This window comes from Paraburkholderia sp. GAS41, from assembly GCF_050436545.1.
In the GTDB taxonomy this organism is placed as follows: domain Bacteria; phylum Pseudomonadota; class Gammaproteobacteria; order Burkholderiales; family Burkholderiaceae; genus Paraburkholderia.
On sequence record NZ_JBNDMK010000001.1, the window covers coordinates 115344 to 346029 of the forward strand.

Here is a 230686-nt window from a genome sequence, read left to right on the forward strand (position 1 = left end):
GTTGGCCGACGACATCAGCGTCGCGCCGGATGGGCTGTCCACGACCTTCCACATCAATTCGCACGCGCATTTTTCGAACGGCGATCCGGTCACCGCGGCAGACGTCAAGTTCTCCTTCGACACGCTCAAGAGTCCGCAGGCTGCGCCTGCCTATGCCTCGTACTTCGCCGACATCACGCGCGCGGTCGTGGTCGATCCACAGACCATCCGCTTCGAGTTTCGGCAGCACAATCGCGAGTTGCCATTGCTGGCAGGCGGCATCCCCGTGTTCTCGCACAAGTGGGGCATGAAACCCGACGGCACGCGCATTCCGTTCGACCAGCTCACGTTTGAAAAGCCGATCGGCAGCGGCCCGTATCTGATCGAGGGGTATAGCAACGGCCGCACCATCACTTACCGGCGCGATCCGAACTACTGGGGCGCGGCATTGCCGGTGCGGGTCGGCATGAACAACTTCGATCGCATCACCTACAAGCTGTATTCCGACGACACGGCGCGCCGCGAGGCATTCAAGGCGGGTGAGTACGACGCGATGACGGAAATGGTCGCACGTAACTGGGTACGGCGCGATGTGGGCAAACCGTTCGACAACGGCGATCTGATCAAGCGCGAATTCCCGCAGCACAACGGCAACGGCATGCAAGGCTTCGTGCTGAACCTGCGCCGGCCGATCTTCCAGGATGTGCGCGTGCGCAAGGCGCTCGATCTTGCTCTCGACTTCCAGTGGCTTGACCGGCAACTGTTTTACAACCAGTACAAGCGCATCGACAGCTACTTCGTGAATACGCAGTGGCAGGCAACCGGCACACCGGGCGCGGGCGAACTGGCATTGTTGAACCCGTGGCGTCAGCAGCTCGATCCGTCGGTGTTTGGTCCGATGCCGGTACAACCCGATACCGACCCACCCGGCTCGCTGCGCGCGAACCTGTTGCAGGCGCGCGCGCTGCTGGCCGAAGCCGGCTGGGTGTATCGCGACGGTGCGCTGCGCAACGCGAAGGGGCAGCCATTCGAGTTTGAAATGCTGGACGACTCTTCCGGCGCCGCAGTGTGGCCGCCCGTGATAGCCACTTACCAGCGCAACCTCGCGAAGCTCGGCATCACCGTGAACTACCGCACCACGGATTTCGCGGTGTACCAGAAGCGCCTCGATGCGTTCGAGTTCGACGCGACGATCATCAAGATGCCCGACTCGCAGGTGCCGGGCAGCGACGTGCTGGAACAGTTCGGCAGCAAGTCGGCCGATATCCCCGGTTCAGGTAATCTGGGAGGGCTCAAGTCGCCGGCCGTCGACGCCATTTTGCACGCGCTGGTCGGGGCGCAGACGCTCGAGCAACTCACCGACGCGACCCATGCGCTCGACCGGGTGCTGATGCATGGCTATTATGTGGTCCCGCAGTGGTATAGCTCGGTGTGGCGGGTGGCGTTCAAACGCGGCATGGAATGGCCCAAAACCTTGCCGCTGTACTATGACCCGGGCAGCTGGATTCCGTCGAGCTGGTGGTTCACGCCGCAGGCGGGGAAGTCCTGAGCTCGTGCTGCTGCAAGTCGGCAGCCGGGTTCGTCATTTCAATGTTTTGCACTCGTGCACCGGAACCATCGCCATGTGGAGCTACGTCCTCAAACGCCTGCTGTTGATGATCCCGACCGTGCTCGGCGTGCTGACGCTGACCTTTGCCGTGATCCAGTTCGTGCCCGGCGGCCCGGTCGAACAGATGGCCCATGAGTTGCGCCGCGGTTCCGAGGGCGGCGTGCCGTTCGGGCTGCGCGCGCATAGCGGCGTCGACGCGCAGCAGATGGCGCAGCTCAAGGCGCTATATGGCTTCGATAAGCCGCCGCTCGTACGCTATGGGCTGATGCTCAAGCGCTTTGCCACCTTCGATCTGGGGCAGAGCTATTTCCGTCACCAGAGCGTCTGGTCGCTAGTGGTGTCGAAATTGCCGGTGTCGATCAGCATCGGCTTGTGGACTTTCTTCCTGACGTATCTGATATCGGTGCCGCTCGGCATCGCCAAGGCGATCCGCAACGGCTCGCACTTCGATTTCGTCACCAGCCTGATCGTGCTGATCGGCTATGCGATTCCTGGCTTCGTGCTGGGTGTGCTGCTGCTCGTGCTGTTCGGCGGCGGTTCGTTCCTGCAACTGTTTCCCCTGCGCGGTCTCACGTCGGATAACTGGGCTCAGTTGAGTCTTGGCGGCAAGATCCTCGACTACCTTTGGCACATCACGTTGCCGATCGTCGCCTCGGTCGTGGGCAGCTTCGCGGTCATCACGATGCTGACGAAGAATGCCTTCCTCGATGAGATCCGCAAGCAATACGTGCTGACGGCGCGCGCCAAGGGACTGTCCGAGCGGCGCGTGCTGTGGAAGCACGTGTTCCGCAATGCCTCGCTGCCATTGATCGTCGGTTTTCCGGGCGCGTTTATCGGCGCGTTCTTTACCGGCAGTCTGCTGATCGAGACATTGTTCTCGCTCGATGGCCTCGGCTTGCTGTCGTATCAGTCGGTCGTGCAACGCGATTATCCGGTAGTGCTCGGCACGCTGTATCTGTTCACGCTGATCGGCCTCGTCACCAAGCTGATCTCCGACCTTTGCTACGTCTGGGTCGACCCCCGTATTCAATTCGAACAACTGGAGCGCTGACTTGAGTCGAGCCCGCACCCGAGCCGATCTGGCGCCGCGCCCCGAGCCCGTCCGCGCCTTTGTGTCGCCGTCGCCTGCACGCCGCGTCTGGCAGCGCTTTCGCAAACAGCGCATTGGCTACTGGAGTCTGATCGTGTTCGTCGTTGCGTTTGCCGCGAGCGTGGCGGCGCCCCTCTGGTCGAACGACAAGCCGGTGGTGGTCCGCTACGACGGGCAACTGTATTTCCCGTTGTTCAAGACCTATTCGGAGATCACCTTCGGCGGCGATTTTCCGACCCCGGCGGATTACCTCGATCCATACGTGCGCGAGCGCTTCAGCAAGCCGGGCAACTTCGCGCTCTATCCGCCCAATCCGTACTACTACGACACGCTCAACTATTTCTCGAAAGTGCCCAATCCCGCACCGCCTTCGCGGGCCAACTGGCTCGGCACCGACGACCGCGGCCGGGACCTGTTTGCGCGGCTCGTGTACGGCTTTCGCGTGTCGGTCGAATTCGCGCTGGTGCTGACGTTGATCGGCACGGTACTGGGTATTGTTGCGGGCGCGGTGCAAGGTTTCTTCGGCGGCAAGACCGACATCATCGGCCAGCGCCTGATCGAAATCTGGAGTGCGATGCCGGAGCTGTATCTGCTGATCATCTTCGCGTCGATCTTCGAACCGGGCTTCATCCTTCTGATCGTGCTGCTCTCGCTGTTTGGCTGGATTGGCTTGTCGGATTATGTGCGCGCGGAGTTTTTGCGAAATCGTACCCAGGACTATGTGCGGGCGGCGCGCGCCATGGGTCTGTCGAACTGGCAGATCATGTGGCGGCACGTGCTGCCGAACAGTCTGACGCCGGTCATCACGTTCCTGCCGTTTCGCATGAGCGGGGCGATTCTCTCGCTGACGAGCCTCGATTTTCTCGGTCTCGGCGTGCCATCGCCGACCCCGAGCCTGGGCGAACTGCTCGCCCAGGGCAAGGACAATCTCGACGCGTGGTGGATCTCGCTCTTTACCTTCGGCGTGCTGGTGTCCTTGCTGCTGCTGCTGACTTTCATGGGCGACGCGCTGCGCAACGCGCTCGACACCCGCATCTCCGATGCCATGCGCGCCGGAGGCAATCAATGAGCGAGCAGGCACAACACGCGGCGGCGGGACCGCTGCTGGAACTCGATCATCTGCGCGTCACGTTCGGCGAAACGGTCGCGGTGAAAGACGTCACGCTCGCGATTGAACGGGGCGAACGGGTGGCGCTGGTGGGCGAATCGGGTTCGGGTAAGAGCGTGACCGCACTGTCGATCTTGCGGTTGCTGGGCGACGCCCAGGTGAGCGGGGCGATCCGCTTCAACGGCGAGGACCTACTGACGAAGAGCGAACGCGAGATGCGCGGTCTGCGCGGGTCGGCCATCGCAATGATCTTCCAGGAGCCGATGACGGCGCTCAATCCGCTCTATACCGTGGGTGAGCAGATCGCCGAAACGATCGTGGTGCACGACGGCGTGCCGGCCAAGGAAGCGCGCAAGCGCGCCGTCGCACTGCTGGCGCGCACGGGTATCACGGAGCCGGGCAAGCGCGTCAACAGCTACCCGCATCAGCTCTCCGGCGGTCAACGGCAACGCGCGATGATCGCCATGGCGCTCGCCTGCCGGCCGCGTCTGCTGCTCGCCGACGAACCGACCACCGCGCTCGATGTGACGATCCGCGCGCAGATCGTCGAGCTGCTGCTCGAATTGCAGCGCGACGAAGCGGAAAAGCGCGGTATGGCCGTGCTGCTGATTACGCACGACCTGAACCTCGTGCGTCACTTCGCGCAACGCATCGCCGTGATGGAGCGCGGTGTACTGGTCGAGAGTGGACCGGTCGAGCAGGTCTTCACGTCGCCGCAGCATCCCTACACGCAACGGTTGCTGCAAAGTCGGCCGGAGCGCACGGTGGTGCCGGTCTTGCCGATCTCACCGGTGCTGCTCGAAGCGCGCGATGTCTCGGTCGAATTCAAAACGAAATTGCCGGGCTTCGGCGGCTGGTTTCGCTCGGGACGTTTTCGCGCGGTCGCCGACGCGAGCGTGTCGGTGCGGCAGGGCGAGACGCTCGGCATTGTCGGCGAATCGGGCTCGGGGAAATCGACGCTCGCGATGGCGCTGCTCGGCCTGCAGCGCACGGCACGCGGCGAGATCGAATTTCAGGGCAGGGCGCTTGCGAGCTATCGGGGCCGCGAACAGACGGTATTGCGCTCGAACATGCAGGTGGTCTTTCAGGACCCGTTTAGTTCGTTGTCGCCGCGCCAGACCATCGAGCGGATCGTCGGCGAGGGGCTTGCGCTGCATCGCCCGCAACTGGACGCCGAAGCCCGGCGCGACAAGGTGATCTCGGTGCTGCGCGAAGTGGGGCTCGACCGTACGGTGCTGTACCGCTATCCGCACGAGTTTTCCGGCGGGCAGCGACAGCGGATCGCGATTGCGCGCGCCCTGGTCCTGGAGCCGCGCATCCTGATCCTCGACGAGCCGACCAGCGCGCTCGACGTGTCGATCCAGCAGCAGGTGCTCAAACTGCTCGCCGGGTTGCAACACAAATACAACCTCGGCTTCGTTTTCATCAGTCATGACCTTGCAGTAATCGGGGCCATGGCACACCGGGTCGCGGTCATGCAGAACGGTTCGATAGTGGAGACCGGTGAAGTGGAGCAGATTTTTGCGACGCCGGCCCATCCTTACACCCGGAAGCTTCTGAAAGCTGCCCTCACGGACTGATTTTCACCAATTGGGTGCGTGTCCCGATTGTATTTTTCTATTTGTTTTGACACACGAATACTTACTAGCTAGTATCGACCAAACTTTTTTTCGTATCCCACTGATTTTTAGGCAAAAACTACCGACCAATGCAGCACCGAAACTTAACCCAGGCTTGCACGCGCGTCGTCGCCGGGATGTTCATTGGCGTACTGATGGCAGCAGCTCCCGGCGCGTTCGCCGACGAAGTAAGCAGTTTGAATCAGAATGCTTCATTTTCGACCCAGGACGGGTCGAATCCGTTGTCCATCTCCACTTCGCAAAATTCCAGCGCTGCGGCCGATACCGGCGGCAGCGCGCGTTCGTTTTTGTCCGGCATGGCCGGTAAAGCGGGCGACGTGGTGGTTGGCGCACTCAACATGATTGGCGTGCGCTACCGCTGGGGCGGCAACACGCCGGACTCGGGCCTCGATTGCAGCGGCTTCGTCCGTTACGTCTTCCAGGACACGCTCGGCATGGCGCTGCCGCGTCGTGCTGAAGAAATGAGCCGGGTCGGCGAAAAGGTCAGCATGAGCAACCTGAAGCCGGGCGACCTGGTGTTCTTCAACACCATGCGCCGCACCTTCTCGCACGTTGGCATCTATATTGGCGACAACAAGTTCGTGCATTCGCCGTCTACCGGCAGCACGATCCGCGTCGACGACCTGGATGACGGCTACTGGGAAAAGCGCTTCACTGGTGCACGCCGGATCGAAACGTCCTATCAGGGCTCCGAGGATCTGAAGCAGCGTGTCAATGCTGCGATAGGCGCAGGCAACAACTAAGCTTCAAGGTTTGGCCTGTAAAAAGCCTGCTTCACGCGAAGCAGGCTTTTTTTTGTCCTGGGGCTTTGAATGGCTCCAGTGGGGCCGGGTTACACCGCGACGCGACTCGCGGCCAGCTTGCGTTGCAACTCCGGCATGATCTTCGCCGCCGCTTCCTCGCCGGCGAGAATCGCCGCGTTGCGCTGGGAGAAGTCGCTGCCGCTCATGGCCGCCAGATTCGGCCGGATCACCACGTCCGCGTATTTGTCCAGCTCATAGGCCTTGATGGTCTGGCCCATGATGGTGAAGGTTTGCAGCAGCACGTCGAACGAACTCGACGTGAGACCGGCTTCCGGACGCTGCGAGATATCGACCGCAATCACGAAATCCGCGCCCATCTTGCGGGCGAATGACGCCGGCACGGGGCTCACCAGACCGCCGTCCACGTACTCGTGGCCGCCAATCTTCACCGGCTCGAAAATCGACGGCACGCTGCACGAAGCGCGCACGGCGACGCCCGTGTTGCCGCGCTGGAACAGGATCGGCTGGCCGGTATTCAGATCGGTGGCGACCACGCCAAGCGGCTTGGCCATTTTTTCGATCGGGCGATTATTCAGCGTCGTATTCAGGTAGTTCTGCAGCGCGACGCCTTGCAGGAAGCCGCGCGTGCGGAACGGCATGGCCCAGTCGCTGATCGACGCTTCGTCCATGCTGAGCGCCAGCTTGTTGAGCGCAAAACCATTCATCCCCGAGGCATAGAGCGCGGCGACCACGGAACCCGCGCTGGTGCCGGCCACCAGATCGACCTGGATGTTGCGTGCCTCGAGCGCCTTGATCACGCCGATATGCGCGAAGCCGCGCGCCGCGCCGCCGCCCAGCGCGAGACCCACGCGAATTGGACGCTGCGGTTTGTCCAGCGGCGGCACGACCGGTGGCGTGGTGGTCGCCGTGCTGGCCGGCCGTGAGGCGGTGTCCGACTGGCTGCCGGTGGTCGTGCAGGCGGTGAGAACGGCGGAGGCTGCAGCCAGCGAGAAGGCGCGGCGGCTCAGGCGTGAGGTGGGGTGTGTCAACAATTTCTCCAACAACGGCGCGGGTTCCTGCGAAGGTGACCGGGCGGCCGCGAGCAAGCGAACAGGATGGCCGGCGGCGATCTTGTCGCGCCGCGGCAAAGCGCACTGGCGGTGCGCGCACATGATAAATCAAAGGCCGTGCGCGGCGTGGTGCGAGTGAGGAAACGTTACAGATGCATCTTGAAGGCTCGCCGCAGTCCGTGGCGGCACCGCGCACAGCGTCTCGGCGAGACGTTGAAGAGCCGGGGCGTGCAGCCAGGCAAGCGGCCTTCGGCAGGTATAATTCCACCCTCGCATTCTCCATTCGCCTCCATGTCGGGCACCTGCTGCCGCATGGACGCGTTCCGCTGCCGCGCTTGCTGGCGTTTCATCGCCGTGCGCCGGCGCCTGTCTTCCGAGTAACCGTTTATGACCACCTCCGTTCGCACCCGTTTCGCACCGAGCCCTACTGGCTTCATCCATCTCGGCAACATCCGTTCTGCGCTATATCCGTGGGCCTTCGCGCGCAAGATGAAGGGCACTTTCGTGCTGCGGATCGAGGACACCGACGTGGAGCGCTCGACCTCGCAATCGGTCGACGCGATTCTGGAAGGCATGGCGTGGCTAGGTCTCGATTACGACGAAGGCCCGTTCTACCAGATGCAGCGTATGGACCGTTACCGCGAAGTGCTCGCGCAGATGCAGGAGCAGGGGCTGGTGTATCCGTGCTACATGTCGACCGAAGAACTCGACGCGCTGCGCGAACGTCAACGTGAAGCAGGCGAAAAGCCGCGTTACGACGGTACATGGCGCCCGGAGCCCGGCAAGGTGCTGCCGACGCCGCCCGCGGGCGTGGAACCCGTGCTGCGCTTTCGCAATCCGCTCACCGGTGTGGTGGCGTGGGACGACGCCGTGAAGGGCCGTATCGAAATCTCGAACGAAGAGCTGGACGACCTCGTGATTGCGCGTCCGGACGGCACGCCGACCTACAACTTCTGCGTCGTGGTCGACGATCTCGATATGCAGATTACCCACGTGATCCGCGGTGACGATCACGTCAACAACACGCCGCGCCAGATCAATATCCTGCGCGCGCTGGGGGGCGAACCGCCGGTGTACGGGCACTTGCCGACGGTGCTCAACGAGCAGGGCGAGAAGATGAGCAAGCGTCATGGCGCGATGAGCGTGACGGGCTATCGTGATGTGGGTTTTCTGCCGGAAGCGGTGCTCAACTACCTTGCGCGTCTGGGCTGGTCGCACGGCGACGCGGAGATTTTCTCGCGCGACCAGTTTGTGGAATGGTTCGACCTCGAGCATCTCGGCAAGTCGCCGGCTCAGTACGATCATGACAAGCTCACGTGGCTCAACGCGCACTACATCAAGGAAGCGGATAACGCACGTCTGGCTGAGCTCGCACGACCGTTCTTCGCCGAGCTGGGCATCGAGGAGGCTGCGCTCGCGCAGGGTGCGGATCTGGTTGCTGTAGTGGGGCTCCTGAAGGATCGCGCTTCGACGGTCAAGGAGATCGCGGAGAACGCCGCGATGTTCTATCGCATGCCGGCGCCCGAAGCGGAAGCGCTCGCGCAGCATGTGACCGATGCCGTGCGCCCGGCCATCGCCGACCTCGCGGCCGCATTGAGCAGCGCGGAGTGGAACAAGGAAAGCATCTCGGCTGCCTTCAAGGCCACGCTTGGCGCGCACAAGCTGAAGATGCCGCAACTCGCGATGCCGGTGCGTCTGCTGGTGGCGGGCACGACGCACACGCCGTCGATCGACGCGGTGTTGATGCTGTTCGGTCGCGACGTGGTGGTGAGTCGCCTCAAAACAGCGCTTGTCTGAGGCGTCGGAGAGGGATTGCCTGCGGCTCTTAAAAAAAGTCGCATGTAATCACTCAAAGGGTATTTACAAAGCGAGATTTGCTCTCTAAAATCTCGTTTCTGTTCTGCAAGGGGGGTATAGCTCAGCTGGGAGAGCGCTTGCATGGCATGCAAGAGGTCAGCGGTTCGATCCCGCTTACCTCCACCATCAGAGCAGAACGAAGTCTTTCCGATGTCTGGATCTTGTAGCAAAAAAGACTTCACAAGCAGTAACAATGTAGTTAGAATATTGGTCTTCGCTGCTGACGAAACGAATTTAACGTCACTTAGCAGCAAGATAAAGACAGATCTGAAAAGATTATGTCCCCTTCGTCTAGAGGCCTAGGACATCACCCTTTCACGGTGAGTACAGGGGTTCGAATCCCCTAGGGGACGCCAAACATCAGCGTCGCTTTAGTGTTCGAGAGAAAGTAAAGCGGTGCAGCTTGCAGAGAAATAACCGACGCTCGCAAGCCAGGGTGCAAAGACTGGAGTGGTAGTTCAGTCGGTTAGAATACCGGCCTGTCACGCCGGGGGTCGCGGGTTCGAGTCCCGTCCACTCCGCCAGACAAAGCCCGTTCAGATGAACTTGAACGGGCTTTTTCATTAAAGGTGTAAGCCGTACGTTGTCCCCTTCGTCTAGAGGCCTAGGACATCACCCTTTCACGGTGAGTACAGGGGTTCGAATCCCCTAGGGGACGCCAACACATCGGCATCGCTTCTTAAGCAGTATGAGGCGGTGCGGTTTGCGAGAGTAACCAACGCTCGTAAGCTGGTGGTGCAAAAAATCTGGAGCGGTAGTTCAGTTGGTTAGAATACCGGCCTGTCACGCCGGGGGTCGCGGGTTCGAGTCCCGTCCGCTCCGCCAGATACAAATCAGCCGTTGAATCCACGTGGATTCAACGGCTTTTTGTTTTTCTGGCCGTAAACGCGACTGGGTTATTTCCTTTCGTTCGCACGACACTTTTACTCATCCCCGCTGAGCCAGGAAGCGATTGCCGTTGCGTCGAGATGCGTCTGCGTCTTGACGGTTACTGCCTGGTGTTCGCGGTTGCAATAGCAGAGCAACCGAACGAGTATGGACGCAAGGTCGCAACGAGGGCGTGAGATATGTCGGAAGCGCACACCATGCTTAAGGATGAAATGGCAGGACCTGTCGCGGTCGATCTGGCCGAGTCGGTATCCATCGATCCGCAAACCCTGCGTCACTGGTTGGGCGTCGATGCCTACGCCTGCCGGCGAATCGATTTCGCGCTCAGGATCACCAGCTATCTCGACTGCCACGACGCCTTGATGGTGGGCTGCGGTCAAAACCTCGGCTATGTAGACGATTCCCCGCAACGGCGGCCGGATCTGCGCGCTTTCGGCGGCGAGTTGTACGGATCGCCGGAGTTTGCGGGGCGCCGGTATGTGCGCTCCAGTCAGGTGCTCGCGGAGCACTCGCTGGATACCTTGACGGTTATCGACACCTGCGACCACCTCACCGAAGCTGAAATCCACGATCTTTTCGACGAAGCGAACCGGCTATTGAAGCCGCGCGGGCATTTGATTGTGCGAGTCCCCGTTGGATATGGGCGACCGACCGTCTCGCGCAAGCGCGCGGCGGCATCGAGCCCTACCACAGAACAGGGCGTGAGCGATTCGGGGCGAGTGGCCAGGTTATCCCGCGCCACCCACGGCGTGCGTTTCAGATTCAAGACTTTTCACCGCGCGCTTGCCGAGCGTTTTGAGATTGAAAAATCGGTGAATCAACCTTGGCCTTATTTGCCGCGGTGGTGCAATTCCCGCCGCGTCATGCTCTGCCGGAAGCGCGAAACGCAATAACTCCTGTGCGTTGGGTGGACCTGGTTCGGCTGGCCCCCGTGGGCACGCTATCTGCTGCTGCACACACAATCACCTGGTCATCGCTGCTCGTGGATGAATTTCACGCGCGGAGAGGCTACAGTACGGATGTTGCGCAATTGTCAAAACGCAATCTGTCGTGATGTCATAGACGGGTTCGGAGAATATTGCCATGGCCAAGCATGCCGGACCACCGGAACCGGGGGCGGATGATCCTGCGGAGCGCTCCGTGGACAACCTCCCAGGTCGGAGTTTCAGTCAGGACTTCGAGGACGAGGCTTATCCTGCGTCTGCCTTGCCGCCTGCGCGGTTTGGTCGTCTGGCGCTCTGGATCGCTTCGGCGAGTGCGCTGACTGTCGGCGTCATGGCGACGCTCGCGTATGGCGTCTGGTTCGACCAGGATCAACGTGCCTATGTAAAAGCCATGACCGTGGCGCAACAGACGCTTTCGTCCGGCGTAGCGGCCGTGCCGCGGCAACAGACACGCTTGTCAGGCGCAGCGATCGTGCCGGACCAACGGAGCGCCTCGATCAATGCAGCGCTTGTGCCAGCCCCACAGAGTGCGTCAATCAACGCGGCGGTGGTGCCGGATCAGCAGAGCGCCTCAATCAACGCGCCGGTCGTGTCACAGCAACCAACGCTTTCGTCGGGCAAAGCGGTCGTGTCGGACCAACAGGGCGCCTCGCTCAACGCACTGGCCGTACCGCAACAACAGACGCTCTCGTCCGGTGAAGCCGTTACCTCGGACCAACAAACTCCCTCACTCGACGCAGCCGCCGTCGTGCCTGAACCCCAGGCGGTCCCGGCGAACACCGCCACCTTGCGAGAACAGCAGACCGCATGGACCGGCCATGTGGCGCCAGCCTCGCCGCCGCTTGCACCTGCAACGACGCTCGCCGCTGCCGATCTGACCACATCGGCGTCCAGTGCACAGCCCGCGCCAATCGAGGCTGTCGCATCGGACTCGTTCGCGCCCCGTTCGAATCCCGGAAAATGCGCTACCCCGAGTTGCGGCATGAAGCCGGTTCGCCATCGCCCGACACCGCGCACGAAGCCGGACAACGGCCTGCTCGCGCGCATGGAATCGTTGTTTCATCGCGCGAACTACGGGCAGCGTGGCAACGGCAGCCAGCGAGATCTCTACGACCACTCCTGAACGGCAGCGTCCGGCACAGGCCGTGCGCAAACCGGCCTTCACGGTGCGTTTCGGCTGGGGACCGGCCGCGCTGGCTGGTGCCGGACTGTTATGTCTGCTCGCCGGATTGCTGGTCCTCGCGTTGCAGATCAAGGCAATCTTCTCGGACCAGTTGAAGCAGGAATATACGGGGCTGGTGCTCGACGCGATCGGTCGTGCGGAAAGCGCCCGCGATCTGGCGAGCGCCCACCAGCCGCTCACCGGAGATAGCGAGGCAGAGCCGCAGGATTACCGGAATGCCCGCGCCAGTCTTGCGGCACGCCTCGCGTCCGTCGCCGCGCTGGTGAACGAGGATCCGGCAGGCACGCCGCATATTCCTCAGCGGACCCTGTCTCCCGACGTCAGTTTCGAGGAAACCGACGCGTTGCTGCGCTCGGAATCGGCCTATTGGCGAGGGCGACGCGATCTCGTCAGTGCCGATCTGCGCAACCGGATCGGGCAGGTCGCGAAGACGCTGATGGTTTTGTCGGCGCTCATCTTCAGCGCGCTGGTCACGGCGCTCGGCATGTATGCGAAGCGCACGCGCCAGTTGACGCGCGATTCACGCCGCTTCGAATTCGCCGCGTTGCACGATCCGCTGACCGGGCTGCCAAACCGGCGTCAGCTGTTTGCAATGCTGGCGCAAAGCCCGCCTGTTGCGAGAGGCGATCCGCTCGCGCATACGCTCGCCGTGCTGTATATCGATCTGGATGGCTTTAAACAGGTCAACGACTCGCTCGGTCACCGCGTTGGCGATGAATTTCTGATCGCCGTCGCGCGGCGCTTTCGCGAGTCGATTCGTCAGGTGGACGTGGTGGCGCGCATCGGTGGTGACGAATTCGCCGTGCTGGTGCGCGGCTCGTCCACCGATGCCGAGCTCAGCGCAATTGCCGCGCGTCTGATCGCCTGCGTCGCCGACACGGGCGAGCAGATGCGGATCGGCTGCGTGAGCGCCAGCATTGGAATCGCCTGCTTTCCGCAACCGGTCGGGGACTACCGGCGCCTGCTCGCCGCGGCGGACGAAACCATGTACCGGGTCAAACGTAGCGGCAAGAACGGCTACGCGTTCTCGACCCCCGTCGAGCAATCGTAAGCCGCTTCGCTGCGCAGCATTATTGTTCTCACGAATGTGTCCGTACCGTTATAGCGCCACGCGGCGCGATGCCCGGGCGGAAACATAATGTTTCCGCATGAATTTGACCGCTCCCAGCGGTTTTGCCGCCTAGACTGATTAGGGTCATTCAGCTTCGAAGCGGAAGGGTCCTCTTTCGACCTCGCGGCCAGCAGCACGTTGACCATGCAACCCCGGATGCACCGTAGATGAACTGTCGTTGACGATCCCCATTGCTTTTGAGGAGATTTGCCATGTCGAAGATATCGACGACCGAGGCGGCCACAACGCTCATCGAAACCGCGCGTTCGGGTTACGAATTGCTGGCCGACCCGCTGCTGAACAAGGGCACCGCGTTCTCCGAGTCGGAGCGCGACACCTTCGATCTGCATGGGCTTCTGCCGCCCAACATCGGCACGCTCGAGGAACAGGTGTCGCGCCGACTCCAGGTGCTGCGCAGCTTTGCGACGGATCTCGAACGCTACGCTTTTCTGCGCGATCTGCAGGACACCAACGAGACGCTGTTCTTCGCCTTGCTCGTACAGAATCTCGAGGAGTTGCTGCCGGTGGTCTATACGCCGACGGTGGGTGCCGGCTGCCAGCAGTTCAGCCGCCTGTTTCGCAAGCCGCGTGGTCTGTTTCTGAGCCTGCCGCACGAGAACCGCATTGAGGCGATCCTCGCGCACCCGTGCTTCGACAAGGTGGAGGCCATCGTGGTGACGGACGGCGAGCGCATCCTCGGGCTGGGCGATCAGGGCGCGGGCGGCATGGGTATTCCAATCGGCAAGCTGGCGCTCTACACGGGCTGCGGCGGCCTGCATCCCGCGACCACACTGCCGATCATGCTCGACGTCGGCACCGACAATCCGGATTGTCTGAGCGATCCGCTTTATATCGGCTGGCGTCATGAGCGGGTTCGCGGCGAGGAATACGACGCCTTTATCGAAACCTTCGTGACCGCCGTGGCGAAACGTTGGCCGCACGTGTTGCTGCAGTGGGAGGATTTCGCCAAGAACAACGCGACGCGTATGCTTGAACGCTATCGCGACCGTTTGTGTACCTTCAATGACGATGTGCAGGGCACGGCCGCGGTGGCGACCGGCACGCTGCTGTCGGCGATCAATGTCACGGGCGTGCCGCTCACGGAGCAGCGTATTGCCGTGATGGGCGCGGGTTCGGCCGGCTGCGGGATTGCGAGCCTGATCCGCAAGGCGATGACCGATGCGGGCCTCGCCGACAGCGAAGCAGGCAAGCGCTTTTTCATGGTCGACCGCGATGGTTTGCTGGTGGACGGCATGGACGGCATCGCGTCGTTTCAGCAGCCGTTCCTGCAGGACAAGGCGGTCACCGCCAACTGGACGCTCGATCATCCGGACCGGGTCGCGCTGCTCGACGTCGTCCGCAATGCGAAACCCACGGTCCTGATTGGCGTGTCGGGGCAGGCCGGTGCCTTCTCCGAGCCGGTGGTGCGTGAGATGGCCGCCCATAATGCGCGTCCGGTGATTTTCCCGCTCTCCAATCCCACCTCGCGCGCTGAAGCCACGCCGGCCGACCTGGAAACGTGGAGCGAGGGCAGGGCGGTGATCGGCACGGGTAGCCCGTTTCCGCCGCTCGAGCGCAACGGCGCGAAGTTCAAGGTCGACCAGACCAATAACTCCTACATTTTCCCAGGCGTGGGTCTCGGCGCGATCGCAGTCAGGGCGTCGCGGGTCACCGACGCGATGTTCATGGCGGCCGCGAAAGCGCTCGCGGCGGCGTCGCCGGCGCGCAGCGATCCCACCAGGAATCTGCTGCCGCCGGTCACTTCGTTGCGGGACGTGTCGGTGACGGTGGCCCTCGCGGTGGCGCTGCAGGCGCACAAGGAAGGTCTGACCAAAGGGGTGAATACCGACCAGATCGAAGGTCTGATTCGCAGCAAGGTCTGGACGCCGCACTACGTGTCCTATCAGCGGGTCAAGGGTGGCGCGGGCCAGGCTGCAGCACGGGAGCCGATGCAGCAGCCTGGAGGCACGACCGGCTCAAGCTGACCGATCAGGTGGGCCCGCGCACGGGCCCATCATGCCGACTCATAAGAAGAAGCGGGAGTCTCGCCGTGGTCAACACTATCCTCAATGGGCTGATGCCGGTCGCGTTCGTCATCCTGCTCGGCTGGCTATCGGCCCGCATCGGCCTGCTCAAGCACGACGATGCCGATGTGCTGGCGACACTGGTGATCCGTTTCGCGCTGCCTTTCGCGCTGTTTGAAGGCGCGGTCAAGACCTCGCCGGACAAGCTGCACAATGTGGGTTTCGCGCTGACCCTGACGCTCGGGCTGATGGGCACCTACCTGATCGCGCTGGCGATTGGCCGTTTCGCGTTCCGCCATGATCTGCGCACCGCCACCATGCAGGCGCTGGTGTGTGCCTTTCCCGATATGGCGTACTTTGGCGCGCCGATTCTCGCCGCGGTCTTCGGACCCGAGGGATTTCTGGCGGTTCTCGTCGGCAATCTCATCACCAGTATTTTCATGTTGCCGCTGACGATCGTGCTGACGAGTATCGGTGGTCCGGACGAACCAGGACATGAGAAGCCGGATGTCTTGCGGATCTTCGGACAGAGCCTCGTCAAGGCGGTGATCAATCCGATCGTGTGGCTGCCAGTTTCTGGCATGGTGCTCAGCTTTGCGCACGTCAAGCTGCCCGAACCGGTGCTCACCTCGGTCGACCTGATGGCAAAGTCCGCGGGCGGTGCCTCGCTGTTCGCGCTCGGATTGATGCTTTACGGCGAGCGCTTCATGATCAACGCCAACGTGCTGACCAACCTGGCGATCAAGAACTTCCTGCAACCGGGGCTCATGGTGCTCGGTGCCGTGCTGTTCGGCGTGGTGGGGGCGCCCGCGCACCAGGCCGTGATTACCGGCGCCGTGCCGACTGCCACCGCGGCCGCGATGTTCGCGCTCAAATCGAAGACGTATACCGCCGATGCGACTGCGACGATCCTGATCAGCACGATACTGGGTATCTTCACTGAAGGACTGCTCGTCGCGTACTTCTTCTGATGACGCGGTGTAGCCCCGCGCCAGGTGCATCGCTGCTTAATTGGCGCTGGCCTGCTTGCTGCCGAACGACACCGTGATGGACGGCGCATATTGCGGCACCGTAATCATCGCGTCGTCGCTGTCATCGCCACCATCTGTCGCGAAGTGGAATTGTGGACGCGGTACCTGGGTTTTCGACGCTTTGACCGTTGTCGTGACCGCGTCATAGCCGGGGTTTTCGCATTTGATCTGCAGGTCCGAATCCGAGCGGCGCACATCAACGCTATCGGGCGCGGTAAGTGACCAGTTTCCCTTGGCATTGGTGAGCACGCATTTCGCACCGGCTACGGGGCCATTGCTGTCCACCGCGGAAATCGACACCGTCTCACGGTCCTTGTTCTCGCCACCCTTGTTTGAACTGGTTGCGCCGTTGACGGTGACGACGTTAGCGGATTGCAAGGCAGATTCATTTACGACTGCGCCGGCGAACGCGCAGATCGAGGGCAGCGAAAAGACTGCAGCTACAACGGCTCTCATGGTTGTATTAATTTTGATGCTCCTTGGGCTCAGGCGGCGGCCCGACCAGGCCGCGGATAGATAGGCCGTCATGCAGGCGGCGGACGGCACTCTACCACGCGAGATTTACGCTTGAAATACCGCGGTCGACAGCGGCACATTGTGGGAAATGGCGCTGCCGAATCAGCCTGTCTTCCGTATGCCGGACCCCGTCTGCTGCATACGCGAAAGTGATGTTCAGACGCCCGTGCGCACGCCGATACGATACTGCGTGACCTGCCGGTATTCTTCGCCGGGCCGTAGCACCACGCGCGCGCGATCGGCCATATTGATCTCGTCCGGAAAGCCGCCTGCCTCGAGACACAGTCCGGCGTATTTCGAATACTTGAGCCCGCCGCGGCCCTGCTCACCTTCGAGGTGATTGCCCGTGTAGAACTGCAGGCCCCATTGATCGGTCAGGACACTCAACTCACGTCCGCTACCAGGTTCGTAGACGCGTGCCACCTCGCGAACGGGCCGCGTGCCCGCTGCGGCATGCGCCGCTTCGGGCAGCACATAGCAATGATCGAATCCCTGCGCGAGCGCGAGTTGCGCATTCGGCCAGTCGAGCCGGGCGCCGAGCGGGGCGCTTTGCCGGAAGTCGAACGCATTGCCGGCCACCTCCGCACGGCGGCAGGGAATCATGCCCGCGTCGACTTCGAAAAACGCTTCGGCGTCGATCGACACCACGTGTCCGCGCACGTCGCTGCCCGGCAGTCCAGTCAGATTGAAATACGGATGACTCGTCAGGTTGAGCGGCGTCGGTGCGTCGGTGATGGCCTCGTAGGCGATCGTCAAGGTGCCGTCGTCGTCGAGCGTATAGCGCACCTGGACGGTGACGTGGCCAGGAAAGCCCGCGTCGCCTTCCGGCGATTCGAGCCGCATCACGAGCGTGCCGTTGTCTTCGGCGGTCTCCCAGTGAAGGCGGTTAAAGCCAACGCTGCCGCCGTGCAGCAGGTTGTTGCCTTCATTGCGATCGAGCGGATACTCGATGCCGTCCAGCGTGAAGCGCGCGCCGGCAATGCGGTTGGCCCAGCGGCCGACGAGGCCGCCCATGTAGGTGGTCGAGGCGAGGTAGTCGGCCGGCGTGTCGTGGCCGAGCAGGATGTCGCCGAGCCTGCCGGCGCGGTCCGGCGCATGCCACGACACCAGCGTGGCGCCGAGGTCGCTGATGCTGACCTTCATGCCATGCGCGTTGCGCAACGTAAAAAGCTGAACCGGGTCGCCACCGGGTGCGGCGCCCCAGGGCTCGGAGGAAAATTGCGCGTGACTGATCATATCGGCAGGAGAGTTAAGGATTCCTAAAGCGCAGCGAGCTTGCGCCAGATTGAGCCGCGCCTAGCCGGGCGTGGCCGTGGACTTCGTGCGTTCCTGATATTCGCGCGGCGTGCAGCCGAGTTCACGGCGAAACACCGCGTACATGTACTGCAAAGACGTAAAGCCGCAGCGGATCGCCACTTCCGCGCTCGCCGCATCGCGCTTCGCCAGCAGCGCTTTGGCTGCATCGAGCTTGTGGCGCAGGATTTCCTGATGCACTGTACATTGCAATTCGCGCCGAAAATATTCTTCCAGCGAAGATCGCGACACGCCCACGTAATCGGCCACCTGTTCGGTGCGAATGCCCTGGCAGGCGTACTGGCGGATAAAGTGCCGCGCGCGCATGACGTACGGGCTTGCAAGCGGCTGATGGCGGGTCGATTCGAGCACGTTGATACCGACCGGTGGAACGCGGATACGGCGCCCCGGAAAGCGCGCGCCATGCAGCATCTGATGCAGCAAATGCGCGGCGGTACGGCCCATTTCCTCAGTGCCCTGAATCACGGATGAAATGGGAATGCGGGTGAGGGTGCGCGTCAACGGATCGTTGTCGATGCCGATGATCGACACCTGCTCGGGTACGGCAATCCCGGCGATCAGACAGGCCTGCAGCAGATGTCGCGCGCGTGCGTCCGTGACCGCAATGATGCCGACGGGTTTGGGCAGCTTTTCGAGCCAGCCGGTGAGCTGTTCGGTGGCCTGATTCCAGGCGGGTGCGCTGGTGGACAGGCCGCGGTAGATTTCCGTGTCGATTTCCTCGCCGCTGCGACCCTCGGCGGCACGCAGACCGGCAAAGGCCAGTTCGCGCTGCTGGGCCCAGCGATTCTCCGGCGCCTGCGGCAGGCTATACAGCGCGAAGTGCGGTAAACCCGCACCGATCAGGTGGGTGTACGCGAGCGAGACCAGCTTGGCGTTGTCCGTGGCGATATACGGCAGATCGGGCGGGTAGTGGCTCTCGTCCTCGTACGACGAGCCCACCGCCACGACCGGCAGCGGACAACCACGCAATGCTTCGCACACCGCAGGGTCGTCGAAGTCGGCGATGATGCCGTCGCCGTCGAAGCGTTCGATGCCGGTCAGCCGGCAGCGGAAATCCTCTTCGAGAAACAGGTCCCACGCGACGCGGGTCGAGAGCAGGTAATTACCTATGCCGGTGATGATCTCGCGGTCATACACCTTGTTCGCGTTGAACAGCAGCGCGATCCGATGCGGCGTCTGCGGCGTCTGGGGTCGGGTCATACGATGGATGGCGCGCAGCCGTGCAGGCCGGCGGGCCATTGTCTCCGGTAGGGTGCAGCGTCGCACCGGTTTTAAGTGTCTGGTTATTTTAGGCTGGGATTGCGCCGCGTGCTCGCCGGATCGACGCAGGCGGTGAGAAACATTAGTTGGGCTGCGCAATTTCGCAATTGCCGGCACAGGCTGTGCGCTGGCAGCATGGCGTCACCTTGTCGAACCCGGTGCGGCGACGCTGTGCGGGTTGCACTGCAACATAACATGGAGACGCTGATGTCCTACTTCGAACACATCCCCGCGATTCGCTTTGAAGGCCCGCAATCGGATAACCCGCTGGCCTTTCATCATTACGACCGCACGAAGCGGGTGCTTGGCAAGACGCTCGAAGAGCATCTGCGCATTGCCGTGTGCTATTGGCACACCTTTGTCTGGCCGGGCGTCGACATTTTCGGTCAAGGGACGTTTCATCGCCCGTGGCAGCAGCCGGGCGACTCGATGGAGCGTGCGCATCAAAAGGCCGACGCCGCTTTCGAGTTTTTCTCGAAGCTAGGCACCCCTTACTATACGTTCCACGATACCGATGTCGCCCCTGAGGGCGACAACCTGAAGTCGTACAGCGAGAACTTCGCCCGTATCAGCGACTACCTGGCGCGCAAGCAGCAGGATAGCGGCGTCAAGCTCCTGTGGGGCACGGCGAACCTGTTCTCGCATCCGCGCTATGCAGGTGGGGCGGCAACCAGTCCGGACCCCGAAGTATTTGCGTTTGCGGCCACCCAGGTGCGTCATGCGCTCGACGCGACGCACCGCCTCGGTGGCGAAAACTACGTGCTGTGGGGCGGCCGCGAAGGCTACGACACGCTGCTCAATACCGACCTGGTACGCGAACGCGAACAGTTCGCGCGTTTTCTCAGCATGGTGGTCGAGCATGCGCACAAGATCGGCTTCAAGGGTACGCTGCTGATCGAGCCCAAGCCGCAGGAACCGACCAAGCATCAATACGATTACGACGTCTCGACCGTACACGGTTTTCTCACGCAATACGGCCTGCAAAACGACATCCGCGTCAATATCGAAGCCAATCACGCGACGCTGGCGGGGCACTCGTTCCATCACGAAATCGCCACGGCGTTTGCGCTCGGCATCTTCGGCAGCGTCGACGCGAATCGCGGCGATCCGCAAAACGGGTGGGACACCGACCAGTTTCCGAATAGCGTCGAAGAACTGACACTCGCCTTCTACGAAATCCTCAAGCACGGCGGCTTTACGACCGGCGGCATGAACTTCGACTCGAAAGTGCGGCGCCAGAGCATCGATGCCGAGGATCTGTTTTACGGCCACATCGGCGCGATCGATAACCTCGCGCTGGCGGTCGAACGCGCGGCCGTGCTGGTTGAAAACGACCGCCTCGAACAGTTCAAACGTCAGCGTTACGCGGGCTGGGAGACGGACTTCGGCCGCAAGATTCTTTCCGGCGGCTTTTCGCTCTCGACGCTCGCCAGCGACGCGCTCGACCGCGGCCTGAATCCGCAGCATGCGAGCGGTCAGCAGGAACGACTCGAAGGCGTGGTGAATCAGGCCATCTACGGCCTGCGCTGAGCCACTGCGGGCACACCTTGCTGGCGTCGATACGCGCCGGCAAGGTGCGAAAAAACATTAGTACGACTCGCCAGTTTCGCAATTGCATCCCGGCGGGCGAAGCGCACACTTGCGCAAAAACGAGGATGGAGACATGTTCATCGGTATCGACCTCGGCACCTCGGGCGTCAAGGCTGTGCTGCTCGACCGCGATGGCCGCGTGCGCTGCACGGCAACGCATGCGCTCACGGTCAGCCGGCCACACCCGCGCTGGTCCGAACAGGCGCCACATGACTGGTGGCAAGCGACCCGAGCGGCAGTGGCCAACCTGCTGGGCGAAGCCCGCACCGCGGGCATCGCCGCTACGCAGATCGAAGCACTCGGCCTGACCGGCCAGATGCATGGCGCGACGCTGCTCGACGCGCAAGGCGAGGTCTTGCGGCCGGCGATTCTCTGGAACGACGGGCGCTCGGACACCGAATGCCGCGAACTGGAAGCGGCGGTGCCGCAACTGCGCGAGCTCGCGGGCAACATGGCCATGCCGGGCTTTACCGCGCCCAAACTGCTGTGGGTGCGCAAGCACGAACCGGAGGTCTTTGCGCGCATCGCTCATGTGCTGTTGCCGAAAGATTATCTGCGCTATCTGCTGACCGGCGGTTTCGCCACGGATCCCTCGGATGCGGCCGGCACGCTCTGGCTCGACGTGGCGCAACGCGACTACAGCGGCACCTTGCTGGCGGCCTGCGGCTTGTCACGCGAGCAGATGCCGGCGGTTTTCGAAGGTAATCGCATTACGGGCACACTTAAACCAGAGCTGGCGCGTGAATGGAGCCTGCGCCAGATTCCCGTGATTGCCGGCGGCGGCGACAACGCGGCGGGCGCCGTGGGTGTGGGCATCGTCAAGCCGAAGCAGGCGATGCTCTCGCTCGGTACCTCCGGCGTGTATTTCGCGGTCTCGGATGGCTTTCTCGCGAACCCTGCGTCCGCGGTGCATAGCTTCTGCCATGCGTTGCCGCAGACGTGGCATCTGATGTCCGTGATGCTCAATGCGGCGGGCTGCATCGATTTCACCGCGCAACTCACGGGCTATGCGGATGTCGCCGCGCTACTCGCCGATGCGCAGGCAGAGGCACGGGATCGCCGGCCGTGGTTCTTGCCGTATCTTTCAGGCGAGCGCACGCCGCACAACAACGTCAATGCGAAGGGCGTGTTTTACGGCCTGACGTCGCAAACGAATCGCGCCGATATGGCCAACGCCACGCTCGAAGGCGTGGGCTTCTGCCTGCTCGACGGCATGGACGCGTTGCACGCGGCGGGCCTCGTCCCCGATGAGATTTCCGTGATCGGCGGCGGCTCGCGCAGCGCCTACTGGACCCAGATGCTGGCGGACATCGCCGGCCGGCCGCTCACTTTGCGCGCGGGCGGTGAAGTCGGACCGGCATTGGGTGCGGCCCGGCTCGCGCATCTCGCGCTGGAACCGGATGTGCCGCTCGACGCGATCTGTCCGACGCCGGAGATTCTCGCGGTGCGTGAGCCCGATATGACGCGTCACGCGTGGTACAGCAGTGAGCGACGCCCGACCTTTCAGGCGCTGTATCGGGCACTCGAACCGGCGTTTGCCGCGGATGCAGACGCGTGAAGCATGATACGTGGCGCCCGGCGCCTGGCGGAAAAGTCAGGCGCGCGCATCGCCAATGTAAGGGATGCACGGAATGCAGGGGAAAGCACTCCGCAGATGCCGTGGTGCAATAGACAGATTGCATAGGAATACAGATAAATAGCATAGCGCGGCCGTTCTGGCCGCGCCGCAACAGGGGTAGTCCATCGTTGTCGTGTATCGGCCGCGCGCTTTGCCGCGCCGGCTGCTAATCCGGTATTGCCGGCTATAACAGAAGAGGAGTGAGACATGAAATTCGCAACGCGTCGTTCCGTCCTGAGTTCGCTCGTGTGTGGAGCGGTGCTCGCCAGCCTGTCGCTCGCCGCGCCGCTTGCGCACGCGAGCAAGGATCATCCGGAAATCGGTTTCTGTATCGACGACCTGCGCGTCGAACGCTGGTCGCGCGATCGCGACTACTTCGTGGCCGCAGCGGAAAAGCTCGGCGCCAAGGTGTCCGTGCAGTCGGCCGATGCCAGCGAAGAGCGGCAGATTTCGCAGATCGAAAACCTGATTTCGCGCGGCGTCGATGTGATCGTGATCGTGCCGTTCAATTCGAAGACGCTCGGCAACGTGGTGGCCGAAGCGCACAAGGCAGGCATCAAGGTCGTGTCGTATGACCGTCTGATTCTCGATGCCGATATCGACGGCTACATTTCGTTCGACAACGAAAAGGTCGGCGAACTGCAGGCGCAAGGCGTCTATAACGCGCAACCGAAGGGCAACTACTTCCTGCTGGGCGGCGCGCCGACCGACAACAACGCGAAGATGCTGCGTGAAGGCCAGTTGAAGGTGCTGCAGCCGGCTATCGACAAGGGCGACATCAAGGTGGTCGGTCAGCAGTGGGTGCCGGAGTGGAGCGCATCGACGGCGCTGCGCATCATGGAAGACGCGTTGACCGCGAACAATAACAAGATCGACGCAGTCGTGGCGTCGAACGACGGCACCGCAGGCGGCGCGATTCAGGCGCTGGCGGCCCAGCATATGGCCGGCAAGGTACCAATCTCGGGTCAGGACGCCGATCTCGCCGCAGTCAAGCGTGTGGTGGCCGGCACGCAAACCATGACGGTCTACAAGCCGCTCAAGCTGATCGCCGGGGAAGCGGCCAAGCTCTCCGTGGCACTGGCGAAGGGCGAGAAGCCGGCCTTCAACGCGCAGTACGACAACGGCAAGAAGAAGGTCGATACGGTCCTGCTGCAACCGACGCTCCTCACCAAGAGCAACGTGGATGTTGTCGTGAAGGATGGGTTCTACACCCAGGCCCAGCTCGCGAGCCAATAAGCGGAAGTTTCACGCGGCGGCAGGCTCCTGCGCGGTGCGCAGAGCCGCGCCGCCGCGTTCCTTGCAGCGAGGCAAAAGCGAATGACGCAACCTTTACTGGCGATGCATCACATCGTCAAGGCGTTTTCCGGCGTAAAAGCACTCGACGGCATCGACCTGACGGTCTCGCCCGGCGAGTGTGTCGGCTTGTGCGGCGAGAACGGCGCCGGCAAATCGACGCTGATGAAAGTGCTGTCCGGGGTCTATCCGTACGGCACGTGGGATGGCGAAATCCTCTGGGAAGGCAAACCCCTGAAGGCGCTGAACGTGCGCGACACGGAGCACGCCGGCATCGTCATCATCCACCAGGAATTGATGCTGGTGCCGGAATTGTCGGTGGCCGAAAACATTTTTCTCGGCAACGAAATCACCCGGTCCGGCGGCCGCATGAATTACGCGGCGATGTTCCAGCGCGCGGACGAACTGCTGCGCGAACTCGGTATTGAAGGGATCAACGTCGCGCAGCCGGTGATGAACTACGGCGGCGGCCATCAGCAACTGATCGAGATTGCCAAGGCGTTGAACAAGCGCGCGAAGCTGCTGATTCTGGATGAACCGTCGTCCTCGCTCACCAGCTCGGAGACGCAGATCCTCCTCAATATCGTGCGCGATCTGAAGCGGCGCGGCGTGGCGTGCGTGTATATCTCGCACAAGCTCGACGAGGTCGAAGCGGTGTGCGACACGATCACGGTGATTCGCGACGGCCGGCATGTCGCGACCGAGCCGATGCACGCGCTGAGCACCGACCGCATCATCTCGCTGATGGTGGGCCGCGAGATCACCAATCTGTTTCCGCGCGAGCCGCGTCCACTGGGCGACGTCATCTTCGAGGTGCGTCACGTGACCTGCTTCGACGTCACCAATCCGCGCCGCAAACGTGTCGACGATGTGTCGTTCACCTTAAGACGCGGCGAAATACTCGGCGTGGCCGGACTCGTGGGAGCCGGGCGCACTGAGCTGATGCAGGCGATTTTCGGCGCCTATCCGGGCGTGTGCGAAGCGAGCGTGCTGCTCGAAGGCAAGCCGCTGAAAATCCGCGGACCGGCCGACGCGATTCGCGCCGGTATCGGCATGGTGCCGGAGGATCGCAAACGGCACGGCATCGTGCCGCATCTGAGTGTCGGCCATAACATCACGCTGTCGGTGCTGCAGCGCTTTGCCAAAGGCGCGCGCATCGATTCCGCCGCGGAACTCGATACGATTCACACCGAAATGAAGCGGCTCTCCGTGCGCGCGGCGCATCCCATGCTGTCGATTGCGAGCCTGTCAGGCGGCAATCAGCAGAAGGCGGTGCTCACGCGCATGCTGCTGACCGACCCGAAGGTGCTGATCCTCGACGAGCCGACTCGCGGCGTCGACGTCGGCGCCAAATACGAAATCTACAAACTGATCGTTCAACTGGCGCAGCGCGGCATGTCGATCGTGATGGTGTCGTCCGAAATGCCCGAAGTGCTCGGCATCAGCGATCGCGTGCTGGTGATCGGCGAAGGCGAATTGCGCGGCGACTTCATCAACGACGGCCTGACGCAGGAGGACGTCCTGACGGCCGCGATCCGCCCCGCGCAGCGATCAACGAACCTAACCGGAGCGAGCGCAGCATGACTCCCGACGTCACTTCCCAAAGCGCCAAAGATGCCGCGCCGCACGGCTCGTTTGGCGGCACGCGGCGCCTGCAGCAACTGTTCGCGCGCTACAAGATTCTCGCGCTGCTGATCGCGGTCGCGGTCATCTGGATCTTCTTCTCGTGCCTCACCAGCGGCGCGTTCATCACGCCGCGCAACCTGTCGAACCTGCTGCGGCAGATGTCGATCACCGGCATGCTCGCGTGCGGCATGGTGTTCGTCATCATCGCGGGCGAAATCGATCTGTCGGTTGGCTCGCTGCTCGGCTTGCTCGGTGGCGTGGCGGCGATTCTCGACGTCAACCGGCACTGGCCGATCGGCGTCACGGTGCCGGTGGTGATGCTGCTCGGGGTGCTGGTGGGCCTCTTCAACGGCTGGTGGTCGACGTACCGCCGGGTGCCGTCGTTCATCGTCGGGCTCGGCGGCATGCTGGCCTATCGCGGCATTCTGCTCGGCGTGACGGGCGGTTCGACCATCGCACCGGTATCCGACAATTTTGTGTTCGTCGGCCAGGGCTACTTGCCGCAGTTCGCAGGCAACACGCTCGCGGTGGTGCTGTTCGCCCTGCTGGCGGTGCTGACCGTGCGGCAGCGGCGCAACCGGCAACGCTATCAGCTGACGGTAGTGCCGGTCTGGCAGGAGGCGGCGAAGATCGTCGGCGCGGGTGTGATCCTGTTCGGCTTCGTCGCGACGCTGGACCGTTACGGCGGCATTCCGGTGCCAGTGCTGTTGCTGCTCGCCTTGCTCGGGATCTTCACGTGGATTGCGACGCAAACTGTGTTCGGCCGCCGCATTTACGCGGTCGGTTCGAACCTCGAGGCGACGCGTCTGTCCGGCGTCAATACGAACCGCGTGAAGCTGGCGATTTTCGCGCTGATGGGCTTGATGTGCGCGTTCGGCGGCATCGTCAATACGGCGCGGCTGGCGGCAGGGTCGCCCTCGGCCGGCTCGATGGGTGAGCTCGATGCGATTGCGGCGTGTTTTATCGGCGGCACCTCGATGCGCGGCGGTTCCGGTACCGTGTATGGCGCATTGATCGGTGCGCTGGTGATGGCGAGTCTCGACAACGGCATGTCGATGCTCGACGTGGATGCGTACTGGCAGATGATCGTCAAGGGCAGCATCCTCGTGCTGGCGGTGTGGATCGATGTGGTGTCGGGCTCGAACCGGCGTTGAGACTCCGATAAGTCCGCGAAGGGAGACGGCGGCAGCAGGCACGCTTTGGCGGACCTGCTGCCGCCGTTCTTCGTGGCGCAACAGTCACCTTGATTGGTGAGCGAAGTTGAAAGGTTGACTGTAAGGAGAACGTTATATTGGGCGGCGGTCCGTTGTGCGTCCCGATGGGCATGCAGGCGGCAGTTTGCGCTGTGCGTGCATTTTTCGCCTTATTTCATGCGTTCGCAGCCGTCTCGGGACAAACAGCCATTGCCAGCGCGCGCGGCCTGTTTTAACGTTGGGCGGATCATCATTTCCCTGCCGTGTCATGTTCGTCCCTACCGATGCTCCCTCGCCGTTCCAGTTGCGCAAAGCCAGCATGGACGACTTCGCTTTTGCCGAAGCGCTGACCCGCAACAACATGGAGGGCTACTACCATCGGCATCATCTCGTCTGGCGCAGCGATCTGTTTCTCGGTAGCTGGCGCGAGTCGGAAAATTACATCCTCGAATTCGACGGCCAGCCGGTCGGCGTGTTGCGCTTAACGGAAGAGGGCGATTCGCTGCATATTCGCGACGTCCAGATTGCCGACGGCTTCCGGCGCCGTGGTGCGGGCACCTATCTGCTCGACATGTCGCATCAATGGGCCCGCGAGCGTGGCCTGCGCGAACTGCAACTGCGCGTGTTCGTCGACAATCCCGCGGCACGGCTCTATCTGCGCATGGGCTACAAGCTCGCTGGGCCGCGCCTCGCGCAACTCGGCGCGATCCGGCATCTCGCGCGGCGGGTCTAGAACGCCGCGACGTGGCCGCCTTCGCCAGCGGTCTGCGCTTCCCCTTCAATCTCACGACGCTCTACACCGCGCTCGATGAAGGCCCGCGGACTCTTGCCGAACGCGCGCCGGAACATCGCTGAAAAGGCGCTCTGGCTCTGATAGCCCAACTCCCGCGCCACGTGTGCGAGCGGCCGGCCCTGGCTGAGCAGCGGAATCGCGCGGGCGAGCAGCGCCTGCTGACGCCATTGCGAAAAGCTCACCCCGAGTTCCTGACGAAACAGCCGCGCAATCGTGCGGGTACTGGCGCCGACACTCGCCGCCCACTGTTCGAGCGAATCGGCGTTGGCAGGGTCTGCAATCACGGCTTCGCATAGCGCCCGCAGGCGCTTTTCGTTCGGCATCGGCACGGATAACGGCAACGGCTGCGAACGCGTCAGTTCGTCTAGCGCGAGGGCGCCGAGCACCTGTTCGCGGCTTGCGGAGAGATCGGACATATCGAGTGCGGCGATCACCTCGCGCAACAGGTTCGAGACCTCGACGACGCGGCATGTATCGAGCCCGGGCGGCACGACGTTCTCGTCGATGTACAGCGTGCGCAGAAACGCATCTTCGACGATCACCACTTCGTGGGTGACATGCGGCGGCACCCAGATTGCGCGCGAGGGCGGCACCATCCAGTTGGTGCCCGGCGTGCCGATGCGCAGCACGCCGCGTGAGGCATACGCGACCTGGGCCCACGCGTGGGTGTGACGCGCGATGCGTACGCCGGCCGGCATGGGCCGCGAGCGCACGCGAATCGGATGCGTGCCGGTTGGCGCGGCCTCAGGCGGAAGGTCGGAGAATTCGACTTGCGTGAAGGGGGCGGCAGCGGCGGACCGGTTCATGACGTGAACACCTGGCGGAACCTTGAACGGTAAAGTGGTTCCCATTGTAGGGCGTTGCGCGGGTTGCGGTCGCGCGGCGCATAATGCGTCCGAGCGGCGTTGTCCCCTGGGCGTGACCCTGCGCTTTGTGAGGCGCGTCGCTCAAGCCGCATTCATGGGGTCGTACAAGCCCCGCTCATTCCATGGAGAGGAACCCGTCCGATGAAGGTTTTCGTGTATGGCACCCTGCGGGCCGGCGAGGTCAACGACATCAGCGGCGCCGCCGCGCGCCACGACATCGCGGAGCCGACATGGCTTGGCACGGCCAGCGTGCTTGGGCATCTATTCGACTTCGGCGCCTATCCGGGGCTGGTGCTCGACGAGGCCGGGGTGCCAGTGTGTGGCGACGTCTATGAAATCGAGCCGGAGCTGATCGCCGTGCTCGATGAGATCGAAGAGGTTTATCCGGGTGTCGAGGGACTGTTCGTGGCCCACGAGATCACGGTCGAAGTCGACGGCGTCGCGATGGTGTGCCGTTTTTATCCGGTGCCGAAAAGTGCGGTGAAGGGCTTGCCTGAAATCCGCTCGGGCGACTGGGTGGCGCATCAGCGTTCGCGGTAAGCACGCGGTCTAGAAGGTTGGCACGCCGAAGTATTGCCATGCCGCGTTTGTTCGGCTTCAAGAGCGGCTTCATGAGCGGCCAGCACAGCGCCAAAAAACGGCCCGGCAAGCGTGAGCCTGCCAGGCCGTGCGGTCGGTCAATCTTGCGGCCTGCACCGCTTCATCACAAAGCGGCGCGGGTGCCTCGTGACGCAAGGGCGTCGGTCGTGAGCCCTCGTGTCCCCGCGGCACGGCTCATGCCGCGCCTCAGATTTCCTCGTAGAGCGGCAGCGTCAGGAAGTCGGTGAACTGCTCCGAGGTGGACATTTCCTCGAAGATTTCCGCCGCGCGATCGTACGGCTGCGTGTCGCCGCCCACCGCCTGTTTCACCTTCGCCAGTTCCTGCTTCGACAGTTCGCGCACCAGCGCGGCGGTGACCTTGCGGCCGTCGTCGAGCGCGCCCTTCGGCGAGCGGATCCATTGCCACACCTGCGAGCGCGAGATTTCCGCCGTCGCCGCGTCTTCCATCAGATTGTGGATCGGCACGCAGCCATTGCCTGCCAGCCACGAACCGAGGTAGTGAATGCCGACGTTGATGTTGTTGCGCAGACCCGCTTCGGTGATCGGCGCCTCCGGACGGAAATCCATCAGGTCCTTCGCGCTCACTTCGACGTCGGCGCGTTGCTTGCCGATCTGGTTCGGACGTTCGCCCAGCACCTTGACGAACTCTTCCATTGCGATCGGCACGAGACCCGGGTGCGCGACCCAGCCGCCGTCGTAGCCGTCACCCGCATCGCGCGCCTTGTCCGAGCGCACACCGCCCATGGCGCGGTCATTGGCTGTCGGGTCGTTCTTGATCGGAATCAGCGCGCTCATGCCGCCAATGGCCGGCGCATGGCGATGGTGGCAGGTCTTGAGCAACAGCAACGCATAAGCGCGCATGAAGGGCGAGGTCATGGTGATCTGGGAGCGGTCGGCGAGGCAGAAATCCTTGTCACTCCTGAACTTCTTGATGGCCGAAAAGATGTAGTCCCAGCGGCCGGCATTCAGACCCGAGCTATGTTCACGCAGTTCGTAAAGGATCTCGTCCATTTCGAACGCGGCGAGGATCGTTTCGATCAGCACGGTAGCGCGGATCGTGCCGCGCGGCACGCCAACCGCTTCCTGTGCCGCGACGAAAATATCGTTCCACAGGCGCGCTTCCAGATGGCTCTCCATCTTCGGCAGATAGAAGTAGGGGCCCGAGCCGCGTGCGATCAGTTCCTTCGCGTTATGGAACAGGTACAGCGCGAAATCGAAAATGCCGCCGCTGACACGCTGGCCGTCCACCGTGACATGCTTTTCGTCGAGGTGCCAGCCGCGCGGACGCACGATCAGCGTGGCGACCTTGTCGTTTAGCTGGTACGACTTGCCGTTCTGTTCCAGCGAGATGGTGCGGCGTACCGCGTCCTTCAGATTGATGTGACCGGTGATCTGGTTGTCCCAGCTCGGCGCGTTCGAATCCTCGAAGTCGGTCATGTACGAATCCGCGCCCGAATTCAGCGCGTTGATGATCATCTTGCGCTCGACCGGGCCGGTGATTTCCACGCGCCGGCGTTGCAGATCCTGCGGCAGCGGCGCGATCTTCCAGTCGCCTGCGCGGATGCTCTTCGTCTCGACGAGGAAGTCGGGACGCTCACCGGCGTCGAGCCGCGCGGTGCGTTCGACGCGCGCTTTCAGCAGCGCCTGGCGGCGCGGCTCGAACGTGCGATGCAACGCCGCGACGAGTTCGAGCGCCTCGCGCGTCAGGATGGTTTCGTAGCCCGGCTTGATGTCAGCCGAGATTGCCATGCCCTGCGGCCACTGCGACGATGAAAGCGGATTTGCCATGTTTTTTCCTTGGTCGGTCGGATTGCAAAGATGCAAGTGTTCAGGTGCGGTTGAAAGGCGGTCGAATGACGCCGGGTTGCTGCGGACTGCGTTGCCTGCGTCCATGAATGAGGCGCTTGCCGTCATACGCCAGGGCTGTGGCGCGTGCGGCTCGTGCTGCGTTCGGGCGTTGCGAGGGCTTGCAGAAAAACGAGCAGGTCGTTCATGCCCCCGCCCGTGCCATGTGGCGTGACGCCCAGCTCTTCAGCGGGAACGCGTTGCCGGTTGAGCCAGAAAGTCGTGTAGCCGAACCAGTTCGCGCCGCTCGCGTCCCAGCCGTTCGACGACACGAAGACGATTTCGCGCGGCTGCGCGCCGAACGCCTGAGTGCCGAGCGCATAGGCCGCGGGCGCCGGTTTGTAGGCGCGCACCGTGTCGACCGAGAGGACATGGTCGAACAGTCCGCTCATGCCGGCGCTCTTCACGGCGATGTCGAGCATCTGCGGATTGCCGTTCGAGAGGATGGCGAGACCGAGCGGAGCCGCCTGGGTGCCTTGATCGCTGCGCCTGTCTTCGGCGGCTTTGGCTGCTTCGACTGGCTGGGTGCGTGGCTCACGTAGGCGGCGCAACGCGGGCACCGCATCCGGGAACGCCGACAGGCAGGCGTATTCGTCCATCAGACGCTTTTCCGCCGCACGATTGAGCGTCAGGCCGAGCTTGTGAGCGGTGAAGCGCAGCGCGTCGAGCGTGATGTTCCAGAACGGCTGGTAGCGGGCACCCGCCGGATCGGCCAGGGTGCGCAACTGCGTGTATTCGATCTGTTTTTGCCGCCACAACTGCGAGAGCGCGTCGCCTTGACCCGGAAACATCTGCTCCGCGGCGGCGACGACCGAGTGCACGTCGAACAACGTGCCGTAGGCATCGAAAATCACTGCTTTTGGGAAAGGTGCCGTTATGGCCGACATTGCCGTGCGCTCCTGTTCGAGGTCCAACAAATTGTATTAGTGATGTCGTACGCTAAAAAAGAGGCTAAACATCACTTGATCTTTTACTTTCATCCACCTAATCTGGCGCGCATTGCCACTCTTGGTGCGCGCTGTTTCGTGCGAGGCCCGGGCCGCCGCGCGTGCAGCGCCTCGCTTTCTCATGGACCGATTCAAGCAGATCGAAACCTTTGTCGCGGTCGCGGCCAAAGGCAGCCTGTCGGCGGCGGCTCAGGCCGAAGGCGTGGCGCCGGCTATCATCGGCCGCCGCATCGACGCGCTCGAAGAGCGGCTGGGCGTCAAGCTGCTGGTGCGCACCACCCGCAAGATCACGCTGACCTTCGAAGGTTCGGCGTTCCTCGAAGACTGCCAGCGCGTCATTCACGACATGCAGAACGCGGAAGCGAGCGTCTCGGCAGGCGGCGTGAAGGCGAGCGGCCACCTGCGCCTGTCGGCGCCGGCCGGGTTCGGGCGGCGGCACGTTGCGCCGCTGGTGCCGGCCTTCACCGTCGCGCATCCGGACGTCTCGATCACGCTCGATCTGTCCGACCGCCTCGTGGATCTGGTCAACGAAGGCTTCGACTGCGCGGTCCGGCTGGGGGAGTTGCCCGACTCGTCGCTGGTGTCGCTGCGTCTGGGCGAAAACCGTCGCGTGTGCGTGGCTTCGCCCGCCTATCTGACACGCCGCGGCGCGCCGCAAAGCCTCGCCGATCTGGCGCACCACAACTGTCTGGCGCTGGGCGCGAGCGCCAACCAGCAACGCGGCTGGATGTTCCAGCAGGGCGACAAGGTGGTCTCCATCAAGGTCTCCGGCACGATGGAATGCTCGGACGGCGCAGTGCTGCATGAGTGGTGTCTCGAGGGCTACGGCCTCGCGTGGCGCTCCTGGTGGGAAGTGGGCACGGATATCGCCGCCGGCCGCCTCGTCAGCGTGCTCGACGAGTTTGCCGCGCCGCCCATCGGCATTCACGCCGTGTTCCCGCAGCGCCGCCATCTGCCGCTGCGCGTGCGACTCTTTCTGGACTTTCTCAAGCATACCTACGGTCAGCCCGGTTATTGGGGGTGAGGGTGGCGCGTGCCGCGTGACTTTCGCGCGGGTTTCCGATATGCGGACAGACCCGCACGCGGACGCCAGGTCCTTTCAGGCGCACTACAATCGATTGGGAGGATCCGCGAGGCGTTGGCCGTGGTCGCGCCGCTCGCCTAGTCCGGGTCCAGCCGCAGCCGACGACGGAGGCACCATGTTCAAGCACATCCTCGTTCCGACCGATGGTTCAGATCTGTCCCGCAAAGCGATCGAAGGTGCAATCGATCTCGCCCAGGCCGTCGGCGCACGCGTCACGGCGTATGCCTGCTTGCCGCAATATCCCTATTCGCCGTTCTCCGAGGTGGTGATCGAGCCGCCCGGCGACTTCCTGGAACGCAGCGAGCGCGAGGCGCGCGTGCATCTGCAGGAGGTCGAGTGGGCGGGCCGACACGTGGGCGTGGTCGTCACGAGCCGCACCAGCGTGCACCCTTCGCCTTATCTCGGCATCATCGAGGCGGCGGAGAAGGGTGGCTGCGACGTGATCTTCATGGCCTCGCACGGACGCCGCGGACTGGGCAGCCTGCTGATCGGCAGCGAGACGCAGCGGGTGCTCACGCATACGAAGATTCCGGTGATCGTTTATCGCTGAGGCGGCCTTGCCGCGTCGCCGCACGGGGTTGGTGTGTGGATACGTCAAGGCGCCGCCGGTCAGGTCGAGGCCTGACCCTGCACGCCATGCCACGCCACGCCGCAAAAAAAACGCGCCGGCCTTCGTAGCTGAGGCCGGCGCGCCGTCTGGCTGACGGCACGGTCCTGTGTGCCGCTTCCCTTTCTCTCAGATCCCAGTCCACGGGGCCTGTCCGGAGGACATTTGCGTCCTGCCTGCAGGCCCTCTGCGGCTGATTGGCACCTCCCTGGTCGCGGCCCTCTGGCGGGGCCGTTTTCCGACTGTCCTGCTACCGCCACGCTGGCGCGTTTTCAGGCTGCTGCGAGATTTTTTTAAGACCCTGAAACGCGGCTTCAGCGATGTTTCAAGGCGATTCAAGCCACCTTTTTGTCGAAGAACTGCTCGTCTTCCGTCGAACCGTGCAGCGCGGTCGTCGACGCTTCGCGTTCGACCGTTTGCGTCACGGCGTCGAAGTAGCCCGTGCCGACTTCACGCTGGTGCTTCACGGCGGTGAAGCCCTTTTCGGCGGCCGCGAACTCGGCCTGCTGCATTTCGACGAACGCGCTCATCTGCGTGCGGGCGTACCCGTGCGCGAGGTTGAACATGGAGTAGTTCAGCGCGTGGAAGCCGGCCAGCGTGATGAACTGGAACTTGTAGCCCATCGCGCCGAGTTCTTTCTGGAACTTGGCGATCGTCGCGTCGTCGAGATTCTTTTTCCAGTTGAACGACGGCGAGCAGTTGTACGAGAGCAGCTTGCCCGGGAATTCCTTATGAATCGCCTCGGCGAATTTCTTCGCGAACTCGAGATCCGGCTTGCCGGTTTCGCACCAGATCATGTCGGCGTATGGCGCGTAGGCGAGGCCGCGCGAAATGGCCTGCTCGATACCCGGCTTCGTGCGATAGAAACCTTCGACGGTGCGCTCGCCGGTCAGGAACGGCTTGTCGTTGTCGTCGATGTCCGACGTGACGAGGTCAGCGGCTTCCGCATCGGTGCGGGCGAGCAGGACGGTCGGCGTGCCGGAGACGTCGGCGGCGAGACGCGCAGCGGTGAGCTTGGCGATGTTTTCGCGGGTCGGCACGAGGACCTTGCCGCCCATGTGGCCGCACTTCTTCACGGAAGCGAGCTGGTCTTCGAAGTGCACGCCTGAAGCGCCGGCTTCGATCATGGCCTTCATCAGTTCAAAGGCATTCAGCACACCGCCGAAACCGGCTTCGGCGTCCGCCACGATCGGCGCGAAGTAGTCGATATAGCCTTCGTCGCTCGGATTCTTGCCTTCCGACCACTGGATCTGGTCGGCGCGCGTCAGCGTGTTGTTGATGCGCTTGACGACGAGCGGCACCGAATTGGCCGGGTACAGCGACTGGTCCGGGTACATTTCACCGGCGACGTTGGCATCGCCCGCCACCTGCCAGCCAGACAGATAGATCGCCTTGAGGCCGGCCTTGACCTGCTGCATGGCCTGGTTGCCGGTCAACGCGCCGAGCGAGTTCACGAACGGCTCGTTGTTGACGCTTTCCCACAGCTTTTCGGCGCCGCGTTTGGCGAGCGTGTGCTCAACCGCCACTGAACCGCGCAGACGCACCACGTCTTCGGCGCTATAGGTGCGCTTGATGCCTTTCCAGCGCGGGTCGGTTTCCCATTGTTGCTGGAGTTGCTGCGCTTGTTGTTGGCGGGACGTCATGGTGTGCTCCTTGTTTGCCTGGATAGTGGATCGGTGAACCCTGTCTTCTCGAAACGGTTGGCCGGGAAGGCGTTTCGTTTCGTGAAGTCTTGTATAAGAGTCTAGGCAAATCGAGGGTCGCGCAATAGACACCTGCTACGCATTGCGTCGGATTTTTATGTGTTTTAAATCAACGGTTTATTGGCGTTGTTCCGCATTGAGAAATGCTATTTCCCCTGCTGCAACGAGGCTCGTTGTGCCACGCAACACGATTTTTTACGAGGCAAAAAAATTTTTCATATCGTGAAATATTGTGTGCGACCCGCTGCGGACGAAAAAAAACCGGTGCATGAGCACCGGTTTCTTCTGATATGCGGATGGCCGAGGCCGCCCGTGGTCGTCTTTGAGCTAGCTGCTGGCTATCCGGATCTGCTTAGGGTCCCGATAACCGCCAGGCAGGGCTTGATGCTGCCCATGGCCTGGCTGGCTGCCTATTAGCTGCCGCGACGCGGCGTACGCGGACCGTCGCTGCGGCGCGCGCCGTAGCCACCGTCACGCGAGCCGCCGTAGCCTTCACGCGAGCCGCTGTAGCCTTCACGCGAGCCGCCGCCAGCCGACTTACCGGCCCAGCCGCCGCCGTTGCCGCTACCGCTGCGCGCGCCGCCGCCGTTACCGCTTCCGGCCGGCTTGCCAGCCCCGCTGCCGCTACCGAAGCGACGGCCACCGCCGCCATTGCCACCGCCCGGACGGCCACGGCCGCCAAAGCCCGGACGGCCATTGCCCGACGGAGCCGATTTGCGCGGTTCGAAGCCTTCGACGACGTTGACCGGCAGCGGAGTACGCACGAAACGTTCGATGCGCTTCAACGCGCCTTGCTCGGCGTGATGCACGAGGCTCACGGCGATGCCCGAGCGGCCAGCACGGCCGGTACGGCCGATACGGTGCACGTAGTCTTCAGCGAACTTCGGCAGATCGTAGTTGAACACGTGCGTGATGCCGGGGATGTCGATACCGCGAGCGGCCACGTCCGTTGCCACCAGCACGCGCACACGGCGCTCGCGCAGGGCGCGGATCGTGCGGTTACGTGCGCCTTGCGGCAGGTCGCCGTGCAGGGCGGCCGATTCGAAACCAGCATCGGCCAGACGGCCGGCCAGTTGGTCCGCGTCCATCTTGGTTGCGGTGAAGACGATAGCCTGATCGAGGCCTTCGCCGCGCAGCAGATGGTCGAGCAGACGGTCCTTGTGATCGCGGTCGTCGACGTAGTGGACGGTTTGCGCGATGTTGGTGCGCTGCTCCATGCGCTGGACGATCTCGATACGTTCCGGATCCTTCAGCAGGCGGCCAGTCAGCGAGCTGATCTTGCCGTCGAGCGTAGCCGAGAACAGCATGGTTTGACGCGTGGCCGGCGTCGCGGCGACGATCGTTTCGATGTCTTCGATGAAGCCCATGTCCAGCATACGGTCAGCTTCGTCGAGCACGAGGATCTGCAGTTGCGACAGGTCGATACGGCCGCGTTCCAGATGGTCGATCAGACGGCCCGGCGTGGCCACCAGGATTTCCGGGTTCTTGGCCAGCAGCATCAGCTGTTGACCGTACGCCACGCCACCGAGAATGCTGACGGTGCGCAGGCGCTTGAGATGCTTGCCGTACGTGGCAGCGGCGGTCGTGACCTGCATCGCGAGTTCGCGGGTCGGCGTCAGGACCAGCATGGTCGGACGGGCAACCGGTTGCGGACGACGGGTGCGGGCGCCGTCAGCCGGACGCGGTTCGCGCGGTTGGCTGGCTTGCGCCTTTTGCAGTTGCGAGAAACGCTCGATGGCCGGCAGCATGAACGCGGCGGTCTTGCCCGAACCCGTGGGGCTCGAGACCATCAGATCGCGACCGGCGATGCCGGCGGGGATTGCGCGTTGCTGAACCGGAGTCGGAGTCTGGTAGCCAGCGGCGGTCAGCGCGGAAACGACATCCGGGGACAGACCGAGCGACGCGAACGACGGGCCGGCCGGTGCGGCGGCTTCAGCGGCAACGGCTGCCGGTGCTGCAGCAACTGCTGCGGCTTGTACCGGTGCGTCGGCGAGACCGAGGGCTTGGTCGGCGATGGCGTTCAACGGGCTGCTGGGGGTATTGCTCGAAGTCATGAGAATCCTTGAAACGATCCTGGGTGATGCACGGAATAAATACGTCGGCGCCAATCGGCATACCCAAGTCGTCGGATTCAGCGAGCAAAGAAGCAGCGAGCAAATCGAAAAACGGGGGCAGCTCGCGACAGTCAAGGCGAGCTTTTTGTTAGAAGCTGTATCGGTTGCGACATGCCAACACGGCGTGCCGCCAGCCTGGTACATGATCGCCCGTAGGGGGCTAGGCAGGAGGGGACAGGTTCTAAACTGGATTGGAGCAAAACGCTACGAGGCGCTGCGCCGCAAAGGCCGCTAGAAGAAAGCCGGGCAAAGCAGTGAAGCGCAGGCAGCATTGTATAGGCTTTTGCTGCACCGCGCCACAATTAAGACATTTCCGTGAAGCAAAACGTCGTTGTCAGCTAGTTTGTGCGCCAGTCTTAAGCTGAGGCGCCGCTTTTTAGCGATTCGACCAGTTCGACATATTGCTGCTTGGCGGCGTCCTGCGAGGTGCCCTTGAGCGCTGCCCAGGCGTCGTACTTGTATTTACCGACGATGTCCGTGAAGCCCGGCTTGTCGCCGTGCACGTCGCCCTTGGTGGACTGCTTGTAGAGCGCATACAGACGCAGCAGCGTCAGGTTGCCCGGGCGTTCCGGCAGTTGTTGCACCTCTTCGTGGGCTTTTGCGAATTGCGCGTCGACGTCGCTCATGTTTTCTCCGTGGCAATTTCAGGATTGGGTCGACGATCATAACAAGCGCGCTCCTTCGGTGGGTCGAAGCAGGCCCGAACGATCCTTCCAAACGACGCCGGTGAGCCGCGCGGCCGGTCATGTTGCGAGCGGCGTCCCGCGCGTCGGCAGTGCGCTGGGTGTCCGGCAAAGCGGGGCGTCGCATTACAATAGCGGGCATGACCCGAACTGTGCTGCTTGCCCTCGATACGTCGACCGAATTCTGCTCGGTGGCGCTTCTGTCCGCCGCGCCCGTCGCAGCGGGCGCTTCTGCCTCCGCCACATCTGACGATCCGCGCACCTGGGTGCGTCACGAAGCGACGGGCGCCGTCTCCAGCACGCGCCTGTTGCCGGCGATTCGCGAACTGTTCGACGAAGCCGGCCTCGCGCTGGCCGATTGCGACGCGATCGCGTTCGGTGCCGGTCCCGGCTCGTTCACCGGTCTGCGCACGGCAACCGGCGTGGCACAGGGACTCGCCTTCGGCCTGAATTGCCCGGTCGTGCCGATCGGCACGCTGCTCGCCTGCGCCGAGAGCGTGCGTCTGCGCGATCCCGCGGTCCGGCGTGTCGTGGCGGCACTCGACGCCCGTATGGACGAAGTCTATTGGGCCGACTTTGCGTGGGATGAAGCCGCCCGCGAATGGCGCACCGTCCAACCGGCCTCGCTCAGTGCGCCGGACCGGCTGAGCCTGCCGGACGTGCCGTTTACGCTGGCTGGAAATGCCGCTGCCGTGTTCGGTGCGCGGCTGGCAGCCAGCGCGGTGGCGCAGGCTGTCGACGGCGAAGCGCTGCCGCACGCGTTGCCGCTGGCTTTTGCGGCGCTGCGTGCACTGCGCGCCGGGCGTACCGTACCGGCTGAACTTGCCGCGCCCGAATACGTGCGCGACAAGGTGGCCCAAACCACGGCGGAACGCATGGCTGAGAAGGCCGTCAAGGCTGCGGCCCACGCCGGACCTCAGGGTGAGGGCGGACAATGAGCGGCGTGTTGCTGGCGGACCGCTACATGTCGCCAATGACCGAAGGGGATCTCGACGAGGTCGCGATCATCGAGAAAGCGGCCTATGAGTTTCCGTGGAGCCGCGGCAATTTCGAGGACTCGCTGCGCAACGGCTATTTCGGCATCTGCCTGCGCCACGTGAGCGGCACCTTGATCGGCTACTGCGTGCTGATGCCGGTCGTCGACGAAATGCATCTGCTGAATCTCTGCGTGGCGCCCCTCGCGCAGGGCGCGGGCGCTGGCCTGTCGCTGCTGCGCGAAGCGGTACGCGTGACGCGCAATGAGAAACTCGACGGGCTGTTGCTCGAAGTGCGGCCGTCGAATCATCGGGCCATCCGGCTTTATGAACGCTTCGGCTTTGCTTCGATAGGCCGTCGCAAGAACTACTATCCGGCGCGACATCGCAGCCGGGAGGACGCCATCGTGATGCGTTTTTCGTTTGCCAGGGAGGGCGCAGATGGCGCTGCATGAGTCTGTATGGGAAGAATTGGGCCTCGCGCCGAGGTGGGTAAGGCGCGGGATGGGGCAGGAGGCTGCCGGCGAGGCTGCGGCTTCGGCTGTGGCGCTTGAGACGGTCAGTGGCGGCGCTGGTGCGCCACATGCGTCCGCCGCGCCGGGTGATGACGAGCGCAAGCGCGCCACGCCGCCACACGCGGAAGGCGGCCGTGCGCCGGCTTCCCGCCCCACGCTGCCGACGCAGCCAACCCCCGCCGAAAACTCCCGGGCCACGGCGCCGACGCAGCCAACCTCCGCCGCGCCGGCTTCCCGGCCGACGCCGCCAACGCGCTCAACCCCCGCCGAACCCTCCAGCGCCACGCCGCCGCCCGACGACGATTTCGCCTGGTTCGACGACCTGCCGGCTCATGCGCCGGCAGACGCGCGCGCAGTCCCGGTCGAGCCCGTTGAAGCGTCGCTCCAGACCCTCGACTGGGATGCCCTCGCCGAACGCGTGGCCGCCTGCGAGCGCTGCCGCCTGTGCGAGAAGCGGACCAACACGGTGTTCGGTGTCGGCGATCGCCAGGCCGACTGGATGCTGATCGGCGAGGCGCCCGGCGAAAACGAGGATCGTCAGGGCGAGCCGTTTGTCGGCCAGGCCGGCAAGCTGCTCGACAACATGCTGCGCTCGCTGACGCTCGCGCGCGACACTAACGTCTACATCGCCAACGTCATCAAATGCCGGCCACCGGGCAACCGCAATCCTGAGCCGGATGAAGTCGCGCGCTGCGAGCCGTATTTGCAGCGTCAGGTCGCGCTCGTCAAACCGAAGCTGATCGTCGCGCTGGGCCGTTTCGCCGCGCAGAGCCTGCTGAAAACCGACGCGAGCATCTCGTCACTGCGTGGCCGCGTGCACGCTTATGAAGGCGTGCCGGTCATCGTCACCTATCACCCGGCCTATTTGCTGCGCAGTTTGCCCGACAAGGCCAAGGCGTGGACCGATCTGTGTCTCGCGCGCGATACCTGGCTGAAGGCGGACACGGACGCGGGCGCGGCGGCCGGCTAATGAGCGCGCAAGGGCCGGCAGCGTCGCCCGCCGCTGTGCCGCTCGCACACTGGGAAGCGCTGCGCGAGCCGGCGGTGCGCGATCTCGCATGGTTGCTGTTCAGTGCCGATCTGTTGCATGCGCAACCACCGGTCGGGATGCTGGCAAGCGCGTTCGAGACGGAACACGAGCGCGCCGCGACACTCGCCTGGCTGTTCGCACTGGACGCCGATCCCGCTGAACTGAACCGCGAACTCACGGCGGCGCGCATCACGCGTCTTGGCCGTTACGCGGAATGGCTGCTCGGGTGGTTTCTGCAGCATGGTCCAGCGGCGCGTCTCATCGCGGCGAATGTGCCGCTGCGGCGCGCGGGGCTGACTCTGGGTGAATGCGATTTTCTGGTGCAGACTCAGGCAGGGCGGCGTCTGCATTGGGAACTGGCCGTCAAATGCTATCTGCACGCCGGCGCGGGACGAGCGCTACTGGCCGATTACGTCGGCCCCAATCTGCAGGACCGCTTCGATCTGAAACTGACCCACGTGCTCGATCATCAGTTGCCGCTCAGCGCCCGCGAGGAATTCGCCACGCTGGGACATGCGGGGCCGTGGGAGCCGCAGATGTTCATCAAGGGCTGGCTGTTCTACCCGCACAGTGAGACGACGGGCGATCCCGCCGAAATCGATCCGGCCCATGCGCGCGGCTGGTGGGTCACACGCACGGACTGGCCGGCTTTTGCCGCTGGACATGCACAGGCATGGCGGGTGTTGCCGCGGCTCGAATGGCTCGCGCCGCGCCGGCATGTAGCGGGGGCGGCGGAAATTGCGGGTATCGAGTTCGTCGCTGCGGACATCTTGAGCGAGCGCGTCGCGCATCAAAACGGCCCGACCATGGTGGCGGCTTTTTATCTCGACGATGCCAGCCGTTGGGTCGAGCGCTCACGCGGCTTTATCGTGCCGAACGGCTGGCCGGAGAAAGCGCAGGCGTTCGCGCGGCAGTGAACGTCATGCGCTGGGACGCGCGCGTAGCGGGTCGCTGGCCGTTAGCCCAGATCACTCAAACCAGCCACCACGCGTTTCACCACCAGCGATAAAAATGATGCACCGGCCCGACGCCATGACCGACGTCGAGTTGATCGCTCGTCTGCAGCGCACCAGTCAGATAAGTTTTGGCATCGGTGACTGCGCTCGCCAGATCCGCGCGTTGCGGAATCAGCGCTGCAATCGACGACGACAGTGTGCAGCCCGTGCCATGCGTGTTCTTCACCGGCACGCGCGCTGCGTACAGACGCAACGTGCCGCTGTCCTGCACGAGCCAGTCGGGACTGTCGGCGGCGGCGAGGTGGCCGCCTTTCATCAGCACGGCACGCGCGCCGAGTGCGCGCAAGGCTTCACCTTGTTCGATCATGCCGGCCTCGTCAGTGGCGGGCGCGACGCCCAGCAGCGCGGCCGCTTCCGGCAGGTTCGGTGTCAGGAGGTCGGCGAGCGGCAGCAACTCGTCGCGCACCACGGCCACCGCGTCGGGTGCGAGCAGCGCGTGATTGCTCTTGGAGATCATCACCGTATCGAGCACGACGTGCTTCGGCCGGTAACGCCGCAGCGCGTCAGCGACGGCGCGTGCGACCTGCGCATTGGCCAGCATGCCGATCTTCACCGCATCGATACGGATATCGTCGAACACCGCGTCGAGCTGCGCGGTGATAAAGGCCGGCTCGGGCGTATGAATCGCCGTGACGCCGCGCGTGTTCTGGGCCGTCAACGCGGTAATGACGCTCGCGCCATACGCGCCGAGCGCCGAAAAGGCCTTGAGGTCGGCCTGAATGCCGGCACCGCCGCCGGAGTCGGAACCGGCGATCGTCAGGACGTTGGGAATCGGTTGTGTCATGGAGAGGCTGCAAAGAAAGAAGCGCGGGTGCGACGCGCATCCCGCATGCGGCAATCGGCTTCGTCGCAAGCGTGCGCTAGCGTAGCGCGTCGAACAGGTGCGTCAGTGTTTCACTTCGCCGATCAGGGCGACCGAATCGAACGCGCGCTGGTTGGCCTGGTGGCGCCGCATCACGAACCACATCATCACGCAAACGAAGGTGCCGAACAGCACGATTACGGCCGATACCGGCACATCGAGCCACACCAGCACCGCGTAAAGACACAGCATCACGAGCACCGAAAGGTTCTCGTTAAAGTTCTGCACGGCGATCGAGTGTCCCGCCGACAGCAGCACGTGGCCGCGATGCTGCAGCAACGCATTCATCGGGACGACGAAAAATCCGGACAAGCCGCCGACGATCATCAGGAACAGGTAAGCGAAGATCAGATAGCCCGACACTCGCACGTGGCCGATGTGCAGGCCCCAATGCGCGGGAAACAGCGATCGCGTGTAGAACGCCATCAGCATCACTGCGATGCCCATCATGATGCCGACCGGCAGCACCGAGAGCGACTTCTTGAGCGGTATGCGCGAAGCGGCGAAGATCGCCCCCGCGGCCACGCCGACGGCCACGATCGCCTGCAGGATCGCGCCTTCCGAGAGCGACATGCCGAGCGAGACTTCCGCCCATTTCAGCACGATGAACTGCAAGGTGGCGCCGGCGCCCCAGAAGAGCGTCGTGACGGCGAGCGAGATCTGGCCGAGCTTGTCGCGCCAGAGAATCAGGAAGCAGTCCGCAAAATCGGTGACGAGCTTGATCGGGCCGCGTTCCTGTTTCGGATAGCGCGCGCCGGTATCGGGAATACGCAGATTGAAAAGCGCGGCAATCACATAGATTGCCATGATGACGAGCATCGCCGCTTCGGCCGGCGTGTCGACGGTGGGAATATGGTGCCTGAGGATGTGCGACGCGATATGCGGGCTGATCAGCGCACCGCCTAATACGGTGCCGAGAATGATCGAACCGACGGTCGTGCCTTCGATCCAGCCGTTCGCCGCGACGAGCCGGTCAGGCGGCAGCAGTTCGGTAAGGATGCCGTACTTGGCAGGGGAATACGCGGCGGCGCCGAAGCCGACAATGCCGTACGCAATCAGCGGATGCGCGCCGACCAGCATCGTGAAGCAGCCGACCACCTTGATGGTGTTGGTGACGAACATCACGCGTCCTTTCGGACGGGAGTCGGCAAAGGCGCCGACAAAGGCAGCGAGAACGACGTACGACAGCACAAAGAACAGCTTGAGCAGCGGTGTCATCCAGTTCGGGGCGTGGAGGTCTTTCAGCAGTGCAATCGCAGCGATCAGAAGCGCATTGTCGGCCAGCGACGAAAAAAACTGCGCGGCCATGATGGTGTAAAAACCTTTTTTCATCTGATGCGATGCTGTCCTCGCTGCGGTCCGTCCGCCCCGGCCGTGTGCAAGGCGTCCGGGCTTATTCCGTTCGAAATGGGTTGTGCGCACGGCTTTATATCACGAAAATAGCTGGATTCGGACTAGCAGAATCCTTGATCGCACCGCCCAGTGGGCTGCTGAGCACTGAAAACGCACTGTAAGCTCCTGATTCACAAGCGTCTTTACGAAAACTTCCCATGCCGCGCCCCCTCTCAGCCACGATTCACACCGCTGCACTCGCCAACAATCTCGCTGTCGCCCGCCGTTACGCCCGTACCTCTAAAATCTGGGCCGTCGTGAAGGCCAATGCCTATGGGCATGGCCTTGCCCGTGTATTTCCCGGGCTGCGCGCAACCGACGGCTTTGGCTTGCTGGACCTCGAAGAAGCCGTGAAGTTGCGTGAATTGGGTTGGGCCGGGCCGATTTTGTTGCTGGAAGGCTTTTTCCGTCCGACGGATATCGACGTGATCGACCGCTACAGCCTGAGCACGGCGCTGCATTCGGACGAACAGTTGCGCATGCTGGAAATGGCGCGCCTGTCGAAGCCGGTCAATATCCAGCTGAAGATGAATACCGGCATGAACCGCCTCGGCTACACGCCGGAGCGCTTCCGGGCGGCGTGGGAACGCGCGCGTGCCTGTCAGGGCGTCGGCCAGATCACGCTGATGACGCATTTCTCGGACGCGGATGGCGAGCGGGGCGTCGCCTGGCAGATGGAAACCTTTGAGCGCGGCGCGCAGGGCATCGCGGGGGCGCGCAGCCTCGCCAATTCGGCGGCCACGCTGTGGCACCCGGCGTCGCATTTTGACTGGGTGCGCCCGGGCATCATCCTGTACGGCGCGTCGCCGTCGGGCGACCGGGGCGCAATCGACGGCACGGGCCTGCAGCCGGCCATGACGCTTGCCTCGGAGTTGATCGCGGTGCAGAACATCGCCGAGGGTCAGACCGTGGGATACGGCTCGACCTTCAGGGCGCGCGGCCCGATGCGAATTGGCGTGGTGGCATGTGGCTATGCGGACGGCTATCCGCGAGTCGCGCCGGAAGGCACGCCGGTGATCGTCGATGGCGTGCGTACGCGGATCGTCGGCCGGGTGTCGATGGACATGCTGACGGTCGATCTGACGCCCTGTCCGACGGCCAATATCGGCTCGCGCGTCGAATTGTGGGGCAACACACTGCCCATTGACGACGTGGCGCAGGCCTGCGGCACGATCGGCTACGAGCTGATGTGCGCGGTGGCGCCGCGCGTGCCGGTGCGCGCCGAATAGCGCTGAACCAGGGCTGATTCGGCGTCGAATGGGCGTCGAACGGACGTTGAACGGACGTCGCGGTCAGGGTTCGGCGTGCCGTACGGTCATATATCAAACCAGACGATCACACCGCATACAAATAACAGGCAAGGGCGCGTGGCTAAACAGAAGACGATGTACACCTGCACCGAATGTGGCGGGCAGGCACCCAAGTGGCAGGGGCAGTGCCCGGCATGTCAGGCGTGGAACACGTTGGTGGAGACGGTGGCCGAATCGCCGTCCGCGCACCGTTTTCAATCGCTTGCGAAGAGCGCACCGGTACAGCGCCTCGCGGATATCGAAGCGTCGGATGTGCCGCGCTTTTCCACCGGCGTCAGCGAATTCGATCGCGTGCTGGGCGGCGGGCTGGTGCCGGGCGGCGTGGTGCTGATCGGCGGCGATCCGGGGATCGGCAAATCGACGCTGCTGCTCCAGTCGCTCGGGGAAATCGCCCAGGAGCGGCGCGCGCTGTATATCAGCGGCGAGGAATCGGCGGCGCAGATTGCCTTGCGGGCGCAACGGCTGTCGCTGCTCGACACGGGTTCCAAGGCGAGCGAACTCAGGCTTCTCGCCGAAATCCAGCTTGAAAAAATCCAGGCGACGATCGAGAGCGAACGGCCCGACGTGGCGGTGATCGACTCGATCCAGACGGTCTATTCCGAGGCGCTGACCTCGGCGCCCGGTTCAGTGGCCCAGGTGCGCGAGTGCGCGGCGCAACTGACGCGCATCGCCAAGCAGTCGGGCACCGCGATCATCATGGTCGGCCACGTGACCAAGGAAGGCAATCTGGCCGGCCCGCGCGTGCTCGAGCATATCGTCGATACGGTGCTGTATTTCGAAGGCGACACGCACTCGTCGTTCCGCCTGGTGCGGGCGTTCAAGAACCGTTTCGGCGCGGTCAACGAACTGGGCGTGTTCGCGATGACCGAGCGGGGTCTGCGTGGCGTGGCCAACCCGTCGGCGCTATTTCTCTCGCAGCATGAGCAGATCGTGCCGGGCTCGTGCGTGCTGGTGACACAGGAGGGTTCGCGGCCCTTGCTGGTCGAAGTGCAGGCGCTGGTGGATGCCGCCAACGTGCCGAATCCGCGGCGTCTGGCGGTGGGACTCGAACAGAACCGCCTGGCGATGCTGCTCGCGGTGCTGCACCGGCACGCCGGCATCGCCTGCTTCGATCAGGACGTGTTTCTGAATGCCGTGGGCGGGGTCAAGATCACCGAGCCGGCCGCCGACCTCGCGGTGCTGCTCGCGATCCACTCGTCGATGCGTAACAAGGCGCTGCCGAAGGGGCTGATCGTGTTCGGCGAAGTGGGGCTGGCAGGCGAAATCCGCCCGTCGCCGCGCGGCCAGGACCGGCTCAAGGAAGCCGCCAAGCTGGGCTTCTCGATCGCGCTGATTCCCAAGGCGAATGCGCCGAAGCAGCCTATCGACGGCCTGGAGGTCATTGCTGTCGACCGGCTCGAACAGGCGATCGACCGGATCAGGACCCTCGAGTAGGCGCACTTTGCGGCCCATTTAGACAGCGCTGGCTGCGTAATGCTCCGTAAATAACGTGGCCGCGCCTGTAACCCACGCAACGCGCGTATTCCCTAAGCTGGGCGGGTCTGCCATCCCTCTCAAGCGGAAAAGGATCGCGCCTTGAAACAGTCTCATGAAACCCTCACCGAGCGTCCGATGCAGGTGCGCGGCTGCCGCGTCTCCGAGCCCATCCGCCAGCCGTGGGGCGGAGCGTGCCGGATCGTCGAGTGGATCGATACCACTGGCCAGATCTCGCGTCGCGTCGTCGCTGAAAACGTGACGGCGGATGAAGTGCGTGCCACCATCGACCGCCACGTCGAAGGTCGTAAATACATGTTGTACGACGACGAAAGCGCGCCGCGGCAGACGCTGCCACGGCGTTAGGGTCGCCTGCCTGCAGGCCGGCCATCCTGCCGCCGTCATGGGCGTGGCTTGCTGCGGCAGGCTGATCCGCTGGCCATGCGTTCTACTGCGTCAGACCGTCTGCTTCGTCCGGTGCTTCGGTCTCGCCGAGATCGGCATGCGCGTTGAAGAGCGGATGCTGCGCCGCTTCCGCGGCCGTCAATACTGGCGACACGCAGCAATCGAGCGGTTCCAGCAAGCGCACCCAGTCTTCCAGTGGCCGGCTCGCAATCAGGCCGGCAAGGTCCTGCGTCAACGCGACGGCATCGGGGCCGCCGATTGCCTGTCCGACGCTCCAGTGCCGGAAGGCCCATTCCGGGCGGTCGAGCGAATGACATAGCGTTTCCCAGAATTTGAGTTCGAGTGCCGCAACCGCGAGCCAACGTCCATCCTGCGTACGGTAGAGGTTGTAGCAGGCCACGCCGCCGTTCAGCAGACCGTCGCCGGCGGACGGCGCGGCGCCGTCGTTGGCGAGCGAGACCTGGGCTACGAAATTGTTCGCGTGGCTGGCGTGCGTCATGGAAACGTCGACGAAGCGGCCGTTGCCGCCGCGCGCGACTTGCCACAGCGCGGCGAGAATCTGCGCGACCGCGCTGGCGGCGCCGCCCAGCAGATCGGCAATCTGGAAGTTCGGCAGGATCGGCGCGCCGTCACGATTGGCGAGTTGTTCGAGCACGCCCGCGTAGGCGATGTAGTTCAGGTCGTGTCCGGCGTGTCCGGCGAACGGGCCGGTTGAACCATAGCCGCTGATTGCGCAATAGACGAGTTTCGGATTGAGCGCGCTGAGGGTTTCGTAGCCGATGCCGAGCCGGTCCATCACGCCAGGCCGGAAACTCTCGATCAGCACGTCGGTTTCCCGCGCCAGCGCACGCAGTACCGTGCGTCCCGCTTCCGATTTGAGATCGAGCCGGGTCTCGCGCTTGCCGCGGTTGACCATCCGGTAGAAGACGCCGGGGCGGCCGGCGACGCGATCGCTGGATGCCTGCAGCATGGTACGGGTCGGGTCGCCGGCGCCGGGCGCTTCGATCTTCAGGACGTCCGCGCCCATTTCCGCGAGGCGCAGAGCCGCGACGGGGCCGGGCAACAGGCGCGTCAGATCGAGTACGCGCAGACCTTGCAATGCAGCGGGAGACGTCAAAGCCAACCTCTCTCTCAGGGTGGAAAACGGCGGACCGTGTCGAAGCGCTCGAGCGGCCCGTATCCGGCACGGCTATCCGATCTGTTCCAGCTCCTCATGCGTGTCGAGCCAGTCGGCTTCGAGGGCTTCCAGCCGCGCATTCACATCTGCCTGACGGCGAATTGCCTCCGTCAGTTTGGTCTTCAGTTCCGGATCGTAACTGGCGGAATCCGCAATAAATGCATCCAGCGTCGCTTTTTCCGCATTCAGCGTGTCCATTTCCTTTTCGATCTTGTTGATGCGGCTCTGCAGCGGCTTTTTCAGATGCGCGAGTTTCTGGCGCGTCTCCGCGTCCTGACGACGCTGTTCCTTGCGGCTCGCGGCATTGTCTTCGGCGCTGCCGCTATTGCTGCCGCTCCCCGCGTTGGCCGCGCCGGCCTTCTGCGCGGCGCGCTGATCGGCGGCGTGCTGCAGAAGCCAGTCGCGGTAATCGTCGAGGTCGCCGTCGAACGGTTGCAACTGGTGTTTGGCCACCAGCATGAACTGGTCGGTGGTGGCACGCAGCAGATGGCGGTCGTGCGAGACGAGAATCAGCGTGCCTTCGAATTGGGCAAGCGCCATGGTCAGCGCGTGGCGGGTTTCGAGATCTAGGTGGTTGGTCGGCTCGTCGAGCAGGAGCAGATTCGGCTTTTGCCAGATCACCAGCGCGAGCGCGAGGCGTGCTTTTTCACCGCCCGAGAACGGTGCGATCGCAGCGGTCGCCATTTCGCCGGAGAAGTTGAAGCCGCCGAGGTAATCGCGCAGTTCCTGCTCCCGCGTGTCCGGCGCGAGCCGCGTCAGATGTTGCAACGCCGAGTCTTGCGGACGCAGCGTTTCGAGCTGATGCTGCGCGAAGTAGCCGATCCGCAGCCCCTTGCCTTCGCGGACGCTGCCGCCGAGCGGTTCGAGCGTGCCGGCGAGCGTCTTGATGAGCGTGGACTTGCCCTGGCCGTTCGCGCCCAGCAGGCCGATGCGCTGGCCGTTCTGGATCGACAGGTTGACGTGTTCGACGATCGGGATCTCGCCGCTTTCGCTGCGATAGCCGCAGCGCACGCCTTCCATCACCATCATCGGGTTGGGCGCGGAGTCCGGCGTACGGAATTCGAACGTGAAGGGCGACGACGCATGAGCGGGCGCGATCAGCTCCATCTTTTCGAGCGCCTTGACCCGGCTTTGTGCCTGGCGTGCCTTGGTGGCCTGCGCCTTGAAACGGTTGATGTAGCTTTGCAGATGTTCGACCGTGCGCTGCTGCTTTTCATACGCGCTTTGTTGCAGGGCGATCTGCTGCGCGCGAAGGATTTCGAACTGCGAATAGTTACCGCCGTAACGCTTGATCTGCTGGTGCTCCAGATGCAGCGTGACGTTGCAGACCGAATCAAGAAACTCGCGGTCGTGCGAGATCACGACCAGCGTGCCCGGATAGCGGTTCAGCCAGTCTTCGAGCCAGACAATGGCGTCGAGGTCCAGGTGGTTGGTGGGCTCGTCGAGCAGCAGCAGGTCGGAGCGGCACATCAGGGCCTGGGCGAGATTCAACCGCATGCGCCAGCCGCCGGAGAAACTCGCCACCGGCAGACGCGTCTGCTCGAGCGTAAAGCCGAGGCCGAGCAGCAGCGCTTCCGCGCGCGCCGGGGCGGTGTAGCCGTCGGCGTCGGCAAAGGCTGCGTGGGCTTCGCCTTCGGCGGCGCCGTCATGGGCGGCCGAAGCCTCGGCAATGGCCCTTTCGATGGCCCGCAACGCAGCGTCGCCGTCGAGCGTGTAGGCGAGCGCGGTCTTGTCGACCGCAGGCGTTTCCTGCGCCACATGGGCGATCTGCCACGACGGTGGCATCGAAAAATCGCCGGCGTCCGAGTGCAGTTCGCCGAGCAGCACGGCGAACAGGGTCGACTTGCCCGCGCCATTCGCTCCGACCAGCCCGGCTTTCTCGCCGGGGTTCAGGGTGAAGGTGGTTTGTTCGAAGAGCGGCTTGGTGCCGCGCGCGAGACTGAACTGGTTAAAGCGGATCACAAAGAGGCCGGCCTGGAAAAAACGCTATTTTAGACTGCTGGAGCGCTGGCCGGGATCGGCCATTCGGCCAAGTGTGCCGGGCGGCCTTTTCGCTTAGACTGGCGCCTTTCAGCAAACATGTTGCATGGGACCGGAGACAAGACCTATGACATCGATTTATTCGTTCTCGGCGCGCACGCTCGGCGGCGAGGAAGTCAGTCTGGAACAGTACCGCGGCAAGGTGCTGCTGATCGTCAACACGGCGAGCGAATGCGGTTTCACCCCGCAATATGCCGGTCTGCAGAAGCTATACGAGGCTTACAAAGGGCGTGATTTCGTGGTACTCGGTTTTCCGTGCAACCAGTTCGGCAAGCAGGAACCGGGTGACGCAACCCAGATTGGCAGCTTTTGCGAGAAGAACTTCGGCGTGAGCTTTCCGATGTTCGAGAAGATCGACGTGAACGGCGCAAATGCGCATCCCTTGTACCGCTATCTGACCGGAGAAGCGCCGGGGCTGCTCGGGCTCGAGGGCATCAAGTGGAATTTCACCAAGTTTCTGGTGGGACGCGACGGCACGGTCCTCAAACGCTATGCGCCGGTGACGAAGCCCGACGCGATTGTTGGTGATATCGAGAAGCAGTTGTAGGCGCTTGGAGTGGCGCTCTGGGCTGCCGGAGCCAAGGATGGGCGTGGGGCAGCCAAGGGCGGCTGGCGAAGGCTGCTGGCGCGGCGAGCATCAAACCCGCGCCTAAAGAATCGGCGAAAACAACCGGGCCACGTGCATGGCCACTCGCCGGAGCGCCGGCGCCTGCCGGTACTCGTTGCGGTCGATCTCGTACGCTTCTGCGAAGTCCCGCACCAGCATGGCTTCGACTTCAGCGGCAAAGCCGGCGTCCACGGTCAGCACCATGATCTCGAAGTTCAGCCGGAACGAACGGTTGTCGAGATTCGCGCTACCCACGGCGGCAGCCACGCTGTCGATCAGGATGACCTTCTGATGCAGGAAGCCCGGCCGGTAGCGGAAAATGCGGATGCCCGCGCGCACCGAGTCGTAAGCGTAAAGTTTCGACGCTTCGAACACCACGTAATGGTCGCGGCGGCTCGGAATCAGGATGCGCACGTCAACGCCGCGCAGCACCGCCAGACGCAGTGCGGAAAACACGGCTTCGTCGGGCACGAGATACGGCGTGGTGATCCAGATGCGTTCGCGCGCCGCATTGATCGCCTCGACGAAGAACAGCGAACAGGTCTCCTGCTTGTCGGCGGGGCCCGTCGGCATGACGATGCAATGCATGCCTTCGCCGTGCGGTTCATACGCCGGCATCTCGAACGGCGGTAGCGTCTGGGTGGCCCAGTACCAGTCCTCGGTGAAGACGAACTGAATGCTCGCGACGACCGGTCCGCGCACTTCAATGTGCGTGTCGCGCCACGGCGAGAGCGGCGGTTTGGCGCCGAGATACTCCACCCCGACGTTATGGCCGCCGACGAACGCCCGCTCGCCGTCCACCGAAACGATCTTGCGGTGATTGCGAAAGTTGAGCTGGAAGCGGTTGACGAAGCGCCGATGCGTGGCGAAGGGATGCACTTCGACGCCGGCCGTGCGCAGTGCCGTCACGTAACGGTGCGGCAGGTCGAAACTGCCGATGCTGTCGTAGAGAAAATAGATGCGCACGCCTTGCGCGGCTTTGGCGATCAGCGCGTCTTTGAGCATTGCGCCGAGCGCGTCATCGCGCACGATAAAGAACTGCACGATGATGTAACGGCGTGCCTGGTCGATCGCGTCGAGGATCGCGGCGAAAGTGGCTTCGCCGTTCACCAGCGTGCGCACGGTATTGCCCGGCAGGAAGGGCATGCCGCCCAGATGCGTTAGCGAGCGCACGAGCTGCTGGCCGAGTTCCTCGGTAGGGTGGCCGGCCGAGGAAGCGTGTTGGTCCCACGCTTGGGGATGCGCTTGCGTGCGCAACGATTCATTCTCGATACGGCGCGCGTCGGCGTAGCCCCGAAACTTGCTGCGGCCGAGGAACAGATACGGCACCACCGTCAGATAGGGCATGGCCACCAGCGATACCGCCCATGCGACTGCGCCCTGGGAGGTGCGCGTGTTCAGAATGGCATGGCACGCCGCAATCACGCCGAGCAGATGGGCGAGGGCGACGAGCGGGGCGATATGAAGGAAGTCGAATTGCATAGGCGCGCGAAGGATTTCCTGATGCACTTCTTCGCAGCCCGCTGGGGCGGCAAAGAAGCCAATCGCGCTCATCTTACCGAACCCGTTTGTCTTGCGGTCGGGTTCGGCAGATTCTTCGCATTTCGTTGCATTGGCAACGGGGGTGGAGATGCGCCGGCGGGCGGCGGTGAATCAAGTGTTGGCGCCGGCAAATCAACCGGCAGATCAACCCGGCAGATCCGCCGCCTGAATCAGGAACACGTTGTCGTCGCCCGCGCTGGTCGACAGCCACACGAGGTCCAGACCGCCAAACGCCGCTTCGACATTGGCGCGCTCGTTGCCGATCTCGACCACCAGCACGCCATCGTCGGTTAGCCAGTTACGGGCCTGCGAGATGATCCGGCGCACGATATCCATACCATCCGCGCCGCCCGCCAGCGCCATCTCCGGCTCATGCCGGTACTCGGCCGGCAGCGTGGTCATCGACTCCGCATTGACGTACGGCGGGTTGGTGATGATGACGTCGTAGCGGCGTTCGGGCAGCGGCGCGAACAGGTCGCCCTCGAACAGCGCAATACGCTCGTCGAGCTTGTACTCGTCGACGTTGCGGGTCGCGACTTCGAGCGCCGGCTTCGACAGATCGACCGCATCGATATCCGCGTTCGGGAACGCGTGCGCGGCGAGAATCGCGAGGCAACCGGAGCCAGTGCACAGTTCGAGCACGGCGCCGACCTGTTCGGGATCCTCAACATACGGTTGCAGGCCGTCCTGCAGCAACTCACCAATGAACGAGCGCGGCACGATCACGCGTTCGTCGACGTGAAAGCGGAAACCATGCATCCACGCTTCCTGCGTGATGTAGGCCGCCGGGACGCGTTCGGTCGCGCGGCGCTCGATCACGTTCAATACCGCGTCGATCTCGGCCGCGGTCAGCTTCGCATCGAAAAACGGTTCGAGCAGGTCCAGCGGCAGATGCAGCGTATGCAGCACCAGGTAGGCGGCTTCGTCGTAAGCGTTGGCCGAGACATGGCCGAACGAGAGCTCGGCCTGGTTAAAGCGCGTCACTGCGAAACGCAGCACGTCGCGGACGGTGGAGAAGGGGAGCGTCATCGAGAGGGGTGTCCTTGGCGGGCTTCAGTTAAGCGACCAGTTGTTCGAGCACGCGGCGGTACACGTTCTTGAGCGGCTCGATATGGGTGACGTCGATATGCTCGTCGATCTTGTGGATGCTCGCGTTCAGCGGGCCGAATTCGACCACCTGTTCGCAGATGCGCGCAATGAAGCGGCCGTCGGAGGTGCCGCCGGTGGTCGACAGTTCGGCCGTCACGCCGGTTTCGTCCTTGATCGCTTTGGCTAGCGCGTTCGACAGATCGCCACGCGGCGTGAGGAACGGCAGGCCGCTAACCGACCACTGCAGATCGTATTCGAGTTCGTGTTTGTCGAGAATCGCCCGCACGCGGCTTTGCAGACCTTCAACCGTACTCGCTGTCGAGAACCGGAAGTTGAACAGCACGTCGGCATGGCCCGGAATCACGTTGCTTGCGCCCGTGCCGCTGTGAATGTTCGACACCTGCCAGGTGGTGGGCGGGAAGTATTCGTTGCCGTCGTCCCAGCGTTCGTTGACGAGTTCGGCCAGCGCGGGCGCCAGCAGATGCACCGGATTCTTCGCCAGATGCGGATAGGCGATATGGCCTTGCACGCCCTTGACGGTGAGCTTGCCGGACATCGAACCGCGCCGGCCGTTCTTCACCATGTCGCCAAACTGCACGCTCGATGTCGGCTCGCCGACGATGCAGTAATCGAGCCGCTCGCCGCGCGCCTTCAGCGCTTCGACGACCTTCACGGTGCCGTCGGTGGCGGGGCCTTCCTCGTCGCTCGTGATGAGGAAGGCGAGCGAGCCGCGATGGGCCGGATGGGCCGCCACGAACTCTTCGCTGGCCACCACGAAGCCGGCAATCGAGGTCTTCATGTCGGCCGCGCCGCGTCCGTACAGCAGGCCGTCCCGATGGGTCGGCTCGAAGGGCGGCGAACTCCATTGTTCGAGCGGACCGGTCGGCACCACGTCGGTGTGGCCGGCGAACACGAGCAGTTTGCCGCGCGTGCCGTCGACGCCGCGTTTGACGGCCCACAGGTTGGTCACGCCGTGCGATTCGATGGTCTCGCATTCAAAGCCGAGCGCCCCGAGGCGTTCGATCAGGATGCGCTGGCAATGCTGGTCGTCAGGCGTAACGGAGGCGCGCGCGATCAGTTGTTCGGTAAGGGCAAGGGTGCCGGACATGGATTCAGTACAAGCCACTTTGAAATGAAAAAATGCCGGCTGCAGGTGAAGCACCGCAGCCGGCAACAGCTTCTAATGCACGCAGCGACGCTCAGGCGAACAGCGCTTCGTAGTCTTCAACAGAAAAACCGAGCGTCTTGACCCGCCCGTTGACCACCACCACGGGCCGCTTGATGACCGAAGGCTTGTGGATCATCAACGCAATCGCACCCGACTCCGAGTCCGCGGCCGCCTTCATGTCGTCGGACAGGCCGCGCCAGGTCGTGCCGCGCCGGTTCAGCAGGGCGTCGAGCTTGACGTCCTTGAGCCAGTCCTGCACGAGCGGCGCGGTGACGCCAGCCTTCTTGAAATCGTGAAACTCGAACTCGACGCCGTGTTCTTCCAGCCACACACGGGCCTTCTTCACGGTGTCGCAGTTCGGAATTCCGTAGACGACGGTCTTGTTGGCGCGTGCCATCAGTCGCCTCGCAGCAACTCGTTGAGACCGACCTTGGCGCGCGTTTTCGCGTCGACCTTCTTGACGATCACAGCGCAGTACAGGCTATGCGAGCCGTCCTTGGACGGCAGGTTGCCCGCCACCACCACCGAACCGGCGGGGATGCGGCCGTACGTGACCGTGCCCGTTTCGCGGTCATAGATCTTGGTGCTCTGGCCGAGGTATACGCCCATCGAGATCACCGAGTTTTCTTCGACGATCACGCCTTCGACAACTTCCGAACGCGCGCCGATGAAGCAGTTGTCTTCAATGATGACCGGATTGGCCTGCAACGGCTCCAGCACGCCGCCGATGCCCACGCCGCCCGAGAGGTGCACGTTCTTGCCGATCTGCGCGCACGAGCCGACGGTGGCCCACGTGTCGACCATCGTGCCTTCGTCGACATACGCGCCGATGTTGGTGTACGACGGCATCAGCACGACGTTCTTCGCAATGAACGAACCGCGCCGCGCGATGGCGGGCGGCACCACGCGGAAGCCGCCGGCGGCGAAGTCTTCGGCCGTGTAACTGGCGAACTTCGAGGGCACCTTGTCGTAGAACTGTGAGTAACCACCGGCCGGCATCGGCGCGTTGTCTTCGAGGCGGAACGACAGCAGCACGGCTTTCTTCAGCCATTGATTTACGACCCAGTCGCCCTCTTTCTTCTCGGCGACGCGCAGGGCCCCCTTGTCGAGCTGTTCGATGGCGTGCGCGACGGCCTCACGCACTTCGGCGGGGGCGGCCTTCGGCGACAGCTCGGCGCGGTTTTCCCAGGCGTTATCGATGATCTGCTGAAGTTGTTGCGACATATTCGTGAGTAGAGAAAGAGTGAAAAAGGGTGAGAAGCGATGACGCGCGGCGACGAGCGGTGAAAAGCGGCGCAACCGGGCGAAAGCCTGAAAAAGCGGGGCGGCGCCCGGACGCGCTCAGCGCTCGAGCGCCCGGCAAAAGTCGACGATCCGCTGGGCGCCCTCGGTGCATTCGTCGACATCGGCGACGAGCGCGAGGCGCACGAAATTGCGGCCGGGGTTCGTACCGTGCGCAGTACGCGCGAGATACGAGCCTGGCAGAACCGTCACATTATAGTCGGCGTAGAGACGCTGGGCGAACTCGGTATCCGACAGGCCGGTGCGCGACAGGTCGGCCCACAGATAAAAGGCGGCGTCCGGCAGACGCACGTCGAGCACCTCGGCGAGCATCGGCGTGACGGTGGCAAACTTCTGCACGTACTTCGCGCGGTTCTCGCGCACATGCGTCTCGTCGTTCCACGCCGCGATGCTCGCAGCCTGGTACACCGTGGACAAGGCGGCACCGTGGTACGTGCGGTAAAGCAGGAATTGCTTGAGGATGGCCGGGTCGCCCGCCACGAAGCCCGAGCGCATGCCCGGCACGTTCGACCGCTTCGACAGGCTCGAAAGCATGACGAGCCGCTCGAAGTTGCGGCCGAGTCGATGCGCGGCTTCGAGGCCGCCGAGTGGCGGCTTCGCCTCGTCGAAATAGATTTCCGAGTAGCACTCGTCGGAGGCGATCACGAAACCATAGCGGTCGGACAACGCGAACAGTTCGCGCCAGTCTTCGAGCGTCAGCACGGCGCCGGTCGGATTGCCCGGCGAGCAGACATAGAGCAGTTGGGTGCGCGCCCAGATATCGGCGGGAATCGCGGCGTAGTCACAGGCGAAATTGCGGGCCGGATCGCTATTGACGAAATACGGCTGGGCTCCTGCGAGCAGCGCGGCGCCTTCGTAGATCTGGTAGAACGGGTTCGGGCAGAGTACGATCGCGGCCTCGCCCGCAGCGTTTGGCCGTGGATCGATCACCGTTTGCGCGAGCGCAAAGAGCGCCTCGCGGGAGCCGGCGACCGGCAACACCTCGGTGGCGGGATCGACCGGCGGCAGGTTGTAGCGCTTCGTGACCCAGCTGGCAATCGACTCGCGCAGCGCCAGTGAGCCCAGCGTGGCCGGATACGAGGCCAGGCCGCCGAGCGAGGCGATCACGGCGTCGCGGATCAGCGCCGGGGTCGGATGTTTCGGCTCGCCGATGCCGAAGCTGACGTGCGGCAGGACGGCGGGTGGCGTAACGTCCTTGAAAAGCACGCGCAGCTTTTCGAAGGGATAGGTCTGGAGGGAGTCGAGTAGCGGGTTCACTTGGCGGATCGGGCCTGATCGAAGACGGGCAGAGACAGCAGACGGGCACGCACGGGGGCGGCAATCAGTGTGGTACGGTGATTGAGCGGCACCCGCGGCGGACCGGTAATTATAACGTGGCGCACGCCCTCGCGGGCCGGGCGCATGCAGCGCGCCGCAGGGTTTGGACGGCCACGCAGCCGGGCGCACGCAAATGCAATTGGAGACGTAATGCAGGTGGTAGTCGAGGTTAAAACGGACAGGGGTGGGCGCCGCGCTGACGGCCCTTGTCCGGCTGGCACGTTCGGAAGCTGGAGCGCCGGGCGATGAACAGCCCAATGAATAACTGGATCCGCTCCAGCTGGCCGACGCTTGCCATCATGCTGGGCGCGTCCGTGTGGGGCATGATCTGGTATCCGCTGCGCATGCTGGCCGCGCTCGGCGTGACCGGCACGGCAGCGAGCGCGTTGACGAGCGGCGCCGGCTGCCTGTTCGTGCTGCTGGTGCGCCACCGCGCCATCCGCACGGTGCGCTGGCACTGGCTGCTGCCCGCGTTGGCGCTGGCGGCCGGGGTCACCAATCTCGGCTTCGTGTGGGGCTCGATCCACGGCCAGGTCATGCGCGTCCTGCTGCTGTTCTATCTCACCCCGGCATGGACCGCGCTGTTCGCCCACTTCATCCTGCATGAACGCCTGACCTGGACTGGCGCAGCACTCGCGGCGCTGTCGCTGGCGGGCGCCGTGGCGATGCTCTGGTCGCCGCAAATCGGCTTGCCGGTGCCCGCCAATCTGGCCGAATGGGGCGGACTGGCGGGCGGCATGGGCTTCGCCATGAGCAATGTGCTGATTCTGAAGACGAGCCGCGTGCTGCCCGAAATGAAGGCGGAAATGCGCACCGCGACGATCTTCGGCGGAGCGGCAATCTTCGGCGCCTGCGCCTCGCTGTTCGAAACAATGCCCGCTCCGCCCACCGGCACGCATCTGGGCATGGCGGCGTTGCTGGTAGTCGGTCTCGGCTTCCTGCTGTCGTCGAACAACATGCTGGTGCAATACGGCGTGGCGCGAATCCCGGCCAATCGGGCTTCCATCATCATGCTGTTCGAGATCGTGGTGACGGCGCTCTCCGCGTGGGCTTTTGCCGGCGAGACACCCGGTCCGCGCGAATGGGCCGGCGGCGCGTGTATCGTGCTGGCGTCCGCGCTGTCGAGCTGGGTGCATCGGACGCGCAACGTCCCTGCGGCGAACGGTGAGGGCGCTTCGCGCACAGCCACCGCTGCCGCTCAGGCCGGTTCGCAGCCCGACGGCCGGCCCCGCAAGCGCCTCGGTCGCGGATCGACGCATCAATCGGGCGCCTAAGCGCCGGAATGGCGCACGGGCGATGGTATGATTGCCCCTGCTTGCCGATGCGCGCCGTGCCTGGCGTGTGCGGCGTCCGTATCGCGGGGCTTGCAAGGGGCACTTCGCCGTAGCGGCGAACGGCTCGCGCGGCCTTTGCGATCCACCTTCATTTTCCTTTTTCAATCAGCGAAATCGCCGTGCGTCTGACCTCGATCAAACTCGCTGGCTTCAAATCATTCGTCGATCCCACGCATTTCCAGGTTCCGGGCCAGCTTGTCGGCGTGGTGGGTCCCAATGGTTGCGGCAAATCCAACATCATCGACGCCGTACGCTGGGTGCTCGGCGAATCGCGCGCCTCCGAGCTGCGCGGCGAGTCGATGCAGGACGTGATCTTCAACGGCTCCACGGCGCGCAAGCCCGGTAGCCGTGCCAGCGTCGAACTCGTGTTCGACAACGCGGACGGCCGCGCCGCCGGCCAGTGGGGGCAGTATGCCGAAATCGCCGTCAAGCGCGTGCTGACGCGCGACGGCACCTCGAGCTACTACATCAACAACCTGCCGGCGCGCCGCCGCGACATTCAGGACATCTTCCTCGGCACCGGTCTCGGGCCGCGAGCGTACGCCATCATCGGGCAGGGCATGATCGCCCGCCTGATCGAGGCGAAGCCGGAAGAGCTGCGCGTGTTTCTCGAAGAAGCCGCCGGCGTGTCGAAGTACAAGGAACGCCGTCGCGAAACCGAAAGCCGCCTGCACGACACGCGTGAGAATCTGACGCGGGTGGAGGACATCGTTCGCGAACTCACGACGAACCTGGAAAAGCTCGAAGGCCAGGCGGTCGTTGCGACGAAATTCAAGGAACTGCAGGCCGACGGCGAAATGAAGCAGCGCCTGCTGTGGCTGCTGCGCAAGAACGAAGCGGGCGGCGAGCAGGAGCGCCAGAAGCGCGCCATCGAACAGGCGCAGATCGACCTCGAAGCGCACACCGCGCGGCTGCGCGAAGTCGAAGCGCAACTGGAAACGCTGCGGGTGGCGCACTACTCGGCAAGCGACGCCATGCAGGGCGCGCAAGGCGCGCTCTATGAAGCGAACGCCGAAGTCAGCCGCCTCGAAGCCGAGATCAAGTTCATCGTCGAGTCGCGCAACCGCGTGCAGGCACAGATTGCCGCGCTCACGGCGCAGCGCGAGCAGTGGTTGTCGCAGGCGCAAAAGGCTCAGGGCGATCTCGAAGACGCCGAAGAACAGCTGGCGGTGGCGGAAGAAAAGGCCGCCCTCGCCGAAGACGAGGCCGCGGCGAAGCACGACGCCATGCCGGCGCTCGAAGCACGCTGGCGCGATGCGCAGACGCAGTTGAACGAAGAGCGCGGCGGCATTGCCCAGACCGAGCAGGCGCTCAAGCTCGAAGCGGCCCATCAGCGCAACGCCGACCAGCAACTGCAGCAACTGCAGCAGCGTCATGAGCGCCTGAAGTCGGAAGCGGGCGGTCTCGACGCCCCCGACGAAGCCCAGCTCGAAGAGCTACGCATGCAGTTGGCCGAGCACGAAGAGATCTTGCATGACGCCCAGGCGCGGCTTGCCGACGCTCAGGAAACGCTGCCGCGCCTCGATGGCGAACGGCGCAGCGCGCAGGAGCGCGTGCAGTCGGAAACGGCGCAGATTCATCAGCTCGACGCGCGCCTTGCCGCCTTGAAGCAATTGCAGGAAAACATCCAGACCGAAGGCAAGATTCAGCCCTGGCTCGAAAAGCACGAGCTGAACAGCCTGCCGCGTTTGTGGAAGAAGCTGCACGTCGAAGCCGGTTGGGAAACCGCGCTCGAAGCCGTCCTGCGCGAGCGGCTCGCCGCGCTGGAAGTATCGAATCTCGACTGGGTCAAAGCCTTCGCCACCGACGCCCCGCCCGCCAAGCTCGCGTTCTACGCGCCGCCGCTGGCCGGTGCGCCGGTGGCGGGCGCGAACACGTTGCGCCCGCTGCTCTCGCTGGTGCGTATCGACGACGCCGGCTTGCGGGCGGTGCTCAACGACTGGCTCGGCCTCGCCTTCGTGGCCGACGACCTCGCCCAGGCGCTGGCAATGCGCTCGCAACTGCCTGAGGGCGGTTCGTTCGTCGTCAAGGCGGGCCATGTGGTGACGCGTGTCGGCGTGCAGTTGTACGCCGCCGATTCGGAGCAGGCCGGCATGCTGGCCCGTCAGCAGGAAATCGAGAACCTGACGCGCCAGGTGCGCGCCCAGGCCTTGCTCGCGGATGAAGCCAAATCCATGGCGATTCGCGCCGAGGCGGTACACACGCAGGCCTCGCAGACGTTGATGGACGTGCGCCAGCAGGCCGAGCGCGCAACCCAGCGGGTTCACGCGTTGCAGATGGATGTGCTGAAGCTCACCCAGGCCCACGAGCGCTATATGCAGCGCAGCACCCAGATTCGCGAGGAACTCGGGGAGATCACCGGCCAGATCGAAGAACAGCGTGCGTTGCGCGGCGAGTCGGAGGCGAATTTCGAGCGTCACGACGCGGAGCTGGCCGAGTTGCAGGCCCGTTTCGAAGACAACCAGCTGGCCTTCGAAGCGCTCGACGAAGCGCTGACCGCGGCGCGTGCGCAAGCGCGCGATCTCGACCGCGCCGCCACCGATGCACGCTTTGCCGCGCGCAACATGGCGAACCGCATCGACGAATTGAAACGTAGCATCCAGGTCGCGCATGAGCAGAGCGAGCGCGTGGCGGCCTCGCTGGAAGACGCGCGCGCTGAGCTCGAAACCATCAACGAGCAGACCGCGCATACGGGGCTGCAGGGCGCGCTCGAAATTCGTGCGGTCAAGGAAGAGGCGCTGCATGCCGCACGCCTCGAACTGGACGACCTGACCGCCAAGCTGCGCGCCGCGGACGAGACGCGTCTCACCGCCGAGCGCGCATTGCAGCCGCTGCGCGACCGCATCACGGAACTGCAACTGAAGGAACAGGCGGCGCGCCTGAACGGCGAACAGTTCATCGAACAGCTCGCCGCGGCGGGCGTCGACGAGGCCGAATTGCAGACGCGGCTCACGCCGGATATGAAGCCGGCGTATCTGCAAGGCGAAGTCACGCGTTTGAACAACGCCATCGCCGCGCTCGGGCCGGTGAACATGGCCGCGCTCGACGAGCTGAAGGCGGCCAGCGAACGCAAGAACTTCCTCGACGCGCAGTCGGCCGACCTGACGAGCGCCATCGAAACGCTCGAAGACGCGATCCACAAGATCGATCAGGAAACCCGCACGCTGCTGCAGGGGACGTTCGATCAGGTGAACCACCATTTCGGTGAACTGTTCCCGCGTCTGTTTGGCGGCGGCCAGGCCAGGCTGATCATGACCGGCGACGAAATTCTCGACGCCGGTGTGCAGGTGATGGCGCAACCGCCGGGCAAGAAGAATTCGACGATTCACCTGCTGTCGGGCGGCGAGAAGGCCCTGACTGCGACCGCGCTGGTGTTCGCGATGTTCCAGCTGAATCCTGCGCCGTTCTGTCTGCTTGACGAAGTGGACGCGCCGCTCGACGACGCCAACACGGAGCGTTTTGCCAATCTCGTGCGCGCGATGTCGGACAAGACCCAGTTCCTGTTCATTTCGCACAACAAGATCGCCATGGAAATGGCCCAGCAACTGATCGGCGTGACGATGCAGGAGCAGGGCGTGTCGCGGATCGTCGCGGTCGACATGGAAACGGCCGCGGGTTTCGCCCAGAATATCGTTTGAGTCAGGACGGCGCCGGCTTGCGCCCTCGCTGCGGCCTGCATGCCGCGCGGCGCAGGCCTTGGCGCCACACAAACAAAAGAATTGCTGATGGAGCATGCATGGATGAGTTGACACTCGGTTTGATCGGCGCGGGTGCCGTAGTGGTCGGGGGCGTGGTGGTGTACAACGCCTGGCAAGGCGCGAAAGTACGCCGCCGGATGCCGCGCCCCATGCCGGCCGACACCGCCGAGGCCTTCGCCCGGGAGGATCACGAAGAACAAAGCCCGTTCATCGAGCCGGCCCGGCCTACGCAGCGCCGCGAGCCCGTGTCGCCGGACGATGCGGCCGACACCGGTTCGCGCGTTGAACCGACGTTCGGAACGGCGGCACCGGCCGATACACCGGCCGATATCCAGGCGGAAACGACCACGCCGAATGGTTTTCCCGAGCCGGAGCACGAGGCCGCAGCAAGCGGCGCGGACGAACCGGTCGAGCCGATCCTGCCGGCTGCGACGACGATTTCGTCGGCCCCGCCGGCAATCGTGGATCGCCGCATCGACTGCATCGTACCGATCCGCCTGGCTGGCCCATTGGCGGGCGACAAGGTGATTCCGCTGGCGCAGCGTCTGCGCCGCGCGGGTAGCAAACCGGTGCACATCGAAGGCAAGCCGGAAGGCGGCGGCGCGTGGGAGTTGCTGCAGAACGGCGTGCGCTACGAAGAATTGCGCGCAGCGGCGCAACTGGCCAACCGCAGCGGCGCGCTCAACGAACTCGAGTTCTCCGAATTCGTGACCGGCGTGCAGCAGTTCGCCGATGCGATCGACGCGGCGCCTGAATTCCCCGACATGATGGAGACCGTGGCAATGGCGCGCGAGCTGGACGGCTTTGCAGCCCAGTGCGACGCGCAACTGTCGATCAACGTGCTGTCCGACGGCGCACCGTGGTCGGCGAATTATGTGCAGGCGGTTGCCTCGCAGGACGGCCTGCTGCTCTCGCGCGACGGCACCCGTTTCGTCAAGCTCGACGTGAGGCAAAGTCCGGTGTTCATGCTGCAGTTCGGCGACACCAACTTCCTGCGCGACGACCTGACCTACAAGGGCGGCCAGATGATCACGCTGGTGCTCGATGTGCCGGTGGCCGACGAAGACATTCTGCCGTTCCGTCTGATGTGCGACTACGCGAAGTCGCTGTCGGAGCGCATTGGTGGCCGTGTCGTCGACGATGGACGCCGTCCGCTCCCGGAAACCGCGTTGCTGGCGATCGAAAAGCAACTGATGACGCTGTACGCGAAACTCGAGCAGGCGGGTATTCCGGCAGGCTCGCCGGCTACACGGCGGTTGTTTAGTCAGTAAGTTGTCTTGGTTGATGTTGGGCGACGTGTGCCTTGCCGCCTGCTGCGGTGCGGCGCGCGTTGCCGAATTCCTCCGCGATGTTTTTTCCCGCGTGTACCGGTCAAACTTCCGGTGCACTCCGGAACGCAAAGCACGCATTCATCTCAGTCCGCACGCACGCCGCATACCGCCGGTACGCCTCGGACAACCCCGCTTCAATCCACCTCCTTCGGCCAGTCGGCTCCGCTGATCCACGCCTTGAGCGCGGCCACGACCGCTTGATCCTGACCATAGAAACCGTGATGTGCCATCGCCGCGCAGGGGTTGCCGCGGGCGCTTCCGCCACGCACCGCGATCAGATCGTGGCCGTCTTCCGCGAGACGTTTGGTTGCACTAAACGAGCATAGAAAGCAGCCATCGTCGACGTGATGGACGAAGAGCTGCCGCCGTGCGTGAATCTCGCCGTAGTTAAAACCCACGAGCGCCAGCGCCTGACCGCGTGATGGACTGCTCAGCGTCGACGTGTGGATTACCGCGTCCCAGGTATCGGGCAACGCGCGACCCACGAACGCCGAGGAAATCGTCCCGCGGCTCGTGCCGATGAGTACCAGCCGCGCCGTGGGGAAGCGGCTGCGCAAGTCCGCTGCGATCCGCTCGACATCCTGCGCGTGACGCGGTGATGTCCTGAACGAATCCGAATAGCCGCCGGGCTGGTCGGACGGTGCATCGACCAGCGCGGTGGCAAAGCGGTCGTCGACGAGCAGAGTGCGCGCACGCACGAGAAAATTGTCTTTCAGGCGCAGGCTGAGCGTGCCGTCGCTCGCCTGGCCGAGCTGCAGGGAGCCGTCGCCGCCGGCGAACATCACGAGCACCCAGTCGGGATGACTGCCGTCCTTTTGGGTCAGCAGGTAAGCGATCGACGCGTGATCGGCCACAGGCATGCTGAGCACCTGTTCCATCGCACGGACTGGCGCCGCGTGCAGGAAGCACAGGAGGGCACAGCACGTCAGGACGAACGAGGTCAGCCGCTGGAGAGTGTGCCGGATTACCGTCGGCTCGGGCATGTTCGTTCCTGTGGTGGTGGTGTCGCAACGGCGAACGACTCATCTGCCTACGGTCGCATCGCGCATCACACGTGTCAATGCCTGGCCTCGCACGTTAGCCATTCGGCCAGGGATGACGGCGGCCAGGCACGCAGGGGCGGGTGCGTGAGCCGGCGCACGAAACTGGCCATCCGGCCAATGTCCACGGCGGACGGTTCCTGCGATAATCTGAAGTCTGAATTTCACCGGCAGATCTTTGGATAGCATGGCTCGAACTAGCGTCCCATACCCAGCAACCAGCGCTCCGGCGGAACGCGCCGCGTGGTTGCGCGCGGAACTCGAACACGCGAATCACGCGTACTACGTACTCGACCAGCCGGACTTGCCTGACGCGGAATACGACAAGCTGTTCAAGGCGTTGCAACAGATCGAAACGGAACACCCGGATCTGGTCACGCCGGACTCGCCTACCCAGCGCGTGGGCGGCGAGGTCGCGAGCGGCTTCAATCCGGTGGTGCATGACCAGCCTATGCTGTCGCTGAACAACGGCTTCGCCGACGAAGACATCGCCGCGTTCGACAAACGCGTGGCCGATGCGCTCGGCGAGACACCCGTCAGCTACGCGTGCGAACTCAAGTTCGATGGCCTGGCGATTTCGTTGCGTTATGTCGATGGCCGCTTCGTCCAGGCATCCACGCGTGGAGATGGCGCAACGGGCGAAGACGTTTCGGAGAATGTTCGCACGATCCGTTCCATTCCGCTCATGCTCAAGGGAAAGCGCGTGCCGAAGGTGCTCGACGTGCGCGGCGAAGTGTTGATGTTCAAGCGCGATTTCGACCGCATGAACGACCGTCAACGCGCGGCAGGGCTCAAGGAGTTTGCCAACCCGCGTAACGCGGCGGCCGGCAGCTTGCGCCAGCTCGATCCGAAGATCACGGCGCAGCGGCCGTTGTCGTTCTTCGCTTACGGCATTGGCGTGCTCGATGGCGAGCCGATGCCGGCTACCCACAGCGCGTTGCTCGACTGGTATGCGGAACTGGGTCTGCCGGTCAACAGCGAACGGGCAGTCGTGCAGGGCGCGGAAGGGCTGCTTGGATTCTTCCGCAAGGTCGGCGAAAAGCGCGACGCGCTACCGTACGACATCGACGGTGTGGTGTACAAGGTCAACGCCCGCGAAGAGCAGGACGCGCTTGGCTTCGTATCGCGCGCGCCGCGTTTCGCGCTCGCGCATAAATTCCCGGCACAGGAAGCGTTGACGAAGCTGCTGGCGATCGACGTCCAGGTGGGCCGCACGGGCGCGATCACGCCGGTGGCGCGTCTCGAACCGGTGTTCGTGGGCGGCGCGACCGTGACGAATGCCACGCTGCACAACGAGGACGAGGTGCGGCGCAAGGACATCCGGATTGGCGACACCGTAATCGTGCGGCGTGCCGGCGACGTGATTCCGGAGGTGGTGAGCGCGCTCATGGAACGCCGGCCGGCGGATGCCGCCGAGTTCGTGATGCCTACGCAGTGTCCGGTGTGCGGCTCGGCCATTGAACGCCTGCCTGATGAGGCGATCGCGCGGTGTACCGGCGGCCTGTTCTGTCCCGCGCAGCGCAAGCAGGCGCTGTGGCACTTCGCACAGCGGCGCGCGCTCGATATCGACGGACTCGGCGAAAAGATCATCGACCAGCTGGTGGAGTTGAACCTCGTGCGCACGCCGGCCGACCTGTTCAACCTCGGATTTGCGACGCTGGCCGAGCTCGACCGTTTCGCCGAAAAGTCCGCGCAGAACCTGCTGGACTCGCTCGAGAAGGGCAAGCGCACGACACTCGCGCGTTTCCTGTACGCACTCGGGATTCGCCAGGTCGGCGAATCGACGGCGAAAGACCTCGCCAGGCACTTTGGTTCGCTCGATCTGATCATGAATGCCACGGTCGAAGAACTGCTGGAAGTGAATGACGTGGGGCCGGTCGTCGCCGAGTCGATCTATCGGTTTTTTGCGGAAGAGCACAACCGCACGGTGATCGAGCAACTGCGCGCACCGGGCAAAGTCACGTGGGCAGAGGGTCCGCGCGCGCCAAAGGCCCCTCAGGGCGTGCTGGCTGGTAAGACAATCGTGCTGACCGGCACCTTGCCGACACTGGCTCGCGAAGAGGCGAAGGAGATGCTGGAAACGGCGGGCGCGAAAGTGGCCGGTTCGGTGTCGAAGAAAACCGATTACGTGGTGGCGGGTGCAGACGCAGGCAGCAAACTTGCCAAGGCTGAGGAACTCGGCGTCCGCGTGCTCGACGAAGATGGAATGCGCAAGCTCCTGGAGGGGCAGATAACATGATCCGCGAAATTCTCAAGATGGGTGATCCGCGCCTTTTGCGCATCGCCGCCCCGGTCGATCATTTCGACACCCCTGAGTTGCATACCCTTGTGCAGGACATGTTCGAGACCATGCACGATGCAAACGGTGCGGGACTTGCCGCGCCGCAGATCGGTGTCGACCTGCAAGTCGTGATTTTCGGCTTCGGGCATAACGAACGCTATCCGGATGCGCCGCCGGTGCCCGAAACGGTGCTGATCAACCCGACCATCACGCCGGTGTCGCAGGACATGGAAGAGGGCTGGGAAGGGTGTCTGTCGGTGCCGGGACTGCGCGGTGCGGTCAGCCGTTTTTCGATGATCCGGTATCACGGCTTCGATCAGTACGGTAAAGCGATTGACCGCGTCGCCGAGGGCTTCCACGCGCGTGTCGTGCAGCACGAGTGCGATCACCTGATCGGCAAGCTGTATCCCATGCGCATCAACGACTTCGCGAAGTTCGGCTTTACCGAAGTGCTGTTTCCGGATCTGGATCCGAATAGCGACGACTAAGCGGTTCAGGCTTGCGCCGATCCTGACGGTCTCGACGCGCATTAAAAGAAAAAAGCCCACGCAATATTGCGTGGGCTTTTTAGCACTGGCCGAGATTTACACGGCAGTGCTCAAGGCGTGCAGTCGCGGCACGACACGATCAGAACGACTCATCGGCCGACAGGTAGCGCCATTGACCCGGCGGCAGCGCGCCGAGCGGCACACTGCCCATGCGCACGCGCTTCAGGCCCACCACTTCCAGGCCGACCAGTTCGCACATGCGGCGAATCTGCCGTTTCTTGCCCTCACGAAGCACGAAGCGCAGCTGTTCGCCGTTTTGCCAACTCACCTTGGCCGGCTTGAGCGGCTGTTCGTCGAGTTCCAGGCCATGACGCAGCAGATCGAGACTTTCAGCGGGGAAATGCTGGTCGATCTCGGCGGTCATGTCGCCGTAAGTGACGCGGACCAGATACTCCTTCTCGACTTCCGAATGACCGCCAATCAGCCGTTTCGCAATCCGGCCGTCCTGGGTCAGCACCAGCAACCCGGTGGAGTCGATATCGAGCCGGCCGGCCGGAGCAAGTTGGCGCAGATGCGATACAGAGAAGCGGATGTCCGATTGGTCGCCTTCCCAGCGGTTATCCGGCGTGACGAGCGTGACAGCAGGTTGATAGCCGTCTTCAGCCTGTCCTGAAACATAGCCGACCGGCTTGTGGATGAGGATCGTGACGAGCCGTGCCTGGATCGCCTGGGCTGCCGGGTCGATCTCGATGCGCTGGTCGGGGCGGACCTTGGAGCCGAGCGTGTCGATCGTTTGGCCGTCGACCTTCACCCAGCCGTTTTCGATCCATTCGTCGGCCTCGCGGCGCGAGCACAGGCCCAGTTCCGACATCAGCTTCGACAGACGCAGGGTGCCGGGCGCATCGTCGTGATCGCGGCGAAGTGCGGCCGGGCGCGGCGCGGAGAGTTCCGGGCGTGCGGTTCGTGCAGCCGGAGAGGTACTGCGCGGGGCCTTGTCAGCCCGTGCCGGACGCTCGCCGCGTTCGTTTGATGACGGACGTTCGGTCCGGTCGCCCTCGAACCGGCGCGGTGCGCGCTCATCACGTGTACCCTCGGCGCGGCGCGGCGCGCCAGCGTATCCTTCGCGACGCGGCGGACGTTCACTCCGTTCGCCTTCAAACCGGCGCGGCGCACGCTCATCACGCGCGCCATCCGTACGACGCGGCGCGCCAGCGAATCCTTCGCGACGCGGCGGACGTTCACTCCGTTCGCCTTCAAACCGACGCGGCGCACGCTCATCACGCGCACCCTCAGCACGCCGCGGCGCGCCAGCGTATCCTTCGCGACGCGGCGGGCGTTCACTCCGTTCGCCTTCAAACCGGCGCGGCGCACGCTCATCACGCGCGCCTTCCGTACGACGCGGCGCGCCAGCAAACCCTTCGCGACGCGGCGGACGTTCACTCCGTTCGCCTTCAAACCGACGCGGCGCACGCTCATCACGCGCACCTTCCGTACGACGCGGCGCCCCAGCAAACCCTTCGCGACGCGGCGGACGTTCACTCCGTTCGCCGTCGAACCGGCGCGGCGCACGCTCATCACGCGCACCTTCCGTACGACGCGGCGCGCCAGCAAACCCCTCACGACGCGGCGGACGTTCACTCCGCTCACCCTCGAACCGACGCGGCGCACCGGCATCGCCATCACGGCGTGGCGGCCGATCCGACGGCGCGCGCCGTCCTGGGCCACCGCTCCCGGCATCGCGTTCGCGCGAAAACGAGCCTTCGGCACGAGCGGGCCGTGCGCCGTCTGCAGCCCCCGCGGGCTTACCCGCGGGCCGCTTGCCGGCGCCGGCAGGCGCCCCTTCGCGCGGGCCAGCGGACGGTGTGGCGGGCCGAGGCCCGGCAGGGCGCGTGGGCTTACGCGCGGTGGTACTACCCGCGCGAACAGGGGCGCGTTCGGACGAAGCCGACCGCGGATGCTTGGCTGTCAATTTGACTCGCATGGATTCTCACACTGCGATCGCGCGCAGCAGTTCGGTTTCGACCTGAATTTGCAGGCGGTTGTCCGAGAGGCCGCGTCCGTCCAGCAGGAACACGTCCTCTACGCGTTCGCCGAGCGTATTGATCCGCGCCGATTGGACGCCGACCTGGTGCTCGGCCAGCACGCGCGCGATCGAATAAAGAAGGCCTGGCCGGTCGTTCGCCGACACGGACAGGATGTAGTACTGGCCACGCTCGTCGGCCCGAAGGTCGACGCGCGGCGTAACAGGAAAGGTGCGCGACAGGCGCGACAGGCGCCCTTTCGACGGATCCGGCAGCAACGTGCCGGCCGCTGTAAGGCGCGCGGTCAGTTCCTGTTCGACCAGATTGGCAATGTCGCGATAATGCACGTCCTCTTCGGTGTGCTGGACGATAAAGTTGTCCAGCGCATAACCATGTCGGGTCGTGCTGACGCGGGCATCGAGAACCGACAGCGCGTTCTTGTCGAAATACGCGCAAATACCGGCAAACAGGTCAGGGCGATCCTTGACGTAGACCAGCACCTGGAGGGCCTCGCCGACCGGCGACGGGCGGGCCCGCACGATCGGTGCAGGTGCTTCGACATGGCGGTACAGCACGCGTGTTTGCCACGCGATGTCCGCCGCGTCGTGACGCAGGAAGTAGCCGACGTCGAGCTTGTCCCACAGCGCCTGATGGGCATGCTCCGGCACCGTCTCGAGCCGCAGCAGCGTGAGCGCCTCTTCCTGGCGCGACTTCAGTTCGGAGTGGGCGTCAGGGCGGGCGCCGCCGAGCACGGCAAGCGTAGTCCTGTACAGGTCTTCGAGGAGCTTGCCTTTCCAGCCGTTCCAGACCTTCGGGCTAGTGCCGCGAATGTCGGCGACGGTCAACAGGTAGAGCGCGGTCAAGTGCCGCTCGTTGCCCACCAGTTCCGCAAAGCGTTTGACGACTTCGGGGTCGCTCGTGTCCTGCTTCTGTGCGACCTGGCTCATGGTCAGATGATGCTGGACCAGCCACACCGCCAGTTCGCCGTCACCGTTGTCCATGCCGTGTTCGCGGCAGAAACGGCGCGTGTCGGCCATGCCGAGCGTCGAATGATCGCCGCCCCGGCCCTTGGCGATATCGTGGAACAGCGCGGCAACGTACAACACCCATGGCCGTTCGAAGTTGGCGATCAGCTGGCTGCAGAACGGGTATTCGTGCGCATGCTCGGCCACCGCGAAGCGGCGCAGGTTGCGCAGCACCATCAGGATATGCTGGTCGACCGTGTAGACGTGATACAGGTCGTGCTGCATCTGTCCGACGATGCGGCGGAAATTCAGCAGGTAGCGTCCCAGCACGCTGGTCTGGTTCATCAGCCGCAGCGCGTGGGTAATGCCCGCCGGTTCCTTGAGGATGTCCATGAACAGGCGCCGGTTTTCCGGGGCGCGGCGCCAGTGCTGATCCATCAGATCGCGGGCGTTGTAGATGGCCCTCAGCGTGCGCGCCGACAGGCCCTTCACGCCGGGCGTCTGCTCGTAGAGCAGGAACGCTTCGAGGATGGCATTCGGCTCGCGCTCGAACACATCGTCGCCGGCAATTTCCAGCATTCCCTGTTTCTCGACGAAACGCTCCGACAGCACCCGCGTGATGCCGCTCGTATTCGGGAACAGTTGCGCCTCGATGTTCTGGATCAGGATCGTCGTCAACTGGGTGACCGCCTTGGCGGCCCAGTAGTAACGGCGCATCAACTGTTCGCTGGCCCGCTTGGTGGCGGTTGGCTTATAGCCGAAGCTCTCGGCGACCGCCGTCTGCAGGTCGAACACGAGGATGTCCTGACGGCGCCCTGCAATGACGTGCAGCCGTGCGCGCAGCGCCTTCAGAAATCCTTCGTTGCGATCCAGTTCACGGGCTTCGCGTTCCGTAATCAGACCGCGCGCCTCCAGTTCCTGCCAGCTGCTGCCGAAGCCGGCCGCCTGGGTCACCCATAGGATCAGTTGCAGGTCGCGCAGGCCGCCCGGGCTTTCCTTGATGTTCGGCTCGAGCGCATACGGCGTGTCCTGAAACTTGGCATGCCGCTGGCGCATTTCCAGTACTTTTGCCTGAAAAAAGGCCCGCGCATCGAGCGCCGAGCGATAGCGTTGCGCGAAATCCTCGAACAGCGGCGTACTGCCGGTAATACGGCGCGCTTCCAGCAGCGAGGTGCGCACGGTGACGTCGTTGGCGGCCTCTTCGAGGCACTGCGTGACGGAGCGCACGCTGCTGCCGAGTTCCAGCCCAAGATCCCACGCGAGGCTGATAAAACGCTCGATGCGCGCCTCGATGTGCGCCACCGGCTGATCGGGCAGCAAGACAAGGATGTCGATGTCCGAATGCGGCGCGAGCTCGCCGCGCCCATAGCCGCCGACGGCCAGCAGCGCGAGCGAGGAGGGCATGTCGCAGGTATTCCACGCGGCGCGCAACGACTCGTCAGTGGCGCGCGCGAGCGAGCCCATCAACGATTCGACGCTGGTGGCCAGCTTGAAGCGTTCCAGTAACCTGGTTTTGGCCACCTTGTAATCCGCCTTGAGCGACGAGGCATCGGAAATGGAAACAGCGGGAACACTGCTCATGGGCGCGCGCGAATGGGTACTCAGGACCGTCAGGCCGGGGTGGCCGAAGCGACAAGCGGCGGCCGTGCGGGCGTGCCGGCCGAAACCGTCAGCACCTCATGGCCGCTTTCGGTGACGAGCACCGTATGTTCCCATTGCGCGGACAGGCTGCGGTCCTTGGTCTTCACGGTCCATTGATCCGGCATGGTGCGGATATCGCGACGGCCGGCGTTGATCATCGGCTCGATCGTGAAAATCATGCCTGCCTGCAGTTCGAAGCCGGTGCCGGGGCGGCCGTAGTGCAGGATCTGCGGATCTTCATGGAATACCGTGCTGATCCCATGCCCGCAATATTCGCGCACCACGCTGTAGCCTTGCCCCTCGGCATGCCGCTGGATCGCATGGCCGATGTCGCCAAGATGCGCGCCGGGCCGGACCTGGTCGATACCGAGCCACATGCATTCAAAGGTGGTTTGGACGAGGCGTTTCGCGAGAATCGAGCCTTCCCCGACGATGAACATGCGGCTCGTGTCGCCAAAGTAGCCTTCCTTGATCACGGTGATGTCGATATTCAGCGCATCGCCGTTCTTGAGAATCTTGTCGCCCGGAATGCCATGGCAGATCACGTCGTTGACCGAAATGCAGGTGGCCTTCGGATACGGCGGGTAGCCGGGCGGCTGATAGTTCAGCGGCGCGGGTACCGTGCCCTGTTCTTTCAGCATGTATTCGTGACACAAGCGGTCCAGCTCGCCAGTTGTAATGCCGGCGGCGACGAACGGGGTGATGTAGTCGAGCACTTCGCTTGCAAGGCGGCAGGCGACGCGCATCTGCGCGATATCGTGTTCGTTTTTGAGCGTAATAGCCATGAGTCGGGCCTGAAATGCGGTTATTTATGGATTATCGCACCATATTCCCGCGTTCGCAGGGTTTTGAGAGGACGCCAGGCCGATTGGCCGACGCTTCCATGCGACCCCGGCAGGCGCAACCCGGCGGCCCGATTAGGACGTCCGGACAGGTTGAGTCTAGCGATAGTCACGTGCTATAATCTTTGGCTAAGTCGATCCACATTAGCTGATTTTTGTGGGGCAGGCTGGCTCGTGGCGATAGTTGCCTGCGCTACGAGGTGTTTCAGGTTGTGCTGGTGTGGCGTTCGCCTTCGGTGGCAGTGCACAGCGGTATCAGCCAAGGCAGCAGACTCGCAAGCCGGCAGCACCCAGGGTGTCCGTCGCGTCAGGTCCTCGCAAACGCAAAAGCGGCGAAGACGGCGCGGCCGATACGGCAGCCGGCTTAAGACCTAACCCTCGCGGAGATTTACATGGCAGTTACCATGCGTCAAATGCTGGAAGCCGGTGTCCACTTCGGTCACCAAACGCGCTTCTGGAACCCGAAGATGGCCCCCTTCATTTTCGGTCATCGCAACAAGATTCACATCATCAACCTCGAAAAGACGCTGCCGATGTACAACGACGCACTGAAGTATGTGCGTCAACTGGCAGCTAACCGCGGCACGATCCTGTTTGTTGGCACGAAGCGTCAATCGCGCGACACGATCGCCGAAGAAGCGCAACGCGCTGGCATGCCGTTCGTCAACGCACGCTGGCTCGGCGGCATGCTGACCAACTTCAAGACGCTGAAGGTTTCGATCAAGCGCCTGAAGGACATGGAGGCAGCACTGGAAGCCGGTGAAACGGAGCGCATGAGCAAGAAGGAAGCACTCCTGTTCGAACGCGAAATCGTCAAGCTGCAAAAGTCGATCGGCGGCGTGAAGGACATGGGCGGCATTCCGGACGCAATTTTCGTGGTTGACGTCGGCTATCACAAGATTGCCGTCACTGAAGCCAACAAGCTTGGCGTGCCGGTTATCGCTGTGGTCGACACGAACCATTCGCCGGAAGGCATCGACTACGTGATCCCGGGTAACGACGACGCCAGCAAGGCCGTCGCCCTGTACACGCAAGGCGTGGCTGACGCGATCCTCGAGGGCCGTGCAAACGCGGTCAACGAAGTGGTGCAGGCTGCACGCGGCGGTGACGGCGACGAGTTCGTCGAGGTCAACTCGGAAGCGTAAGGCTGCCCTGTGTCCGGCAAAAAAGGGGGCTTTCTACAGGCCCCCTTTTTTTAAGTCATGACACCTGGCTACGGTGCGAAAAAAATACGCGCTGTGCGGAAACGAATTCTTGTCGCCGGCATCGAATTGCGGGCGGCGTGTGAAAGACAGACTCAAGGAGCGAATGATGGCGGCAATTACCGCAAGCATGGTTGCAGAACTGCGCGCGAAGACCGATGCGCCGATGATGGAATGCAAGAAGGCGCTGACGGAAGCCGACGGCGACATGGAGCGTGCTGAAGAACTGCTGCGCGTGAAGCTCGGCAACAAGGCCAGCAAGGCTGCATCGCGCGTCACGGCTGAAGGCGTGATCTCCTCGTTCATCGGCGGCAACGTCGGAGCGATCGTCGAACTGAACTGCGAAACCGATTTCGTCTCGAAGAACGACGATTTCCTGGCTTTCTCCAAGCAGATCGCCGAGCTGGTCGCCCAGCAAAACCCGGCTGATGTCGCTGCGCTGGCCGCCCTGCCGCTGGAAGGCTCGACGGTCGACGCAGTGCGCCTCGCGCTCGTCGGCAAGATCGGTGAAAACCTGTCGATCCGCCGGTTCGTGCGCTTCGACACCGCCAACAAGCTGGCTGCGTACCTGCACGGCACGCGCATCGGCGTGCTGGTCGAGTATACCGGCGCGGATGAGCAGGTCGGCAAGGACGTCGCGATGCACATCGCGGCCATGAAGCCGGTTTCGCTGTCGTCGGACGACGTTCCGGCAGACCTGATCGCCAAGGAACGCAGCATCGCTGAACAGAAGGCCGCTGAATCGGGCAAGCCGGCTGAAATCGTCGCCAAGATGGTTGAAGGCAGCGTGCAGAAGTATCTGAAGGAAGTGTCGCTGCTGAACCAGACGTTCGTTAAGAACGACAAGCAGACGATCGAGCAGATGCTGAAGGCAGCCGGTTCGAGCGTGCAGAAGTTCGCGCTGTTCGTGGTCGGCGAAGGCATCGAGAAGAAGCAGGACGACTTCGCAGCCGAAGTGGCCGCGCAAGTGGCTGCTGCAAAGCAACAATAAGTATCGCCTAAGTTTCAGGCTGTACTGTTTTACCCGCGGTGGGGCAAGACCTTACCGCGGTCGGCAGCGCCGCAAGGCGGTGCGCGGGTTGACCCTCGCTGTGCCGCCGCCGCTGGTGAACCGTGAGGTTCGTCAATTTGGCGGCGCTTGCCCGAATCAGCATTTCACCCCTACAGTTAGTTCCGTGTTGTTGCCCTGTTCTGCGCGATCTGGATATCCCTATGCCCACTGCCTATAAACGCGTCCTGCTCAAACTCTCCGGCGAAGCTCTGATGGGCGATGATGCCTTCGGCATTAATCGCGCGACGATCGAACGAATGGTGGCGGACGTGGCCGAGGTCGTGCGTCTCGGAACCCAGTTGGCCGTCGTGATTGGTGGCGGCAATATTTTCCGTGGTGTGGCGGGTGGCGCGGCGGGTATGGATCGTGCGACAGCCGACTACATGGGGATGCTCGCCACCATGATGAACGCACTGGCGCTGCAGGACGCCATGCGCCACGCCGGTATCGAGGCGCGGGTGCAGTCGGCGCTGCGTATGGATCAGGTGGTCGAACCTTACATCCGCCCTCGGGCAATCCGTCAGCTGGAAGAAGGCAAGGTCGTGATTTTCGCGGCCGGCACTGGCAACCCGTTCTTCACGACGGATACCGCAGCTGCGCTGCGCGGTTCGGAAGTGGGTGCGGAAGTGGTGCTGAAGGCCACCAAGGTGGACGGCGTTTACTCGGCCGACCCCAAGAAAGATCCGACGGCAACGCGTTACACGACAATCAGCTTCGACGAGGCGATTGGCCGCAATCTGCAGGTGATGGACGCGACGGCCTTTGCGCTGTGCCGCGACCAGAAGCTGCCGATCCGCGTGTTTTCGATTGTCAAACCAGGTGCGCTAAAGCGCATTGTGCAAGGCGAGGACGAGGGTACGCTCGTCCACGTGTAAACTCTCGTTCACATAACGTGGGCTTTAACGCGGGCCCGGGCCGCCGCTACACGCGCGCAGGCCGGTCCGCACCGTTTTGAAGGTTCGGAGGTTTAAAAATGTCTGTGGCTGATATCAGGAAGGGCGTCGAGCAGAAAATGCAGCGCTCGATCGACGCATTCAAGAACGATCTGTCGAAGATCCGCACAGGCCGTGCACACACGGGCCTGCTCGATCACATCCAGGTCGACTATTATGGCTCGCCGGTGCCGATCTCGCAGGTCGCGAACCTGACGCTGATCGACGCCCGTACGATCGGCGTGCAGCCGTGGGAAAAGAAGATGGTGCCGGTCGTCGAAAAGGCGGTTCGCGATTCCGACCTGGGCCTGAACCCAGCCACGCAAGGCGACGTGATCCGCGTGCCGATGCCCGCGCTGACCGAAGAGCGCCGCCGCGAATTGACCAAAGTCGCGCGCAGCGAAGCGGAAACGGCCAAGATCGCGGTGCGCAACCTGCGCCGTGACGCTAACGAGCAATTGAAGAAGCTCGTGAAAGACAAGGAAATCTCCGAAGACGACGAGCGTCGTGCCGGCGACGACGTCCAGAAGCTGACGGACAAGTTCGTGTCGGAAATCGACAAACTCGTGACGACCAAAGAAGCTGAGATCATGACGGTCTGAGGCCGTCTGCCTCAGCATCTTCAGGTCCTTACTTCTTTATTTGTAGTCACTGTCCCGACGGCCATGACCTATACCAGCTCAACCGTTCGCGTGCCTGATGTCGCGGCGGTGCCGCGCCATATCGCGATCATCATGGACGGCAACGGCCGTTGGGCAACGCAGCGCCGCCTGCCGCGCGTGGCAGGCCATTCGCGCGGCGTCGACGCGGTGCGTGCCGCCGTCGAGGCGTGTGCGCGTTCCGGCGTCGAATATCTGACGCTGTTCGCCTTCAGCTCCGAGAACTGGCGCCGTCCGAACGACGAAGTGTCGTTCCTGATGCGCCTGTTCGTGACCGCGCTGGAGCGCGAGATCGGCAAACTGCACGCCAATGGCATCCGGCTGCGTGTGGTCGGCGATCTGGCGATGTTCGACAAGCGCATCCAGGATCTGATCCGTCGCGCCGAGACCAAAACCGCCCGCAATACCCGTCTCACCTTGACCATCGCCGCCAACTACGGCGGCCGCTGGGACGTCCTGCAGGCAACCCGCAAGCTGGCCGAGCAATCGGCGCTGGCGGGCGAGGCGGTCGAGGTCAGCGAGGAATCGTTCGCCGAACACCTCGCCATGGCCTACGCGCCGGAGCCGGATCTCTTCATCCGCACAGGCGGCGAGCAGCGCATCAGCAATTTCCTGCTGTGGCAACTGGCCTACACCGAGTTCTACTTCACCGACACCTTCTGGCCGGATTTCGACGCCGAGGCGCTGCGCCACGCGATCGATTCATACGCGGAGCGCGAACGCCGCTTCGGCCGCACCAGTGCTCAGCTCGAGCCGCAATCGCAAAACGTCGATTCGCTTCCATGCTAAAAACCCGTGTTATCACGGCGATCGTCCTCCTGGCTGTGTTTTTGCCGGTTACGCTGTTCGCGCCGGTGGGTGCCTTCGGCGCGTTGATCGCGTTCGTGGTCGTATTTGCGGCCTGGGAATGGGCACGTCTGCTGAAGGTGGGGGGTGTCGGTCCGGTCGTCTACGCGTTGGTCGCCGCGGCGGCGTTGGTGGCAAGCACGAAGCTCGGCACCGGTACGCAACTGCCGCGGCCACTCTTTCAGGCCGCCGCGGTTTTTTGGGTTCTGGCGGGCCCGTACGTGCTGCTGCGCAAGCCGACTCTGGCGCACGGCGCCTGGCGCCTGTTCCTGTTTGTGGCGGGGATCGTCGCATTCGTGGCCTGCTGGCACGCGCTGGTCGCGGCCCGGATGGCGGGGGTGTCGTTCGTTCTGTCCCTGATGCTGGTGGTCTGGTTGGCCGATATCGGCGCATACTTTGCCGGTAAGGCGTTCGGCCGGCACAAGCTCGCACCCGCCATCAGTCCCGGCAAAACGTGGGAAGGCGCCATTGGTGGGTGGCTGGCTGTGGTGATCGTCGCGGCAGCGGCTACAGTGCTGCATGCGTTCGAACCGACCCTGTATTCCGCGCTGCTGGAGCGTCTGGGCGCTGTCCGAACGGTCGGCGCACTGACGCTTCTGGTGGTTTTCAGCGTCGTCGGCGACCTGTTCGAATCGATGTTAAAACGTCAGGCCGGCGTGAAAGATTCAAGCGGCCTGCTACCGGGGCACGGTGGCGTCCTTGACCGCATCGACGCATTATTGCCGGTGCTGCCGCTCGCAATGCTGCTGCTCGGCTAGAGAAAGAGATATGCAAAAACGTCTGACACTGCTCGGTTCCACGGGCTCGATTGGAGACAGCACGCTCGACGTCGTCGCGCGTCATCCCGAGCGCTTTGCGGTCTATGCACTGACCGCGCATCGCAACGGCGACAAGCTCGTCGAACAATGCCTGCGCTTCCATCCTGAGGTCGCCGTGGTCGGCGACGCGGCCACCGCGGCGCAAGTCGCGGCGAAGCTGCGCGAAGCCGGCTGCAAGACCGAAGTGACCTACGGTCCGGAAGCACTCGTCGAGGTCTCGAAGAGCGATGGCTGCGATACGGTCGTGGCGGCCATCGTCGGCGCCGCGGGCCTCGCTCCCACGCTGGCTGCCGCGCGCGCCGGCAAGCGCATCCTGCTCGCCAACAAGGAAGCGCTGGTGATGTCCGGCGCGATCTTCATGGACGCGGTGCGCGATCACGGCGCGGTGCTGCTGCCGGTAGACAGCGAACACAATGCCATCTTCCAGTGCCTGCCACGCGAGGCGGCGCTGCACGGCGGCGTGTCGAAGATCATTCTGACTGCCTCCGGCGGCCCGTTCAGGACGCGCGAGCCGGCGAGCCTCGTCAACGTGACGCCGGACGAGGCCTGCAAGCACCCGAACTGGGTCATGGGCCGCAAGATTTCGGTCGACTCGGCGACCATGATGAACAAGGGCCTTGAAGTCATCGAGGCGCACTGGCTGTTCGCCCTGCCGGGTGAGCGCATCGAGGTGCTGATTCACCCGCAGAGCGTGATCCATTCCATGGTGTCGTACGCCGACGGTTCGGTGCTTGCGCAGCTTGGCAATCCCGACATGCGCACGCCGATCGCTCATGCGCTCGCATTTCCCGACCGGGTCGATTCCGGCGTGGCGCAGCTCGATCTCGTGCAGGTCGCGTCGCTCTCGTTTGAAAAACCCGATTACGCCCGTTTCCCGTGTCTGGCGCTGGCCGTGAAAGCGCTTGCCGAAGGCGGTATCGCGAGTGCGGCGCTGAACGCCGCCAACGAGGTGGCAGTCGATGCGTTCCTCTCGCACAAGATCGGCTTCATGGCAATTGCGCAGGTGGTCGACGCGGTGCTCAACGCGCTGCCGAACCGCAGCGCGCAGGCGCTCGAAGACGTGATCGAAGCGGACGCGGCCGCGCGCCGGGCGGCCGCAGAGTTTATCCAGCGTTTGCCGCACAACGCCCTTCGCGCGGAACGTGCCGTCCAGTGAGGCGAATATGAATCTGTTGATCGAAGTGCTCGCCTTCGCGGTCGCGATCGGCGTGCTCGTAGTGGTCCACGAGTATGGCCATTACAGTGTCGCGCGGTGGTGCGGTGTGAAAGTGCTGCGCTTTTCGATCGGATTCGGCAAACCACTGGTTCAATGGGTCAGCCCGAAGACGGGCACAGAATGGACGATCGCCGCGTTGCCGCTGGGCGGCTACGTGAAGATGCTCGACGAGCGTGATGCGAGCGCGCCCATTTCCCCCGAGGCACTGCCGCACGCCTTCAACCGCCAGCACGTCGCCAAGCGCTTTGCGATTGTCGCGGCCGGCCCGGTTGCCAATTTCATCCTCGCTATCGTGCTGTTCGCTGCCGTGTTTGCCACCGGTGTGAGCGAACCGGCCGCGATCGTCGCCGCGCCGGCGCCGAATACGGCCGCAGCGCTCGCCGGATTCGACGGCGGTGAAACGGTCGTCGCGGTGCGCAATCCGGACGCGGGTTCCAGCGAGCCGGTCCGGTCATGGTCCGACCTGCGCTGGAAGCTGCTGGGCGCCGCGTTCGATCATCGCCGTGTCGTTCTGAGCGCAAAAGACAGCCACGGGACGTTCGACTTCCCATTGGATTTGCGCGACGTGTCGGAGAAGAACGTCGACGACGATTTCATGTCGCATCTCGGCTTCGAGCCGGGTGGCGGCAAGCTGATCGTGGCCGGTGTGCAACCGGGCAGCGCCGCGCAACGCGCGGGTCTCGCGGCGGGCGACCGCCTCGTGTCGATCGACGGCAAGCCGGCCGATAACGCCACGGCTTTCATCGCCTTCGTGAAGACGCATGCGGGCAAGCCCGTCGCGCTGCAGGTCGAGCGGGGCGGCGACGCGCAGCGGGCCGGCCAGACCGAGGACATTCATGTCGTGCCGCTCGCTCAGCGTGACGACGCCACTGGCCAGCAGGTTGGCCGGATCGGCGCGGAACTGGCCACCCAGGTGCCGTCCATCATGGTTCGCTACGGCCCGCTCGAAAGCCTGCAACTGGGCGCACACCGCACATGGGATCTGGCAGCCTACTCTGTGCGCATGTTTGGCCGGATGATAACCGGCGAGGCGTCGCTAAAAAACCTGTCAGGCCCGGTGACGATAGCCGACTACGCGGGCAAGAGTGCAAGGCTGGGTCCGTCAGCATTCCTGTCATTCCTCGCCCTTGTCAGTATCAGTCTGGGCGTACTTAACCTACTCCCAATTCCGGTATTGGACGGGGGGCATCTGTTATATTATTTGGTTGAAGCTGCAACCGGTAAGGCGGTGTCCGACCGCTGGCAGCTCGTTCTCCAGAGAGCCGGGCTGGCCTGTATCGTCGCCTTGTCGGCGATCGCGCTTTTCAACGATCTGGCTCGTCTGATCCATTTTTAAAGTGTCTGGCGGCGCTCACGCAAGGCGGCCGTCTGGCCTGATTTAGCTATAAATTGGGGAAGTACGTTGTTGAAACCTCATCGCTTTGTTCCCAAGACGGTAGCAGCGGCTGCACTCGCTGCGCATGGACTAGTGGCCCACGCAACCTCGCCTTTCGTGGTGCGAGATATCCGCATCGAGGGGTTGCAACGCGTCGAACCGAGTACCATGTTCGCGTATCTGCCTATCCGGGAAGGCGATGTTTTTTCTGACGACAAGGCCTCCGAAGCGATTCGCGTGCTGTACGCCACCGGTTTCTTCAATGACGTGAAGATCGCGGTCGAAGGCGATATCGTGATCGTGCAGGTGGTGGAGCGTCCGGCCATCGGCTCGATCGATTTCGCCGGCCTGCGCGAATTCGACAAGGACAATCTGCTCAAGGCGCTGCATTCGGTCGGGCTGTCGCAAGGCCGCTATTACGACAAGGCGCTGGCCGCACGGGCCGAACAGGAACTCAAACGTCAATACCTGACACACGGCTACTACGCGGCCGAAGTAAAGACCACGATCACGCCGGTCGACCGCGATCGCGTGGCGTTGCTGTTGTCAGTGGATGAAGGTCCGAGCGCGAAGATCCGCCAGATCAACTTCATCGGCAACAAGGCGTTCAGCAGCGGCACGCTGCTCGACGAGATGCAACTGTCCACGCCGAACTGGTTCTCGTGGTACACGAAGAACGACCTGTACGCCAAAGACAAACTGAGCGGCGATCTGCAGAACGTTCGCTCGTACTACCTTAACCGCGGTTACCTCGAGTTCAACATCGACTCGACCCAGGTGTCGATTACGCCGGACCGGCGGGACATGTACCTGACGGTGACGGTGCATGAAGGCGAGCCGTACACGATTTCCGGCATCCGTCTGGCCGGTAATCTCATGGGTCGTGACGCCGAACTCGACAAGCTGGTCACGATCAAGGCCGGCGAGCGTTTCTCTGCCGAAAAACTGCAGGCCGTCACGAAGGCGCTCGTCGACAAGCTCGGCCAATATGGCTATGCTTTTGCCACCGTGAATGCCTCGCCGGAGATCGACCCGCAGCACCACAAGGTCGACCTCACGCTGCAGGTCGACCCGAGCCGCCGTGTGTACGTGCGCCGCATCAACGTAGTGGGGAATACGCGCACGCGCGACGAAGTGGTGCGCCGCGAAATGCGCCAGCTCGAGAGCTCGTGGTTCGATTCGAACCGTCTCGCGCTGTCGAAGGACCGCGTGAATCGCCTCGGTTACTTCTCGGACGTCGACGTGTCGACGGTGCCCGTGGAAGGCACGCCTGACCAGGTGGATGTGAACGTCAAGGTCACCGAAAAGCCGACCGGCTCGATCACGTTGGGTCTGGGCTATGGTTCCGGTGAAGGTCCCATTCTGTCGGCGGGGATCTCGCAAGACAACGTGTTCGGCTCCGGCACCAGCCTCGGCGTCAATATCAATACGGCGAAGACGTACCGCACGTTGACCGTTACCCAGATCGACCCGTATTTCACGGTGGACGGCATCAAGCGGATTACAGACGTCTATTATCGGACGCAGCAGCCGCTGTATTACTCTACGGATTCGAGTTTCAAGATCGTCACGGTCGGCGGCGATCTCAAATTCGGCATTCCATTCTCCGAGGTCGATACGGTATATTTCGGCGCGGGCATCGAGCAGAACCAGCTCGATGTGGGTTCGTCCACGCCGCAAAGCTATCTCGACTACGTCAACGAGTTCGGACGGGTGTCGACCAACGTGCCGATCACGGTGGGCTGGGCGCGGGACACGCGCGACAGCGCGCTGGTGCCGAGTCGCGGTTACTTCACGCAGGCGAACGCCGAATATGGCACGCCGGCTGGCGGCACGCAGTATTACAAGGCCGATATCAACGCGCAGTATTATTATTCGTTTGCGCGCGGTTTTGTGCTGGGTTTCAACTTTCAGGGAGGCTATGGCAATGGCCTCACCGGCAAACCTTACCCGATCTTCAAGAATTACTATGCGGGCGGGATCGGGTCCGTGCGTGGCTATGAGCCGAGTTCACTGGGCCCGCGCGACGTCTCGACGGGCGACCCGATCGGCGGCTCGAAGCTGCTGGCGGGCAGTGTCGAATTGACATTCCCGCTGCCGGGCACGGGTTACGATCGCACGCTGCGGGTTTTTTCGTTCCTTGATGCGGGTAATGTCTGGGGCGACGAGGGCAGCAGCATCGGCGCGAACGGTTTGCGGTACGGTTACGGCGTGGGTCTCGCATGGATCTCGCCGATCGGACCGCTCAAGCTGAGCCTGGGTTTTCCGCTGACGAAGCACAACGGCGACCAGTACCAGAAATTCCAGTTCCAGATCGGGACGGCATTCTGATTGGACGGTCCGGGCTAACCCCGGACCTCTTTACAGTATCGAGAGGATGACTTTGCGAACCGGTATGTTTTCGAAACGTGTTGCGTGTGTGCTTGCGCTGGCAATGACTTTAGGCGTTGGAGTCGCGCACGGGCAGGAAGCCAGAATTGCGGCCGTCAACTCGGATCGTATCTTGCGCGAGTCGGCTGCGGCGAAGGCTGCGCAGACCAAGCTGGAGGCTGAGTTCGCAAAGCGCGACAAGGATCTGCAGGATATGGCGCAGAAGCTGAAAGCCGTGTCCGATTCGCTGGACAAGAACGGGGCGTCGATGGCGCCAGCCGACCGCGCCGAGAAACAGCGCGACCTGTCGCAACTGGATACCGATTTTCAGCGCAAGCAGCGCGAGTTCCGTGAAGACCTGAATCAGCGCCGCAACGAAGAACTGGCCGCCGTGCTGGACCGCGCCAATAAGGTCATCAAGCAGATCGCCGAGCAGCAGCACTACGACCTGATCCTTCAGGAAGCGGTGTATGTCAGCCCGCGTATCGACATTACCGATCAGGTCCTGAAGGCGCTTGCGGCAGCGCCGGGTAACGGCAGCACGGGCACCTCGCCCACGAACAACGGCAACTGAACAGCGGGAGCAGTACGCGCATGGCTTTTACGCTCGAGGACATCGTCAGGCGGTTCGGCGGTGAAGTAGTCGGAGACCGGTCGCAGCGCGTCGGCAGCCTGGCGCCGCTCGACCAGGCTGGCCCGAACCAGCTGGCGTTCCTCGCCAACCCGAAGTATCTATCGCAGGTCGAAACCACCCGGGCAGGCGCCGTACTCATCAGCGCCGATGATCTGAGCAAGCTGGCCGAGCAGGGCGCTCGCAATTTCATCGTCACGCCCAATCCCTACGCTTACTTCGCGCGTGTCGCACAGACGTTTATCGATCTGGCTGCGCCGAAGGCTTTGCCGGGCATTCACGCCAGCGCGACGATCGATCCGTCGGCACAGATTGCACCCAGCGCGGTGATCGGGCCGCATGTGACGGTCGAAGCCGATGCGGTAATCGGTGAACATGTTCGGCTGGACGCGAATGTCGTCATTGGCCGCAGCACGAAGATCGGCGCCGGCTCGCACCTGTATCCAAACGTCAGCGTGTACTACGGCTGCAAGATCGGTGAGCGCGTCATCATTCATGCGGGTGCGGTGATCGGTTCGGACGGTTTCGGCTTCGCACCGGACTTCGTCGGTGAAGGCGAGGCCCGTACCGGTGGCTGGGTGAAGATTCCCCAGGTCGGTGCCGTGTCGATTGGCCCGGATGTGGAAATCGGCGCCAATACGACCATCGACCGGGGCGCAATGGCCGATACCGTGATCGAAGAATGCGTGAAGATCGACAACCTCGTGCAGATCGGTCATAACTGCCGGATCGGCGCCTACACGGTGATCGCCGGCTGTGCGGGCATCGCCGGCAGCACAAATATTGGCCGTCATTGCATGATTGGCGGCGCAGTTGGCATTGCCGGACACGTTACACTGGCCGATCATGTGATCGTTACGGCGAAGTCGGGCGTCTCGAAGTCGCTGTTGAAGCCAGGCATGTACACGAGCGCGTTCCCGGCCGTCAATCATGCCGACTGGAACAAGAGCGCTGCCTTGCTGCGCAACATCGACAAGCTGCGCGACCGTATCCGCGCGCTGGAAGCGGCTGCGGCGCCGAGCGAGGAGCCGGGCAGGAAAGCATGACTGGTGGTTGGACAACCGCCAGGTATCAAGCAGCAGGTTAAGCCGATCAAGTAGCAGGCGTCGGTTGTGGTGGTTGGGCAGCATGGGCTGCCGGGTCACCTCGAGCGACGGTAGCACGCGTTACCCACCCACCGAATCCGTATCCGCTGTCATCATCGCGCAGTCAATGCGTGAGCTGAAACACCATGAGCACCGAAAAAATCAATCTCGACATACATAAGATTCTCACGCTGCTGCCGCATCGCTATCCGATTCTGCTCGTTGATCGGGTGCTCGAACTCGAGCCGCACAAGAGCATCAAAGCGCTGAAGAACGTGTCGATCAACGAGCCGTACTTCATGGGTCACTTCCCGAGCCGTCCGGTGATGCCGGGCGTGCTGATCCTCGAAGCGCTGGCGCAAACGGCGGCGCTCCTGACGTTCTCGGAAGAGCCGCATGATCGGACCAACACGCTGTATCTGTTTGTCGGCATCGACAACGCGCGTTTCAAGCGCGTCGTCGAGCCGGGCGATCAGCTCATCCTGAACGCAACGTTCGAGCGGCATATGCGCGGCATCTGGAAGTTCAAGGCGCGCGCCGAGGTGGATGGCGTCGTCGCGGCGGAAGCCGACCTGATGTGCGCAGTCCGCCACACGGAAACGGACGGCCAGTAAGCCTGGCCGGGAACGCTGGGCCGCTGGCGGAGATCCATGTCATGGATCTCCGTATGGAGGGCGGCCAGCATTGGAAGGCCGGTCAGGCGGCACACGCCGGCGGGGCATCCAGATAACGCAACGGAATCAGAAGCGAGGGCGCATGAGCAGGATTCATCCCACTGCAATCGTCGAGCCGGGCGCACAGCTCCACGAAACGGTTGAAATCGGGCCGTATGCCATTGTTGGCCCGCACGTCACGATGGGCGCGGGCACGACGGTCGGTTCGCACAGCGTGATCGAAGGTCACACGACCATTGGCGAAGACAACCGCATTGGCCACTACGCATCGGTCGGTGGCAAACCGCAGGACATGAAGTACAAGGACGAGCCAACCCGGCTCGTGATTGGGAACCGCAACACCATCCGCGAGTTCACCACGATCCACACCGGCACGGTCCAGGACGCGGGCGTGACGACGCTTGGCGACGACAACTGGATCATGGCGTACGTGCATCTCGGGCACGACTGTCACGTGGGCAGTAACGTGATTCTCGCGAGCAACGCCCAGATGGCCGGCCACGTGACGATCGGCGATTACGCCATCGTCGGCGGCATGTCGGGCGTGCACCAGTTCGTGCGTATCGGCGCGCATTCGATGCTGGGCGGCGCGTCGGCGCTCGTGCAGGACATTCCGCCGTTCGTCATTGCCGCCGGCAACAAGGCGGAACCGCACGGCATCAATGTCGAGGGTCTGCGCCGGCGCGGTTTTTCGCCGGATGCGATTTCGGCGCTGCGTGCCGCGTACCGGTTGCTGTACAAAAACGGCTTGTCGCTGGAAGAAGCCAAGGTACAGTTGACCGAGCTTGCCTCGGCGGGTGGCGAGGGCGATGCGCCGGTGAAGGCGTTGGTCGACTTCGTGGTCGCGTCGCAACGCGGCATCATCCGCTAGCCGATGGCCTTGCAACCCAGTCCGCTACGGCTTGCGATGGTGGCCGGCGAGCCCTCCGGCGACCTGCTTGCCGCGTCGCTGCTCGATGGCCTCGCCAGCCGCTTGCCAGCCGGTACGCAGTACTACGGCATCGGTGGCCCGCGCATGATCGCCACGGGCTTCGACGCCCACTGGCCGATGGAAAAGCTGTCCGTGCGCGGTTATGTCGAAGCGCTACGGCACATTCCCGGGATTCTCGGCATCCGCAACGAACTGAAGCGTCAGTTGCTGGCCGAGCCGCCTGCCGCATTCGTCGGTGTCGACGCGCCTGACTTCAACTTCGGCCTCGAGCTTGCCCTGCGTGAGGCCGGCATTCCGACCATCCATTTCGTATGCCCGTCCATCTGGGCATGGCGCGGCGGCCGCATCAAGAAGATTGCCAAAGCCGTCGACCACATGCTGTGCGTGTTTCCGTTCGAGACCGCGTTGCTGGAAAAGGCCGGCGTGGCTGCGTCGTACGTGGGTCATCCGCTGGCGGACGAGATTCCGCTCGAACCGGACACGCTGGGCGCGCGCCGCACGCTGGGTCTGCCGGAAAGCGGGCCGGTGATCGCCGTGTTGCCGGGCAGCCGGCGCTCGGAAATCGATCTGATCGGTCCGACGTTCTTCGCCGCCATGGAGTTGATGCAACATCGCGAGCCGGGTGTGCGTTTCGTGATGCCGGCGGCGACGCCGGCGCTGCGGGAAATGCTGCAGCCGCTGATCGACGCCAGTCCGGGTCTCGCGCTGACGCTGACCGAAGGTCAGGCGCAGGTGGCAATGACGGCGGCCGACGCGATTCTGGTCAAGAGCGGCACAGTGACACTCGAAGCCGCGCTGTTGAAAAAGCCGATGGTGATTTCCTACAAGGTGCCCTGGCTGACCGGTCAGATCATGCGGCGGCAGGGCTATCTGCCTTACGTGGGCTTGCCGAACATTCTGGCGGGGCGCTTCGTCGTGCCGGAAATTCTGCAGCACTTCGCGACCCCCGAGGCGCTCGCCGATGCCACCTTGAAACAGTTGCGCGACGAGGCTAACCGGCGCACGCTGACGGAAATTTTCACGGAGATGCATCTCGTGCTGAAGCGTAACACCGCCCAGCGTGCCGCGGAAGTGGTAGCGGATGTCGTCGAAACCCGTAAGGGCCGTCGATGAGCGATGCGCGCACGCCTCGGCGCAAGTCCGCCGCGAAAGCGGAGCAGCCCCGGTTTAACTTCGACGCGCCGGGCGAAATCGTCTGCGGCGTCGACGAAGCCGGGCGCGGGCCACTGGCCGGTCCAGTGGTCGCCGCGGCGGTGATCTTCGATCCGGCGAAGCCGATGATTCGCGGTCTCGACGATTCGAAGGCGCTCACCGCCAAAAAGCGTGACGAACTGTATGACAAGATCGTCGATCGGGCGCTGGCGTATTGTGTTGCTTCGGCGTCGGTCGAAGAAATCGACTCGCTCAATATCCTGCATGCAACGATGCTGGCCATGAAGCGCGCGGTCGAAGGGCTCGCGGTCGTGCCGACGCTGGTGAAGGTCGACGGCAATCGTTGCCCGGTGCTGAGCATCCGCAGCGAAGCGATTATTGGCGGCGATGCGCTCGTTAAATCCATTTCGGCTGCGTCGATTCTCGCCAAGGTCACCCGCGACAGAATGCTGCTGCAATTGCATCAGACCTTTCCCGTGTACGGCTTCGATGCCCACTCGGGCTACGGCACGCCGCAGCACCTGGCGGCGTTGCGGGAGCACGGCCCGTGCGAGCATCATCGGCGTTCGTTCGCGCCGGTTCGCGAGGCGCATTTGGGTATCCGCCGCTTGAACGTGAGCGTGCCGGGGGCCGCGCCGCTGATTGCAGCCGAGATCGTGGACGCCGCGTGGGACGAGCCGTTCGGCGGCACAGCGCTGTCCTGATACGCCCGCGCGGGTGTTTCGTCCTGCGTTTTTCTCACATTCTCACTGTCTTCGCTGCCTGTGAAAGCCATCACCTCGCGGGACAATCCGCTCTACAAACGCCTCAAGGCATTGGCCGGCTCGACGCATCAACAACGTCGCAGCGGTCACGCGCTGCTCGAAGGGTTTCACCTTGCGAGCGCCTATCTGGAGGTGGCCGGCCAACCTGAAACCTGTCTCATCACCGAGGGCGCGTTACGTCACGAAGAAGCGCAGGCCATCGTCGCGCGGGTCGACGAGCACCGCGTCGTCACGCTGCCGGATGCGCTGTTCGGACAGCTGTCGAACGTAGTCAATGGCGTGGGTATCCTGCTGCTGGTCGACAAGCTGGCGCCGGCGCTGCCGAAGCGGGTCGCGCAAACCTGCGTCGTGCTCGACGGCGTGCAGGATGCGGGCAATGTGGGGTCGATCCTGCGTAGCGCGGCGGCCGCAGGCATCCAGCAGGTGTTTTGCGCGCCGGGCACGGCGTACGCGTGGTCGTCGAAGGTGTTGCGTTCGGGCATGGGCGCGCATTTCCTGCTGCAGATTCACGAAGACGTAGAGCCGCAAACGCTGCTCGAGCGCCTCGCCGTGCCGGTCGTGATTACGGACTCGCACGGCGCCGAGGCGATCTACGACTGCGATCTGTCGGGGCAACTCGCCTGGGTGATGGGCAACGAAGGCGCAGGCGTGTCGCAGATCTGGCGCGACGCGGTCACGCTGCGCGTGACGATTCCGCAGCCGGGCGGGATGGAATCGCTGAATGTGGCGGCGGCCGCCGCCGTGTGTCTGTTCGAGCAATGTCGCCAGCAGCGCGGCGCGTGAGAGTCCGTTCGGGCACTTCAGGCGGAACGTGAACGGCCGGACGCGAGCCTTTCACAATTCGCCGGTCGTCCAGCCTCACTCAATCTTCAATACGCAGGCCGATCGAGCTTGATTTCCTGCAAGATCGTCGTCGCGATCTCTTCGATCGACTTGTGCGTCGACGACAGCCACTTGATCCCCTCGCGCCGCATCATGCCTTCCGCTTCGTTGATCTCGTAACGGCAGTTCTCCGGTGCGGCGTACTTGCTGCCGGGGCGGCGTTCGTTGCGGATCTCCGAGAGCCGCTGCGGGTCGATCGACAGTCCGAACATCTTGCCACGGTGCTCGAGCAGCGGCGTCGGCAGTTTGCCGCGTTCAAAATCTTCCGGAATCAGCGGATAGTTGGCCGCTTTCACACCGTACTGCATGGCCAGGTAGAGGCTTGTCGGCGTCTTGCCGCTGCGCGACACGCCCACCAGGATCACGTCGGCGTCGGCCAGATTGCGGTTCGATTGACCGTCGTCGTGGGCGAGCGAGAAATTGATCGCCTCGATGCGGTTCTTGTATTCCTCGGTATCCGCGTTCTGGTGGCCGCGACCCATTGCGTGGCTCGACTTCAGCTCCAGTTCCTGTTCAAGCGGTTCGACGAAGGTCTGGAACATGTCCAGCACCAGCGCATTCGAACCCTTGACGATCTTGTTCGACGCACTGTCGACGAGCGTGGTGAAGACGATCGGGCGGCGGCCGTCCTGCCTGAGCGCTTCGTTGATCTTTTCGAGCGTGGCGTATGCCTTCTCGGTCGAATCGACAAAGGGGACGCGAACCAGGCGAAATTTCTGGTCGAACTGGGAGAGGATCGAATGCGCGAAAGTCTCGGCAGTGATCCCGGTACCGTCGGAGACGATGAATACGGTGGGCGGCATCGGTGGGGCAGGGAACGTGAGCGGGGTCAAGGCGCAGTTCGAGGCGCAATTCTCGTCCGACCGTCACATTTTGGGAGTCGGCACGGTAGAATAGCGGCAACCTGTTGGATAAGCAATTGCAGGCGAACCGCGCTTAACGCGCGTTTATCGCCCGCTCAACGGCCCGCTTTTTGCTGGTAACTTGCGGCGAATTTGAAGAATTTCGTCGAACCGTGGGCTTTGTCGTGCTTCTTGCGCGCAATGTTGCCGGGCTGCAAGCTCCGCGAAACGTGCGCGCGCTCAAGCGATTGCTTATCTAACAGGTTGTGCAAGACGCGAATTCAGCGTCCAAGCCCACTTGCACAGTCGTGTATTTCTTCCACACTTAGGGGCTTGTATGACTAACGCAGTTAACGTCGCAAAGGATCAGGCGTATGTAGTGCCGTTCGAGCAGTTGCGGATGACCGATGTGGAAATCGTGGGCGGCAAGAACGCGTCACTCGGCGAGATGATCAGCCAGCTCGCTCAGGCCGGCGTTCGTGTGCCGACCGGTTTCGCCACGACGGCGCTGGCATTTCGCGACTTTCTCCATCACAACAACCTCACTGAACGCATCGCCAAACGTCTCGAGACGCTCGACGTCGACGACGTGAAAGCGCTCGCCGAAGCGGGCAAGGAAATTCGTCAATGGATCGTCGACGCGCCGCTGCAGCCGAAGCTCGAAGCTGACATCCGCGCGGGTTTCGACGTGCTCCAGAACAGCTCGCCGGAAGAGCTGTCGTTCGCTGTGCGTTCGTCGGCCACGGCAGAAGATTTGCCGGACGCGTCCTTCGCGGGCCAGCAGGAAAGCTACCTGAACGTGGTCGGCGTCGAGGACGTGCTCGATCGCATGAAGCACGTGTTCGCGTCCCTGTACAACGACCGCGCGATTTCCTATCGCGTTCACAAGGGCTTCACGCACGCTGAAGTCGCGCTGTCCGCGGGTGTGCAGCGCATGGTGCGTTCGGACGTCGGCGCGGCCGGCGTGATGTTTACGCTCGACACGGAATCCGGCTTCAAGGACGCGGTGTTCATCACCTCGAGCTATGGCCTCGGTGAAACCGTCGTGCAGGGCGCCGTGAACCCAGACGAGTTCTACGTCTTCAAGACCACGCTCGCGCAAGGCAAATACCCCGTCATCCGCCGTTCGATCGGCTCGAAGCTGATCAAGATGGAATTCACGAAACCGGGCGAGCCGGGCCGCGTGAAGACCGTCGACGTGGCGCACGAGCAGCGCAACCGCTTCTCGATCACGGACGAAGACGTGATCGAACTCGCGAAGTACGCCGTGATCATCGAAAAGCACTACGAACGTCCGATGGACATCGAATGGGGCAAGGACGGTCGCGATGGCAAGATCTTCATCCTGCAGGCGCGTCCGGAAACCGTGAAGAGCCAGGCTTCCGGCAAGGCCGAGCAGCGCTTCAAGCTGAAGGGCCAGTCGCAGGTGATCGTCACGGGCCGTGCCATCGGTCAGAAGATCGGCGCGGGTCCGGTGCGGGTGATTCACGATCCGTCGGAAATGGACCGTGTGCAGCCGGGCGACGTGCTGGTGGCCGACATGACCGACCCGAACTGGGAGCCGGTGATGAAGCGTGCTTCCGCGATCGTGACGAACCGCGGCGGCCGTACCTGCCACGCGGCAATCATCGCGCGTGAGCTGGGTGTGCCGGCCGTGGTGGGCTGCGGCGACGCCACCGACCTGCTGAAGGAAGGCGCGCTCGTGACCGTGTCGTGCGCGGAAGGCGACGAAGGCAAGATCTACGACGGCCTGCTCGAAACCGAAATCACCGAAGTCCAGCGCGGCGAACTGCCGCCGATTCCGGTGAAGATCATGATGAACGTCGGCAATCCGCAACTCGCGTTCGACTTCTCGCAACTGCCGAATGCCGGCGTGGGTCTGGCGCGGCTCGAATTCATCATTAACAACAACATCGGCGTGCATCCGAAGGCGATTCTCGAGTACCCGAATATCGATCAGGACCTGAAGAAGGCCGTCGAAAGCGTGGCGCGCGGTCACGCCTCGCCGCGCGCGTTCTATGTCGACAAACTGACCGAAGGGATCGCGACGATCGCGGCGGCGTTCTATCCGAAGCCCGTCATCGTGCGTCTGTCGGACTTCAAGTCGAACGAGTACAAGAAGCTGATCGGCGGTTCGCGTTACGAGCCGGATGAAGAGAATCCGATGCTGGGTTTCCGTGGCGCCTCGCGTTACATCGCGGAAGACTTCGCCGAAGCGTTCCAGATGGAATGTATCGCGCTGAAGAAGGTGCGCGAAGAGATGGGCCTCGACAACGTCGAGATCATGGTGCCGTTCGTGCGGACGCTGAAGCAGGCGGAGAAGGTGGTCGGGCTGCTCGGCAAGTTCGGCCTGAAGCGCGGCGAGAAGGGCCTGCGTCTGATCATGATGTGCGAAGTGCCGTCCAACGCCATCCTCGCCGAAGAATTCCTGCAGTTCTTCGACGGCTTCTCGATCGGCTCGAACGATCTGACACAGCTGACGCTCGGTCTCGATCGCGACTCGGGTATGGAACTGCTCGCGGTGGATTTCGACGAACGCGATCCGGCGGTCAAGTTCATGCTCAAGCGCGCGATTGAAACGTGTCTGCGGCTGAACAAGTATGTCGGTATCTGCGGCCAGGGCCCGTCGGATCATCCGGATTTCGCGCAGTGGCTGACGGAAGAAGGCATTGCGTCGATCTCGCTGAACCCGGACACGATCATCGAAACGTGGCAGGCGTTGGCGAAGTCGTCGAAGAAGTAAGCAACGCAAAATAAGCAGGAGGCATCGTTGCGGGTTGCAGTGCGGATGCGGTTCATCAAAGTGGACCGTACCGCACGGTAATTTGTACCCGCTTCGTGCTATAAACACCCCGGTAGATCCGGGGTGTTTTGCTTTGTCGGCCAAAGTGAGTGCTTTCGCACCCACTTTCGCCTCATGCAGCGCAATGGAGGTTGACGTGGCGCCTGGTGGACTGTTCTGGTGGATCGGGGCGGGCGTGCTTATCGTGCTGGAGTTGATGAGCGGCACCTTCTATCTGTTGATGATCGCGTTGGGTTTCGTGGCGGCCGCGTTGGCACGCCTTTCGGGGGCGAATGCCGACGTGCAGTTTGCGTTGGCCGCGCTGGTGGCGCTGGCCGCCGTGCTTCTGCTGCGGCGCTCGCGCTTTGGCCGCAGACCGCGCAAGGCGGCTGCACACAATCCGGATGTCAATCTGGATATCGGCCAGACCCTCGCCGTGACGGGGTGGCGTGACCGGCGGGCGCGCGCCAGTTATCGCGGGGCGGCGTGGGACGTCGAACTCGCGCCGGGCGAGCCTGAGGATGCCAAGGTCTACGAGATCAGCGCGCTGGACGGCTGCCGTCTCATCGTGGTGGCCAGCAAGCGGGCCATCGACGCCTGAAGTGCTTGCCGCCGGTGGCGGCCTGAGACAACCGGCCAGGCGCAACATAACAAGTCAAATCAGAAACTGGGAGCAAGCATGGATTCGACCATTGTCGCGGTAGTCTTTCTTATCATCGTATTCGTGATTGCGGCGCAGACCATCAAGATCGTGCCGCAGCAGCACGCGTGGGTGATGGAGCGGCTCGGCCGGTATCACGCCACGCTCACGCCGGGATTGACCTTCGTGGTGCCGTTCGTCGACCGTATCGCCTATAAGCACGTCCTCAAGGAAATTCCTCTGGAAGTGCCGAGCCAGGTCTGCATCACGCGCGATAACACCCAGTTGCAGGTGGATGGCGTGCTGTATTTTCAGGTCACCGACCCGATGAAGGCGTCGTACGGTTCGAGCAACTTTGTGTTCGCGATCACGCAGTTGTCGCAGACCACGCTGCGTTCGGTGATCGGCAAGCTCGAACTCGACAAGACCTTCGAGGAACGCGACTTCATCAATCACAGCATCGTGTCTTCGCTCGACGAAGCCGCGTCGAACTGGGGCGTGAAGGTGTTGCGCTACGAGATCAAGGATCTGACGCCGCCGAAGGAAATTCTCCACGCAATGCAGGCGCAGATTACCGCCGAGCGCGAAAAGCGCGCGCTGATCGCCGCGTCGGAAGGGCGCAAGCAGGAGCAGATCAACATTGCTTCGGGTGGACGCGAGGCGTCGATCCAGAAGTCCGAAGGCGAACGCCAGGCGGCGATCAACCAGGCGCAGGGCCAGGCGGCGGCGATTCTGGCAGTGGCCGAAGCCAACGCGCAAGCCATCCAGAAGATCGCGGCGGCGATCCAGTCCACGGGCGGCATGGAAGCGGTGAACTTGAAAGTGGCCGAACAGTATGTGAATGCGTTCGGCAATCTGGCGAAGCAGGGCACCACGCTGATCGTGCCTGGCGATCTGTCGAACATGAGCTCGATGATTGCCTCGGCGCTGACCATCGTCAACAAGGGCAAGGGCGCGACCGAGATACGGTAGGGCTCGCGGGGTGCGGTGTCGCTGGGCGGCTGGCGGGACCCCGCCCGGCACGTGGAAAATAAAATGGCCCGCAAGGTATGCGGGCCATTTTCATTGCCGGGACCCAGGCTGGCGGTCACCGTATTGCAGCGGCGCTCCGCCTCAGGTCGGGTTGCGCATCAAACGCGCCTTTTCACGTTCCCAGTCCCGTTTCTTTTCGGTTTCGCGCTTGTCGTGCTGCTTCTTGCCCTTCGCGAGGCCGATTTCGCATTTGACGCGACCGCCCTTGTAATGAAAATTGAGCGGCACGAGCGTGTATCCGCGTTGCTCGACCTTGCCGATCAGTTTGCTGATTTCCTCGCTATGAAGAAGCAGCTTGCGGGTGCGCACGGGGTCCGGCGTGATATGGGTCGATGCTTCGGGCAACGGACTGATGTGCGTGCCGATCAGGAATAGCTCGTTGTTCTTGATCACCACGTAGCCTTCCTTGATCTGCCCGCGGCCGGCGCGCAACGCCTTGACCTCCCATCCTTCGAGCACGAGCCCTGCTTCGTAGCGTTCTTCGACCGAATAGTCGTAGAAGGCTTTTCTGTTGTCTATGATGCTCATGAATGGAAAGTGCCCAACTCGTTTAAAATCACGATTTTAGCAAAGCGGGGCAAGGAAAGCCCGCGGCGCTTGTCCACCCTTGCCACGTGCTGTCCAATTTATGGCAGATGTCCAGAAAACCGTGTTGATACGCCATTCGGCGGAACAGATGTTCGACCTCGTTACCGACGTCGCCGATTACCCCAACTTCCTTCCCTGGTGCGGCGGGATCGAGATTCGTCGCCAGGACGAGGATGGCATGGAGGCGAAGATCGATATCAACTTCAAGGGCATCAAGCAGCACTTTGCCACCCGTAACAGCATGAAGCGGCCCGAACGCATCGACATGGAGTTCGCGGACGGCCCGTTTCGCAAGTTCACCGGTTACTGGCGCTTTACCGCACTGCGCGAGGACGCCTGCAAGATCGAATTCGCGTTGCACTACGAATTCACCAACATCATCCTCGAGAAGCTCATCGGTCCGGTGTTCAGCCATATTGCCAACACCTTCGTCGAATCCTTCGTGAAGCGCGCCGACCAGCGCTACGGCAAGGCATGAGCGCGCTGCTGTCGATCGAAGTCTGCTATGCGCTGCCCGATGAGCAGGCGCTGATCGCGGTCGAGCTTGCGGAAGGGGCGACCGTGCAAGAGGCGCTCGACGCGAGCGGCATCCTGAAGCGTTATCCGCAGATCGATCTGGACAAGCAGAAGGTGGGCGTATTCGGCAAGCTCAAGCCGCTCGATACGGTGCTCGCCGACCATGACCGGGTGGAAATTTACCGGCCGCTGATCGTCGATCCGAAGGCGGCGCGCCAGCGGCGCGTCGAAAAGACCCGCAAGGCAGGCTCGATCGAAGGGCGCAAGTGGACCAATCGGGATTCACGGTAAGGGGCGCTGGTTCGCTCCAGCGCTAGATCTGGCCAGCGTCGACACCGTCGCGCGTTAGCCGCGGCCAATGCCAATTCCAGCGAGCGGCAACCCGGACCAGGGCCGATTCCGGCACGAGGCAAGGCAATGACGCAGGCAATTACTCAGGCAACCGTCCGCTCAATGCGCGGACGCCTGCGCCTTCTCCTCGATCGAGACGGTCTCGCTGCCGTCATCGCCGTGTTGCCGCACCGACCAGCTCACGCCCGCAACCAGCAGCGCGATCGCCGCCATTTCGAGCGGACGCGGCAGCCGATGGTCGTAAATGAACGCATAGAGCAGGGCAAACAGTGTTTCGAACACGATCATCTGACCTGACAGCGTCAGTGGCAGACGCTTCGAGGCGGCATTCCACAGACCGTTGCCGAGCCACGATGCGCCGATCGCCAGCCCCAGATTGAGCAGCCAGAAGCTATGCCAGCGTTCGCTGGCGAGCGCGGTTTGCAGGCTGTGCGCGGGCAGCAGCGCAATCACGATCCACAAGGCCGCGCCGAGCGCGCCGGTCACGACACCCCACAACACCGACCATTCGTTGCCGGTGAAATGGGTCTGACGCTGCAGGTAGCGGGCGTTTTCCACGGCAAACCACGTCCAGCAGGCCAGCGCCGCCACCGCACAGGCGAGCCCGGCGAGTTTGGTCAGGATGCGGGTGGAGGTGCCCGCGGCGGCGTCGGCCACGGTGAAGACATCGACGTTGATACAGGCGATTCCCGCCACCACCATGGCCAGTGGCCAGACGAGGCGGGCGAGCGGCACAGCGCCATGGTCGCGCCGTCCGAGCAGGGTGACGGTCACCGGCAGCACGCCGACGATCAGCGAGGACGGCGCAATCCCGATCAGGTGCACGGCGCTCGTCAGAAGAATGTAGTAGAGCAGGTTGCCGGCCAGCGCCAGCCTGACGAGCGCGTTCAGGTCCTCGCGGGTCAGGCGGGTCAGGAGCGAGCGCGCCATCGGCAGTGCGGCGACCAGCGACACGAGGCCGTACATCGTGTAGCGGCCCGCGCTCAGCAGCAGTGGGGAAAAATCGGGCAACATCCGCGGCACCAGAAACACCATGCCCCACAACGCTCCGGCCATGACGCCGTACGCTACTCCACGCTGCATTGACTACTCCGCATAAAACTGAACAGGTGCGCAGCTTACCGGTCCGCTAGCGAGGTGTCTTGTTCGATCCTGCACTCGTCTGGAGAAACGAAACCGGTTCGAACGCGGGCCGAACAGCGAAGCGAAATTCCTCCGCCGAAAGACCCTGGGAAATCACCGGAAATTCGCTAACCTGCTGTTCGTGCAGTGAAAAAAAGGAAGGTATCGCGTATAATTCGCTTTTGCGCCTATAGGATTTGCCATGCGTCTGATCCAAACAGCACTCACGTTCGATGACGTGCTCCTCGTCCCGGCTTTCTCCGATGTTCTGCCGCGCGACACCAGCCTCAAGACCAGGCTGACCCGCAACATTTCCCTGAATATGCCGCTCGTGTCCGCTGCCATGGATACGGTCACCGAAGCTCGCCTCGCCATTGCCATGGCGCAAATGGGCGGCGTCGGCATCATCCACAAGAACCTCACACCGGCTGAGCAGGCGCGTGAAGTGGCCAAGGTGAAGCGTTTCGAGTCGGGCGTGGTGCGCGATCCGATCACCGTGCCGCCGCAAATGAAGGTGCGCGACGTCATCGCGTTGTCGCGTCAGCATGGCATTTCGGGCTTCCCGGTGGTCGAAGGGGCGCAACTCATCGGCATCGTCACCAATCGCGACCTGCGCTTCGAAGAGCGGCTGGACGAACCGGTGCGCAACATCATGACGCCGCGCGAGCGGCTCGTCACGGTCAAGGAAGGCACGCCGCTGGCACAGGCCAAGGCACTGATGCACAGCCATCGCCTCGAGCGCGTGCTGGTCATCAACGACGCGTTCGAACTGCGCGGCCTGATGACGGTGAAAGACATTACCAAGCAGACCGAACACCCGGACGCCTGTAAGGACGAACACGGCAAGCTGCGCGCAGGCGCGGCAGTCGGCGTGGGCGAGGACAACGAAGAGCGCGTGGAATTGCTGGTGCAGGCGGGCGTCGACGTGATCGTCGTGGATACCGCGCACGGGCATAGCAAGGGCGTGCTCGAGCGCGTGCGGTGGGTCAAGAAGAACTTCCCGCACGTGGAAGTGATCGGCGGCAACATCGCAACCGCCGCGGCAGCCAAGGCACTCGTCGAATACGGCGCAGACGGCGTCAAGGTCGGTATCGGCCCGGGCTCGATCTGTACCACGCGTATCGTCGCGGGCGTCGGCGTACCGCAGGTCACGGCGATCTCCAACGTGTCGGAAGCGCTGAAGGGCACGGGCGTGCCGGTCATCGGCGACGGCGGCGTGCGTTTCTCGGGCGACGTCAGCAAGGCGCTGGCCGCCGGCGCGAGCGCCGTGATGATGGGCAGCATGTTTGCCGGCACCGAAGAAGCGCCGGGCGATGTGTTCCTGTATCAGGGCCGCCAGTACAAGTCGTACCGTGGCATGGGTTCGGTCGGCGCGATGAAGGACGGCGCAGCGGACCGCTACTTCCAGGACAACTCGGCGAACATCGACAAGCTGGTGCCGGAAGGCATCGAAGGCCGCGTCGCCTACAAGGGTTCGGTCACGGCGATTCTGTTCCAGCTGATCGGCGGCGTGCGGGCCAGCATGGGCTATTGCGGTTGCCGCACTATCGCCGAGATGAACGACAAGGCGGAATTCGTGCAGATCACCGGCGCAGGGTTGCGCGAGTCGCACGTGCATGACGTGCAGATCACCAAGGAAGCGCCCAACTACCACGTGGATTAATCGCCCATGAAGCCATTGCTGCGCGCTGTACTGATTATCGATGCGTTGCTGTTACTGGCGTTCGGCCTGCTGTTCCTGCTGACGCCCTGGACCTCGCTGTACAACGCGCTGCAACTGGTGCAGACGCAACCCACGCTGGTTGGCCAAGGGCTTGGCATTGCGCTGATCGGGCTCGCGTGGCTGGCTTTTCATGCCTCGATCGACGGGGCGCTGACCTCGACGGTCGCCAAAGTCATTGGGCATGTGAACTGGCTGACGGGCCTGCTAATGCTGGTCTGGCTCATTGGCATGCATCGCCCCGAGTTGACCGGCTTCGGTCAGCTTGTGGCAGTGCTGGCCGCTGTGGTGCTGGTCGTGATTGGCCTTGGCGGCGTGCGCCTTGCAGGCGCGGTACGGCGTCGCGAAAGGCTGCGTCTCGTCGAGCTTGCCGCTGCGGAACGCGCTGAAAGGCAGGCCGCGAAAGATGCGGCAAGAGGGCGCGACACGGTGGGCTACCGGGCCGAACCGGTGGTGGCACCGGTGCTGGTGCCGGCGGGCGGCCCTGTTACGGAGCCCATGGTGCCACCGCTCACGCGTCCTGCCAGCCCCATCAGTCCCGCAACCGGTCATCCGGTCGAGCCGGACTTCGCTGCTGCCAACCGGCCGGGAACGCTTTCGGCGAGCGAGGTCGAAGCGCGTAGCTCCGCTGCGGATGCGCCGGGTGCGCCAAGGCCGCCGTTCCATGGCTGACTGGCTGAGGCGGGCGCCCCGCCAGGCCAACTGCCGAAGCTTCCGGAATCCGTCTGCGCACGTGCTTCGTTGTGCGTTCATGCAACGTCGGATGCCGCGCTGCCCAACCTGGCCTCATGGCCTGGACCGTTTTGAATTCAACGCCGCGCCTTGTGCGCGGCTTTCCTTATTCGTTCACTTTTAATGCCGTCCGCTGCCATGCACGACAAGATCCTGATTCTCGACTTCGGTTCGCAAGTCACCCAACTGATTGCACGTCGCGTCCGCGAGGCGAACGTGTACTCGGAAATCCATCCGTACGACGTCGATGCGTCGTTCATTCGCGATTTCGCGCCGAAGGGCGTGATTCTCTCGGGCGGCCCGAGTTCGGTCACCGAGACCGATACGCCGCGCGTGCCGCAAGTGGTGTTCGAACTTGGCGTGCCGGTGCTCGGCATCTGCTACGGCATGCAGGCGATGGCCGAGCAGCTGGGCGGCAAGGTCGAGAACGGTCACCTGCGCGAGTTCGGTTATGCCGAAGTGCGCGCGCGCAACCATACGAGCCTGCTCGAAGGCATCAGCGACTTCACGACGCCGGAAGGTCACGGCATGCTGAAGGTGTGGATGAGCCACGGCGACAAGGTGCTGGACATGCCGGCTGGCTTCCAGTTGATGGCCTCCACCGAATCGTGCCCGATCGCGGCGATGGCCGATGAGACGCGTCACTTCTACGGTTTGCAGTGGCATCCGGAAGTCACGCATACGGTGCAAGGGCGCGCCATGCTCGAGCGCTTCGTGCTGAAGATTTGCGGCGCGCAGCCTGATTGGGAAATGGGCCACTACGTCGATGAAGCGGTCGCGAAGATTCGCGAGCAGGTCGGCACTGAGCATGTCATCCTGGGTCTGTCGGGCGGCGTGGATTCGTCGGTGGCTGCGGCGCTGTTGCATCGTGCGATTGGCGATCAACTGACCTGCGTGTTCGTCGATCACGGTTTGCTGCGTCTGAATGAAGCCGAGCAGGTGATGGCGACGTTTGCGGACCACCTGGGGGTGAAGGTGATTCACGTCGATGCAAGCGAAGTGTTTCTGTCGAAGCTTGCTGGCGTGACCGATCCGGAAGCGAAGCGCAAGATCATCGGCGCGGAATTTGTCGAAGTGTTCCAGGCCGAAGCCGGCAAGCTGACCGACGCAAAGTGGCTCGCGCAAGGGACGATCTATCCGGACGTGATTGAATCGGCGGGCAAGGGCAAGAAGGCTACGCAGACCATCAAGAGCCACCACAACGTGGGCGGCCTGCCGGAGACGCTGAATCTGAAGCTGCTGGAGCCGCTGCGCGAACTGTTCAAGGATGAAGTGCGTGAGCTGGGCGTCAAGCTCGGTCTGCCGCCGGCCATGGTGTACCGCCATCCGTTCCCCGGCCCTGGTCTGGGGGTGCGAATCCTCGGCGAAGTGAAGCGCGACTTTGCGGATCTGCTGCGCCGTGCGGACGCCATTTTCATCGAGACGCTGCGTACGACCATCGACAAGGAATCCGGCAAGTCATGGTACGACCTGACGAGCCAGGCGTTCGCCGTGTTTCTGCCAGTGAAGAGCGTGGGCGTGATGGGCGATGGGCGCACGTATGAGTACGTGGTGGCGCTGCGTGCGGTGCAGACGCAGGATTTCATGACCGCGCATTGGGCCCATCTGCCGCATGAGTTGCTTGGCCATGTGTCGAACCGGATCATCAACGAAGTGCGGGGGATTAACCGGGTTGTGTATGACATCTCGGGGAAGCCGCCGGCGACGATTGAGTGGGAATGATTTAGACTGCTCCCAGGTCGTTCCGGGAGGTCCGGTTTTCCTTGTTTTTCCTTAAAAAACATGCGGTTATTGCCCGGGATGTTCTGCTGTGTTCCGGGCAATGCCTGGTGGAAATGTCGGTATCGTTGACGGTACCGACGTTTCCTCCTCGAACGGCCTTGTCCGATACCGTCGAGTAGCGTGACGGTATCGGTTGACGGTATACGTTCGAGGCGTTCTTCTGCTCACGACATGCAGTTGCGAGCGCTGAAGCCGGCTGAGAAGATCTACAAGGTTGCCGATCAGCGGGGGCTATATGCGGCAGTCACGCCGTCAGGCGCGGTGAGCTTCCGGTACGACTACCGGGTGAACAGTCGCCGGGAGACCTTGGTTATCGGCCGCTACGATCCATCACTTTCTGCACGCAAGCCGCGCAAGCCAGACGAGCTCGGATTCGGAATGGCGATTAGCCTCCCCGAAGCCCGGCTTCTACGCGATCAAGCCTACGGAGCAATCCAGCGCGGAGAAAGTCCTTCACGTGCGAAAGTCGAGAAACGGGTTGAGGCGACCGAGGCGCTGACGTTTGGTAAGTGGGCGGAGAAATACTTTGTGCAGCCTGCTTTTGCCGACTCCACACGATCGATGCGCAAATCATATTCATGCTACTCACGCTGGTGCGCAAGTCCGAGTTCATTCTGGCAAGGTGGGGTGAGATAGATTTCAACGCCGAAGTCTGGACAATTCTCGCTCCTCTCATGAAGTGCAGGTGGTCGGAGTTCAAATCCTCTCCCTCGGTACCAGTTCATATAGATCGCGCACGAGCGGGTTCCTGGCGCTGCGGCATTGAGCCAGGTCAGACACCGCGATAATGGTTGAATGGTTTGCCGGTACTAGTCTACTCTTGCCTATGCGGGACGATGGGGAACAAACGTGATCAATCCCGAAGGCGCAGGCTTGTATCAATTGGAGAGCCGTGTCGGGCGGGTGAATGTTCGAGGTGCCATGAGACGGTCCATTGCGCAGTGCGATATCCCCAGACCGATATCTCAGACGGCGCGAAGTTCAGGCGTCTGTCAGGCGGAAAACGACGCGCTGGCAACTGTTGAGGCGGACAAACGCAGTTGTCATAAGAGGGCGGACACCGCGCATCCAGGCGCTGCGAAGACCGTCAAGTTTTCGGCCGGCAAGGCGTTCAAGGATGTCGTGAACGGCTGACCGCACGTGGCCGCGGACGTGCCGGCAAATAACCGTTGGCGATGGGCCCGAGACCTGCGGGGCGGGGATATCAGACGGGCTCACCCAATGAATCAGTCGTTCGAAGCACGATAGCAAGTGGCCGCGACCACCGTAATGCAAAAGCTTCAAACTGCATGGGTATCAACACTATCTTTTGCGTTGAAAGGCGAGCCAATGTCAGTCGTTTGAAACGGAGTGTTCAAATGCCGGATGAGAAGAAGAACGTTCCTGGCGCATTTCATGCCGAAAGACGACGCACGCTCGGAAAGCTGGCCGCCTTGTCGATACTTCCGTGTTTGCCGGGCATGGCCGCCTTCGCGGACAATAACAAGGGAGCACGCGTCGCACTCGTAATCGGCAATGGCCAATATTCGGGCGCGCCGTTGCGCAACCCGCCGAACGACGCGAATGCGATCGCATCGACGCTGAAAAACCTGAATTTCGACGTCGACCTTAAAGTCGACTGCACGCGCGACGCGATGAACGACTCGATCCGTACTTTCTGCGATCAGGTCGAGCGGCATGGCGCCGTCGCACTGTTCTACTTCGCCGGGCACGGCGTGCAGCTCAACTGGCGCAATTACCTGCTACCCATCGACATCCACCTCGAAGCCGCCAGCGACGTACCGCGGCAGACCGTCGACATCGCGTCGGTGATGACCAGTCTCGGCAAGATGCGCAATCCGATGAATATCGTGATCCTCGACGCGTGCCGGAATGACCCGTTCGGTATCGCCGGCACGACCGGTGCAGGGCTCAGCCAGATGGACGCACCCACGCGCACGATCCTCGCCTACGCGACTGCGCCTGGCAACGTCGCGTCGGACGGTGTTGGGAAAAACGGTTTGTACACGGAGAATCTGTTACGCGAGATGGTGCGTCCCGAAGCGAAGATCGAGGACGTATTCAAACGCGTGCGGCTCGCGGTCCGGCTGCAATCAAACGGCAGGCAGATTCCATGGGAAAGCACGTCGCTCGAGGACGATTTCTATTTCATCCCGCCGCCCACCGCCAACAAGCCGACGGACGAGCAACTCGACCAGCTCGCGCAGATCGACGAGGACGACTGGAGTGCCGCGCAGAAGGCCGGAACGGCGGATGCGATCGCCGCCTATCTGAAGGCGCATCCGAACGGTAACTTCTGCGAACTTGCGCAAGCGACGCTGGACAAGTTGCTCGCCGCGGGTGGCGAGCAGAAGGTCGTCGTCAAGTCCGCTCCCACGAATCCGTTCACGCAGGGCAGCACGGACGCAACAGCGATGAAGCTGGGCGATAGCTATGTCTACCGCCAGATCGATCTGTATTCGAAGCAGGAAACGCAGTTCAGCCTGCGGGTCACGAAGATCAACGACACGTCGGTCGAGTTCAACGACGGCCATTTCATCACCGACCTGCTCGGCAACGTGCGCATCGATTCGAACGGCAACCGCTACGGGGAGCGGCAATTCTTCGCGAACGACTATGCAGTCGGAAAAGAATGGAAGACACGCTACGGCCGCACGTCGCCGTCCGGCGAGACGGATACCTTCGAGTTAGCGTTCCGGGTCGTAGCGCGCGAGAACATTACGATCGCCGCCGGAACGTTCGACGCGTTCCGCGTGCAGGGCGAGGGCTGGAAGATCGATAACGGCGGACGCCGCACGGTGACTTACTGGATCGCGCCCGACAAGGTGCCACGCTATCTCGCGATGGAATTCGCCCGCTACGGGAAAAAGCGCAGAGCTGCGACCGAATATTGGAGGCAAGAGTTAGTCACATTCGATGCGGGCTAGCGATCTGACAAAAGGCAATACTCGAGCGTTGCCAGTTGACAACGCTTGCGCTGGAGGACTGAGGATTGGGTAGAGCATCAGGCTCGCGAACCACATGGAGGCTCAATGAACTCGCTGACATCAACACGCACATCGTGGAGCGACGATGGGTTTTCTGCGCCACCTGTGGAGAAATCTGCGAATGGTGGCGAGATAGTCTATCGCGCCTACGGTGGCGAATCCGGAGTCCTCGGAAACTGCTTTTTCGTGCCATCCGTCAACCTTGCGCCGATCGGATATTGGACTGCGGAATTGCTGGAGATTGAATTGAACGCAGCTCTGTGGGGGAACGACTTCAAGGGAATAACGAAGTTCGAGATGGTTAGGGGTGCTCCATATCAGATCGGCCCAATAGCCCATGACGACTATGCTGGGATCGATCGAGGACGCGTTTTTTATCAACGGGCATTCTTCACGCCGGGCGGCATTTTCAAGCAGGTCAAGTTTGTGTTACCAGAGAGGGGAAACTTGATTGATTGCGTAAAGCAAGTTGGAAGCTTCACCATTGCCGCAGGCAAGTATGCTCGCGAGGCGTCAGTACGAGCGAAGAAGTATCAGCAATAGGTCTGGTGTGACACTCGCAAGATTCCCCAAACCGGCTTGTCGCGGCGTAGATCAAACTAATTTTGTCACCTCGGATTCCCCGCCGTACGGGGGATCGGACGATTGAATTGACAATGTCTCTTCCAGTCGTGTGAACGTCATGTGTTCATTGTCGTAGAGAAGGTATGGGTTACTCGCGCAGGACGCACGTCAAGCGGCAACTGAACCCTTCACTCGAATGGCGAGGACTGAAATGGCGCAGGGGAGGGAGGTCAGCACAAAGCACGCAATGAGCGGCCGCCATTGTCGAAGTCAGTGCTCCTTGGGCGGCAGTTCGTTGTTTGATCAGCGTACTTCGTTCAGGCGGCTGCCGGGATCGCGAAGTTCGCTTTGGCCCATGCGCCAGAACGCCCCGTCACAGCGTTCAGCCGGTTTCTGCTTCAAGGTCACCGTGACCGCGGCTTCGCGCCGGACACCGTCATTCAAGCGACGGCGTGCATCGGCAATCAGGCGCTTTTGTGCGCGCACGCTCCAGCGCAACGACCCGTTGCAATGCCACGAAGCCGAGCAGTGTGAGCGCGCAGCCAAACGTGAAGTCCGCGCGGCCTCCAGCCATATCGACGATCCCCCCGCCAACGGACGAGCCCACCGCGATCGCTACCTGGATCACGCCGACGAAGAGCGCAGAGCCAGCCTCAGGCGCGTCGGCGATACCTTGCTGGATCCAGACACTGCAGCACAGGGGCAACGCGCCAAACGCAGCGCCCCAGATGAGCATCGCGAACACCTCGCCGGCGCGTGAATGATCGAGTAGCAACATTGACGCAATCGAGCTCAGCATCAGCAGCATCATGACTGCGAGCGACGCCTTCAGACGCTCGGCGATCACCGTCGACAGCAGCATATTCGTGAGAAAACCGGTCACGCCGAATGCGAGAAGCAGCATCGTCATCTCGCGGGTCGAAAAGGCTTGCTGAAGCCAGGGCGCGACATACGTGTACGTCGAAAAGTGCGCGCCAAACACGAGCGCGATCATCAACATGCTCAGGCTAACAAATGGACGTCGCAGCACTTCGACCAGTTCGCCGAAACGCAACGCAGTCGCGGACGGCAACGACGGCGTGAGCCACGCCTGCAATACGAGCGCAACGGCGGCGAGCGCACCGGTCGAGAAGAACGACGCGCGCCACGACTCAAGACTTGCGATGAAGGTGCCCAAAGGCACGCCGACGACGGTGGCCAACATGACGCCGGTAAGAATCGTCGCAGTCGCTTTTGCGGCGTCGGCGGGCTGCACGAGGCGCCCTGCTGCAGCGGTTGCCAGCGTCCAGAAGCCGCCCAGCGCGGCGCCGAGCAGCGCGCGTCCGATCAGCATGGTGAGCAAATGTGCAGATGTCGCACAAACCAGATTCGCTGCGAGCAGCACGGCAGTTAACAGCAGGAAAACGTGACGGCGGTCTGCGCGGCCTGCGAGAATCATCAGCGCGGGCGCTGAAAACGCCGCCAGCACACCCGGCGTCGTCACCATCAGACCCGCGATGCCGGGTGACACGCCGAGGTCGCGCGCGATCTGAGGCAATAGACCGACGGGCAGAAATTCCGACGTGACGAAGGCAAATGCGCTGATCGTGACGGCGATTACTGCAAGCCACTGACGCCGCGTGGTGGTCGAGGCTGTGTCAGTCGCGGGCGGGGTGACGTCGGAAAGTGAGGCATTCATCATGAGCTCAATATTGAAGAGGGCGGGGACTTTGGCATTTTGGCGCGGGGAAGCTGCGGTAGCACTGAGGCGTCGATCGTCCCATTGCTCCCCCGTTCACGGAAAGCTTGCGACGTGCGGCTGGGGACCCGGATTATATGCACCGCTACTGTGAAAGAGTATGCGGTCCGAGAATTAGATTTGAATGAGTAACCGGTTTTTGCCATATTTCCTATGGTGGAACGTGACGGGAACCGCGAAGCGCTTTCGGTATCTGTGGTCGTGCTCTGTTTCGCTCGCGGTACGTTGCAGCGGCTGGTCGGCGACCGGCGACCCGTTGCGGCCGGTCGCGTCCTCCGGCTTACAACGGCAGGGTTAACGCCGGCGGTTGAATCCGCACTTGGAGACTGCCGTTTAGGGGACGTCGAATCGACCGGCAGAAGTGGGGTCGACAAAACTCATTCGTCTTTCGGGTGGGTGGCCCTTTCCCCTCCGCCCATAGCGCAAGCAGTGTTCGCTGTGTAAAAGCGGCCAACGAAGCATCGGCGGGCCCGCCTGTGGTCAAGCTGTTCTGCCAATTCAGGTGAACTGGATATAAATGCTATCTTCGTGATACATTAACGCCATTAGAGACTTATGAAGGTAGCGAAATGCCGACGCCTCACGCTCCTTCAGCCGGTGTCCGGCGGGCGCTGCGAAAACTGGGCACCGATATTCACGACGCACGCCGCCGCCGCCGGCTGACCATGGCTGTGATTGCCGAACGTGCTTTCACGTCGAGAGCGACTTTGCAGCGCGTCGAAGCCGGCGATCCGAGTGTGAGCATCGGCATCTACGCGGCCGTGCTGCAGGCGCTCGGGCTTCTCGATGGATTGCTTGAGGTTGCCGACGCCGCCCGGGATACAGTGGGGCAGGCGCTAGCAATCGCCGCACTGCCTCAGCGTGTCCGGATGCCCCGTGGCGGCGGAGGGAAGGGCGATCATGGCTGATGTCGAGGTATATATCGATCTCGACGGCACGCCGCGTCCAGTTGGGTTGCTCAGGCGCCATGCGTCGCGTCGGGAAGAAACGGTCACGTTCGAATATGACGAGACATGGCTGGCAGACGACGAGCGCTTTTCGATTGAGCCGGCGCTGGCGTTGACGCGCGGCGTTTTCCCACCGCTGCCAGATCAATCCATCTTCGGTTCGATCGGTGATTCGGCGCCCGATACCTGGGGGCGCCGCCTCATGCAGCGCGCGGAGCGTCGACAGGCCGAGCGGGAAGGGCGGCGCGTCCGGACACTTGGTGAACTGGATTATCTGTTGGGCGTAGCGGACGAAACGCGTCTTGGCGCGCTGCGATTCCGCTGGAGCGGAGAAGATGAATTTCAGGCGTCCGTACCCGCTGGCGTCCCCGCGCTGATCGAATTGGGGCGGCTGCTTCAAATCACAGAGCGTATCCTGCGGGACGAGGAAACCGATGAGGATCTGCAACTGATTTTCGCGCCGGGGTCCTCACTCGGTGGCGCGCGTCCCAAAGCATCGGTCATCGACCAGTACGGCCATTTGTCGATTGCCAAATTCCCGAAAGAAACCGACGAATACAGCATTGAGGCCTGGGAGGAAGTCGCCCTCCGATTGGCTGAACGTGCCGGCATTTCCACGCCGGATCACGAACTGCTTCAGGTAGCGAACAAGCCTGTGTTGTTGTCGCGTCGCTTCGATCGCGCTGGGAGTATTCGCATTCCCTTTCTCTCGGCGATGTCGATGACAGGATCGCGGGACGGCCAACGTGGCAGCTATCCTGAACTGGTTGACGCGCTGACGCAGCACGGAGCGAGGGCGCGGGTCGATGCTGCCCAGTTGTATCGTCGCGTGACCTTCAACGTACTGGTCTCAAATGTCGATGACCACTTGCGCAACCATGGCTTCCTCTGGGCTGGCCACGATGGATGGGTATTGTCACCGGCCTACGACCTCAATCCCACGCCAACCGACGTCAAGGCGCGCATCCTCACGACCAACATCGATCTCGACGAGGGTACGTGTTCGGTCCGCCTCCTTGAAAACGCGGCGGAGTTTTTCGGCTTGTCTTTGAAACAGGCTCGGGCCACGATCCGCGAGGTCGCCGACGTGACCCGTATTTGGCAAGAGGTTGCTCAAGAAGTCGGTTGCAGGCGCGCAGAGATTGCCCGCATGGCGAGTGCCTTCGAGCATGATGATCTTGACGCAGCATTGCGGTTGTGACGTATCAGGGACCCTATCTACGACGCAACCTGAACTCCATGTCAGAGCGCGCCTGGGGAGACAGACATGGGAGGTGAGCGGGGCACCTCCCGTCATTGACACGCGTCGTCGCTCAGACGTTCAGGAGTCGGCTTTGCGTCGAAGCTTGCCATGCGATTGCCAGGGACGAATGCTCCTTTGTCGGTCATTGCTGACGTTCAGGTGCCGATATGGGTGAGGTGGCAGTCTCTTGCCGTTCGCGCATCGCGTCGCTTCAACGCGCGGGGCGCCAGGCCTCGAACGTGACCGGCTTCGTGGGGTTTGCGTGCGTCACGTCGGTCTTGTCCGGCGCGCCGTTGATCGGATCGGAAGACGTGAAGATCTCGCTATTGAAGAGCCATGCGCGGCGCCCGGCGTCGTAGCGGAACGTGATGAAGTCTGTCCAGTGCGCGCCGCACGCGACGCTGTTCTGCACCGTAAAGTAGCGGTCCTTGACTGCGAGCCCGTCGTCGCCGTCCTCGAACGGATCACATTGGCCGCCTTCGTTGGCACGCAGCACAACCGTATCGTTGCGCGCGGAGAGCCCGTACTGACCGCTTGCCTGTTCCTCGAAGATCAGCAGCGGACGCGGCGACGGGCTGTTAGCAGAGTCGTCGCGCCGGTGAGCGACGACGAGCAAGCTTCGCCGACCGCCGTCGATGCGCGGCCCTGCTCGGAACATCATCGGCTCGTAACCCGCTGGCAGCTGCGCAGCGATGGCCGCCGGCAGGCCGGCGGCGTGCAGCGTGGCAGACGCGGCGAAGAGAGCGGCCGGCAGTAGAAAGCGTTTCATCGGGATGAGGGCGAGCGTCCCCGCCACCTAAGTGTCGATAGCGCGCATTTTACTTGCCACGGGCCAGGCATGAGCAGCTCGTGGCGACGCGATCCATTCATGTTGATTAGGCGTGACGACGGCCTGACGCGAATAATCGGCATTTATCGACGTGACGGCCTACGCTCGATCGTCGCGAGCCCGCGCAATACGCCGGGACTCAGCTTCGCGTAGTCACCGACTCGTCTCAGTAAGGCCGTGCAGTAGTTGTTCCAGTCTTGCATCATGGCAATATCTCCCGGAGAAAAGAGTCTGGCGTTGGCCGGCGGCAAACGTCGTACATCAGTTACGCCCGGCCATCACACCGCCATCGACATCCCAGATCGCGCCCGTGACCCAGCTCGCCTTGTCCGACAGCAGGAACATGACGACTTCGGCGACATCTTGCGGCGTGCCGACACGGCCAATGGGATGGAAGCTATTGAAGCCCTGCAATGCGCCGTGTACTTCGGCCTTAGGAATGAAACCCTCATATTCGGCAAGAACACGCCGGCCGCATTGACCAGAAGATCGATATCCGCATGATGCGCGTCGATCGTGGCGAGCAACGCTGCGAGCGCGTCGTCGTTCGAAGATCGGCAGTCAGCGCGGAGACCTCGCCGAACGAAGCCAGTTCCTTGCGCGCTTCTTCCGTCTTCTCCGGGCGACGACCCACAATCACGACGCTTCCGCCTTCAGCGAGAACCCTCTTCGCCGACTGCAAGCCGATGCCACTGGTACCGCTCACGACCATCAGTTTCCTGCCCTTGAATTGATTGCTCATTGTGAATATCTCCATGCATTGGGTGCCGGCCCCAGCCTTTTGTCGAGACCCGCTACATTTAAAGAAAAACTATTCAACGATTCAGGCAAATTGACGCGCTGACTGGCTGCGCGAACATCCGGGCTTGCGAAACCCGGCCGACCTCCGCCACCTGACCCTGATCCACGATCTGTCGCTGGACAGTCATGCCGGCTTTCCGACCTGGGATACGTGGCTCCGAAAGGCGGGAGTCATTGACGCATCGACCAGGCGAGGTTTGAAAATCAATAGCTCCGCGGCCGTGTTGCAGGCAGCGATCGAAGGACAGGGTGTTGCGCTTGCTCGTAGCGTAATGGCACACGACGACCTGGCGGCTGGGCGGCTAGTTCGGCTATTTCCGGATGTCGCGTTCACTTCGCCATTGGCCTATTACGTCGTCTTTCGCGGCGAGTGTTCCGGGTTACCCAAGTTGACGGCTTTCCGTGATTGGCTGCTGGAAGAGGCAGGGTCGTAGAGCTGTCAGCCAAACACTCCGCTAACGGCTGCGGATTCAAGCCGCCAATCAGCGAGCGGGGAAACATGCCGTTCGAGCGGCTGCATTACCGTAACCGGCCATCCGTTCGTGAAGGACGAACACTCGTTAATCGACCGTATCGCTTCAACGGACCCGAGTCTGGTTTGAGGCGGTCATAGTACGAAGACGGTTTCATCCGTCCTTCTGCATCAAACTCCTGTCATGCCTTGGCGACTGACGACTGATTCGGGATGGTCACCATCCGCGTCCATCTGCCAAGCACGCGCAGGGCGTTTACCGCGTTGAACGATTGTGAGCCGCCACATACCTGCATGACTGCCAGTGTGCGCCCTTGGGTTGGACGAACTCCGCCGCTTCACTGACATTTGGCAGGCCATCGATCACTTTCCAGCCCTCCGGCCTTCGCTATCGATCACCACTTCGCCGTCTTCCTTTGTGAATTGCTTACCTGATGCCTCAGGCAGGATTTCGAGCAGGACTTCGGAGGGACGACACAGTCGTACGCCGTGCGGCGTGACCACGAACGGGCGGTTGATAAGGATGGGATGTGCCACCATTGCGTCAAGTAGCTGCTCGTCGGAGAGGGACAAGTCGTCCAGTCCAAGGTCAGCGTACGGCGTGCCCTTTTCACGAAGCGCGGCCCGTACCGTGAGTCCCGCAGTGCTGATTAGCTGCCTGAGCGTGTCACGATCGGGCGGAGACTGTAGATACTCGATAATCTCTGGCTCTACACCCGCGTTGCGAATCATGGCCAGCGTGTTGCGCGACGTGCCGCAAGCCGGGTTGTGATAGATCGTGATGCTCATGATTTCTGTTCCTTGCGACTGTCGCCCGCTTCGTACCAGTGTTGCGAGCGGTTGACTACGCTGACGACCAGCAGCATCACGGGCACTTCGATCAGCACGCCAACAACTGTGGCGAGCGCCGCGCCCGACCGAAAGCCGAACAGACTGATGGCGGTCGCTACCGCGAGTTCAAAGAAGTTGCTCGCGCCGATCAGACTCGATGGTCCCGCAACGCAGTGCGCAACGCCGAGCTTTCGATTCAGCATATAAGCAAGCCCGGAATTGAAAAACACCTGTATCAGGATCGGGACCGCCAGCATCGCGATAACCAGTGGCTCCCTGACGATCGCCTGTCCCTGAAATGCGAACAGCAACACCAGTGTCGCCAGAAGCGCGCAGATCGAATACGGACCGAGTTGTGCGACAGCCCGCTGGAAGTAGGCCTCGCCTTTTGCAAGCAGTCGCTTGCGCACCAGTTGGGCCATGATGACGGGAACGACGATGTACAGGCCGACAGAGGCAATCAGCGTGTCCCACGGCACCGTGATGACAGACAGGCCCAGCAGTAATGCGACGAGCGGTGCAAACGCTACGATCATGATCGAATCGTTAAGCGCGACCTGAGACAGCGTGAAGTACGGATCGCCTTTGCACAGTTGAGACCAGACAAACACCATCGCGGTACACGGCGCGGCAGCAAGCAAAATCAAGCCCGCAATGTAGCTGTCAAGCTGATCGGCAGGCAGCCACGGCGCAAACACATGACGGATGAAGATCCAGCCGAGCAACGCCATTGAACACGGTTTGACGAACCAGTTCACGAAAAGCGTCACGCCGATGCCGCGCCACTGGCTTTTCACCTGCGCACAGGCCAATAGGAACTCGTTGCCGATCCCGCGTGCGCGACCGCGAACCTTGGCAATGCTCACGACCGGTGTGGACGAGAGGCGCAGCACGACATCGCGCCAAAGGCCCAACACCTCAGGCTGTTCAGCTGCCCTGGCTACGTCGAGATGGGCGATGAAAAAATCGGGATTCGCCGACTGGAATACCACGACCTTTACGGACAGGTCTGCCTCGAGGTCGGCCATCAACGAACCCATTTCGACGATCGTCGCGGGCACAAACATGTTGATTGGCGGGTTGCTAAAGGTGACCGTCCAGCGGCCCGTATAGGTGCGGTCGATTTCGAACTGCGATGGGTCGGACATGATGCTTCTCCTGAGGCATTGGGTAGACCAGCGCTGCATTAAAAGTGACCCCGGGTCGCGGCAGATTACACGTCGGGGCCATCGACTACGTTGGTAAGTCAATTCAGGAAATGGCGTCCATCTCTCCAAGCATAGTCGGGATGAGTCGAGATACGGTAGGGCGTATCTGGAGTGTCTGTTGGAGCGGCGAGCAAGGCTTGGCTGCCCATGATCTCTCATACGAGAATCGTCAACAAATCCAAACTGCGCTTGACGATATGAATTTCATAGTTGTATCCTTCGATCAACGTATGCGATGCATGAGAAGTCACAGATCGTCCGACAAAAGCGATCCAGTGCCGCTTGCATTTCACGCTCGCATTTCATTCATCGTCGGAAAGGAAGGGTTATGAAGATCGAAGGTGCTGTCGTTTTTGTGACGGGTGCGAATCGCGGGCTTGGCCTCGAGTTCGCCAAACAGGCGCTCGAACAAGGGGCTCGGAAGGTTTATGCGGGCGCGCGCGACCCAGCCAGCGTGACGCTGCCGGGAGTCGTGCCTGTGAAGCTCGACGTGACCGATCTGGCGACTGTGGCCGCAGCCGCGGAGGCGGCACGCGACGTCACGCTGCTGATCAATAACGCGGGCATCGCCAGGTTCGGCAGCCTGATGGACGACGATGCGCTCGACGCCTTGCGCGATCATTTCGAAACCAATGTGGTTGGGCCGCTGGCGTTGTCGCGGGCATTCGCGGGGAACCTCGCCAGCAACGGCGGCGGCGCGATCCTGAACGTACTGTCGGTGGCGAGCTGGGTAAACCGTCCGATCCTGTCGGCCTACGGCGTGTCGAAATCAGCCGCATGGGCGCTCACGAACGGCCTGCGCCAGTCGCTGCGCGAGCAGCGCACGCAGGTCGTCGCGCTGCATGCCGGCTTCATCGATACGGATCTGGTGCGCGGGCTGGAAGTACCCAAGACGACGCCGGCCGAAGTGGTGCGCCAGGCGTTCGACGCGATCGAGGCCGGCGCAGAGGAGGTGTCCGCCGACGAGATCTCGCGGCGGGTGAAGGCCGGGCTGTCGGCGGGCGTCTATCTGGACGACGCCAAGCCGCTTTGACCGCGCCAGCCAAGCTGCCCGTTGTGCGATTTTGCGCACGATGGGCAGGCCCGTTGGGGCGGGGCGTGGCGTCAATCACGAACTCGGCAAGCGCAAGGTCGCGTTTATCGCCGCCCGTGAATCGCTCGGTGACAAGCGTCTCGGTCCGCAACTGAAAGCCGCGTTCGGCGGTCCGTACATCGTGAACGAGAAGTTCACTCGCGAATCGGCTCAGCAAGTCCTCGCTTCACGTGAGGCGGATGCGGTTGCATGGGGGCAGTTGTTCATCGCGAATTCACTCTCGCGCCGACGTCGGCACGAGAGTAAAACAGGATCCTTGATCGTGGCGTGGCTATTGCCTGTGGCGAGGACTTTCCCGATCTTTTCCATGATGCGATTTCTCCGATGCGTGGACAGCAAAGCAACCCTTCAACTATGTTTGTCATAGCGTAGCGTGCAGTGTAGAGCAAGATGCGCAAAGATGGCCTTGGCATCTGGCAGATTAGATGTCATGGCATGTGAATTTCATCAGGCGCGAATGAGAACCTTGCTGTGTCGGCCACGGCCCGAAAACAGGCGATTTTGTGATATTGATAACGTGCTAGGAGAGCGCCTTGACAGTAAAGTGAAAGGCGTCCGCGATCCACTCGTGTCATAGGCTTTCAACTGAACACATGACAGGAGCACCAGCGAACCTCACAGCGATATGATATGGTTATCATATTTTGATAACTAATGCGATTTCGAAGGAGTTCGAATGGCTGGATTGCCTGCAATGAACGACACGCTGTGCCCTGTCGCGCGGTCTCAGGCCGTCATCGGGGACAAGTGGGCTGTGCTGATCGTGCGAGAACTGTTCATGGGTAATCGAAGGTTCGATAGCCTGCTGGCGCAGTCGCAGGCAACACCGCAGATGCTCTCCGCGCGTCTCAAACGGCTCGAAGCGGACGGCATGATTCAGCGCAAGCGTTACATGGATAAGCCGCCCCGTTACGAATACGAACTCACGGAGATGAGCCGGGCGTTCTATCCAGTCATCCTGGCGCTGCGCGAATGGGGCGAAACGTGGTGTAAGTCACGGGGCGAAGACATTGCGGTGCGCTATACGCATATTAGCTGTGGCCACGACGCCGGCGTGGGTACCGTCTGCGAGGCGTGTGGCAAACCATTGAAACGCAGCGATCTGAAGGCCGAATTGAGCCCCTCGTACGCGCAGGAGCGCGCTGAAAGAGCCCTGAAGGCTGCGTAAGCGAATTGAATTCTGTCTTGCGATGCAGGTTGCTGACTTCGTCGGCCTGTGGGGCGTGAACGGTTCGCAGCTGCACGATGCGTCGCAACGGTGATTCGGCAGGCGAGCGCTTCACCCGAGACACGGGCGCACCACTGTGATTCCGCGCTCATTCACTCGCGCGATCGCGCTCATTAACTGCGTCTGCCGCGTCTGCCGCGTCGTCTGGCAAATGTGCGGCCGCGTCCTTAAGAGCGTGCTGCCGCCAGTCCCCCGGCGTCATTCCCATCCACTGAGCAAACACGCGTCGAAACGCAGAGACCGACTGATACCCGACCAGATCGGCAACCGCCTCGGTGGACGATGTGGATTGTCGCAGCGCGTTTGCGGCGGCGCTCATCCGGATATCGGTCAAGAGATCCATCGGAGAGCGGCCGAGACTGGCCTGGAAATGCCGCATGAATGTGGCGCGCGACATGCTGCATAGTCCGGCCAGTTCCGGAAGCGTCCACGCTCGGGCGGGGTCGTTGAATATTGCTGCGGCTGCAGGGGCGAGCCTTGGGTGGGAGGCAAGCGCCAGCACTCCGGTGCGTGCCTGACCGGCCTCGTCGGCCGCCCGCAGCGTCACTGCAAACAACGCCGACGAAAGCGCGCTCAGGATCGCACCGCTGCCCAATTCGCCGTCCAGCGCTTCAGCCCGCATCAGCTCGACGAGCCGGCTTAGACGTTCCGTCTGCGGCAGGCTCTGTGCAGCGATGCCAACCTCTTCGGTGCGTACCACGAGTTCCGACGGCAGATAGGTCCGGATAAAACGGTCATGGGGCGGCGCCACGACAAACCGTCCGCACAACATGTCCAGCACCTCGTCGCTACCGCTATTCTCGCGAACAAGGAAACTGCCCGCAGCGCGAATCCTGTCCGGAACCGGCACCGCGCCGCTGCCATCGTGCAACAGATGCGCCGAACCGTGCGGCAGAAGCACGATGTCACCCGGCCTTAATTCAACAGTTGTCCCATTCTCCGAATTTTCGAGTAAGGCTCTGCCCGTCAACACGACGTGGTACGGTATCTCCTGAGCTTGGGCATGGGTATATTCGATTGCCCAGGGCGTTCCCAAGGCGCACCGAATTTCCAGTGTCCCCGTGACGGTCACGAGTTCCATGAAACGGGTAAGCCAGTCGGTCTGGTATTGCGTTCTGGTTTTCTTGACGACACCGTGTGCATACTTGATCGCCATATTGGCCCCCATTCATATCGACAATACGACTGTTTAGCGATCATTTGCTGTTTCGGACTGACTGGAGAAGATCATTCCGCGGCGCCATAGATCGCTTTCGATACTTTAGCGAATTTGTCTGGCGCAAGACCAGTCACCCCAGAGAGATGATGGTCGGGAAGTTTTTGCGTGGCTGAGAAAAACTTTTCATGGTGGCGGCTGACTGGCACACTTTCCGCGCCCCAGTTAGTACACCCGATTATTTCATTCGTATTCCAAACAATGCGGCTGGAAGTGCGGCAACCAACTGTGCGTTTGCCGGCATGAATGGGCGCCCGCCGGGCCGTTCTGACGCTACTCGCTGTGCACAGGACCCGGGCACTTGGGTACTCCATTCAGAAAGAGCGTGCAATCCGGTTGGCGTCGCGCAGTCCGCGCGGACGCCTTTTATATGGCGATTTACGACGTCTTACTTTCCGGGGAATTGCAGCTCGCGATACCGCCTTTCACCGGACCGGACCGGAATGCGGTGCAGGGTCGGCGGCGCACCCGATGGTGGCGAGGCCACGGCAGCGTCTGCGCTTTGACAGAAGTCGTCAGGTGAGGGGACTTTTCGCTGCTTGATCCTTTCGAGCAGGGCTTTGAGTCATTCGCGACTCGGCGAGCGGAATGCCTCGATTTAAAGTGGCGACTCCTCACCACGCATCAAAGGAATTCATCATGGAAAAGATCGAAAAAGTTCTCGCCTCGGGCAACACCCATGTCGCCATTAATCGTGACCCGAATGCCAAACCCGATGCCCTCGACCTGAAGCTCTCGGCGCACGGCGTTGAAACCCTCGAGTTCGTAGCCACCGACCTGCACCCACGAGCCGAGCAGCTGTTTTCTGGCGCCTGGGCCGGCTGTTACTTCACCGTGTTCGGGATGGTGGCCGCGGCGAAGAAGGTCGCGCTGCCGGCCGACTTTTCCGTGGACATCCAGACCAGCATTGGGTCGGTCGGAGCCAGGTATTGCCTCGCCGCGCAAGTCACCGTCCGCGTGCCGGGTCTGGCAACAGAAGTCGCCGAGGAGCTCGCAGCGCTGGCCCATCAGAACTGCCCGTACTCGAAGGCTGTGCACGGCAACATCGAGGTCGTCACGAATATCGTCACGGCGTGACCGGAGAGGGCATGCGCGTCTCACCAGGCGTCTAGTCACGTCGATGATTGTGCATCCCTGAGTAGCTTGGGCCGTTGCGCAGCGTGGTTTTTCATGCGCACCGGCCACTGCATCGGACGGGCGGTGGTTTATTTGTCAAACAGGATGGAAGCAATGTTCAGTCACGTAGTGGTCGGCACCAACGACCTGGAAAAAGCAAAGCGTTTCTACGATGCCGTGCTGGGCGCGCTCGGCTATGGCGAAGGTCTCAGCGATGACAACGACAAGCGGCGGCGCTATGTTTATCGCGGCGACACGGCGCGTTTCATGGTTACGCAGCCGATCAACGGTCAGCCGGCTAGTCCTTCCAATGGTGGAACGATTGGTTTTGCCTGCCAGTCGGCCGAGCAGGTCGACCGGTGGCATGCCGCCGGGATTGCCAACGGCGGCACATCGATTGAAACGCCGCCCGGTGTACGTCACACGCCGACTGGCAGCCTCTATCTTGCCTATCTACGCGATCCGGATGGCAACAAGATCGGTGCGCTTTGTCGCGTGCCGGGCTGACACGGACGACGGTCTTCACCGCGCTCATGATCAGCGGCGGTTTTGGCGGCACGCATGTGTCGTCGCCGCCGCAAGTTTTCAGTAATGCGAAATATCCTGCGCCAGTGAAATCGACAACCGGTTGCAGTCATTAACGCAACTGCCCGACGTTTACTACATTGCCATATATCGCGCTTCGCATGTCTTGTGAGACATCAAGTCGTCAGCGGGAAAGTGGAAATTCGGTGCGCGTGGGGAGCGTCGCGGGCGAAAAGAATACTCCCAGGCCGGAGCTCAGGAAATACCGTACTACCTCATTCTGACCGGCAGGGTCTTACTCGAGAATTCGGATCATGGTGCGGCTTATGAATTACGTGCGGGCAACATTGCGTGACTGCCGCACGGTTCAGCGCATCTGTTGCACGACGGCAGCAGCACCGCACCGGTTCCGTCCACGCTTCGTGCTTCGGGCCGTCTCCAAATGGGCAACGGAATGGGAAGCCGAGCGATCGCGGCGGCGAATGAACAATAGATCGTCTTCTGCCCGGGTGGCATAAGGTCGGCTTACGACAGGAACCGGCATGCCTTAAACCGGTATTATTCGATAGGAAACTCGCTCCTATCATGGAGGTGCGCGCATCGCACTTCATCTTGGCACAGGCAATCCCCATGACTGACATTCACGCATTGAGCGTCCGCGAGATCGCGCGGCAGGTAGCACAACGGACATTGAGCGCGGAAGCTGTCACGCGCGCCTATATCGAGCGTATCGACGCGCTGGAAGCGGCGGTGCACGCGTGGCAATATTTCGACGCGGAGCTCGCGCTCGGCCAGGCGCGCCGCCTCGATAAGGCGGGCAGCGCAAGCGGGCCGCTCGCCGGCGTGCCGGTGGGTATCAAGGACGTGATGGACACCGTTGATATGCCCAGCGGCTATGGCTCTCCAATCTATGCGACGCATCGTCCGGTAACGGATGCGGCAGCGGTGGCCGCGGTTCGCGCGGCGAGCGGGATCGTGATGGGCAAGACGGTGACAACCGAATTTGCCACGTTTAAACCGGGGCCGACCGTCAATCCGCATTCTTTGAGCCGGGGCGAGCCGCACACGCCGGGCGGCTCCTCGAGCGGCTCGGCTGCGGCCGTGGCGGCTGGCATGGTGCCTGTCGCGTTCGGCACGCAGACTGCGGCTTCGATCGTGCGTCCGGCCTCGTTCTGCGGAATCATCGGCTACAAGCCTACCTTCGGCACGCTGCCAACGGCCGGCATCAAGCCGCTGTCGCCCAGCCTCGACACGCTCGGCGTGCTGACCCGCCGCGTCGATGATGCGGCATTCTTCGTAGGTGTCCTTGCCAATCGTGAGTTTCTCCTGGAAGTGGCGGGTGGGCTGCGTGTCGGCGTGTGCGCAACACCGCACTGGGATGCCGCATCGCCGGCAAGCCGCCAGGCACTGGCCGACGCGGCGCGTTCGCTCGAGGCAAGCGGCGCCATGGTAGCCGACGTGGTGCTGCCGCACGCTTGCGACAATCTCGCCGACTTGCAGACCGCGATCATGAGCTACGAAGCGTCGCTCGCGTACGTGCCCGAATATCAGACTCGCCTGAACGACCTGAGCGAGCCATTTCTCGCGGTGCTTGCCGCTGGCGCAGCGCTGGGCGGTGAGCGCTACGCGGTTTTGCAGCAGGAGGCCGAGCAGGGACGTGGGGTGATGGCCGCCGTCTTCGATCGATTCGATGTGCTGCTCGCGCCTGGCGCCCCCGGTGAGGCGCCTGCCGGTCTGGTCTCGACCGGTGATCCGATCTTCAGCCGTATGTGGACGCTGCTTGGCAATCCTTGTGTGAACGTGCCGGTGTGCACCGGGCCATCTGGGCTACCGATCGGCGTTACGGTGGTCGGCCCCCGGTGGCGCGACCACGTCGCGTTGTCGGCCGCGGCGAGACTGGAAAAAGCGCTGGGTGTGCAGTAACGCGGACATCTACGCCCTACGCCACTCGCATTCAGAGGGCTCTGGAATGACGGCCAGAGCTTAGTCGCTGAAGATTCAGGAAGTTACAGCGGCGCTCCGCGGTGCGGGCTGTGCAGGGGTCAGGAGGCCCGCTTATGCAGCGGGCGCAGCCCTGGGTTACTGGCAGCTGGACGAGCCAGGCGGGCAGGTCAGATAGTCGTTCTCGTAACCGACCTGCTCTCGGTCACGTCCAAAAAGTGAGAGCCGCTTGTAGCCGGTAGTGGCGATGCTCATGCCTGAGAGGTTCAGGGCGGCGCTGGTCTGACTGCTCGATCCAGATAGTTCGGTATGAGCCTGCGAATTACACGCGCTATCGACGCACAGCGTCAGGTCGTGTGGAATGACCACGGTGTTGGGTGCCCAACTCACATTGAGGGTATTGCTGGTCGTGGTGCTGCTGTCGAACGCAGCCAGTGCCGACTGGCTCGGGGCGTCAAGATTGAGCCACGCGAGGCCAGGCAATTCCGCCGATTCGGGCGGCACGCCGTTGATGCGGACGTACACGGAGGTGATGAAGGCTGTGGCGGCTGTATCCGAGTACAGGTCGATCCGGAGATCGCGGCCCCGAAGATACAAGGCATTGATCAGTGCATCGCCACTGCTCAGATCGGAGTTGTTGAAGCTGTCGAGCGACAACCACTCGCCGCCGCAGTTCGAACCGACAACGGTGAGATTGGGTTGACCTGTGCATCCACTGTCGTTCAGGGTGACGATTGGGGCCGAGAGGTCCCAGCTGCCTGTTCCCGACGCGTCATGCTCGTAGACCTTGGCGGCATGAGGCGCCATGGCGGTTCCGCTGACAGCTGTGGGAATATCGAATGAAATGGCGCGGGCATAGCCAGGTTGCGGGTTGCTGATATCGACGCGTAGCGTGCGTTGCACCGCTGCATCAACGGTGATGCCGTAGGGGTTCTCCTGACCGAGCAGCTTCCATGTCGCGCTGCCCTGGCGCAGAACAACCGCCATTTGGGGGCCCTGGAGATTGAGCGTGCCGTTGGTCAGGTCGAAGCCAACGGTACAAATCTTGTCCGCGCCGCTAAAGTCGCACGAGATCAACACCGGATTCTCGACCTTGCCACCCAGAAAGCCATTGTTGCCAGCCAAAGCGCAGAGGCTCGGTGCGGCGTTCAAGGCGGTCACAGCGGTTTGCTGGCCTGCATTGTTGATGTTCAGTGTGAATGCAGGATCAATCGGCACCTGTGCACTGACGGTCGAGGTGCATGCAGCGACGCTGCTGCTGCCGACGGCGCTATTCAGTGCGTTGAAGATGGTCGAAATGCTGGTCAGATCGACTCCCATGCCACTAATCAGAGAACTACCGCTGAGACTGCCGGATTGGTTGCCTTGGCTGTCCACGTAAGCGTTGCCGTATCCCACCACGCCTTGGAGTTGCACAAAAGTCGCGCCGTTGTTCTGTCCAGTGCTGACCTTGATGGCGTCGAGCACCTTGTCCATGCCGGTGTGGTTGGCCGTGAAAGGCGCCGTGGTGAAGTCGCTGCCTGCGCTCAGGCCCGCGGCCGTCAGGACGGGTCCAAGAAGGTTTTGCAGGGCCGTCTCGCTTTTCGCCATCGCTGCCGCGGTTGGTGTTGAGCCGCTAAACAGGGTGGATGCGTTGGCGGCGAGCGCAAGTGCGACCGTGGCATCAGTCAGCGGTGTGACATTGGCCACGCCGCCAGACTGGGCGAAGGAGTAGAAGCACGCGGATTGGCCGTCGGCGACCCCGCAAGCCTGAAGTCGATACGGCGCTGTGAGTGCGGAGATATTCAGATTCGCGTAGCTGCCGGTGTCGGCCACCGGAGTACTGACCGTTCGACCGTTTGCGCCCATCACTGTCAAGGTTGCATTCAGCATCGGTGCCCCAACCGCTACTGTGCCCGAGAGTGCGCTATTTGCGCTGGTGGCGGCGCCACCTGGAGTGCTTCCGGACCCGCCCCCGCAGGCACTTAGTATGGCGATGCAGCAGCTTGCAACGAACCGTTTTATGTACATTCTGTTTTGCATGACGTTCGAATGAATGGCGCAAGAAATGGTAAAAGCCCTCAGCTAACTGGATGAGCGTGCTCACGTTCAAACAATGGGCAGATTCGAGGGCCAGCGATCGGGTTGCGACGGCGTTTGAGGCCTGCGACCCGTCGTGTTAACGACAGAAACTGAGGTCCCTGAAGGTGCTGGGCTCAAGGCCGCTGGAGCCGCCGCTATTTCTGCTTTATTCGGTGGGTCGCGGCGCGAGTGCCGCACCGGCTGTGCCGGCTGCGCCTGGTGCAGTCGACGCCGCAGCGGCAGGCTGCGCAGTCACGGCACGCGGCGGCGCATTTTTCACGTAGCGGTCGAACCAGCGCTGCATCTCGTACACGAGTTGCTCATTCGATTCCAGCGCCGAATACAGGTGCGGTTCGTGCGGCAGCATCACCAGCCTTGTCACACCGCCGTTGCCGCGCAGCGCCTCGTATAGCAGCGTCGCCTGAAGCGGCATGGTGCCCGGATTCGCATCGTCCATGCCGTGCACGATCAGCAGCGGCGTCTTCAACTGGTCAGCGTAGAGGAACGGGGACACCTTCAGATAAACATCCTCGGCCTGCCAGATCGAGCGGTGCTCGTTCTGGAAGCCGAACGGCGTGAGCGTCTTGTTATACGCGCCGCTGGTTGCCACACCGGCACGGAACAGGTCGGAATGCGCCAGCAGATTGGCGGTCATCAGCGCGCCGTGGCTATGACCCGTGACGCCGATGCGGTCCGGATCGACCACCCCAAGCCGCACCGCCTCGTCGACCGCCGCCTTGGCATCGGCGACGAGCTGCTCGTTGTAGGTGTCGTAGGCACGCTTCGGATTGCCGACGATCGGGAACGAGACGTCATCGATAATCGCGTAGCCGGCCAATAGCATCAGCTGGTAGTTCTTCAGACGCGTGAAAGTCTGCTCGGAGCCGCTCACCTCGCCGGCCGTCGCCGCATCGGCATAGTCGAGCGGATAGGCGTACAGGATCGCGGGAACACGCGTGCCTTCCTGATAGCCCGGCGGGGTGTACAGCGTGAACGATAGATCGAGCCCGTCGGCGCGCTTGTACCTGACCAGACGCTTCCTGATCTGACGCACCACCGGCGTCGGATCGACGAGATGTGTGATGGCGGTCGTGCTCGAGGCGTAGCGCGCTTCGCCCGCTGGCGCGCCGAGCGGGGCGCCGAGCGTGCGCTCGAACAGGTTCGGCGGATCGACCGGCGTCTGGCGCCAGGTCAGGAAAGAGCGTGTTCCGTCGCCGGTGAACGCAACAAAGTACTCGAGGGCGGCCTTGTCGCTGCGGAACAGGCGCTCTGTCTGAAGCGTCGCGAGGTCGAGCCGGTCGAGGAACGGTCGCCTGCCGGCCGGCGAAGCGCCTTGTCCTGCTACAAAGATCGCTCCGTCGTCGACGCGGATCACGCGGAAGCCGTCCGGCCGAACCTCGGTGACCGGCACGCCGGGGTCCGCGTAGCGCTCGTCGCTCGACAGATCCCACAGCACGCGCTGCGTGAGCGCCGGGGCGTCGACATCGACCACGAAAGTGCGCCGCCAGTGACGATTGTTGTCGTACTCGGAAAGCAGCGCGAGATCCGGCCGCGACGTCCATGCGAAGCCCGCATAGCGCTGGCGAAGGCGCGTCAGTTCACGCGGTGCGGTGTCGAATGGAGCCTTCAGCATCATGACCTTGTCGCGCTCGGATACGTCGACGTTCCAGTCGCCGCCGTCGAGCGCTTCGGCCCACACCAGCGTGGCTGGTTCGGTTGGCCGCCACGAGAAGTTGCGCGGCCCGAGCGGCACGCCGTTGATCGGCACCCGGTCGGCCAGGGGGCGCGACACGATCAGATGTGTCGCGATGTGCGTGCTGTTCGCAATGTCCCATACCGTGTAATCGTGCGGGAAACGTCCGGCAGTCGTGACGTATGAATACGGCCGCTGGATCGTCGACACCAGCACGTGCCAGCCATCCGGCGCCGGTGCGATCTCGTCGAACAACGCCGGCGCTCCGAGCGCGGTGACAGCGGCCGTGCGTGCATCGACGCGCGCGAGCTGCGAGGCGCCGTAATAGCCAAACAGCGCTTCGTCCTGCACGTTCCTGAGCGTGTCGCGCGCCTCGTACGTGCTGCTCTGGCCGCTTTGGCCGTCGGATTCCTGGATGCCTGGGCCGACCGACTCCTCGGCGGCAACAGGTGGCGGCCCGCTATGCGCGGGAATCGTCTTCACGAGCAGCGAGGTTTGATCAGGCATCCACATCAGTTCGTTGCCGAACATCGGGTTCAACTGCACGCCCGGAATACGGCGGACTACGCCCGTCTCGCCGTTGCCGACCCACAGTTCGACCGAATGTGCAGTCACGTTTTCGAATGCGAAGCGCTTGCCGTCGGCGCTCCAGCGCGGGCGCATCGCGCAGACGCCAGCCGGCAGCGTGACCGGCCGCGTGACGCCAGTGGCGAACGGCACCATGTCGAAGTGCGTCGCGCAGGCTGGAATCTCATACCCGCCAGGCGTGTCGTGTCGGCTGCGGTTGGCGGGTTCGACGCGCACGCCTGCAAGCCGCAGGAACGGCGTTGCAACCCGTGCGATGGACGGATATTCCTGATAGGCGACAAGGAGTGCCCGGTCGGCGTGCGGGCTGATGACCGGGGTCGGTAACGGCGCCGCGAGCATCACATCGAGAATTGCCTGGGACGGCTGGTTGTAACCCGTGGCGGCGGACTGCGTTGAGGGCGCCGTCGTCGTAGGTGTTGTCTCGTCGGCTTGCTGCGCGAATGCGGTTCCGGCGGTGACCGACACGACGAACGCTGCAACGGCGAGATGGGATGTGACGAAGTCAGAGGTCATCGTACGCGCGGCGGGTTTTGCGGTAATCAGGTCTTCAGATGAAACGACAGCGCCCAGTATCGCACGCCCCGGGCGCGGTGCCTTGTGCACGACTGGCAGATAGGTCGACGCCGGTGCAAGCATCTTCGGGGCGATCGCATGAAAACGAAAATGTATCGACTCTGCAAGCGAAACGAACAGGATGGTCGATCAATATGTGGGTAATCCTGAGAGCAGGCGGGTGGGCTGAACTTCACGGATGCGAAAAATGGTACGCGACAACAGGCGGCACAATGGCCGACGAATATCCTGGGGGCTAAAAACATCCTGTCCGCTTCACACCGGTCTTCAGCCTGGCTCAAAATTAGTCAGTGCGAATACCTATATGAAATCGGCCAAACTCGATCTCACCGTATAGCCCTGCAATCAGCTCGCCGATTTCAGCGCAGCGGGTGTATCGGACATGCTGCAACAGGCGATACCGAAAGTGATATCAATGCCAGGGTTTTTTTATATTGGACGCATGGTGACGCCGGACGTAGACTTGCTCCCAACTCACCTGAGGGCAAAAATCAAAACGAACGAGACCGGAGCGGGAGACATGAATGACATCAATGGGCACGGGGTCTGCGGCCACAAGGAGCTGTCGCAATCATCCCCGCGACGCGCGTGAAGTGGTCGCCTCATAGGCGCGCGGTGACCGGGCGCAGGCCTGCAAGGGCGGCCGCGAAAGCGTTTTCCCAATGGCGTGTGGGTCTTCCGTGCATGATGAATTTGTACCCGGGACGGGTGCACGCTTGAGTGCGCGCGAGCTGGGCCTCGATGGGGCCGAATTCCGCACCATCATGGGTATATCCAATATGTGGGCCTGAAACGGAAGGGTCGAAATCAAACTGCGGGACTTTAACAATACGCCCGCCTGGACCGCGGCCAGAACGGCACTTATTAATACACCGAAGGAGACAAAACGATGAAACGGCTGTTCTTGAAAACCCTGATTGCGGTCATGGCGCTGCCAATGATCGGTATTGCGCACGCCGACAACAAGGGGCTGGTTGCTGTGTCCATGCCGACCAAATCGTCGGCGCGCTGGATTGCCGACGGCAATAACATGGTCAAGGATCTGCAGGCGGATGGTTACACCACCGATCTCCAGTATGGCGACGATGATATTCCGAATCAGCTCGCGCAAATCGAGAACATGGTCACCAAGAAGCCGAAGGTGCTGGTGATCGCTGCAATCGATGGGACAACGCTGACCGATGTGCTGAAAAAGGCGCACGATGCCGGCATCAAGGTCATTGCATACGATCGCCTGATCAAGGGCACGGCCGATGTCGATTACTACGCGACGTTCGATAACTACAAGGTCGGCGTGCTGCAGGCGCAGTCCATCGTTGACAAGCTCGGTCTGAAACAGGGTAAAGGCCCGTTCAATATCGAACTGTTCGGTGGCTCGCCCGACGACAACAATGCCTTCTTCTTCTATAACGGCGCGATGAGCGTGCTGGATCCATACATCAAGAGCGGCAAGCTGGTGGTGCGCAGCAAGCAGTTTGGTATGGACAAGGTCGGCACGCTGCGCTGGGATGGCGCCGTCGCTCAGGCCCGTATGGACAATCTGCTATCGGCTTACTACGGCAATGCCAAGCTCGATGCCGTGCTGAGCCCGTATGACGGTCTGAGCATCGGCATTCTGTCGTCGGTCAAGGGTGTGGGTTACTGCACGGCGCAGCAGCCTTGCCCGATCGTCAGCGGGCAGGACGCTGAGATTCCTTCGGTCAAGTCCATCCTGCATAACGAGCAGTACTCGACCGTGTTCAAGGACACGCGTCAGCTCGCCAAGGTGACGGTTGCGATGATCGACGCAATGGCGCAAGGCAAGCAGCCGCAGGTGAACGACACCAAGACCTACAACAACGGCGTGAAGGTGGTGCCGTCGTATCTGCTCAACCCGGTACTGGTGGATGGCACCAACTGGAAGCCGATCCTGATTGACAGCGGCTACTACACGGAAGCGCAGGTCAAGTAAGGCCATATCGAAGTCAAGTCCGCTCGCCCGGAGACGCCACCCGCGCTCCGGCGAGCGGACCCTGCAAAACATGACAAATTCGGGAGACGGCGTGGCGGACGAGACCATCCTGTCCATGCGCAGCATCACCAAGACGTTTCCGGGTGTCAAAGCACTCGATAATGTCAATCTGACGGTCAAGGCTGGAGAAATCCATGCGGTCGTCGGTGAGAATGGCGCAGGCAAGTCCACGCTCATGAAGGTGCTGAGCGGTGTGTATCCGCACGGGTCCTACGAGGGGGAAATCCATTTCGAAGGGCAGGTGCAACGCTTCAGGGACATCCGCGAAAGCGAAGAGCGCGGCATCATCATCATTCATCAGGAATTGGCCCTGGTGCCGATGCTCTCGATCACCGAGAACATTTTCCTTGGCAATGAACTGGCGCAACGCGGCGTGATCGATTGGCACGCGGCGCATAAGCGCACGCGCGAATTGCTGCGGCACGTCGGTCTGAACGAGTCGCCTGACGCGACGGTCGGGAAGCTCGGCGTCGGCAAACAGCAGCTGGTGGAAATTGCCAAGGCGCTATCAAAGCGCGTGAAGCTGCTGATCCTCGACGAACCTACTGCGAGTCTGAACGAGACCGATAGCGCCGCGTTGCTGAAACTGCTCCTCGAACTTCAGGCGCAAGGGATATCCTGCATCCTGATTTCGCACAAGCTCAACGAGATTACCCAGGTCGCGGATCAGATTACCGTCATCCGCGATGGACGCACGATCGAGACGCTGGACTGCGCCTCAGGCGAGGTCAACGAGGATCGTGTCATTCGCGGCATGGTCGGGCGTGACATGGAACACCGTTACCCGCAGCGCCAGCCCCAGATTGGCGAGGTGATCTTCGAAGTCCGTGACTGGCACGTCTACCACGAGCAGTACACGGAGCGCGAAGTCATCAAGGGCATCGACCTGAACGTGCGCAAGGGCGAAGTGGTTGGCATCGCGGGGCTGATGGGATCGGGTCGCACCGAACTGGCCATGAGTCTCTTCGGGCGCTCGTATGGCCGGCGGATCAGCGGACAGGTGCTGATCGACGGTGAGGCCGTGGATGTCTCGACCATCGGCAAGGCCATCAGGCATGGCATTGCCTATGTGACTGAGGATCGCAAGGGCTATGGCCTGATCCTCGAGCAGGAAATCCGCAAAAACGTGACGCTGGCCAACCTCGCCGAAGTGTCCGATCGCGGCGTGATCGATGAAAACGCCGAGGCAAAGATTGCACAGCAGTATCGCGAATCGTTGCGCATTCGTAGTTCGGGCATCCAGCAACGGGTGGTCAATCTGTCGGGCGGCAATCAGCAGAAGGTCGTGCTGAGCAAGTGGCTGTTTACGAAGCCGCGTCTGCTGATTCTCGATGAGCCCACACGGGGCATCGATGTCGGGGCCAAATATGAGATCTACACCATCATCGACGAATTGGCGCGCAGGGGAGAGGGGATTCTGATGATTTCTTCCGAAATGCCGGAGCTGCTTGGCATGTGCGACCGCATCTACGTGATGAACGAAGGCCGTCTCGTGGTCGAGTTAGACCGAAACGAAGCAAGCCAGGAGCGCATCATGCGCGCCATCGTGAACGCCGGTCATGCGTGACCTATCTACATCGAATCAAGGCCATTTCATGAAACTCGGCTTTCTCAAGAACAATCTGCGCGACTACGGCCTGCTGCTGTCGTTGGTCGCCATCATGGGGTTCTTTCAATTCCAGACCGACGGCGTGCTGCTGCAGCCGTTGAACATCACCAATCTGGTTTTGCAGAACAGCTACATCATTGTGATGGCGCTGGGCATGCTGCTCGTGATCGTGGCCGGCTATATCGATCTGTCCGTTGGATCGGTCAGCGGCTTTATCGGCGGGCTGGCCGCGGTGCTGATCGTGCAGTACTCATGGCCGGTGGTGCCGACGATCATCGTGGCACTTCTGGTGGGGGCGCTGATTGGCGCGGCGCAGGGCTGGTTCGTGGCGTACGCGCGCATTCCGTCGTTTATCGTGACGCTGGCAGGGATGCTGATCTTCAAGGGACTCGCACTGGCGCTGTTGCAGGGCCAGTCGGTCGGGCCGTTCCCGCTGCGATTTCAGCGCATTAGTACGGGCTTTCTGCCCGATCCTTTTGGCGGCTCAGAGGTACGTGTATTGTCCCTGATCGTGGGCGTCATCCTGGCGCTGGGCCTCGTCGCGGCGGAGTTGCGCAAGCGCCGCAAGGCACAGGCTCACGATATGGACGTCGAACCGATCGCGTTCTTCGCGATCAAAAACGTTCTGTTCGCGGGAGCCGTCACATATCTGGTCTGGCTGCTTTCGACGTACAAGGGCTTGCCTGACGTGTTGATCCTGATGGCCGTCCTGATCCTGGTCTACCAGTTCGTGACCAATCGCACGACGATCGGTCGGCGTATCTATGCGCTGGGCGGCAACGAGAAGGCGGCACGTTTGTCGGGCGTGAACACGGCGCGCCTGTCTTTCCTGACTTTCGTGAACATGGGCGTACTGGCGGCGGTGGCGGGGCTGATTTTCGCGGCACGCCTGAACACAGCCACGCCGAAGGCTGGCCTCGGCTTCGAGCTCGATGTGATCGCGGCCTGTTTCATCGGCGGAGCATCGGCCTCAGGGGGCGTGGGCAAGGTGGTGGGAGCGGTGATCGGCGCTTTCATCATGGGCGTGATGAACAACGGCATGTCGATCATGGGCATTGGCATTGACTACCAGCAAGTGATCAAGGGGATGGTTTTGTTGTCGGCGGTGTTTCTTGATGTCTACAACCGTAACCGCGCCTGACGGGGCGGGACAACGCCTCATCGATCTCTTCGAGAGCCTGTCAAGAGCAACGCCGGGCGTATCCGACTTGCTATGTGAGACCGGCGGGTAGTCAAGCTTGGCTTCAGGCGGTTCAGGAGCGCCACAACCACGATATAACGCATCGAGCCTGATGCATCGCATTCTCAGGAAGCAGTTTGTTGTCGCGACGCTCGATCTCAAATGCACGCTGCATCGGGTGTTTGGCATGCGATTGTCGCGGCTAAATAGGCGACCCTGTTAAGTTTGACTTGAGACCTCGATGAGATGTCTTCCTGAGACTTGCATGCGCGTGTTTTCGGCCAGCTCCGGCCGTTCGCGTACGCGCTACGATGGACACTCGAACGTCGGCTTTGCACTGCGGATTCAACCGGTCGATGCAACGGCGTGCTGAAATCGTTCAGATGTTCCGTCTTGTCAATTAGGTACCTTGATAGCGATGCGTACATTCATCGCATCAATCGTATCAATTGTTCGTGTGGTGAGCGACGTCGTCAATTCAATCAAAACAAACTTTGTCACGCAGACAACAGGCTGGCATTCGCCAGTCGCGTGCGTGGATGCCGGCGAGCAGACCCACCATTAGCGCAATCGTCGAGACGACCTCGAAGTACACGATCGAGCGCCAGCCGACCCGGCCCGCGCTTTTCACATCGCCCGCCGACGCAATGCCGTGGACGATCGTGAGAAAGACCAGTGGGGCGACGCCCGCCTTGATTAGCGCAAGAAAGAGGTCGCCGAGTACCTTGAGCTGGGCGCCAAACTTCGGAAACAGCAGCCCGAGTGCAATACCGAGTACCAGCGCGAGCAATACCTGCATGCCCAGCTTGCGATACCACGGCAGTTTTTTCGACGGCACGACGAGCGTGCCGCCTGTTTCATGCACCGTGCGGCAGGCGTCATAGACGATGTCGTGGGCCTGCTGGCGGCCAGTGAACGGCGCCAACGCCATCATCACCGCTTCGGCCACGATCAGCCCTTTGCTGATACCGAGGTTGTGCTTCATCCGATCCGTGTCGACGATCAGACCGCCGAGCGCGAACTTCGCCTGATGGAGCGCCCCGGCCGAGAGAATGAAACTCTCGGGAATTGCGATCCATTCGGCGTGTCAGGGACCCGTTGCGCGTTCGAAATCCTGGATCATCGCGTCGACCATCAGGCCGGCATGCTGGCGCACCGCCTTCGCTGCGGCGAGCATCAGTTCGCTGGAAATCGGATTGCGTTTTTGCGGCATCGTGCTGCTCGCGCCGCGCCCTTTGACGAAGGGTTCGTACACTTCGGCGAATTCGGTCGATGCCATGATCATGATGTCGAGTGCGATCTTGCCGAGCGAGCCGGTGACGAGGGCCAGCAGGTTGACTGCTTCGGCGAATCCGTCGCGCGCCACGTGCCAGGTCGTGGCGGGAACGCCGAGCCGGAGTTCTTCGGCCAACGCTTTCTGGACTTCGAAACCCTTGTCGCCGAGCGACGCGAGTGTCCCCGCCGCGCCGGCGGATTCGACCACGGATACCCGCGAACGAAGTTGCGCGAGACGCTCCTGATGCCGGTCGAACATGGCCAGCCAGATCGCGACCTTGTAGCCGAAGGTGACCGGCAGCGCCTGTTGCAGATGCGTACAGCCGGCCATGGGCGTGTCGCGGTGCTTTTAGCCAGATCGACCAGAATTGCGCGCAACTTGCGGATGTCGCCGTCGATCACGTCGAGCGCATCGCGCACCTGAAGCGATACGGCGGTGTCCATGATGTCCTGGGTCGTGGCGCCCCAATGAATGTCACGGCCCGCGTCGCCGCACATGTCCACCAGTTGATGGACGAGCGCGTGATCGGATAGCCGACGATGTCGGTCTCCTCGCGCATGTGGTCGAAGTCGATCCGCTCGGAACGCGGGCACACGGGTTGAGTCCGCGCAGCCGAGAAACGACTTCAGACCATCGCTTGCATCGGTGGACGACGTCGTGCAGTTCGGTTCGGAACACTTGCGCCTGGTGCAGTCGACGGAGGAAATCGTCGCAATCGGCAAGCTCGCGAAGACGCTCAAGTGCGAGAGCGGGACTCGCTGGTTACGCGTGTCGAGTCTGCGAATCGACGGCGATAGGGAGAGTCCGCCAATCGGCTGGACCGATGTGTACATCGACCCGGATTACACCGAAGTCGCGCAGGCCGCGCGGACGCAACCGGATACGTTGATCAGCGCGCTGATCGAAGCGCACTACGGGCGGTGCATTGCGGAGATTCAGCAGGACGTGCACGGCGCGCTGATTTCGCAGGAGATGGCGCAGCGCTTGCGGGTCGAGCAAGGCACGGCGGCGCTGGAGATCGTGCGACGCTATCTCGACTCAGCGGGCGAGACCTTCGAGGTGTCGATCAGCGTGCACCCAGCGGAGCGTTTTTCGATTTCGATGCGACTGAAGCGCTCCGACGGTTAGGTCGGGGCGCGCAATCCCACCTTATACGAGAGGGCGGTCTTGGGAATTTCGGGGCCGGCCTACTCAACGGACTTCGACGTACCCAGCCATTGGCCAATATACGTGAGGACCGCCTGCTTGACCTCGTTCTCGGCGTCTGAGGCTGCGCGGGTCTTGAGCATCTTGTGGATGAGGGCCTCGCTCCCGGAACGCAGGACTTCTTTCGCATGTTTCGCTTTGCCGATCTGGGTCGCGATCGACCCGGTGCCCATGCAGCTGGTCAGGCCCTTGTCCACCTGAACTTTGTGGATTCCGCTTGCGGTGCCTGTCGCAACGACGCCTGTGCCTTCGGTATCGTCGGTATCGTCGGATTGGATCTCGCCGGGAAGCGTTTCCTTGCTCCGCCCAACAGGGGTCTTGGTATTCTCACTCAATTGAGTCGAGATCTGCTTGCCCTTCCTGCCGTCTTTGCCGGTGTCTTCCTGGCCGAAATAAATCACGCAGTTGCTGGATTTCGTCACCTTTAGAAAACCGGTGCACCCCTTGCACGGTGTGAGCGTCGAGAAGATGACGCTGTTTTCGGGCACCTTGGTCGCGGTGAGATTGTTGCGGAAGTAGGACAGCAGCATGCTGACCTCGGCGTGGCGGAACGACCCGGTGTTGATGCCCGCGGCGAGGATCTGCCCCTGGTCGCTGACGAGCAGGGCGCCCACGTAGTTCTTCAACCCTTCGTAGCCCTCGGCCGAGCTGATGTCCACTAGCGAGTAGGTGGCCAGCATGTAGTACCGAAGCGCGCGGGCCAGGCCCTTCTTGCGGCTGCCGGGCGGGAGATCGAGGTCCTTGCTAAGGCCTGCCGCCGCTGCGTAAAGGCCGCCGTCCGGGAGGGGGGCTTTCAGCGCGAGTGCCGCAACCTGACGGGGCCACTTCTTGACGCTTTGGAAGGCCGTTGTCACGCGGACCGCCCCGTCACCCTCGTTGGGCTTCAGTTGGTCCATCAACTTCACCTTCATCCTGGGATAGTCCTTGATCCAAAGCGCATCCGCGCGGTTGGTGTAGACCGTTGCGTTGCTGGACTTCGCCTTGCCCAATATTGCGTTGACCACTGCGGGCCGCCCCAGGCTCTTCGACTTATAGAACTTGAACTCGGTGCCATCAATGTAGCCCGCCACATTGTCGCCGCCCGTCGGGGTCTTGATGCTGGGGTCCTGGCACAACTCGTAGAGCGTGTCCAGCAGGTCTTCTATTCCGGTGTAGGTGAGCCCATTGTGCCCCGGCGTACTGCATGCCACACCTGGTGGCCGGTTGACGCCGAGCAAAAGGGTGTCAATCGCGAGCGTTCTCAGTTTGCCGGGTTGAACCTTCGGGCCCTTGATCGGCGTTTTGCAAGTGCTGCACTTGAACATATAAAACTGTGGCATGGAGAACCCTCCTGTGAGGCTTGATGCCTGCTTGCAAGAAGTCAGCGTCAGCCAACGAGCGACAGAGCGCGCAGCGCCACTGCGTGCGCCGAGGAGGACAACAGATCGAGGCACCCGCGCAAGAGCGCTGCTGTGATCGACACGCCCGCCTGCGCCGTGCGCCCAGGAAGGCGAAAGATAGCGTCGATCAGCGTCGTCAGCTGAGTGTTGATGGTCTCACATATGGCGGCGGCGCGGCTGAGCAGACAGGCAATCTGGTCAATGACGGTCGCACCCACGGCCAGAGCGGTGCCGATGCCGCCCACCAGCATATGCCTGGCCGGGCATAGCCAGGCGATCGGCATTGGCATGCGCCGCATGCGCAGGTGATGGGTCACCGGTCCCGGCGGCGTGGGCGGCGCCACCGAATGAACCCGTCGCCAGCATCCACTTGCACGCTACACCGGTCGAATGTTCTGGTTCACGCGGAACAGGTTGTCAGGGTCGAACTCTCGTTTGACTGCCGAGAGTCGCGAGTAGTTGTCCCGGAAGCTGGCCTTCACCCGCTCCTCGCCTTCTTCCATCATGAAGTTCACGTAGGCCCCGCCTGCCGAATAGGGGTGCAATGCGGTCTGATAATCGCGAGCCCACGCGCTGATCCGATCTGCATTCGCGGCATCGGGATCGACGCCGGCAAACACCGCCGCCCAACGGGCATCGCGATAACTGAACGCGGTCTCGTTGCGGCCCACTCGATGCGCGGCGCCGTCGATTGGGTAAAGGTGCATGGTCGAGTGCATCGTCGGCAGTTGTTCGGCATAACGCACGTGCTGAGCGATCGCTGCGTCGGACAAATCGTTGAAAAAGTCGGCGCGCCAATACCACTGCAATCCGGGCGGATAGAGGCCGTCGAACGCACCTTGCAACGATGGGAATGGCAGAGCTTGAACCCCGTGCAGCACAGGTCCGGTTGCCAGCACAGGGGCGAACGCCGCATCCGCTTTCGCGGGGTCGCCGGTCCAGCACCAGACCACCGCACACATTTTCCGCAGGTGCAGCGGTTCGGGAAAGGGTGCCGCCGGCGGCACGGTTATGAAGGCGAAAAAGCCATTGAGTTCGTCCGGTGCATCGGCGATGAACGCGCGATACCACTGCATGATTTCCGCCGCGCGCTCGAGCGGCCACAGCGTGGGCCCGGCGACGACATCTGACACCGGGTGCACGCGAAACTCGAATGAAGTGACGACCCCGAAATTGCCGCCGCCGCCGCGCAGCGCCCAGAAGAGATCGCCGTTGTTGTGCTCGCTTGCGGTGACGAGCCGTCCATCCGCCAGTACCACGTCGGCGGAAAGCAGATTGTCGACCGTCAGCCCGTAGCGGCGCGTCAGGTGGCCGATGCCACCTCCGAGTGTCAAACCGCCGACGCCGGTCGAACTGATAATCCCGCTCGGCGTGGCGAGCCCGAACGCATGCGTCGCGTGATCCACGTCGCGCCACTGGCAGCCGCCCTCCACGCGGACTGTGCGCGCGCCTGGGTCGACGCGGATACCCCGCATTCCCGAAAGATCGATCACCAGCCCGTCGTCGCAGGTGCCGAGGCCGCCGCCGTTGTGTCCGCCGCCTCGCACAGCCAGCAGCAGGGCATGCTCGCGCGCGAAGTTCACGGATGCGATCACGTCCGCGACATCCGCGCAGCGCGCGACTAGTCTGGGATGCTTCGAAATCATCGCGTTGTAGACCTTGCAGGAATCGACGTAAGCGGGGTCCGACGGCTCGATGAGCGTTCCTCGAAGGTTCGTGCGATAGGCCGTCAAGTCGTTTTCGCTGAACATTTCAATCTCCTCAATGTGTTTCTGAGGTTCACTGTAGGCCGGTGTCCAGCGGCCGGCCATCCACAGGATTGATCAAATTGCATGGCGATGTTTCGGCGCCGGGTAGTTAATTCTGACTACCGCAGCGCATGAGCGCGCTTGACAGCTCGACGGGGCGTCACTACAACGGAAATGCGGGACAACTGAATATTCGGTCAGCCGGGAGAGGGCGATGGCACTATTTCTCATAGAACGCCAGTTTGCCGAAGAATTGAAGCTTGACGCCGCCGGCGCGGTGGCGCTGAAAGAAATCAACGATGCGAGCGGCGTCAACTGGCTGTTTTCATTCCTTTCGGCAGACAGGAAGAAGACCTATTGCCTATATGAGGCGCCGAGTGCCGAAGCGATTCGCGAAGCGGCCCGACTCGTCGGCCTGCCGGCCGACGTAGTGGTGGAAGTGACCGAAATGCGGCCCGAGAAGTTCAGCTAGGCATTCGAGGCTATTCCAGATGGAGTGCTCTTTCTGTCGTCGGGACAATCGGGAAGACGCGCGGTTTTGCGATGCCTGCGGCACTCGTCTTGCAGCGACTGTTGAGGATCGGGAGGCCGAGACGTCGATCGTCGGTCGCGAAAGCGAACTCGCCGCGCTCGCCGGCTTGCTCGGACGAATGGCGGGGGGCCGCGGCGCGATCGCCATGCTGGCTGGCGAGCCTGGAATCGGCAAATCGCACACTGCACAGATGCTGGCCCGTCGCGCCGCAGGTGTGCGCGTGCTATGGGGGCGTTGCAATGAAGAGCCGGGCGCGCCGCCGTATTGGCCGTGGCTGCAGATCATGCGGGTCTGGCTCGAAGCGCATGACGACGAGGCCTTGCGCGCCATGCTCGCAGCGGCCGCGCCCATCGCGGACGTTCTTCCGGAGATCTGGCGGCGGCTTGGCGATCAGGCGCCGTTGCTACCGACCTCCGATCCGTTGCAGCAGCGTTTCAGGCTATTCGACGCCATTGCCAGCTTCTGGAGGCTCGCGGCGGCACGCGAGCCGCTGTTGCTGATCATCGACAATCTCCATTGGGCGGACGCGTCGTCGCTCCGGTTGCTCGAGTTTCTCGCGCCGGAGATTGGCGATAACCGTATTCTGCTGCTCGCCACATATCGCGACATCGAGTTGAATCGCCAGCATCCCCTGTCGGTCACCCTCGGTGACCTTGCCCGCTACAGCTATTTCCATCGGTTGCGTCTTGGCGGGCTCAGCCGCCGGGAAACCGAGGTGTTGATCGCCCGGTCGGGTGGCAACGGCTTTACGCCTGCGCTCCTCGATGCAATCTACGAGCAGACCGAAGGAAACCCCTTGTTCGTCGCCGAGACGACTCGTCTGCTGATTCAGGAAGGCGTGCTCGGGCGCCGCACCCACCCTTCGCTGGCCGAGTCGTGCGCGGTGCGGGGGATTCACATTCCAGAAGGCGTGAAGGAAGTGATCGGGCGACGCCTGAACCGTCTGTCGCCGATGACGAATCTCGTGCTGGAACGCGCAGCGTTGATCGGTAGGACGTTCGATCTCCGACTGCTGCAGCGCGTGCTGGACGAACCGGCCGCGAACGGTATCCAGAGCACGATCGAGGAAGCCCTGCGGTCGCGCATCGTCGAACCGGAGGGGCGGCCGGGCTGGTTCCAGTTCTCGCACGCGGTGATCCGCGAAACGCTATATGACGAAATTGCGATACCTGCCCGCAGTGGGCTCCATCTGGACGTAGCGCAGGCCATTGAAGGCCTGTACGCCGATGAGGTGGACCAGCATCTGCCGGCGCTCGCACACCATTACACCTGCGCATTGCCCGGCGCAGACGCTACGCGAGCGGCCGATATCGCACGCCGCGCCGCAGAACGCGCCACCGGGCTGTTGGCGCACGAGGAGGCCGCTCGCTACTATCGCCTTGCGCTTCAGGCCGCGGGAATGACAGGTGCCAGCGATCCGGCTTTAAAGTGTCGGCTTCTCAATGCGCTTGGCGACTCGCTTACGTTCGCGGGAGAGTATCTGCAGGCGCGCGAAGCGTTCGAACAGGCGATGTTGCTGGCGCGCAATGCGAAAGCGATCGACGAGATGACGCGCGCCGCGCTCGGTTTCGAGAGGGCTACCTGGGCGCCGGGGCTGCCGGGACAGGCGGCGACGCGGCTGCTGCGCGAGGCGCTCGCCGCCCTGGACAACGGCGACGGCATCATGAAAGCGCAGTTGCTCAGCTCGCTTGCGCGTGCGCTGATCTTCAGCGGCGAAGACGCTCAGGCCGAAATCGTGCACGAACAGGCGGTGGCAATGGCCCGGCGCTGCGGCGACACCGGCACGCTGGTCTCGACCCTGGTCTCGACGCTCTCCACACGCTGGCAGCCGGAGCGCAGTGCGCAGCGCCTCCACGATATCGAGGAGGCGCTTCGTTTAGCCGAGAACTCGAATGACGTATTGCGCGCGCTCGATGCGCAGGCCTGGCAACTGTTCGAGCTGATGGAGTTGGGCGACCTGTCGACGTGGCGCGTGCGGCTCGAGCAATTCGAGCGCCGGGCGGCGGATTTGCGGCAGCCGTTTGAAAGCTATGTTGCTGCAACGTCGCGCGCTACTTTCGCGCTCATGGAGGGGCGGTTCGACGTCGCCGAGCGCCTGATCGAGCAGGCCCTGCAGATTGGCCGCCGCATGCCGGGCCTGGACGCGCCTGGCGTCTACGGTATGCAGATGTTCACGTTGCGCAGCGAGCAGGGGCGCTTGCGCGAACTCGCGCCGCTGGTGCGGGTCTTCGTGAACGCGACGCCCAAGGCGGGCACGTGGCGTCCCGGCCTGGCGTTGCTTTACTCGGAGATCGGCCTGCTCGCCGAGGCGCGCAACGAGTTCGAGGAGCTCGCAGCGGACGGCTTCGCGATTGTCCGCCACGACGCCTTGCGAGCGGCGAGTCTCGCGTATCTGGCCCAGGTGTGCGCGCGGCTCGACGACAAGGATCGCGCGGAGGCCCTCTATTCGATGCTGTTCCCGTATGACGGCCGTAATGTGCTGATCGGGACAACGGTCGGTTGCCTGGGCGCGGCCTCGTCGCTGCTCGGTCTGCTCGCGACGACACGGCGCAATTGGCACGACGCTCAGCGTCACTTCGAATCTGCACTGGCGATGAACCTGCGGCAGGGAGCCGCGCCGGCCGTCGCGCGGACGCGCCTGCACTATGCGTCGATGCGGCTTGCCCGCAACGACGACGGCGATATCGACGCGGCGCGCGTGTTGCTTCAGGATGCACGGGCGGCGGCGGAGTGCATGGATATGCGTGCACTTCTTACGCAGATTGACGACATGCTGGGCTCGACGACGCACGGGTCATCTCCGGCGTGTTCGGCTGGGTTAAGCACACGTGAAACCGAGGTGCTGGTACTGGTTTCGAGCGGCCTCGGAAATCGTGAGATCGCGGACCGGCTCTTCTTGAGTCCGAACACGGTTGCCAACCACATTCGTGCCGTTCTGGCCAAGACCCACTCGGCCAATCGTACCGAGGCGGCTGCATTCGCAATCCGGAACGGCCTGACCGAAAGGTGAGGGATACGAAATATCTGGAACCTGGGAGTCAGCCAGGAGGACTTGCAGCCAGTATGAGACACTGCCTGAGTCTGGAGCCGGCGAAAATGCCCCACCCAATATCGGCACGCCGCTGGTCTTACAAAAGTATTTCCACGCTCGCAGAATTTGGGGAACCCGTTCCCCACGCTTTGCAAGAACGGGCGTTTGCTCCTGACAACAGGCGAGCTCTCAATGGCAGAGGATTCCAGATACATAAGATGCCCCGTTTTTCGTACCCAATACTGAAGGTGCTCAACTTTATCCGCAGACTGCGAATCTGCCCGGCGAGCGTGTGATCGTCAAACACCACATGAATCCCTTCCGCGAAACCGACTTGCAGCCGATTCTTGAGGATCAAGGTATCGAGAGAGTCGTTGTCGTCGGAAATATGAGTCACATGTGCATTGACGCGGTTACGCGCGCTTCGGTGGACTTCGGTTACTGAACGACGGTGATTCACGATGCCTGCGCCACACACGACCTTGAATTCAATGGGGTACGTGTACCCGCGGCGCAAGTGCATGCAGCATTTATAGCTGCGTTGAGTTTCGGCTATGCGGAGATTGTTTCTGCAGCGGCTTTTTTGGCGGCTAACAGGCAACGTCTCCCCGAATAGGTAGATCCTGACATGATCACTTTTTCTACGATGTTCAAGCATTCTCGGGCGCGGCCGCCTACCCGTTGAAAGCCAGCACATCGGTACAACCCAACCACCACCAATGCCTCATTCCATTGCCGCAATCGCTTCGAACAAGGCGAGATTCAGCAGCTTCACTTCGTCGTTAGTCGGCAGGGGTTGCGACGAAAATTTGGCGATTACGGTCTCGCGCAGTGGATCGACATAGAGCCACTGGCCATGAATGCCAATCGCAAAACACGCGCCGCTGGCATTGCCCACCTGATACCACTTGTTGTGGTATTTGCCGTTCGGCAGCCAGCTCGAGAAATTGCCTTGTCGCCATGCCTCTGCACTGCCGCCTGTGAGCGTATCGGCTATCCAGTCCGCGGGTATTAGCCGGCGCCCGTTGATCTTGCCGCCCAGACGCACCAGTTCTCCGATCCTCGCCAGGTCGCGCACGGTCATGCACAAACCGCCGCCGGAGCGCGCAGTGCCGGCAATGTCCACTGTGATGCATCCGTCGTGTCGCAGTTCTAACGGTTGCCACAGACGGGTCGCTGCGAAGTCGGCATAGCGCTGCCCAGAGGCGCGCTCGATCACGAGACCGAGCACATCGGAATTGGGCGAGCAGTAATGGAACGGGCCGCCATGCTCGCCCGTGCCTTTGGACAGGGAGGCGAGCAGATCGATCACCGTCTCCGCGGGTTCGCCTTCGCGGCGCGGGTCCAGCAGGCCGGCCCGCCGGTAGCGCGCATAGAGGCCATTCGGATCGAGATAGTCCTCATTGAATGCGAGGCTGGTGCGCATATCCAGCACGTGTCGGACGCGCGCATCGCCGAAGGCCGAGCGTGCGAGTTCGGGAACGTATTGGGCCACGGGCGCTTCGGGGTCCAGACGACCGTCTCCGACCAGCATGCCGGCGAGCAGGCCCGCAACGGACTTGCTCGCCGAGAACAGGATATGGCGGCTTTGCAGCGTGAAATGCGGTGCATGAAAATCGGCGACGAACCGTCCGGCTCGCATCACGGTGACGGCGTCAGTGGACGTCTGCCGCAAGACCTGCGCAACCGTCCGGCGTTCGCCGTGGGCCACGAACTGAAGTGCCGTCAACTCGTCGGCACTGACCACGGGTTCTTCGGCAAGGCCCGACGTAGCAGGAATCCGTGCTGTCGGAATAATTTCGTGGACATGGCGAAAGGCCCAGATATTCCATGGCGCTTCACGCCAGTTGTCGTGTCGGACATGGTCGCGACGAAAGCCGTAGTCGCTCTCAAAACGTGACGGATTCATCTTGACTGCAGACTCTTCTGGCGTACGGGCGTGCATTGCGTGGACGTCAATGAACATGTTGAAGAAACTCGCGAAAACGCTCGCCAGGCGGTGCGGACAAAATCTCGACGGGCTTGCCGTCGTGCACGACACGGCCCGCTTCCATGAAGAGCAGGCGCGAGCCCACGCGCTGTGCGAAACCCATTTCGTGCGTCACGACGACCATCGTCATGCCCTCGCACGCGAGTGTCTGCATGACTTTGAGCACCTCCTGGCGCAACTCGGGATCGAGCGCCGAAGTGGGTTCATCGAAGAGCATCAGCTTGGGCTGCACCGCAAGCGCTCGCGCGATGGCCACACGTTGCTGCTGGCCGCCGGAAAGCTGCGACGGATAGTGGTGCATCCGCTGGGCGAGGCCGACTTTGTCCAGAAGCGCGCTCGCGATGTCGCGTGCCTCGGCCTTGGTTTGGTGACGTGCACGGATGGGCCCGAACATGACGTTCTGCATCGCGGTCAGATTCGGGAACAGATTGAACTGCTGAAACACCATGCCCGCTTCGAGCCTGATACGCCGCACATCGCGGGCGGAACCCAGCACACTGATGTTGTCGACCCGCACATCACCGGAGCTGATCCTCTCGAGTCCGTTGATACAGCGAAGCAGCGTCGATTTTCCGGAACCGGACGGTCCGACGATGACGGCGACTTCACCGCGTTTTATGCTGAGATCCAGCGGCTGCAGAACGACATGCTGGCCGAAACGCTTCGAGGCTTGCTGGAATTCGATCATGCTCATGGCAAACGTACGCTCCGTTCGAGCACTCGCAGGCCGAGTGCAAGGAAACTGATGACCAGCAGATAGATGAGCGCCACCGCAGTCCAGATCTCCACTGCCCGAAAATTCTCGGCCATGATTTCCTGTCCTCTGCGAGTCAGTTCACCCACGCCGATGACGAGAAAGATCGACGTGTCCTTGACCAGATTGACGAACTGGTTGCCCATGGCCGGCAGCGCGCGTCTAAAGGCGATGGGTGCAATGACGTGCGCCAGCGTGGTATGAAACGGCAGCCCCATCGCCATGCCAGCCTCGGACAGTCCGCCCGGCACGCCCTGTAGCGCGCCGCGGATGATCTCCGCGTTGTAGGCGCCGGAATTGATGATCAACGTGATGATGGCCGCGCTGGTGGCGCTGATGCGAATGTCCATCATGATCGGCAGCGCGAAGTAGACGAACATGACCTGGACCACGATTGGCGTGCCGCGAATCAGGGCAACATACATCTGCGCCGGAAACGCTGCGGCCCGAGTCCCGTAGGTCAGCGCGACGCCTGCGATGACCCCCAGCACGACGCCGCCCGCGAGTCCCGTCAGCGCGATCAGGAGGGTCAGCCGAAGTCCTTGCAGGAGGTCCGGCAATGCCGCAATGAGCGCCGCCCAGTCGAAGTTCATGACGACGCCTCGCCGAACCATTTACTGTTGAGCGCGGCGAGCCGTCCATCGGCTTTCATCGCAGCGATCTGGACGTTGGCCGCGGCAACGAGCGGGCTGCCTTTCTGGAAACCCATGCCCACGTCGAGACCCTCCAGAGCAGGCAGGATCACGCGGACCTTGTCTTTGCCGGCGGTGTTGGCATAGTAGAGCAGTTGCGGCTTGTCATAGACGACGACATCGGTGCGACCCGCCTCCAGCGCAAGCAGCGCGTTATTGATGCTCGGCAGTTGCTCCAGCGTGGCGTCCTTGATGTGATCCTTGATGTAGCTGACGGCGACCGTGCCCGTTTCGGTGCCGATGTGTTTGCCGGCGAGATCGGCCGGGGTGCGGATACGGGTGTTGTCGATGCGCGTCAACGCAATCAGACCGCTTTTGTAGTATGGCGTCGAAAAATCGATCACCTGCTGCCGTTCCGGCTTGATGAACAGTTGCGAGACGATCACGTCGATATTGTGGGTCTGAAGCGCCGGGATCAACGCGCCGAATTCCATCGGTTGCAGGCGCCATTTCCGGTTCAGGCCCTTCGCGACTTCGCGCCAGACCTCGACGTCGAATCCGGAATAGGTCTCGCCCTGTTTGAAGGCGAACGGCGGGGCGCCCACGTTGGAGCCTACCACCAGTTCGGTATCGTCTGCCCATACGGAACGGGACATCAGGATGGCGGGCCCGGCTGCCAGGCCGAGTTGCAGCAATTGACGGCGATTCATGGTTTTCTCCACGTTGAGTGATCGTGCTGGGCTATCTGGCGCCGGGTGGGGGTGCGCAATCGGACTGCTCCGGCCTGGCGTCGTGCGCCTGCCGGGGTAGAGCGGCTTCGTGCGTCAGCGAAACAGTGAGTTCGATTTCGAGCAGCCCACCGCCTGGGAGGCTGGCGACGCCGATTGCCGATCGCGCGTGTCGGCCCATTTCGCCGAAGATTTCGAGCAGCAGGGACGAGGCTTCGTCCATCACCTGGCTGTGGTTCACGAATTCGGGCACGGCGTTGATGAAGCCGCGCAGAAAGAGAATGCGTTCGACCCTCGTCGCGGGTGGCAGCGCTGCGGCGAGCGCGCTCAGCGCGCGCAGCACGCTCGTCTGGGCGGCATGCCGGATGACCTCGGGCGGCGTGGCGTGATCGACGGACCCGGCGATCACCTGGTCACCGACGCGACTGACCTGGCCGCTGACGTAAGCGATGTCGTGATGGATCACCACACCCGTATAGGCGCCTCGCGGCGATGGCGCAGGCGGCAGTCGCATGCCGAGTTGCGCAACCCGGTCCGCGATATCGATCGTCATGACGGAGCTCCAATGTGCGTTTCAAAGCAGACCGGTCCGCCCAGCCAGCAGCCGTCCACGTGACCCGCCCCGACGCTGAATCGCACCGAGATCTGCGACGGGCGTTGCATCGCGCGTCCCTGGCGGATCGTGATGGTCCGCGTGGATGCTTCCACCATGCCATTGGCGAGCAGCCCGAACGACAGCGCGGAGGCTGCGATCCCGGTGGCCGCGTCTTCCGGATAGCCTGACGCGCGCGGGAACTGGCGGGCGTCGAAGATCTGCCGGCCGGCATCGGAGATCGCGTAAGGATAGAGGCCGGTGGAGCCGATCTGCTCGCACACGGTCTCGATTCTGTCGAAGCGCGGCTGGAGGGCGTCGAGCACGGCGGGGCTGCTGAGCGGGATCAGTGTCTTGACGCGGCTGGTGCAGGCGTTCTGGATCGGCAGGGGCGCGAGTTGCGCGTCGCCGATGCCGAGCGCGTCGAGGATCTTCTCCTTGCTGTGCTGCGTCAGCGGCTCGACGCGGCCCATGGGCTGGGAAATCTCGACGGTCGCGCCCTGATCCGTGTATCCGGTGATGCGGACACCGACCTGGCCGCTGCGCGTCTGAATGGTCAGCCGGTCGCGCTGCAGGCGTCCGGCTTGATGGAGCAGCCAGACCGCGCCGACGGTAGCGTGGCCGCACATCGACATCTCGTGATTCGGCACCCAGAAGCGGAATTCGTAGTCGCAGCCGGAGCCGGGCGCGACGGGCAGGACGAAGCCACTTTCGTGGCCGTAGCGCCGCGCGACGGCCTGCATTTCTTCGTCAGACATGCCGGCGGCGTCGATCACGATGGGCGCCGGGTTGCCGCCGCCGGGACCGGCGGCAAACACGCTGACGAGTTCGACTTGAGAGCGCAAAGACATGGCGGCGTGAGCCCCGCTGACCGGGGAGTGTGTTGCTATCCGCCCAGATTAAGCGGAGCGGCGCCGCGCCGCGCGTTCGAACGGGCCCTACGTTTTGACCGAACGGGCCATGCCTGCTCGCAGACCGGAAGGTGACTGGCCGCCGACGCGGCGCATCGCGCGCGCAAGGGCGGCGCCGCTTTCGAAGCCGACGCGAAACGCTACCTCGCCGATCGGCAGATCCGTTTCAGCGAGGAGGCGGCAAGCATTGTCGTAACGCGTGCGCTGCTGGAACTCGCCGATCGAAACGCCGGTGCGTTCGCGAAACAGCCGCGTGATGTGACGCCGGGACACGCCAAAACGCTCTTCCAGCATATCGAGGGGAATCTCCTGGTCAGCGTGGTGAGCGATGAAGGTTTCGATGTCGGCTACCAGCGCCATGCCGTGTTCACGCGGCGATGTCGCCAGTTGCGTCTTGCCGGTGATGACCTCGCCTATACACTGCATCAGGAGGGCCGTCGACAAGGCCTGGCGGGTAGCCGCGCTGCCATAACCACTCATGTCGTTACACTGCGAGAGCTCCTGCAGCGCGCGGATCGCGGCCGTCCTGCGTACGAGGATGGGCGTGCGGGTGCGCCGGCGGAATTCGCTGAGCGAGCCGACGCCGGTGTCGAGCTTGTGCAGCGCGTCGCCCGTCACATAGACGGCCACGTGAGTGTGAGTGGCGCATCCGGCGCGGGTCTGATGGGCGCGTCCCGACGGTACGACCGCGAAGCGATCCTGAGACAGCCAGGTGCCCGCGCGCTGGTCTTCGTGGCGAAGCTCGACGGCACCCTGGCCCGGCAGGATGAACATCAGGCAGTCGTGCCAGTGCCACGGCATCGCGTAGGTGCCGCTGCCGGTCAGCGTGGCGTGGCCCTCATCGGCAGCGACGAGCAGCGCCTTGTTGGCTGGCTCACAGAGCTGTGTGAACGTTCGTAGCATGGCGGTACTCCATGCAATCCATGCGATTCAGAAGAGGGTCGTGCTGTGACCGGATTGCGATTGAAGCGCCTGGCGCAGCGTGGAGTCGCGAGGAACGGGCACAGCGTTGACTGGAGCGGGGAGGATACCCGTGCAAAATTCGGCTGTGTTTGCCATGCCGCTGCGATCCGGGGAAATCGGGAACTCAGTACAGCCCAGGCCGCTGCTGACGCCGGGCGCCGCCCTGGCCCTGGGCCAGCTTGCGCGCCTGCGCGATCTTGCGTGCGGTCTGGGTGAGCGTCGTGCTCGCCGTCGTATTCAATTCAAAGATGAACTTGCCCTTGTCGATGTCGGCGAAATCGACCATGACGATATTGGGCATGAAGACCTTCAGCGCGATACCGTTCGTGTAGTCGGTCGACGAGATGTAGGTCGGCAGGCGCGATTCGATCGCCTCGCCGAAGCCGGCCATCCACAGCTCGGTGAGGGCGGTCGGGCGGTTGTCCGCCCCCCACATGGTCGAGTTGCGCTCCTGGATGCTCCGCTTCAGGCCGGTGGTCGTCCAGTACATCATCCCCATCACCTCGGGGTCGGAGTTGAGGGCGCCGAGCTTCATCAGCCCACCTTGCTTCTCGATGTTGGACGCGATCTTGCCCATGTCGCTGTCGCCGTTGAGGGCGTTCGTGCCGCCCTTGCCGACGAATTGCAGGCCGTTGTAGGCGTTGCTGTAGCCAGTGCCGTCCCCGAGGCGCTTGCAACCCCAGATCCCGGTCGTCGAAAGGTAGCCCTGGTTGGCCACTTCGTCGATGCCCTTCGGGGTGAAAAGCACGACGACGTGCTTCTTCAGCTGGTCGAGCGTCTTCTCGTTGAGGCTACCCGTTCCCGTGAAGAGAAAGGTGCCGAGCTCCCGCACGCAAACCTCTGCGATGATGGTCCAGTTCGTGCACTTGTCGAACTTCAGGAGCAGGAATTCGCTGGTGTTGTATTTGACGAAATCCTTTGCCTCTTTCAGCATGTCCACGAGCGGCATGCCGAACGCGCCGTCCACCGGCAGCTTGGTGGTGGTGACGTTAGCCGGCCTGCCGCCCAGGTCGAAGACGGCTTTATTCTTCTTGTCCTTCAGTTGCGTCAGCTTCGGGTCGGCGTGGAAGGCCTTCAGCGTCACCGGCGCGGAGGATTTGGTCGAAGCCTTGGTTCCTGCGATCCGCAGGTCGAACAGGCGCACGCCGGCCTTGGCCTGTTCGAAGATATTGCGATCCTGGGTCTGGACGTTGGCGCCGCCGCTCGTGATGCCCGCGTCGTGACTGCCGGCGAAGACGATGTCGCAGAGCCGCTTGCCGCCGCCCAACGTGTGGTAATTGATCATGGCCGTCCTACCTCCGATAGAGAGAGTGCGTATTTCACACAAACCGAACGCTGATTCCAGCGTAATAAGGGAATGTGCAATCCATGGTTATCCGAACGCGTATTCCACGCGTCAGCGAACGCTGCGGGCGTGGCGATCTGGTCTGACCGTTTTTACTCCGACATTTCCATGCCGGTCAAATCATTTCGTCGTTTGCGCGGCGACTCGCCGGCGAACTTCGCATAAAGCGGATAAACGCATGACAGGTTTCATTCACTTGAATAAAGGGCGTGAAATCTGGAAAAACTGACACGCACGGTCAAGTCGGTTGAAAACAGTCGCGTAAGCTCGCAACTACCCAGCATGGATAAACCGTGGAAAGGGTCAATCACCGCGAAGTACAGATCGTATGCCTGAAAACGTTTTTACCGTAGAGCAGCGTGACGCCTTGCAGGAGATCGCCAACATGGCAATGGGCGAGGCCGCTACGCGTCTCGCCGGCCTGATCAACTCCTTCATCCAGCTATCCGTTCCTCACGTGTCCGTCGTCAGGGTGGACGAGGCCACGCAGATCCTGCGCGAGATGACCGGGATAGACGAAAGTGTGACGGCCGTGCGCCAGGGCTTTCGCTCGGACATCAACGGCGAGGCAATCGTGATCTGCCGCAGCAGCGGGGTAGGACACCTGTGCGCGCTCGTCAACGAGCCATCCATTCACTCAGCTCCCGAGACGGTCAGCGAGACGGAGCTGATTTTCGACGTCGCAAACGTTCTGACGGGAGCATGCGTTTCGCGCATTCTCGACAAGCTCGACCGCACGCCAGTCTTTTCTCCACCGAGTCTGCTCGGAAAAGAAATCGCGCTTGACGATGTCTTTCAGGCACACGGCGTCGCGTGGCAGATCGCGCTTCTGCTCGAGGTCAATTTCACGCTCGAAGATCAGACGTTCCGCGCACACCTGGTCATCCTGATGGACGAGAAATCGATTTGCCGCCTGTGCGACGCGCTCAATGCGCTGCTGTGCAGTCTATGAACGGCGCAATACGACAATCTTGAATGGATTTCCTGATCGAGCGGCCGACCTGACGTGCGTGAAGGAACACGCGACGTCGCGTTCGTGCGTTGAACGTGTGCCTTCAGGCTGTCGCGGACTGAACCCGATTGCGTCCTGCGTGTTTCGCCTGGTAAAGCGCGGCGTCTGCAGCCTGAACGAGTTCGCTGGACCTGCTGAGCGTGTTGAATTCGCTGGTTGCGCAGCCGGCACTGACGGTCACCCGACCGCCGGGTAATGGAGCCGTCAGGTGCAAATTCATTACCGCAAGCCGGGCATGCTCCGCAATAACCGCGGCTTCAGCCGGACCGGTATCCGGTAACACCAGCGCGAACTCTTCACCTCCGTAGCGGGCAACAAAATCGCCGGGCCGCTGCGCGATTCCCGCCAGTGCGCTCGCAACCGCGCCAAGGCAAGTATCGCCTCGAAGGTGGCCAAAGGCATCGTTGTAATCCTTGAAGTGGTCAACGTCGACCATGACGAGCGAAAGGGGTTTGCCGTTGCGCACAGCACGGTCGAATTCCATACCCAACTGGTCGTCGAAGTAGCTGCGATTGAAAACGCGTGTGAGTGCGTCGCGGGTGGACGTGTGTAACAAGGATGCGTGGGCCTTGCTCAATTCGCGGTAGAGCACGGTCACTTCCCAAACCAGCACGCACACCAGAATGCTCGGCGAGAGCATGCTAAAGACTCGCGCGACGTACCACCCCAGCGTAAATTGGACCACGCTCAGCAGATTCAGGCAGGTATCCGCCAAAGACGTCAGGAGAGCGATCGTTATCCACAAATCGAGAACGGTACGCAGACGCCCTTTGAACAAAGTAATGGCGATCGCAAGGACGTCGAGTGAGCAGATGACCGCCATGGCCCAACCACCGCTGAAGACGTTCGCCTCGGGCATCGCATGGAATGGGGCAGACAGGTCTACGCGAACAGCAAGAAGGCCCAGCGCGGCGGCAAGCATGGTTGGCGCGCCGATCAGTGCCCAGATCCAGCGGGCGGGAGAAGGCGTCCTGATTGGCGTGCTCAGGGGGCGGTCGCGTGCGAGTTGCGACAGGCTGACCAGCAGCGGAAATCCTGCATGCCAGAAAACCCACATCCACGCCGCGCTATGAGGGCCCGCGCCGAACAGTCCAGCTTGCGCAAAAACGCCCGGGAACATCAGCAGTTGCAATGCGACGGTGATGGCCGTGTAGCCATACGCGCCGAGTACACCCAGCATCGGTTGTCGCGTCACGGAAAAGCGGGCGCCGAAAAGGAATGCGACGATTCCCGAGGTCGTGAACACCGTGAGGGCGCACATTGGCATGAAGGGAGTAACGGACGGCAACGGCTGATGAGCGCGCGGCCCCGCTATCACGAGCGTCAGCAGAATGAGCAACGCGCATGCTCCCGCAAACACAACCTGTTTGCGTGGCGCGGGACCTATAAGCAGGCTGTCCATTCTGATTTATACGGTTGGTGTTCGTTGGTCTCGGTTCATCGGCTTCACCGACTGCCTGGTGCATCTGGCATGCCGGATCGCACGTTGCAGAGCTTGGCCCAAAGCCCGGGTGGTGCCCCGAAAGCGCGTGGCGAGGTGTGGCTCGGCCACGCTATTGTCCTACAAAGCGGTTTCGATGGTTAGCCATGCAGGCATGGCCCACTCACATCGCGCAGGACGAAATCAATCAGGTGTGCAGGCCGGGGAGGAGCACATCATCCCCCGATCTCCGACAGGACTGCAGCAAACGGGTCGCCAAAAGCACTGGCCTGGCTGATTGCCGCATCGAGATTGCCGCGTTCGTAGAGCTCGGCGATCGTCAGCAATTGCCCCAGGTCATCAGCGTGTTCGACGACGGCCCGCTGGATGGGCTCGCTGAGCGGCAACGCGCCGATGAAGCTTTCCACATCGACGCCATACGGCACGTGGGCAAGCGATATCAGCCCGGATAAGTAGGCCTGCTCGGCCATCTGATCATCGGTGGGTGCCAGTTTTCTGGCTGCCTGTTCCATGAAGGCCGCGCGCGACTGGGCCAGCTCGATCAGCGGATCGCTGTCGGTCGAAAGACTCGACGGTGTTCCGTAGAAAAGCAAGCCGCACCACCTCGTCAGTTGTCGGGTGCCAGCCTGCATCACGGCATCGCCCAATGACGTGACAGGCGTGCGCTGCGTGCGCATATTGCCGGCTGCATTCACCATCCGTAGCAATTGCACTACAAGCGTCGGCGTGTCCCGGAGCGCAGCCACGATTTCGGCGCAATGCGCGTTGGCCATCACCAGTTCGAGCACCCGGATCACGCCGAGAAGCTGGTGGGGCACCCGTTTGGCGGTGAGCGTCTGAGGCGTCGCGAAGAAATAGCCCTGGAAGAGATCGCAGCCCACCTGCATGGCCGCGTCGCGGGCGCTGCGGGTTTCGAGCTTCTCGGCGAGGATTCGGGCTGGCGAATGCCTTATTCTTGCGACCATCTCCGGTATCAGCCGCGGCTCGATATAAGGCCAGTCCAGCTTGACGATATCGACGTGCGGCAGGAATGCCAGGACCTCGGGTGTGAGCGCGCGCACGTCATCGAGCGCGATGCGGAATCCCGCTCGCCGTAGCTCGTCGCATCGGGCCGACAGGTCGGCGCTGAGTTCGGTATCCTCAAGAACTTCGAGTACGAACTGTTCCGGCGGCAGGATGTGCACGAGGTCGGAAAACAGGAACGTGTCTGGGCAGTTCAGGAAGACGTCGCGGGAGTCCACCATCGACGCAAAACCCGGCGTTCCGATCACGCGCTCAACCACCGCCGAGGTGCGGGCCAACCCGTCCGGGCTGCCGGCCGACCCCGGCGGATCACGGAAGAAAAGTTCATGACCGACTATCGCGCCATGCCGATCGAGGATCGACTGGCGCGCCACGTGCGCGAGAGCATTCTGGTTCATTGCATTCGCCTTTTTATGGCGTGAGCGGTTCGCGAGCCAGCAGTGGCGACGCGCGACACGTTTCGCCCGACGCAGGAGTGTCCGTTAAGAAGCAGCCGGCGAGGCTGGGGCAAACGCCGACGAACGCGCGGCGCGTGAGGCGCGGGCAGGGGGACTCACTGGGAAAAGGCGGGCGATGCGAGACCGGTCTGCATCGGTAAAAGGAACTTCAATCATGCGGCCCCTCCCTCTAGTTTCAAGGGTTATCTATATTTAAGCGATCACGTGAATTACGTTTCGCTATCACTCGGTAAAGTTCAGGACGAGGCAGTCCGGTGCGGTTTAACATCGCACGGATAACCAAGCTTTTACACTTGCGTCTGCCACGAGCCGGTATACCGGCGCTCTCAGGTTCTAGGTTCAATGGAACGCGCGTCTCGCCGCTTCACCCTTCGTGCAAGGCATTGATCGTTCCGCAAGACGGAATCCGGTCAAACCAGCCAAAGGCATATCCATTAGCGCACGCCCGCACTTATGTGCGGTACGTGCGGCAAAGTTGATTCTAAACATTTTTATTACGCGGCGTTACCCAATAATTGGACGAAAACCGTTCGCACGAGGATGTTTCGTCAAAAAAGCAACACCGTCAAAACCGGCGCAACAAGATTCTTTTGAAGCAAATAAAAAATATTAATAAGGTGAGAGAGATAGATGCGCTGATATGAACCTGGCGCACGCGCAGTCGTACCGTGCCATACGGTAGGTCAGTCGACCCCGGATATTGCCGGCGATGCATACGCAAGGAGCCCAACATGATTCGACTGGTACTTCGCGTGGGTATGGCCGTTGTCATCCTCACCGCACTCCCTTGTGCGCTGAGCGCAGCGACAGTCGACAAGGATCCCGCGAGCACCATCAGCGCCGCCCTGGCTCAGTGGCGGGCGGACTTCAATGCGCGACGTGCAGCCCATATCTGCGATCTCTTCGCCTCCGACCTTCGCTACGATTTCTATGGCGCGCCTGAGCGGACCTACCCATTACTCTGTGCGCGGCTCCAACATGCGCTGGCCGATACGACGCAATCGCTTCATTACGACCTCAAGATCAAGGAGATCATTGTCTCCGGTGATATCGCGGTCGTGCGCTTGACATGGACATCGACCGTCACCAGGGGCGGCAAACACCAGTCTAACGATGAGACCGGGCTCGATGTATTCGGTCGCCAGCGTGACGGTAGCTGGAAGATCATCCGTTACATTGCGTATCCTGAGAAGGACTGAGGGGGCGTCATTGCGCGCGCCGTCGCGCGTGAGGCACGCTCGTCACCCAGTCCAGACTTCAGATGGATCTGAACAGTGGACTCTTCGCTATCGCTTCGGATCCGTCGGCGCTCGTCAGAAACTTCTCCGTATAAATATCGCGTTCGAATAATTGTCCTTGCATGAGTGCCCTGATGGACGCTTCTATCATGACCGGGGGCCCACACAGATACGCTTTATGGCCGCGAAAATCGTTGCCGAAGTGCGCTTTCGCGGCCTCATGCACGAAGCCACGAAAGCCGCCCCACGCCGATTCCGTCGCTTCGCCGGAAAGCGCCGGGACATATACGAAATTCGGATGTTGCTCCGCCAGTTCGAGGAATCGTTCGTGATAGTAGAGTTCTCCACGATCGCGAGCACCGTACACGAGCGTGATAGGCCGACTGTCCCCCTGCTCGAGCAAATCCAGCAGCATCGATCTGGGACTTGAAAGCCCCGATCCCCCTGCGATCAGGATGACGGGTTGCGGGTCCGAAGCACGCACATAAAACCTGCCGAACGGACCGGTCAGGCGAATCTCGTCGCCGGGCGTCATCAGGTCATGTAAATATCCCGTGCCCTTTCCGCCTGGCACACGCCTTACGTTCAATTCGATCAAGCGCGATGAAGCAGGCTTGCTGGCGATCGAAAACGCGCGCGGCATCGCTTCACCCGGAATATGAACGTTCACGTACTGGCCTGCCTGAAACTCGATGGCATCTTCCAGTTCGATGAAAATGCCTTTGATCGTCGGCGTTATGTCGATCATCTCCTTCACTCGGCCGGTGTAGTCTTTTATCGGAAAGTGACGCGCGTCAACGTCCTCGTCGATATCGGCCTCGATCGTGATATCGGATTGCGCTGTCGCGCAGCAGGCCAGGCACTTGCGTTCGTCGCGCTCGAAATCCATCAGTGCGAACGGCGACGCGTTGCCATGCTCGACCTCGCCGTCGGTGACCTGAACCTTGCAGGTTGCGCACAGGCCGTGACAGCACGCGTGCGGAAGCCAGACACCCGCCCGCAGGCATGCGTCGAGAATGGTCTGGTCGTCGCCGATTTCAATGGTGTGACCGATCGGCTCGATCGTTAACTGAAAACTCATGTCGGCCTCTCCTTTCTTCGTGATGGCATCAGCCGCTGGCCTAGCTGCATGAACCATGGATGCCGGTCAGGCCGGGTGTACGAAAGCGGATCACGGCCTTATGCAGGATTCCGTTTTCTGCGAGCGTCCGCTCGAACGCGGGTGTAAAGCGCTCGTTCGACCGGAACCATTCGATTTCGCCAATCGCGACCTGGCTCCAGTCGGGATGCGACGAATAGATTCCCGGAATGACTTCGTTGGCGAGCGTGGCGAAGGTCATGGTCGGCGCGACGGGGATGCAATGCGGCGCGCAGAACATCAGATGATCTTCCCAGCCGATAAAGAGCAGGCGATTGCCGTGAAAGTTTTCTTCACGGTCTTTCACTTCGCCGCGATAGCCTTCGTTGAGTGCGATAACTGACATAACGTGTCTCCTTCTGAATGCGGGCGAGGTGCGGCTTCAGGCGGCTTTATCCGCGGGTGGGGTTTCGCGGGTTTCCTCTCCGCCGTGACTGGGCTTGCCGGTCCAGCGCAGCCAATTTTTCCGGTCTGGCGAATCCTCGAATTCGTGGCCGTCTTCGCCGACGTTGATGTGGTAATACCGCAGCACTTCGGCCAGCGGGTCAAAGTCGGCCGCGCCCGGATCGGCGTCTTTCTCGAAGCAATGTCCCTGGTAGATCTGATGGACCGGCAACCATGCCTGCACGTACTTCTCCGGCTCATTGTCGAAGATGTCCTTGCAGCCGTCGGAGCAGAAGTGATACTTGTTGCCGAGATAGTCGCTTTCGCGATAGCAGATCTTTGTCGGATCGTCGGGCTCGGTGAAGGCCATCGGAATCTGGCAGAGTTGACAGAGCATCGGCAAGGTATTGTTGTAGAAGCGTTTGCCCTCTTGCTGCTGCTGGCGCCAATACTCGAAACGGGGCCGATATAACTTGTCGAAAGTCGCCGGATACTTTTCCGCCAGCCAGGTCATTTCGTCGTCCGATGGAATCCATGTGTGCATGGCGGCCGCGTGCGTGTAGTTGTAAAAGATGCCCCACGCTTCATGCGAGATCCGATCTTTCTCTTTCGAGGCCACTTCGTGATATTTCGGCAAGCGAATGCCATATCGTTCGAGGTCGTGAAATAGCGCGCCACCGTTCTTTTCGAAGTAGGTTTCCCACGCTTCCTGCCAGGACATGATCCGCTTGGGGAGCATGTAGTCCATCATCATCGCGACCAGCGTCAACAGGCGGTAGCCGCGCCAGAACCATTTGTCGACCCATTTCTGGATGATCGGCACATTGCCGGGGTCCTGTTCCAGCAGAAACTTCACGACTTCCAGGCCAAGCGTCATATGCCGCGATTCATCGGATTGCGCGGAAAAGCCGAATGTCACCGTCGCCATGTCGCCGTTGAAGGCAGCGCCCGACATGAATGGCATGAAGAGCAGATTGGTCAGCACATATTCGAACGAGAAGGAGATCGCGGTCACGAATTCAAACGGCCCGGCGCTCATCGCGTCTTCGAAATACGACTTCGGCACGGACAGGTACCAGACCCGGTCATGCATGTGCTTGAAGTCATGAAAACCATTGAAGAATTTGTTGTAGTGACTGATCGTATGCACCTGGGTCTGCGCATGACGCAGTTCGTCGATTGCCTGCATCTGGCAGGCAATCCGCGCACCGGCTCCGCGAAAGTTGCGTCCGGCCAATGCGAAGCCGCGATGCGCGGCGTATTCGAGTGGACTCACCCCGGTCAGGAACAGCTTCAGCGCGTTGATGTAGCGTGGGTCGGTGACGTTGAACTGACCGTTGTTCTGCTGGAATGCGTCGATGATCGCGTACAGCTTGCGTTCTTTTTCGCCCTGATACTTCCAGTAGGCGTCCATAGTAAGACGAAACGGGTCTTCCCATTTGTCCCAGTCGTGGACCTTGATGCCTTCGAACTGGTCGTACGGAAAAACCTTGTCCATCGGCTGATAGGTGGTGTCCCATCCTAGTCCACGCGTTAGCATCGCGTAGTTTTCCTTAATGCTAAGTTTCTTCGGCGCTACGGCTGCAGTGCTCATGGTGTGTCTCCGGTTTGCCGTTCAGGCTTTCCATTCAAGAATGAATTCGTCGTCCGTCTCGTCGATGTTGCCGCCCAGCGAGATCAGGTTGAGTTGCAGTTCGCGTAGATCGAAGTCACGGCCAATTCGCGCTTCGATCGATTCGCGTCGGATCACCAGGCGTCCGACCGCATCGATCTTCACCATGGCAGGAAACGCGTTGACGACCGCGTGTGGGTTGTCCGCTTCGATGGCCTCGATGATCGGCCTGGAATCGTCGTTGGTCTGAAATGCGATGAACACGGAATCAGTCATGATTTGCCTCCGGGGCAGAGGCGATCGACATGCCCAGTTTCGACAAGCGGAGGTCGAATGCCTCTTCGATCTCACGCATGGCGGACTCGGCGTCTGCCGTGCCCAGCGCTTCGTTCGCGAGGGGGCGCAACGCATCGAGTACCTGAGGACGCCACCTGGCGATCCACTGGCCGAGCAATGCGGCGTTGTCTGTCGACTCTGCCGCCGCTGTCTTGAGCGTCGCGTCGATCCATCGATTCGACTCGTCGAACCATGTGCTGGCGAACTCGTTCAACATGCCAATGCCGGGCCCGTACAGTTGCGACAGACGCTGATCCATATGGCGGTAGACGAGGGGATAGAGCAGCCCGTCCAGCACGACGTTCTGGGCCACATAGGTCTCGAACCAGTCCTTCACCACCATGGTGTTCTCGACGATGCGGCGCAAACCTTGCCACATGGGATCGTGGAGCCAGCGCTCCTTGCCATCCAGCAGCGACGTGCCCTGATTGCCGTCGAGAATCAGGCCGAGGCGTGACAGATACTGCGCAATGCCCAGGCGGTCCATGCTATGGAACATCGTGGCCTGGGTGATTGCGGTGCCCCATCCATAGCCGGTCACGTAGCAGTTATTCGTATTGGCGGCCCACTCGACATGCCTGAGCGGCACCATCAAGGCGGCGATGCGTGCTTTGACGTCATCCGGCAGGTCATTCAGCAGGCGCCGCCTGGTGACGAACTCGAGGTTCTTCTCCATGGTGTCCTGCTGCCTCGCACGCGTGATCGTGTAGGTGCCGTAGTAATACTGGCGAGGATCCTTGAACGCATACCAGTCGTTCATCCGGATGGCCGTACGGCCTTTGTCATACAACGCGAATTCGGGCTCCCACAGCGGGCGGTAGTGGAAATTGTCTTCGGGCTGTAGTTCCAGCGTCGCTTCCTGATAGCGCGAGGCGGGCTTGTCTGCGCCCAGCCTTCTCGCAACATGCGAGAACGTTTGACGGATCTGCTGGACTGCAGACGTTTTAATATCGATTTGCATGGAATGTCTCCTTCGTTTTCTACACGGATCATTCAGACAGCCCAGGCCGTCCGTAGCGCCATTTAAGCTGGTCTAGATCGAGCGCTTCGGCCTCGTCGTGGGTCAGATGGACCACGCGGTTTGCCGTGCAAAATGACTCGTAGTCTGGCAACGTCATGACGAGTTCGACACTCAGTCCCGGGTCGCCGATGGAAAAGTCGAACTCGACAAAGCCGTCATTGCGCTGTTGCCTGACACGAACAAAGCGTCGGGTTACGTCGAAAGCGCGCGAGGGCGGCTCGACATTCGGCGTATGCGATCGCATCGCTGTCTCCTTTATTCCTGATATCCACATCAGATTCGATTCACCTGATTCATGTACTGCATGACTGCACGCTTTAATCAAAAGCCGCGGTTGCGTGCCTATTAATGCAACCCCTGTGCCAACGACGATCGAGGGGGCTGCGGATGCGGCATACAAACGGTGCAATCCTTTGCGAATCAAGGGGCACCAGCCAGTACTCGAAGTCCGGCGACCCATGCTCCGGGTGAGATACGATGGGCAGTGCTTGATCAAATGATCGAAACCGGTTGCTTCAGCCGGATCCGGGTCCAATCAAATGGATATCCGGGAACACCCCATGTCTGGAGGCATGCCTCGCGCTGCACGGGCGTGCGAAGCGTTGCATACTGATGGGCAACGCCGGTGAGCGGATCTTGACCAGATAATGATGGGAGACGAGTCCTGATGACGACTCAAGATAAAGCGCAGCGCGCGGCCAGCGAACGCATGTCACTGCTCACGCCGAACGGCGGTTGCGTGGACAGTCTGCGATACCCGGACATGGCAGACCTCATGTCGAGACTGCATTTCTCCCCGGGTGACGGGCGAATCTGGCTGGACGACCAACGTATGCTGCTGGTCCACACCGGCTCGGTGGGCGTGATGCGGCGCGAACTGATCGAGAGCCTTGGGATCGGCGCCGCACGCGGACTGCTCACGCGCATGGGTTACAACTCCGGAGCGCGCGATGCGGAACTGGCGCGCAAAGTGCGGCCGGACAGCACGATTACGGAGATGTTTGCGGTCGGCCCGCAACTGCACATGCTGGAAGGGATGACCTTCGTTGAACCGGTGCGCCTTGAACTGGATGTCGAGAAGGGCAAATACTACGGCGAATTCATCTGGAAAAATTGTGCCGAGGACGAGGAGCACATCCGCATTTATGGCATCGGCGCCGAGCCTGTCTGCTGGACCCAGATTGGTTACGCGTCCGGCTACACGAGTGTTTTCATGGGCCGTCCGATCCTTTATCGGGAAGTCGAGTGTCGCGCGATGGGGCAGGCTCAGTGCAGAATCGTCGGTAAGCCGGTCGAAGAATGGGGCGAAGAAGCGGCCGACGATTTGCACTTCATGCAGGCACAGTCGTTTACGCAAGGTTTGTCCGCGGGTGCGGTCAAACGCGAGCAAACGGTGTTTGGTGTCGGCGATACGCGGGCGCCAACCGCGTTTGGCGATGACAACATGGTCGGCGCATCGCCGGGTTTCAATGCAGTCTGCCATATGATCCGGCGCGTCGCGAGTACGCGTGCCACGGTTCTTTTTTTGGGCGAGAGCGGTGTCGGCAAAGAGGTATGCGCGCGAACCGTACACCGGATCAGCGCGTGCAGTGACGGCCCGTTCGTTGCAGTCAATTGCGCTGCCATTCCCGAAGCGCTGGTCGAATCGGAACTGTTTGGGGTCGAGCGCGGCGGTTTTACGGATGCCACGCAAAGCCGCCCCGGCCGCTTCGAACGTGCGCATGGCGGCACGCTTTTCCTCGATGAAATCGGCACGCTCAGCTTGACGGCGCAGGGTAAGCTCTTGCGTGCGTTGCAGGAAGGGGAGATCGAGCGAGTGGGCGATACCCAGACACGTCGCGTCAACGTGCGCGTTGTCGCTGCAACGAACCTGAATCTCAAGGATGAAATTCGCGCGGGTCGCTTCAGAGAAGACCTGTACTTTCGCCTCAACGTTTTTCCGATCCGGGTGCCTTCATTGCGTGAACGGCGTGAGGATCTGCCGGTGCTGCTGAATCACATGCTACGAAAATATCGCGCGGTCCATCAACGTGACATAACGGGCTTTACTGGCCGAGCGATTGACGCCATGTTGAACTATGGCTGGCCCGGCAATATTCGCGAGATGGAAAACCTGGTGGAGCGGGGCGTGATTCTCGCGCCGGATGGAGGCGCTATCGACATCAGCCATCTCTTCACGAGTGGGGAAACAATCGATGCGGAGATGTTTGGGTTGGGGGCCAATGGGGCGTTGACGTCTGCTGGATCCTTGCTCGACCAGACAGCGAGTTCTTCCGATGGAGAGATTGAACGGGTCACACGAAAGGTGAATAGCCTGCTGATGGGGATCAGCGGCGATATCGAGCCGACATCGCTCGACGATATAGAAACTGCGCTGCTGAAGAGTGCCGTGCAACGTGCGCAAGGCAATTTGTCGGCGGCTGCACGTACGCTGGGGATTACGCGGCCTCAACTCGTCTATCGGCTCAAGAGTCGAGGTCTTCGGGTATGAGTGCCCGTGTTTTTTTGCACCTGCCTTGTCCACGTGTTGGTGAATTTTTAAAGGCATCGTGTGATGGCTGTCCAGAACTGCTACGGACGACGAATCACCCAGGTGCCGTCTTCCGTGACCACGATCGAACGGCCGGCGAAGCATCGGGGACATGCCCCTCGGCTTCGTGAAGGCGGGCGCGCGCGGGAGCACGTATAAGCGCGGGTTGCAAGATCAGCCTGGTACGCGACGGCCTTCGACCGGATAGTTCGGATCCGTATAGCCGGGTGTCGATGCATGCCCTGGAGGAACCAGACTGTCCACGAACTTTTCGTCGTCCGGTCCCAGTTGCAGCGTCAGGGCATCCATGTAGGTGTCCCAATGAGCTTCCGTGCGTGGACCGGCGATGGCGGCACTCACGAGCTTGTTCCTGAGCACCCACGCGATGGCGAACGCAATCGAAGTGGTACCGCGCTCAGCGGCGTACGCCGCGACCTTCTGTGCAATGGCGAGAGATTCGGCGCGCCACTCGGTCTGCTGGATGCGCTTGTCACCGCGCGCCACGCGTGAGTCGGCCGGCGGCGCATCGTCGGGCGCATATTTGCCGGTCAGCACGCCGCGTGCAAGCGGGCTGTAGGGCACCACGCCAATGCCGTAGTGTCCGGCAGCAGGCATCAGTTCGACTTCGGCGGTGCGGTCGACCATGTTGTAGACCGGTTCGATTGCAACGGGGCGATCGATGCCGAGCTGATCGGCGAGCCGCACAATCTCCGCAACACGCCAGGCGCGGAAGTTGGACAAGCCGAAGTAACGCACTTTCCCTTGGCGAATCAGATCGCCGATGGCACGAACTCCTTCCTCGAGCGGCGCGTCGACGAGCGACCGGTGGAAGTAGAGAACGTCGATATAGTCGGTGCCGAGGCGCTTCAGGCTGGCGTCGACGGTCTGGCAGATCCATTTGCGCGACTGCCCCTGTTCGTTCGGGCGAGCGGTCGCCGAAGCCGGATAGCCGAACTTGGTCGCCACGACCCAATCGTCCCTGCGTTCCGCGAGCGCCCGGCCGACGATTTCTTCGGATCGACCCGCGTGGTAGACGTCCGCGGTATCCAGGAAGTTGATACCTTGATCAAAGGCCTTGTCGATAATCCGGCGCGAGGTCGCTTCATCCGTCTCGCCGCCAAACATCATCGTGCCCAGACAGATTGGTGACACCTTGAGGGCGCTACGACCCAGATACCGATAGTCCATTCTCGTTTTCTCCATGCAGGCTGCGCCTGTGGTTACCAGAGCGTGCACGCCGGAAACGGCGCGCCTGCCGGCGCTTTGATCGCCGTCTGAATGGAGGATGATAGGTCGATACGATCTAGTGATAAAGCCTGTAAAACGGCAAACCCTCATGAACTGGAATCATGAATGTCGTTGTCAATGTTTGGGCGCTTCCGTGCGATAACGGCTCGTGTCGATCAGCATAGGCGTCGCTCGCGAGACTCGACCGTCGGACAACTCCGCACGGCAACCCCAGAACCCTGTTGCCAGAATCCCCAGACCGGCGACGGCAGCAGCGGTGGTCCCTTCGTTCAGGGAGACAGTCAGACGTCCCTCTCCACGGGCCATGACCCGCCTTCCACCCTTCTCGAAGGTCCAGCCCCGCACGTCAGCGCCTGACGGCCCCATGATGAAGGTATGGCCGGCCAGATCGCCTGGCTCGAGCGGCGTTCCCATCGTGGCCAGATAATCCGGTGAGGCGACCAGCATCTGAGGGCAACGCCCGGGCAGCGTTGAGGTGGCACTCGAGTCCTTCAGTTGTCCGAAGCGGAACGCCACATCGACGCCGTCGACAATCCGGTCCTGCCGGTCGTCGACCATGCGCAGGTCAACGTGCAAAGCGGGATGCGCGCTCATGAACCGGCCTATCCTCGGGATCACCTCGCGGACCCCGAAACTGGTCGACAGAGCGACGCGTAAATGGCCTCGCAGTTCCGGGGTGCCTCGCGCAGCGTGGTCTGCCTCATTTAACGCGGAGAGAATCGTTTCAACGCAGCTGAGGTACTCGCTAGCCGCTTCCGTCAGCGTGACGGCGCGTGTGCTTCGCACGAACAGGGCCGCGCCGACTTCCTCCCCGAGTTCCGAAATGCGCCGCGAAGCCGACGGTTGGCTTAGGCCCCATTCCCGGCCGGCTTTAGTGAAACTCGATGTGTGAGCGACCCGCACGAACAGTTGAAGGGTCGATAGCTTGTCATTCATTCGCAGGGAGAATAACTGAAAGCAATCCTGGCATTCTACCGGCAGCGGGGCAAACGAATCATGATTCGATTCGCGCGACGATGAGGCGATAAGACTGACTGGATTTCGACGTCGCGTTCGATCAAGCCATCGGAAGATCCGAATATCCTGACGATCGCCGGCGATATCGGTGATCCCGAAACGGCGCAACGTGTCATCTCGGAAGGCGTCGCGAAGTTCGGCCGGATCAACACGCTGGTGAACAATGCCGGCATTTATATCGGCAAGCCTTTTACGGAAAACACCCGCGAAGACTACGCCGCGGTGATGAACGTGAACATGGCGGGCTTCTACTACATCACGCAACTCGCTATCGCCGAAATGGAAAAGCATTCGAGCGGCCACGTGGTCAGTGTGACCGCGAGCGTCGTGGACCAGGCGATCAGCGGCGTGTATTCCGTATTGGCAGCGCTGACGAAGGGCGGGCTGAACGCCGCCACCAAATCGCTGGCAATTGAGTACGCAAAGAAAGGAATCCGTGTGAATGCCGTTGCACCTGGGGTCATTGCGACGCCGATGCACGCGCCTGAAACCCACGAAATGCTGGGTACCTTCCATCCGCTGGGCCGCATTGGCGAAATGAGCGATATCACCAACGCCATCCTGTTCCTGGATTCGGCACCGTTCATTACCGGCGAAATCCTGCACGTCGATGGCGGCCAGAGTGCCGGTCGTTAAGGAAGCCGGACAAGGCTAGGCTGGACTTCTTCGGCCTGCCAGAGATCTCGGATCACGGGACGTTACTCGATATGCTCCCCTGCCTGGCGCTGGTTTCGGTGGGCATGCGTCACGTGGGGCTCAATCAGTCGAGCCGAACAACAGGCGCGACACGAGCGCGTTGTCGATCGTCTCGTCGTTGAGCGTGCGCGCGAGCAACTCGCCGGCCAACTGCTGCGGCGAAAACACCATATCCGGCTTCAGGAGCCGCAGCCGCTGCAGGTTGCGGCTGTCGTTGACGAGCGCGACCGTGCGCACCTTCGGTGCCAGTTCGCGGATCGCGAGCACAGTAAAGGCGTTTTCGGAATCGTCCGCGCGCAGGGCCAACACCGCGCGCGCGACGCTAGCGCCGGCCCGTTCGAGCGTGGCCGTATCGCTGGGGTCGCCAACGACGAGGTCGGCATCGTCCGGGTAATTGTTCTGCATGCCAGACGGAATTAATACGGTGACCGAATAGCCACGTTTACGCAACCCGTCATACACGCTATGCGCAATCGGCGACACGCCGACGATCAGGAAATGGTTCTTGCGGATCACGTTGGACAGACCTCCCTTGACGATGCGCTTCAGATTGCTGCCGATGACGGGCCCGATGACCGCGCTGATCGATGTCGCGAACACGGTGATGCCGAGCACGATGATCGATGCGGTAAACAGACGGGCGGAGCCGGTATCCGGCACGATGTCGCCATAGCCGACCGTCGACATGGAGACGATCGAAAAGTAGATCGCCGTCGTGAGATCGTGGATCGGCGGCGAGAACTCGGCTCCGAGGTAGAGCACGCCGAATACCGAATAAATCAGTAACGAGCCGATGCTGAGGAACGCGAACAGACTGCTCGCTGCAATGCTCGCACGATCGAAGCGCCGCCAGTAGTAGAGGAGTGCGATGGCAAGCGCAATCGCGTAACCAAACCGGGAGAGGCTGGGGTAGGGACCCAGCAGACTCATAACCGCGGCCGCGGCGAGCAGCACGATCGACAGCGTCCAGGCGAGACGCGCGCGCAACAGGATCCCGATCGCCATCGTTGCAAGGCCCACGGCGATGACCATTTGTGGCAGCACCAGCAGGCTCGACCTGTCGAGAAGCTGCAGCATATAGTCGGCCCCATTGCCGTGGCTGCCGGTCCGCACGCGCAGCACGACCGGCCGCAGCACCAGCAAGCCGCCGATCGCGACTAGCACGGCGAGATACCACTGCGGACCGATCGGCGCGAAGACCCGTCGCGCAAAGCTCGCGATTCTTTTCATTGGCGGGGGCATGAAGTGTCGTCACGATGAGCAATACATTACACCATCGAGATGGACAAAAATTGCCGGGAACGCGCAGCTGGACGACAAAGACGCGTAAGGACTTTCCTCAAGCAATCATTGACAGGGCGGGAGGCCGGAATGGACCCGGATAACGCTTTGCGATTACCATGATCCGCGCTCTCTCTGGAGTTTGGAGGGAGAGGCAATCGCCTTTAGTCACGGTCGAAACGTGACGCGTGCCGAAGCCTGCGTCGTGGCGTCGTGGATGAGTGTAAATGAGCCGGGCAAATGAACACTAGCGATCTCTCCGATGAACCCAAACCGATGATTTTATGGCGGCGTCTGCTGTGGGTGTGGGCCGCGTTCTGGCTGCTGATGCTGGCGCTGGGAATTCAGGAATCCTTGTGGACAGGCAGACTGCAGGTTTGGCGGCCGCTTGTCGACAGCGGCTCCTCAGCGCTTGCGGCCACGGTGCTGATCGCAGTGCACGTCAGGCGCGCGGATTGGCGCGATAGTCATCTCAACCAGCCACTGCGATGGTTTCTGCGCTCCTGGGCGTCGATGCCGCTGCAAATGGTTGCTTACATCAGCGCAATGTATGGGTTGCGATTGGGTATCTACGCATTGGCAGGAGCCAGATACCATCATGGACCGTGGGTACAGGTAATGGCCTATGAAGCGACCAGTTTCGTCATGTTTTATGCGTTGTTCAGCGGTATTTTTTTGGCGCCCGGTCCTACAGGGCATGGATCGAAGAGCGCTTGACGGCCGAAAAGCAGACGAACCTGGCGCGACAGGCGCAACTCGCGCAACTGACCCAGCAACTGCAGCCGCACTTTCTGTTTAACGCGTTGAACACCGTTTCATCGCTGATCCACACTGATCCCGACGCGGCCGATATCCTGCTCACTCGTCTGGCAACCCTGTTACGCGCCGGGACCGATGCGAGCCAGCGTCCAGAACAATCGCTGGCCGAGGAACTGGCATTGCTGCGCGCCTATGCAGACATCATGGTCCAGCGTTTCGCCGATCGCGTCGAGATTTCATGGGAAGTCGACGCCACCGCACAGGATTGCCGCGTCCCCACGCTCGGACTTCAACCGCTGCTGGAAAACTGTTTTCGTCATGTTGTCGAGCGACGCAGCGCGTTGACGCACATCGCGATACGCATCAGGCGTGGCGTGAGCCGGGTGCAGATCGAACTCGAGGATGATGGCGATCTGCAGCGTCTTCCTGAACGGCGCGGTGTGGGGCTTGGCAACCTCGAACGCCGCCTGTAATCGTTGTACGGCGCGCAGGCGAGCCTTGAAATGCGACTGCGACCGGGAAACGGCCTGATAGTTGGAGTAACCCTGCCATGCGCGCGCTGATCGTCGACGATGAAGCACTGGCTCGCAGCAAGCTGCTGCGTATGCTTCAGGTATTTCCCGATGTCGAGGTGACGGCCGAAGCCTCCGACGGTGCTGCGGCGCTGCTGCTGGTCGCGCAACTGCGGCCGGACGCGATTTTCCTCGACGTGCAGATGCCCGGGATCGACGGCTTCGATGTGGCGGCGTCGTTGCCCGACGACGCGCCCGCGCTGGTTTTTGTTACCGCTTTCGACCAGTACGACATGGCTGGCGCGGCTATGACTGGAAGGCAGCCAGTGTGTCGCTGGTCGACTTTCTCGTTCGTGAGTATCCGTTGCGCTGGATGCTGCCGCTGGTGTTCTGGAGTGATGCAATGAACTGGTTCTGGCGCCACAGGTTCTGGACGTTGCCGATGAACCATTGGAGTGGGTGGTTCGCCTGCTTCATTGTTCAGGAGTTCTGCTATTACTGGTACCACCGTGCGGCGCATCGGACGCGTTGGTTCTGGTGCACCCATGCGGTCCACCATTCCCCCAATCAACTTTATTTGTCCGCGGCGTACCGTATCGGCTGGACGGGCCGGCTTACGGGTTCGATGCTGTTTTTCGTGGTCGCGCCGTTATTCGGCATGTCACCGCAGATCGTGCTGATGCTGCTTTCGCTCAACCTGCTTTACCAGTTCTGGCTGCACATCACCTGGATTCCACGCCTCGGGCCACTTGAATGGATTTTCAACACACCCTCCGCACACCGCGTGCATCACGCGTCCAACCTCGAGTACCTTGATGGAAACTATGGTGGCGTGCTAATCGTGTTCGATCGACTATTCGATACCTATATCGCGGAGAGGCGCAATGTGCCGTGTCGGTTCGGTCTGGTCCGTCCGACGACGACCTATAACCTCCTCACTATCGAGTTCCAGCACTGGCACGCGTTGTGGTGCGACCTGCAGGCCGCGCGTTGTCTGCGCGAGGTATGGGGCTACGTAGCCAAATCACCCGGCTGGCAGCCAGATAACCAGGGGGAAACGACAGAGGAACTGAGGCGGCGTGCGGATCCACGCTCCTGCTGCGCGGGACAGCAATAGGGACACCTATCGACCTTGGAACGGACGGACGCGGACTCAAGCCGTCTGGTACGACCGAGCCGCAACCTATCCTGACGATGCGACAGCGTTGGCGCGAATTTGGGGCAAAGCGATCCCAAGATTTAAGCGGGGAAGAAGGGTGGCCGTGGGCATCAGTCGCGAGGTTGTGGACGATGTGCCATCCAGTCGAGCCAGCCTCGACTATCATTGACTATCCATGCGCGAGCCTCGGAATCGTCGGTAAAGCCGGTGATCTGCTGTTCGTGACCGTCGGGCCACGTGGCGCGCACCACATATTCCGACCGGTTATCAAGCTGCACCGCCTCGAAGGTTATGCTCTTTGAATCAGTCATATTGGGCCTCGGATTTTGTTCTGCCCCGATGATACGGTGCTGGACGTATGTCCTGTTTGAATCAGCACTCTAATTCGGCGAACAAGCCAGAACAGACGTTCCCGAAGCGGGATTGCTAACTCCGCCGCTGCCGTTTCATCGCAAGTGTAAGGAAGCAGGTTTCAGTGGCGTAAAGCAACACGACGACATGGACAAAGGCAATGGACCTTCTCGTAAACGTGGATGTTGACGATATCGAGGCCGCAATTCGCTTTTACGGAGGGGCGTTTGGATTAACGGTGGGCCGGCGTTTCGGCGTGGACGGCGTAGAGATGGTGGGCAGCTCGGCGCCGATTTACCTCCTGGTCAAAGCGGAAGGAACGCCTGCTACGGGCACGATAGCTCAACGCCGTACTTACGAACGCCATTGGACGCCGGTTCACCTTGATTTCGTGGTCCAGGAAATCGAATCTGCTGTTGAGAAGTCCGTCTCACTCGGAGCTCGCCTTGAGGAACCTATTGCCACGCACAGGTGGGGGCGACTCGCGCTGATGGCCGATCCCTTCGGCAATGGCTATTGCTTCGTGCAATTTCTCGGCCGCGGTTATGACGAGATTGAGAAGTAATCAGGATGCCGAAATGACTAACAAAAACGGTGCGTCCGACCCGAAGTACGGGGACACGCACACGGGCGTTTTCGGTTGACTGGCATGCAGCACCTGCCTGACCCGTCTGCTCAGGATTTGGCCTTATAGGCAGGTAGGAATTGCGCCAGCCGCGCGCCCATCTCCGCGCCCAACACCTGTAGCGCATTGAGCGGCCGGATCATCACTTCGAATTCGACGATGAGGCCGTCGTCATCGAAGCGGATCATGTCGATCCCCTGCAGCTGTTTGTCCTGCACCTTGGCGCTGAACTCAAGCACGACATTCAGCCCATCCGCGCTGCTGAACTGGCGGTGATAGGTGAAGTCCTGAAAAATCGTTACGACCGTCTGTAGTGCCATCAGCAGCGCGGGCGCGGGGGCGTATGGCTTGAACGCCATGGGGGAGCGGAAAGTCGCATCCGGATGCACGATAGCACTCAGTGTGCTGAGATCTCCGCTTGCCACCATCTTGTGCCACTTCTCGAGCGAGGCGGCGACCGCGGGCTGAAGGTTAAGGGTTGACTGCTTCATGGGAACTCCGTTTTCAGCACAAAAGGATGTCTAAAGCGCCGCGGCGAGCGTGGTGCCCTGGTGAATGGCTCGCTTGGCGTCCAGTTCAGCGGCCTCGGCAGCACCGCCAATCAGGTGCACGTTGCGACCAGCGGCCTGTAATTGATCCGCCAGCTCGCGTAGCGGCTCCTGGCCGGCGCAGATGACTACGTTGTCCACAGCAAGGGTTCGAGGTTCCCCGTCGACGATCACGTGCAGTCCATCATCGTCGACGCGTTGATAGTCCACCGAGGACATCATGTTCACGCGCCGTGTCTTCAGGCTCGTACGATGAATCCAGCCGGTGGTCTTTCCCAGACCGTCGCCCACCTTCGACGTCTTGCGTTGCAGCAGATAAACATTACGTGCAGACGGCTCTGGATGCGGTTGGCGCAAGCCACCGCGTGTCGCATAAGCCGTATCCACGCCCCATTCAGCGAAGAATATTTCGGGGTCCAAACTGGCGCGTTGGCCGTTGTGCACCAGATATTCGGCAACGTCGAAGCCAATCCCGCCAGCACCGACAATGGCGACATCGTGTCCTACCGGCGCGCCGTCGCGTAGGACATCAAGGTAACCCAGAACCTTGTGATGGCTGAGGCCTTCGATCCGCAATTCGCGCGGTACGACGCCGGTCGCAATGACCACTTCATCGAAATTTCCCTGCATCAGCAGGTCGGCAGTGGCACGTGTGTCGAGGCGAAGTTCGACACCTTGCAGTTCGATCTGGCGACGAAAGTAGCGCAACGTTTCGTAGAACTCCTCCTTGCCCGGCACCTTCTTGGCAATGTTGAACTGGCCGCCGATTTCGGCACCGGCTTCGAACAGCGTTACAGCGTGTCCGCGCTCCGCAGCCGTCACGGCGCAGGCAAGTCCGGCCGGTCCCGCGCCCACGACGGCGATTCGCTTTCGCTGTTCGGCCGGTCGGATGACGATCTCAGTTTCGTGGCAGGCCCGGGGATTGACGAGGCAGGACGTCACCTTGCCGGCGAAAGTGTGATCGAGGCAAGCTTGATTACAGCCAATGCAGGTGTTGATCTCGTCGCTGCGGCCCTCGCGTGCCTTGCGCACGATTGCGGCATCGGCGAGGAAGGGGCGCGCCATCGACACCATGTCGCAGGCGCCGTCGGCTAGCAGTTGTTCGGCCAGTTCCGGTGTGTTGATACGGTTCGTGGCGACGAGCGACACGGAGACCTTGCCCATCAGCTGCCGTGTGACCCAGGTGTACGCCCCGCGCGGCACCTTGGTGGCAATCGTGGGAATCCGCGCCTCGTGCCAGCCTATTCCCGTATTGATGATGGTGGCTCCAGCCTGCTCGATAGCCTGGGCCAACTGGATCACTTCCTCCAGCGTGGAGCCGCCCTCGACCAGATCGAGCATCGAGAGACGGTAGATGATGATGAAATCGCGGCCGACTCTTTCGCGCACCCGACGCACGATTTCCAGCGGAAAACGTATGCGGTTCTCGTAACTGCCGCCCCAGCGATCGGAACGGTGGTTGGTCCGCGAAGCGATGAACTCGTTGATGAGGTAACCCTCCGAGCCCATGATTTCAACGCCATCGTAACCTGCAAACTGCGCCAGTGACGCGCAGTGAACGAAGTCCCCGATTGTCTGCTCCACCTCGTCATCATCCAGTTCGTGCGGTCTGAACGGATTGATGGGCGCCTGCAACGCGCTGGGGGCCACCAACCGTGGCTGATAGGAGTAGCGGCCGAAGTGCAGTATCTGCATGGCGATCTTGCCGCCCTCTGCGTGCACTGCGCCGGTGATCAGCCGGTGTTTTTCGGCTTCATCCTCCGTGGTCAGCATCGCGCCCCCGTGCATGGGACGACCCTGCTCATTCGGCGCAATGCCGCCCGTCACGATCAGGCCGACTTCGCCGCGCGCCCGTTCGGCATAGAAGGCCGCCATGCGTGCGAAGCCGTTCGGGGCCTCTTCCAGGCCAACGTGCATGGAGCCCATCAGAACGCGGTTTCGCAGGGTAGTGAATCCCAGGTCAGGCGGGCGCAACAGATTAGGGTAGTGTTCCATGATGTTTGTGAAACTAGTTGCATAGACGATGCCCGATAATGCAACTAGTTTCATAAACGATCAAGGGAATGTATAGTTTTAGAGGAAATCCTTTATCCTCGGTCCAATCGTCCCGGCTCTCATCCAATGTCTTTGCCCCACGCGCTTCTTACCGCTCTCGCCGAACGGTCCTGCTCCGGGTCCGAGTTGGCGACACGCTTCGACAAGTCGATTGCTTACTTCTGGAGTGCTTCGCATCAACAGATCTACCGGGAACTGGCGCAGCTGGAACAGGCAGGCTTGATCGAGTCGCTGCCGGAAGAAGCCACGCGAGGGCGCAAGCGCGCGTACCGGATCTTGTCCGCAGGACGTGCCGAACTTAGGCGATGGATCATGCTGGAAGAAGAACCTGCACCTTTGCGCCATGAATTCATGGTCCGATTGCGCGCGGAAGCGGTGGTCGGACCCACCAGGCTGGAGGCTGAGATACGACGCCGGATCGCGGTGCACACCAGCAAGCTTGCGCAGTATCGAGAGATCGCAAAACGCGATTTTCCCGACGCGCCGGAGGACCGGGAAACGGCGCTGCATCTCGTGGTGCTGGAGGCGGGGATTGGCTACGAAAGTGGCTGGCTCGAGATTCTGGACGCGGCGTTGGCCGCACTTCAGAAACCGCAGCGTGCGTCCAGATCAACTTCACCTCGTCGACCACGCAAATTATAAGTTTGCGGTGTGATCGCCGGCGGTAGGGCGGGCCGGATTGACGACCTTTCTCCCCGCTTCGCCCATGCGCGTCCAGCACTGTCGCCGCGGCTCATCGCGTTCAATACCCGTGTAGCGCCGGCATGTCCCCAGGGAGGCAGTACCCAGACACCTGCCCGTCCCCAGCGTGCGATTCGCACAACAGATAAGGGTAATCACGTATAAATCCAGCGGATTGATTTAACAATTACTGGTTAGAATGACCACTCTAAATTCGTTTTTATGTAACTACTGCACTGAAATTCCGTAGCTGAAAGCTCCGTCAGCGACGGGGCGCTGACGTATGGGGTATCAAGTCAACCCGGTGGCCGCGACGCGGTCGTCAGAATCGCGCAATGTTTATCGTCTGCCGGAAGGTCGGGCAGGACGTTTCAATCGGAGTTTGAATTGCGCGTCAATTAATTCGTATTACTAATTATAGTTCACAAATCAAAAATCCGGCCCGACCCGCAGCTGGAGAATTGACGGCGAGCGCTAGCGGCGGAATGCGGTGTTTCAAACATTAATCCAAGTGAGACCATGAACGAATTTTCGTCTGAGGACCTGATGCAATTTTACGGGTCGAATGTTTCGACCTTCTTTACGCTAGCCAACGAGGCGTTCACGGGTGTGCAGAAGCTGGCCGAACTGAACTTGCAGGCGGGACGCTCCGTTCTGGCAGAAGGCGCTGCACGTCTGCAGGAAGTGCGCCCAGAGACGGCGAGCGCAGACTGGTGGGCTTCGCCGTTGCGCGCTGCTGAGGCGGCTGCCGCGATGACGTTGTTGTACCAGCAGCATGTCCGCGACATTGCGGTCGCGGTCCAGTCCGCCTCGGCGCAGGTCGTCGAGGCGCAGTTCGACCAGTTCAACCGCGACGTAATGGCCCGCATCGACAGCTGGGCAAAGCATGCGCCGGCGGGTTCAGAGACGGCTGTGGTTGCCGTGAAGGCGGCATTTTCGGCGGCCGGCAATTCAGCGCAAGCGGTGCAAGCGGCGCGCAAGCTGGTCCATAGCGTCGTGGCGGCTGCCCAGGCCAACGTCTCCACAATGGCCGCCGCAACCGGCCCGAACCCGGTGTCGCGCTCGGGCGCGTGGACCTGATCAATCGGGACATCTGAATTCTTTAGAGCGGTCCGCCGGCGCGGCATGTCGTAGCTCGCTGGCGCACCAGACTCCATTCCCGCCATACCACAAGCCTACAAAAACCCGCGCAGTTCGATCATTGCATTGTCGCCTTCCGCAAGGCTGGAGGCGGCCATGCATCGTGGCAAAGCAATGGCGGGTTGTGCGAGGCGGTCATTGGGTATTCATGATCCTCGCAGATATTACGATCACGGATGGAAAGGATGACGAAACGAATCGCTGTAGTGACGGGCGGGATGGGCGGCCTCGGAGAGGCGATCAGTACGAAACTGCACGATGCGGGCTACACGGTTGTGGTCTCGCACTCGCCGAACAACACCGCATCAGCCGAATGGCTGGCGAGCATGGAAACACAAGGCCGGAAGTTTCGCGCCTACCCGGTCGACGTAGCCGACTACGACTCATGCCAGCACTGTGTCGCGAGGATTCAGGTTGAAGTCGGCCCTGTCGATATTCTGGTGAACAACGCCGGAATCACGCAGGACATGACGCTCAGGAAGATGGACAAGGTCAATTGGGACGCGGTTCCTCGCACGAATCTGGATTCGGTATGCAACATGACCAAGCCCTTGTGTGAAGACATGGCCGCACGCGGCTGGGGGCGCATCGTCAACATTTCGTCCGTGAACGGTTCGAATGGTTCGGTCGGCCAGACCAATTACGCCGCGGCCAAGGCCGGCATGGACGGCTTCAGCAAGTCGCTGGCGCTGGAAGTGGCCCGCAAAGGAGTCACCGTCAACACCATTTCGCCGGGCTACCTGGCGACGAAGATGGTCACGGCAATTCCTCAGGAGATCCTCGATACGAAGGTCTTGCCACACATCCCGATGGGCCGTCTTGGCAAGCCCGAGGAAGTGGCGGCGCTGGTGCTTTATCTGTGCTCGGACGATGCCGGTTTCGTAACGGGCTCCAATATTGCGATCAACGGTGGCCAGCACATGCAGTGACGCGACGCGCGCACGGCGTGAACCATTGACGCAACGACCCTGTGCTTCCAGTAGAGGAATGTGTCATGAGTGAGACATGGATTGCCCTGATCATCGGAGGTTCTGCCCTCAGTATCGCGATGCTCATGATGATGGGCCACTATCGCCGTGAGCGGAGACGGGCAAGACTGCTACGCCACCTGAATCATCATGAATGGTGGTATGTAACGCGTCGGCGCATGTGATTGCGTCGTGCGTGCGATTCACCAGACAAACACATCAAAAAGGGGCTGGAGGATGACACCAGAAATTGCCGGGCTATTAAAGGCCACAGGCCTTCAGGTCACGGTGCGAACCATGAGCGGCTGCATGCGGGTCGCCGCGGTCTGGCAGGTGCTGATGCCGGTCGCCCGTGACGTCGAGCGGGTCCAGATTGTGACAGACCGCGAGCGTGGTTTTGAGGACATCACGATCCGGTTTGCTGAAACGTTCTCCGGATCGTTGAACGCCATTCTCAAGCAGTTCGAAACGATGACATGGGTGGCCGCCGCGGAGCTTTGCTAAACATACCCGGCACCGTGCGCGTGCGATGGGTTGCGTCGAGGCGTTGAAGCGTCGTAGCGTCGACCCAGGACGCATCACGGTTCCGCGGTCCGCATGGTCGCTGATCAGCGAGGACGCCCGCATTTGTCGATTGACGGGGCTTGGACCAACTTATGCCGCACGCACGGACCGAACCTGGTCGCTAACCGCAGCACACGAGAAAAATGGATGAAAACAGTAATCAAAAAAGCGCCCGGAGACGTGGAGAGTCCTTACACGCCCCGAACGGCCGAGGATGCGATTTCTCATCTCGAACGGGTCCTGTCAGCCGACGGCGCCGATGCATTGTTTAGTCGTACCTATTGGCGCGCACGTGTTCAGCAGGTGAGTGCGACGCGAGGGCTGAGTCCGCAGCAGCGAGCGAGGCTTGCGAGTCTGCTTGCGTCTCTCCCATGTCCGGTTCGAGGCGACAAGTCATCCTAGACACGTCAGTGGCCGAACTGGCAGGCATTCATCTTCCGCCAGTTCACCTATCGGCCAGCACCTGATGCACCATGTGGACGACGATCGAACCCTCCCCAACCGCCGCTGCAACCCGTTTGACGTTTCCGGCCCGCGCATCGCCGACGGCGAATACGCCCGGCAGGCTGGTTTCGAGCATGTAGGGTCGCCGCGCAAGTGGCCAGGGCCGGGGCGGCGAAACGTCGTCGAGATCCGGTCCTGTCAATATGAAGCCGCGCGCATCGAGCGACAGGCAACCGGCCAGCCAGTCGGTCTTCGGTGACGCTCCCGTCATGACGAAGACATGCCGCACGGGTTGCGTTGTCACCTCGTCCGTGGTCTTGTTGCGCCACGAGACCTCTTCAAGATGGTCGTCGCCGCTCAAGCTCACGAGCTCGCTGTTGAAATGAACCTGAATAAGCGGGTTTTCTTCGATGCGCCGCACCAGGTAGCGCGACATCGTGGCCGCGAGCCCCGCGGATCGCACCAGCATCCGTACGCCCTTCGTATTCTGCGCGAGAAACACGGCTGCCTGTCCGGCGGAGTTTCCGCCGCCGATCACGATCACCGGCTCGCCGCTGCACAGTTGTCCTTCCATGAACGTGGCGTTGTAATAGATGCCGCGGCCGGTAAAACGCTCGATGTTGGGGAGAGCCGGCTGGCTATAGGCGGCGCCTGTCGCCAGTACGACTGAACGGGCCGCGATCTGTTGGCCGTCGTCGAGCGCAATCCGGTAAGGACGGTCGTCGCAGTTGAGTCCCGCGACCGAACGCGCCACCATGATCTTTGCGCCAAACTTTTCCGACTGCGCGATCGCGCTGTTCGCGAGTTCCTGACCTGAGAGGCCAGTGGGGAAGCCGAGGTAGTTTTCGATGCGTGAACTGGAGCCTGCTTGTCCGCCCGGTGCGGCGCGTTCGATGACCAGCACGTCGAGGCCTTCGGATGCCGCATACACTGCCGCGGCCAGTCCGGCGGGACCCGCGCCCACCACGACGATGTCGCGCACCTGCGATTCGTCGATATTCGAGTTGAAGCCGAGCGCTTGTGCCAGTTCCCGTATCGATGGGCTCTTGAGTATCTGGTCTCCGTTGCAAATGACGATAGGGACGTCGTCGCTGCATACGCCGAAACGCTCGAGGAGTTCTTCTGCACTACGATCGGTATCGAGATCCACGTAGGCGAACGGGTGTCCGTCGCGCGTCAGAAACTCTCGTAGCGCAAGCGTCTGCGCTGAATAACGCGAGCCGAGCATGAGTACGTTGGTACGGCCGTGGCTCACCATGGACAGCCGCCGGGCAAGGAACGTCCTCATGAAGATTTCGCTCAACTCCGCGTCCTTGCTGATCAGCGTTCGCAGATTTTGCGCGCTCAACTCCAGCAGGTGCGACGCTTCGACGGCCTGACACCGGTAAATGGAACGCCTGCCTGCAATCATCAGCAATTCGCCGGAAAACTGGCCCGGGTCATACGTCGTCACCGTATCTTCGACGCCGCCAGCCAGCGAGACGATCCTGATCTTGCCCTCGATCACCACATAGACTGGCGGCGTGTCGTCGTTGGGGTTGTAAAGCACAACGCCTGCCGCTACCTGTCGCGGTTTCGTGAAGACGCGCACGCGTTCGAGCTGGGATTCGGTGAGGATGGGAGCGTAAGCCATGACGGTCTCGGCTGCGCTAGGCAAAGACCGCTTCGGCAATGGCGTGGTTGTCGGCTTCGGTCATGTTCTCCTCCATCAGCAACGGTGCTGGGTCAGCCAGATCACTTTGCAATGGTAGGTCGCAGCCGAAGAATGCGCTAATAAAACGCTATCAATTGCTGATGGCGCGGGTTGTTTGCCGGCAACCTGTCCCATCACCCAATCAGGCTTTGGAAAACTCACCATCGATGAGACGCCAGAGGCCGCGCGGATTGTCATGTTGCAACGCTTCCGGCAGCAGATCGTCCGGGAAGCCCTGGTAGCACACCGGGCGCAAGAAACGCTCGATCGCGCTCATGCCGACCAAAGTGAAGCGGCTGTCGGACGTCGCGGGAAACGGACCGCCGTGAATCGATGCATAGGACACCTCTTACGGGGCAGCCCGCTGCCAGCGCGGATGCGGTATCGCCGCCCGCGACCGAATACGAAATCGGAAAATTGCTGGCACCGGAGATCGCGATCGGACCGAGTGCGACTTTCTGCATCCGATGATCCATGCGCGCGCGGTTGGCGCAAACGGCGGCTCGATCTCGAGATTCGTCGCAGGATTGAGCGCCTTCATGGTGCCGGCGGTCGCGGATAGCTCCTGTGCGCCAATCAGCAAATTCCCATGCAGTTTCATTCGTTATCCTTTTAATTCACGCAGCAAGTGCGGCCACCAGTTCGGCCGTCGTCAGGATTTCATTGGCGAAAGTCGGGCCGTTCAGATCGTGGGCGGCGCGCATCATTTCCCGGGTGAACGCGGCCGTAGCGTCTCGCACGAGCGTCACGTGATAGCCCAGTTCCATGGCGAAGCGGCTGGTGGATTCGATACAGGTATTCGCCAGCAGGCCGACGACGATCACGTGCGTGATGCGTTGCTGTTTCAGCTGGAAGTCGAGATCGGTGTTGGCGAACCCGCTTTGGCCCCAGTGCTCGTGAACGACGATGTCGCCTTCCTGCGGCACGAAGTCCGGATGCCATTCACCTCCCCATGTCCCCTTTGCGAAAGTGTGACGTTGCTGTACGAGGCGTTGAGTGGGATTGGGGTGATCCCAGTTGTCGTAATCACCCGGTTGCCAGCGGCGATGCGGTACGTAGAAGACCTGAATGTCGGCTTTGCGCGCGGTGTCGACCGTAGCGCACAGATTGTCGAGCAGCCGGACGTCTGCGGCGACGTCGCGGAGCATGGGAAATAGCTTGCCGCCGTCGGAAAGAAAGTCGTTGTACGGATCGACCAGCAGCAGTGCAGTGCGCTCGGTGTCATATACAGGGTTGGGCATTTCAGTACTCCAGTCGGAAAACAGGGACGGGCATGACCACGCTGCGCAGTCGGTGCCGGATCGTTCTTGTCGGACAATTTGCAAGGTCTCACGCATCGCAGCGGGTAAGCGAAGAATATAACTATGATATTCATATCGGAAAGCCTGATGTAGAGATTTCGACGCTTTCCGGGAGCGTTGACCGTTATGAAGAGCCGGCGCATCGTTGCGCTCTTCGGCACAGTTCCAGATGGGGTGTCGTTTATCTGGCAATGAGGAAGGGAGCAATCTTCAGTGATGTAGTGGTCAGCAACCGATATCCACGTAAAAATATCTTCAAATGGAGAAAAATATTGATGGTTTGCTACAAATTTAGTATCTTCGTATGGAGATAAATGGCAGAATGACTGCCGCATTTGTCGGGATTCGCGGGGGTCCCGGGTTGCATCGTCTTTTATAACGACGCTGCAACCGCACCGCGCTGCAGGAGGCTCCTCCGCGAATCCACTCATTGCTCGAACATGAACTGCTAACCGGTTGCGAGGCGGAGGAAGTACACGGAATGATGTGTTTGCTGATCAATTTGCCAGGTCCGATGGAACTGTCATTGGCGCGCTATGGCATCGTCGTATCGAGGGACGCATGATGTCGCGGACCACGGCGGTTGCGGCGCTGGCTTCGCTGTTGCTAGGCGCATGCGTGGCGGTTCCTGAAACCCCTCCGCACGTTGTGCAGTCCCGCGCGAGTCAACTCGGTCTGGCCACGCAGGGCGCGGCGATCGATGCGCGTTGGTGGGAGTCGTTTGGCGATCCTCAACTCGGTCGACTGATCGACGAAGGGATGAAGAGCAATCCTAACCTTGAGGCCGCGCTGGCGAGGGTGCGTGCGGCTGATGCAGCCGTCGACGTTCAGCGGGCTGGGGAACTGCCCCAGATATCGGCGGACGGACAGGTCTTCGATCAGCGCTTTAGCGGCAGGTACCTGATCCCGCCACCCTACGCGGGCACCACGCAATGGACGCCGACGCTTCAGTCCAGCCTCGACTGGGATCTCGATCTGTTCGGCCGGCAGCGGGCGATCGTGGCGATGGCCCGTTCAGATGCCGAAGCGGTGGGTCTGGATGAAACCGAAGCACGCCTGATCATTTCTACGAGCATCGCGCAAACCTATATCGGGCTGGCGAAAGCGCAGCAACTGATTCAGGTGACCCATGGGTTCGTGCACACCCGCGAGGAAGCCCTGGCATTGACGCGCAGCAAGGCCAGATATGCGTTGGCGAGCGAATTCGACGAGCGCACAGCCGAAACGTTGCTCGCGGAGGCGCAGCAGGCGGAACTGCGCGCGACCGAGCAGCGCGATCTGTCGATTCACGCGCTCGCCGCATTAGTCGGGCGGGGCGCCGATTTCTATCCCACGATCAGCGCGCCGACCCTCGTGCTGGATCAAAGCCCGCAGGTTCCTGATACCTTGCCCGCCGATCTGCTGGGCCGCAGACCGGATCTGTTGGCCGGCCAGGCGCGCATCGATGCGGCGGTATCCGGCGAGAAGGTGGCGCGGACCGATTTCTTGCCGAATGTCGATCTGCGGGCACTCGCAGGACTGGCGTCAATCGGTTTCGGCAACTTCCTGAGTGCGGGAGCCGGCACCTATGGCGGTGGTGTCGCCATTCACGTGCCGATTTTCGAGGGAGGCCGGCTGCGCGCGCAATATCGTCATGTCAGCGCGGATCTCGACCTCGCCGTGGCGAACTACAACGACGCGGTTTATCGGGCCATCCACGAATCGGCCGATGCCTTGACCCGTGTCCGCTCGAACGATTCCGACCTGGCCCAGCAGGAGCGCATCGTGGCGGGGCTGCGCGACACCGTGCGGCTGGATGCCGTGCGCACGTCGACGGGGCTCGGCTCGAAACTGGACGCCATCGACAGTGGTTTTCGCCTGCTCGAAGCCGAGCAGGAGCGGGTCAATCTGCAGGCGGAAGGCTTGACCCGGCGCGTACAACTGATCGCCGCGCTGGGCGGCGGATTCATCTCTAACCCTACGACTGCGACGAGTTCTTCGTCGGGCAAATCACTGTGACTGAAAAAACGCTGACGGTCGGCACGGCCGGACCGAACCTCGTACCCGAGCTCAAACACCCCGGTGAGCGCACCGCGCCGCAGACCCGCCGGCGCCTCTTCATGGCGCTGGGACTCTTTGCGGTCCTCGCAGCGCTGGCCTATCTCGTCACGCGCTGGCTGGCGCCGCCGTCCGAGGAGACCGACGATGCCTACGTGGGCGGCAATATCGTGGCCGTCACCGCGCGCGAAGCCGGTACGGTCCTCGCGCTCCACGCCGATAACACCCAGCGCGTGCTGCGCGGACAGCCCTTGATCGAGCTCGACCCGGCGATCGCCAACGTGCAGCTCGATGCAGCCGAGGCGGCACTTGGACGGGAGGTGCGTGCGGTGCGCGTCAATGCCGCCCAGGTCGACGCATCGGGCGCGGAAATCGCCCAGGCCGCGGCAGACCTGTCCAAGGCGCAAAACGATTACACCCGCCGCAAGGCCGCTGCGGCGGCAGGCGCGATATCGGGTGAAGACCTGAGCCATGCGGCCGACGCGGTGACGACGAGCCGCGCCGCGCTGGATCTGGCGCGGGCGCGTCAGGCACAGGCCACCAGCACGATAGCCGGGACGACGATCGAAACCAACCCGCAGGTGCTGGGCGCGATCGCGGAAGTCCGGCGCGCCGCGATTGACGCGAGCTATATGCAGATCGTGGCGCCGTTGTCCGGCGTGGTTGCGCAACGAACCGTGCAGCTCGGTCAAAAGGTCGCGGCGGGGACGCCCTTGATGGCGGTGGTGCCGCTCGACAGCGTCTGGGTCGACGCAAATTTTCGTGAAACCCAGCTCGCCGATCTTCGGGTAGGGCAGCCTGCCACGATCACGTCCGATGTATATGGCGGAAAGGTCGTGTTCCATGGTCATGTGGCAGGTCTCGGCGCCGGCAGCGGCAATGCGTTCTCTCTGTTGCCGCCGCAGAATGCAACGGGAAACTGGATCAAGATCGTTCAACGGGTGCCGGTGAGAATTGCACTGGATCCCGCCGAGCTGGAAAAGACGCCGCTGAGAGTCGGTGTTTCGGTGGACGTCGAGGTCGAAACCGCAGATCGCTCGGGCCCGTTTGTGGCGAACAGTGCGCCGCCGGCCGGTGGCGAAGTGGCGAGTCTCGACGGCGGCCCGCAACTGGAGGATCGCATCCGCAAGATCATCGCTGAGAACGCGGGGCGTAACCCATGAGTGCGGGCGCGCGTACCGGCGGCCTTGCACCGCTAGCGGGCATCGTCCTGAGCCTGACGGCCGTCGCGCTTGCGCTCGGCAGTTTCATGCAGGTTCTCGACTCGACCATCGCGAATGTGTCGTTGGCGACGATCGCCGGGAATCTCGGCGTGAGCACCGATAGCGGTACCTGGGTGATCACTTCGTTCGCTGTCGCCAATGGCGTCACGGTGCCGCTGACCGGCTGGCTGATGGGGCGCTTCGGCGTGGTGCGGACGTTTACCGCAGCGGTACTCGCGTTCACGGTTGCATCGTTCCTGTGCGGAATCGCCTGGAGTCTGCCGTCGCTGATCGTGTTCCGCATCTTGCAGGGAGCCGTATCGGGCCCGATGGTGCCAGGCAGCCAGGCGTTGCTGATTGCGATTTTTCCGCCAAACAAACGCTCCACGGCGCTTGGCATCTGGTCGATGACGGCCATGTCCGCGCCGGTTCTCGGTCCGGTGGTAGGCGGCTACATCTCCGACAATTTTCACTGGGGATGGATCTTTCTGATCAACGTGCCGGTGGGCTTGCTGTCCGGTCTCGTGACATGGAAATTCCTGGCGAAGCGCGAGACGCCGACGCGCAAGCTGCCCATCGACAAAGTGGGGTTAGGGTTGCTCGCATTCTGGGTGTTCAGTCTGCAGACGCTCTTCGATCTGGGCAAGGACCGTGACTGGTTCAACAGCACACTAATTGTCGTCCTCGCCATCTGTGCTTTCTTTGGTTTTGTGGCCTGGGTGATCTGGGAACTCACTGAAAGCAAACCTGCCGTGGACCTGACGTTGTTCAGGCGGCGTAATTTCTGTTTCGGTGTCCTTGCGACTTGCCTCGGCTACGCATTGATGTTTTCCAACAACGTCCTGCTGCCACTGTGGCTGCAACAGCAGATGGGCTACACCGCGACGTGGGCCGGGTGCGTTGCGGCGCCGAGCGGCCTGGTGGCGGTGTTGATGACCACGCCGGTCGGGCGGCTGAAGGTGGATCCGCGCTGGATGGCAACCGGCTCCTTCGTCGCGTACGCGGTGGGCTTTTTCCTGCGTTCCCGCTACACGCCGGATGCCAGTTTCTGGACGCTCGCCGCGCCTCTGTTTCTGCAAGGCTTCGCCTTGAGCATGTTCTTTGTGCCGCTTCTGAATATCCTGCTCGACGGTATACCGCCTGAGCGCGTGCCGTCGGCGACCGGGATTTCCAACTTTGCCCGCATTACATCAGGGGGCTTTGCTGCATCGCTCATCACGACGTTCTGGGACCGGCGCGAGGCGTTGCATCAGAGCAGACTGGTCGAATCGAGCAGCAGCTTCTCGCCGATCTATCGTCAGGCCACCGAACAGTTGCAGGCGCAGGGCCTGAATCCTTTGCAGGCCGCGGGCGCCGTCATGCGACAGACTGTCAATCAGGCTTACATGCTGTCGTCGCTGGATATTTTCTACGCCTCCGGCTGGCTGGCGATGGCGATGGTGCTGGTGGTCTGGTTCACCCGCAAGCCTGCGCCGGCGAAGCATATCGCGGCCGCGGATTGATCAAGAGAACGAACCGTGCGCGCGCTGATGGACGCACGGTTCAATCGCTGTCTTCGCGCCTGCCTGTCTCGACCACCCGTTCCATGGAGTCATGGAGCTTGGTCAAAAGACGGATCAACTGCTCTGCCTCCTGCTTTTTGAAGTCGGCCAGAATCTCGTTCCAGCTGTCGACCATGATGGGCACGCGTTCAGCATGCTTGGCCTCGCCGGATTTCGTGATCACGAGACGGACCACGCGCCGGTCAGGCGAACTCAGGTCACGCTTGACGTAACCGATCTGCTCGAGACTATCGATCAGCCGGGTCGTGGCGCCCGTCGCGATGCCCATCGAGCGGGCCAGTTCTCCGGCGGTCGTGCCGGTGCCGTCGCGGATGAGCTTTAAAGCGGTCCACTGGACCACCGTCAACTGGTCGTCATCGAAAAGCGAGTCGACGCGCGTGACCAGCAATCTGTGAATGCGGCGCAAAAGCCGGCTGGGGGAGTGTTCGCCGGTCAGATCTTCAGTTGTCAGTATTGCCATATCGGGATTCCAGATTGCCTGCTATTGAAGATACTTTAACAGAAGGAATCCCGCATAAATTGTCTTCAGACGATGAGATGGCGGACTTTGCGGCGTCAGGCGTTGCGGCTAGGGCGTGAGTGAAGACGTGCGCTTCTTGCGGCAAGAATCGCGGGCATGGCGGCAAGCGAATCGATCAGTCCATTGCATTCGAGCGCCGCAGGTCCATCCGGCCCGGCATAGCCATAGCTCACGATGAATACCGGCAGACCGGCTGCCCGTGCGGCAGCCACGTCGACTGGCGAGTCACCGACCAATACGCTGTTTTCATGCGCCACGTCGAGCAACTGGCACGCGTGCCACAGCGGCTCGGGAGCGGGCTTCATGCTGGCGATGGAGTCGCCGGCCACCAGCACATCGAGGTAGCGGGCGAGCCCGGTGGTGAACAGGAGCCGCGCGGCCAGTTCGTGCGGTTTGTTGGTAACGCAGGCGAGCCGATATCCGAGCCGCTGCAGCTCGCCAAGACCGGCGCTCACATCGGGGAAGACGCAGCCGAGGCGCCCATTGGTCTGTGCATAGTGACGATGGAACACGTTCTGCGCATGGTCAGCGTCGATGCGTCGATCCAGCCCGGACGCTTCCAGCGAGCGTCGAACGAGGTTGGGGACGCCCTTGCCGATAAAGCCGCAGACGGTCGCGAACGGTAGCCGCGCCGTGCCGAACTCGTCGAAGGTCCGGCCGACCGCTTCGACGATGTCCGGTGCGGTGTCGACCATCGTGCCGTCCAGATCGACCAGCACGGCACGGGGACGACTGCGCGTCACGGGGGAATGCCGCTGCATGCTTACGCCACCCCGGTCACAGCGTGGCGATGCCACCGCTGCAAGGTGGCCAGATCGACCCAGCCCACCGGTTCATGCATCGCAGTGCCAGGCAACGGCACATCTGGCTCGCCCAGATGTGGCAGGACGGCCAACGCCCCGTCGAAATCATCTTGCGAGGTATACGCGGTCGGCGTCACGAGCGTCGGAACACCGGCTGCGCGGGCGGCGCGCAGTCCATTCGCCGAGTCTTCGAAGGCAATGCAGTCCCGGCCTTGCAGCCCGAGTTGTCGCAGCACGTCGAGATACACGTCGGGCGACGGTTTCTTCAGGCGGCTGGTGCTGGCATCGCCAATGGCGGCAAAGTGGCTACGCCAGGCGGCTCCGAGCGGCGCATGCAACAACGCGTCGAGGTTCGCGGGCGTGGTGGTCGTGGCAATCGCCACGGGAAGGGCGGCGGCCTCGGCTTGCGCGAGCAGACGTGCAATACCTGGCCGCAGGGGCAGGCCACTGCCGCGCAGATGCGCAGCATAGTGACGGGTCTTGATTGCGTGTACAGTGTCGATCATTTCGCTTACGCGCTTACCGTCTGCTTCTTCCGGATCGGCGATATGCCAGTAATACAGCAGACGCTCCTTACCGCCCGCTATCTTGAGAAGCCGCGTGTAGAGCGCCTCGTCCCAGAACCAGTCGAGGCCGGCTTCGGCGAAGGCGGCGTTGAAGGCCTGCAGATGGACGTTCTCGGTATCGGCGAGCGTGCCGTCGACATCGAAAATCAAGGCTTGCATGGTCGAGTCGTCTCCAGGAGGCATGCAGCCACGATAGCGGAGCGGGTGACCGGTTTGAATTCAGAAATTCTTTGGACTCCGATAAGAGGTCCTTTGGTGTGTTGCGATGCGTACGCACCGCACGGGTTCGGCAACGCAGACGAGACACGCTAACGGTTGGCCAGAGGGTCGGTCACGAAGCCGATCTTCGTCAGACCGCCGGCCTGCGCCGCCGACATCACGTCGGCGACACGCTCATAGGGCACCTTTCGGTCCGCCCGTAAATGCAGTTCGGGTTGCGGTTGCGCGTGAGCGGCCTCGGCAATCCTCGCGCGCAAGACGTCATCGGCAATGGGGTGGCCGTCCCACAGGATCGAACCGTCCGCCTGCACGGCGACGTCCAGATGCGCGGGTTCGACGCGGTCGGGCAGGCTGCTCGCTCGCGGCAGATCGATCTTCACCGCATGCTGCATGGCCGGAATGGTGACGAGAAAGATGATTAGCAGAACTAGCATGACGTCGACGAGCGGCGTCATGTTGATTTCGTTCATCAGGCCGCTTTCGTCGTCGTCGGAGAACGGGGTCATTGCCATTTGAGCGCTCCATCGTGTGTGCTGTCATTGGCTTCGGCATTAGGGCTTCCATGGGGGCCGCCATGAATGCCGGTGACGCCGCGCGGCCCGAGGCGCGCGCCAGAGCCGGTACTCGACGGCAATTGCGACCCGGTCACGAAATATGCGTGCAATGCATGCGCGAAACGCTTGAGCCGGGTCACGGTCGACTTGTTGGCGCGCGTCAAGCCGTTGTATCCCAGCACCGCTGGTATCGCCACAAAGAGCCCGAAGGCCGTCATGATGAGCGACTCGCCGACGGGTCCGGCAACATGATCGATCGAGGTCTGCCCGGTCTCGCCGATCAGGATCAGCGCGTGATAAATGCCCCAGACGGTCCCGAACAGCCCCACGAACGGCGCCGTGCTGCCGATCGACGCCAGCAGCGCAAGGCCGCTTTGCATACTGGCGATGGCGTCGTCCATCGTGTCCTGCAGGCGGCGCGTGATCCAGTCGGAGACGTCGATGCGGTCGTGCAGATGCGGCTGGGTTTGCTGATGATGAGCTGCGGCTTCGGCGCCGGCGAGCGCGAGCGCCAGAAACGGATTGTCGCGGCGTGCCGGGCCCGCGGTGTGCGCGCCGAGGCTCACCAGGCCATCCTCGAGACAGTCCGCGCGCCAGAATTGGGCTTCGGCCTCGCGGGTCACGCGCCTGATACGCAGGATGGTCCATAGCTTGAAGAGGATCACCGTCCACGACAGGACCGACATGGTCAGTAGCACACTCAGAATGCAGTGCGTGACGATATCGCCGTTTTGCCAGACGTTCGCGAGGCCGTAATGTTGCATGGTCGTTTCCTTTGACGCGGTACAACGAGGTGACCGGTTATTCGGTCAAGCCGAAGACGAACGATTGCGAATACGCGGCCCGTACCGCTTCGCCGTTTTCCCGGTACGGTTGACAGACTCCGGCGTGAATGGCGGCAAGCGCGGCCTCGTCGAGCCGGGCATAGCCGCTGCTCTTTTGCAGTTGCGCGGTTTCGATCTGGCCGCCCAGACCGACGACGAAGCGGACGATCGCGGTGCCGCTTTCATTGCGGCGCTTCGACATGTCGGGATAGTCCGGCCTGGGGATGTCGCAGTCGACGTGCGATACGGTTTTGGGGGCGCCCGTTGCGGACGGCGCGTGCGCGGTGGCGCTCACGGCAGGAGGGCGCGCCGGCGCTGCGGGCGCTGGCGCTACGGCACTGGGTGCAGCGGCAGGCTCAGGCACGGGCGCAGTGTCTCTGGGCGACGCTAGCGCCGGCACACCCGGCACCGGCACCGGCACCGGCACCGGCACGGGCACGGGCACGGGCACGGGCACGGGCACCGGCACCGGCACGGGCACGGGCACCGGCACCGGCACCGGCACCGGCACTACAGCGCTGCGCGGCGGCCTGGAACGGGGCTGAGACTGCGGTTTGCTCCGCACCGGTGGCGGCAAGGTTTGCGGCGTTGCCGCTGCGGCGGGCGCAGCGCTCACCGCGGGCACGACCGGCGCGATGGCTGGCACAGGTGCTGGCACAACCACTGGCGGCTCGTTTTGCAACAACCGCGCGACGATGGTCCGCGCTTCGACAGGCCGCTCCAGCGTCCTGTCGCGGGTCGCTAATGCCCACACGAGCAAACCCGCATGCGCGGCGATCACGACGCCCAGCACCACGACGATCCGCCGGCGCCGTGCTGCGTCGATCGTGGAATCTCCAGCCGTCGCCATGGCAAGCTCCAGCATGACGGTCCAGGCCTCGCATTGGCCACCTCCGCGGTTATTTTCCGCCCGTGGCGCGCGTTTTAGAACCGCTGTCGACTCCGCCGCGTCAATTCGGGAAAATCTCCCGCCCGATGTCCGTTGTCAAACCGTCCCCCAATGGACTACTTTGCTTGGATGACGCGAGTTTTCGCGGCACAGCGATTTCACTATGGAGTTCAACCATGCTGGAGACACGGTTTCGTTTCACGACACCCATGCGGTCCCGCGCTTTCGCTGTCATCCCCACAGTGACTACCTCAGTTGCCAGCTCAGTTAGCACGTCAGTCGCCACCACCGTCACCACGCTCGCCGCCACCGCGCTCGCGCTCGCTGCGAGCCCGGTCTGGGCCGCCGCGCCAACGGCCTACGTGACGAGCGAGAAGGCCGGCGTCGGCGTGATCGATCTGGACCAGATGTCCCTGACGAAGACGTTCGCGGACGGCGCGGACGGCCCGCGTGGCCTGAGTCTGAACAAGGACGGCAGCCGCCTGCTGGTGGCCAACAAGAATACCGGCGATATGTCCGTGATCGACACGGCTTCGGGTGAAGTCGTGCAGCGTGTGAAGATTGGCAAGAACCCCGAGTTCGTGCGCGTCCACAACGGCTACGCATACGTGACTTACGAGCCGGGCGAGGACGGCGGGCCGCCCGCGGCGAGCGGGGCCAACGCAGGCAATGGCAAACCGGGCGCTGACGACGATGACGCCAACAAGCCGCCCGCCGAAATCGCGATTGTCGATATGAAGACGTGGCAGGTGATCCGTTCGGTCACGAGCGGCCATGAAACCGAAGGCATCGAATTTTCGCACGACGGCAAGCTGATGCTCGTCACCAACGAGGGCGACGATACGATCTCGGTCTATCAGGCCCGCACGGGCACGCCGGTCAGAACCGTGAAGCTCGCGGCGGGCGGGCGGCCGCGCGGCATCCGCCTGTCGCCGGACGGCAAGGTGTATATCGTCACGCTCGAATCGCTCAGCAAGTTCGTGGCGGTCGATGCGCACACGTTCGAAATCCTCAAGACCGTCGACACGAAGCTCGGTCCGTACGGCGTCGCGTTCGGGCCGGGTGGCAAGCGGCTTTTCGTCGCCGCGGCGCGCGACAAGACGGTGCAGGTGTTCGACGGGCACAGCTACGAGCATATCGCCGACGTGCCGGTCGGACAGCGTTGCTGGCACTTCAGCTTCACGCCGGACGGCACGAAGCTGCTGGTGGCATGCGGGCGCTCGGATGCGGTCTTCGTGCTCGACGCGCAGAGCTATCAGCCGCTCAAGCAGATCGGTGAACTGCCGCTCGCGTGGGGCATCGTCACCTATCCACCGAGCGACGGCTCGATCGAATCGCCCTAGTCCCAGGCGTAGCGCAGGCCCACGTAGAAACCTCGCGGCGCACCCGGTCCGACGAACTGTTCGTTGGTCGGGTTCGTGCCGTCGAAGGTATGGTTCGGTCCATTGAAGAAGTTCTCGCCGAGTACACCGAAGCTTTCGTACTGCTTGTTGAGTAGATTCGAAATGGTCGCGAAGACCTGCAACTGCTTCGTCACCTGGAATGAGCTGTCCAGATCGATCAGGAAATAGCCGGAAATCTTGCCGTTGACATCCTGGTTGTTCTCGTCGCCCTGTGCATAGATGCCGCCGCGCCAGGTCAGGTTGGTGCCGATGTTCCACTTCGAAAACGGCGTGTAGTCGAGCCGCAGTTTGACGGTGGTCGCGGGGATGCCGGGGATATGGTCGCCCGGTTTGACGGTGATGTTGCCGTTGGCGTCGGCGCTCGAATTGCTAGAACTGCTCTCGGTCCAGGTCGAGCGGTAAGTGGCGTCGACGTAGCTGTAGCTCGCGGTCACCCCCACCGGGCCGAGCTGGCTATGCCCGGCCAGTTCGACACCCTGACGGCGGGTCTGGCCGACGTTCTGGAAATAGCCCTGGGTGCTCGTCGCACTGCTGATGAACTCGATATCGTTGTCGAGGTTCGTGCTGTAGGCCGCGGCGCTCCACGTGGTGGCGTTGCCGAGGTGCCCGCGTGCACCGATTTCGAAGGTCTTCGAGATCACCGGTTGCAGCGCCGGGTCCGCGACGAAATCGTTCGGCAGCGAGCAGGGCGCGGCCGGATCGGCGCAGGTCAGCTCGATCGCGGTCGGGGTGCGCATGCCTTCGTTATACGTCGCGTAGGCCGTAAAGTTTTTGGTCGGATTCCAGTTGATGCCCACAGCCGGATTGAAGCGCGAAAAGGTATCGTGACCGTCGAGTTCCGGTTGCTGGCCGCTTTCGTCGCCGATATCCGCCACGGCCCAGTTGTAGCGGCCCGACACCGTCAACGACCACTGTTTGGTGATCGCCAGGGTGTCGGTGAAATACACGCCATAGTTGCCGTCGTGGGTACGGGCATTGGTCTGCTGCGAGAATCCGCCTTCGCCGATCGTCGCCCGTGTGGGCGTGAAAAGCGCGTCCTGCTCGGATTCCGTGTAGTGCGAGTTGGCGAGGTCGGCGGCCACGCCCGCGACGAACTGGTTTTGCATGCCGCCAAACTGGCCGAGTAACGTCAGTTGCAGGCTGGCGCCGTAGCTGTCGGTCGAAACGGTCGATTTCGCGTTGGTGGCCTGGAGCGTATCGACGCTGCCATCCGGATTCAGCGACCCAAAATCCGTATTGTTGTTGCTGCTGATGTTGGTGTTGAGGAACTGCCGGTAGTAGACGTTGCCGCTCAGTTCGACATGGTCGTTGAAGAAGTGATCGCCGGACAGCGTCGCGTAACCGACGCTGTTTTCGTTCTGGTCGGGGAAGGTATAGGGTTGCTTCGGATTGCTGAGGAACGAGCGTGGAATGGTTTGTGTGCCTTGCAGGTCGTTGTCCGCGCCGCCTGCGGAGAAGGACACCGTGGTATCGGCGTCGGTGTAGCGTAGCTTGCCGAACGCCTGGCGGATCCGGCTCGGATTGCGCTCGGCCCAGCCGTCGTCGTTCTGGGCGTCGGCGGTGAAGTAGTAGTCCAGATTCTGGCCAACCGTGCCGCCCTGTTCGATCTGGGCCGTCTTGCGCCCCCATGAGCCGGCCGTCACCTCGGCTTCGCCGCCGGGATCGGTCTTGCCGTTCTTCGTCGTAATCGCAATCGCGCCGCCGAGCGTGTTGAGGCCATAGGTCGGATTGGAACCCGGAATCAGCTGGATCGTGTCGATCGCCTGCTGCGGAAACAGATCCCAGTTGACGACGTCGCCGAACGGTTCGTTCACGCGCACACCGTCGACGAACACGGACAGGCCCTGCGGCGTGCCGAGCAGCGGCGAAGCAGTAAAGCCGCGATAGTTGATGTTGATCTGATAGGGGTTGCCCTGGGCATCGGAGATATCGACGCTCGGCAGATTCTTTGCGAAGTAATCGACCAGCGTGCTGCGGTGTTGCTGTTCGATGTCTTGCGCGCGCACCGTCTGTACGTTGGCCGGCACCTGCGACAACGGCGTGCCGATGCCGAGCAGCGGCGTGGTGCCGACTATGACGATCGGCGCGAGCTGCACGGCGGGGGCGTCCGGGCTCGTGCTGGCCGCCGCGGGGGACGATGCTGCCACGGTAGGCGCAGCGGTTTCGGCCTGCGCCCATGCCGTGACGGAAAGGCTCGCGAGCGCGCCGCTAAAGCAGAGCGTGAGGCCGGCACGCCGACGGAAACGGGGTAAATCCGGCAAGCGGGGGGTACGACCTGTGCGGCGGGTGCAGGAAAGCACGTTCATGGTTTTGTCTCCGGCCGGATTGACGCTATCTTCGATCACGCAGCCGCGGTTCGGCGTGCGTAGCGTTTTCTTTCTGTGTGTAAAGCTTCGCATACGCGGCCGCGCGAAGCACGGGAGCTTTTCCCGATCTCGCGGGGAATCGTTCCCAAACGCGCCGCAATAAATCGCCGTGTGCGAACGGCCTGAGTAGAATGCAAACGTGATGGATGCAAAGGCAATGGCAAGCGTCATGGCAAGCGACCTCTCGAACCCTTCTTCAGCGCGACCCGTTGCACCACATTCGACGGTGCGGCGCGACCTCGCGTGGGTGCTCGCGCTGACGGTGCTCGCCGCCGTGCTGAGCGTGCGCTTCGATTTCAGCGAGCATGCCTATCACTGGACGCGCGGCCTCGAGCGCTTCCAGCTCGACGAATTGCCGGGCACGCTATGCGTGCTCTCCATCTGCCTCACTTGGTTCGCATGGCGCCGCTATCGCGAGACACGCCGCGAGCTGAGCCGCCGCTGCGTGCTGGAGGAACAGGCCGAACGCCTGCTCGCCGACAACCGGCGCCTCGCGAATCAGGCGTTGCAGGCGCAGGAAATCGAGCGTCGCCACCTGGCGCGCGAACTGCACGATGAACTAGGCCAATACCTGAACGCCATCTCGCTCGACGCCGCGCGCATCCGCGATCTGTCCAGCGAACGCGAACCGGAGGTGCATCGCGTCTCGCTCGGTCTGATGCAGAGTGCGAGCCACGTCTATCGGCAGATCGGCGGCATGATCCGGCGCCTGCGTCCCATCGGGCTCGATGAATTCGGACTGCCGAGCGCGCTCGAGCATTGCGTCGACAGCTGGCGCGAGCGGCTGCCGGAGGCATCGTTTTCACTGACCATCGACGGGGATTTCGCGAATCTGAGCGACGCGCTGACCATCACGCTTTACCGGCTCGTGCAGGAAGGGCTGACCAATGTCTCGAAGTTCGCCCGCGCCTCGCGGGTCGAGGTCTTCATGGTGCGTGCCCCGCGCGAGGCGCAAGAGCGCCAGGATCGCCAGGACGGCCGGCTCATCGACGAAATCGTCGTCACCATGGCCGACGACGGCCCCGGCGCCGATCTGGAAAAGCCGCGCGGCGGACTGGGCCTGATCGGCATGCGCGAGCGCGTCGAGGCGCTCGGCGGCGAGTTTCACGTGGCGAGCAAACCAGAAGGCGGTTTTCTGTTTTGCGCGCGGGTGCCGGCTCACGCAGGACTGGCTGAACCCGTGAACTGAAGCCCGAGGCGGTTCGCCATCTGGGCGAGTTGCACGCCGTTGTCGGCGCCGAATTTCTGCCGGATCACGGACTGATGATTGGCCACGGTCTTCTGGCTGAGTCCCAGTTTCTCGGCGATGCTCGGCAGCGTATAACCCTGCACCAGCAGACGCAGCACCTCGAATTCGCGCGCCGACAGTTGCCGTCCGGGCGGTCCATCGCTGAACGTGTTGCGTAGCGCCAGCGCCTGCGAAATATCGGGACTCAGATAACCCGCACGCCGCGCGATGGTGCGCACCGCTTCCACCAGCACGTCGGGTGCGCTGGCTTTCGTGACATAGCCGAGCGCGCCGGCATCGAGAGCGCGGCGCACGAAAATCGCATCTTCGTGCACGCTGAAGATCAGCACGCGCGCATCGGGCTCACGCGCGAGCATACGCCGCATCGCTTCGATGCCGCTCGCACCCGGCAACGAGACGTCCATCACCACCACGTCCGGCCGCAGCGTGCAAAAACGTTGATAGGCCTGCGCGGCATCGGCCGCCTCGCCGCAGACATGCACGTCGGCGTTCAGTTCAAGCAGGCGCCGGTAGCCTTCCCGCACCACCGCATGGTCGTCGACGAGCAGTACGCAGATGTCTCCCGCTGCCATGGTCAGCCTCCTGTGCGGCCGTGATGGTGGCCGCTCGATGCATCGCTTGTTTCGTCATCCGTCATACCTGCTGGCTTGCCGCGCGCCGCTGCAGACGCAAGCCGCTTCGAGTTGGCGTCGTTGCGAAACAGGATCGGCTGCTCATGCGGCAGCTCGGTAGCGGCCGCGTGCCGTGCCAGATTCACCACGCTCACGACGGTCTCGTGCGATGGCGATTTGTCGCAGACCGGGTCGGCATTGGCTGGGTCGCCCGTCAGCATATAAGCCTGGCAGCGACAGCCGCCGAGGTCATGTTCCTTTTCGTCGCAACTGCGGCAAGGCTCCTTCATCCAGGCGAGGCCGCGAAAGCGGTTGAACGCGTCGCTCTCGTACCAGATCTCGCGCAAGGAGGTGTCTTTCACGTTCGGCAGCACCAGACCCGGCAGGCTGCGCGCGGCATGACAGGGCAGGGCCGCGCCGTCCGGGGCGACGCCGAGAAACACCGCGCCCCAGCCGTTCATGCAGCGCTTCGGGCGCCGTTCAAAGTAGTCCGGCACGACGAAGAAAATCTTGCAACGAGCGCCATGCGTGCGGCGGTATCGTTCGACCACCGCTTCAGCTTCTTCGAGTTGTTCGCGCGTGGGCATCAGTTGCGCTTCGTTCTGATGCGCCCAGCCGTAGTACTGCGTGTTGGCGAGTTCCAGGTACTCGGCGCCCATTGCCAGCGCCATTTCGATGATCTTGTCGACGTGCGGTAGGTTGTAGCGATGCAGCACGCAGTTCAACACCATCGGGAAGCCGTGCTGTTTGATCGAAGCGGCCACGCGTCGTTTCAGATCGAAGGTGCGGGTGCTGCTGAGAAAGTCGTTCAACTGTTGGGTCGAATCCTGAAACGACAACTGGATATGGTCGAGGCCGGCAGCTTTCAGGTCGGCGAGACGCTTGTCGGTGAGGCCTACGCCCGAGGTGATCAGATTCGTATAGAAACCGAGCTTGCGAGCCTCGCCGACCAGCACTTCCAGATCGTCGCGCACGAGCGGTTCGCCGCCTGAAAACCCGAGTTGCGCGGCGCCGAGTGCGCGGGCCTCACGCAGCACGTTGAGCCACTGGTCCGTCGTGAGTTCACGGCTGTGGTCGGTGTAGTCGATCGGGTTGTAGCAGAACGCGCAGTGCAGCGGACAGCGGTAAGTCAGTTCTGCCAGGAACCAGAGCGGCAGCGCGATCCCGTCCGGTGCCGCTTGAGCTTGCGCTTGTACTTGCGCCGCCGCGGCAGGTTGCGAAAGATCCGTCATGGCGCTACTCCAGCCAGCCGCGCGACTGCGCGTCGGCAACGAACGCCCGCACTTCGGGACCGAGCCCGATGGTGTTGAAGGCCTGCTCCAGGTCGGCAATCAGTGCGTTCATGTCGCGTGTGCCGTCGCAACGCTTGAGAATTTCCCCGGCACTCTGATTGAGCTTCACCATCCCTTCGGGATAGAGCAGCACGTGAGCATTCTGGGCGGGCTCCCACTGCAGGCGAAACAGCTTGCTGATCGTCGGACAATCGGCGGTGGGCGTGGCGCCGCCGGCGCGTGGCAGATCGTTCATTGCGGGAAGGCCTTTTCGATCGAATCGAGCATGGTCCACAGGATGTCGAGCTTGAATTGCAGAATCTCCAGCGCGCGTTCCTGCTGTTCGCGCCGCGTGAAATGGTTGAGCGTGACTTCGAGGCCGTGCTGCACGTCGCGCTGCGCAAGCGTAATGCGCGAGCGGAAATAGGCAAGGCCGGCAGATTCGATCCACGGATAGTGCTCGGGCCAGCTCGCGAGCCGGTCGCGATGCACCTGCGGTGCGAACATTTCGGTGAGCGAAGAGCAGACCGATTCCTGCCACGGCGCGCGGCGCGCGAAATTCACGTAGGCGTCGACCGCGAAACGCACGCCGGGCGTCACCTGCTTCAACGACCACAAGTCGTCACGCGACAAACCGACGGCGTCGCCAAGGCGCGCCCATGTTTCGATGCCGCCGTCCTCGTCGCCATAGCCGTCATGGTCGAGAATGCGCAGCACCCAGCGGCGGCGCGTTTCGCGATCCGGGCAGTTCGACAGCACGGCTGCATCCTTCAACGGAATATTGATCTGGTAGTAGAAGCGATTGGCGACCCAGCCGCGAATCTGCTCGCGCGAGCAGCCGCCGCTATTCATCTTCACGTTGAAGGGATGATGAATGTGGTACGCCGTGCCCCTCGCGCGCAGGCGTGCTTCGAACTCCTCACGGGTCCAGGCGGACCGGCCGTCACCGCCGCCCGTCTGTGCATCTTGCAGCGACGCCGTGCCCGAGATGTCTTTTGCGTTCATGCCCTCTCCGTTTTACGCTTTATCAGTGCGCTTCAGACTGCAGCCTTACGCTACAGCTCAAACGTCATGCCGTCGTACGCCACCTCGATCCCGTGCTCGGTCAGGATGCGGCGCTCCGGACCATCCTCGACGAGAATCGGATTGGTGTTGTTGATGTGAATCAGCACCTTGCGGACGTGGCGTGCCTCGATGGAGTCCAGCACGGCGATCATGCCGCCCGGGCCGGATTGTTCAAGATGACCCATATCGGCAGCGGTTTTCTTCGAAAGTCCGAGACGGATCATTTCGTCGCCGGTCCACACCGTGCCGTCGACCAGCAGCAGATCCGCCGCGTGCATCGCGGCAAGCACGTGCGGCTCGATCTCGCCGAGTCCCGGCGCGTAGAACACGCGCTTGCCGGTCTGCAGGTTCGTGAAGACCAGTCCGATGTTGTCGCCACGCTCGGGCGCATGCCGATGTGGCGAGTAGGGGGGCGCCTTGCTGGACAGCGGCAGCGCCTCGATCTGCACGCCGTTAAGCGCGGCCACGACGAGCGGCGCGCCGTCGAGCGCGATCCGGCGATGCTCCACGCCGCAGTAGTGCGAGAGGATCGGCGCGACCGGAAAACCGCTGCACAGGTCCTGCCAAACCGCATCGGTTGCATAGAGCGGCAACGGCGTGTCGCGTTCGCGCAGCATCAAGAGACCGGTGACGTGGTCGATCTGCGCGTCCATCACCAGCACCGCGGCAATCCCGCTATCGCGCACGCGGCGGGCCGGCTGCAGTTCGGGGTGGGCGGCGATCTGCGCCAGCAGATCGGGTGACGCATTGACGAGCAGCCAGTCCTCGCCGTTCGCACTCACCGCGATCGACGACTGCGTGCGACGCGTCGCCTTCAACGTACCGCGCCGCACGCCGTCGCAATTGCGGCAATTGCAATTCCATTGCGGGAAGCCGCCGCCCGCCGAGGAGCCGAGTACCTTGATCTTCATGTGGCGCGCCCCGTCATGGCAACATCCTCGCGAGCAGATTGTCGCGATCGATCCATTGATGCTTGAGCGCGCCCGCGACGTGCAGTGCGATCAGGACGATCAGCGCATAGGCGATTGCCGTGTGCAGGCCGAAGAAGAGTTTGCGCAAGCCTGCATCGTCCCATCCCCATTGCGGCAGCGGCAATCCCCAGAAGCGTGTTCCAAAGCGGTTGAACGACGAACCGAGATACCCGCACAGCGGCATCGCGACCATTGCGACATATAAAAGGCCCTGCGTAGTGCGCGCGGCGGCGCGTTGCCACGCTCGCATCGGCGGCAAGGGTGGCCGGTGGAGGGCCACACGCGCCATGATGCGCAGAAGCACCAGCAGGAAAACCGTCAGTCCGACTGACTTGTGAAGGTTGAGCAGCGTCGCCTTGAGCGGCAAACCCTTTGGCAGCCCGACCATATACAGTCCGAGTGCGAGCAGGCCGATGATGCCAAGCGCAATCAGCCAATGCAGCGCGATCATCGAGCCGGGATAGCGCGAAACGGCTGCGCCGGCGCCCGGCTGGGCGGGGGGAGAATGCGCCATCGTCATCCCTGTCTCCTTCGTTATCCGATGTTTCTGTTGAACACGGTTTGACTTCATATGCTGCGGGTTGCCCTTGCGTCGACTAGTTAACGAGCAGTATTTCGCCTCGCCCGTCGACTGCGAGATCGCCCGCATAGCGCGCCGGCAGACTCGCCGTGCGCCATTGCGAAAAGGGGGCGATCTCGCCGGCCAGACTGCGCACGAGGAGCGCCCAGAACACATCGAAACCGCGACCGCCTTCGGTGAATGTCGGCGGCAACTGCATGGGCCGGCGGGTCAGCAGGAGGGTGCCGCGCCGCATACCGTATGCATAATGCGCGCCCAGTTGTCCGGCGATGCCAATGGTGCCGGCCACGAGCCGCGACGCGGCAAAATCGCCCGCGTTGCCGCCGACCAGCACGAGGCCGCGGCGCATGCGATCGGCGAGCCGTGCGCCCGTATTGCCGTGAATCGTCAGCGTGCCGCCACTCATGCCTTCCATGTTGCCGGCCTGCGCGCCGGCGGCGAAATCGCCGCTGTGACCGTGCACCGTGAGGCGGCCGCCGCGCATTTCGCAGGCGGTGCCGTGCCCCGCGTTGCCGTCGATGTCCAGCACGCCGCCGGCCATCTGGAAGCCGCTGTAATCGCCGGTCGAGCCATGCACCACGAGGTGGCCTTGCGTCATGCGCGCGCCGACGCGGTCGAGCCAGGGGGCGGCGTGTTCGATCACCAGCGTGGCGTCGTCGTGCGGCGCTGCAGACCCAGCGGCGTCTTCACGGCGTGAGACGTCGAACAGATCGCCCACCCTGCACGTGTCATTGCCGGCAGGCAGGACGATGCGCTCGATTTCCGCGTGGCTCATCGCCGCCAGCGACGCGGGCAACAAGGCCGAGGCGTCGACGCGAAAACCGGGGGGCGTGGTGGCGCTCAGCGTGATGCGAAGACTCATGCGCGGCTCCCGTCGAGGCCCGCAGCGGCGGCCGCCGCGAGGCTATGCAGATGGAAGTGGTAAGGCCCCAGCTTGCCGCCGTAATTGCCCGCGGAAATCCGCAGCAGGCCCGCGGGCCGTCCGAGGCCGGTGGCTGCGGCCATTCCCGCGCTCATCGCCGCGCCGACATCGGCGTCGGTCAGCCCGTCGATCACGATTTCGAGCACACATCCCACCTCCGGGCTCAGTTCGCTGTGCGCGGAGAGACCCGTGAGGGTCGGGCAAAACGCATCGTTGGTGGACGCGCTCAGCCCCTTGTATTTCGAGCCGACCTTCGATCCCGAGCGCACGATGCCGCCCGGAAACGGCATGACCACGTTCGGCAGCTTGCGCATCGCCGCGACCGCGGCTTCGGCGGCGGCGAGCGCGGCGTCGATATCGCGCGCCAGCAGGATCAGGTTGCCGCCGCCCACCGCTTTGACGGTCAGCGCGGTCTCTGCGCTGACGAACTCGCCGTCCATCACCGGGATGCGCCAGTAACGCGTGTCGCCGAGCATCTTCGAGATCTGCCAGCCGTCGCCGAAGAAACGCAGTCCGCTGCCAAGCGGCGCCCAATCGGAAAGCGGGGCGCGGCTCGTGGCCGGATCGATGCCGCCGTACACGGCGCTCGTCGGGCACGTGAGCACGCATTGGCCGACGCGCCGTTCGATCTGTTTGGCCAATTCCTTCGATGACACTGCAAACAGTAGCACCGCGACGCCAGGCCGGCCATCCGGCGTTTCCCCGCCCGTCAGCGTGCGTTCGACGCCGGCCTCGCAGCCGCAGCCGATCACCGACGTGGCGAAGCCTGTCAGCGAGACGGCGGCATGCATGGCCCACACCGGCGTGTGGGCGGTGATGACGAGCCGGGTCGCCTTCATCGGAAACGCTTCCGCGAAGGTGGCGTCGATCGTCGTGCCGTTGATCTGCAGGGTCGCCGGGTCGCTCATCGTGGGTGGGTGCTGTCGTTAGCCGTTGGCAAGACATTCGACGGGTAGCAGCCGCCCGCCGCGACAGCAGTGGCACACCTCGTCGTCGCTGATGGCGGCATGCGCGAAGTTGCTCGCGAGGCTGGCGTCGCTGTGGGCGCGCAGGGTCTTCTCGATGCCACGGTCGAAGTCCGGCGAGACGAAATGGATACCGCCCGTGGGCGTGGCGACGAGGGTGCCGTCGCGGGCGACCAGTTCGCCGTCCTTGAAGACGTAGGCGGGCGACGTGAACATCCGTTCGCGGTCTGGATCGTCCCGGTAGACGGCAATATCCGCCGCCGCGCCGGCCGCGAGATGGCCGCGGTCGCGCAGGCCCAGCAGACGGGCCGGTCCGGCCCGCGTGACGATGGCGATCTCGTACAGCGAGAATTCGCGCGTCAGTTGCGCTAGCGTGCTCGCCACCTGGGCGTCGGCGTTGAGCTTCGCGAGCTGCTCGTCGCGAAACGCCTTGTCCATCAGCAGACGGATCAGATGCGGATAGCTGGTGAACGGGCCGCCATTCGGATGATCGGTTGTCAGCGCGACGCGCCACGGGTCGTCCACCAGCAGGAAGATCTCGAGACCAATGATCCACTGCAGCGCATTCACATAGCTCTGCTCACGATAGCGGAACGGCACCACGCCGCAGCCCGCATCGCATTCAATATCGCCTGCGACCCATTTGTGCGGCCGCCCGAGCGGTGCGTTGCGGAACTGCATCATGGTGTCGCCCGAGGCCGTCACGGTCTGTCCGAAGATGATCTGGCCGACGTCGATCGAGACGTTCGGCCGCGCGTTCACCGCAGCCGCGATCTGACGTGCGCCTGACGAAAACTTCTGCGGACCCTCGGTGCCGTAGCTATGAAACTGGATATGCGTGAGATGGATCGGCAAGCCGTCGGCGGCATCCATGGTGGCGATGGTCGAAGCGATGTTGCCGGGTACGCCGAGATTGCTGGCATGAACGTGCAGTGGATGCGGGACGCGCAGTTCGGTCAACGCGCGCGACAGCGTGTGCAGGACTTCGCGCGGCGTGATGCCGTAATGCACATGCGGCTCGTCGACGTTCAGCGAGCGTTGGTTGAACTTGAACGCGGAGATGCCGCCCGGGTTCACCACCTTCACGCCGAGTGCCTTGCTGGCGTGGATCGTCCAGCCGATGTAGTCGCGCAGACGCTCGAAATCGTCGCGGGCCGCGAGCATCTGCAGGAACAGTTCGTCGTTGCCGAGCATGACGTACGCACCGTGATCGATGATCGGCGTGTCGCCCATTTCGAGGTGCGTGTGGCGCGCGTTGGACGGCATCATGGCCGGTTCGAAGGCGGCTGTGTAGCCCATTTCGGCGTAGCGATAACCGGTCGCCAGCGTGCCGGGCGTGCAGACGCCACACGACGGCAGCCTCAGGTAACGGCCGTTGGCGTCCCGCACCGCTTCGTAGGCGGGGTCGCGCACGGGATCGTCACGATGGTCCTCGGGAAGCAGCAGGCGCGCAAGATTGCTCTTGCCGCCGCCAATATGCGAGTGCATGTCGATGCCGCCCGCCATCACGATCATGCCGGTGGCGTCGTATTCGCGCTCGGCTGGCGTGGTGGCGGGCTCGTCGACGATGCGGCCGTCACGGATCGCCAGATCGCGGCGTTCGCCGTCGAAGCCGTTGGCCGGGTCGAAGATCGTGCCGCCCTTGAGCCGGATGAGACTCATGGCTGCCCCTGCGCGGCGGGCTGGCCAGCCCGCTGCGCGGCCAAGTGCTCCGAGAGGCGCGCGGCGATCGTCGCCACGGAGGGCAGCCCGGCGCTGCGTGCGGCGGCGAGCGGCAGCACGACCGGGCCGTCGACGCGAAACAGATGACCCGTCCCATCGATTCCAGGCGTCGCCACAGGAATGAAGACGGTGCCGGCGCCGCGCGCTTTCGCGGCTTCGGCGAGCGCTGGATGACCTAGCACGATCATCGGCACGGTTGCGCCGGGCGTTTGCGGCCAGACCGGCGGCGCGAAGCTGGCAACCCACAGCAGCGCATCGATCTCACCCTCGGCGAGCAGGCGACTGGTGCGATAGCGGGACGGGTCGTAGTCGAGCGGCGCGCTGCCGGCGCTTCGCGAGGGCATCGAGACACGCGTGCGCAGCGGCAGGCCCGAGAGCCAGGTCACGGTCTGGTTGACGCTCAGGGCGCCGTCATCGCCGCCCAGCGCGAGGCAGCCTGCGCGGACGGTGCGGTTGGCGGCCTTGACGATCCGGTTCAAGGCTTCAATCAGGAGTGCTGCGTGTGGCGCGGGCAACGCGGCCGGCTCGTACACCACGACGGTGTAGCGCGCGGCGGCGATACGGGCCTGCAGGCGGGCGAGTGCGGCGGGAGCGCCGCTGCCGTTGTCGGGTAATGCGCCAGCCTCGCGTCCTTCGCAAAGCGCGGACCAGAGCGCGAGCGTGTCGAATGGATCGGTGTCCGGAAGAATCGCTTCAATCTGCGCATTCGGGACGCCGCTCGCAGCAGGGTCGGGCGTGCAGCCGACGAACACCAGCTCGCGTTGCAGGTCCGTGCCGGCCAGCGCGCGCGTGAAGAAGCGCGGATAACACTGCGACGGCCGGCAGCCGAAAAACACCAGCAGGTCCGCGCGCGCGCGGACTTCGGAAAGAGTGGTGAAGAACGATCCGCGATCCTGCAAGGCGAGCGTGGCCGCGCTCAGCGCGTCGCCGTGCCAGTGATCGAGGATGGCGCCGCAGCCTGCGGCCAATGTATACAGCGCGCGGGCACCGCCCACATCGGTGGCGAGCGCGCCGAACAACGGACGGCGTGCCGACGACAGGATGCGCACCGCGCCAGCGAGGGCGGTATCGAGATCCGAGTCCTGACCGTCGACGCTACAGCGGCTCTGTGCATCCGCGCTGCCATAGCAGGCGAGCGCTTGCGCGAGCCGCGGACAGTCGGTATCCGGCACTGCGAGCGTGCCGTCGTCATGCGACTCGATCACGAGGTCGTCGCACAACAGCGGGCAGAACGGGCAGGTCCAGTCGCGCGTGATCGACGAGGCAGGAAGGTGGCCCGGGGGCGGTGAGGTCGTGAACGATGGATCGATGGACGAGAGGTGCATGGCCGCATCTTCAGCAAGCTCCATGCCGATTGGAACCCGGACGCGGTAATCAGGCGTGCGATGTATCGCGCGCGGCTTATGTGGCCCTGCGCTTAAAAGGCTGGATGCAGGCGTGACCCGCGCGCTGCATTGCATGCAATGTACCGGCGGCGTAGCGCGCATGCCGCGCTGCGCCGCACAGGTTGTGTGTCAATCTGGAGCAGAGTGTCACGAACGACCACATTAGCTTGCCGCTTGCTTGCAGCTACGGCTTCGCCGGCGATTGGCATGAAAGTTGTATGGCACGCCTAGGCCGAGGGGACGAATGGCGTGACGAATGGCTGGCCGATGCGGCGATCATGTAGCGCGGACGCCACGAGCCATGCTGACGCGCCGGTGTGCGCCGCCGCCTCCATGTCCTCGCGATGGCGAATGCCGCCCGCGCCGATCACGGCGGTATGTGCAGGCGCATGGGCGCGGATGCGTTCGAAGGTGAGGAGGTCGGGGCCGTCGTAGCTGCCTACCTGATCGAGCGTCATCGCGATCACTCTGGCTGGCCACCCGGCGTTGGTGTGCGCGGCAAGGGCGATTGATGATGTCAACGCAGACGTCAACGCAGACGTCACCGCGTCAGCCACCGCGGATGTCGCGGCGATCAGCTGGCCGGCGCGGTGGTCGAGCGAAAGGATGGGCGAATACCCAGCGGCTTCGGCGGCGCGCAGTGCGTCGATGTCGTGCAGCGATTCGGTGCCGAACACCGGCACGAGGGTCCCAGGCTCATGAGAAGCGAGACGCTTGCGGCGGGTGGCAGCGTCGATAGATTCGAACAGCGCCTGCATCGACGCGTAGTCCGTATAGCCCGCGTCGAGCCAGATGTCAGTGCCGGGCAGGGCGGCACGCAATACGGCGAGCGTCTCGACATGAGCGTCTTGCTGGAGGATCGCGCCGAGGTCGGCGATATAGAGCGTGCGTGCGCCGCTTGCAGCAAGCAGCGCACGGGCGATGTGAAGCGGCTCGCTGGTGGCGGCAAGCGGCGAGCGGATCGGCTGATAAGCCTTCCGTTCGCCGCGCACTGCGCGTACCACGTGGCCGTCGAGCAGATCGAGAACCGGTATCACCTGCATGGGGGCGCGTTCCTTTGACCAAGATCTTTGTCTTCGAGTATCTCACTGGCGGCGGCATCGACCCGGCCCATGCCGGCGCGGGCAGTCTCGCCGATCTGAGCGCGCTGATCGTCGAAGGCCGGGTGATGCGCGACGCGCTGGTGAGCGACCTGCGTGAAATCGACGGCGTGGCCGTGAGCTTCGCGAGTTCGCGTTTTGAAACCGTCGCTGCGTCGCAGGTGCATTGTAGGGCCGCCCAAGGCGAGTCGATGACCGCCTTTGTCGCGCGCGCGGCTCGCGAGCACGATTACGCATGGATCATCGCGCCGGAATGCGACGGTTTGCTGCTGCATCTTTACGACGCGGTGGGCGCGGCGCGCTGGCTCGGCTGCTCGAAAGAAGCGATCCGTGTGACGTCGAGCAAGAGCGCGAGCGCGGCGTGCCTGATGGCGCACGGCATTGCCACCACGCCGGCGGTCGAACCGGGCCAGCTGTCCGCGCAAGCGCACGGTCGATGGGTCGTGAAACCGGACGACGGCGCGGGCGGTCTCGATACCTTCGTATTCGACCATTTCGCCGACGCCTGTGCCGAATACGAGGCGCGCGCGGCCGCCGCGCGCAATCCGGTGCTGCAGGCGTGGGTCGAAGGCGAGCCGCTCAGCCTTTCGCTGATCTGCCGCGAAGAAGGCGTGGAACTCATCAGTATCAACCGGCAGCAAATCAGCCTGAGCGAAGGCGACGCGTCGGCGCGGCAGCCGCACATCGTCGAATTCGATGGCGTGACGGTCAACCAGATCGCACTGGCTAGCGAGCAGGGGCGCCTGCTCGGCGCGCTCGCGCAGCGCGTCGCGCAGGCGCTGCCGGGCCTGCGCGGCTTTGTCGGCATCGACGTGGTCTGGCATCCGTCACGCGGCCCGATCGTGATCGAGGTCAATCCGCGGCTGACGGTGGCGTATGCGGGGCTGTCGGGGGCGCCCGGCGGCAATCTCGCGCGCACGCTGCTCGCGGCTCACGGGGTACGTCTGGGCGGATCCGGCTCGCCAGCACGTCGCTCTGGCGCGGCGTCGGCATGCGGAGCGCAGTCATGAGCGCCAGGCACGTGACCCGTGCGAGCGCCACCGTGGCGGATCGCGCCACGATATTCGGCTGGGACGTGGGCGGCGCGCATGTAAAGGTGTCGATGGCCGATACCGCCGGCACGGTGCTCGATGTCGCGCAGTGGGCGTGTCCGCTGTGGCAGGGCCTCGATCATCTCGAGCAAACTATCGACCTCGTCTTCGCGCGCTGGCCGGAGGCGAAGACGGACGCCGCGCTGCATGCGGTGACGATGACCGGCGAGATGGTCGACCTGTTCGAAGACCGCGCGCAGGGCGTGCGGGCCATCGCTACGGCGCTGGCGCAACGGCTCGGTCCGCGGCTGCGTTTCTATGCGGGCGACGCCGGCTGGTTCACGCCGCAGGCCTGCGCGGACGGCTGGCGCAGCGTCGCCTCGGCGAACTGGCTGGCGACCGCGTGCTGGATCGCATCACGCGTTCCCAATGCACTCCTGATCGATATCGGCAGTACCACTACCGACATCATTCCGATCGCCGGCGGTCGGGTCGTCGCGTGTGCCGCAACGGATGCCGGGCGGCTCGCCACCGGCGAACTCGTGTACCAGGGTGTGGTGCGCACGCCGCTGTGCGCGCTCGCGCAGCGCATCGAATTCGCGGGGACGGCCGTCAACGTGATGAACGAATGGTTTGCGACCACAGCGGACATCTACCGCCTGACGGGCGAGCTGGCGCCGCACTACGACCTGCATCCGAGCGCCGATCAGGGACCGAAGACCGAAGCCGCTAGTCGCACGCGGCTCGCGCGGATGATCGGCCGCGATGCGTATGAGGCGGATTCAAGCGAATGGCGCGGGTTCGCGCTACGCTGGCGCGAACTGCAGTTGCATGAGATTGGCGTCAATCTGGCGCGCGTGATGGCGGGTCACCCGGAGCTTGCCGCCGCGCCGGCGGTGGGCGCCGGTTGTGGGCGCTTTCTCGCGGCGGCGCTGGTGCGTATGGAGGCGGGTGAGGTGGGTGAGGCGGCACGCGGCTACATCGATTTCGGCACGCTCACAGGCGTGCCGGCGAACTGTTCTGACTGGGCCGCCACGTGCGCGCCAAGTGTCGCGGTGGCGTTGCTGGCAGCGACTCAAGTTGGCGCAGCCGGCGATGGTTTCCACAGCACAGTGGCGCAGGCGGCATGCGCGGCTTCAGTGGCTTGAGTGGCGCAGGCGGCGTGCGCGGCTTCACTGGCTTGAGTGGCACGCGTGGCTTGAGTGGCTTGAGTGGCTCCACCGGCCTGAGTATGTAGAGGAAAACGGGGAAACGAGCGGAAACGCGCGGAAACGAGGACGACGATCATGTGGGTGGTCAAGATCGGGGGCAGCCTGAGTCACGATCCGATGCTGCGCCAGTGGCTCACCGAGCTATGCGAAGTGGGGGGCGGGCGCGTCGTCATCGTGCCGGGTGGCGGCGATTTCGCGGACAAGGTACGGCAATACCAGAGCGAGTGGCGTTTCGACGATCTCGCCGCGCACAACATGTGTCTGCTTGCCATGACGCAATACGCGATTCTCATGCAGGGGATCCTGCCGGAACTCGTGCTCGCATCGAGCGAGGCGAAGATCCGCCGCGCGCTGCGCGACGGCCGCGTGGCGGTGTGGGTGCCGACATCGTTGATGCGCGACACACCGGACGCGATGAGCAACTGGGACACCACCTCCGACAGCCTCGCCGCCTGGCTTTCGACCATGCTCAACGCCGAGCGCCTGATCGTGGTGAAATCGTGCGTAATCGCAGAGAACGAGCGGCTCGAAACGCTGGCCGCAACCGGTGTGGTCGACCGCCGATTCGTCGACTATGTGAACGAAGCCAATTACGTGGTGGAGATGTTCACCAAGGACCATGTGGCGTTGATGCGCGACCGGCTCCTGAACATGCCGGTGGCGTAGCCGTCCTGAGCATGACGGTGATGGGGGGATGGGGTGTTGCAGTGTTGCATTTCGCCACAGGCGTGTCGAAATGCAACAGCGTGCGTGAGCGCTTTACAGACGTGTCGTGTCCGCAGCGCCGAACTCCGCCGCAGTCAATGTGCCGCCAAGGTCGCCCGCCGGACGGTGCAGTGCGGTGGCCCATTGCGCGACGCGTTGCGGATCGAGTCGCGAGCGCCGTCCGTCGACGCACAAGGCGGTGCGAAATCCGGCGACGTCCGGCGCGAGCGCACGGATCTGCTGGAACTGCGCCCAGCCGAGCGACCCGGCGATGCCGCTCATGGCGCCACGCTCCTGTGTGAGCCGCAGCCATTGCGCGAGCGAAGCGCTATCCACGTGATCGAAAAGCGTGCTGCCGTCTTTGCCGGCGGTGTCGAACATCACGCCCACGAAGCCGAGCGTGGCCGCGGAAGCAACCAGTTCGCCGTCCATGCCGCCGTCGCACAACAGCACCGGCACGACCGCCGCGGGCAGATTGGCCAGTAGTTCCAGGCAGCGCCGCGCGGACGGACCGGGCGCCACCCCCACCTTGACGTAATCGATGCCCGCGTCGCTGACCTCGATGACACGCGTGGCGATTTCGTCGAGCGCGTCCGCCGGCACGTCGCCGATCGTCGCGCTAATCGGCTTGACCGGATAACGGGCTCGCAACTGGCGGACGATATGCCGGATGTCGCCGATCGACAAGCCGCCGAGCGCGCCCGCGTTCGGCTCCTTGAGATCGATCAGTTCGGCGCCGGCATGGGCGGCGTCCAATGCTTCGGCGTCCGAGCGGACGCTCGCGAGCAATGCGGTCATCGATATTCTCCGAAAGAACAGGACGAACTAGTGGGCGACGAGTTGGGCGGCCGAACCGCCCGACGCTTCAAGGCTCGCGCGGTGTCGCGCGATTGCGGCGGTGAGCCACTCCCAGGCGGTGCGTTCGGCCTCGCCGGCGGTTTTGTCGATCGCGATCTGCAGGTAGGCCATTTCGCGGTCCACCTTATCGGCCGGCAGCATGAAGAGCCGGCTGACGAGAATCGCGCCTTCCACCACCGCAGCCTGGGCGCGGTTGAAACCGGTGAACGGCGCATGGTTTTCCCGATGCACGCATTTCATGCGGAGTACTGGACGTTCGCGGTCGTCGCACAGTTCGTCGAGTTCGAGCTCGGTGTGCGCGAGCGATTCGGCAAGCCTGATGCCCGCCACACGGCTGGCGGCGAGCGTGGGCCAGGAGGTCGCGCAATGCGTGACACAGCCGGCGTAGATCCGCACATCCGTGGTGAAGTTCAGCACCGCCACACGTGACGCGACGATATTGTCGAGCGTGACCGAGGGGCGAAAAGGCGAGAGGATGACGAAGTCACCCTCGTAACGGGCGCCCATTGGCGCGATATGAGGACGGCCATCGCCCGCTGCCGTGGTGACGATCGTTTCGTGGATCATGGATGGGACCGCGTGTTCTGGCAGCGCCGAAAAGCCGGCCGGTTAGCTAGGAATTCATATCGATCCGCAGGCGGGCCGCGTGGCGCGGCCCGAGCGGGCTTAACGCGTAGCGATATACATCGTGACTTCGTAGCCTAGACGGATATCGGTGTAGCTCGGAGTTGTCCATTGCATAGGTGTTTCCTCCATGAGTGGGTACAGCATTGCGCCGTCGGCCCGGCGTGATGCCGGACTTCATTGGCATTCGATACTACGCAAGCTCCATGCCGGGTGATCGGCGACGCGGCATGCCATGGTTTGCCGCCCAGCAATACAGCGTTTGCCGAATTGCACCCGCGCGGGCACCTTGCGCGGCACACGGCGCTCGTGCTGCGCAGTGTTCCGGGAATGCAGCAAAGTGTTCCATCACCGGAAGATGATTGCTGTCCTCCTGTCACGGTGCCTGCCATGCCCGTGCAGATCATTCTGCGCCGATCGATCGCGCATGGGTTGAAAAATCGCTTCGCAGTCCGCCATCGATAACGGATCGGTTAAGTCTGCCAAATTAAATCGTGAATTCTCAGTGACTGCGTTCCTGCCTACAGTGCAAACAGGCAGCGCAAACAAGCGCTTCGTGGTTCCGGCAGCGCACCTGTTCACCTTCGAGGATATGTCATGAACGATTTCAGTCAACCGGTGATTGATTCCCTGCACACGCCGCGCGACGCGCAGAAACCTCGCGAACGGTACGCCGCGGGCGTCATGAAGTATCGCGAGATGGGCTACTGGCAGCCGGATTACACGCCGAAAGACACGGACATCATTGCGCTCTTTCGCATCACGCCGCAACCCGGCGTCGATCCGGAGGAAGCGGCGGCAGCCGTGGCCGGCGAATCGTCGACCGCCACCTGGACCGTGGTATGGACCGACCGGCTCACCGCGTGCGACATGTACCGGGCCAAGGCCTACCGCGTCGATCCGGTGCCTTCCGCGAGCGCCGGCGAGCCGCAGTATTTCGCGTATATCGCCTATGAACTCGATCTGTTCGAAGAGGGGTCGATCGCCAATCTGACCGCCTCGATCATCGGCAATGTGTTCGGCTTTAAACCGCTCAAGGCGCTGCGTCTTGAAGACATGCGTATACCGGTTGCCTATCTGAAGACCTTCCAGGGACCGCCGACCGGCATCGTCGTCGAACGCGAACGGCTCGACAAATACGGACGGCCGCTGCTCGGCGCGACGGTCAAGCCGAAACTGGGTTTGTCGGGCAAGAACTACGGCCGCGTCGTTTATGAAGGGCTGCGCGGCGGTCTCGACTTTCTGAAGGACGACGAAAACATCAACTCGCAGGCCTTCATGCACTGGCGCGACCGTTTCCTGTTTGCGATGGAAGCGGTGCACCGTTCGCAGGCGGAGACGGGTGAAGTCAAAGGCCATTACCTGAATGTGACGGCCGGCACCATGGAAGAGATGTACGAGCGCGCCGAATTCGCCAAACAGTTGGGTTCATGCATCGTGATGATCGATCTGGTGATCGGCTGGACCGCGATTCAGTCGATGGCGCGCTGGGCCCGCAGAAACGACATGATCCTGCATCTGCACCGCGCCGGGCACAGCACGTACACGCGGCAGCGCAATCACGGCATTTCGTTTCGCGTCATCGCGAAGTGGCTGCGTATGGCGGGCGTCGATCATGCGCATGCGGGCACCGCGGTCGGCAAGCTCGAAGGCGATCCGCTGGCGGTGCAGGGCTATTACAACGTGTGCCGCGAAGCGCACAACGCGGTCGATCTGTCACGCGGGATTTTCTTCGACCAGCCGTGGGCGGGTTTGCGCAAGGTGATGCCGGTGGCCTCGGGCGGCATTCACGCGGGGCAGATGCACCAACTGCTCGATCTGTTCGGCGACGACGCGATCCTGCAGTTCGGCGGCGGCACCATTGGCCATCCCGCCGGCATTCAGGCGGGTGCCGTGGCCAATCGCGTCGCGCTCGAAGCGATGGTGAAAGCGCGCAACGAGGGCCGCGACATCGTGCATGAGGGGCCGGACATTCTCGAAGCCGCGGCGCGCTGGTGCACGCCGCTCAAGCAGGCGCTCGATACGTGGCGGGATGTGACGTTCAACTACGCATCGACCGACACGCCGGATTTCGCCGCCACGCCGACTGCGGCCTGAAGCGCGGCGGTTGTCGGCAACACGCATTCAGGGAGGCTCAAGGCAGGACCGCTGGCAGTGCAGCCGCACTGCACGATAAACCGTTGGCGCCGTTTCCGCACACGGCATTCATCGACGAGGTTAGTCATGCGAATTACACAGGGCACATTTTCCTTCTTGCCGGAACTGAGCGACGAGGAGATCGGCTTGCAGATCGACTACGCGTTGCGCCAGGGCTGGGCCTGTTCGGTCGAATTCACCGACGACCCGCATCCGCGTAACACCTATTGGGACATGTGGGGACTGCCGATGTTCGATCTGCACGATGCAGCCGGCGTATTGCAGGAAGTGAAGGCATGCCGCGCGGCGCGCCCGCAGCACTACATCAAGATCAACGCATTCGACTCGGTGCGCGGCTTCGAGACGATGCGGCTGTCGTTCATCGTCAATCGTCCGGACGGCGAACCGGGTTTCCGTCTCACGCGCGCGGATGGGCCCGGACGGGTGCAACGTTACGGCTTGTCGGGCTACGCGGGTGACCGGCCGGCGGGCGAGCGATACACACCGGCGCGCCAGACATGAACTGCGCGCAGACACCCCACGTCGATCTCGCCGCGCTCTATCGCGACTCGGGCATCGGCGACGTCCTCGCCGAACTCGACCGCGATCTGGTCGGGCTCGCCCCGGTGAAGACCCGCATTCGCGAGGTGGCGGCGCATCTTCTGGTGGAGCGGGCACGCGCTTCGCTTGGTCTCGCCGGCGGTGCGCCGACCCTGCATATGTGTTTTTCCGGCAATCCCGGCACTGGCAAGACCACGGTCGCGCTACGCATGGCCGAAGTGCTGCACCGGCTTGGCTACATTCGCCGCAATCATCTGGTTTCGGTGACGCGTGACGATCTGGTCGGCCAGTACATCGGCCATACCGCGCCAAAAACGCGCGAGGTGTTGAAGCGCGCCATGGGTGGCGTGCTGTTCATCGACGAAGCGTATTACCTGTATCGCCCTGAAAACGAACGCGATTACGGTCAGGAGGCCATCGAAATCCTGCTGCAGACAATGGAAAACCAGCGCGACGATCTGGTCGTGATTCTGGCCGGCTACGCGGCGCGCATGGAAGTGTTCTTCGAGAGCAATCCGGGTTTTCGTTCGCGCATTGCGCACCACATCACGTTCCCCGACTACGAGGACACGGAACTGCTCGACATCGCCGAACGCATGCTCACGATGCTGCACTACCGCTTCGACGCCGACTCGCGGCGCGCTTTCGCCGACTATCTCGCGCTGCGCACCCGGAGACCGAATTTCGCCAACGCACGCTCGGTGCGCAATGCGCTCGACCGCTCGCGGCTGCGCCAGGCCAATCGCCTGTTCGCCACGGCGATGCAGGGCGGCGCGCCGATCGACGCCGGCGCGCTCACGCTGATCGACGCCGCCGACATTCGGGCGAGCCGCGTGTTTGCCGAAGCGCTGGCGGCCGGCGACGGAACAATTGCATGCGCACCGGCACCGTGCGCCGCGCCGGCGCCACCAGGCTAGACGACAAGCATTCCTCAGGAGATCGCCATGCAAGACGGACGTACGACCCTCTCGAAGTTCCTGATCGACACGCTCGACCGCCAGCCTGGCGCGCAAAACGCCGGCCTGTCGGCGCTGCTGATCAATGTAGCCGCGGCGATCAAGTCGATCTCCGCGATGCTCACCAAGGGCGCGCTAGGCGGCCACTACGGCAGCGCGCAGAGCGTCAACACGCACGGCGAGGAACAGAAAAAGCTCGATGTCGCGACCAACGAGATTTTCGTGCAGCAGTGCGAATGGGACGGACTGCTCGCGGCGATGGTGTCCGAGGAAATGGAGGCGGTCTACCCGATTCCGCCAGGCTATCCACGTGGCGATTTTCTGCTCGCCTTCGATCCGCTCGACGGTTCGTCGAATATCGACATCAACGGCGTGGTGGGGTCGATCTTTTCGGTGCTGCGCAATCCTGACCAGGCGGATTCAGCGGCGCCAGACAGCGAGTCCGCGTTTCTGCGGCCGGGGCACGAACAGGTCGCAGCGGGCTACGCGGTCTACGGCCCGTCCACCATGCTCGTGCTTTCGGTCGGCAACGGCACGCATGGCTTTACGCTGGAACGCGACATCGGCAACTTCGTGCTTACGCATTCGAACATTCGCATTCCCGTTGACACGGTCGAGTTCGCCATCAACGCATCGAACGAACGTTTCTGGGAACCGCCGGTGCGCCGCTACGTACAGGAGTGCAAGGACGGACGCAGCGGTTGCCGGTCCAGCGACTTCAATATGCGCTGGATCGCTTCGATGGTCGCCGAGGTGCATCGCATCCTGATGCGCGGTGGCGTCTTCATGTACCCGCGCGATTCGAAAATACCGGCTATGGAAGGGCGCTTGCGGCTGTTATACGAAGCCAGTCCAATGAGCTTTCTGATCGAACAGGCGGGCGGCCTGTCGAGCACCGGACGCGAGCGCCTTCTCGACGTCGTGCCGCGCACGCTGCATGGCCGCGTGCCGGTGATTCTCGGCTCGAAGAACGAGGTGGAGCGCATTGCGCGCTACCACGGCGAATACGACCGCGGCGAGGATCGACCCTTCAGCTCACCGCTCTTTAGCCGGCGCTCGCTGTTCCTGCCGGGTTTCACGGCCTAGACCCACCGGAGACAAGCGCATGTCAGTCAAATATCCGATCATCGCGGTGACCGGTTCGAGCGGCGCCGGCACCACGACTGTGATGAAAAGTTTTACCCATATTTTCCGGCGCGAAAAGATCCACGCGCAGATCGTCGAAGGCGACGCTTTTCACCGCTATGACCGCAACGGCATGCGCGAAGCCATGAAACAGCATGAGCGGGACGGCAGCGCGAACTTCAGCCATTTCGGGCCACAGGCGAATCTGCTCGAAGAACTCGAGGCACTGTTCGCATGTTATGCGGAAAGCGGCACGGGGCGGCTGCGCCACTATGTGCACGACGAGGCCGAAACGCGGCTCTATCAACAGGACGCCGGAACTTTCACGCCATGGGAAGAGGTGACGCCCAGCACCGATCTGATGTTCTATGAAGGCCTGCACGGCGCGGCGGTGACCGATACCATCGACATCGCGCGACATGCGGATCTGCTGATCGGCGTCGTGCCGATCATCAATCTCGAATGGATCCAGAAGCTGCATCGCGACCAGAACCTGCGCGGTTACTCGCACGAGGCCGTGGTGGATACGATCCTGCGGCGCATGCCTGACTATGTCAACTATATCTGCCCGCAGTTCTCGCGCACACACGTGAACTTCCAGCGCGTACCGACCGTGGACACGTCGAATCCGTTTACCGCCCGCGAGATTCCGCAGCCGGACGAGAGCTTCGTCGTGATCCGTTTCGCGCGACCGAAGGGGATCGACTTCCAGTATCTGCTGACGATGCTGCACGACTCGTTCATGTCGCGGCCGAACGTGATCGTCGTGCCCGGCGGCAAGATGGGCCTCGCGATGCAGCTGATTTTCACGCCGATGATCCTGCAACTGATCGACCGGCGCTCGCGCGCGTGACGCGGCGCGTCTCACGGCAAGCTGATTTCACACCAGGGAGATTGCGATGGCCTTCATAGCACTGCGGCAACTATTGGATCACGCGGCCGAATATGGCTACGGCGTGCCGGCATTCAACGTCAACAATATGGAGCAGATCCAGGCGATCATGCAGGCCGCCGAGGCCACCGCGAGCCCGGTGATCCTGCAGGCGTCGGCGGGCGCCCGCAAATATGCGGGAGAGCCTTATCTGCGCCATCTCGTGCTGGCCGCGCTGGAGGCGCATCCGGACATCCCCCTCGTGCTGCACCAGGATCACGGCGCGAGCCCGGCCGTGTGTCAGCAGGCGATCCGTTCGGGCTTCACGTCGGTGATGATGGATGGCTCCTTGCTGCCGGACCAGAAGACGCCCGCCGCCTACGAGTACAACGTCGAGGTGAGCCGCCGGGTGGTCGAGGCCGCGCACGCGGTGGGCGTGTCGGTCGAAGGCGAGCTGGGTTGTCTTGGCTCGCTCGAAACCGGCACGGCGGGCGAGGAGGACGGCGTCGGCGCTCAGGGCCAGCTTTCGCGCGAGCATCTGCTGACTGATCCGCGCGAGGCGCAGATTTTCGTGGAAGCAACCGGCGTCGATGCGCTAGCGATTGCGATCGGCACATCGCATGGCGCGTATAAATTCAGCCGCGAGCCGACGGGCGAGACGCTCGCCATCGACCGCATCGTCGAGATTCACGAGCGGATTCCGAACACGCACCTCGTCATGCACGGCTCGTCGTCGGTGCCGCAGGACTGGCTCGCGGTGATCCGCGCCTATGGCGGCGAGATTCCCACCACCTATGGCGTCCCCGTCGAAGAGATTCAGCGCGGCATTGCGCACGGCGTGCGCAAGATCAATATCGACACCGACATCCGGCTCGCCATGAGCGGCGCGATGCGCAAATCACTGGCGACGGCGCGCACTGAGTTCGATCCGCGCGCCGCGTTGAAGGCCGCGACGGCGGCTGCAAGCGCGCTGTGCGCCGAACGTTTCGAAGCATTCGGATGTGCGGGGCAGGCGCCGCGCATCAAACCGCTGCGGCTCGATGCGATGGCGCGGCGTTATCACTAGTTTTGCAACGGACCCCTGACGTGTTAGCAGGGAGACGGCCGGGGGCGTTGGGGCTTGCGCAGGAGAACGAAGGTGATGAAGGCGCTAGCACCCTGTTCATAGCGCGATGAATGCACGTTGGAGTCTCACGCCCTCAGCGTTTCTTGACGGTTGCCCCCGGAGCCTGCCATGCCATCAGATCCTGCTCGGGCCGCTCGAGCGCGCAGCCCCAGTCGAGCGGCTGGTCCTGATCGAAGCGCTTGCCGAGCCGCCACGCGATTTCCGCGCGGGCGAGCTGCACGCCCATATAGAACGCGTGCCCGCCATCGGCTTCGAGATGCAGGTCCGGATAGAGCGCGAAAGGGTCCTCGCCGCGGCGATGTCCGTCACGGTTGTACACATGAATGCCATCAGCGCTGACCTGGACGCGAAAGTTCGGGTCGCGCACCTCGTGGGCAACCTCGGCGATTTCAGCGGCGCTGTACGGGAACGGCCGTTTGGCATGCACGGTCGCGAGATCGTCGTCGATGCCCTTGGGCAGCACCTGCGCTTCGCGGGCGGCGTACATCACGCGGCGCGCAACGTCCGCCTCGCGCACCGCGCGCCGCGCATGCAGACTGACCGACGTGGTGAGCACCGCACTCACACGAAGCTCCGCTGCCATGCCCAGCAGCACCGCGTTGATGCCGCTGGTATCGGCCTCGGTCAGCTCGGTCACATTGCCGATGCCCATCATGATGGCGATCTCGGGGTAGCGTTCGCGCAACCGGACATAACGCGCAATCGACGCGGCGAGACCGAACGGAATCGGATCGAGAATCGGATCGGCGAGAAACGCGCGGCCGCGGCCGGCGAGCAGGTCGATCGCGGCATCGAGCGAGGCCGGGTCGTTCGGTTCGCGGGCGACGAGGATCGGCGTGGCCGGCACTTCGTCAGCAATCCATAGCGTATCGAGGTTGAGGCTCATCAGATAATCCGCGCCCGCGCGGCCGCCGCGCAGCAACTCGTCACTGCGCATCGAATCGACGCTCACGCGGTATCCCTGCGCTTTCAGCAGGCGCACCGCGTCTTCGAGATGCGGAAACGGCGTTTCGGGCAGGCACCCAATGTCGATCACATCGGCGCCCTGCGCGGCGTACTCGCGCGCACGTGCGGCGATGCCGTCCAGATCGAGGCGTGGCGCGTCGACGATCTCGGCAAAAATCTGCGTGTCGTAGCGCGTCAGATCGAACCGCTGCGCCTCGCGGCCGAAGAATTGCGGCAGATCCTTGACCTCTTCGGGACCGCGCTCGAAGCGCACGCCGTAGTGCTCGGTCAGCGCGGCGAGATCGCCGCGGCAACGTCCAGGCACGATGACCCGCTGCGCCACGAGCGGAGCGGGCACGCGGCGGCGAATCAGGTCGGCGGTCATGAGTGCGGCGACCTGTAGGCCGATTTCGCGGATTTCCCAGCTGAACGGCGTCGGCGCCATGCTTTCGAGCGCACGGATCAGGCTCCTTTCGGCAAGCCGGCCAGTCAGGAAGACGATGTGGTCCATGTCAGTACGCGGGCCGCGGCCACAGGGAGCGAGGGGACCGGCTCATGCCGGGTTCAGCGTCGCAAGGCGTTCGGCGAGCGCCGCTTTCAGTTCGTCCAGCGAGCGCACGAGGGTCGTGTATTCGAAGCGCGACAGGCGCTCCACGTTGTCGAGTTCGATCTTCCGTGGACGCAGTTCGACCCATTCGTTCGGGCTTTGCGTGACCACAGTCGGCTCCGTGTCGCACGCAAAGACAATGCCTGGGATGCATTGTTTGCCCGCCTGCGCGTACATATTGGTGGGCAGCGTATCGGAGATGCCGAACGCGCATTTGGCCACGGTGTTGCTGGTGGCCGGTGCGATCACCACCGTGTGGTACATGCCGTGATAGAGCATGCCAACCGGCACGCCGCTCGCACTGTTGTCGCGCAACACGCGGAAATGCTGGCGCAGCTTCGGCAGGGGCCAGCCATAGAGCGGCAAGACTTCTTCCGCGGCGGCGGACAGGAACAGATCGACGCGCGGCAACTCGAGCGCAAGCGCGATCGACTCCTCGAGCAGATGGCCGGAGCCGGTTACGCACCACGCGAAGCGCGCATCGGGCTTGAAATCAGCGAGATGACGAGCGGGCGCCTGGGTCATGCGTCGGCAGTGGGCGGCGCTTCTTCGTGGAGCATTGCATCGGAGAGCGAATCATCGGGCGGTTCGCCGTCGAGCGACGAGCCGTCGTGCGACAGGCGGATATGCAGCCGACGCATCTTCCGGTACAGCGTATTGCGGCTGATGCCGAGTGCCTTGGCGACGTTGCTGACGTTCCAGCGGTGCTCGTCGAGCAGGGTCAGGACGGTGCCGCGTTCGTTCAACTGAATCGCGTTGAGCGCGGAGAGATCCGCTTCGTCGGCGGGATGCGAGCCGAGGGCGGCCAGCGGGGCCTGCGCAGGCGCTGTCAGCGCGCTTTCCGGCATCCGTTGGGTGATTTCGACGGGCAGATCCTCGCAGCGAATCGGTTGGCCGTCGCACAGCGCGACGGCCATCTGCAGGACGTGACGGAGCTGGCGGATATTGCCGGGCCACGCATAGGTGAGCAGCGCGTGCTCGGCTTCGGCGGTCAACTCGGGCGGATCGTTGTTGGTTTCGTTTTCGAGCAGGTGATGAATCAGCGCGAGCTTGTCGACCCGCTCGCTCAGCGGCGGCAGATTCAGCTCGACGCCCTTGAGCCGGTAATACAGGTCCTCGCGGAACTGCCCGCTGTGCACCAGTTCGATCAGATTGCGGTGACTGGCGCTAATGAGCTGGAAATCGACCTTGATGGTCGTTTCAGCGCCGAGCGGCGTCACCTCGTGTTCCTCGATCACGCGCAGCAAGCGCGCCTGCAGCGCGAGCGGCATGTCGCCGATTTCGTCGAGAAACAGCGTGCCGCCGCTGGCCTGCACGATCTTGCCGCGCCGTCCTTCGCGCTGCGCGCCGGTAAACGCGCCCGCGCGATAGCCGAACAGTTCGCTTTCGATCAGATTTTCCGGCAGCGACGCGCAGTTCACCGGCACGAACGGACCGGCTGCGTGCGGGCTGATGCTATGCAGCGCCTGCGCGAAGACCTCCTTGCCGGTACCCGTTTGCCCCCGGAGGATGATCGGAATCTTGCGCTGGACCACACGCGCCGCAAGCTGGATCTGCGAGGCCATGCGCGGGTCGCCGAATTCCAGGTGCGCGATCTGGTCGAGCCGGGCGGGCGCCGACCGCTTTTCCGGGGCGCTGGCGCGCGGCGCGGGTGCGCTGACTGCCACGCGCACGCCACGTTCCGCGCTGTTTTGCGGCGTCTGCGCAACCAGAAAGAAGCGGTTGGTCGCGTTCGCGCTGTACACGGTGACCGGATGGAACGAGCCGCGGATGCTGCGCGCGATCATGTCTTCGAGCGAGGCGTTGAAGGCTTCTTCGATACGGCGACCGCGCAACTCGCCGAGCGTGCGGAAACCGAGCTGGAACAGGGCGCTGCGATTCGCGGCGAGCACGGTGCTGTCGTCCGCCACCGCCAGCTTGCCGCCATGCAGCGTGCCGACGAATTCCGGGCGGCTGTGGAAATGGATCATGTTCGCATGGCGGTAACGCGCATCCAGCAGCCGGTTTTCGATCATCTGCCGCGACATGCCGACCAGCACCAGCGAATGCTGCTGCAGCAGCTTCGAGCGGCTCGTGACATCCAGCACGCCAGCAATCTCGCCGCTGTCGTCGAAAATGGGCGCGGCGGAGCAGGTGAGCGACGTATAGCGCGGATAGAAATGCTCGTGCTGGCAAACGGCGATGCAGTCGCGTTCGGCGAGGCACGTGCCCATGCCGTTGGTGCCGGCTTCGCGCTCGCTCCACAAGGCGCCCACGCGAAAACCGTCCGCCGCGACCGCTTCGGCGAACGGCACCGACGACACCTGATGGACGATCATGCCACCTGCATCGACCAGCACCACCGCGAGTTCGGGATCGGCCAGTTGCTGATACAGCGTGGTCATTTCGAGCTTGGAGCAGGCGATCAGATCGCCCATTGCCTCGCGGCGCGAACTTAGTTCGTAGTCCGTCAGGACCGGGGGCACGACGAAGCGGGACGGATCGAGCTGGAATTCGTTCATGCAGCGCGCCCAGGACTGAGCGACGGGCGCGCTCGTCGGACGCGTCGCCAATTGATGATTGACGACGTTCAGGACTTCACGGACGTGCATAGAGCTGTCAGTGAGCAACGACATGGGGTTTGTCTCCGTTGCGTCAATTCGTCCGCGCCGGCTCACAGTGCGTTGCGTGTGCTCTGCTTCGCCATGCGCGTCATGAGTGTCGCTTTATCTTTTCAAAGCCGTCTTTCCCCTGGCGCTACAGTTTCTGGGGGCCGTATGCGCACCAAATGACCTGCTCGGAATCAGGCATTGGCACAAAACTGTACGCCCTATGTCGTTCCTGTTCAATAGAAAGTCGTGCTACCTCTACATAGCGCGCCCGCTTTTTGCTTTTATTGAAACCGTCTGTGGCTGGGGTTATCCCATGCGACAGCGGCGCGGCGTGTGTTGCAGGTTCGGCGCAGCGTGCTGCGGATCCTGGCCTGGTTGTGCAGATTTGCGTTTACCCGAAGTGCCGCTTTTGCCCGGATTTCAGGGCCGTTTTTACGCCGCTTGCTAATTTTCCCGCTCATGCGCTTGCTGCTTGTCTGCTGATTATTTGCCGCGCTGCGGCGGAGTACACCATGGACCGTCTCGATGCTGTTCGCCTCGCCCGTTTCTCCGCTGCCGGCGCTGCCGGCACTGCGGCGCCGTTCGACTCGCTCGCTGCGGCGAGGCAAAGCGGGCGCATGGATATCGTCTTCATCGAAGACTTCGTGGGGCAGACCATCATCGGCATCGACAGCAGCGAGCAACATGTGCCGCAGCCGGTACGGATGAATCTCGCCATCGGGGTCCCCTCGATCCGTGCATGCAGCACCGATCGAATCGAGGACACGATTAATTATGCGGCGGTACGCAGTGCGTTGCATGCGTTACTGGCCACCCATGGCGTGCGCTTGCTCGAAGCGCTTGCGGAAGCGGTGGCGCGCCTGCTGATCACCGAATTCGGCGCGCACTGGGTGCGCGTCGCGCTCGCTAAACCCGCGAAGTTCGACGACGTGTCGGCGGTCGGCGTGCAGATCGAGCGGCAGCGCAGCGATATGCCGCACACGGCCGTCGGGGTGACAGGTTATGCGTTGCTTGGCGCAGGGCTGATTCCCGACTAGCGAAAGAGGGTGCGGGGCCGTTACCGGCGCCGCGTAGTGAATGCAATCACCCGGCAATCCGCCGGTGATCTCTCAAACCCGGCGGGCTATTTCGCTGAGGCCGACTTGTCCGGGCCTAATCCACAACTGCGGTAGGCCTCGGCTTGCAGGGCGCGAAATTTCTTCGTCTGCGCTTTCGCCTGGTCGACCCGAAACTCCGAGCCGCCTTCGCCGCCCAAGGTGGCGTACCTGGAGAACGTCGACTGATCGACGAATTCCTCGTAGGGCAGCGCGGTGGCCATCTTGTCGATTACGCACGAACATTTATAGACGTTCGCGAAATCGTGGCCGTTGTCGTCCATGCAAGTGAGGACATATTCGACGCGTCCTTGCGTCGGATAGTTATAACCTCCCGCCAGGGCCGGCGCCGTCGGCGCATCGCCGTCCGCCCAGGCGAGCGGCGCCGCTAGCGCAATGAAGGCACAGACCGCCAGTGCACGAGATCGTTTGGTCATCGGTTGCCTCTCTCTATGAGAGGGTCGCGTCACGGCAAGGGCCTGCGCAACCGCGGACCCTTGCCGCCCCCACGCCAATCCGCGCATCGTCAGTTCGATGCAAACGGATGCGCGACGCTGCCCTTTTTCGCCACGACTTCCGCCGCGCTCGGTTCACCGGCAACGGCACGCTTGATGGCCTCGCGCGTCGCCTGGTAGTTGAATTCCTGAATCTTCTTGTCGTCCTCGGCCTGCCAGTGGATGAAGACCCCCACGCACAGGAACAGATCGTCTGCCTCGTCTGCCGGGATCGTACCGTCTTCGACGCTGTCCGCAACGGCGAGTGCAACCGCGTGCTGCGCGGGGCCGAACATCTGTACCGCCTGCTTGGCACCCTTGATCGTCACCTTGTTGAACAGAATCGTGTTCGGCTTGGTGAGCAGGTTCGGTGCGACGACCGCGAGCAGCGACGTGAAGCCGTCCTTATTATTGGTGAGCGCATTACAGAATGCGACTTCCGCCGCCGAACCTCGCGGTCCCATCAGCAAGTCGATGTGTGCAACCTCGTTGCCGTCGCCGATGAGCGACTCTCCTATCAGGACGCGATTGATCTTGGCCATTCTGTTCCTCCAATGAGTGGAATAGTGACTCGACGACTGACTGACATGCGCCGGTGGCGATCCGCTTACCCGATCGCCGGCCGGCGTGTTGATGCGCAGTGGCACTAACTAACAGGATCCGTGCCAATGTGAGCTTCGTTTTGCTGCGACGAGCCGGGAGCGCCGCTGCGGGCCCAGGCGAGGCAGCCGGCGACGAACAGGGTCGCCACGGTCAGGTCCGCGCTGGTGCCGGGGTTGATGGCGCCGGCCTTCAGTTCGGTGTCCCATGCATCGAGCGATGCAAGTGCCGCATCCGGGCCCGTTTGCGCGAGCACGGCGTGCCATTGCGCGTGCCGTTCGCGTGCCGCAAGCGTGACACTCTGCGCCACGGTCATGCCCTGCTTACGCACAATGTGAGAGTCGGGCCAGTTGCCGAGGAACGTGAGAAAGACATTGAGCGTGGCGATTCGCGCGTCGCCGGCGGATAGTTCGCGCCACGCGGCGAGGCCGCCTCCAAAGATGTCGCGAAAGCCTTCCGCGTACTGGCGGGCAATGCTGTCGCGGCCGGCGGCGAGCGTCATCGCTGCGCGCAGGTCGAGCGTCGGCGGCGCGTGGACCGATTGTTCGGACACTTCGCCAAGACCGCCGGGATTGGCGAGCGCGATCGCGCGGTAGGCGAGACGTGCGTCGTCGAGATCGAGCCGTGCCAGCACTCTTTCGGTCGCAGCGTGCCAGCGGTCCGCCGTCAACGGGTACTCCGCATCCTCCCGCGCGGCGGCGAGCGGCGCGACGAGCAGCAGGATGCCGAGATTCGTATTGCAGCCGACCGCATCGCGCGTGCGGGTGACGGCCTCCAGCACGCGCAGGCCGACCGGTGCGCCGCGTGCCAGCAGCGCGGCAGCGGCCGCTTGCGCGCTGAGGATGAACTGCTCGGCATGCATGCCGTGTCCGGCGCTTTTCAGGCTGACGTTGCCGGGTTTGGGGGTCTCCACGTCGAGCCGGCAGGCCGCGAGGAACGCGGCGTGAACGGCCTCGAGCGGGATGGAACGGGGTATGTCAGCCATGGCGGCCGGGTAAGGCCACAACGGCGGCGGCGTCGGTTTGCGCGTGCCCTGCGGCTGCGGCGCCCTGGCGCTGTGCGGGCAGCTTGCGCAGCAGCAGGTCGTCGGCGAGCGCCGCCGCGAGGTCGACCGAGGTGACCGATTGCAGGCCGCGCCACGCCGCCACGCCGTTGACTTCCAGCACGAGCGGCCGGGCGGAATCGTGCGGATCGGGAATCAGGTCGACACCCGCGTAGTCGAGGCCGAGTGCCTCGGTGGCCCGCACGGCCGTCTGCGCGAGCGGCAGATCGAGTTCGGCGGCTTCGCACGTGGCGCCCTGGGCGAAGTTGTGAATCCAGCCTTTGCCGCCGACGCGCCGCATCGCCGCTACGGCACGGCCGCCAATCACCAGCACGCGCCAGTCGAAGCCGGGACGCCCGCCCTCGATATAGCGCTGCAGATAGGCAACCTGCTGGAACGCCTTGAGTGAAGGCAGCGGCGTCAGCGCGCCCGCGTGCGCACCACCCGCGCCGAGCGCACCATGGGCGCCGAGCCGTTTCAGTCCTTGACCTTGCGAACCGAACAGCGGCTTGAGCACGACCTGACGTCCGGCGGCTGCCTCTCGCATCAGGACGCGTTGCGCAAAGGCGGCCGATTCCCCGGCCCATGTCGCAGGCGTCGGTACGCCGTGGCGATGCAGCAGAAAACTCGTCATCGATTTATCGACGCTGCGCTCGATCGCGCGCGCATCGTTGTAGACGGGGACGCCGGATTCGCGCAATGCATGCAGGATGCCGAGCCGTAACGTGACCTGCTCGAAGGTGCCCCCGGCAATGCCGCGCACAAAGACCGCATCGGGCAGCGTGTGGCCGAAGCCTGGCAGTACCAGGCCATGCGGTGCCCAGGTCGTGTCGATCCGGCAGTCCGCCAGATCGATGCAACGCGCCTCCGCGCCGCGCGCACGGAAGGCCTTTTTCAGGCGCCCCGTATGCCAGCCGGTTTCGTCGGTCATGATGGCGATCCGCACCCCCGCGCGTGGCGAGGCGGGCTCTACGTCAGATAAAGCGCCGGGTGCCGCGACGTTCATGGCTTGCCGTTCCATTGCTCGTGCAGCAGCGCGGCCTCGACGCGGCCGCCGTGCCAGGTCGCACCGCTTTCGAGGCTGCTCACCCACACTTCCGCTGGCGCGAACAGGGCGGGATCGATCTGGTAGAAGTCGTAGTTGAACGAAGTAAAGATGTCGGCGAACGGGCGGCCGTAATCGCGCGAGGTGGACGCGGGCAATTCGGCGGCAAGCTGTCGGGCCACCGCGTCGTGCTTCACCGTAAGATGCACGCGCCCGCCATAGAGGATCGCGTCGTTGGTGCGGCCCATCGCCTGAATGCCGTCCGGCGCGGGCGGCGGCAAGGGAGCGGAGCCGCCGCCTTCCACGACTTCGGCGAGCGGCACGCCGAGCACATGGGTTTTGTGCAATGCAACTTCGACGACGCGCGCCACCACCTGTACCGTTCCCGCGACAGAGTGTGTCGGCGTGGTGACAAGCGTCAACTGCTCAGGCGCAAGGCCGCAATCGTGCAGCACCTTGTCGATCACGACCTGCGGCGGCAGACGGTCTACTTCGAGGACCAGCACCCCGCGCTCGTGGCGGTCGCGGTAGCCGAGTTCGGCGAATAGCGGTTCCTTGACGGCCAGCGCGCGAGCCGGCCCCGAGCCGAGCGAGAAGAATTTCTTGCCGCCGGTCTGTTCTTTGGTGGCGGCGAGGCTCCATCCGGCGTACTGGCTGCCGAGGCAGGCGAGCACCGGCCACGAGGTGCGCACTTCGATCATGCTGGGCCACAGGGGCTGCGCTTCGACGCTTTCGCCGAGGCTTTCGCGCACCGTGACGTGGCCGAGACCGCCCATGCAGATGCGCGCAATCAGCACGCCTGCCGCGACGCTGCCCGGCGCGACCACGCCCGCGTCCACCAGCACGGTGCCGTTTTCGGTGTGGCTGACAACCGCGCCGAAGCGCGCGGCGTCGTCGACCAGACGCTTGACGAGACGCTCGCTGAGCGCGTTGACGCTCGGCACGCCGGCACCGGCGAGCGGCGGCTCGGGCGCATCAGGAGTGGCATTGGATGAAGGCATAGTCGGGCTCATGGCGGGTTTCGATGCGTTGCAGAACCAGCGCGCGCTGCGCTTCGAGCGCGTGCCGTACGGCCGGGAGCGAAGCGGCGCGCACGAGCAGTGTGCAGATCGGCTGTCCGGCTTCGATCCACGTGCCGGGCATCGGCACGTCGCGGCAGCACGGGTCGCGCAGACAGGCATCGCTGAAGCTTTGGGAGACGAGAAACGGACGCGGCGCGAACAGCACCTGTTGACCGGCGCGCCACGCAGCGAGCGGGTGCGCCTTTGGCATGACTGGAGCAACGGGTGCGACAGATACCTCAGATGCCGCAGGCACTGCAAACGTCGCCTGCGCTTCGGATGGCGGCAGGCGGCCATGCCGGCATGCTTCGATATGCCACGCGAGCAGCCCATTCGGCCACGCCTCGGGTGACGCGGTTTCGTAAAGCGTCATCGTCGACGAGGGGCGGGTGTTAATTTCGAGTAGTTCGAACACTTCACCGTCGAGCAGAAAGTCACAGCTATTGATGCCGATAAGACCGGTGCGCGCGCAGATTGCAGCAATCGCAGCGCGCACGCGCGCTTCGACGACGGGCGACAACTCGGCCGCTCCGAGCGGACCCATCGAGCCGGCGTGGACGTAGGGCAGCGTGCCCATCCTGCAGGTGAGCTGCTCGGCGAAGCCGAGCACGCGCGCGCTGCCGCGCGCGGCGACAAATAGCGCCGAGTGCGGGCGGCCGCTGCTCAAGCGCTGGAAATAGGCTTGCGCGGGAAGGTGCGCAGCGCCGGGCATCGAAACCGGTTCGATATGCGTGCCGCCGCAACCGTCGGCGTGTTTGATCAGCCAGTGTTGCGTTTCGATGCTCCCGTCAGCAGGCCGTGCAAACGCAACCGCGGGATGGGGAATATCGAGCGCGTCCAGCAGCGCAAAAAACCGCTGCGGATCGCGTACTGCGGCGTTGACGTGTTCAGGATTGCCGATCAAGCGCGGCAGGTCGCGCGTGCGACACAACTGCGTGACGAACGGTTCGAGCCCGCTGCCGCCGATCCACCCGATCATCCCCGGCAGGCGCGCCGCGCGTTCGAGCGCCGCCACGAGCCGCGTGGCGTCGATCGACAGCGGGCCGGCGCCGATGTCGAACCACAGTTCGGCGGCCTCGCGGGTATCCCGGTCGCCGAACACATCGAGGGCGACGACCCGCAGGCCTGCACGCGCAGCGGACTGCGCCAGCATGCGCGCGGACAGCCCGGCCACCGCGACAAATGGCGCATGCGAGAGCGATGGACGCGAACTCATGGCGGCTCCGGTAGCGCTGGTGCGCAGAGGGTCACGCGGCGCGCTCAGCCGAGGCCGGCTGCAACGGCGCGGGCTTCGTCGAAGGCCTGGGGAAAACCGAGGTAGACCGGTTTGCCGCCGGTGCGCATGCGAATGAACAGGCGATGCTCGACCTGATATTTGACGTTGCCGATTGCCAGCGCACCGATGCCGATGGCGCCGGCGGCAGTCGGCACGCCCTCGATCGGCTTGCCGTCGTTCATCACGTTGACGCCCGCGATGCCTTCCGGCGGCACGGCGTTCACATCGGCGGCAATCAGCAGATGGCCGGCATGCGCGAGATCGGCCGTGCTGACCACCTGAACGCCGGCGACCGCGGTGGCGAGGACGATCTCCGCCACGCCTAAGGCCGCGTGCAGTTCGGCGGGCGTGCCAGTGCCCACCCCTTTGGTGACGATGCCGAAGCGTTGATTGAGCTCATCGCTGACGCGCACCGCGCGCGCCTCCGCGGAGTGGCTGGCAATCGACACGTCGGCGCCGAGCGAGGCCGCCATGGCCGCGGCGACCCGGCCGACCGCGCCGGTGCCGCCGAGAATCAACACGCGCTTGCCGCCCAGTTCCATGCCGTACGCCTTGGCCAGATGCCGTTCGACCAGCGCGACGAGCGCGGCGGCAGTGGTGTACGAACCGCTTGGATCGGCGAACACCGACACTTCGAAGGGCGGCACCATGGCTTTACGTGCGTTTTCGAGCATATCGGCCGCGAGCATGACATCGCGCCCGCCAATGAAAATGCCGGTACGCGACACCCCTTTCGGACCACGCGAAAAAATCGCGTCCTGAGTCAGATTCGCAACCATCCCGGCTTCGACACTGCAATACGGCACGATGATCTGATAGCCGGCGTCGGCGGCCATGTTGACGTCGAATGGGCTCATCTGCGGCGTGGCCGTCAGCATGTGCAGGATATAAGGCCTTTCAGCGGGTTTTTCAGTGGTGTCGGACATGGCGGAAGGCTCGTTCAGTGGCGTTTCTCAGGCGGGCGCAAGCGAGCGGCGCATGGCTGCAAGCGGCGGCATTCGACGGCGCCGGACGGTGCGGGGCTGCTGATGTGTCAGCCGCATCGGCCGGCGTCGCAGCGTGGCGGCGTGGCACGTCATGCGGCGTCGATGCGCTGGTGCTGCCGCTGCCGCGCTTCGGCGGAACGCACCGTCGCGCCGCGATTGCGCCCGGCGACGACCGTGCACTCGATGTGCGGCATCCCGCGTGTCGCCTCGCGGGCCGTGGCGAGCGCACCCTCGGCCTCGCGTGCGCTGGCGACGATCGCAAAGCCCGTCGGTCCCCATGAACTTTGGCCGATGCCCGCGGTGCGCTCCGCGGCCACGGCGCGCAGCGCACGTTCGACATCGAGGCTGGCGAATACGCCGCCTTGCACGGGGGCAAAGTATTCGCCGATGGTCTGCTGCATCTCCGTGAGACCTTGCGCGAACGGCACGAGGCTGCGCTCCGCGACGCCTGGCAAGATCTTCATCAGGACGAGGTGGCACAGATGCGCGGCGAGCTTTTGCGGAAACGGGGCGAGGGCGGCGAGGCCGCGCCGTTCTTCGGCACCGTGCAGCCCTTCGCGGGTGGTGTCGCTGACCAGCAGGATGCGCCAGCTATCTGGAAACGGTTGGCGTGCGAGCAGAGGCGGCACGACCGCGTGCAGGTCGCCGGACGGTCCGCCGTCCAGCAACAGGCCGCCGGCTTCGAAACCCCGCACGCCGATGCCCGAGCGCGCACCGCGGCCGAGCAGGCTCGCCAGCTCTGCGCCGGTCGCGGCATGGCCGAGCAAATGAACGAAGGCGCTGCCGACCGCCAGCGACAGTTGTGTGCCCGATCCCAGGCCGCTGTGCGCGCGCGGCGTCTGCGTCACGTCGATCGCGACCGGCGTGGGGTCATAGGCGGCGTGCAGCCGTTCCAGGCAGATCGCAATGCGCTCGCGATCCGCCTCGCTCAGTGCGCCTTCGATCTGGTCACGCTCGGCGACGCGCGCCTCGACGCGCGTGCCGGCCCCGTCGATCATCAGCCCGAGGCTGCCGAACGCGCGTCCTAGCGACGCGTTCGGATCGAGAAAGCCCAGATGGAGCCGCGCGGGCGCATCGACCATCACGCAGGCGTCTGATTGAAGGCGGCGGCTGTGCAGCTGCATCGTGAGTATCCTTGTTCGTGCCTGACTGGCCGCGCATTACCGGTCGTACCCTGGGCGTACCCCGAGGGCCGCCGTGCGACGGCGCGTGCCGTGGCAGAGCGGCCCGGCGGGGCACTTCAAGCGAAAGCCGTACCAGGCGCGCGGCGCAACACACCGCGCTGCTCTCACGGGGTGGTTTTCGGCGCGTCGTACTTGATATAGCGGAAGCGCTGGTCGTCGGCCGGCGTGCCTTCGAGCGGGCCGCCTTCGGTTCCCGGCTGCCACTGGATGAACGATTCGATTTTGCTGGCGAGCGCGAAGTCCTTATCCGTGATGCCCTTCGCGGAGTGCGTCTTCAGCTTGACCGTCACGAATGCATAGGAGACCGTGAGATCCGGATGATGCCAGGCGGCTTCCGCGAGGTGGCCCACCGCGTTCACCACCATCAGGGTGCCTTTCCAGCCTTCGGTGCGATATTTGCGCCGCAGCCAGCCCTCTTCGAGATACCAGTGCTGTAGCGGGCCAACGAGGCGTTGCTGGATCTCCTCGTCGGAATAGACCTGTTCGGTGTTTGCCATGACCGTTGCTCCGCTCGTGTGGAACCGCTTATCACTGCATGATGCGCTGCAATAGACGGGCCTGTCACGCGATAGGCCGCACGTGTAGCGGTTTTGTCGCGGCTTGGCTCTGGACGGACACGCTTCGTATCGCGGCGTGGCACAGAATGTCCCACGTGGCGCGACGCAGCCGGTCACGGCCGTGACACCATGGCGCCCGATCGTCAGGGATCCGAAGCGGATGCCGGGTGGGTCCATCGACGCAAGGCGCGCAGCCTGTGCCGCGTGGCGCGTCCCGACAGCTGACCATGCGCCGGTGGTGGCGCGGGTTGTGCACGGTAGTTCGATTCCGGCATGGAATATGCGTCGGCCGTCATGCGCCGCAAAGCCCGACAACGATCGGGTGAGGGCGCAGATCGTTACCCGCATCCATGGAGGCGCGCCCGATGCGACGAGGTAGCGTGGTCATTCGTGAGTTGAACAGCAAGACCATTCTGGAGGAGACATGAACTTACGCACTACGGTTCTTGGGCTCGCGATCCTCGCGTCGGCAGCCTTGAGTTCTATCATTGCACAGGCCGATCCGCAGCTCGATACGCTCTTGAAAAGTCCGTCCAACTGGGCGGCCCAGGCGGGCGATTATTCGAATCATCGCTACAGCCCACTCAAGCAGATCAACGAAAACAACGTCGGGAAGCTACAGGTCGCGTGGACCATGTCGACCGGCGTGCTGCGTGGCCACGAAGGCTCGCCGCTCGTGATCGGCGACACCATGTATATCCACTCGCCGTTCCCCAACAAGGTTATTGCAATCAATCTGAAAGACCAGACGTTCATCTGGCAGTACCTGCCGAAACAGGATGAACAGGTGGTGTCCGTGATGTGCTGCGATACCGTCAACCGCGGGCTCGCATATGGCGACGGCAAGATCTTCCTGCAGCAGGCCGACACCAAACTGGTGGCGTTGGATGCGAAAACCGGCGACGTAGTATGGAGCGCGCAAAACGGCAATCCAAAAGCAGGCGAAACCAACACCAATGCGCCGCACGTGTTCGGCGACAAGGTGCTGACCGGCATCTCGGGCGGCGAGTTCGGTGTGCGCGGACGCATCATCGCGTATGACATCAAGACCGGGAAACCGGCATGGACGGCCTATAGCACGGGTCCGGACAACGAGATGCTGCTCAACCCGGACAAGACGATGACCTACACCGACGGCAAGATGGTGCCGATCGGCGCGGACTCGTCGCTGAAGTCCTGGAAGGGGGACCAGTGGAAACTGGGCGGCGGCACCACCTGGGGCTGGTACGCGTGGGATCCGAAACTCAACCTTGTCTACTACGGCACCGGCAATCCGGGTACATGGAACCCCTCGCAACGTCCGGGCGACAACAAATGGTCGATGTCGATTTTTGCGCGCGATCTGAATACCGGTGAGGCCAGGTGGGTCTATCAGATGACACCCCACGACGAATGGGACTATGACGGTGTCAACGAAATGATCCTCTCGGACCTGACGATCAACGGCAAGAAGGTCCCGGCGATCGTTCACTTCGACCGCAATGGTTTTGGCTACACGCTGAATCGCGAGACGGGACAACTGCTGGTGGCGCAGAAGTACGACCCGGCGGTGAACTGGGCCGACCACGTGGATCTGCAAAGCGGCAAGCCGATTCGCAACGCGGCATATTCGACGCAGGCAGCAGGGGCCGACCACAACGTGAAGGGCATCTGCCCGGCGGCGCTGGGCTCGAAGGACCAGCAACCGGCGGCGTTCGACCCGAATTCGAAGCTCTTCCTCGTGCCGACCAATCACGTGTGTATGGACTACGAACCGTTCGATGTCGATTATGTTTCGGGTCAGCCATACGTGGGCGCCACGCTGTCGATGTATCCGGGCCCGAACGACAACAACTCGATGGGTAACTTCATTGCCTGGGATGCGGCGAAGGGCAAGATCGTCTGGTCCAAGCCGGAGAAATTCTCGGTGTGGTCGGGCGTGCTGGCGACAGCCGGCGGCGTGGCGTTCTACGGCACGCTGGAAGGCTACATCAAGGCGGTCCGCATCAGCGACGGCAAGGAGCTGTGGCGCTTCAAGACCCCGTCAGGGATCATCGGCAACGTGTTTACGTATGAGTATCAGGGCAAGCAGTTCATCGGCGTCTACTCGGGTATCGGCGGCTGGGCCGGCATCGGCATGGCGGCAGGTCTCGAGAAGTCGACTGAAGGTCTCGGTGCTGTAGGTGGGTACCGCGAGCTTGCGAAGTACACGGCGTTGGGCGGCACGCTGTTCGTGTTTGCCATTCCCGGCAGCAATAGCTGAAGTCGATCTATGAATCATCTGGTCCGCGCCCTGTCACGGATGCGTCGTTAGCACGTGCCGGGGTGCGGTCTTATCCTGAAGGGAGACATCTGCATATGAAAGGCCGAGCTATCTTGTTGCGGGCGGCACTGCCCGCCGTTTTCGTCCTGCTGCCTGCTGCGTTCGCCCAGACCAATCCTGCGATTGCCCAGGTGACGTACAAGGTGGTCGACGGCAACAAGGTCGACAGCAATACGCTGCTTGGGTGGAGGACGTGGCGCGCGCTCGCCTGCGAACGCTGTCACGGCGCGCAGCAGCAAGGCATGGTGGGACCGTCGCTGATCGAGGCGTTCAAGACGATCGACCAGACCGAGTTTCACCGCACCGTATTCGGCGGGCGGGTGGACAAGGGCATGCCCGACTTCAGTTCGAGTCAGATGATGCAGAAGAACTGGGAAAACCTTTACGCCTATCTGAAAGGGCGCTCCGACGGCCAGATCAAACCGGGCGATCTGCAGGCCATCGACGCGAAATAACGTCCACGTCCCTACCTGAGGAGCTTATTGATGCGTCATGGCAAACGAATGCCCGTGCACGTCGCGTTGGTCGCGGCGGCGCTGTGCTACGCGGCGATGGCAAGCGCAGCGGTGCAGGCCCAGGGCGAGGCCTTGCCCAATAACGATGGCGCCGATGGCGTGCTGCGGGTCTGCGCGGACCCCAACAACATGCCGTTGTCCAACAGCAAAGGCGAGGGCTACGAGAACCGCATCGCCAGCCAGATGGCGAGCGATTTCGGCTACAAGCTCGAATACACCTATTTTCCGCAGCGCATGGGCTTCGTGCGCCATACGTTGCGCGAGAAAGTGCCTGATTCCGGGCAATATAAATGCGATCTGATCATCGGCGTGCCGAAAGGCTACGACATGACGTCGACCACGCAGCCTTATCTGCGCTCCACGTATGCGATGGTGTTTACCAAACGGCCTGAGTTGGCCGGCATCAATACGCCGGACGATCTGCTCAAGCTGCCGCCCGACCAGTTGCACAAGCTGCGCTTCGGGATCTTTTCGCAGACCCCCGCGGTCGACTGGCTGCTCGGGCACAACCTGATCGATCAGGCGGTCTCGTATCAGGTGCAAAGCGGTGATCCGCAGGAATACCCCGGTCAGATGATCGAACACGATCTGCAGGCGGGCAATGTCGACGTGGTGTTCCTTTGGGGCCCCATTGCGGGCTATTTTGCGAAGCGTGCCGGCGATACGGTGAAGCTGGTGCCGTTCCCCCCCGAGCAGGGCATCCGCTTCGACTATACGATCTCGATGGGCGTGCGCTACGGCGAGAAGGCGTGGAAGGACAAGGTCGATCAATGGATCGGCGCGAACCACGACAAGATTGACAGCATCCTCACGAGTTACGAAGTCCCGCTGCTCAAACCCATCGACACGCCGGCCGCCAGGCCCGCGGATGGCTCGCCATGAGGGGGCCGCAGAGATTGATGCGGCGCGACTGGCGGCGGGTACTGGCGGCGTGCATCGCGTGCGTGGCCTGGCAGATGCATGTCGTGGCGTTCGCTGCCGCCGCGGATGACATCTCGCCTGCCGAGAAGCTCATCTTCACGACCGATCATCTGCACGGCGTCGAACAGCAAACCGAACTCGACTACGCCTTCCTCAGTTCGGACCAGCCGGCGCACAGCACGGACGTGGTCAGGGTGCTGGTGGTGAGCCCGGACAACGCCAAAGGCGATGCCCAGGTGTCCGATCACAGCGGTGCCGTGCCGGTGCCCAGTGGCGGCTTGCAGTGCAACCCCGTGATCATCTATTTCCTCGAGCGCGACATTGCGGAGATGGAGCGCCTGACCGGCGGCCAGCGCCGTTACTTCCAGCAACGCCTGCGGCTCGCGCTCGCTGCGGGGCCGAAGATCGAAACCGTGACGAGCCAGATTGGCGGCAAGCCGGTGAAGGCGCAGCAGATCGTCGTCCAACCGTACCTGAACGACCCCAATGCGGAGCGCTTCGCTCAATACACCGGCAAGCGCTACACGTTCCTGATTGCCGATACGATACCCGGGCAGATTGCGCTGATCCGCACTGACGTGCCCGGCGCCAACAATGATTTCGCGCACCCCGTGCAGACGCAAACACTGAGCTTCCAGACCGCGGTGCGCAAACTGACGCCGCCGCCGAATGCGCCGAAGGGTCCTGTGAAGCCTGTCGACGCGCCCCGGGCAAGCCGTTAGCGAGGTCGCGCCAAGGTGAATTTCGTCCGCTCGCTGACCTTGCGTCAGCTGCAGATCTTCGTCGTGGCGAGCCGCTATACGAGCTTTGCACGCGCCGCGGAGGAGCTGCATCTGACCCAGCCGGCGGTGTCGATGCAGATTCATCAACTCGAGGAGGCGGTCGGGCTGCGTCTGTTCGAGCGGATCGCGCGCCGGCTCACCCTGACCGAAGCGGGCGAAAAACTCAGCCATCATGCGAGCCGGATTCTCGGCGAGATCAAGGATGCTGAAGACGCGATGACCTCGCTGCAGCAGGCCGACAGCGGCTCGATCGCGGTGGGCATCGTCAGTTCCGCGACGTATTTCGCGCCGAAGTTGCTGGCGATGTATTCGCACCTGTATCCCAAGGTCGACGTGCATTTCTCGGTGGGTAATCGCGACGCGCTGCTGCGCCTGCTGCAGGACAATGCGATCGATCTCGCCATCATGGGGCGGCCGCCGCCCGAACTCGATAC

The 230686-nt window shown here is 62.7% G+C and carries 201 protein-coding genes, 5 tRNA genes and 10 pseudogenes (2 of these 216 only partly in view); 116 read left to right on the plus strand and 100 right to left on the minus strand.

The features are described from left to right. From P3T43_RS00510 to P3T43_RS00530, 5 genes are all read left to right on the plus strand, one after another. Positions 1-1528: the 3' portion of an extracellular solute-binding protein gene (locus P3T43_RS00510; protein WP_429279076.1), read on the plus strand. 407 nt of this gene lie to the left of the window's left edge; 1528 of the gene's 1935 nt are visible here — the last part of the coding sequence; its start codon lies off the left edge, out of view; the stop codon is at positions 1526-1528. Positions 1529-1601: 73 nt separating this feature from the next. Further along, positions 1602-2639 carry a microcin C ABC transporter permease YejB gene (locus tag P3T43_RS00515; RefSeq protein ID WP_429279077.1) on the plus strand — a complete coding sequence of 346 codons (1038 nt, stop codon included), beginning with the start codon at positions 1602-1604 and terminating at the stop codon, positions 2637-2639. A gap of 1 nt (position 2640) precedes the next feature. Continuing rightward, a complete protein-coding gene (locus tag P3T43_RS00520; RefSeq protein WP_429279078.1) occupies positions 2641-3747 on the plus strand; it encodes an ABC transporter permease in 1107 nt (368 codons plus the stop codon). Next, positions 3744-5366, plus strand: a complete 1623-nt coding sequence (locus tag P3T43_RS00525; protein WP_429279079.1) for an ABC transporter ATP-binding protein — start codon at positions 3744-3746, stop codon at positions 5364-5366. Before P3T43_RS00520 ends, P3T43_RS00525 begins: the two co-directional genes overlap by 4 nt. 128 nt (positions 5367-5494) lie before the next feature. After that, positions 5495-6169 carry a C40 family peptidase gene (locus P3T43_RS00530; protein ID WP_429279080.1) on the plus strand — a complete coding sequence of 225 codons (675 nt, stop codon included), beginning with the start codon at positions 5495-5497 and terminating at the stop codon, positions 6167-6169. Between the two features lie 89 nt (positions 6170-6258). Here P3T43_RS00530 and P3T43_RS00535 read toward each other — a convergent pair whose 3' ends face one another. Continuing rightward, a complete protein-coding gene (locus P3T43_RS00535) occupies positions 6259-7341 on the minus strand; it encodes a patatin-like phospholipase family protein (RefSeq protein ID WP_429279081.1) in 1083 nt (360 codons plus the stop codon). 285 nt (positions 7342-7626) lie between these two features. Here P3T43_RS00535 and gltX point away from each other — a divergent pair, with 285 nt between their 5' ends. From gltX to P3T43_RS00590, 11 genes are all read left to right on the plus strand, one after another. After that, entirely contained in the window at positions 7627-9036 is a 1410-nt protein-coding gene (gene gltX / locus P3T43_RS00540) for a glutamate--tRNA ligase (RefSeq protein ID WP_429279082.1), read from the plus strand. 110 nt (positions 9037-9146) lie between these two features. Then, positions 9147-9222 (plus strand) — tRNA-Ala (locus P3T43_RS00545). Positions 9223-9376: 154 nt separating this feature from the next. Further along, positions 9377-9452, plus strand: a tRNA-Glu gene (locus P3T43_RS00550). A gap of 91 nt (positions 9453-9543) precedes the next feature. After that, positions 9544-9620: transfer RNA gene (locus P3T43_RS00555), tRNA-Asp, on the plus strand. Between the two features lie 61 nt (positions 9621-9681). Further along, a tRNA-Glu gene (locus P3T43_RS00560) sits at positions 9682-9757 on the plus strand. Between the two features lie 87 nt (positions 9758-9844). Beyond that, positions 9845-9921: transfer RNA gene (locus P3T43_RS00565), tRNA-Asp, on the plus strand. Between the two features lie 260 nt (positions 9922-10181). Then, positions 10182-10877, plus strand: a complete 696-nt coding sequence (locus P3T43_RS00570) for a hypothetical protein (protein WP_429279083.1) — start codon at positions 10182-10184, stop codon at positions 10875-10877. Positions 10878-11124: 247 nt separating this feature from the next. Beyond that, positions 11125-12051 (plus strand): hypothetical protein, encoded by a 927-nt coding sequence (locus P3T43_RS00575; protein ID WP_429279084.1) that lies wholly within the window; start codon positions 11125-11127, stop codon positions 12049-12051. 22 nt (positions 12052-12073) lie between these two features. Continuing rightward, positions 12074-13162, plus strand: a complete 1089-nt coding sequence (locus P3T43_RS00580; protein ID WP_429279085.1) for a diguanylate cyclase — start codon at positions 12074-12076, stop codon at positions 13160-13162. 272 nt (positions 13163-13434) lie between these two features. Continuing rightward, positions 13435-15207 (plus strand): NAD-dependent malic enzyme, encoded by a 1773-nt coding sequence (locus P3T43_RS00585; RefSeq protein WP_429279086.1) that lies wholly within the window; start codon positions 13435-13437, stop codon positions 15205-15207. Between the two features lie 65 nt (positions 15208-15272). Then, positions 15273-16217, plus strand: a complete 945-nt coding sequence (locus tag P3T43_RS00590; RefSeq protein ID WP_429279087.1) for an AEC family transporter — start codon at positions 15273-15275, stop codon at positions 16215-16217. A 36-nt stretch (positions 16218-16253) separates the two neighbouring features. Here the strand turns inward: P3T43_RS00590 and P3T43_RS00595 are convergent, their stop codons facing one another. The 3 genes from P3T43_RS00595 to P3T43_RS00605 form a co-directional block, all read right to left on the minus strand. Then, complete coding sequence (locus P3T43_RS00595) at positions 16254-16805, minus strand: hypothetical protein (protein ID WP_429279088.1); 552 nt, start codon at positions 16803-16805, stop codon at positions 16254-16256. A 144-nt stretch (positions 16806-16949) separates the two neighbouring features. Next, the gene (locus P3T43_RS00600; protein ID WP_429279089.1) at positions 16950-18029 is read right to left on the minus strand and encodes an aldose epimerase family protein; all 1080 of its coding nucleotides are present in this window, start codon (positions 18027-18029) and stop codon (positions 16950-16952) included. Between the two features lie 60 nt (positions 18030-18089). After that, the gene (locus P3T43_RS00605) at positions 18090-19307 is read right to left on the minus strand and encodes a XylR family transcriptional regulator (RefSeq protein WP_429279090.1); all 1218 of its coding nucleotides are present in this window, start codon (positions 19305-19307) and stop codon (positions 18090-18092) included. Positions 19308-19574: 267 nt separating this feature from the next. On the opposite strand from P3T43_RS00605, the gene xylA reads away from it, so the two are divergent. From xylA to P3T43_RS00635, 6 genes are all read left to right on the plus strand, one after another. Next, positions 19575-20897, plus strand: a complete 1323-nt coding sequence (gene xylA / locus P3T43_RS00610) for a xylose isomerase (protein ID WP_429279091.1) — start codon at positions 19575-19577, stop codon at positions 20895-20897. 133 nt (positions 20898-21030) lie between these two features. Beyond that, entirely contained in the window at positions 21031-22515 is a 1485-nt protein-coding gene (gene xylB, locus P3T43_RS00615; RefSeq protein WP_429279092.1) for a xylulokinase, read from the plus strand. Positions 22516-22782: 267 nt separating this feature from the next. Beyond that, complete coding sequence (gene xylF / locus P3T43_RS00620) at positions 22783-23811, plus strand: D-xylose ABC transporter substrate-binding protein (RefSeq protein WP_429279093.1); 1029 nt, start codon at positions 22783-22785, stop codon at positions 23809-23811. A gap of 81 nt (positions 23812-23892) precedes the next feature. Next, complete coding sequence (xylG, locus tag P3T43_RS00625; RefSeq protein WP_429279094.1) at positions 23893-25452, plus strand: D-xylose ABC transporter ATP-binding protein; 1560 nt, start codon at positions 23893-23895, stop codon at positions 25450-25452. Beyond that, entirely contained in the window at positions 25449-26648 is a 1200-nt protein-coding gene (locus P3T43_RS00630; RefSeq protein WP_429279095.1) for a sugar ABC transporter permease, read from the plus strand. Before xylG ends, P3T43_RS00630 begins: the two co-directional genes overlap by 4 nt. 307 nt (positions 26649-26955) lie before the next feature. Then, the gene (locus tag P3T43_RS00635; protein WP_429279096.1) at positions 26956-27420 is read left to right on the plus strand and encodes a GNAT family N-acetyltransferase; all 465 of its coding nucleotides are present in this window, start codon (positions 26956-26958) and stop codon (positions 27418-27420) included. Here P3T43_RS00635 and P3T43_RS00640 read toward each other — a convergent pair. After that, complete coding sequence (locus P3T43_RS00640) at positions 27417-28286, minus strand: AraC family transcriptional regulator (protein WP_429279097.1); 870 nt, start codon at positions 28284-28286, stop codon at positions 27417-27419. The genes P3T43_RS00635 and P3T43_RS00640 overlap by 4 nt on opposite strands. Before the next feature lie 201 nt (positions 28287-28487). Between P3T43_RS00640 and P3T43_RS00645 the strand changes: the two genes are divergently transcribed. Further along, entirely contained in the window at positions 28488-28886 is a 399-nt protein-coding gene (locus P3T43_RS00645) for a gamma-glutamylcyclotransferase family protein (protein WP_429279098.1), read from the plus strand. A gap of 246 nt (positions 28887-29132) precedes the next feature. Here the strand turns inward: P3T43_RS00645 and aceB are convergent, their stop codons facing one another. Both aceB and P3T43_RS00655 read right to left on the minus strand, forming a co-directional pair. After that, on the minus strand, positions 29133-30734 hold the full coding sequence (gene aceB, locus P3T43_RS00650; protein WP_429279099.1) for a malate synthase A: 1602 nt from the start codon (positions 30732-30734) through the stop codon (positions 29133-29135). Between the two features lie 122 nt (positions 30735-30856). Then, positions 30857-31678, minus strand: coding sequence for a (S)-2-haloacid dehalogenase (locus P3T43_RS00655; RefSeq protein WP_429279100.1), 822 nt, complete (start codon positions 31676-31678; stop codon positions 30857-30859). Between the two features lie 181 nt (positions 31679-31859). Here P3T43_RS00655 and P3T43_RS00660 point away from each other — a divergent pair, with 181 nt between their 5' ends. Beyond that, complete coding sequence (locus P3T43_RS00660; protein WP_429279101.1) at positions 31860-32762, plus strand: LysR family transcriptional regulator; 903 nt, start codon at positions 31860-31862, stop codon at positions 32760-32762. A 175-nt stretch (positions 32763-32937) separates the two neighbouring features. After that, on the plus strand, positions 32938-33372 hold the full coding sequence (locus P3T43_RS00665; protein WP_429279102.1) for a universal stress protein: 435 nt from the start codon (positions 32938-32940) through the stop codon (positions 33370-33372). A gap of 392 nt (positions 33373-33764) precedes the next feature. Here P3T43_RS00665 and aceA read toward each other — a convergent pair whose 3' ends face one another. Next, complete coding sequence (gene aceA / locus P3T43_RS00670) at positions 33765-35072, minus strand: isocitrate lyase (RefSeq protein WP_429279103.1); 1308 nt, start codon at positions 35070-35072, stop codon at positions 33765-33767. A gap of 473 nt (positions 35073-35545) precedes the next feature. After that, positions 35546-37186 (minus strand): DEAD/DEAH box helicase, encoded by a 1641-nt coding sequence (locus P3T43_RS00675; RefSeq protein WP_429279104.1) that lies wholly within the window; start codon positions 37184-37186, stop codon positions 35546-35548. On the opposite strand from P3T43_RS00675, the gene P3T43_RS00680 reads away from it, so the two are divergent. Then, positions 37185-37481, plus strand: coding sequence for a hypothetical protein (locus P3T43_RS00680; protein ID WP_429279105.1), 297 nt, complete (start codon positions 37185-37187; stop codon positions 37479-37481). The genes P3T43_RS00675 and P3T43_RS00680 overlap by 2 nt on opposite strands. A 121-nt stretch (positions 37482-37602) precedes the next feature. On the opposite strand, the gene P3T43_RS00685 is transcribed toward P3T43_RS00680, so the two are convergent. Further along, the gene (locus tag P3T43_RS00685) at positions 37603-37872 is read right to left on the minus strand and encodes an acyl-CoA-binding protein (protein WP_429267558.1); all 270 of its coding nucleotides are present in this window, start codon (positions 37870-37872) and stop codon (positions 37603-37605) included. A 197-nt stretch (positions 37873-38069) separates the two neighbouring features. Between P3T43_RS00685 and tsaB the strand changes: the two genes are divergently transcribed. Genes tsaB through P3T43_RS00705 form a run of 4 tightly spaced genes read left to right on the plus strand, consistent with a single transcriptional unit; the run spans position 38070 to position 41365 of the window. After that, the gene (gene tsaB / locus P3T43_RS00690; RefSeq protein ID WP_429279106.1) at positions 38070-38867 is read left to right on the plus strand and encodes a tRNA (adenosine(37)-N6)-threonylcarbamoyltransferase complex dimerization subunit type 1 TsaB; all 798 of its coding nucleotides are present in this window, start codon (positions 38070-38072) and stop codon (positions 38865-38867) included. Further along, positions 38864-39358: a ribosomal protein S18-alanine N-acetyltransferase gene (gene rimI / locus P3T43_RS00695; RefSeq protein WP_429279107.1), complete on the plus strand. Its 495-nt coding sequence runs from the start codon at positions 38864-38866 to the stop codon at positions 39356-39358. The genes tsaB and rimI overlap by 4 nt, the downstream gene beginning before the upstream one ends. Further along, positions 39345-40388, plus strand: a complete 1044-nt coding sequence (locus P3T43_RS00700; RefSeq protein WP_429279108.1) for a uracil-DNA glycosylase family protein — start codon at positions 39345-39347, stop codon at positions 40386-40388. The genes rimI and P3T43_RS00700 overlap by 14 nt, the downstream gene beginning before the upstream one ends. Beyond that, a complete protein-coding gene (locus P3T43_RS00705) occupies positions 40388-41365 on the plus strand; it encodes a DUF1853 family protein (RefSeq protein ID WP_429279109.1) in 978 nt (325 codons plus the stop codon). Before P3T43_RS00700 ends, P3T43_RS00705 begins: the two co-directional genes overlap by 1 nt. A gap of 76 nt (positions 41366-41441) precedes the next feature. Here P3T43_RS00705 and thiD read toward each other — a convergent pair whose 3' ends face one another. Next, the gene (thiD, locus tag P3T43_RS00710) at positions 41442-42248 is read right to left on the minus strand and encodes a bifunctional hydroxymethylpyrimidine kinase/phosphomethylpyrimidine kinase (RefSeq protein ID WP_429279110.1); all 807 of its coding nucleotides are present in this window, start codon (positions 42246-42248) and stop codon (positions 41442-41444) included. Between the two features lie 102 nt (positions 42249-42350). After that, positions 42351-43658, minus strand: coding sequence for a lysophospholipid transporter LplT (gene lplT, locus P3T43_RS00715; protein WP_429279111.1), 1308 nt, complete (start codon positions 43656-43658; stop codon positions 42351-42353). Between the two features lie 218 nt (positions 43659-43876). On the opposite strand from lplT, the gene alr reads away from it, so the two are divergent. The 3 genes from alr to P3T43_RS00730 all read left to right on the plus strand — a co-directional run bounded on the left by alr (position 43877) and on the right by P3T43_RS00730 (position 46867). Beyond that, entirely contained in the window at positions 43877-44947 is a 1071-nt protein-coding gene (alr, locus tag P3T43_RS00720) for an alanine racemase (protein ID WP_429279112.1), read from the plus strand. A 138-nt stretch (positions 44948-45085) separates the two neighbouring features. Then, the gene (gene radA, locus P3T43_RS00725) at positions 45086-46462 is read left to right on the plus strand and encodes a DNA repair protein RadA (protein ID WP_429279113.1); all 1377 of its coding nucleotides are present in this window, start codon (positions 45086-45088) and stop codon (positions 46460-46462) included. A gap of 141 nt (positions 46463-46603) precedes the next feature. Then, complete coding sequence (locus P3T43_RS00730) at positions 46604-46867, plus strand: DUF2866 domain-containing protein (RefSeq protein WP_429279114.1); 264 nt, start codon at positions 46604-46606, stop codon at positions 46865-46867. 82 nt (positions 46868-46949) lie between these two features. Here the strand turns inward: P3T43_RS00730 and P3T43_RS00735 are convergent, their stop codons facing one another. Both P3T43_RS00735 and P3T43_RS00740 read right to left on the minus strand, forming a co-directional pair. Further along, on the minus strand, positions 46950-48005 hold the full coding sequence (locus P3T43_RS00735) for a CaiB/BaiF CoA transferase family protein (protein WP_429279575.1): 1056 nt from the start codon (positions 48003-48005) through the stop codon (positions 46950-46952). A gap of 90 nt (positions 48006-48095) precedes the next feature. After that, positions 48096-50045: an ATP-binding cassette domain-containing protein gene (locus tag P3T43_RS00740; protein ID WP_429279115.1), complete on the minus strand. Its 1950-nt coding sequence runs from the start codon at positions 50043-50045 to the stop codon at positions 48096-48098. A 145-nt stretch (positions 50046-50190) separates the two neighbouring features. Here P3T43_RS00740 and P3T43_RS00745 point away from each other — a divergent pair, with 145 nt between their 5' ends. Further along, positions 50191-50670, plus strand: a complete 480-nt coding sequence (locus tag P3T43_RS00745) for a glutathione peroxidase (protein ID WP_429279116.1) — start codon at positions 50191-50193, stop codon at positions 50668-50670. A gap of 102 nt (positions 50671-50772) precedes the next feature. Here the strand turns inward: P3T43_RS00745 and cls are convergent, their stop codons facing one another. The 6 genes from cls to dapC all read right to left on the minus strand — a co-directional run bounded on the left by cls (position 50773) and on the right by dapC (position 57088). Then, positions 50773-52212: a cardiolipin synthase gene (gene cls / locus P3T43_RS00750; RefSeq protein ID WP_429279576.1), complete on the minus strand. Its 1440-nt coding sequence runs from the start codon at positions 52210-52212 to the stop codon at positions 50773-50775. Between the two features lie 204 nt (positions 52213-52416). After that, positions 52417-53301 carry a 50S ribosomal protein L3 N(5)-glutamine methyltransferase gene (prmB, locus tag P3T43_RS00755; RefSeq protein WP_429279117.1) on the minus strand — a complete coding sequence of 295 codons (885 nt, stop codon included), beginning with the start codon at positions 53299-53301 and terminating at the stop codon, positions 52417-52419. Between the two features lie 28 nt (positions 53302-53329). Next, positions 53330-54469, minus strand: a complete 1140-nt coding sequence (dapE, locus tag P3T43_RS00760; protein WP_429279118.1) for a succinyl-diaminopimelate desuccinylase — start codon at positions 54467-54469, stop codon at positions 53330-53332. Between the two features lie 91 nt (positions 54470-54560). Then, on the minus strand, positions 54561-54926 hold the full coding sequence (locus P3T43_RS00765) for an ArsC family reductase (RefSeq protein WP_429279119.1): 366 nt from the start codon (positions 54924-54926) through the stop codon (positions 54561-54563). Continuing rightward, positions 54926-55753 carry a 2,3,4,5-tetrahydropyridine-2,6-dicarboxylate N-succinyltransferase gene (dapD, locus tag P3T43_RS00770; RefSeq protein ID WP_429279120.1) on the minus strand — a complete coding sequence of 276 codons (828 nt, stop codon included), beginning with the start codon at positions 55751-55753 and terminating at the stop codon, positions 54926-54928. Before dapD ends, P3T43_RS00765 begins: the two co-directional genes overlap by 1 nt. Positions 55754-55870: 117 nt before the next feature. After that, a complete protein-coding gene (dapC, locus tag P3T43_RS00775; RefSeq protein ID WP_429279121.1) occupies positions 55871-57088 on the minus strand; it encodes a succinyldiaminopimelate transaminase in 1218 nt (405 codons plus the stop codon). 317 nt (positions 57089-57405) lie between these two features. Here dapC and P3T43_RS00780 point away from each other — a divergent pair, with 317 nt between their 5' ends. The 3 genes from P3T43_RS00780 to P3T43_RS00790 all read left to right on the plus strand — a co-directional run bounded on the left by P3T43_RS00780 (position 57406) and on the right by P3T43_RS00790 (position 63451). Further along, entirely contained in the window at positions 57406-58422 is a 1017-nt protein-coding gene (locus tag P3T43_RS00780; protein ID WP_429279577.1) for a DMT family transporter, read from the plus strand. A 179-nt stretch (positions 58423-58601) separates the two neighbouring features. Beyond that, positions 58602-62120, plus strand: coding sequence for a chromosome segregation protein SMC (smc, locus tag P3T43_RS00785; protein WP_429279122.1), 3519 nt, complete (start codon positions 58602-58604; stop codon positions 62118-62120). A gap of 98 nt (positions 62121-62218) precedes the next feature. Beyond that, positions 62219-63451, plus strand: coding sequence for a cell division protein ZipA C-terminal FtsZ-binding domain-containing protein (locus P3T43_RS00790; RefSeq protein WP_429279123.1), 1233 nt, complete (start codon positions 62219-62221; stop codon positions 63449-63451). Positions 63452-63645: 194 nt separating this feature from the next. Here the strand turns inward: P3T43_RS00790 and P3T43_RS00795 are convergent, their stop codons facing one another. Beyond that, positions 63646-64494 (minus strand): hypothetical protein, encoded by an 849-nt coding sequence (locus P3T43_RS00795; protein ID WP_429279124.1) that lies wholly within the window; start codon positions 64492-64494, stop codon positions 63646-63648. Positions 64495-64738: 244 nt separating this feature from the next. On the opposite strand from P3T43_RS00795, the gene ligA reads away from it, so the two are divergent. Both ligA and def read left to right on the plus strand, forming a co-directional pair. Continuing rightward, complete coding sequence (ligA, locus tag P3T43_RS00800; RefSeq protein ID WP_429279125.1) at positions 64739-66790, plus strand: NAD-dependent DNA ligase LigA; 2052 nt, start codon at positions 64739-64741, stop codon at positions 66788-66790. Next, positions 66787-67320 (plus strand): peptide deformylase, encoded by a 534-nt coding sequence (def, locus tag P3T43_RS00805; protein ID WP_429279126.1) that lies wholly within the window; start codon positions 66787-66789, stop codon positions 67318-67320. Before ligA ends, def begins: the two co-directional genes overlap by 4 nt. Before the next feature lie 139 nt (positions 67321-67459). Here def and P3T43_RS00810 read toward each other — a convergent pair whose 3' ends face one another. From P3T43_RS00810 to map, 4 genes are all read right to left on the minus strand, one after another. After that, entirely contained in the window at positions 67460-68191 is a 732-nt protein-coding gene (locus P3T43_RS00810) for a pseudouridine synthase (RefSeq protein WP_429279127.1), read from the minus strand. Continuing rightward, positions 68191-69087 carry a hypothetical protein gene (locus P3T43_RS00815; RefSeq protein ID WP_429279128.1) on the minus strand — a complete coding sequence of 299 codons (897 nt, stop codon included), beginning with the start codon at positions 69085-69087 and terminating at the stop codon, positions 68191-68193. The genes P3T43_RS00810 and P3T43_RS00815 overlap by 1 nt, the downstream gene beginning before the upstream one ends. Before the next feature lie 220 nt (positions 69088-69307). Next, the gene (locus tag P3T43_RS00820) at positions 69308-71887 is read right to left on the minus strand and encodes a [protein-PII] uridylyltransferase (RefSeq protein ID WP_429279129.1); all 2580 of its coding nucleotides are present in this window, start codon (positions 71885-71887) and stop codon (positions 69308-69310) included. Positions 71888-71916: 29 nt separating this feature from the next. Continuing rightward, complete coding sequence (map, locus tag P3T43_RS00825) at positions 71917-72732, minus strand: type I methionyl aminopeptidase (protein ID WP_429279130.1); 816 nt, start codon at positions 72730-72732, stop codon at positions 71917-71919. 449 nt (positions 72733-73181) lie between these two features. On the opposite strand from map, the gene rpsB reads away from it, so the two are divergent. The 16 genes from rpsB (at position 73182) to P3T43_RS00905 (ending at position 89278) form a co-directional block, all read left to right on the plus strand. Beyond that, on the plus strand, positions 73182-73934 hold the full coding sequence (gene rpsB / locus P3T43_RS00830; RefSeq protein WP_429279131.1) for a 30S ribosomal protein S2: 753 nt from the start codon (positions 73182-73184) through the stop codon (positions 73932-73934). A 166-nt stretch (positions 73935-74100) separates the two neighbouring features. After that, entirely contained in the window at positions 74101-74982 is an 882-nt protein-coding gene (tsf, locus tag P3T43_RS00835; RefSeq protein WP_429279132.1) for a translation elongation factor Ts, read from the plus strand. A gap of 221 nt (positions 74983-75203) precedes the next feature. Next, positions 75204-75917, plus strand: coding sequence for a UMP kinase (gene pyrH, locus P3T43_RS00840; RefSeq protein ID WP_074264280.1), 714 nt, complete (start codon positions 75204-75206; stop codon positions 75915-75917). A gap of 98 nt (positions 75918-76015) precedes the next feature. Beyond that, positions 76016-76576: a ribosome recycling factor gene (gene frr / locus P3T43_RS00845; RefSeq protein WP_429279133.1), complete on the plus strand. Its 561-nt coding sequence runs from the start codon at positions 76016-76018 to the stop codon at positions 76574-76576. A gap of 63 nt (positions 76577-76639) precedes the next feature. After that, positions 76640-77422 carry a polyprenyl diphosphate synthase gene (gene uppS, locus P3T43_RS00850; RefSeq protein ID WP_429279134.1) on the plus strand — a complete coding sequence of 261 codons (783 nt, stop codon included), beginning with the start codon at positions 76640-76642 and terminating at the stop codon, positions 77420-77422. Beyond that, positions 77416-78237, plus strand: coding sequence for a phosphatidate cytidylyltransferase (locus tag P3T43_RS00855; protein ID WP_429279135.1), 822 nt, complete (start codon positions 77416-77418; stop codon positions 78235-78237). The genes uppS and P3T43_RS00855 overlap by 7 nt, the downstream gene beginning before the upstream one ends. A gap of 10 nt (positions 78238-78247) precedes the next feature. After that, positions 78248-79453 (plus strand): 1-deoxy-D-xylulose-5-phosphate reductoisomerase, encoded by a 1206-nt coding sequence (locus P3T43_RS00860; RefSeq protein ID WP_429279136.1) that lies wholly within the window; start codon positions 78248-78250, stop codon positions 79451-79453. 7 nt (positions 79454-79460) lie between these two features. After that, positions 79461-80849, plus strand: a complete 1389-nt coding sequence (gene rseP, locus P3T43_RS00865; protein WP_429279137.1) for an RIP metalloprotease RseP — start codon at positions 79461-79463, stop codon at positions 80847-80849. Between the two features lie 66 nt (positions 80850-80915). Further along, positions 80916-83219 carry an outer membrane protein assembly factor BamA gene (gene bamA, locus P3T43_RS00870; protein WP_429279138.1) on the plus strand — a complete coding sequence of 768 codons (2304 nt, stop codon included), beginning with the start codon at positions 80916-80918 and terminating at the stop codon, positions 83217-83219. Positions 83220-83265: 46 nt separating this feature from the next. Beyond that, entirely contained in the window at positions 83266-83832 is a 567-nt protein-coding gene (locus tag P3T43_RS00875; protein WP_429279139.1) for an OmpH family outer membrane protein, read from the plus strand. Positions 83833-83852: 20 nt separating this feature from the next. Beyond that, complete coding sequence (lpxD, locus tag P3T43_RS00880; RefSeq protein WP_429279140.1) at positions 83853-84935, plus strand: UDP-3-O-(3-hydroxymyristoyl)glucosamine N-acyltransferase; 1083 nt, start codon at positions 83853-83855, stop codon at positions 84933-84935. A gap of 185 nt (positions 84936-85120) precedes the next feature. Beyond that, a complete protein-coding gene (fabZ, locus tag P3T43_RS00885) occupies positions 85121-85588 on the plus strand; it encodes a 3-hydroxyacyl-ACP dehydratase FabZ (protein ID WP_429279141.1) in 468 nt (155 codons plus the stop codon). A gap of 142 nt (positions 85589-85730) precedes the next feature. Then, complete coding sequence (gene lpxA, locus P3T43_RS00890) at positions 85731-86519, plus strand: acyl-ACP--UDP-N-acetylglucosamine O-acyltransferase (RefSeq protein WP_429279142.1); 789 nt, start codon at positions 85731-85733, stop codon at positions 86517-86519. Between the two features lie 3 nt (positions 86520-86522). Beyond that, entirely contained in the window at positions 86523-87692 is a 1170-nt protein-coding gene (lpxB, locus tag P3T43_RS00895; protein WP_429279143.1) for a lipid-A-disaccharide synthase, read from the plus strand. Beyond that, on the plus strand, positions 87689-88435 hold the full coding sequence (gene rnhB / locus P3T43_RS00900; RefSeq protein ID WP_429279144.1) for a ribonuclease HII: 747 nt from the start codon (positions 87689-87691) through the stop codon (positions 88433-88435). The genes lpxB and rnhB overlap by 4 nt, the downstream gene beginning before the upstream one ends. 60 nt (positions 88436-88495) lie before the next feature. Beyond that, positions 88496-89278, plus strand: a complete 783-nt coding sequence (locus P3T43_RS00905) for a TrmH family RNA methyltransferase (protein WP_429279145.1) — start codon at positions 88496-88498, stop codon at positions 89276-89278. Positions 89279-89364: 86 nt separating this feature from the next. Here the strand turns inward: P3T43_RS00905 and ppsR are convergent, their stop codons facing one another. Further along, positions 89365-90180: a posphoenolpyruvate synthetase regulatory kinase/phosphorylase PpsR gene (gene ppsR, locus P3T43_RS00910; RefSeq protein WP_429279578.1), complete on the minus strand. Its 816-nt coding sequence runs from the start codon at positions 90178-90180 to the stop codon at positions 89365-89367. Positions 90181-90556: 376 nt separating this feature from the next. Between ppsR and ppsA the strand changes: the two genes are divergently transcribed. The 3 genes from ppsA (at position 90557) to P3T43_RS00925 (ending at position 94613) form a co-directional block, all read left to right on the plus strand. Then, the gene (gene ppsA / locus P3T43_RS00915; protein ID WP_429279146.1) at positions 90557-92962 is read left to right on the plus strand and encodes a phosphoenolpyruvate synthase; all 2406 of its coding nucleotides are present in this window, start codon (positions 90557-90559) and stop codon (positions 92960-92962) included. 196 nt (positions 92963-93158) lie between these two features. Then, a complete protein-coding gene (locus tag P3T43_RS00920; RefSeq protein WP_429279147.1) occupies positions 93159-93602 on the plus strand; it encodes an NfeD family protein in 444 nt (147 codons plus the stop codon). 78 nt (positions 93603-93680) lie between these two features. Then, on the plus strand, positions 93681-94613 hold the full coding sequence (locus P3T43_RS00925; protein WP_429279148.1) for an SPFH domain-containing protein: 933 nt from the start codon (positions 93681-93683) through the stop codon (positions 94611-94613). Positions 94614-94754: 141 nt separating this feature from the next. On the opposite strand, the gene smpB is transcribed toward P3T43_RS00925, so the two are convergent. Beyond that, entirely contained in the window at positions 94755-95201 is a 447-nt protein-coding gene (gene smpB, locus P3T43_RS00930) for an SsrA-binding protein SmpB (RefSeq protein ID WP_090694127.1), read from the minus strand. A gap of 100 nt (positions 95202-95301) precedes the next feature. On the opposite strand from smpB, the gene P3T43_RS00935 reads away from it, so the two are divergent. Both P3T43_RS00935 and P3T43_RS00940 read left to right on the plus strand, forming a co-directional pair. Then, entirely contained in the window at positions 95302-95739 is a 438-nt protein-coding gene (locus tag P3T43_RS00935) for a type II toxin-antitoxin system RatA family toxin (RefSeq protein WP_429279149.1), read from the plus strand. Continuing rightward, positions 95736-96068 (plus strand): RnfH family protein, encoded by a 333-nt coding sequence (locus tag P3T43_RS00940; protein WP_429279150.1) that lies wholly within the window; start codon positions 95736-95738, stop codon positions 96066-96068. Before P3T43_RS00935 ends, P3T43_RS00940 begins: the two co-directional genes overlap by 4 nt. A gap of 159 nt (positions 96069-96227) precedes the next feature. Here P3T43_RS00940 and P3T43_RS00945 read toward each other — a convergent pair whose 3' ends face one another. After that, positions 96228-97211, minus strand: coding sequence for a DMT family transporter (locus P3T43_RS00945; protein ID WP_429279151.1), 984 nt, complete (start codon positions 97209-97211; stop codon positions 96228-96230). A 241-nt stretch (positions 97212-97452) separates the two neighbouring features. Here P3T43_RS00945 and guaB point away from each other — a divergent pair, with 241 nt between their 5' ends. The 7 genes and pseudogenes from guaB (at position 97453) to P3T43_RS00980 (ending at position 105014) form a co-directional block, all read left to right on the plus strand. Next, positions 97453-98913: an IMP dehydrogenase gene (guaB, locus tag P3T43_RS00950; protein WP_429279152.1), complete on the plus strand. Its 1461-nt coding sequence runs from the start codon at positions 97453-97455 to the stop codon at positions 98911-98913. Positions 98914-98919: 6 nt separating this feature from the next. Beyond that, positions 98920-99642: a hypothetical protein gene (locus P3T43_RS00955; protein WP_429279153.1), complete on the plus strand. Its 723-nt coding sequence runs from the start codon at positions 98920-98922 to the stop codon at positions 99640-99642. A gap of 198 nt (positions 99643-99840) precedes the next feature. Then, entirely contained in the window at positions 99841-101424 is a 1584-nt protein-coding gene (gene guaA, locus P3T43_RS00960) for a glutamine-hydrolyzing GMP synthase (RefSeq protein ID WP_429279154.1), read from the plus strand. A 231-nt stretch (positions 101425-101655) separates the two neighbouring features. Beyond that, positions 101656-102087: pseudogene (locus P3T43_RS00965) on the plus strand (Arm DNA-binding domain-containing protein); the annotation flags it as partial. A 246-nt stretch (positions 102088-102333) separates the two neighbouring features. Further along, positions 102334-102618 (plus strand): hypothetical protein, encoded by a 285-nt coding sequence (locus P3T43_RS00970; RefSeq protein WP_429279155.1) that lies wholly within the window; start codon positions 102334-102336, stop codon positions 102616-102618. Between the two features lie 224 nt (positions 102619-102842). Beyond that, complete coding sequence (locus P3T43_RS00975) at positions 102843-104411, plus strand: caspase family protein (protein ID WP_429279156.1); 1569 nt, start codon at positions 102843-102845, stop codon at positions 104409-104411. A 105-nt stretch (positions 104412-104516) separates the two neighbouring features. Beyond that, a complete protein-coding gene (locus P3T43_RS00980; protein WP_429279157.1) occupies positions 104517-105014 on the plus strand; it encodes a hypothetical protein in 498 nt (165 codons plus the stop codon). A 457-nt stretch (positions 105015-105471) separates the two neighbouring features. Here P3T43_RS00980 and P3T43_RS00985 read toward each other — a convergent pair whose 3' ends face one another. Next, entirely contained in the window at positions 105472-106713 is a 1242-nt protein-coding gene (locus P3T43_RS00985; protein ID WP_429279158.1) for an MFS transporter, read from the minus strand. Positions 106714-107342: 629 nt separating this feature from the next. Here P3T43_RS00985 and P3T43_RS00990 point away from each other — a divergent pair. Further along, positions 107343-107681: a helix-turn-helix domain-containing protein gene (locus P3T43_RS00990; protein WP_429279159.1), complete on the plus strand. Its 339-nt coding sequence runs from the start codon at positions 107343-107345 to the stop codon at positions 107679-107681. Further along, positions 107674-108921 carry a type II toxin-antitoxin system HipA family toxin gene (locus P3T43_RS00995; protein WP_429279160.1) on the plus strand — a complete coding sequence of 416 codons (1248 nt, stop codon included), beginning with the start codon at positions 107674-107676 and terminating at the stop codon, positions 108919-108921. The genes P3T43_RS00990 and P3T43_RS00995 overlap by 8 nt, the downstream gene beginning before the upstream one ends. Before the next feature lie 253 nt (positions 108922-109174). Here P3T43_RS00995 and P3T43_RS01000 read toward each other — a convergent pair whose 3' ends face one another. Both P3T43_RS01000 and P3T43_RS01005 read right to left on the minus strand, forming a co-directional pair. Beyond that, positions 109175-109732, minus strand: a complete 558-nt coding sequence (locus tag P3T43_RS01000) for a hypothetical protein (RefSeq protein ID WP_429279161.1) — start codon at positions 109730-109732, stop codon at positions 109175-109177. Positions 109733-110053: 321 nt separating this feature from the next. Then, positions 110054-110534, minus strand: a pseudogene (locus P3T43_RS01005) (SDR family NAD(P)-dependent oxidoreductase). A 106-nt stretch (positions 110535-110640) separates the two neighbouring features. Between P3T43_RS01005 and P3T43_RS01010 the strand changes: the two are divergent. Further along, a pseudogene (locus P3T43_RS01010) lies at positions 110641-111027 on the plus strand (LysR substrate-binding domain-containing protein); the annotation flags it as partial. Between the two features lie 223 nt (positions 111028-111250). Here P3T43_RS01010 and P3T43_RS01015 read toward each other — a convergent pair. The 3 genes and pseudogenes from P3T43_RS01015 to arsB form a co-directional block, all read right to left on the minus strand. Continuing rightward, positions 111251-111403: pseudogene (locus P3T43_RS01015) on the minus strand (arsenical resistance protein ArsH); the annotation flags it as partial. 25 nt (positions 111404-111428) lie between these two features. Then, entirely contained in the window at positions 111429-111854 is a 426-nt protein-coding gene (gene arsC / locus P3T43_RS01020) for an arsenate reductase (glutaredoxin) (RefSeq protein ID WP_429279162.1), read from the minus strand. Next, on the minus strand, positions 111851-113044 hold the full coding sequence (gene arsB / locus P3T43_RS01025) for an ACR3 family arsenite efflux transporter (RefSeq protein WP_429279163.1): 1194 nt from the start codon (positions 113042-113044) through the stop codon (positions 111851-111853). Before arsB ends, arsC begins: the two co-directional genes overlap by 4 nt. Positions 113045-113432: 388 nt before the next feature. Between arsB and P3T43_RS01030 the strand changes: the two genes are divergently transcribed. The 3 genes and pseudogenes from P3T43_RS01030 to P3T43_RS01040 all read left to right on the plus strand — a co-directional run bounded on the left by P3T43_RS01030 (position 113433) and on the right by P3T43_RS01040 (position 115365). Continuing rightward, positions 113433-114137, plus strand: a complete 705-nt coding sequence (locus P3T43_RS01030) for an SDR family oxidoreductase (protein WP_429279164.1) — start codon at positions 113433-113435, stop codon at positions 114135-114137. A 70-nt stretch (positions 114138-114207) separates the two neighbouring features. After that, positions 114208-114564 (plus strand): annotated as a pseudogene (locus P3T43_RS01035) (hypothetical protein); the annotation flags it as partial. Positions 114565-114873: 309 nt separating this feature from the next. Further along, positions 114874-115365, plus strand: a complete 492-nt coding sequence (locus P3T43_RS01040) for a winged helix-turn-helix transcriptional regulator (protein ID WP_429279165.1) — start codon at positions 114874-114876, stop codon at positions 115363-115365. 148 nt (positions 115366-115513) lie between these two features. Here P3T43_RS01040 and P3T43_RS01045 read toward each other — a convergent pair whose 3' ends face one another. Next, a complete protein-coding gene (locus tag P3T43_RS01045) occupies positions 115514-116581 on the minus strand; it encodes an AraC family transcriptional regulator (RefSeq protein ID WP_429279166.1) in 1068 nt (355 codons plus the stop codon). Positions 116582-117280: 699 nt separating this feature from the next. On the opposite strand from P3T43_RS01045, the gene P3T43_RS01050 reads away from it, so the two are divergent. The 3 genes from P3T43_RS01050 to P3T43_RS01060 all read left to right on the plus strand — a co-directional run bounded on the left by P3T43_RS01050 (position 117281) and on the right by P3T43_RS01060 (position 120205). Further along, complete coding sequence (locus P3T43_RS01050; RefSeq protein WP_429279167.1) at positions 117281-117718, plus strand: OsmC family protein; 438 nt, start codon at positions 117281-117283, stop codon at positions 117716-117718. Between the two features lie 153 nt (positions 117719-117871). Further along, positions 117872-118264 (plus strand): VOC family protein, encoded by a 393-nt coding sequence (locus tag P3T43_RS01055; RefSeq protein WP_429279579.1) that lies wholly within the window; start codon positions 117872-117874, stop codon positions 118262-118264. A gap of 648 nt (positions 118265-118912) precedes the next feature. Continuing rightward, positions 118913-120205 carry an amidase gene (locus tag P3T43_RS01060; RefSeq protein WP_429279168.1) on the plus strand — a complete coding sequence of 431 codons (1293 nt, stop codon included), beginning with the start codon at positions 118913-118915 and terminating at the stop codon, positions 120203-120205. Between the two features lie 156 nt (positions 120206-120361). On the opposite strand, the gene P3T43_RS01065 is transcribed toward P3T43_RS01060, so the two are convergent. Both P3T43_RS01065 and P3T43_RS01070 read right to left on the minus strand, forming a co-directional pair. Next, positions 120362-122095: a hypothetical protein gene (locus tag P3T43_RS01065; RefSeq protein WP_429279169.1), complete on the minus strand. Its 1734-nt coding sequence runs from the start codon at positions 122093-122095 to the stop codon at positions 120362-120364. Between the two features lie 355 nt (positions 122096-122450). After that, positions 122451-125201 (minus strand): prolyl oligopeptidase family serine peptidase, encoded by a 2751-nt coding sequence (locus P3T43_RS01070; RefSeq protein ID WP_429279170.1) that lies wholly within the window; start codon positions 125199-125201, stop codon positions 122451-122453. 826 nt (positions 125202-126027) lie between these two features. Here P3T43_RS01070 and chvE point away from each other — a divergent pair. The 3 genes from chvE to mmsB all read left to right on the plus strand — a co-directional run bounded on the left by chvE (position 126028) and on the right by mmsB (position 129899). Next, positions 126028-127089 carry a multiple monosaccharide ABC transporter substrate-binding protein gene (gene chvE / locus P3T43_RS01075; RefSeq protein ID WP_429279171.1) on the plus strand — a complete coding sequence of 354 codons (1062 nt, stop codon included), beginning with the start codon at positions 126028-126030 and terminating at the stop codon, positions 127087-127089. A 70-nt stretch (positions 127090-127159) separates the two neighbouring features. Continuing rightward, positions 127160-128716, plus strand: coding sequence for a multiple monosaccharide ABC transporter ATP-binding protein (gene mmsA, locus P3T43_RS01080; RefSeq protein ID WP_429279172.1), 1557 nt, complete (start codon positions 127160-127162; stop codon positions 128714-128716). A 28-nt stretch (positions 128717-128744) separates the two neighbouring features. Continuing rightward, entirely contained in the window at positions 128745-129899 is a 1155-nt protein-coding gene (gene mmsB, locus P3T43_RS01085) for a multiple monosaccharide ABC transporter permease (RefSeq protein WP_429279173.1), read from the plus strand. 580 nt (positions 129900-130479) lie between these two features. On the opposite strand, the pseudogene P3T43_RS01090 reads toward mmsB, so the two are convergent. Together P3T43_RS01090 and P3T43_RS01095 are read right to left on the minus strand one after the other, a co-directional pair. Next, positions 130480-130737 (minus strand): annotated as a pseudogene (locus P3T43_RS01090) (cation:dicarboxylate symporter family transporter); the annotation flags it as partial. Between the two features lie 18 nt (positions 130738-130755). Continuing rightward, a pseudogene (locus P3T43_RS01095) lies at positions 130756-131800 on the minus strand (class-II fumarase/aspartase family protein); the annotation flags it as partial. A gap of 59 nt (positions 131801-131859) precedes the next feature. On the opposite strand from P3T43_RS01095, the gene P3T43_RS01100 reads away from it, so the two are divergent. Continuing rightward, positions 131860-132342, plus strand: a complete 483-nt coding sequence (locus P3T43_RS01100) for a UTRA domain-containing protein (protein WP_429279174.1) — start codon at positions 131860-131862, stop codon at positions 132340-132342. A gap of 59 nt (positions 132343-132401) precedes the next feature. Here P3T43_RS01100 and P3T43_RS01105 read toward each other — a convergent pair whose 3' ends face one another. From P3T43_RS01105 to P3T43_RS01115, 3 genes are all read right to left on the minus strand, one after another. After that, positions 132402-133739 carry a hypothetical protein gene (locus P3T43_RS01105; RefSeq protein WP_429279175.1) on the minus strand — a complete coding sequence of 446 codons (1338 nt, stop codon included), beginning with the start codon at positions 133737-133739 and terminating at the stop codon, positions 132402-132404. 47 nt (positions 133740-133786) lie between these two features. Beyond that, entirely contained in the window at positions 133787-134083 is a 297-nt protein-coding gene (locus P3T43_RS01110; protein ID WP_429279176.1) for a hypothetical protein, read from the minus strand. Between the two features lie 93 nt (positions 134084-134176). Next, on the minus strand, positions 134177-135550 hold the full coding sequence (locus tag P3T43_RS01115; protein ID WP_429279177.1) for an FAD-binding oxidoreductase: 1374 nt from the start codon (positions 135548-135550) through the stop codon (positions 134177-134179). A gap of 211 nt (positions 135551-135761) precedes the next feature. On the opposite strand from P3T43_RS01115, the gene P3T43_RS01120 reads away from it, so the two are divergent. The 3 genes and pseudogenes from P3T43_RS01120 to P3T43_RS01130 form a co-directional block, all read left to right on the plus strand. Continuing rightward, positions 135762-136019, plus strand: a complete 258-nt coding sequence (locus P3T43_RS01120) for a DUF4242 domain-containing protein (RefSeq protein ID WP_429279178.1) — start codon at positions 135762-135764, stop codon at positions 136017-136019. 19 nt (positions 136020-136038) lie between these two features. Beyond that, a complete protein-coding gene (locus P3T43_RS01125) occupies positions 136039-139089 on the plus strand; it encodes a helix-turn-helix transcriptional regulator (protein ID WP_429279179.1) in 3051 nt (1016 codons plus the stop codon). 253 nt (positions 139090-139342) lie between these two features. Then, positions 139343-139555, plus strand: a pseudogene (locus P3T43_RS01130) (isochorismatase family protein); the annotation flags it as partial. A 279-nt stretch (positions 139556-139834) separates the two neighbouring features. Here the strand turns inward: P3T43_RS01130 and P3T43_RS01135 are convergent. The 8 genes from P3T43_RS01135 to P3T43_RS01170 form a co-directional block, all read right to left on the minus strand. After that, complete coding sequence (locus P3T43_RS01135; RefSeq protein ID WP_429279180.1) at positions 139835-141019, minus strand: serine hydrolase domain-containing protein; 1185 nt, start codon at positions 141017-141019, stop codon at positions 139835-139837. A 46-nt stretch (positions 141020-141065) separates the two neighbouring features. After that, complete coding sequence (gene glnQ, locus P3T43_RS01140) at positions 141066-141794, minus strand: glutamine ABC transporter ATP-binding protein GlnQ (protein WP_429279181.1); 729 nt, start codon at positions 141792-141794, stop codon at positions 141066-141068. After that, a complete protein-coding gene (gene glnP, locus P3T43_RS01145; RefSeq protein WP_429279182.1) occupies positions 141791-142447 on the minus strand; it encodes a glutamine ABC transporter permease GlnP in 657 nt (218 codons plus the stop codon). The genes glnQ and glnP overlap by 4 nt, the downstream gene beginning before the upstream one ends. Then, the gene (locus P3T43_RS01150) at positions 142444-143196 is read right to left on the minus strand and encodes a transporter substrate-binding domain-containing protein (RefSeq protein WP_429279183.1); all 753 of its coding nucleotides are present in this window, start codon (positions 143194-143196) and stop codon (positions 142444-142446) included. The genes glnP and P3T43_RS01150 overlap by 4 nt, the downstream gene beginning before the upstream one ends. A 31-nt stretch (positions 143197-143227) precedes the next feature. Continuing rightward, positions 143228-143767 (minus strand): RidA family protein, encoded by a 540-nt coding sequence (locus P3T43_RS01155; RefSeq protein WP_429279184.1) that lies wholly within the window; start codon positions 143765-143767, stop codon positions 143228-143230. Then, a complete protein-coding gene (locus P3T43_RS01160; RefSeq protein WP_429279185.1) occupies positions 143764-144657 on the minus strand; it encodes a PhzF family phenazine biosynthesis protein in 894 nt (297 codons plus the stop codon). Before P3T43_RS01160 ends, P3T43_RS01155 begins: the two co-directional genes overlap by 4 nt. Before the next feature lie 87 nt (positions 144658-144744). Then, entirely contained in the window at positions 144745-145620 is an 876-nt protein-coding gene (locus P3T43_RS01165; protein ID WP_429279186.1) for a helix-turn-helix domain-containing protein, read from the minus strand. Between the two features lie 184 nt (positions 145621-145804). Continuing rightward, positions 145805-146965, minus strand: coding sequence for a hypothetical protein (locus P3T43_RS01170; RefSeq protein WP_429279187.1), 1161 nt, complete (start codon positions 146963-146965; stop codon positions 145805-145807). Positions 146966-147353: 388 nt separating this feature from the next. Between P3T43_RS01170 and P3T43_RS01175 the strand changes: the two genes are divergently transcribed. After that, positions 147354-147977, plus strand: a complete 624-nt coding sequence (locus P3T43_RS01175) for a chemotaxis protein CheC (protein ID WP_429279188.1) — start codon at positions 147354-147356, stop codon at positions 147975-147977. A gap of 103 nt (positions 147978-148080) precedes the next feature. Here the strand turns inward: P3T43_RS01175 and P3T43_RS01180 are convergent, their stop codons facing one another. After that, a complete protein-coding gene (locus tag P3T43_RS01180) occupies positions 148081-149439 on the minus strand; it encodes a sensor domain-containing diguanylate cyclase (protein WP_429279189.1) in 1359 nt (452 codons plus the stop codon). Positions 149440-149693: 254 nt separating this feature from the next. After that, complete coding sequence (locus P3T43_RS01185; protein ID WP_429279190.1) at positions 149694-150899, minus strand: EAL and HDOD domain-containing protein; 1206 nt, start codon at positions 150897-150899, stop codon at positions 149694-149696. Between the two features lie 791 nt (positions 150900-151690). Here P3T43_RS01185 and P3T43_RS01190 point away from each other — a divergent pair. Further along, positions 151691-152158: a YybH family protein gene (locus tag P3T43_RS01190; protein ID WP_429279191.1), complete on the plus strand. Its 468-nt coding sequence runs from the start codon at positions 151691-151693 to the stop codon at positions 152156-152158. Between the two features lie 58 nt (positions 152159-152216). Here P3T43_RS01190 and P3T43_RS01195 read toward each other — a convergent pair whose 3' ends face one another. From P3T43_RS01195 to P3T43_RS01220, 6 genes are read right to left on the minus strand one after another with little or no spacing between them, the layout of a single operon-like run. Next, positions 152217-153278 carry an NADH:ubiquinone reductase (Na(+)-transporting) subunit F gene (locus tag P3T43_RS01195; RefSeq protein ID WP_429279192.1) on the minus strand — a complete coding sequence of 354 codons (1062 nt, stop codon included), beginning with the start codon at positions 153276-153278 and terminating at the stop codon, positions 152217-152219. Positions 153279-153318: 40 nt separating this feature from the next. Then, entirely contained in the window at positions 153319-153681 is a 363-nt protein-coding gene (locus P3T43_RS01200; protein ID WP_429279193.1) for a phenol hydroxylase subunit P4, read from the minus strand. Between the two features lie 36 nt (positions 153682-153717). Then, entirely contained in the window at positions 153718-155313 is a 1596-nt protein-coding gene (locus P3T43_RS01205) for an aromatic/alkene/methane monooxygenase hydroxylase/oxygenase subunit alpha (RefSeq protein ID WP_429279194.1), read from the minus strand. A gap of 21 nt (positions 155314-155334) precedes the next feature. After that, positions 155335-155607 carry an MmoB/DmpM family protein gene (locus tag P3T43_RS01210; protein WP_429279195.1) on the minus strand — a complete coding sequence of 91 codons (273 nt, stop codon included), beginning with the start codon at positions 155605-155607 and terminating at the stop codon, positions 155335-155337. After that, positions 155600-156628, minus strand: a complete 1029-nt coding sequence (locus P3T43_RS01215; RefSeq protein ID WP_429279196.1) for an aromatic/alkene monooxygenase hydroxylase subunit beta — start codon at positions 156626-156628, stop codon at positions 155600-155602. Before P3T43_RS01215 ends, P3T43_RS01210 begins: the two co-directional genes overlap by 8 nt. Before the next feature lie 28 nt (positions 156629-156656). After that, positions 156657-156932, minus strand: coding sequence for a phenol hydroxylase subunit (locus P3T43_RS01220; RefSeq protein WP_429279197.1), 276 nt, complete (start codon positions 156930-156932; stop codon positions 156657-156659). Positions 156933-157355: 423 nt separating this feature from the next. Here P3T43_RS01220 and P3T43_RS01225 point away from each other — a divergent pair, with 423 nt between their 5' ends. After that, a complete protein-coding gene (locus tag P3T43_RS01225; protein ID WP_429279198.1) occupies positions 157356-159179 on the plus strand; it encodes a sigma 54-interacting transcriptional regulator in 1824 nt (607 codons plus the stop codon). Positions 159180-159392: 213 nt separating this feature from the next. Here the strand turns inward: P3T43_RS01225 and P3T43_RS01230 are convergent, their stop codons facing one another. Beyond that, positions 159393-160406 carry an aldo/keto reductase gene (locus P3T43_RS01230; protein WP_429279199.1) on the minus strand — a complete coding sequence of 338 codons (1014 nt, stop codon included), beginning with the start codon at positions 160404-160406 and terminating at the stop codon, positions 159393-159395. A 174-nt stretch (positions 160407-160580) separates the two neighbouring features. Then, positions 160581-161402, minus strand: coding sequence for a LysR substrate-binding domain-containing protein (locus P3T43_RS01235; protein ID WP_429279580.1), 822 nt, complete (start codon positions 161400-161402; stop codon positions 160581-160583). A 102-nt stretch (positions 161403-161504) separates the two neighbouring features. Between P3T43_RS01235 and P3T43_RS01240 the strand changes: the two genes are divergently transcribed. Continuing rightward, positions 161505-162119 carry an SDR family NAD(P)-dependent oxidoreductase gene (locus tag P3T43_RS01240; protein ID WP_429279581.1) on the plus strand — a complete coding sequence of 205 codons (615 nt, stop codon included), beginning with the start codon at positions 161505-161507 and terminating at the stop codon, positions 162117-162119. 120 nt (positions 162120-162239) lie between these two features. Here P3T43_RS01240 and kch read toward each other — a convergent pair whose 3' ends face one another. Continuing rightward, positions 162240-163409, minus strand: a complete 1170-nt coding sequence (kch, locus tag P3T43_RS01245) for a voltage-gated potassium channel protein (RefSeq protein WP_429279200.1) — start codon at positions 163407-163409, stop codon at positions 162240-162242. A gap of 291 nt (positions 163410-163700) precedes the next feature. Here kch and P3T43_RS01250 point away from each other — a divergent pair, with 291 nt between their 5' ends. From P3T43_RS01250 to P3T43_RS01265, 4 genes and pseudogenes are all read left to right on the plus strand, one after another. Then, positions 163701-164177 (plus strand): hypothetical protein, encoded by a 477-nt coding sequence (locus P3T43_RS01250; protein WP_429279201.1) that lies wholly within the window; start codon positions 163701-163703, stop codon positions 164175-164177. Next, on the plus strand, positions 164174-164692 hold the full coding sequence (locus P3T43_RS01255; RefSeq protein WP_429279202.1) for a sensor histidine kinase: 519 nt from the start codon (positions 164174-164176) through the stop codon (positions 164690-164692). Before P3T43_RS01250 ends, P3T43_RS01255 begins: the two co-directional genes overlap by 4 nt. A 131-nt stretch (positions 164693-164823) precedes the next feature. Further along, the gene (locus P3T43_RS01260; protein WP_429279582.1) at positions 164824-165138 is read left to right on the plus strand and encodes a response regulator; all 315 of its coding nucleotides are present in this window, start codon (positions 164824-164826) and stop codon (positions 165136-165138) included. Then, positions 165021-165848: pseudogene (locus tag P3T43_RS01265) on the plus strand (sterol desaturase family protein); the annotation flags it as partial. The gene P3T43_RS01260 and the pseudogene P3T43_RS01265, both read left to right, overlap by 118 nt. A gap of 152 nt (positions 165849-166000) precedes the next feature. Here P3T43_RS01265 and P3T43_RS01270 read toward each other — a convergent pair. After that, complete coding sequence (locus P3T43_RS01270; RefSeq protein WP_429279203.1) at positions 166001-166201, minus strand: hypothetical protein; 201 nt, start codon at positions 166199-166201, stop codon at positions 166001-166003. A 200-nt stretch (positions 166202-166401) separates the two neighbouring features. Between P3T43_RS01270 and P3T43_RS01275 the strand changes: the two genes are divergently transcribed. Then, positions 166402-166806, plus strand: coding sequence for a VOC family protein (locus tag P3T43_RS01275; RefSeq protein WP_429279204.1), 405 nt, complete (start codon positions 166402-166404; stop codon positions 166804-166806). 110 nt (positions 166807-166916) lie between these two features. Here the strand turns inward: P3T43_RS01275 and P3T43_RS01280 are convergent, their stop codons facing one another. Next, the gene (locus P3T43_RS01280; protein WP_429279205.1) at positions 166917-167357 is read right to left on the minus strand and encodes a nuclear transport factor 2 family protein; all 441 of its coding nucleotides are present in this window, start codon (positions 167355-167357) and stop codon (positions 166917-166919) included. Positions 167358-167387: 30 nt separating this feature from the next. Then, positions 167388-169409 carry an FAD-dependent oxidoreductase gene (locus tag P3T43_RS01285; RefSeq protein WP_429279206.1) on the minus strand — a complete coding sequence of 674 codons (2022 nt, stop codon included), beginning with the start codon at positions 169407-169409 and terminating at the stop codon, positions 167388-167390. Between the two features lie 126 nt (positions 169410-169535). Here P3T43_RS01285 and P3T43_RS01290 point away from each other — a divergent pair, with 126 nt between their 5' ends. From P3T43_RS01290 to P3T43_RS01305, 4 genes are all read left to right on the plus strand, one after another. Then, positions 169536-170111: a PadR family transcriptional regulator gene (locus P3T43_RS01290; protein ID WP_429279207.1), complete on the plus strand. Its 576-nt coding sequence runs from the start codon at positions 169536-169538 to the stop codon at positions 170109-170111. A gap of 558 nt (positions 170112-170669) precedes the next feature. Beyond that, positions 170670-171230, plus strand: a complete 561-nt coding sequence (gene phaP / locus P3T43_RS01295; RefSeq protein WP_429279208.1) for a TIGR01841 family phasin — start codon at positions 170670-170672, stop codon at positions 171228-171230. A gap of 245 nt (positions 171231-171475) precedes the next feature. Beyond that, positions 171476-172219, plus strand: coding sequence for an acetoacetyl-CoA reductase (gene phbB / locus P3T43_RS01300; RefSeq protein WP_429279209.1), 744 nt, complete (start codon positions 171476-171478; stop codon positions 172217-172219). A 348-nt stretch (positions 172220-172567) separates the two neighbouring features. Then, positions 172568-172762, plus strand: a complete 195-nt coding sequence (locus P3T43_RS01305; RefSeq protein ID WP_429279210.1) for a hypothetical protein — start codon at positions 172568-172570, stop codon at positions 172760-172762. Positions 172763-173267: 505 nt separating this feature from the next. Here P3T43_RS01305 and P3T43_RS01310 read toward each other — a convergent pair. From P3T43_RS01310 to P3T43_RS01320, 3 genes and pseudogenes are all read right to left on the minus strand, one after another. Next, on the minus strand, positions 173268-174899 hold the full coding sequence (locus tag P3T43_RS01310) for an FAD-dependent oxidoreductase (RefSeq protein ID WP_429279211.1): 1632 nt from the start codon (positions 174897-174899) through the stop codon (positions 173268-173270). Between the two features lie 202 nt (positions 174900-175101). Next, positions 175102-175308, minus strand: a pseudogene (locus tag P3T43_RS01315) (aldehyde dehydrogenase (NADP(+))); the annotation flags it as partial. A gap of 268 nt (positions 175309-175576) precedes the next feature. Beyond that, a complete protein-coding gene (locus P3T43_RS01320; RefSeq protein ID WP_429279212.1) occupies positions 175577-176200 on the minus strand; it encodes an isochorismatase family cysteine hydrolase in 624 nt (207 codons plus the stop codon). 621 nt (positions 176201-176821) lie between these two features. Here P3T43_RS01320 and P3T43_RS01325 point away from each other — a divergent pair. The 3 genes from P3T43_RS01325 to P3T43_RS01335 are packed head-to-tail and all read left to right on the plus strand — an operon-like array spanning position 176822 to position 181001. After that, positions 176822-178258 (plus strand): efflux transporter outer membrane subunit, encoded by a 1437-nt coding sequence (locus P3T43_RS01325; RefSeq protein ID WP_429279213.1) that lies wholly within the window; start codon positions 176822-176824, stop codon positions 178256-178258. Then, positions 178255-179460 (plus strand): efflux RND transporter periplasmic adaptor subunit, encoded by a 1206-nt coding sequence (locus tag P3T43_RS01330; RefSeq protein ID WP_429279214.1) that lies wholly within the window; start codon positions 178255-178257, stop codon positions 179458-179460. The genes P3T43_RS01325 and P3T43_RS01330 overlap by 4 nt, the downstream gene beginning before the upstream one ends. Continuing rightward, the gene (locus P3T43_RS01335; protein WP_429279215.1) at positions 179457-181001 is read left to right on the plus strand and encodes a DHA2 family efflux MFS transporter permease subunit; all 1545 of its coding nucleotides are present in this window, start codon (positions 179457-179459) and stop codon (positions 180999-181001) included. The genes P3T43_RS01330 and P3T43_RS01335 overlap by 4 nt, the downstream gene beginning before the upstream one ends. A 40-nt stretch (positions 181002-181041) precedes the next feature. On the opposite strand, the gene P3T43_RS01340 is transcribed toward P3T43_RS01335, so the two are convergent. The 6 genes from P3T43_RS01340 to P3T43_RS01365 all read right to left on the minus strand — a co-directional run bounded on the left by P3T43_RS01340 (position 181042) and on the right by P3T43_RS01365 (position 185397). Further along, a complete protein-coding gene (locus P3T43_RS01340) occupies positions 181042-181521 on the minus strand; it encodes a MarR family winged helix-turn-helix transcriptional regulator (RefSeq protein ID WP_429279216.1) in 480 nt (159 codons plus the stop codon). Between the two features lie 95 nt (positions 181522-181616). Beyond that, the gene (gph, locus tag P3T43_RS01345; RefSeq protein WP_429279217.1) at positions 181617-182342 is read right to left on the minus strand and encodes a phosphoglycolate phosphatase; all 726 of its coding nucleotides are present in this window, start codon (positions 182340-182342) and stop codon (positions 181617-181619) included. 2 nt (positions 182343-182344) lie between these two features. Further along, on the minus strand, positions 182345-183109 hold the full coding sequence (locus P3T43_RS01350) for an HAD-IA family hydrolase (RefSeq protein WP_429279218.1): 765 nt from the start codon (positions 183107-183109) through the stop codon (positions 182345-182347). Between the two features lie 149 nt (positions 183110-183258). After that, entirely contained in the window at positions 183259-183681 is a 423-nt protein-coding gene (locus P3T43_RS01355; protein WP_429279219.1) for an ExbD/TolR family protein, read from the minus strand. Continuing rightward, complete coding sequence (locus P3T43_RS01360; protein ID WP_429279220.1) at positions 183672-184487, minus strand: MotA/TolQ/ExbB proton channel family protein; 816 nt, start codon at positions 184485-184487, stop codon at positions 183672-183674. Before P3T43_RS01360 ends, P3T43_RS01355 begins: the two co-directional genes overlap by 10 nt. 37 nt (positions 184488-184524) lie before the next feature. Next, positions 184525-185397 carry an energy transducer TonB gene (locus tag P3T43_RS01365; RefSeq protein ID WP_429279221.1) on the minus strand — a complete coding sequence of 291 codons (873 nt, stop codon included), beginning with the start codon at positions 185395-185397 and terminating at the stop codon, positions 184525-184527. 215 nt (positions 185398-185612) lie between these two features. Between P3T43_RS01365 and P3T43_RS01370 the strand changes: the two genes are divergently transcribed. Beyond that, the gene (locus P3T43_RS01370) at positions 185613-186779 is read left to right on the plus strand and encodes a beta-propeller fold lactonase family protein (protein WP_429279222.1); all 1167 of its coding nucleotides are present in this window, start codon (positions 185613-185615) and stop codon (positions 186777-186779) included. Here P3T43_RS01370 and P3T43_RS01375 read toward each other — a convergent pair. Continuing rightward, positions 186776-189145 (minus strand): TonB-dependent receptor, encoded by a 2370-nt coding sequence (locus P3T43_RS01375; protein ID WP_429279223.1) that lies wholly within the window; start codon positions 189143-189145, stop codon positions 186776-186778. The genes P3T43_RS01370 and P3T43_RS01375 overlap by 4 nt on opposite strands. 229 nt (positions 189146-189374) lie before the next feature. Between P3T43_RS01375 and P3T43_RS01380 the strand changes: the two genes are divergently transcribed. Beyond that, positions 189375-190394, plus strand: a complete 1020-nt coding sequence (locus P3T43_RS01380; protein WP_429279224.1) for a histidine kinase — start codon at positions 189375-189377, stop codon at positions 190392-190394. Here P3T43_RS01380 and P3T43_RS01385 read toward each other — a convergent pair. The 11 genes from P3T43_RS01385 to P3T43_RS01435 form a co-directional block, all read right to left on the minus strand. Further along, a complete protein-coding gene (locus tag P3T43_RS01385; protein WP_429279225.1) occupies positions 190364-191026 on the minus strand; it encodes a response regulator in 663 nt (220 codons plus the stop codon). The genes P3T43_RS01380 and P3T43_RS01385 overlap by 31 nt on opposite strands. 2 nt (positions 191027-191028) lie before the next feature. Continuing rightward, positions 191029-192297, minus strand: a complete 1269-nt coding sequence (pqqE, locus tag P3T43_RS01390; RefSeq protein WP_429279226.1) for a pyrroloquinoline quinone biosynthesis protein PqqE — start codon at positions 192295-192297, stop codon at positions 191029-191031. Between the two features lie 4 nt (positions 192298-192301). Continuing rightward, positions 192302-192592 (minus strand): pyrroloquinoline quinone biosynthesis peptide chaperone PqqD, encoded by a 291-nt coding sequence (gene pqqD, locus P3T43_RS01395; RefSeq protein WP_429279227.1) that lies wholly within the window; start codon positions 192590-192592, stop codon positions 192302-192304. Further along, positions 192589-193341 (minus strand): pyrroloquinoline-quinone synthase PqqC, encoded by a 753-nt coding sequence (gene pqqC, locus P3T43_RS01400; RefSeq protein ID WP_429279228.1) that lies wholly within the window; start codon positions 193339-193341, stop codon positions 192589-192591. The genes pqqD and pqqC overlap by 4 nt, the downstream gene beginning before the upstream one ends. Before the next feature lie 50 nt (positions 193342-193391). Beyond that, the gene (gene pqqB / locus P3T43_RS01405) at positions 193392-194312 is read right to left on the minus strand and encodes a pyrroloquinoline quinone biosynthesis protein PqqB (RefSeq protein ID WP_429279229.1); all 921 of its coding nucleotides are present in this window, start codon (positions 194310-194312) and stop codon (positions 193392-193394) included. Between the two features lie 13 nt (positions 194313-194325). Next, positions 194326-194892 carry a cytochrome b gene (locus tag P3T43_RS01410; protein ID WP_429279230.1) on the minus strand — a complete coding sequence of 189 codons (567 nt, stop codon included), beginning with the start codon at positions 194890-194892 and terminating at the stop codon, positions 194326-194328. 76 nt (positions 194893-194968) lie between these two features. Next, a complete protein-coding gene (locus tag P3T43_RS01415) occupies positions 194969-195814 on the minus strand; it encodes a formylmethanofuran dehydrogenase subunit C (protein WP_429279231.1) in 846 nt (281 codons plus the stop codon). Further along, positions 195811-196782, minus strand: coding sequence for a formylmethanofuran--tetrahydromethanopterin N-formyltransferase (gene fhcD / locus P3T43_RS01420; protein ID WP_429279232.1), 972 nt, complete (start codon positions 196780-196782; stop codon positions 195811-195813). Before fhcD ends, P3T43_RS01415 begins: the two co-directional genes overlap by 4 nt. A gap of 18 nt (positions 196783-196800) precedes the next feature. Further along, positions 196801-198501 carry a formylmethanofuran dehydrogenase subunit A gene (locus tag P3T43_RS01425; protein ID WP_429279233.1) on the minus strand — a complete coding sequence of 567 codons (1701 nt, stop codon included), beginning with the start codon at positions 198499-198501 and terminating at the stop codon, positions 196801-196803. Then, positions 198498-199886, minus strand: coding sequence for a formylmethanofuran dehydrogenase (locus P3T43_RS01430; protein ID WP_429279234.1), 1389 nt, complete (start codon positions 199884-199886; stop codon positions 198498-198500). Before P3T43_RS01430 ends, P3T43_RS01425 begins: the two co-directional genes overlap by 4 nt. Before the next feature lie 287 nt (positions 199887-200173). Beyond that, a complete protein-coding gene (locus P3T43_RS01435) occupies positions 200174-200989 on the minus strand; it encodes a HisA/HisF-related TIM barrel protein (RefSeq protein ID WP_429279235.1) in 816 nt (271 codons plus the stop codon). A 14-nt stretch (positions 200990-201003) separates the two neighbouring features. On the opposite strand from P3T43_RS01435, the gene P3T43_RS01440 reads away from it, so the two are divergent. The 3 genes from P3T43_RS01440 to P3T43_RS01450 all read left to right on the plus strand — a co-directional run bounded on the left by P3T43_RS01440 (position 201004) and on the right by P3T43_RS01450 (position 203954). Next, positions 201004-202056, plus strand: a complete 1053-nt coding sequence (locus P3T43_RS01440) for an ATP-grasp domain-containing protein (protein WP_429279236.1) — start codon at positions 201004-201006, stop codon at positions 202054-202056. Further along, positions 202053-203225: a hydantoinase/oxoprolinase family protein gene (locus P3T43_RS01445; RefSeq protein ID WP_429279237.1), complete on the plus strand. Its 1173-nt coding sequence runs from the start codon at positions 202053-202055 to the stop codon at positions 203223-203225. The genes P3T43_RS01440 and P3T43_RS01445 overlap by 4 nt, the downstream gene beginning before the upstream one ends. Before the next feature lie 138 nt (positions 203226-203363). Beyond that, on the plus strand, positions 203364-203954 hold the full coding sequence (locus tag P3T43_RS01450) for an aspartate kinase (protein ID WP_429279238.1): 591 nt from the start codon (positions 203364-203366) through the stop codon (positions 203952-203954). A 93-nt stretch (positions 203955-204047) separates the two neighbouring features. Here P3T43_RS01450 and P3T43_RS01455 read toward each other — a convergent pair whose 3' ends face one another. The 3 genes from P3T43_RS01455 to pqqA form a co-directional block, all read right to left on the minus strand. Beyond that, positions 204048-204791 carry a (5-formylfuran-3-yl)methyl phosphate synthase gene (locus P3T43_RS01455; RefSeq protein WP_429279239.1) on the minus strand — a complete coding sequence of 248 codons (744 nt, stop codon included), beginning with the start codon at positions 204789-204791 and terminating at the stop codon, positions 204048-204050. Between the two features lie 27 nt (positions 204792-204818). After that, positions 204819-205418 carry a DUF447 domain-containing protein gene (locus tag P3T43_RS01460; RefSeq protein ID WP_429279240.1) on the minus strand — a complete coding sequence of 200 codons (600 nt, stop codon included), beginning with the start codon at positions 205416-205418 and terminating at the stop codon, positions 204819-204821. Between the two features lie 99 nt (positions 205419-205517). Next, positions 205518-205622 (minus strand): pyrroloquinoline quinone precursor peptide PqqA, encoded by a 105-nt coding sequence (gene pqqA / locus P3T43_RS01465; RefSeq protein ID WP_429279241.1) that lies wholly within the window; start codon positions 205620-205622, stop codon positions 205518-205520. A 450-nt stretch (positions 205623-206072) separates the two neighbouring features. On the opposite strand from pqqA, the gene P3T43_RS01470 reads away from it, so the two are divergent. The 6 genes from P3T43_RS01470 (at position 206073) to fba (ending at position 212190) form a co-directional block, all read left to right on the plus strand. Then, on the plus strand, positions 206073-207572 hold the full coding sequence (locus P3T43_RS01470) for a ribulose-bisphosphate carboxylase large subunit (RefSeq protein ID WP_429279242.1): 1500 nt from the start codon (positions 206073-206075) through the stop codon (positions 207570-207572). 126 nt (positions 207573-207698) lie between these two features. Next, positions 207699-208133: a ribulose bisphosphate carboxylase small subunit gene (locus tag P3T43_RS01475; RefSeq protein ID WP_429279243.1), complete on the plus strand. Its 435-nt coding sequence runs from the start codon at positions 207699-207701 to the stop codon at positions 208131-208133. Further along, positions 208130-209089, plus strand: coding sequence for a CbbX protein (gene cbbX / locus P3T43_RS01480; protein ID WP_429279244.1), 960 nt, complete (start codon positions 208130-208132; stop codon positions 209087-209089). Before P3T43_RS01475 ends, cbbX begins: the two co-directional genes overlap by 4 nt. Positions 209090-209116: 27 nt before the next feature. Beyond that, complete coding sequence (locus P3T43_RS01485; RefSeq protein ID WP_429279245.1) at positions 209117-210214, plus strand: class 1 fructose-bisphosphatase; 1098 nt, start codon at positions 209117-209119, stop codon at positions 210212-210214. 19 nt (positions 210215-210233) lie between these two features. Continuing rightward, positions 210234-211106: a phosphoribulokinase gene (locus tag P3T43_RS01490; RefSeq protein WP_429279246.1), complete on the plus strand. Its 873-nt coding sequence runs from the start codon at positions 210234-210236 to the stop codon at positions 211104-211106. 46 nt (positions 211107-211152) lie between these two features. Beyond that, complete coding sequence (gene fba, locus P3T43_RS01495; RefSeq protein ID WP_429279247.1) at positions 211153-212190, plus strand: class II fructose-bisphosphate aldolase; 1038 nt, start codon at positions 211153-211155, stop codon at positions 212188-212190. Positions 212191-212323: 133 nt separating this feature from the next. Here the strand turns inward: fba and P3T43_RS01500 are convergent, their stop codons facing one another. From P3T43_RS01500 to P3T43_RS01510, 3 genes are read right to left on the minus strand one after another with little or no spacing between them, the layout of a single operon-like run. Further along, positions 212324-213706: a DUF6513 domain-containing protein gene (locus P3T43_RS01500; RefSeq protein ID WP_429279248.1), complete on the minus strand. Its 1383-nt coding sequence runs from the start codon at positions 213704-213706 to the stop codon at positions 212324-212326. Between the two features lie 42 nt (positions 213707-213748). After that, positions 213749-214327 carry a flavoprotein gene (locus tag P3T43_RS01505; protein WP_429279249.1) on the minus strand — a complete coding sequence of 193 codons (579 nt, stop codon included), beginning with the start codon at positions 214325-214327 and terminating at the stop codon, positions 213749-213751. Then, positions 214324-216417, minus strand: a complete 2094-nt coding sequence (locus P3T43_RS01510; protein WP_429279250.1) for a sigma-54-dependent Fis family transcriptional regulator — start codon at positions 216415-216417, stop codon at positions 214324-214326. Before P3T43_RS01510 ends, P3T43_RS01505 begins: the two co-directional genes overlap by 4 nt. A gap of 488 nt (positions 216418-216905) precedes the next feature. On the opposite strand from P3T43_RS01510, the gene P3T43_RS01515 reads away from it, so the two are divergent. Beyond that, a complete protein-coding gene (locus P3T43_RS01515; protein ID WP_429279251.1) occupies positions 216906-217430 on the plus strand; it encodes a dihydroneopterin aldolase in 525 nt (174 codons plus the stop codon). A gap of 86 nt (positions 217431-217516) precedes the next feature. On the opposite strand, the gene P3T43_RS01520 is transcribed toward P3T43_RS01515, so the two are convergent. The 9 genes from P3T43_RS01520 to P3T43_RS01560 all read right to left on the minus strand — a co-directional run bounded on the left by P3T43_RS01520 (position 217517) and on the right by P3T43_RS01560 (position 225672). Then, complete coding sequence (locus tag P3T43_RS01520) at positions 217517-217924, minus strand: hypothetical protein (protein WP_429279252.1); 408 nt, start codon at positions 217922-217924, stop codon at positions 217517-217519. An 89-nt stretch (positions 217925-218013) separates the two neighbouring features. Then, the gene (gene fae, locus P3T43_RS01525) at positions 218014-218523 is read right to left on the minus strand and encodes a formaldehyde-activating enzyme (protein ID WP_429279253.1); all 510 of its coding nucleotides are present in this window, start codon (positions 218521-218523) and stop codon (positions 218014-218016) included. Between the two features lie 104 nt (positions 218524-218627). Next, complete coding sequence (locus tag P3T43_RS01530) at positions 218628-219566, minus strand: triphosphoribosyl-dephospho-CoA synthase (protein ID WP_429279254.1); 939 nt, start codon at positions 219564-219566, stop codon at positions 218628-218630. After that, complete coding sequence (locus P3T43_RS01535) at positions 219559-220629, minus strand: ATP-grasp domain-containing protein (protein WP_429279255.1); 1071 nt, start codon at positions 220627-220629, stop codon at positions 219559-219561. Before P3T43_RS01535 ends, P3T43_RS01530 begins: the two co-directional genes overlap by 8 nt. Next, a complete protein-coding gene (gene mch, locus P3T43_RS01540; RefSeq protein ID WP_429279583.1) occupies positions 220626-221669 on the minus strand; it encodes a methenyltetrahydromethanopterin cyclohydrolase in 1044 nt (347 codons plus the stop codon). The genes P3T43_RS01535 and mch overlap by 4 nt, the downstream gene beginning before the upstream one ends. Further along, on the minus strand, positions 221644-222945 hold the full coding sequence (locus tag P3T43_RS01545) for an ATP-grasp domain-containing protein (RefSeq protein WP_429279256.1): 1302 nt from the start codon (positions 222943-222945) through the stop codon (positions 221644-221646). The genes mch and P3T43_RS01545 overlap by 26 nt, the downstream gene beginning before the upstream one ends. A gap of 44 nt (positions 222946-222989) precedes the next feature. Beyond that, positions 222990-223931, minus strand: a complete 942-nt coding sequence (locus P3T43_RS01550) for an NAD(P)-dependent methylenetetrahydromethanopterin dehydrogenase (RefSeq protein WP_429279257.1) — start codon at positions 223929-223931, stop codon at positions 222990-222992. A 149-nt stretch (positions 223932-224080) separates the two neighbouring features. Further along, positions 224081-225115 carry a beta-ribofuranosylaminobenzene 5'-phosphate synthase family protein gene (locus tag P3T43_RS01555; protein ID WP_429279258.1) on the minus strand — a complete coding sequence of 345 codons (1035 nt, stop codon included), beginning with the start codon at positions 225113-225115 and terminating at the stop codon, positions 224081-224083. A 164-nt stretch (positions 225116-225279) separates the two neighbouring features. Next, on the minus strand, positions 225280-225672 hold the full coding sequence (locus P3T43_RS01560; RefSeq protein ID WP_429279259.1) for a 4a-hydroxytetrahydrobiopterin dehydratase: 393 nt from the start codon (positions 225670-225672) through the stop codon (positions 225280-225282). Between the two features lie 484 nt (positions 225673-226156). On the opposite strand from P3T43_RS01560, the gene P3T43_RS01565 reads away from it, so the two are divergent. The 5 genes from P3T43_RS01565 to P3T43_RS01585 all read left to right on the plus strand — a co-directional run. Further along, positions 226157-227974: a methanol/ethanol family PQQ-dependent dehydrogenase gene (locus tag P3T43_RS01565; RefSeq protein WP_429279260.1), complete on the plus strand. Its 1818-nt coding sequence runs from the start codon at positions 226157-226159 to the stop codon at positions 227972-227974. 95 nt (positions 227975-228069) lie between these two features. Next, positions 228070-228489, plus strand: a complete 420-nt coding sequence (locus tag P3T43_RS01570) for a c-type cytochrome (protein WP_429279261.1) — start codon at positions 228070-228072, stop codon at positions 228487-228489. Between the two features lie 30 nt (positions 228490-228519). Beyond that, complete coding sequence (locus tag P3T43_RS01575; RefSeq protein WP_429279262.1) at positions 228520-229431, plus strand: substrate-binding domain-containing protein; 912 nt, start codon at positions 228520-228522, stop codon at positions 229429-229431. A 74-nt stretch (positions 229432-229505) separates the two neighbouring features. Further along, a complete protein-coding gene (locus P3T43_RS01580; RefSeq protein WP_429279584.1) occupies positions 229506-230192 on the plus strand; it encodes a hypothetical protein in 687 nt (228 codons plus the stop codon). A gap of 15 nt (positions 230193-230207) precedes the next feature. Continuing rightward, positions 230208-230686 carry the 5' portion of a LysR family transcriptional regulator gene (locus tag P3T43_RS01585; protein WP_429279263.1) on the plus strand. 484 nt of this gene lie beyond the right edge of the window, so 479 of the gene's 963 nt are visible here — the first part of the coding sequence; the start codon lies at positions 230208-230210; its stop codon lies beyond the right edge, outside the window.

Coding starts and splice junctions, on each gene's coding strand:
- xylG (WP_429279094.1), top strand. CDS start 23,893: ATGACGCAACCTTTACTGGCGATGCATCACATCGTCAAGGCGTTTTCC.
- P3T43_RS01385 (WP_429279225.1), bottom strand. CDS start 191,026: ATGGCAGCGGGAGACATCTGCGTACTGCTCGTCGACGACCATGCGGTG.
- P3T43_RS01380 (WP_429279224.1), top strand. CDS start 189,375: ATGGCAAGCGACCTCTCGAACCCTTCTTCAGCGCGACCCGTTGCACCA.
- P3T43_RS00980 (WP_429279157.1), top strand. CDS start 104,517: ATGAACTCGCTGACATCAACACGCACATCGTGGAGCGACGATGGGTTT.
- fabZ (WP_429279141.1), top strand. CDS start 85,121: ATGAGCACCGAAAAAATCAATCTCGACATACATAAGATTCTCACGCTG.
- P3T43_RS00645 (WP_429279098.1), top strand. CDS start 28,488: ATGAAGGTTTTCGTGTATGGCACCCTGCGGGCCGGCGAGGTCAACGAC.
- guaB (WP_429279152.1), top strand. CDS start 97,453: ATGCGTCTGATCCAAACAGCACTCACGTTCGATGACGTGCTCCTCGTC.
- P3T43_RS01275 (WP_429279204.1), top strand. CDS start 166,402: ATGGACCTTCTCGTAAACGTGGATGTTGACGATATCGAGGCCGCAATT.
- ligA (WP_429279125.1), top strand. CDS start 64,739: ATGGCTCGAACTAGCGTCCCATACCCAGCAACCAGCGCTCCGGCGGAA.
- dapD (WP_429279120.1), bottom strand. CDS start 55,753: ATGTCGCAACAACTTCAGCAGATCATCGATAACGCCTGGGAAAACCGC.
- P3T43_RS00570 (WP_429279083.1), top strand. CDS start 10,182: ATGCTTAAGGATGAAATGGCAGGACCTGTCGCGGTCGATCTGGCCGAG.
- aceB (WP_429279099.1), bottom strand. CDS start 30,734: ATGGCAAATCCGCTTTCATCGTCGCAGTGGCCGCAGGGCATGGCAATC.
- P3T43_RS01375 (WP_429279223.1), bottom strand. CDS start 189,145: ATGAACGTGCTTTCCTGCACCCGCCGCACAGGTCGTACCCCCCGCTTG.
- P3T43_RS01570 (WP_429279261.1), top strand. CDS start 228,070: ATGAAAGGCCGAGCTATCTTGTTGCGGGCGGCACTGCCCGCCGTTTTC.
- xylB (WP_429279092.1), top strand. CDS start 21,031: ATGTTCATCGGTATCGACCTCGGCACCTCGGGCGTCAAGGCTGTGCTG.
- gph (WP_429279217.1), bottom strand. CDS start 182,342: ATGCAGCGGCATTCCCCCGTGACGCGCAGTCGTCCCCGTGCCGTGCTG.
- P3T43_RS00945 (WP_429279151.1), bottom strand. CDS start 97,211: ATGCAGCGTGGAGTAGCGTACGGCGTCATGGCCGGAGCGTTGTGGGGC.
- P3T43_RS00975 (WP_429279156.1), top strand. CDS start 102,843: ATGCCGGATGAGAAGAAGAACGTTCCTGGCGCATTTCATGCCGAAAGA.
- P3T43_RS01250 (WP_429279201.1), top strand. CDS start 163,701: ATGAACACTAGCGATCTCTCCGATGAACCCAAACCGATGATTTTATGG.
- P3T43_RS01335 (WP_429279215.1), top strand. CDS start 179,457: ATGAGTGCGGGCGCGCGTACCGGCGGCCTTGCACCGCTAGCGGGCATC.
- P3T43_RS00935 (WP_429279149.1), top strand. CDS start 95,302: ATGGCAGATGTCCAGAAAACCGTGTTGATACGCCATTCGGCGGAACAG.
- P3T43_RS00765 (WP_429279119.1), bottom strand. CDS start 54,926: ATGGCACGCGCCAACAAGACCGTCGTCTACGGAATTCCGAACTGCGAC.
- tsaB (WP_429279106.1), top strand. CDS start 38,070: ATGACCCGAACTGTGCTGCTTGCCCTCGATACGTCGACCGAATTCTGC.
- rpsB (WP_429279131.1), top strand. CDS start 73,182: ATGGCAGTTACCATGCGTCAAATGCTGGAAGCCGGTGTCCACTTCGGT.
- P3T43_RS00795 (WP_429279124.1), bottom strand. CDS start 64,494: ATGCCCGAGCCGACGGTAATCCGGCACACTCTCCAGCGGCTGACCTCG.
- phbB (WP_429279209.1), top strand. CDS start 171,476: ATGACGAAACGAATCGCTGTAGTGACGGGCGGGATGGGCGGCCTCGGA.
- P3T43_RS01175 (WP_429279188.1), top strand. CDS start 147,354: ATGCCTGAAAACGTTTTTACCGTAGAGCAGCGTGACGCCTTGCAGGAG.
- P3T43_RS01270 (WP_429279203.1), bottom strand. CDS start 166,201: ATGACTGATTCAAAGAGCATAACCTTCGAGGCGGTGCAGCTTGATAAC.
- mmsB (WP_429279173.1), top strand. CDS start 128,745: ATGAAACTCGGCTTTCTCAAGAACAATCTGCGCGACTACGGCCTGCTG.
- P3T43_RS01550 (WP_429279257.1), bottom strand. CDS start 223,931: ATGTCCGACACCACTGAAAAACCCGCTGAAAGGCCTTATATCCTGCAC.
- P3T43_RS01410 (WP_429279230.1), bottom strand. CDS start 194,892: ATGACGATGGCGCATTCTCCCCCCGCCCAGCCGGGCGCCGGCGCAGCC.
- P3T43_RS01365 (WP_429279221.1), bottom strand. CDS start 185,397: ATGGCGACGGCTGGAGATTCCACGATCGACGCAGCACGGCGCCGGCGG.
- P3T43_RS01150 (WP_429279183.1), bottom strand. CDS start 143,196: ATGAATCGCCGTCAATTGCTGCAACTCGGCCTGGCAGCCGGGCCCGCC.
- P3T43_RS01515 (WP_429279251.1), top strand. CDS start 216,906: ATGGACCGTCTCGATGCTGTTCGCCTCGCCCGTTTCTCCGCTGCCGGC.
- alr (WP_429279112.1), top strand. CDS start 43,877: ATGCCGCGCCCCCTCTCAGCCACGATTCACACCGCTGCACTCGCCAAC.
- P3T43_RS00820 (WP_429279129.1), bottom strand. CDS start 71,887: ATGAGCAGTGTTCCCGCTGTTTCCATTTCCGATGCCTCGTCGCTCAAG.
- cls (WP_429279576.1), bottom strand. CDS start 52,212: ATGCAATTCGACTTCCTTCATATCGCCCCGCTCGTCGCCCTCGCCCAT.
- xylA (WP_429279091.1), top strand. CDS start 19,575: ATGTCCTACTTCGAACACATCCCCGCGATTCGCTTTGAAGGCCCGCAA.
- mch (WP_429279583.1), bottom strand. CDS start 221,669: ATGCCTTCATCCAATGCCACTCCTGATGCGCCCGAGCCGCCGCTCGCC.
- pqqC (WP_429279228.1), bottom strand. CDS start 193,341: ATGAACGCAAAAGACATCTCGGGCACGGCGTCGCTGCAAGATGCACAG.
- P3T43_RS00985 (WP_429279158.1), bottom strand. CDS start 106,713: ATGAATGCCTCACTTTCCGACGTCACCCCGCCCGCGACTGACACAGCC.
- P3T43_RS01355 (WP_429279219.1), bottom strand. CDS start 183,681: ATGGCAATGACCCCGTTCTCCGACGACGACGAAAGCGGCCTGATGAAC.
- P3T43_RS01045 (WP_429279166.1), bottom strand. CDS start 116,581: ATGGCGATCAAGTATGCACACGGTGTCGTCAAGAAAACCAGAACGCAA.
- pqqD (WP_429279227.1), bottom strand. CDS start 192,592: ATGAACGATCTGCCACGCGCCGGCGGCGCCACGCCCACCGCCGATTGT.
- P3T43_RS01180 (WP_429279189.1), bottom strand. CDS start 149,439: ATGGACAGCCTGCTTATAGGTCCCGCGCCACGCAAACAGGTTGTGTTT.
- P3T43_RS01105 (WP_429279175.1), bottom strand. CDS start 133,739: ATGCCACAGTTTTATATGTTCAAGTGCAGCACTTGCAAAACGCCGATC.
- P3T43_RS01370 (WP_429279222.1), top strand. CDS start 185,613: ATGCTGGAGACACGGTTTCGTTTCACGACACCCATGCGGTCCCGCGCT.
- pqqA (WP_429279241.1), bottom strand. CDS start 205,622: ATGCTGTACCCACTCATGGAGGAAACACCTATGCAATGGACAACTCCG.
- P3T43_RS00530 (WP_429279080.1), top strand. CDS start 5,495: ATGCAGCACCGAAACTTAACCCAGGCTTGCACGCGCGTCGTCGCCGGG.
- P3T43_RS01200 (WP_429279193.1), bottom strand. CDS start 153,681: ATGTCAGTTATCGCACTCAACGAAGGCTATCGCGGCGAAGTGAAAGAC.
- rimI (WP_429279107.1), top strand. CDS start 38,864: ATGAGCGGCGTGTTGCTGGCGGACCGCTACATGTCGCCAATGACCGAA.
- P3T43_RS00515 (WP_429279077.1), top strand. CDS start 1,602: ATGTGGAGCTACGTCCTCAAACGCCTGCTGTTGATGATCCCGACCGTG.
- P3T43_RS01185 (WP_429279190.1), bottom strand. CDS start 150,899: ATGAACCAGAATGCTCTCGCGCACGTGGCGCGCCAGTCGATCCTCGAT.
- fba (WP_429279247.1), top strand. CDS start 211,153: ATGGCCTTCATAGCACTGCGGCAACTATTGGATCACGCGGCCGAATAT.
- mmsA (WP_429279172.1), top strand. CDS start 127,160: ATGACAAATTCGGGAGACGGCGTGGCGGACGAGACCATCCTGTCCATG.
- P3T43_RS00705 (WP_429279109.1), top strand. CDS start 40,388: ATGAGCGCGCAAGGGCCGGCAGCGTCGCCCGCCGCTGTGCCGCTCGCA.
- guaA (WP_429279154.1), top strand. CDS start 99,841: ATGCACGACAAGATCCTGATTCTCGACTTCGGTTCGCAAGTCACCCAA.
- lpxB (WP_429279143.1), top strand. CDS start 86,523: ATGGCCTTGCAACCCAGTCCGCTACGGCTTGCGATGGTGGCCGGCGAG.
- P3T43_RS00675 (WP_429279104.1), bottom strand. CDS start 37,186: ATGACTTCGAGCAATACCCCCAGCAGCCCGTTGAACGCCATCGCCGAC.
- P3T43_RS01320 (WP_429279212.1), bottom strand. CDS start 176,200: ATGCCCAACCCTGTATATGACACCGAGCGCACTGCACTGCTGCTGGTC.
- P3T43_RS01055 (WP_429279579.1), top strand. CDS start 117,872: ATGTTCAGTCACGTAGTGGTCGGCACCAACGACCTGGAAAAAGCAAAG.
- pqqB (WP_429279229.1), bottom strand. CDS start 194,312: ATGAAGATCAAGGTACTCGGCTCCTCGGCGGGCGGCGGCTTCCCGCAA.
- frr (WP_429279133.1), top strand. CDS start 76,016: ATGTCTGTGGCTGATATCAGGAAGGGCGTCGAGCAGAAAATGCAGCGC.
- ppsR (WP_429279578.1), bottom strand. CDS start 90,180: ATGCCGCCCACCGTATTCATCGTCTCCGACGGTACCGGGATCACTGCC.
- P3T43_RS01125 (WP_429279179.1), top strand. CDS start 136,039: ATGGAGTGCTCTTTCTGTCGTCGGGACAATCGGGAAGACGCGCGGTTT.
- lpxA (WP_429279142.1), top strand. CDS start 85,731: ATGAGCAGGATTCATCCCACTGCAATCGTCGAGCCGGGCGCACAGCTC.
- P3T43_RS01535 (WP_429279255.1), bottom strand. CDS start 220,629: ATGAACGTCGCGGCACCCGGCGCTTTATCTGACGTAGAGCCCGCCTCG.
- cbbX (WP_429279244.1), top strand. CDS start 208,130: ATGAACTGCGCGCAGACACCCCACGTCGATCTCGCCGCGCTCTATCGC.
- P3T43_RS01425 (WP_429279233.1), bottom strand. CDS start 198,501: ATGAGTCTCATCCGGCTCAAGGGCGGCACGATCTTCGACCCGGCCAAC.
- P3T43_RS01435 (WP_429279235.1), bottom strand. CDS start 200,989: ATGCAGGTGATACCGGTTCTCGATCTGCTCGACGGCCACGTGGTACGC.
- P3T43_RS00855 (WP_429279135.1), top strand. CDS start 77,416: ATGCTAAAAACCCGTGTTATCACGGCGATCGTCCTCCTGGCTGTGTTT.
- P3T43_RS00585 (WP_429279086.1), top strand. CDS start 13,435: ATGTCGAAGATATCGACGACCGAGGCGGCCACAACGCTCATCGAAACC.
- P3T43_RS01500 (WP_429279248.1), bottom strand. CDS start 213,706: ATGGACCACATCGTCTTCCTGACTGGCCGGCTTGCCGAAAGGAGCCTG.
- P3T43_RS01445 (WP_429279237.1), top strand. CDS start 202,053: ATGAGCGCCAGGCACGTGACCCGTGCGAGCGCCACCGTGGCGGATCGC.
- P3T43_RS00685 (WP_429267558.1), bottom strand. CDS start 37,872: ATGAGCGACGTCGACGCGCAATTCGCAAAAGCCCACGAAGAGGTGCAA.
- P3T43_RS00955 (WP_429279153.1), top strand. CDS start 98,920: ATGAAGCCATTGCTGCGCGCTGTACTGATTATCGATGCGTTGCTGTTA.
- prmB (WP_429279117.1), bottom strand. CDS start 53,301: ATGACGCTCCCCTTCTCCACCGTCCGCGACGTGCTGCGTTTCGCAGTG.
- glnQ (WP_429279181.1), bottom strand. CDS start 141,794: ATGAGCATGATCGAATTCCAGCAAGCCTCGAAGCGTTTCGGCCAGCAT.
- lplT (WP_429279111.1), bottom strand. CDS start 43,658: ATGAAAAAAGGTTTTTACACCATCATGGCCGCGCAGTTTTTTTCGTCG.
- P3T43_RS01520 (WP_429279252.1), bottom strand. CDS start 217,924: ATGACCAAACGATCTCGTGCACTGGCGGTCTGTGCCTTCATTGCGCTA.
- fae (WP_429279253.1), bottom strand. CDS start 218,523: ATGGCCAAGATCAATCGCGTCCTGATAGGAGAGTCGCTCATCGGCGAC.
- def (WP_429279126.1), top strand. CDS start 66,787: ATGATCCGCGAAATTCTCAAGATGGGTGATCCGCGCCTTTTGCGCATC.
- P3T43_RS01030 (WP_429279164.1), top strand. CDS start 113,433: ATGAAGATCGAAGGTGCTGTCGTTTTTGTGACGGGTGCGAATCGCGGG.
- P3T43_RS01450 (WP_429279238.1), top strand. CDS start 203,364: ATGTGGGTGGTCAAGATCGGGGGCAGCCTGAGTCACGATCCGATGCTG.
- P3T43_RS01280 (WP_429279205.1), bottom strand. CDS start 167,357: ATGAAGCAGTCAACCCTTAACCTTCAGCCCGCGGTCGCCGCCTCGCTC.
- P3T43_RS01210 (WP_429279195.1), bottom strand. CDS start 155,607: ATGACTGATTCCGTGTTCATCGCATTTCAGACCAACGACGATTCCAGG.
- P3T43_RS01560 (WP_429279259.1), bottom strand. CDS start 225,672: ATGGCAAACACCGAACAGGTCTATTCCGACGAGGAGATCCAGCAACGC.
- P3T43_RS00860 (WP_429279136.1), top strand. CDS start 78,248: ATGCAAAAACGTCTGACACTGCTCGGTTCCACGGGCTCGATTGGAGAC.
- map (WP_429279130.1), bottom strand. CDS start 72,732: ATGGCTATTACGCTCAAAAACGAACACGATATCGCGCAGATGCGCGTC.
- P3T43_RS01545 (WP_429279256.1), bottom strand. CDS start 222,945: ATGAGTTCGCGTCCATCGCTCTCGCATGCGCCATTTGTCGCGGTGGCC.
- P3T43_RS01120 (WP_429279178.1), top strand. CDS start 135,762: ATGGCACTATTTCTCATAGAACGCCAGTTTGCCGAAGAATTGAAGCTT.
- kch (WP_429279200.1), bottom strand. CDS start 163,409: ATGAAAAGAATCGCGAGCTTTGCGCGACGGGTCTTCGCGCCGATCGGT.
- arsB (WP_429279163.1), bottom strand. CDS start 113,044: ATGTCCGACCCATCGCAGTTCGAAATCGACCGCACCTATACGGGCCGC.
- P3T43_RS00600 (WP_429279089.1), bottom strand. CDS start 18,029: ATGATCAGTCACGCGCAATTTTCCTCCGAGCCCTGGGGCGCCGCACCC.
- uppS (WP_429279134.1), top strand. CDS start 76,640: ATGACCTATACCAGCTCAACCGTTCGCGTGCCTGATGTCGCGGCGGTG.
- P3T43_RS01040 (WP_429279165.1), top strand. CDS start 114,874: ATGGCTGGATTGCCTGCAATGAACGACACGCTGTGCCCTGTCGCGCGG.
- P3T43_RS01415 (WP_429279231.1), bottom strand. CDS start 195,814: ATGAGTCTTCGCATCACGCTGAGCGCCACCACGCCCCCCGGTTTTCGC.
- P3T43_RS01430 (WP_429279234.1), bottom strand. CDS start 199,886: ATGCACCTCTCGTCCATCGATCCATCGTTCACGACCTCACCGCCCCCG.
- xylF (WP_429279093.1), top strand. CDS start 22,783: ATGAAATTCGCAACGCGTCGTTCCGTCCTGAGTTCGCTCGTGTGTGGA.
- pyrH (WP_074264280.1), top strand. CDS start 75,204: ATGCCCACTGCCTATAAACGCGTCCTGCTCAAACTCTCCGGCGAAGCT.
- P3T43_RS01340 (WP_429279216.1), bottom strand. CDS start 181,521: ATGGCAATACTGACAACTGAAGATCTGACCGGCGAACACTCCCCCAGC.
- P3T43_RS00630 (WP_429279095.1), top strand. CDS start 25,449: ATGACTCCCGACGTCACTTCCCAAAGCGCCAAAGATGCCGCGCCGCAC.
- P3T43_RS01455 (WP_429279239.1), bottom strand. CDS start 204,791: ATGACCGCATTGCTCGCGAGCGTCCGCTCGGACGCCGAAGCATTGGAC.
- P3T43_RS01235 (WP_429279580.1), bottom strand. CDS start 161,402: ATGAATGACAAGCTATCGACCCTTCAACTGTTCGTGCGGGTCGCTCAC.
- P3T43_RS01225 (WP_429279198.1), top strand. CDS start 157,356: ATGACGACTCAAGATAAAGCGCAGCGCGCGGCCAGCGAACGCATGTCA.
- P3T43_RS01195 (WP_429279192.1), bottom strand. CDS start 153,278: ATGAGTTTTCAGTTAACGATCGAGCCGATCGGTCACACCATTGAAATC.
- phaP (WP_429279208.1), top strand. CDS start 170,670: ATGAACGAATTTTCGTCTGAGGACCTGATGCAATTTTACGGGTCGAAT.
- P3T43_RS00605 (WP_429279090.1), bottom strand. CDS start 19,307: ATGACCCGACCCCAGACGCCGCAGACGCCGCATCGGATCGCGCTGCTG.
- P3T43_RS00745 (WP_429279116.1), top strand. CDS start 50,191: ATGACATCGATTTATTCGTTCTCGGCGCGCACGCTCGGCGGCGAGGAA.
- P3T43_RS01110 (WP_429279176.1), bottom strand. CDS start 134,083: ATGCCGATCGCCTGGCTATGCCCGGCCAGGCATATGCTGGTGGGCGGC.
- lpxD (WP_429279140.1), top strand. CDS start 83,853: ATGGCTTTTACGCTCGAGGACATCGTCAGGCGGTTCGGCGGTGAAGTA.
- P3T43_RS01160 (WP_429279185.1), bottom strand. CDS start 144,657: ATGTCTTTGCGCTCTCAAGTCGAACTCGTCAGCGTGTTTGCCGCCGGT.
- P3T43_RS00875 (WP_429279139.1), top strand. CDS start 83,266: ATGACTTTGCGAACCGGTATGTTTTCGAAACGTGTTGCGTGTGTGCTT.
- gltX (WP_429279082.1), top strand. CDS start 7,627: ATGACCACCTCCGTTCGCACCCGTTTCGCACCGAGCCCTACTGGCTTC.
- P3T43_RS00925 (WP_429279148.1), top strand. CDS start 93,681: ATGGATTCGACCATTGTCGCGGTAGTCTTTCTTATCATCGTATTCGTG.
- P3T43_RS00680 (WP_429279105.1), top strand. CDS start 37,185: ATGAGAATCCTTGAAACGATCCTGGGTGATGCACGGAATAAATACGTC.
- P3T43_RS01475 (WP_429279243.1), top strand. CDS start 207,699: ATGCGAATTACACAGGGCACATTTTCCTTCTTGCCGGAACTGAGCGAC.
- P3T43_RS00780 (WP_429279577.1), top strand. CDS start 57,406: ATGAATAACTGGATCCGCTCCAGCTGGCCGACGCTTGCCATCATGCTG.
- P3T43_RS01510 (WP_429279250.1), bottom strand. CDS start 216,417: ATGTCGTTGCTCACTGACAGCTCTATGCACGTCCGTGAAGTCCTGAAC.
- P3T43_RS01305 (WP_429279210.1), top strand. CDS start 172,568: ATGCGGGTCGCCGCGGTCTGGCAGGTGCTGATGCCGGTCGCCCGTGAC.
- P3T43_RS01490 (WP_429279246.1), top strand. CDS start 210,234: ATGTCAGTCAAATATCCGATCATCGCGGTGACCGGTTCGAGCGGCGCC.
- arsC (WP_429279162.1), bottom strand. CDS start 111,854: ATGAGCATCACGATCTATCACAACCCGGCTTGCGGCACGTCGCGCAAC.
- P3T43_RS01580 (WP_429279584.1), top strand. CDS start 229,506: ATGCATGTCGTGGCGTTCGCTGCCGCCGCGGATGACATCTCGCCTGCC.
- P3T43_RS01165 (WP_429279186.1), bottom strand. CDS start 145,620: ATGCTACGAACGTTCACACAGCTCTGTGAGCCAGCCAACAAGGCGCTG.
- rnhB (WP_429279144.1), top strand. CDS start 87,689: ATGAGCGATGCGCGCACGCCTCGGCGCAAGTCCGCCGCGAAAGCGGAG.
- P3T43_RS00640 (WP_429279097.1), bottom strand. CDS start 28,286: ATGAACCGGTCCGCCGCTGCCGCCCCCTTCACGCAAGTCGAATTCTCC.
- P3T43_RS01230 (WP_429279199.1), bottom strand. CDS start 160,406: ATGGACTATCGGTATCTGGGTCGTAGCGCCCTCAAGGTGTCACCAATC.
- aceA (WP_429279103.1), bottom strand. CDS start 35,072: ATGACGTCCCGCCAACAACAAGCGCAGCAACTCCAGCAACAATGGGAA.
- P3T43_RS00535 (WP_429279081.1), bottom strand. CDS start 7,341: ATGTGCGCGCACCGCCAGTGCGCTTTGCCGCGGCGCGACAAGATCGCC.
- P3T43_RS01565 (WP_429279260.1), top strand. CDS start 226,157: ATGAACTTACGCACTACGGTTCTTGGGCTCGCGATCCTCGCGTCGGCA.
- P3T43_RS00660 (WP_429279101.1), top strand. CDS start 31,860: ATGGACCGATTCAAGCAGATCGAAACCTTTGTCGCGGTCGCGGCCAAA.
- P3T43_RS00525 (WP_429279079.1), top strand. CDS start 3,744: ATGAGCGAGCAGGCACAACACGCGGCGGCGGGACCGCTGCTGGAACTC.
- P3T43_RS01215 (WP_429279196.1), bottom strand. CDS start 156,628: ATGCAAATCGATATTAAAACGTCTGCAGTCCAGCAGATCCGTCAAACG.
- P3T43_RS01220 (WP_429279197.1), bottom strand. CDS start 156,932: ATGCGATCGCATACGCCGAATGTCGAGCCGCCCTCGCGCGCTTTCGAC.
- chvE (WP_429279171.1), top strand. CDS start 126,028: ATGAAACGGCTGTTCTTGAAAACCCTGATTGCGGTCATGGCGCTGCCA.
- P3T43_RS00790 (WP_429279123.1), top strand. CDS start 62,219: ATGGATGAGTTGACACTCGGTTTGATCGGCGCGGGTGCCGTAGTGGTC.
- P3T43_RS01485 (WP_429279245.1), top strand. CDS start 209,117: ATGCAAGACGGACGTACGACCCTCTCGAAGTTCCTGATCGACACGCTC.
- P3T43_RS01555 (WP_429279258.1), bottom strand. CDS start 225,115: ATGCAGCTGCACAGCCGCCGCCTTCAATCAGACGCCTGCGTGATGGTC.
- thiD (WP_429279110.1), bottom strand. CDS start 42,248: ATGACACAACCGATTCCCAACGTCCTGACGATCGCCGGTTCCGACTCC.
- P3T43_RS00990 (WP_429279159.1), top strand. CDS start 107,343: ATGCCGACGCCTCACGCTCCTTCAGCCGGTGTCCGGCGGGCGCTGCGA.
- P3T43_RS00995 (WP_429279160.1), top strand. CDS start 107,674: ATGGCTGATGTCGAGGTATATATCGATCTCGACGGCACGCCGCGTCCA.
- fhcD (WP_429279232.1), bottom strand. CDS start 196,782: ATGAGCGACCCGGCGACCCTGCAGATCAACGGCACGACGATCGACGCC.
- P3T43_RS01470 (WP_429279242.1), top strand. CDS start 206,073: ATGAACGATTTCAGTCAACCGGTGATTGATTCCCTGCACACGCCGCGC.
- P3T43_RS01000 (WP_429279161.1), bottom strand. CDS start 109,732: ATGAAACGCTTTCTACTGCCGGCCGCTCTCTTCGCCGCGTCTGCCACG.
- P3T43_RS00665 (WP_429279102.1), top strand. CDS start 32,938: ATGTTCAAGCACATCCTCGTTCCGACCGATGGTTCAGATCTGTCCCGC.
- dapE (WP_429279118.1), bottom strand. CDS start 54,469: ATGTCCGGCACCCTTGCCCTTACCGAACAACTGATCGCGCGCGCCTCC.
- P3T43_RS00595 (WP_429279088.1), bottom strand. CDS start 16,805: ATGACGGCCTATCTATCCGCGGCCTGGTCGGGCCGCCGCCTGAGCCCA.
- P3T43_RS01190 (WP_429279191.1), top strand. CDS start 151,691: ATGATTCGACTGGTACTTCGCGTGGGTATGGCCGTTGTCATCCTCACC.
- smpB (WP_090694127.1), bottom strand. CDS start 95,201: ATGAGCATCATAGACAACAGAAAAGCCTTCTACGACTATTCGGTCGAA.
- P3T43_RS01575 (WP_429279262.1), top strand. CDS start 228,520: ATGCGTCATGGCAAACGAATGCCCGTGCACGTCGCGTTGGTCGCGGCG.
- P3T43_RS01325 (WP_429279213.1), top strand. CDS start 176,822: ATGATGTCGCGGACCACGGCGGTTGCGGCGCTGGCTTCGCTGTTGCTA.
- P3T43_RS00940 (WP_429279150.1), top strand. CDS start 95,736: ATGAGCGCGCTGCTGTCGATCGAAGTCTGCTATGCGCTGCCCGATGAG.
- P3T43_RS01530 (WP_429279254.1), bottom strand. CDS start 219,566: ATGGCTGACATACCCCGTTCCATCCCGCTCGAGGCCGTTCACGCCGCG.
- ppsA (WP_429279146.1), top strand. CDS start 90,557: ATGACTAACGCAGTTAACGTCGCAAAGGATCAGGCGTATGTAGTGCCG.
- P3T43_RS01205 (WP_429279194.1), bottom strand. CDS start 155,313: ATGAGCACTGCAGCCGTAGCGCCGAAGAAACTTAGCATTAAGGAAAAC.
- P3T43_RS01170 (WP_429279187.1), bottom strand. CDS start 146,965: ATGATCAATTACCACACGTTGGGCGGCGGCAAGCGGCTCTGCGACATC.
- P3T43_RS01290 (WP_429279207.1), top strand. CDS start 169,536: ATGTCTTTGCCCCACGCGCTTCTTACCGCTCTCGCCGAACGGTCCTGC.
- P3T43_RS01135 (WP_429279180.1), bottom strand. CDS start 141,019: ATGAATCCGTCACGTTTTGAGAGCGACTACGGCTTTCGTCGCGACCAT.
- glnP (WP_429279182.1), bottom strand. CDS start 142,447: ATGAACTTCGACTGGGCGGCGCTCATTGCGGCATTGCCGGACCTCCTG.
- P3T43_RS01310 (WP_429279211.1), bottom strand. CDS start 174,899: ATGGCTTACGCTCCCATCCTCACCGAATCCCAGCTCGAACGCGTGCGC.
- P3T43_RS00635 (WP_429279096.1), top strand. CDS start 26,956: ATGTTCGTCCCTACCGATGCTCCCTCGCCGTTCCAGTTGCGCAAAGCC.
- P3T43_RS01505 (WP_429279249.1), bottom strand. CDS start 214,327: ATGACCCAGGCGCCCGCTCGTCATCTCGCTGATTTCAAGCCCGATGCG.
- P3T43_RS00655 (WP_429279100.1), bottom strand. CDS start 31,678: ATGTCGGCCATAACGGCACCTTTCCCAAAAGCAGTGATTTTCGATGCC.
- P3T43_RS01155 (WP_429279184.1), bottom strand. CDS start 143,767: ATGACGATCGATATCGCGGACCGGGTTGCGCAACTCGGCATGCGACTG.
- P3T43_RS01070 (WP_429279170.1), bottom strand. CDS start 125,201: ATGCTTGCACCGGCGTCGACCTATCTGCCAGTCGTGCACAAGGCACCG.
- rseP (WP_429279137.1), top strand. CDS start 79,461: ATGAATCTGTTGATCGAAGTGCTCGCCTTCGCGGTCGCGATCGGCGTG.
- P3T43_RS01360 (WP_429279220.1), bottom strand. CDS start 184,487: ATGCAACATTACGGCCTCGCGAACGTCTGGCAAAACGGCGATATCGTC.
- P3T43_RS01260 (WP_429279582.1), top strand. CDS start 164,824: ATGCTTCAGGTATTTCCCGATGTCGAGGTGACGGCCGAAGCCTCCGAC.
- pqqE (WP_429279226.1), bottom strand. CDS start 192,297: ATGACGGATCTTTCGCAACCTGCCGCGGCGGCGCAAGTACAAGCGCAA.
- P3T43_RS01460 (WP_429279240.1), bottom strand. CDS start 205,418: ATGATCCACGAAACGATCGTCACCACGGCAGCGGGCGATGGCCGTCCT.
- P3T43_RS01350 (WP_429279218.1), bottom strand. CDS start 183,109: ATGCAAGCCTTGATTTTCGATGTCGACGGCACGCTCGCCGATACCGAG.
- P3T43_RS00810 (WP_429279127.1), bottom strand. CDS start 68,191: ATGTCGGAACTGGGCCTGTGCTCGCGCCGCGAGGCCGACGAATGGATC.
- tsf (WP_429279132.1), top strand. CDS start 74,101: ATGGCGGCAATTACCGCAAGCATGGTTGCAGAACTGCGCGCGAAGACC.
- P3T43_RS01115 (WP_429279177.1), bottom strand. CDS start 135,550: ATGTTCAGCGAAAACGACTTGACGGCCTATCGCACGAACCTTCGAGGA.
- P3T43_RS01285 (WP_429279206.1), bottom strand. CDS start 169,409: ATGGAACACTACCCTAATCTGTTGCGCCCGCCTGACCTGGGATTCACT.
- P3T43_RS01060 (WP_429279168.1), top strand. CDS start 118,913: ATGACTGACATTCACGCATTGAGCGTCCGCGAGATCGCGCGGCAGGTA.
- P3T43_RS01050 (WP_429279167.1), top strand. CDS start 117,281: ATGGAAAAGATCGAAAAAGTTCTCGCCTCGGGCAACACCCATGTCGCC.
- P3T43_RS01065 (WP_429279169.1), bottom strand. CDS start 122,095: ATGCTGAATGCAACCTTGACAGTGATGGGCGCAAACGGTCGAACGGTC.
- P3T43_RS00700 (WP_429279108.1), top strand. CDS start 39,345: ATGGCGCTGCATGAGTCTGTATGGGAAGAATTGGGCCTCGCGCCGAGG.